Origin of the sequence: Rossellomorea orangium (assembly GCF_019334305.1) — a bacterium.
Taxonomy (GTDB): Bacteria; Bacillota; Bacilli; order Bacillales; family Bacillaceae_B; genus Rossellomorea.
Map to the genome: position 1 here is coordinate 1 of NZ_JAHWGH010000014.1, position 230,686 is coordinate 230,686.

Annotated in this window: 214 protein-coding genes, 3 pseudogenes and 4 riboswitches; of the genes and pseudogenes, 63 read left to right on the plus strand and 154 right to left on the minus strand. The window is 45.0% G+C overall.

Translation table 11 applies throughout. The features are described from left to right. Window positions 1-83: 83 nt before the first annotated feature. Window positions 84-1,022: a DMT family transporter gene (locus tag KYJ26_RS09510; RefSeq protein WP_219167039.1), complete on the minus strand. Its 939-nt coding sequence runs from the start codon at window positions 1,020-1,022 to the stop codon at window positions 84-86. A gap of 138 nt (window positions 1,023-1,160) precedes the next feature. Here KYJ26_RS09510 and KYJ26_RS09515 point away from each other — a divergent pair, with 138 nt between their 5' ends. Both KYJ26_RS09515 and KYJ26_RS09520 read left to right on the plus strand, forming a co-directional pair. Beyond that, a complete protein-coding gene (locus tag KYJ26_RS09515) occupies window positions 1,161-1,499 on the plus strand; it encodes an ASCH domain-containing protein (protein WP_219167040.1) in 339 nt (112 codons plus the stop codon). A 10-nt stretch (window positions 1,500-1,509) separates the two neighbouring features. Then, complete coding sequence (locus KYJ26_RS09520; protein ID WP_219167041.1) at window positions 1,510-1,956, plus strand: hypothetical protein; 447 nt, start codon at window positions 1,510-1,512, stop codon at window positions 1,954-1,956. 178 nt (window positions 1,957-2,134) lie between these two features. On the opposite strand, the gene KYJ26_RS09525 is transcribed toward KYJ26_RS09520, so the two are convergent. Beyond that, window positions 2,135-2,542 carry an ion channel gene (locus KYJ26_RS09525; protein ID WP_219167042.1) on the minus strand — a complete coding sequence of 136 codons (408 nt, stop codon included), beginning with the start codon at window positions 2,540-2,542 and terminating at the stop codon, window positions 2,135-2,137. Between the two features lie 156 nt (window positions 2,543-2,698). Here KYJ26_RS09525 and KYJ26_RS09530 point away from each other — a divergent pair, with 156 nt between their 5' ends. From KYJ26_RS09530 to KYJ26_RS09540, 3 genes are all read left to right on the plus strand, one after another. Then, window positions 2,699-2,977 carry a hypothetical protein gene (locus KYJ26_RS09530; RefSeq protein WP_219167802.1) on the plus strand — a complete coding sequence of 93 codons (279 nt, stop codon included), beginning with the start codon at window positions 2,699-2,701 and terminating at the stop codon, window positions 2,975-2,977. 246 nt (window positions 2,978-3,223) lie between these two features. Then, window positions 3,224-3,946, plus strand: coding sequence for a TerC family protein (locus KYJ26_RS09535; RefSeq protein ID WP_219167043.1), 723 nt, complete (start codon window positions 3,224-3,226; stop codon window positions 3,944-3,946). Between the two features lie 98 nt (window positions 3,947-4,044). Next, window positions 4,045-4,749: a DUF421 domain-containing protein gene (locus KYJ26_RS09540; protein ID WP_219167044.1), complete on the plus strand. Its 705-nt coding sequence runs from the start codon at window positions 4,045-4,047 to the stop codon at window positions 4,747-4,749. Window positions 4,750-4,781: 32 nt separating this feature from the next. Here the strand turns inward: KYJ26_RS09540 and KYJ26_RS09545 are convergent, their stop codons facing one another. Then, window positions 4,782-5,831: an NAD(P)/FAD-dependent oxidoreductase gene (locus KYJ26_RS09545; protein ID WP_219167045.1), complete on the minus strand. Its 1,050-nt coding sequence runs from the start codon at window positions 5,829-5,831 to the stop codon at window positions 4,782-4,784. A 193-nt stretch (window positions 5,832-6,024) separates the two neighbouring features. Between KYJ26_RS09545 and KYJ26_RS09550 the strand changes: the two genes are divergently transcribed. From KYJ26_RS09550 to KYJ26_RS09565, 4 genes and pseudogenes are all read left to right on the plus strand, one after another. Next, on the plus strand, window positions 6,025-6,870 hold the full coding sequence (locus KYJ26_RS09550) for an ABC transporter ATP-binding protein (protein ID WP_219167046.1): 846 nt from the start codon (window positions 6,025-6,027) through the stop codon (window positions 6,868-6,870). Then, window positions 6,821-7,747, plus strand: a pseudogene (locus KYJ26_RS09555) (iron-hydroxamate ABC transporter substrate-binding protein). The gene KYJ26_RS09550 and the pseudogene KYJ26_RS09555 overlap by 50 nt, the downstream one beginning before the upstream one ends. A gap of 70 nt (window positions 7,748-7,817) precedes the next feature. Next, a complete protein-coding gene (locus KYJ26_RS09560; RefSeq protein WP_219167804.1) occupies window positions 7,818-8,825 on the plus strand; it encodes a FecCD family ABC transporter permease in 1,008 nt (335 codons plus the stop codon). Continuing rightward, window positions 8,822-9,829, plus strand: a complete 1,008-nt coding sequence (locus KYJ26_RS09565; protein ID WP_219167047.1) for a FecCD family ABC transporter permease — start codon at window positions 8,822-8,824, stop codon at window positions 9,827-9,829. The genes KYJ26_RS09560 and KYJ26_RS09565 overlap by 4 nt, the downstream gene beginning before the upstream one ends. A gap of 131 nt (window positions 9,830-9,960) precedes the next feature. On the opposite strand, the gene KYJ26_RS09570 is transcribed toward KYJ26_RS09565, so the two are convergent. The 8 genes and pseudogenes from KYJ26_RS09570 to KYJ26_RS23935 all read right to left on the minus strand — a co-directional run. Further along, a complete protein-coding gene (locus tag KYJ26_RS09570) occupies window positions 9,961-10,326 on the minus strand; it encodes a PH domain-containing protein (protein ID WP_219167048.1) in 366 nt (121 codons plus the stop codon). A gap of 112 nt (window positions 10,327-10,438) precedes the next feature. Next, entirely contained in the window at window positions 10,439-11,419 is a 981-nt protein-coding gene (locus KYJ26_RS09575) for a bile acid:sodium symporter family protein (RefSeq protein WP_219167049.1), read from the minus strand. After that, window positions 11,416-12,813 (minus strand): FAD-binding oxidoreductase, encoded by a 1,398-nt coding sequence (locus tag KYJ26_RS09580; protein WP_219167050.1) that lies wholly within the window; start codon window positions 12,811-12,813, stop codon window positions 11,416-11,418. Before KYJ26_RS09580 ends, KYJ26_RS09575 begins: the two co-directional genes overlap by 4 nt. Before the next feature lie 233 nt (window positions 12,814-13,046). Then, on the minus strand, window positions 13,047-14,135 hold the full coding sequence (locus KYJ26_RS09585) for a threonine aldolase family protein (protein ID WP_219167051.1): 1,089 nt from the start codon (window positions 14,133-14,135) through the stop codon (window positions 13,047-13,049). Between the two features lie 15 nt (window positions 14,136-14,150). Continuing rightward, the gene (locus KYJ26_RS09590; RefSeq protein WP_219167052.1) at window positions 14,151-15,113 is read right to left on the minus strand and encodes an alpha/beta hydrolase; all 963 of its coding nucleotides are present in this window, start codon (window positions 15,111-15,113) and stop codon (window positions 14,151-14,153) included. A 117-nt stretch (window positions 15,114-15,230) separates the two neighbouring features. Next, entirely contained in the window at window positions 15,231-16,619 is a 1,389-nt protein-coding gene (locus tag KYJ26_RS09595) for a bifunctional metallophosphatase/5'-nucleotidase (protein ID WP_219167053.1), read from the minus strand. Between the two features lie 129 nt (window positions 16,620-16,748). Beyond that, window positions 16,749-17,012, minus strand: a complete 264-nt coding sequence (locus KYJ26_RS24365; protein WP_219167806.1) for a class F sortase — start codon at window positions 17,010-17,012, stop codon at window positions 16,749-16,751. A gap of 62 nt (window positions 17,013-17,074) precedes the next feature. Continuing rightward, window positions 17,075-17,200 (minus strand): annotated as a pseudogene (locus tag KYJ26_RS23935) (DinB family protein); the annotation flags it as partial. Window positions 17,201-17,288: 88 nt separating this feature from the next. Continuing rightward, window positions 17,289-17,390: riboswitch (purine riboswitch) on the plus strand. Window positions 17,391-17,470: 80 nt separating this feature from the next. On the opposite strand from KYJ26_RS23935, the gene ade reads away from it, so the two are divergent. Further along, window positions 17,471-19,216, plus strand: coding sequence for an adenine deaminase (gene ade, locus KYJ26_RS09605; protein WP_219167054.1), 1,746 nt, complete (start codon window positions 17,471-17,473; stop codon window positions 19,214-19,216). Window positions 19,217-19,421: 205 nt separating this feature from the next. Here the strand turns inward: ade and KYJ26_RS09610 are convergent, their stop codons facing one another. The 4 genes from KYJ26_RS09610 to KYJ26_RS09625 all read right to left on the minus strand — a co-directional run bounded on the left by KYJ26_RS09610 (window position 19,422) and on the right by KYJ26_RS09625 (window position 23,242). Next, a complete protein-coding gene (locus KYJ26_RS09610; RefSeq protein WP_219167055.1) occupies window positions 19,422-20,936 on the minus strand; it encodes a flotillin family protein in 1,515 nt (504 codons plus the stop codon). A gap of 704 nt (window positions 20,937-21,640) precedes the next feature. Beyond that, window positions 21,641-22,009: a DUF1761 domain-containing protein gene (locus KYJ26_RS09615; protein ID WP_219167056.1), complete on the minus strand. Its 369-nt coding sequence runs from the start codon at window positions 22,007-22,009 to the stop codon at window positions 21,641-21,643. A gap of 13 nt (window positions 22,010-22,022) precedes the next feature. Next, window positions 22,023-22,955 carry an AraC family transcriptional regulator gene (locus tag KYJ26_RS09620; protein WP_219167057.1) on the minus strand — a complete coding sequence of 311 codons (933 nt, stop codon included), beginning with the start codon at window positions 22,953-22,955 and terminating at the stop codon, window positions 22,023-22,025. A gap of 32 nt (window positions 22,956-22,987) precedes the next feature. Then, entirely contained in the window at window positions 22,988-23,242 is a 255-nt protein-coding gene (locus KYJ26_RS09625) for a zinc ribbon domain-containing protein (protein ID WP_219167058.1), read from the minus strand. Window positions 23,243-23,323: 81 nt separating this feature from the next. After that, window positions 23,324-23,512: riboswitch (cobalamin riboswitch) on the plus strand. Between the two features lie 155 nt (window positions 23,513-23,667). Here KYJ26_RS09625 and KYJ26_RS09630 point away from each other — a divergent pair. Next, window positions 23,668-24,141 carry an acyl-CoA thioesterase gene (locus KYJ26_RS09630; RefSeq protein WP_219167059.1) on the plus strand — a complete coding sequence of 158 codons (474 nt, stop codon included), beginning with the start codon at window positions 23,668-23,670 and terminating at the stop codon, window positions 24,139-24,141. A 56-nt stretch (window positions 24,142-24,197) separates the two neighbouring features. On the opposite strand, the gene KYJ26_RS09635 is transcribed toward KYJ26_RS09630, so the two are convergent. From KYJ26_RS09635 to KYJ26_RS09690, 12 genes are all read right to left on the minus strand, one after another. Beyond that, a complete protein-coding gene (locus tag KYJ26_RS09635) occupies window positions 24,198-25,559 on the minus strand; it encodes a DASS family sodium-coupled anion symporter (protein WP_219167060.1) in 1,362 nt (453 codons plus the stop codon). Between the two features lie 76 nt (window positions 25,560-25,635). Beyond that, window positions 25,636-27,150 carry an FAD-dependent tricarballylate dehydrogenase TcuA gene (gene tcuA / locus KYJ26_RS09640; RefSeq protein ID WP_219167061.1) on the minus strand — a complete coding sequence of 505 codons (1,515 nt, stop codon included), beginning with the start codon at window positions 27,148-27,150 and terminating at the stop codon, window positions 25,636-25,638. 15 nt (window positions 27,151-27,165) lie between these two features. Next, window positions 27,166-28,680, minus strand: a complete 1,515-nt coding sequence (locus KYJ26_RS09645) for a tripartite tricarboxylate transporter permease (protein ID WP_219167062.1) — start codon at window positions 28,678-28,680, stop codon at window positions 27,166-27,168. A 12-nt stretch (window positions 28,681-28,692) separates the two neighbouring features. Next, a complete protein-coding gene (locus KYJ26_RS09650) occupies window positions 28,693-29,139 on the minus strand; it encodes a tripartite tricarboxylate transporter TctB family protein (RefSeq protein ID WP_219167063.1) in 447 nt (148 codons plus the stop codon). Between the two features lie 66 nt (window positions 29,140-29,205). After that, window positions 29,206-30,183, minus strand: a complete 978-nt coding sequence (locus KYJ26_RS09655; protein WP_219167064.1) for a tripartite tricarboxylate transporter substrate binding protein — start codon at window positions 30,181-30,183, stop codon at window positions 29,206-29,208. 250 nt (window positions 30,184-30,433) lie between these two features. Continuing rightward, on the minus strand, window positions 30,434-31,129 hold the full coding sequence (locus tag KYJ26_RS09660) for a response regulator (protein ID WP_219167065.1): 696 nt from the start codon (window positions 31,127-31,129) through the stop codon (window positions 30,434-30,436). 2 nt (window positions 31,130-31,131) lie between these two features. Further along, window positions 31,132-32,736 (minus strand): sensor histidine kinase, encoded by a 1,605-nt coding sequence (locus KYJ26_RS09665; RefSeq protein WP_219167066.1) that lies wholly within the window; start codon window positions 32,734-32,736, stop codon window positions 31,132-31,134. Window positions 32,737-32,950: 214 nt separating this feature from the next. Next, a complete protein-coding gene (locus KYJ26_RS09670) occupies window positions 32,951-33,205 on the minus strand; it encodes a hypothetical protein (protein WP_219167067.1) in 255 nt (84 codons plus the stop codon). 11 nt (window positions 33,206-33,216) lie between these two features. After that, window positions 33,217-34,221 (minus strand): hypothetical protein, encoded by a 1,005-nt coding sequence (locus KYJ26_RS09675; RefSeq protein WP_219167068.1) that lies wholly within the window; start codon window positions 34,219-34,221, stop codon window positions 33,217-33,219. Continuing rightward, window positions 34,214-35,098, minus strand: coding sequence for an ABC transporter permease subunit (locus tag KYJ26_RS09680; RefSeq protein ID WP_219167069.1), 885 nt, complete (start codon window positions 35,096-35,098; stop codon window positions 34,214-34,216). Before KYJ26_RS09680 ends, KYJ26_RS09675 begins: the two co-directional genes overlap by 8 nt. A 197-nt stretch (window positions 35,099-35,295) precedes the next feature. Next, complete coding sequence (locus KYJ26_RS09685; protein ID WP_219167070.1) at window positions 35,296-37,266, minus strand: beta-propeller fold lactonase family protein; 1,971 nt, start codon at window positions 37,264-37,266, stop codon at window positions 35,296-35,298. Between the two features lie 12 nt (window positions 37,267-37,278). Continuing rightward, a complete protein-coding gene (locus KYJ26_RS09690) occupies window positions 37,279-39,342 on the minus strand; it encodes a hypothetical protein (RefSeq protein ID WP_219167071.1) in 2,064 nt (687 codons plus the stop codon). Window positions 39,343-39,553: 211 nt separating this feature from the next. Here KYJ26_RS09690 and KYJ26_RS09695 point away from each other — a divergent pair, with 211 nt between their 5' ends. The 3 genes from KYJ26_RS09695 to KYJ26_RS09705 all read left to right on the plus strand — a co-directional run bounded on the left by KYJ26_RS09695 (window position 39,554) and on the right by KYJ26_RS09705 (window position 41,847). Next, window positions 39,554-40,216: a VC0807 family protein gene (locus KYJ26_RS09695; RefSeq protein ID WP_219167072.1), complete on the plus strand. Its 663-nt coding sequence runs from the start codon at window positions 39,554-39,556 to the stop codon at window positions 40,214-40,216. 108 nt (window positions 40,217-40,324) lie between these two features. Next, a complete protein-coding gene (locus KYJ26_RS09700; protein ID WP_219167073.1) occupies window positions 40,325-41,575 on the plus strand; it encodes a helix-turn-helix domain-containing protein in 1,251 nt (416 codons plus the stop codon). Between the two features lie 86 nt (window positions 41,576-41,661). Further along, window positions 41,662-41,847, plus strand: coding sequence for a hypothetical protein (locus tag KYJ26_RS09705; RefSeq protein WP_219167074.1), 186 nt, complete (start codon window positions 41,662-41,664; stop codon window positions 41,845-41,847). Window positions 41,848-41,930: 83 nt separating this feature from the next. On the opposite strand, the gene KYJ26_RS09710 is transcribed toward KYJ26_RS09705, so the two are convergent. The 16 genes from KYJ26_RS09710 to mnmH all read right to left on the minus strand — a co-directional run bounded on the left by KYJ26_RS09710 (window position 41,931) and on the right by mnmH (window position 62,277). Beyond that, the gene (locus tag KYJ26_RS09710; RefSeq protein ID WP_257475000.1) at window positions 41,931-42,617 is read right to left on the minus strand and encodes a DUF3600 domain-containing protein; all 687 of its coding nucleotides are present in this window, start codon (window positions 42,615-42,617) and stop codon (window positions 41,931-41,933) included. A 2-nt stretch (window positions 42,618-42,619) separates the two neighbouring features. Then, a complete protein-coding gene (locus tag KYJ26_RS09715) occupies window positions 42,620-43,195 on the minus strand; it encodes a sigma-70 family RNA polymerase sigma factor (RefSeq protein ID WP_219167076.1) in 576 nt (191 codons plus the stop codon). Between the two features lie 162 nt (window positions 43,196-43,357). Continuing rightward, window positions 43,358-44,311 carry a PDR/VanB family oxidoreductase gene (locus KYJ26_RS09720; RefSeq protein WP_219167077.1) on the minus strand — a complete coding sequence of 318 codons (954 nt, stop codon included), beginning with the start codon at window positions 44,309-44,311 and terminating at the stop codon, window positions 43,358-43,360. Next, a complete protein-coding gene (locus KYJ26_RS09725) occupies window positions 44,308-44,796 on the minus strand; it encodes a hypothetical protein (protein WP_219167078.1) in 489 nt (162 codons plus the stop codon). Before KYJ26_RS09725 ends, KYJ26_RS09720 begins: the two co-directional genes overlap by 4 nt. Beyond that, on the minus strand, window positions 44,793-45,731 hold the full coding sequence (locus KYJ26_RS09730) for a heme-dependent oxidative N-demethylase family protein (protein WP_219167079.1): 939 nt from the start codon (window positions 45,729-45,731) through the stop codon (window positions 44,793-44,795). Before KYJ26_RS09730 ends, KYJ26_RS09725 begins: the two co-directional genes overlap by 4 nt. Before the next feature lie 60 nt (window positions 45,732-45,791). Next, the gene (gene shc / locus KYJ26_RS09735; protein ID WP_219167080.1) at window positions 45,792-47,660 is read right to left on the minus strand and encodes a squalene--hopene cyclase; all 1,869 of its coding nucleotides are present in this window, start codon (window positions 47,658-47,660) and stop codon (window positions 45,792-45,794) included. Window positions 47,661-47,752: 92 nt separating this feature from the next. After that, window positions 47,753-48,487, minus strand: a complete 735-nt coding sequence (locus KYJ26_RS09740) for a DUF2161 domain-containing phosphodiesterase (protein WP_219167081.1) — start codon at window positions 48,485-48,487, stop codon at window positions 47,753-47,755. Between the two features lie 176 nt (window positions 48,488-48,663). After that, window positions 48,664-50,106 (minus strand): N-acetylglucosamine-specific PTS transporter subunit IIBC, encoded by a 1,443-nt coding sequence (nagE, locus tag KYJ26_RS09745; RefSeq protein ID WP_219167082.1) that lies wholly within the window; start codon window positions 50,104-50,106, stop codon window positions 48,664-48,666. 116 nt (window positions 50,107-50,222) lie between these two features. Further along, window positions 50,223-51,125 (minus strand): ABC transporter permease subunit, encoded by a 903-nt coding sequence (locus tag KYJ26_RS09750; RefSeq protein ID WP_219167083.1) that lies wholly within the window; start codon window positions 51,123-51,125, stop codon window positions 50,223-50,225. A 5-nt stretch (window positions 51,126-51,130) separates the two neighbouring features. Continuing rightward, entirely contained in the window at window positions 51,131-52,039 is a 909-nt protein-coding gene (locus KYJ26_RS09755) for an ABC transporter permease subunit (RefSeq protein WP_219167084.1), read from the minus strand. Between the two features lie 12 nt (window positions 52,040-52,051). Continuing rightward, the gene (locus KYJ26_RS24285) at window positions 52,052-53,098 is read right to left on the minus strand and encodes an ArsR/SmtB family transcription factor (RefSeq protein WP_219167085.1); all 1,047 of its coding nucleotides are present in this window, start codon (window positions 53,096-53,098) and stop codon (window positions 52,052-52,054) included. 629 nt (window positions 53,099-53,727) lie between these two features. Further along, window positions 53,728-55,215, minus strand: a complete 1,488-nt coding sequence (locus KYJ26_RS09765; protein WP_219167086.1) for a glutamate synthase subunit beta — start codon at window positions 55,213-55,215, stop codon at window positions 53,728-53,730. A gap of 17 nt (window positions 55,216-55,232) precedes the next feature. After that, a complete protein-coding gene (gltB, locus tag KYJ26_RS09770; RefSeq protein ID WP_219167087.1) occupies window positions 55,233-59,831 on the minus strand; it encodes a glutamate synthase large subunit in 4,599 nt (1,532 codons plus the stop codon). Window positions 59,832-60,325: 494 nt separating this feature from the next. Then, window positions 60,326-60,781 (minus strand): SRPBCC family protein, encoded by a 456-nt coding sequence (locus tag KYJ26_RS09775; RefSeq protein WP_219167088.1) that lies wholly within the window; start codon window positions 60,779-60,781, stop codon window positions 60,326-60,328. Further along, on the minus strand, window positions 60,774-61,130 hold the full coding sequence (locus tag KYJ26_RS09780; protein WP_226672670.1) for a MerR family DNA-binding transcriptional regulator: 357 nt from the start codon (window positions 61,128-61,130) through the stop codon (window positions 60,774-60,776). The genes KYJ26_RS09775 and KYJ26_RS09780 overlap by 8 nt, the downstream gene beginning before the upstream one ends. A gap of 106 nt (window positions 61,131-61,236) precedes the next feature. Further along, on the minus strand, window positions 61,237-62,277 hold the full coding sequence (gene mnmH, locus KYJ26_RS09785; RefSeq protein WP_219167089.1) for a tRNA 2-selenouridine(34) synthase MnmH: 1,041 nt from the start codon (window positions 62,275-62,277) through the stop codon (window positions 61,237-61,239). Between the two features lie 272 nt (window positions 62,278-62,549). Here mnmH and KYJ26_RS09790 point away from each other — a divergent pair, with 272 nt between their 5' ends. After that, on the plus strand, window positions 62,550-64,097 hold the full coding sequence (locus tag KYJ26_RS09790; protein ID WP_219167090.1) for a glycoside hydrolase family 10-like protein: 1,548 nt from the start codon (window positions 62,550-62,552) through the stop codon (window positions 64,095-64,097). 43 nt (window positions 64,098-64,140) lie between these two features. Here the strand turns inward: KYJ26_RS09790 and KYJ26_RS09795 are convergent, their stop codons facing one another. The 7 genes from KYJ26_RS09795 to KYJ26_RS09825 form a co-directional block, all read right to left on the minus strand. Continuing rightward, window positions 64,141-64,692 carry a cysteine dioxygenase gene (locus KYJ26_RS09795; RefSeq protein WP_219167091.1) on the minus strand — a complete coding sequence of 184 codons (552 nt, stop codon included), beginning with the start codon at window positions 64,690-64,692 and terminating at the stop codon, window positions 64,141-64,143. An 18-nt stretch (window positions 64,693-64,710) separates the two neighbouring features. After that, the gene (locus tag KYJ26_RS09800) at window positions 64,711-65,634 is read right to left on the minus strand and encodes a DMT family transporter (protein ID WP_219167092.1); all 924 of its coding nucleotides are present in this window, start codon (window positions 65,632-65,634) and stop codon (window positions 64,711-64,713) included. Window positions 65,635-66,244: 610 nt separating this feature from the next. Continuing rightward, window positions 66,245-67,576: a 6-phospho-beta-glucosidase gene (locus KYJ26_RS09805; protein WP_219167093.1), complete on the minus strand. Its 1,332-nt coding sequence runs from the start codon at window positions 67,574-67,576 to the stop codon at window positions 66,245-66,247. Between the two features lie 15 nt (window positions 67,577-67,591). After that, window positions 67,592-67,882, minus strand: coding sequence for a hypothetical protein (locus KYJ26_RS09810; protein WP_219167094.1), 291 nt, complete (start codon window positions 67,880-67,882; stop codon window positions 67,592-67,594). A 231-nt stretch (window positions 67,883-68,113) separates the two neighbouring features. Continuing rightward, window positions 68,114-69,394, minus strand: a complete 1,281-nt coding sequence (locus KYJ26_RS09815) for a PTS sugar transporter subunit IIC (protein WP_219167095.1) — start codon at window positions 69,392-69,394, stop codon at window positions 68,114-68,116. A gap of 27 nt (window positions 69,395-69,421) precedes the next feature. Then, complete coding sequence (locus KYJ26_RS09820) at window positions 69,422-69,727, minus strand: PTS sugar transporter subunit IIB (protein ID WP_219167096.1); 306 nt, start codon at window positions 69,725-69,727, stop codon at window positions 69,422-69,424. 2 nt (window positions 69,728-69,729) lie between these two features. Then, on the minus strand, window positions 69,730-70,596 hold the full coding sequence (locus KYJ26_RS09825) for a MurR/RpiR family transcriptional regulator (RefSeq protein WP_219167097.1): 867 nt from the start codon (window positions 70,594-70,596) through the stop codon (window positions 69,730-69,732). 160 nt (window positions 70,597-70,756) lie between these two features. Here KYJ26_RS09825 and KYJ26_RS09830 point away from each other — a divergent pair, with 160 nt between their 5' ends. The 6 genes from KYJ26_RS09830 to KYJ26_RS09855 all read left to right on the plus strand — a co-directional run bounded on the left by KYJ26_RS09830 (window position 70,757) and on the right by KYJ26_RS09855 (window position 77,099). Then, window positions 70,757-71,095 (plus strand): PTS lactose/cellobiose transporter subunit IIA, encoded by a 339-nt coding sequence (locus KYJ26_RS09830; RefSeq protein WP_219167098.1) that lies wholly within the window; start codon window positions 70,757-70,759, stop codon window positions 71,093-71,095. Window positions 71,096-71,107: 12 nt separating this feature from the next. Beyond that, window positions 71,108-72,214 carry a DUF871 domain-containing protein gene (locus KYJ26_RS09835; RefSeq protein WP_219167099.1) on the plus strand — a complete coding sequence of 369 codons (1,107 nt, stop codon included), beginning with the start codon at window positions 71,108-71,110 and terminating at the stop codon, window positions 72,212-72,214. Further along, entirely contained in the window at window positions 72,207-73,112 is a 906-nt protein-coding gene (locus tag KYJ26_RS09840) for a BadF/BadG/BcrA/BcrD ATPase family protein (RefSeq protein WP_219167100.1), read from the plus strand. The genes KYJ26_RS09835 and KYJ26_RS09840 overlap by 8 nt, the downstream gene beginning before the upstream one ends. Beyond that, window positions 73,105-74,268, plus strand: coding sequence for an anhydro-N-acetylmuramic acid kinase AnmK (gene anmK / locus KYJ26_RS09845; RefSeq protein ID WP_308807555.1), 1,164 nt, complete (start codon window positions 73,105-73,107; stop codon window positions 74,266-74,268). The genes KYJ26_RS09840 and anmK overlap by 8 nt, the downstream gene beginning before the upstream one ends. A gap of 102 nt (window positions 74,269-74,370) precedes the next feature. Beyond that, window positions 74,371-75,783: a glycolate oxidase subunit GlcD gene (gene glcD / locus KYJ26_RS09850; protein ID WP_219167102.1), complete on the plus strand. Its 1,413-nt coding sequence runs from the start codon at window positions 74,371-74,373 to the stop codon at window positions 75,781-75,783. Beyond that, on the plus strand, window positions 75,780-77,099 hold the full coding sequence (locus KYJ26_RS09855) for a (Fe-S)-binding protein (RefSeq protein WP_219167103.1): 1,320 nt from the start codon (window positions 75,780-75,782) through the stop codon (window positions 77,097-77,099). The genes glcD and KYJ26_RS09855 overlap by 4 nt, the downstream gene beginning before the upstream one ends. 67 nt (window positions 77,100-77,166) lie before the next feature. On the opposite strand, the gene KYJ26_RS09860 is transcribed toward KYJ26_RS09855, so the two are convergent. The 3 genes from KYJ26_RS09860 to bioD form a co-directional block, all read right to left on the minus strand. Beyond that, window positions 77,167-77,328, minus strand: a complete 162-nt coding sequence (locus KYJ26_RS09860; RefSeq protein WP_219167104.1) for a hypothetical protein — start codon at window positions 77,326-77,328, stop codon at window positions 77,167-77,169. Window positions 77,329-77,528: 200 nt separating this feature from the next. Next, complete coding sequence (gene bioA / locus KYJ26_RS09865; RefSeq protein ID WP_219167810.1) at window positions 77,529-78,848, minus strand: adenosylmethionine--8-amino-7-oxononanoate transaminase; 1,320 nt, start codon at window positions 78,846-78,848, stop codon at window positions 77,529-77,531. Window positions 78,849-78,861: 13 nt separating this feature from the next. Next, entirely contained in the window at window positions 78,862-79,590 is a 729-nt protein-coding gene (bioD, locus tag KYJ26_RS09870; RefSeq protein ID WP_219167105.1) for a dethiobiotin synthase, read from the minus strand. Between the two features lie 89 nt (window positions 79,591-79,679). On the opposite strand from bioD, the gene KYJ26_RS09875 reads away from it, so the two are divergent. Then, a complete protein-coding gene (locus tag KYJ26_RS09875; RefSeq protein ID WP_219167106.1) occupies window positions 79,680-80,258 on the plus strand; it encodes a biotin transporter BioY in 579 nt (192 codons plus the stop codon). A 232-nt stretch (window positions 80,259-80,490) separates the two neighbouring features. Here the strand turns inward: KYJ26_RS09875 and KYJ26_RS09880 are convergent, their stop codons facing one another. From KYJ26_RS09880 to KYJ26_RS09905, 6 genes are all read right to left on the minus strand, one after another. Next, entirely contained in the window at window positions 80,491-81,408 is a 918-nt protein-coding gene (locus KYJ26_RS09880; RefSeq protein ID WP_219167107.1) for a ketopantoate reductase family protein, read from the minus strand. 76 nt (window positions 81,409-81,484) lie between these two features. Beyond that, window positions 81,485-82,093: a methyltransferase gene (locus KYJ26_RS09885; RefSeq protein WP_219167812.1), complete on the minus strand. Its 609-nt coding sequence runs from the start codon at window positions 82,091-82,093 to the stop codon at window positions 81,485-81,487. Window positions 82,094-82,202: 109 nt separating this feature from the next. Further along, window positions 82,203-83,594 (minus strand): nucleoside recognition domain-containing protein, encoded by a 1,392-nt coding sequence (locus KYJ26_RS09890; protein WP_219167814.1) that lies wholly within the window; start codon window positions 83,592-83,594, stop codon window positions 82,203-82,205. After that, on the minus strand, window positions 83,581-84,306 hold the full coding sequence (locus tag KYJ26_RS09895; protein ID WP_219167108.1) for a FeoB small GTPase domain-containing protein: 726 nt from the start codon (window positions 84,304-84,306) through the stop codon (window positions 83,581-83,583). The genes KYJ26_RS09890 and KYJ26_RS09895 overlap by 14 nt, the downstream gene beginning before the upstream one ends. Window positions 84,307-84,308: 2 nt before the next feature. Beyond that, window positions 84,309-84,560 carry a FeoA family protein gene (locus tag KYJ26_RS09900; protein ID WP_219167109.1) on the minus strand — a complete coding sequence of 84 codons (252 nt, stop codon included), beginning with the start codon at window positions 84,558-84,560 and terminating at the stop codon, window positions 84,309-84,311. Window positions 84,561-84,770: 210 nt separating this feature from the next. Beyond that, on the minus strand, window positions 84,771-85,316 hold the full coding sequence (locus tag KYJ26_RS09905) for a GNAT family N-acetyltransferase (protein ID WP_219167110.1): 546 nt from the start codon (window positions 85,314-85,316) through the stop codon (window positions 84,771-84,773). A gap of 246 nt (window positions 85,317-85,562) precedes the next feature. Here KYJ26_RS09905 and KYJ26_RS09910 point away from each other — a divergent pair, with 246 nt between their 5' ends. After that, on the plus strand, window positions 85,563-86,237 hold the full coding sequence (locus KYJ26_RS09910; protein ID WP_219167111.1) for an NAD(P)H-dependent oxidoreductase: 675 nt from the start codon (window positions 85,563-85,565) through the stop codon (window positions 86,235-86,237). Window positions 86,238-86,288: 51 nt separating this feature from the next. Here KYJ26_RS09910 and KYJ26_RS09915 read toward each other — a convergent pair whose 3' ends face one another. The 4 genes from KYJ26_RS09915 to KYJ26_RS09930 all read right to left on the minus strand — a co-directional run bounded on the left by KYJ26_RS09915 (window position 86,289) and on the right by KYJ26_RS09930 (window position 89,406). After that, on the minus strand, window positions 86,289-87,347 hold the full coding sequence (locus KYJ26_RS09915) for a C45 family peptidase (RefSeq protein ID WP_219167112.1): 1,059 nt from the start codon (window positions 87,345-87,347) through the stop codon (window positions 86,289-86,291). Window positions 87,348-87,427: 80 nt separating this feature from the next. Further along, on the minus strand, window positions 87,428-87,946 hold the full coding sequence (locus KYJ26_RS09920; protein WP_219167113.1) for a hypothetical protein: 519 nt from the start codon (window positions 87,944-87,946) through the stop codon (window positions 87,428-87,430). Window positions 87,947-88,128: 182 nt separating this feature from the next. Beyond that, complete coding sequence (gene clpP, locus KYJ26_RS09925; RefSeq protein WP_219167114.1) at window positions 88,129-88,713, minus strand: ATP-dependent Clp endopeptidase proteolytic subunit ClpP; 585 nt, start codon at window positions 88,711-88,713, stop codon at window positions 88,129-88,131. A 21-nt stretch (window positions 88,714-88,734) separates the two neighbouring features. After that, window positions 88,735-89,406: a sigma factor-like helix-turn-helix DNA-binding protein gene (locus KYJ26_RS09930; RefSeq protein WP_219167115.1), complete on the minus strand. Its 672-nt coding sequence runs from the start codon at window positions 89,404-89,406 to the stop codon at window positions 88,735-88,737. A gap of 184 nt (window positions 89,407-89,590) precedes the next feature. Between KYJ26_RS09930 and KYJ26_RS09935 the strand changes: the two genes are divergently transcribed. From KYJ26_RS09935 to KYJ26_RS09950, 4 genes are all read left to right on the plus strand, one after another. Continuing rightward, window positions 89,591-90,265, plus strand: coding sequence for a response regulator transcription factor (locus KYJ26_RS09935; RefSeq protein ID WP_219167116.1), 675 nt, complete (start codon window positions 89,591-89,593; stop codon window positions 90,263-90,265). Further along, entirely contained in the window at window positions 90,262-91,632 is a 1,371-nt protein-coding gene (locus tag KYJ26_RS09940; protein WP_219167117.1) for an ATP-binding protein, read from the plus strand. Before KYJ26_RS09935 ends, KYJ26_RS09940 begins: the two co-directional genes overlap by 4 nt. Window positions 91,633-91,704: 72 nt before the next feature. After that, on the plus strand, window positions 91,705-92,742 hold the full coding sequence (locus KYJ26_RS09945; RefSeq protein ID WP_219167118.1) for an ABC transporter permease: 1,038 nt from the start codon (window positions 91,705-91,707) through the stop codon (window positions 92,740-92,742). A gap of 1 nt (window position 92,743) precedes the next feature. After that, window positions 92,744-93,397, plus strand: coding sequence for an ABC transporter ATP-binding protein (locus KYJ26_RS09950; RefSeq protein WP_219167119.1), 654 nt, complete (start codon window positions 92,744-92,746; stop codon window positions 93,395-93,397). Window positions 93,398-93,419: 22 nt separating this feature from the next. Here KYJ26_RS09950 and KYJ26_RS09955 read toward each other — a convergent pair whose 3' ends face one another. From KYJ26_RS09955 to KYJ26_RS09965, 3 genes are all read right to left on the minus strand, one after another. Next, window positions 93,420-94,451: a beta-carotene 15,15'-monooxygenase gene (locus tag KYJ26_RS09955; protein ID WP_219167120.1), complete on the minus strand. Its 1,032-nt coding sequence runs from the start codon at window positions 94,449-94,451 to the stop codon at window positions 93,420-93,422. Window positions 94,452-94,490: 39 nt separating this feature from the next. Then, window positions 94,491-95,585, minus strand: a complete 1,095-nt coding sequence (locus KYJ26_RS09960) for a serine hydrolase (RefSeq protein WP_219167121.1) — start codon at window positions 95,583-95,585, stop codon at window positions 94,491-94,493. Window positions 95,586-95,695: 110 nt separating this feature from the next. Further along, window positions 95,696-96,562: a DMT family transporter gene (locus KYJ26_RS09965; RefSeq protein WP_219167122.1), complete on the minus strand. Its 867-nt coding sequence runs from the start codon at window positions 96,560-96,562 to the stop codon at window positions 95,696-95,698. 238 nt (window positions 96,563-96,800) lie between these two features. Here KYJ26_RS09965 and KYJ26_RS09970 point away from each other — a divergent pair, with 238 nt between their 5' ends. Both KYJ26_RS09970 and KYJ26_RS09975 read left to right on the plus strand, forming a co-directional pair. Then, window positions 96,801-97,001: a hypothetical protein gene (locus KYJ26_RS09970; protein ID WP_219167123.1), complete on the plus strand. Its 201-nt coding sequence runs from the start codon at window positions 96,801-96,803 to the stop codon at window positions 96,999-97,001. A gap of 113 nt (window positions 97,002-97,114) precedes the next feature. Further along, a complete protein-coding gene (locus KYJ26_RS09975) occupies window positions 97,115-98,650 on the plus strand; it encodes a multicopper oxidase family protein (RefSeq protein ID WP_219167124.1) in 1,536 nt (511 codons plus the stop codon). 58 nt (window positions 98,651-98,708) lie between these two features. On the opposite strand, the gene KYJ26_RS09980 is transcribed toward KYJ26_RS09975, so the two are convergent. The 3 genes from KYJ26_RS09980 to KYJ26_RS09990 all read right to left on the minus strand — a co-directional run bounded on the left by KYJ26_RS09980 (window position 98,709) and on the right by KYJ26_RS09990 (window position 100,975). Next, on the minus strand, window positions 98,709-99,134 hold the full coding sequence (locus KYJ26_RS09980; RefSeq protein WP_257474960.1) for an SRPBCC family protein: 426 nt from the start codon (window positions 99,132-99,134) through the stop codon (window positions 98,709-98,711). A gap of 16 nt (window positions 99,135-99,150) precedes the next feature. Further along, entirely contained in the window at window positions 99,151-99,924 is a 774-nt protein-coding gene (locus tag KYJ26_RS09985; RefSeq protein WP_219167126.1) for an SRPBCC domain-containing protein, read from the minus strand. A 193-nt stretch (window positions 99,925-100,117) separates the two neighbouring features. Beyond that, window positions 100,118-100,975, minus strand: coding sequence for an AraC family transcriptional regulator (locus KYJ26_RS09990; protein WP_219167127.1), 858 nt, complete (start codon window positions 100,973-100,975; stop codon window positions 100,118-100,120). Window positions 100,976-101,234: 259 nt separating this feature from the next. Between KYJ26_RS09990 and KYJ26_RS09995 the strand changes: the two genes are divergently transcribed. Both KYJ26_RS09995 and KYJ26_RS10000 read left to right on the plus strand, forming a co-directional pair. Then, the gene (locus KYJ26_RS09995) at window positions 101,235-101,669 is read left to right on the plus strand and encodes an SRPBCC family protein (RefSeq protein WP_219167128.1); all 435 of its coding nucleotides are present in this window, start codon (window positions 101,235-101,237) and stop codon (window positions 101,667-101,669) included. Continuing rightward, complete coding sequence (locus tag KYJ26_RS10000) at window positions 101,670-101,984, plus strand: ArsR/SmtB family transcription factor (protein WP_219167129.1); 315 nt, start codon at window positions 101,670-101,672, stop codon at window positions 101,982-101,984. A 43-nt stretch (window positions 101,985-102,027) separates the two neighbouring features. Here KYJ26_RS10000 and KYJ26_RS10005 read toward each other — a convergent pair whose 3' ends face one another. Beyond that, the gene (locus KYJ26_RS10005) at window positions 102,028-102,393 is read right to left on the minus strand and encodes a permease (RefSeq protein ID WP_308807556.1); all 366 of its coding nucleotides are present in this window, start codon (window positions 102,391-102,393) and stop codon (window positions 102,028-102,030) included. Continuing rightward, window positions 102,390-102,602 carry a helix-turn-helix transcriptional regulator gene (locus KYJ26_RS10010; RefSeq protein WP_219167130.1) on the minus strand — a complete coding sequence of 71 codons (213 nt, stop codon included), beginning with the start codon at window positions 102,600-102,602 and terminating at the stop codon, window positions 102,390-102,392. The genes KYJ26_RS10005 and KYJ26_RS10010 overlap by 4 nt, the downstream gene beginning before the upstream one ends. Window positions 102,603-102,742: 140 nt before the next feature. Here KYJ26_RS10010 and KYJ26_RS10015 point away from each other — a divergent pair, with 140 nt between their 5' ends. Next, on the plus strand, window positions 102,743-103,720 hold the full coding sequence (locus tag KYJ26_RS10015) for a DUF4003 family protein (RefSeq protein WP_219167131.1): 978 nt from the start codon (window positions 102,743-102,745) through the stop codon (window positions 103,718-103,720). 47 nt (window positions 103,721-103,767) lie between these two features. Here KYJ26_RS10015 and KYJ26_RS10020 read toward each other — a convergent pair whose 3' ends face one another. Continuing rightward, window positions 103,768-104,703: an NADP-dependent oxidoreductase gene (locus KYJ26_RS10020; protein ID WP_219167132.1), complete on the minus strand. Its 936-nt coding sequence runs from the start codon at window positions 104,701-104,703 to the stop codon at window positions 103,768-103,770. A gap of 188 nt (window positions 104,704-104,891) precedes the next feature. Here KYJ26_RS10020 and KYJ26_RS10025 point away from each other — a divergent pair, with 188 nt between their 5' ends. Continuing rightward, the gene (locus tag KYJ26_RS10025; protein ID WP_219167133.1) at window positions 104,892-106,310 is read left to right on the plus strand and encodes an NAD-dependent succinate-semialdehyde dehydrogenase; all 1,419 of its coding nucleotides are present in this window, start codon (window positions 104,892-104,894) and stop codon (window positions 106,308-106,310) included. A 41-nt stretch (window positions 106,311-106,351) separates the two neighbouring features. On the opposite strand, the gene KYJ26_RS10030 is transcribed toward KYJ26_RS10025, so the two are convergent. Next, window positions 106,352-106,525 (minus strand): hypothetical protein, encoded by a 174-nt coding sequence (locus KYJ26_RS10030; protein WP_219167134.1) that lies wholly within the window; start codon window positions 106,523-106,525, stop codon window positions 106,352-106,354. A 290-nt stretch (window positions 106,526-106,815) separates the two neighbouring features. Here KYJ26_RS10030 and brnQ point away from each other — a divergent pair, with 290 nt between their 5' ends. Beyond that, entirely contained in the window at window positions 106,816-108,111 is a 1,296-nt protein-coding gene (gene brnQ / locus KYJ26_RS10035) for a branched-chain amino acid transport system II carrier protein (RefSeq protein WP_219167135.1), read from the plus strand. 50 nt (window positions 108,112-108,161) lie between these two features. On the opposite strand, the gene KYJ26_RS10040 is transcribed toward brnQ, so the two are convergent. After that, the gene (locus tag KYJ26_RS10040; RefSeq protein ID WP_219167136.1) at window positions 108,162-108,617 is read right to left on the minus strand and encodes a GNAT family N-acetyltransferase; all 456 of its coding nucleotides are present in this window, start codon (window positions 108,615-108,617) and stop codon (window positions 108,162-108,164) included. Between the two features lie 122 nt (window positions 108,618-108,739). Continuing rightward, on the minus strand, window positions 108,740-109,234 hold the full coding sequence (locus tag KYJ26_RS10045; protein WP_219167137.1) for a lactoylglutathione lyase family protein: 495 nt from the start codon (window positions 109,232-109,234) through the stop codon (window positions 108,740-108,742). A 131-nt stretch (window positions 109,235-109,365) separates the two neighbouring features. On the opposite strand from KYJ26_RS10045, the gene KYJ26_RS10050 reads away from it, so the two are divergent. Then, window positions 109,366-109,698, plus strand: coding sequence for a winged helix-turn-helix transcriptional regulator (locus tag KYJ26_RS10050; protein WP_219167138.1), 333 nt, complete (start codon window positions 109,366-109,368; stop codon window positions 109,696-109,698). A gap of 99 nt (window positions 109,699-109,797) precedes the next feature. On the opposite strand, the gene KYJ26_RS10055 is transcribed toward KYJ26_RS10050, so the two are convergent. The 6 genes from KYJ26_RS10055 to KYJ26_RS10080 all read right to left on the minus strand — a co-directional run bounded on the left by KYJ26_RS10055 (window position 109,798) and on the right by KYJ26_RS10080 (window position 120,839). After that, window positions 109,798-110,415: a LysE family translocator gene (locus KYJ26_RS10055; protein WP_219167139.1), complete on the minus strand. Its 618-nt coding sequence runs from the start codon at window positions 110,413-110,415 to the stop codon at window positions 109,798-109,800. A 160-nt stretch (window positions 110,416-110,575) separates the two neighbouring features. Continuing rightward, window positions 110,576-115,129, minus strand: coding sequence for an FtsX-like permease family protein (locus tag KYJ26_RS10060; RefSeq protein ID WP_219167140.1), 4,554 nt, complete (start codon window positions 115,127-115,129; stop codon window positions 110,576-110,578). Next, on the minus strand, window positions 115,126-115,818 hold the full coding sequence (locus KYJ26_RS10065; RefSeq protein WP_219167141.1) for an ABC transporter ATP-binding protein: 693 nt from the start codon (window positions 115,816-115,818) through the stop codon (window positions 115,126-115,128). Before KYJ26_RS10065 ends, KYJ26_RS10060 begins: the two co-directional genes overlap by 4 nt. 318 nt (window positions 115,819-116,136) lie before the next feature. Further along, the gene (locus KYJ26_RS10070; RefSeq protein ID WP_219167142.1) at window positions 116,137-118,365 is read right to left on the minus strand and encodes an EAL domain-containing protein; all 2,229 of its coding nucleotides are present in this window, start codon (window positions 118,363-118,365) and stop codon (window positions 116,137-116,139) included. A gap of 116 nt (window positions 118,366-118,481) precedes the next feature. Then, window positions 118,482-120,182, minus strand: coding sequence for a transglutaminase-like domain-containing protein (locus KYJ26_RS10075; RefSeq protein ID WP_257474961.1), 1,701 nt, complete (start codon window positions 120,180-120,182; stop codon window positions 118,482-118,484). 150 nt (window positions 120,183-120,332) lie between these two features. Continuing rightward, window positions 120,333-120,839, minus strand: a complete 507-nt coding sequence (locus KYJ26_RS10080) for a GNAT family N-acetyltransferase (RefSeq protein WP_219167143.1) — start codon at window positions 120,837-120,839, stop codon at window positions 120,333-120,335. Between the two features lie 250 nt (window positions 120,840-121,089). On the opposite strand from KYJ26_RS10080, the gene KYJ26_RS10085 reads away from it, so the two are divergent. From KYJ26_RS10085 to KYJ26_RS10095, 3 genes are all read left to right on the plus strand, one after another. Further along, the gene (locus KYJ26_RS10085; RefSeq protein WP_219167144.1) at window positions 121,090-121,470 is read left to right on the plus strand and encodes a GntR family transcriptional regulator; all 381 of its coding nucleotides are present in this window, start codon (window positions 121,090-121,092) and stop codon (window positions 121,468-121,470) included. Between the two features lie 9 nt (window positions 121,471-121,479). Then, on the plus strand, window positions 121,480-122,577 hold the full coding sequence (locus tag KYJ26_RS10090) for a DUF1648 domain-containing protein (RefSeq protein WP_219167819.1): 1,098 nt from the start codon (window positions 121,480-121,482) through the stop codon (window positions 122,575-122,577). Window positions 122,578-122,865: 288 nt separating this feature from the next. Beyond that, entirely contained in the window at window positions 122,866-124,284 is a 1,419-nt protein-coding gene (locus tag KYJ26_RS10095; RefSeq protein ID WP_219167145.1) for an alanine/glycine:cation symporter family protein, read from the plus strand. Between the two features lie 44 nt (window positions 124,285-124,328). On the opposite strand, the gene KYJ26_RS10100 is transcribed toward KYJ26_RS10095, so the two are convergent. The 3 genes from KYJ26_RS10100 to KYJ26_RS23950 all read right to left on the minus strand — a co-directional run bounded on the left by KYJ26_RS10100 (window position 124,329) and on the right by KYJ26_RS23950 (window position 127,498). Further along, entirely contained in the window at window positions 124,329-125,408 is a 1,080-nt protein-coding gene (locus tag KYJ26_RS10100; RefSeq protein WP_219167146.1) for a PLL family lectin, read from the minus strand. A 109-nt stretch (window positions 125,409-125,517) separates the two neighbouring features. Continuing rightward, window positions 125,518-126,777, minus strand: coding sequence for a GTPase HflX (gene hflX / locus KYJ26_RS10105; protein ID WP_219167147.1), 1,260 nt, complete (start codon window positions 126,775-126,777; stop codon window positions 125,518-125,520). 586 nt (window positions 126,778-127,363) lie between these two features. Beyond that, window positions 127,364-127,498, minus strand: a complete 135-nt coding sequence (locus tag KYJ26_RS23950; RefSeq protein ID WP_257474962.1) for a hypothetical protein — start codon at window positions 127,496-127,498, stop codon at window positions 127,364-127,366. Window positions 127,499-127,741: 243 nt separating this feature from the next. On the opposite strand from KYJ26_RS23950, the gene KYJ26_RS10110 reads away from it, so the two are divergent. Together KYJ26_RS10110 and KYJ26_RS10115 are read left to right on the plus strand one after the other, a co-directional pair. Further along, window positions 127,742-128,317, plus strand: a complete 576-nt coding sequence (locus KYJ26_RS10110; RefSeq protein WP_219167148.1) for a TetR/AcrR family transcriptional regulator — start codon at window positions 127,742-127,744, stop codon at window positions 128,315-128,317. A 79-nt stretch (window positions 128,318-128,396) separates the two neighbouring features. After that, window positions 128,397-131,564: a bifunctional cytochrome P450/NADPH--P450 reductase gene (locus tag KYJ26_RS10115; RefSeq protein WP_219167149.1), complete on the plus strand. Its 3,168-nt coding sequence runs from the start codon at window positions 128,397-128,399 to the stop codon at window positions 131,562-131,564. A gap of 210 nt (window positions 131,565-131,774) precedes the next feature. Here KYJ26_RS10115 and KYJ26_RS10120 read toward each other — a convergent pair whose 3' ends face one another. The 5 genes from KYJ26_RS10120 to KYJ26_RS10140 all read right to left on the minus strand — a co-directional run bounded on the left by KYJ26_RS10120 (window position 131,775) and on the right by KYJ26_RS10140 (window position 136,321). After that, window positions 131,775-132,641: an AraC family transcriptional regulator gene (locus tag KYJ26_RS10120; RefSeq protein WP_219167150.1), complete on the minus strand. Its 867-nt coding sequence runs from the start codon at window positions 132,639-132,641 to the stop codon at window positions 131,775-131,777. A 103-nt stretch (window positions 132,642-132,744) separates the two neighbouring features. Beyond that, window positions 132,745-134,190, minus strand: coding sequence for a DEAD/DEAH box helicase (locus KYJ26_RS10125; RefSeq protein WP_219167151.1), 1,446 nt, complete (start codon window positions 134,188-134,190; stop codon window positions 132,745-132,747). A gap of 662 nt (window positions 134,191-134,852) precedes the next feature. Further along, a complete protein-coding gene (locus tag KYJ26_RS10130; protein WP_034762315.1) occupies window positions 134,853-135,053 on the minus strand; it encodes a cold-shock protein in 201 nt (66 codons plus the stop codon). Between the two features lie 258 nt (window positions 135,054-135,311). Further along, the gene (locus tag KYJ26_RS10135) at window positions 135,312-135,461 is read right to left on the minus strand and encodes a DUF3934 family protein (protein WP_206853761.1); all 150 of its coding nucleotides are present in this window, start codon (window positions 135,459-135,461) and stop codon (window positions 135,312-135,314) included. Between the two features lie 95 nt (window positions 135,462-135,556). Next, window positions 135,557-136,321: a MerR family transcriptional regulator gene (locus tag KYJ26_RS10140; RefSeq protein ID WP_219167152.1), complete on the minus strand. Its 765-nt coding sequence runs from the start codon at window positions 136,319-136,321 to the stop codon at window positions 135,557-135,559. 188 nt (window positions 136,322-136,509) lie between these two features. Here KYJ26_RS10140 and rluF point away from each other — a divergent pair, with 188 nt between their 5' ends. The 3 genes from rluF to KYJ26_RS10155 all read left to right on the plus strand — a co-directional run bounded on the left by rluF (window position 136,510) and on the right by KYJ26_RS10155 (window position 138,996). Further along, window positions 136,510-137,217, plus strand: a complete 708-nt coding sequence (gene rluF, locus KYJ26_RS10145) for a 23S rRNA pseudouridine(2604) synthase RluF (RefSeq protein WP_219167153.1) — start codon at window positions 136,510-136,512, stop codon at window positions 137,215-137,217. 148 nt (window positions 137,218-137,365) lie between these two features. Further along, on the plus strand, window positions 137,366-137,983 hold the full coding sequence (locus KYJ26_RS10150; RefSeq protein ID WP_219167154.1) for a DUF47 domain-containing protein: 618 nt from the start codon (window positions 137,366-137,368) through the stop codon (window positions 137,981-137,983). Between the two features lie 14 nt (window positions 137,984-137,997). Further along, window positions 137,998-138,996 (plus strand): inorganic phosphate transporter, encoded by a 999-nt coding sequence (locus KYJ26_RS10155; RefSeq protein ID WP_219167155.1) that lies wholly within the window; start codon window positions 137,998-138,000, stop codon window positions 138,994-138,996. Window positions 138,997-139,038: 42 nt separating this feature from the next. On the opposite strand, the gene KYJ26_RS10160 is transcribed toward KYJ26_RS10155, so the two are convergent. The 6 genes from KYJ26_RS10160 to KYJ26_RS10185 all read right to left on the minus strand — a co-directional run bounded on the left by KYJ26_RS10160 (window position 139,039) and on the right by KYJ26_RS10185 (window position 144,323). Further along, the gene (locus KYJ26_RS10160; protein WP_219167156.1) at window positions 139,039-139,410 is read right to left on the minus strand and encodes a DUF2500 domain-containing protein; all 372 of its coding nucleotides are present in this window, start codon (window positions 139,408-139,410) and stop codon (window positions 139,039-139,041) included. Window positions 139,411-139,544: 134 nt separating this feature from the next. Then, on the minus strand, window positions 139,545-140,018 hold the full coding sequence (locus tag KYJ26_RS10165) for a response regulator (protein WP_219167157.1): 474 nt from the start codon (window positions 140,016-140,018) through the stop codon (window positions 139,545-139,547). Window positions 140,019-140,087: 69 nt separating this feature from the next. Beyond that, a complete protein-coding gene (gene desA / locus KYJ26_RS10170) occupies window positions 140,088-141,119 on the minus strand; it encodes a Delta(5) desaturase DesA (protein WP_219167158.1) in 1,032 nt (343 codons plus the stop codon). Window positions 141,120-141,425: 306 nt separating this feature from the next. Beyond that, the gene (locus tag KYJ26_RS10175) at window positions 141,426-142,259 is read right to left on the minus strand and encodes an aldo/keto reductase (protein WP_219167159.1); all 834 of its coding nucleotides are present in this window, start codon (window positions 142,257-142,259) and stop codon (window positions 141,426-141,428) included. A 174-nt stretch (window positions 142,260-142,433) separates the two neighbouring features. After that, on the minus strand, window positions 142,434-143,372 hold the full coding sequence (locus KYJ26_RS10180) for a TRM11 family SAM-dependent methyltransferase (RefSeq protein ID WP_257474964.1): 939 nt from the start codon (window positions 143,370-143,372) through the stop codon (window positions 142,434-142,436). Window positions 143,373-143,462: 90 nt separating this feature from the next. Then, window positions 143,463-144,323, minus strand: coding sequence for a 5'-methylthioadenosine/S-adenosylhomocysteine nucleosidase (locus KYJ26_RS10185; protein ID WP_219167160.1), 861 nt, complete (start codon window positions 144,321-144,323; stop codon window positions 143,463-143,465). Between the two features lie 136 nt (window positions 144,324-144,459). Further along, a riboswitch (purine riboswitch) is annotated at window positions 144,460-144,563 on the minus strand. A 176-nt stretch (window positions 144,564-144,739) separates the two neighbouring features. Between KYJ26_RS10185 and KYJ26_RS10190 the strand changes: the two genes are divergently transcribed. From KYJ26_RS10190 to nei, 3 genes are all read left to right on the plus strand, one after another. Further along, window positions 144,740-145,639: a Gfo/Idh/MocA family protein gene (locus tag KYJ26_RS10190; RefSeq protein ID WP_219167161.1), complete on the plus strand. Its 900-nt coding sequence runs from the start codon at window positions 144,740-144,742 to the stop codon at window positions 145,637-145,639. A gap of 291 nt (window positions 145,640-145,930) precedes the next feature. After that, entirely contained in the window at window positions 145,931-147,283 is a 1,353-nt protein-coding gene (locus KYJ26_RS10195) for a glucoamylase family protein (protein WP_257474965.1), read from the plus strand. A gap of 129 nt (window positions 147,284-147,412) precedes the next feature. Next, on the plus strand, window positions 147,413-148,252 hold the full coding sequence (gene nei, locus KYJ26_RS10200; RefSeq protein ID WP_219167162.1) for an endonuclease VIII: 840 nt from the start codon (window positions 147,413-147,415) through the stop codon (window positions 148,250-148,252). A 33-nt stretch (window positions 148,253-148,285) separates the two neighbouring features. On the opposite strand, the gene KYJ26_RS10205 is transcribed toward nei, so the two are convergent. From KYJ26_RS10205 to KYJ26_RS10235, 7 genes are all read right to left on the minus strand, one after another. Further along, window positions 148,286-150,514, minus strand: coding sequence for an ABC transporter permease (locus tag KYJ26_RS10205; protein WP_219167163.1), 2,229 nt, complete (start codon window positions 150,512-150,514; stop codon window positions 148,286-148,288). Next, complete coding sequence (locus KYJ26_RS10210) at window positions 150,514-151,215, minus strand: ABC transporter ATP-binding protein (RefSeq protein ID WP_219167164.1); 702 nt, start codon at window positions 151,213-151,215, stop codon at window positions 150,514-150,516. The genes KYJ26_RS10205 and KYJ26_RS10210 overlap by 1 nt, the downstream gene beginning before the upstream one ends. Window positions 151,216-151,217: 2 nt before the next feature. After that, the gene (locus tag KYJ26_RS10215) at window positions 151,218-151,847 is read right to left on the minus strand and encodes a TetR/AcrR family transcriptional regulator (RefSeq protein ID WP_219167165.1); all 630 of its coding nucleotides are present in this window, start codon (window positions 151,845-151,847) and stop codon (window positions 151,218-151,220) included. A gap of 141 nt (window positions 151,848-151,988) precedes the next feature. Then, window positions 151,989-152,561, minus strand: coding sequence for a cysteine hydrolase family protein (locus tag KYJ26_RS10220; RefSeq protein WP_219167166.1), 573 nt, complete (start codon window positions 152,559-152,561; stop codon window positions 151,989-151,991). Between the two features lie 192 nt (window positions 152,562-152,753). Next, window positions 152,754-153,788 (minus strand): zinc-binding dehydrogenase, encoded by a 1,035-nt coding sequence (locus KYJ26_RS10225; RefSeq protein WP_219167167.1) that lies wholly within the window; start codon window positions 153,786-153,788, stop codon window positions 152,754-152,756. A 37-nt stretch (window positions 153,789-153,825) separates the two neighbouring features. Further along, entirely contained in the window at window positions 153,826-155,271 is a 1,446-nt protein-coding gene (locus tag KYJ26_RS10230) for a protein adenylyltransferase SelO (RefSeq protein ID WP_219167168.1), read from the minus strand. Between the two features lie 103 nt (window positions 155,272-155,374). After that, window positions 155,375-156,769: an amino acid permease gene (locus KYJ26_RS10235; RefSeq protein WP_219167169.1), complete on the minus strand. Its 1,395-nt coding sequence runs from the start codon at window positions 156,767-156,769 to the stop codon at window positions 155,375-155,377. 161 nt (window positions 156,770-156,930) lie between these two features. Between KYJ26_RS10235 and KYJ26_RS10240 the strand changes: the two genes are divergently transcribed. Genes KYJ26_RS10240 through KYJ26_RS10250 form a run of 3 tightly spaced genes read left to right on the plus strand, consistent with a single transcriptional unit; the run spans window position 156,931 to window position 159,448 of the window. Beyond that, window positions 156,931-157,836: an ABC transporter permease subunit gene (locus KYJ26_RS10240; protein ID WP_219167170.1), complete on the plus strand. Its 906-nt coding sequence runs from the start codon at window positions 156,931-156,933 to the stop codon at window positions 157,834-157,836. Further along, window positions 157,833-158,858, plus strand: coding sequence for an ABC transporter permease subunit (locus KYJ26_RS10245; protein ID WP_219167171.1), 1,026 nt, complete (start codon window positions 157,833-157,835; stop codon window positions 158,856-158,858). Before KYJ26_RS10240 ends, KYJ26_RS10245 begins: the two co-directional genes overlap by 4 nt. Further along, window positions 158,855-159,448: a hypothetical protein gene (locus tag KYJ26_RS10250; RefSeq protein ID WP_219167172.1), complete on the plus strand. Its 594-nt coding sequence runs from the start codon at window positions 158,855-158,857 to the stop codon at window positions 159,446-159,448. Before KYJ26_RS10245 ends, KYJ26_RS10250 begins: the two co-directional genes overlap by 4 nt. Before the next feature lie 136 nt (window positions 159,449-159,584). On the opposite strand, the gene rlmD is transcribed toward KYJ26_RS10250, so the two are convergent. The 10 genes from rlmD to htpX form a co-directional block, all read right to left on the minus strand. Beyond that, window positions 159,585-160,949: a 23S rRNA (uracil(1939)-C(5))-methyltransferase RlmD gene (rlmD, locus tag KYJ26_RS10255; protein WP_257475006.1), complete on the minus strand. Its 1,365-nt coding sequence runs from the start codon at window positions 160,947-160,949 to the stop codon at window positions 159,585-159,587. 182 nt (window positions 160,950-161,131) lie between these two features. After that, window positions 161,132-162,301, minus strand: a complete 1,170-nt coding sequence (locus KYJ26_RS10260; RefSeq protein ID WP_219167174.1) for an N-acetylmuramoyl-L-alanine amidase family protein — start codon at window positions 162,299-162,301, stop codon at window positions 161,132-161,134. A 192-nt stretch (window positions 162,302-162,493) separates the two neighbouring features. After that, window positions 162,494-163,459 carry a histidinol phosphate phosphatase domain-containing protein gene (locus KYJ26_RS10265; protein ID WP_219167175.1) on the minus strand — a complete coding sequence of 322 codons (966 nt, stop codon included), beginning with the start codon at window positions 163,457-163,459 and terminating at the stop codon, window positions 162,494-162,496. Window positions 163,460-163,471: 12 nt separating this feature from the next. Continuing rightward, window positions 163,472-164,251 carry a DeoR/GlpR family DNA-binding transcription regulator gene (locus KYJ26_RS10270; RefSeq protein ID WP_219167176.1) on the minus strand — a complete coding sequence of 260 codons (780 nt, stop codon included), beginning with the start codon at window positions 164,249-164,251 and terminating at the stop codon, window positions 163,472-163,474. Next, window positions 164,248-165,252, minus strand: coding sequence for an ABC transporter ATP-binding protein (locus tag KYJ26_RS10275; RefSeq protein WP_219167177.1), 1,005 nt, complete (start codon window positions 165,250-165,252; stop codon window positions 164,248-164,250). Before KYJ26_RS10275 ends, KYJ26_RS10270 begins: the two co-directional genes overlap by 4 nt. A gap of 1 nt (window position 165,253) precedes the next feature. After that, complete coding sequence (locus KYJ26_RS10280) at window positions 165,254-166,033, minus strand: ABC transporter permease (RefSeq protein ID WP_219167178.1); 780 nt, start codon at window positions 166,031-166,033, stop codon at window positions 165,254-165,256. Beyond that, a complete protein-coding gene (locus KYJ26_RS10285; RefSeq protein ID WP_219167179.1) occupies window positions 166,030-166,875 on the minus strand; it encodes an ABC transporter permease in 846 nt (281 codons plus the stop codon). Before KYJ26_RS10285 ends, KYJ26_RS10280 begins: the two co-directional genes overlap by 4 nt. Before the next feature lie 76 nt (window positions 166,876-166,951). After that, the gene (locus KYJ26_RS10290; protein WP_219167180.1) at window positions 166,952-167,785 is read right to left on the minus strand and encodes an alkaline phosphatase family protein; all 834 of its coding nucleotides are present in this window, start codon (window positions 167,783-167,785) and stop codon (window positions 166,952-166,954) included. Continuing rightward, window positions 167,775-168,860, minus strand: a complete 1,086-nt coding sequence (locus KYJ26_RS10295) for an ABC transporter substrate-binding protein (protein ID WP_219167181.1) — start codon at window positions 168,858-168,860, stop codon at window positions 167,775-167,777. The genes KYJ26_RS10290 and KYJ26_RS10295 overlap by 11 nt, the downstream gene beginning before the upstream one ends. Window positions 168,861-169,083: 223 nt before the next feature. Beyond that, window positions 169,084-169,965 carry a protease HtpX gene (gene htpX / locus KYJ26_RS10300; protein WP_219167182.1) on the minus strand — a complete coding sequence of 294 codons (882 nt, stop codon included), beginning with the start codon at window positions 169,963-169,965 and terminating at the stop codon, window positions 169,084-169,086. Between the two features lie 156 nt (window positions 169,966-170,121). Between htpX and KYJ26_RS10305 the strand changes: the two genes are divergently transcribed. Continuing rightward, window positions 170,122-170,829, plus strand: a complete 708-nt coding sequence (locus KYJ26_RS10305; protein WP_219167183.1) for a DUF1836 domain-containing protein — start codon at window positions 170,122-170,124, stop codon at window positions 170,827-170,829. A 46-nt stretch (window positions 170,830-170,875) separates the two neighbouring features. On the opposite strand, the gene KYJ26_RS10310 is transcribed toward KYJ26_RS10305, so the two are convergent. Further along, entirely contained in the window at window positions 170,876-172,873 is a 1,998-nt protein-coding gene (locus KYJ26_RS10310; RefSeq protein ID WP_219167184.1) for a YhgE/Pip family protein, read from the minus strand. A 119-nt stretch (window positions 172,874-172,992) separates the two neighbouring features. On the opposite strand from KYJ26_RS10310, the gene KYJ26_RS10315 reads away from it, so the two are divergent. Next, window positions 172,993-173,895, plus strand: coding sequence for a LysR family transcriptional regulator (locus KYJ26_RS10315; RefSeq protein ID WP_219167185.1), 903 nt, complete (start codon window positions 172,993-172,995; stop codon window positions 173,893-173,895). 59 nt (window positions 173,896-173,954) lie between these two features. Here KYJ26_RS10315 and KYJ26_RS10320 read toward each other — a convergent pair whose 3' ends face one another. The 8 genes from KYJ26_RS10320 to KYJ26_RS10355 all read right to left on the minus strand — a co-directional run bounded on the left by KYJ26_RS10320 (window position 173,955) and on the right by KYJ26_RS10355 (window position 185,419). Next, window positions 173,955-174,446, minus strand: coding sequence for a GyrI-like domain-containing protein (locus tag KYJ26_RS10320; protein WP_219167186.1), 492 nt, complete (start codon window positions 174,444-174,446; stop codon window positions 173,955-173,957). A gap of 109 nt (window positions 174,447-174,555) precedes the next feature. Continuing rightward, window positions 174,556-178,269: a S8 family peptidase gene (locus KYJ26_RS10325; protein ID WP_219167187.1), complete on the minus strand. Its 3,714-nt coding sequence runs from the start codon at window positions 178,267-178,269 to the stop codon at window positions 174,556-174,558. 643 nt (window positions 178,270-178,912) lie between these two features. Beyond that, window positions 178,913-179,926 (minus strand): ABC transporter permease subunit, encoded by a 1,014-nt coding sequence (locus tag KYJ26_RS10330; protein ID WP_257474966.1) that lies wholly within the window; start codon window positions 179,924-179,926, stop codon window positions 178,913-178,915. Further along, the gene (locus KYJ26_RS10335) at window positions 179,926-180,795 is read right to left on the minus strand and encodes an ABC transporter permease subunit (protein ID WP_257474967.1); all 870 of its coding nucleotides are present in this window, start codon (window positions 180,793-180,795) and stop codon (window positions 179,926-179,928) included. Before KYJ26_RS10335 ends, KYJ26_RS10330 begins: the two co-directional genes overlap by 1 nt. A gap of 109 nt (window positions 180,796-180,904) precedes the next feature. Further along, window positions 180,905-182,191 (minus strand): diaminopimelate decarboxylase, encoded by a 1,287-nt coding sequence (lysA, locus tag KYJ26_RS10340; protein ID WP_219167189.1) that lies wholly within the window; start codon window positions 182,189-182,191, stop codon window positions 180,905-180,907. A gap of 114 nt (window positions 182,192-182,305) precedes the next feature. Next, window positions 182,306-182,482: riboswitch (Lysine riboswitch) on the minus strand. A 101-nt stretch (window positions 182,483-182,583) separates the two neighbouring features. Next, the gene (locus KYJ26_RS10345) at window positions 182,584-183,984 is read right to left on the minus strand and encodes a DUF4179 domain-containing protein (RefSeq protein ID WP_219167190.1); all 1,401 of its coding nucleotides are present in this window, start codon (window positions 183,982-183,984) and stop codon (window positions 182,584-182,586) included. Continuing rightward, complete coding sequence (locus tag KYJ26_RS10350; RefSeq protein WP_219167191.1) at window positions 183,965-184,504, minus strand: sigma-70 family RNA polymerase sigma factor; 540 nt, start codon at window positions 184,502-184,504, stop codon at window positions 183,965-183,967. Before KYJ26_RS10350 ends, KYJ26_RS10345 begins: the two co-directional genes overlap by 20 nt. Window positions 184,505-184,828: 324 nt before the next feature. Further along, window positions 184,829-185,419 (minus strand): helix-turn-helix domain-containing protein, encoded by a 591-nt coding sequence (locus KYJ26_RS10355; protein ID WP_219167192.1) that lies wholly within the window; start codon window positions 185,417-185,419, stop codon window positions 184,829-184,831. Window positions 185,420-185,511: 92 nt separating this feature from the next. Between KYJ26_RS10355 and KYJ26_RS10360 the strand changes: the two genes are divergently transcribed. Next, entirely contained in the window at window positions 185,512-186,471 is a 960-nt protein-coding gene (locus KYJ26_RS10360; protein ID WP_219167193.1) for a DMT family transporter, read from the plus strand. A gap of 43 nt (window positions 186,472-186,514) precedes the next feature. On the opposite strand, the gene KYJ26_RS10365 is transcribed toward KYJ26_RS10360, so the two are convergent. The 5 genes from KYJ26_RS10365 to KYJ26_RS10385 all read right to left on the minus strand — a co-directional run bounded on the left by KYJ26_RS10365 (window position 186,515) and on the right by KYJ26_RS10385 (window position 195,048). Continuing rightward, window positions 186,515-187,162 carry a 2OG-Fe(II) oxygenase gene (locus KYJ26_RS10365; RefSeq protein ID WP_219167826.1) on the minus strand — a complete coding sequence of 216 codons (648 nt, stop codon included), beginning with the start codon at window positions 187,160-187,162 and terminating at the stop codon, window positions 186,515-186,517. Between the two features lie 357 nt (window positions 187,163-187,519). Continuing rightward, window positions 187,520-188,659, minus strand: coding sequence for a mannitol-1-phosphate 5-dehydrogenase (locus tag KYJ26_RS10370; RefSeq protein WP_219167194.1), 1,140 nt, complete (start codon window positions 188,657-188,659; stop codon window positions 187,520-187,522). Window positions 188,660-188,664: 5 nt separating this feature from the next. Beyond that, on the minus strand, window positions 188,665-190,731 hold the full coding sequence (locus tag KYJ26_RS10375; protein ID WP_219167195.1) for a PRD domain-containing protein: 2,067 nt from the start codon (window positions 190,729-190,731) through the stop codon (window positions 188,665-188,667). Between the two features lie 84 nt (window positions 190,732-190,815). Then, window positions 190,816-192,723: a PTS mannitol transporter subunit IICBA gene (locus KYJ26_RS10380; RefSeq protein WP_308807557.1), complete on the minus strand. Its 1,908-nt coding sequence runs from the start codon at window positions 192,721-192,723 to the stop codon at window positions 190,816-190,818. A gap of 279 nt (window positions 192,724-193,002) precedes the next feature. Then, on the minus strand, window positions 193,003-195,048 hold the full coding sequence (locus KYJ26_RS10385; RefSeq protein ID WP_219167196.1) for a DUF4179 domain-containing protein: 2,046 nt from the start codon (window positions 195,046-195,048) through the stop codon (window positions 193,003-193,005). Window positions 195,049-195,228: 180 nt separating this feature from the next. Between KYJ26_RS10385 and KYJ26_RS10390 the strand changes: the two genes are divergently transcribed. After that, entirely contained in the window at window positions 195,229-196,080 is an 852-nt protein-coding gene (locus KYJ26_RS10390) for an STAS domain-containing protein (protein ID WP_219167197.1), read from the plus strand. A 46-nt stretch (window positions 196,081-196,126) separates the two neighbouring features. Here the strand turns inward: KYJ26_RS10390 and KYJ26_RS10395 are convergent, their stop codons facing one another. From KYJ26_RS10395 to KYJ26_RS10405, 3 genes are all read right to left on the minus strand, one after another. Next, window positions 196,127-196,459 carry a hypothetical protein gene (locus KYJ26_RS10395; RefSeq protein ID WP_219167198.1) on the minus strand — a complete coding sequence of 111 codons (333 nt, stop codon included), beginning with the start codon at window positions 196,457-196,459 and terminating at the stop codon, window positions 196,127-196,129. Window positions 196,460-196,579: 120 nt separating this feature from the next. Further along, window positions 196,580-197,137, minus strand: coding sequence for a hypothetical protein (locus tag KYJ26_RS10400; RefSeq protein ID WP_219167199.1), 558 nt, complete (start codon window positions 197,135-197,137; stop codon window positions 196,580-196,582). Between the two features lie 152 nt (window positions 197,138-197,289). Continuing rightward, window positions 197,290-198,093, minus strand: a complete 804-nt coding sequence (locus tag KYJ26_RS10405; RefSeq protein ID WP_307513799.1) for an STAS domain-containing protein — start codon at window positions 198,091-198,093, stop codon at window positions 197,290-197,292. A gap of 393 nt (window positions 198,094-198,486) precedes the next feature. On the opposite strand from KYJ26_RS10405, the gene asnB reads away from it, so the two are divergent. From asnB to KYJ26_RS10435, 6 genes are all read left to right on the plus strand, one after another. Next, entirely contained in the window at window positions 198,487-200,310 is a 1,824-nt protein-coding gene (gene asnB, locus KYJ26_RS10410; protein ID WP_219167201.1) for an asparagine synthase (glutamine-hydrolyzing), read from the plus strand. Between the two features lie 341 nt (window positions 200,311-200,651). Then, window positions 200,652-202,346, plus strand: a complete 1,695-nt coding sequence (locus KYJ26_RS24290) for a S9 family peptidase (RefSeq protein WP_219167202.1) — start codon at window positions 200,652-200,654, stop codon at window positions 202,344-202,346. A 168-nt stretch (window positions 202,347-202,514) separates the two neighbouring features. Next, entirely contained in the window at window positions 202,515-204,908 is a 2,394-nt protein-coding gene (locus KYJ26_RS10420; RefSeq protein ID WP_219167203.1) for a transthyretin-like family protein, read from the plus strand. 299 nt (window positions 204,909-205,207) lie between these two features. Then, entirely contained in the window at window positions 205,208-206,329 is a 1,122-nt protein-coding gene (locus KYJ26_RS10425) for a YibE/F family protein (RefSeq protein WP_219167204.1), read from the plus strand. Beyond that, window positions 206,326-207,126, plus strand: coding sequence for a YibE/F family protein (locus tag KYJ26_RS10430; RefSeq protein WP_219167205.1), 801 nt, complete (start codon window positions 206,326-206,328; stop codon window positions 207,124-207,126). Before KYJ26_RS10425 ends, KYJ26_RS10430 begins: the two co-directional genes overlap by 4 nt. 169 nt (window positions 207,127-207,295) lie before the next feature. Next, entirely contained in the window at window positions 207,296-207,664 is a 369-nt protein-coding gene (locus tag KYJ26_RS10435) for a hypothetical protein (RefSeq protein WP_219167206.1), read from the plus strand. Between the two features lie 45 nt (window positions 207,665-207,709). Here the strand turns inward: KYJ26_RS10435 and KYJ26_RS10440 are convergent, their stop codons facing one another. Together KYJ26_RS10440 and KYJ26_RS10445 are read right to left on the minus strand one after the other, a co-directional pair. Then, window positions 207,710-208,069 carry a MerR family transcriptional regulator gene (locus KYJ26_RS10440; protein WP_219167207.1) on the minus strand — a complete coding sequence of 120 codons (360 nt, stop codon included), beginning with the start codon at window positions 208,067-208,069 and terminating at the stop codon, window positions 207,710-207,712. A gap of 14 nt (window positions 208,070-208,083) precedes the next feature. Further along, a pseudogene (locus KYJ26_RS10445) lies at window positions 208,084-208,793 on the minus strand (SDR family NAD(P)-dependent oxidoreductase). 151 nt (window positions 208,794-208,944) lie between these two features. Between KYJ26_RS10445 and KYJ26_RS10450 the strand changes: the two are divergent. Then, on the plus strand, window positions 208,945-209,148 hold the full coding sequence (locus KYJ26_RS10450; protein WP_219167208.1) for an IDEAL domain-containing protein: 204 nt from the start codon (window positions 208,945-208,947) through the stop codon (window positions 209,146-209,148). 119 nt (window positions 209,149-209,267) lie between these two features. On the opposite strand, the gene KYJ26_RS10455 is transcribed toward KYJ26_RS10450, so the two are convergent. The 3 genes from KYJ26_RS10455 to KYJ26_RS10465 all read right to left on the minus strand — a co-directional run bounded on the left by KYJ26_RS10455 (window position 209,268) and on the right by KYJ26_RS10465 (window position 213,995). After that, window positions 209,268-211,046 (minus strand): ABC transporter ATP-binding protein, encoded by a 1,779-nt coding sequence (locus KYJ26_RS10455; protein ID WP_219167209.1) that lies wholly within the window; start codon window positions 211,044-211,046, stop codon window positions 209,268-209,270. Next, window positions 211,043-212,782: an ABC transporter ATP-binding protein gene (locus KYJ26_RS10460; protein ID WP_219167210.1), complete on the minus strand. Its 1,740-nt coding sequence runs from the start codon at window positions 212,780-212,782 to the stop codon at window positions 211,043-211,045. Before KYJ26_RS10460 ends, KYJ26_RS10455 begins: the two co-directional genes overlap by 4 nt. A 199-nt stretch (window positions 212,783-212,981) precedes the next feature. Then, a complete protein-coding gene (locus KYJ26_RS10465) occupies window positions 212,982-213,995 on the minus strand; it encodes a C45 family peptidase (RefSeq protein ID WP_219167211.1) in 1,014 nt (337 codons plus the stop codon). 194 nt (window positions 213,996-214,189) lie between these two features. Between KYJ26_RS10465 and KYJ26_RS10470 the strand changes: the two genes are divergently transcribed. Next, window positions 214,190-214,414, plus strand: a complete 225-nt coding sequence (locus tag KYJ26_RS10470) for a YbeF family protein (RefSeq protein WP_257475009.1) — start codon at window positions 214,190-214,192, stop codon at window positions 214,412-214,414. Then, on the plus strand, window positions 214,411-214,770 hold the full coding sequence (locus tag KYJ26_RS10475; protein WP_219167212.1) for a hypothetical protein: 360 nt from the start codon (window positions 214,411-214,413) through the stop codon (window positions 214,768-214,770). Before KYJ26_RS10470 ends, KYJ26_RS10475 begins: the two co-directional genes overlap by 4 nt. 78 nt (window positions 214,771-214,848) lie before the next feature. On the opposite strand, the gene KYJ26_RS10480 is transcribed toward KYJ26_RS10475, so the two are convergent. The 20 genes from KYJ26_RS10480 to KYJ26_RS10575 all read right to left on the minus strand — a co-directional run bounded on the left by KYJ26_RS10480 (window position 214,849) and on the right by KYJ26_RS10575 (window position 228,810). Beyond that, window positions 214,849-215,181 carry an IDEAL domain-containing protein gene (locus KYJ26_RS10480; protein WP_219167213.1) on the minus strand — a complete coding sequence of 111 codons (333 nt, stop codon included), beginning with the start codon at window positions 215,179-215,181 and terminating at the stop codon, window positions 214,849-214,851. Window positions 215,182-215,239: 58 nt separating this feature from the next. Beyond that, a complete protein-coding gene (locus KYJ26_RS10485; RefSeq protein WP_219167214.1) occupies window positions 215,240-215,656 on the minus strand; it encodes an RrF2 family transcriptional regulator in 417 nt (138 codons plus the stop codon). Window positions 215,657-215,728: 72 nt separating this feature from the next. Continuing rightward, the gene (gene spxA / locus KYJ26_RS10490) at window positions 215,729-216,124 is read right to left on the minus strand and encodes a transcriptional regulator SpxA (protein ID WP_219167215.1); all 396 of its coding nucleotides are present in this window, start codon (window positions 216,122-216,124) and stop codon (window positions 215,729-215,731) included. A gap of 307 nt (window positions 216,125-216,431) precedes the next feature. Next, window positions 216,432-217,211: an ABC transporter permease gene (locus KYJ26_RS10495; protein WP_219167216.1), complete on the minus strand. Its 780-nt coding sequence runs from the start codon at window positions 217,209-217,211 to the stop codon at window positions 216,432-216,434. After that, window positions 217,201-218,169 (minus strand): ATP-binding cassette domain-containing protein, encoded by a 969-nt coding sequence (locus KYJ26_RS10500; protein WP_219167217.1) that lies wholly within the window; start codon window positions 218,167-218,169, stop codon window positions 217,201-217,203. Before KYJ26_RS10500 ends, KYJ26_RS10495 begins: the two co-directional genes overlap by 11 nt. Window positions 218,170-218,278: 109 nt before the next feature. Further along, the gene (locus tag KYJ26_RS10505) at window positions 218,279-219,145 is read right to left on the minus strand and encodes an alpha/beta fold hydrolase (RefSeq protein WP_219167218.1); all 867 of its coding nucleotides are present in this window, start codon (window positions 219,143-219,145) and stop codon (window positions 218,279-218,281) included. After that, complete coding sequence (locus KYJ26_RS10510; RefSeq protein WP_219167219.1) at window positions 219,145-219,429, minus strand: DUF3784 domain-containing protein; 285 nt, start codon at window positions 219,427-219,429, stop codon at window positions 219,145-219,147. The genes KYJ26_RS10505 and KYJ26_RS10510 overlap by 1 nt, the downstream gene beginning before the upstream one ends. 89 nt (window positions 219,430-219,518) lie before the next feature. Beyond that, the gene (locus KYJ26_RS10515) at window positions 219,519-219,824 is read right to left on the minus strand and encodes a hypothetical protein (RefSeq protein WP_219167220.1); all 306 of its coding nucleotides are present in this window, start codon (window positions 219,822-219,824) and stop codon (window positions 219,519-219,521) included. Next, on the minus strand, window positions 219,821-220,648 hold the full coding sequence (locus KYJ26_RS10520) for a DUF817 domain-containing protein (RefSeq protein WP_219167221.1): 828 nt from the start codon (window positions 220,646-220,648) through the stop codon (window positions 219,821-219,823). The genes KYJ26_RS10515 and KYJ26_RS10520 overlap by 4 nt, the downstream gene beginning before the upstream one ends. Before the next feature lie 2 nt (window positions 220,649-220,650). Next, the gene (locus tag KYJ26_RS10525; RefSeq protein WP_219167222.1) at window positions 220,651-220,875 is read right to left on the minus strand and encodes a helix-turn-helix domain-containing protein; all 225 of its coding nucleotides are present in this window, start codon (window positions 220,873-220,875) and stop codon (window positions 220,651-220,653) included. Between the two features lie 9 nt (window positions 220,876-220,884). Beyond that, window positions 220,885-221,358, minus strand: a complete 474-nt coding sequence (locus KYJ26_RS10530) for a DUF2975 domain-containing protein (protein ID WP_219167223.1) — start codon at window positions 221,356-221,358, stop codon at window positions 220,885-220,887. Window positions 221,359-221,469: 111 nt separating this feature from the next. Then, complete coding sequence (locus KYJ26_RS10535; RefSeq protein WP_219167224.1) at window positions 221,470-221,946, minus strand: GyrI-like domain-containing protein; 477 nt, start codon at window positions 221,944-221,946, stop codon at window positions 221,470-221,472. Between the two features lie 209 nt (window positions 221,947-222,155). Continuing rightward, window positions 222,156-223,349, minus strand: a complete 1,194-nt coding sequence (locus KYJ26_RS10540) for an MFS transporter (protein ID WP_219167226.1) — start codon at window positions 223,347-223,349, stop codon at window positions 222,156-222,158. Window positions 223,350-223,361: 12 nt separating this feature from the next. Next, window positions 223,362-223,781 (minus strand): MarR family winged helix-turn-helix transcriptional regulator, encoded by a 420-nt coding sequence (locus KYJ26_RS10545; RefSeq protein ID WP_219167227.1) that lies wholly within the window; start codon window positions 223,779-223,781, stop codon window positions 223,362-223,364. Between the two features lie 312 nt (window positions 223,782-224,093). Further along, on the minus strand, window positions 224,094-224,285 hold the full coding sequence (locus KYJ26_RS10550; RefSeq protein ID WP_219167228.1) for a hypothetical protein: 192 nt from the start codon (window positions 224,283-224,285) through the stop codon (window positions 224,094-224,096). A 1-nt stretch (window position 224,286) separates the two neighbouring features. Beyond that, window positions 224,287-225,201, minus strand: a complete 915-nt coding sequence (locus tag KYJ26_RS10555) for a Nif3-like dinuclear metal center hexameric protein (protein ID WP_219167229.1) — start codon at window positions 225,199-225,201, stop codon at window positions 224,287-224,289. 103 nt (window positions 225,202-225,304) lie between these two features. Further along, entirely contained in the window at window positions 225,305-226,138 is an 834-nt protein-coding gene (locus KYJ26_RS10560; RefSeq protein WP_219167231.1) for a glycerophosphodiester phosphodiesterase, read from the minus strand. A gap of 199 nt (window positions 226,139-226,337) precedes the next feature. Then, window positions 226,338-226,799: a hypothetical protein gene (locus KYJ26_RS10565; protein ID WP_219167233.1), complete on the minus strand. Its 462-nt coding sequence runs from the start codon at window positions 226,797-226,799 to the stop codon at window positions 226,338-226,340. A gap of 203 nt (window positions 226,800-227,002) precedes the next feature. Beyond that, window positions 227,003-227,533, minus strand: coding sequence for a GNAT family N-acetyltransferase (locus KYJ26_RS10570; RefSeq protein ID WP_219167235.1), 531 nt, complete (start codon window positions 227,531-227,533; stop codon window positions 227,003-227,005). A 17-nt stretch (window positions 227,534-227,550) separates the two neighbouring features. After that, window positions 227,551-228,810 carry an MDR family MFS transporter gene (locus KYJ26_RS10575; protein WP_219167236.1) on the minus strand — a complete coding sequence of 420 codons (1,260 nt, stop codon included), beginning with the start codon at window positions 228,808-228,810 and terminating at the stop codon, window positions 227,551-227,553. A 98-nt stretch (window positions 228,811-228,908) separates the two neighbouring features. Between KYJ26_RS10575 and KYJ26_RS10580 the strand changes: the two genes are divergently transcribed. Further along, window positions 228,909-230,630: an ABC transporter substrate-binding protein gene (locus KYJ26_RS10580; protein ID WP_219167237.1), complete on the plus strand. Its 1,722-nt coding sequence runs from the start codon at window positions 228,909-228,911 to the stop codon at window positions 230,628-230,630. Window positions 230,631-230,686: the final 56 nt, after the last annotated feature.

Here is a 230,686-nt window from a genome sequence, read left to right on the forward strand (position 1 = left end):
CGCCCGAGGAAAGCGAAGTCTTGCACGGAAATCAACAGCGGTGTAACACGTAATCTCATTGTTCGTCTTTAGAGTGTATAGATTTAGTTATGTCCCAGCCTCTTTCGTTCAACGTACCTTTTTTGTTTCTTTCTCGTCACCAGCTCTTCCAGAGTACCGGAACCGCACACGACGCCAAGTACAATGAACACCAATCCGATCAGATGATAATATGTCACGGTTTCCCCCAGGAAGATAGATGCTCCAACCAGGGAGAAAAAAGTATTGAGATTAAGGAAAATCGATGTTTCCGCAGCCCCGATTTTCCCAATTGAATGGTTGTAAATCATATGTCCCACAGCTGTCGCCAAGATGGCCGATGCAAAGAATAATACCCATATCGAGGCAGAAGCATCCCCTAATTGTCTCAATCCCCCCGGCTCTGTGAACAGACTGATGATAAACAGGACGACGGAACCGAATACGAGCATATAACCCGTCAGCAAACGTGGGTCCAGCGTTTTGGCAGCATGGCTTATGATGATGAAGCTCAATGCCTGAGAAAAAATGGAGATGAAGATGAACAGATCGCCCATTTTCAGTCCTCCGATTCCCTCCCCTCCCGATAATACGATGATCGTCACGCCGACACTCCCGGAAAGAAACCCGATTACCTTAATTACAGTCGGCCTGTTCCGAAGAATGATCGTCGCCATCAAAGCAGTCAAGAGTGGACCCGTTCCGAGGATCAGCCCACCGTTAGTAGACGAAGTACCCGTTAACCCGACTGATAAAAAATAATGGTGACTGACCACATTCAACAGACCACCGCTAGTGATGAACAGAAGTTCTTTGGCTGTCGGCTTCCTGACCTTCCCCATTAAACCAAGAATGATGAATACCGTAATACCTGCCGTAAAAATCCGGAGTGAAGTGATCGTCACAGGTGTAAATTCACTTACCAACGTTTTTAATGCCGGGACATTAAATCCCCATATCAACATAATGAATACAAGAATCAAATAGGTTTGCCATTTTTTCAAAACTTACGGCGCCTTCTTTCTATTTCGGATATTTCATCCAATCATAGCACCCAAAAACCTTCTCTGCCAGAGAATAAATCCATATTCTTATCACTCATGGACTATGCTATAGTTAAAGTCGAAAGGGGTTTTCTAAAAATGACAAATCAACAACTGCCACCAAAGACATGTACCATCGAACGTCTTGTCACAAAATCTGAGGATGTCCAAAAGGTTCTTCAAGGAACGAAAACGGCGACACGCCGCAATGGAAGATACGCGGATATCGGGGAAATCATGGAGCTAAAAGGAAAGAAATACATAGTGAACAGTGTCTATTCACAATCGCTAGGTGAACTGACGGATGATCATGCAAAGCAGGAAGGGTTTCAAACGGTGGAGGAATATAAAAATACCATTCTCTCCTATCACCCGGGAATGCCTTGGCACCCCGACATGAAAGTATGGGTCCATGAGTTCAGCTTAGTGACAGAATAAGGTCCTATATATGGAACAACTTCTATACAGAACACTGATTTACCTTCATGTCATTAGTGTCGTAGCTTCAATTGGGCCTTTCTTCATTCTATTGCCGATGATGAAGAAACTGCGTTCCGCCTCTGAGACCGTCCTTCCTTCTTACTTGGAGACGTTCCGTTTCACTGTACAGCTTTCAAAGCATTCAGGGCACGTCCTTGTAGGAACGGGCATTCTCCTGGTTCTGCTTGGACCATGGACATGGACGACGCCGTGGATCATTATGACCCTCGTCATCCTGTTCTGTTCCCTTTTCTTTCTCGCACGGGCATTTTCACCGACCTTGCGGAAATTCAGGGAAGATGATGCGAACAGGGAAAAGCTGGTCGGAAAGTTGCACCGGACCGTCTGGATATATCTCATTCTCTTACTGGCAATGCTGTGGTTTATGGTTGTAAAGCCGGAAATGTGGGCTTAAAGAGTGTGTGCCAGGTACAATTTTGGTTGATTGTGCCTGGTACACGCTTTTTCGTATGACTGAGCTTTTTTATAGCGACAATCTTCACATACCCACACCTATATTAATGTTATTAATCAGCTTTTGTTGTGCCACTATAACAAAACTTGGCCAAGTTTTGTTTGGAAGTAAAAACACCCTATTCATTCCCCTTATTACCCTTCGAATCCAACACTTTAATAAAATAGGCAGTCGGTAGTAACAACCCGATAGCTGCTTCCAACAAAGCAAAGAACCTGAGATACCCGGTGGGGATATAATCACCGTACCCAACTGACAGGATCGTCACGCCGCTATAATAAAGGTAATTAGAAAATGTATGCTCTACGGGCTTTCCACCAGGCGAGCTTACCCGTAGCATAGGATTATCGAAGGACAATGCATAATAAAGTACAGCAAATGCAATCATGATACCAAAAAGGACAAAGAACAGTTTATAAAATAGCGCGGTGCTGAAATAGCTATACTTGAAATGCTTATCTTTTAAAAAATAGATTAGGTTTACCAAAATAAATAGAAGGGCCCCTAATGTAACGATGGTTGCCAAAACGTTGTGAATCCTCCTCTTACTATAGACTATGTTTCATATACCACGTGCTGTATGATTAAAACCGATGATTTCAAATTCGTATTCCTCTTCACCCAAACCCACATATGATATAACAACTCCTCTTAGTTGAGAAAGGTGAGAAAACCATTGAATATGTATAGACCCGCTCATGGCGGTGGAGGGCATGCAAGTTGGGGAAATGGACACGGACACGCAAGTTGGGGACACGGAACAACCTGGAACCAGGGAGGGAACTGGAATCACGGAGGAAATTGGAATCACGGCTGGGGATACCCTGGTTTTGCTGCCGGGACAGTGACAGGATTAGCCGTTGGTGCTGCTGTATCACCTGGACCTTACCCGGTACCCGCGCCTGCTTATCCATATCCGTATCCGTACCCTTATCCCTATCCACCACCGTACCCACAATAAATATAGAAACGAGGCAAATCCCCGATTCCTGAATGGAGTCGGGGATTTCTTTACGGTTGCATTATTTAATCAAACGTCGGCTACTATGGTTTATGTCATGTTTCTTTTTCAACCATGAAATTCCTCCCATGGAATGGAGATTCCCTCTTTATTATAATGACGAACGTTTTTCTATTAATAAAATGTGGTATAATAGATTAGTTGGTAATTTATTTCATAGATTCGTATACACAAGGAGGAAGCAATATGGATTTCCTATTTCCACTTGGACTAGCCATCTCTACCGGTGCAATCATTGCCCTTTTAAAAATCATTGCCATCGATATCATTCTGTCTGGCGATAATGCCATTGTCATAGCCATGGCAACAAGGCGATTACCAAAAGACCTTCAAAATAAAGCGATATTCTGGGGAACGGCCGGTGCCGTCATCCTCCGTATTTTCTTTGCAGCGATCATCGTCTATTTACTTCAGATTCCTTATGTGCATCTCATCGGTGGCGTTCTGCTGCTATGGATTGCCTATCAGGTACTTGTCGAGGATGAAGAAGAAGCCAATATCAAATCGCATACAGGGCTTAGACAGGCCATTACGACCATCATCATTGCCGATGCCGCGATGAGTCTAGATAACGTCGTTGCTGTAGCAGGTGCTGCTCACGGACATATCGGTATGATCGCCCTTGGCGTCTTCATTTCGATCCCGATTATGATCTTTGGCTCGAAAGCGATCGTGAAAATTTTGGAAAGATACCGCTGGATCGCCTACCTTGGAGCAGGGATCCTTGCCTACACAGCAGGGGAAATGATCGTGTCAGATGAGAAGTTCTTACACCTTATCAATATTGAGCATGGAGCGATTACGACCATTATTACAATCGTTCTGACTGCCGCCATTCTTCTTGGTGGTCTCCTGGCAAATAAGCGTACTCAATCTGATCATAAAAATGTTCAACAATATAATGCATAAACAAAAAGATGCCTGCACGCGTAGGCATCTTTTTTGTTTTGTGAAAGACCTTTTTGGAAAGACTAATTGCCAGTCAATTAAGGAGGAGGACGTTTGTATTGGATTTCTTCATGAGCCAGCATTCACTGACTGCTATGGAATGGATTTTCCGTGCGGCTATAGGATTCATCTTTTTACTTGTCATAACCAAGTTAATGGGACAACGGTCCATCTCTCAACTGCGATTCCTTGATTTTGTTATGGCCCTCCTCATAGGGAATATCATGGCTCACCCCTTGTCAGACGAAGGGTTAGGAATGAAAGGATCTATGCTCACTATGGGTACATTGGTCTTTCTCTATCTCATAGGGGTCTACCTCAGTCTTCATTCAACCATCATACGGAAAATACTGGACCCGTCCCCTATCTCCATCATATATAATGGTGACATCTTATATAAAAATCTAAAGAAAGCAAGGATTCCTTTAGAAAGCCTGTTATCTGAATTAAGGAAGCAACAAATCGAAGAAGTTCACAAAGTGGCAATAGCCATGTGGGAGCCGGGAGGAGAAATTTCATTCTTCCTCAAACCACAATATCAGCCAGTGACACATCAGGATGTTGCGCTTCCTTTTCAAGCATTTGACCTCCCCATACCGATTATTGAGGATGGCAGAATCAATCTATCTGAATTACTGAACCTGAATAAAGACGTATCCTGGCTGCACGATCAATTGAGAAGCTCTTATGATGCAACAGTTCATGATGTCTTGCTGGCAACGATAGATAAGCAGGATCAAATAAAAATCTATCTGTATAAATGAGAACCCCTTCCACACGCGGAGGGGGTTTTAGATTATGATTTCATCATCTGTTTAACCAGTTCTTTGTTCCTTTTCTTGAATACTTCGTTATGGGATGATACCATGGCAAATTCATTTGCGTCAGGCTGAATGAATTGCTTGGCTTTATTGACTGCGTTTGCAGCATCTTGGAAAGCACCCGCAATCAGATTCACCTTTCCTTCATGTTTCAGGATATCTCCTGCCGCATATAGTCCATCTATGGAGGATTCGCTCGTTGTCGAACCTGCTATATAATATTCATCGATCATGGCGATATCGAGTGAACTATCTTTAAGTAAGGATGTATCGATTTCATAACCGTGATTGATAATCACCTCATCGATTGACAGATAGGACACTTCCTTTGTCTGGTGATTGGTCAACTCGACCCTCTCAATGGAATCGTGATTGGCTCCTGCAAGCAATTTGGATATAGACGTATTCAGTAAACAAGTCGCCGAGCTGTTCATGAGCTGTGCGCATTGTGCCTCGTGTCCTTTTAGAGCATCTTTTCGATAGGCGATATACACCTTCTTAGCCACAGGCTCCAGTTCATTTGCCCAATCGATTGCGGAATTCCCTCCTCCAGAAATGATGACCGTCTTTCCTTTAAAGCGTTTTAATGACTTCACAGTGTAGTTTAAATTGGAGACTTCAAATCGTTCTGCCCCTTCAATGTCAAGCTTTTGAGGATTGATGATCCCGCTACCCACTGCGACGATGACCGTTTTTGAATAATGCTTTTCACCGGAGGAACCCTCTAAAATAAAGATTCCATCTTCGTTCCTTGTAATCGATTCCACTTTTTCATTCAGGACGACAGTCGGGTTGAACGTTAACCCTTGTTGAACAAGTTGCTCGATCAATTTTGCCCCCGGTACTGGCGTAAGTCCCCCTACATCCCAGATCATTTTCTCAGGATATACGTGTATCTTTCCACCTAAGGTTGATTGAAATTCAATGATCTTTGTTTTCATTTCTCTTAATCCGCTGTAAAAGGCTGAGTAAAGTCCAGCAGGCCCTCCGCCAATGACGGTTACGTCGAATATTTCTTTTATCATATCCGTTCACTCCTTGGTAATCAGAACGCAACTGATTATCATTCTCAACTACATCCTACAACTTTTTTTCTTCCATGACAATAAAAATTTCTATTGACATTAGGAAAAATGAATTATAGTATGGAAATTGTTCGAGACTGATAATCATTATCACTTAGATATTCACTCACAATACTTTTTGGGAGGTTATAAAATGGCACGCCTCTATACGGAGGATTTAAACATTGGCTATGGTGAGCGCTTAATCGTTAAGAATCTTAATGTCGTAATCCCCGACAAGAAAATCACGACAATTATCGGCTCCAATGGATGTGGAAAGTCCACTTTACTGAAAGCGATTACCCGGATCATTTCCCATCAAACCGGGAACGTGGTGTTGGATGGTGAAAATATTTCAAAAGGTGATACGAAGGAATTAGCTAAAAAGATGGCGATTCTTCCTCAGACACCAGAAAGTGCAAGTGGACTCTCGGTTGGTGAATTGGTGTCTTACGGACGTTTCCCCCACCAAAAAGGAATGGGTCGGCTGAAGAAGAAAGATTATGATGTGATTAATTGGGCCCTTGAAGTAACAGGAACACTCCAATTTAAGTACAGAGAAGTCGATGCATTATCAGGTGGTCAACGACAACGGGTATGGATCGCCATGGCGCTTGCCCAGGAAACGGACATCATCTTCCTCGATGAACCTACTACATACTTAGACATGGCCCACCAGCTTGAAGTCCTTGAGCTGTTACAAAAGCTCAATCAGGAACAGGAACGCACCATTGTGATGGTCTTGCACGATTTAAACCAGGCAGCCCGTTTTGCCGATTATATCGTAGCCTTAAAAGAAGGTGAGATTGTTAAATCGGGAAGTTGCGAAGAAGTCATCACACACGACGTATTGAAGAAGGTTTTTCAGATTGATGCCGAAATCGGGAGAGATCCTAGAACAAATAAACCAATGTGTATCACATATAACTTACTCAAAGGAGAAGATCAACATGAAAAAATGGGTCATTCCATTCACTCTGCTGTTAGTGTTACTGGTTAGCGCCTGCAGCAACGGTTCATCAAAAGAAGAAGGTTCAGATGCAAAGGAAAAGGAAAGTAAATCAGATACCATCACATATCAGTCAGAAAATGGTCCCGTTGAAGTGCCGGCAGATCCACAGCGTGTCGTCGTTCTATCTTCATTTGCAGGAAATGTAATGGCACTTGATGTGGATCTCGTTGGTGTAGATTCCTGGTCCAAAATGAATCCTCGTTAGGAAAAAAAGCTCGAAGGTGTTGAAGAAGTTACCGACGAAAATCTTGAGAAGATTATTGAACTTGATCCGGATCTGATCATCGGTTTATCCAATATTAAAAATGTGGATAAATTAAATGAAATCGCTCCTACTGTTACATACACTTACGGAAAAGTAGACTATTTAACTCAGCACATTGAAATTGGAAAACTATTAAACAAAGAAAAAGAAGCTCAGCAATGGGTCGATGACTTTAAAGAGCGCGCACAAACTGCCGGTGAGGATATCAAAGCAAAAATCGGCGAAGATGCAACCGTTTCCGTCATTGAAAGCTTCAATAAGCAATTATACGTATACGGGAACAATTGGGGTCGCGGGACAGAGATCCTTTATCAGGAAATGGATTTGAAGATGCCTGAAAAAGTAAAAGAACAAGCGTTGGAACCTGGGTACTTTGCCCTTTCCACTGAGGTGATGCCTGAGTTTGCGGGAGATTATCTGATTATAAGTAAGGACCCTAAAGCAGATAACTCGTTTATGGAAACCGAAACATACAAGAACATTCCTGCAGTGAAGAACAACCAGGTATTTGAAGTGAATATGATGGAATTTTACTTTAATGATCCTCTTACTCTGGATTATCAGCTGGATTTCTTCAAAGAGAAATTTCTAGGCAATTAAGTGGTATTGGGGAATTCTTATGATGAGAATTCCCCATTTTCTATACTCTAAAAAGAAAAGATGATTGATGATGACCATTCAAAATCAACAAATTCCTTTTATTTATAAATTGATCGGTGCGACCCTTCTTTTTGTAGCTGCCTTTTTGGTATCTGTTACTTTTGGAGCTGCCGAGACAACGGTGAAGGATGTCTTTCATGCCCTCACGTTCTCGGCTGAGGGAGACAAGATCACTATTCTCCAGGAGATCCGCTTCCCCCGGGAAGTCGCCGCCATCGTGGTCGGGGCATCCCTTGCCGTATCAGGTGCCATCATGCAGGGCATGACACGTAATCCCCTGGCAGATCCCGGTTTACTTGGCCTGACAGCCGGAGCGAATGCTTCCCTGGCAATCGCTCTCGCATTCATCCCTTCCATCAGCTATTACGGGATCATGATTGCCTGCTTTATTGGTTCTGCAGCCGGTGCCCTAATGGTGTTCGGGATCAGCTCCATGAAAAGAGGAGGCTTTTCCCCTTTTAGAATCGTACTGGCGGGTGCTGCCGTATCTGCCTTTTTATTTGCCATAGCTGAAGGAGTCGGCTTGTTTTTCAAGTTGTCGAAAGATGTTTCCATGTGGACGGCAGGTGGAATGATCGGTACTACCTGGTCTCAGCTTCAGGTGATCGTTCCATTTATTGTGATCGGTATTCTCGTAGCTTTATTTTTCTCCAGACAACTGACGATCTTGAGCTTGAATGAAGAGGTGGCGGTTGGGCTGGGACAGCGTACGGTCTTTGTCAAAGGTGTTCTATTCATCGTGATCGTCCTTCTCGCAGGGGCTGCCGTTGCACTTGTAGGGAATATGGTATTCATTGGGTTGATGATTCCCCATATGGTCCGTGCAGTCGTTGGAACAGATTATCGTTTCATCATTCCCATCTCCTCCCTGTTTGGCGCATCATTCATGCTTCTTGCCGACACACTTGGACGTACGATCAACTCGCCATTTGAAACACCTGTGGCCGCGATCGTTGCGATGATGGGGCTTCCCTTCTTCCTGTTCATCGTTCATAAAGGAGGGAAAGGCTTCTCATGATACATCCGGACTTGATCAAAAAACAGCGCATGCTCCTTATCGCTCTACTCATACTTATCGGGGCAACCGCCTTTGTCAGCATTGGAATGGGCTATTCTTCTGTATCATATAACAGGCTCGTCCCCACTTTGTTGGGGGAAGGATCATTTAAAGAAGAGTTCATCCTCTTTTCCATCCGCTTGCCGAGGATCATCATCACCATTCTTGCAGGAATGGCCCTTGCCTTATCCGGTTCCATCCTTCAGGGGGTGACCCGGAACGACCTGGCTGACCCCGGGATCATCGGGATCAACTCGGGGGCAGGTGTAGCGATTGCCATCTTCTTTTTGTTCTTCCCTATCGATGCGGGTTCCTTTGCTTATATGCTTCCGATTGTGGCATTCGCCGGGGCACTCCTTACAGCCTGCTTGATTTACATATTTTCTTACAGCAGGCGGAATGGAATCCAGCCAGTACGCCTTGTCCTGGTGGGAGTCGGATTCTCCATGGCCTTATCAGGGCTGATGATCATCCTGATATCCAGTGCGGAAAGGGCAAAGGTTGACTTTATTGCCAAGTGGCTCGCGGGTAATATATGGGGGACCGATTGGCCGTTTATCTGGGCCATCCTTCCATGGTTGGTCATTTTGATTCCTTTTGCTCTGTATAAATCCCAAATGCTTAATCTACTGGGATTGAGTGAACCTGTTTCCATAGGAGTAGGGGTCTCCATAAACCGTGAGCGCTTCATGATGCTGATGGTAGCCGTCGCCTTAGCCGCATCGGCCGTCTCCGTCACTGGCGGGATTGCCTTTATCGGCCTGATGGCCCCACATATGGCGAAGGCCCTGGTCGGACCACGCAGCCAAATGTTCATGCCCATCGCCATCCTACTCGGGGGCTGGCTCCTGCTCCTCGCAGACACCATAGGCCGGAACATCCTCCAACCCGACGGAATCCCTGCCGGCATCATGATCGCCCTCATCGGCGCCCCCTACTTCATGTACCTGCTACTAAGGAAGTAGGCTTGAGGGACGGACCTCTAATTTAACGAAGGATTGCTATAATGACGGGATATGTGGCTTGATTTAGTAGGTCCGTCCCTCAAAAAAATGCTGATCTCCACCTGTAGGTGGGGATCAGCATTTTTTCTTTCTTATAGGATATGAGTGGCAATTAATCGGTCTAGTTTACGGATGTCCACTTTTTTATTCAGGCTTAGTTTCATCTTTCCGACTTTTGTCCAAAGTTCGAGTTCGGCGTCGATGTCTAGTGCTCCCCCGTTTTCGCTGGAATAGAGAATGATTGATCTGAATGGAATCGTATATACTTCGATTTTTTCTCCCGTAATACCCTGGCGGTCTGCAATCATGATTCTTTTATTCGTGACAACCGCTACATCCCTGACCGTTTTATATGCGACTTCCGCTCTTTCTCCTTCAATCAGCATCGTATATAACTCCTGGGGTACTTCCACTTCCTCGAAAAATGTGAACCTCATCGTTTTCTTTACTTCCACCATATTTACGCCTCCCTGGTAAACTTACATCTTACATTCTAGTATAGCAGAAGCGTTATCCATTTTTAGGTAATAGACATTTCATCTTTTAGGATTCCGACTGATCCCATCCTTGCTATCTCACCGTCGGACTGACGTCAGCGCTTCTATATTCCTCCTCAACTTCGACTGCCACGGGCTTCTTACTCCAAAACGTAGCGAGGATCGGACCTGAAATATTATGCCATACAGCTGCAATGACGCTCGGCAGGGCCGCAAGTGGACCGAAATGGGCACTGGCAAGAGCAACACCCAGACCGGAATTCTGCATTCCCACTTCAATGGAGATGGCCCGTCTTGTTCCCTCATCCAGCTTCATGAGGACACCTGTCCCATAGCCGAGACCGAGCCCAAATAGATTATGCAGTATGACCGCCGTGAAAATGATAGCGCCGGAAGCAGCAATATTTTCAACATTTGCCGAAACGACGGCTGAAACGATGATGATGATTGCCAGTACTGAAATGAGCGGAATGACATTCAAACTTTTTTCCACAACAACCGGGAATAATTTACGGATCACGAGCCCCACTGTGATCGGAAGGATGATCACCTGAACGATTGAAAGGAACATGGCAACGGGATTGACCGGCAGCCACTGCCCCGCCAGCCCCAGAAGGATCAGTGGAGTAGCAATAGGTGCAAGGAGCGTCGACAGTGACGTCATGGCAACGGATAATGCCAGATTGCCTTTTGCCAGATACACCATGACGTTCGATGCCGTCCCACCTGGAACAGACCCCAATAATACCAAACCGGCAGCCAGTTCAGCCGGTAGGCCAAGTATGTAAGCAATCAAAAAGGCACCAAGAGGCATAATGAGAAACTGTGCCAGAACCCCCGTGATGACAGGAAGTGGCTTTTTCAGTACCAGTTGAAAATCAACGGGCTTCAAGGTTAGACCCATCCCAAACATCACGACTCCTAATAGAATCGTAATATAGGCACCCAATGGCAGAAATGGTGCAGGAACAAAGTAAGCGACAGCCGCTACGAGGATGACCCAGACGGCAAAGTACTTCCCTGCCAGATTGCTGATGGTTTCAAGTAGTTTCATTTTTTGTCCTCCTCCTTTTTATGTACAAGTTTATGAGGGTTGAAGATTTCAAGTGGATCAAGTGCATGTTTGATTTTCTCCATTACACTTAAAGCTCCACCGTGCTCCCGCTCCTGATACTTCATCTTCCCGACTCCTACTCCATGTTCTCCCGTGCATGTGCCGTTCCGTTCAAGGGCGTATTCAACAATCAGTTCATTATATATACCGGCCCTTTTCACCTCGCCGGGATCATTCAAGTCAATCATGAGTGAGGTATGATAATTCCCATCTCCGACGTGTCCCAGAATCCCTCCGATTAGCTCTAATTCCTCCAGTTTCTTTCTTGCGTGCTGAATGGCTCCTGATAATTCCGAAATGGGCAAGCAAACATCCGTCACCATGAGTTTCCTTCCCGGATGCCCATGCACATAAGCATAGGCAAGGTTATGCCTTGCTTCCCACAGTTTATTGCGGGCTGCGGTGTCCTCTTCAAAGACAATGTCTTCACATTGATGATCTTGTACGATTTCTTTCGTGAATTCTACATCTTGATTCAGACCCGCCTCATTTCCATGAAACTCAAGGAAAAGGGTAGGTTTTTCTTTATAATCCGTGTCACTGAATCGGTTCACTTGTACCATGGAGGGTTCATCCACGAGTTCACACCTGGCAATCGGAATCCCCGCCTGTAATATGGAGACGACCGCTTCCACCGCATCATTCACAGTATGGAATGATGCCCGTGCCGCCACGATATGTTCAGGGATCCCATATACGCGGAGGGTCAATTCCGTAATACATCCGAGCGTTCCCTCAGACCCTACGAATAAACTATTTAAGTGGTAACCGGAGGAGGATTTCTGCGCCATGTTCCCAGTATGGATCACTTCCCCGGCGGGAAGCACCACTTCGAGATCACGCACCTGATCACGCATCACACCATATTTAACCGAAGTCGTACCACTTGCATTGGTTGCAGCCATACCGCCGAGTGTCGCATCCGCTCCCGGATCCACTGAGAAAAAGAGGCCAGATTTCTTTAATTCTTTATTCAGCTGAGTGCGCGTCACCCCGGGTTGAACCTTTACGAGGAAATCCTTCTCCCTCACCTCAAGGATTTTATTCATCTGGGAAAAGTCGATCGTGATCCCCTTATCATAAGGAATCACATGTCCCTCGAGACTTGTACCAAGCCCGAAAGGAATGATGGGTATAGTATGAGTCGAAGCGACTTTCACAATCGCACTCACTTCCTCACTGCTCCTCGGGAACACCACCACATCCGGCGGGCTTGGAGAATGGTAGGATTCATCCTTTCCGTGCTGATCCAAAACCGTTTCATTCACCGTCACCTGGCCATTGCCTACAACCTCCCTTAACTCGTCCAACAAACGACTAACCTTCACACTCATACGACACTCTCCCCTTCAAAAAATGTATAATGTATCGAATTATACCCAATAATCAGAATATTTCAATAGTAAATTGGGATTCTTTTGATGTAACCATTTGGGTGGTCATTTGAGGGACGGACCTCTAAAACGGGCATTTTTAGACGTGAATCCTCATCATACCGGGATTCAGATAAGGTCCGTCCCTCAAAAAAAGTGGTATCGGCGGATGGCCGATACCACTGGTTTCTAGGTTATGTTATTGTGAGCTTTTTGTTTAGCAGGGTAAATGTTGCTTGGAGTTTTTCTTTTGGGATGGTTTGGTATTGGTCTCCTATGCTTACTTCATAGGCACATTCGTTTTCAGTGATTTCTTTCACGTATCCGGTTAAACCGACACCGGTTTCTTCGTACACGTCGATCAGGATGGATTCGATTTGTTTTTGAGGATAGTGAAAGATAACGTGAAACATGTTTGAAACAGGCTTTAGCGGCAAGGTGGAAATCCCCTCACAGTCATTGAAGTGGGCAGCCAGTTCCTTCGCATCTTCATAATACTGATCCATTTTCCCGACACGCTGATCGAAATAGTAGTCTGCACTGATAATGTAAGGGTACAGACTGATCAAATCACCGCCGTGCCGACGCTTCCATACTTTGGACTCTTCCGTGAATGCCTCGCTTCCCGCCAGGATTGCCCCAGCTATCCCGCCGAACCCCTTATAAAATGAAATATAGACACTATCAAACAAATCACATATTTCTGAGGCCGTCTTCCCGTAATGAGGGAGCACCTCAAAGAGCCTGGCTCCATCCAAATGAAGCTTGATTCCTTTCTCACGGCAGAATCGTGAGATGGCTTCAAGGGTTTGATACTCCGGCAGCTGCCCTCCAATTTCCCGTTGTGGCAGTTCCAATAATAAGCATGCAATATCCTCATCCAGACCGGTAACGTCCTCAAGGTCAATCACACGTTCCTTATCTGCCAATAAAATGGGTTCAATCCCATGTAATTTCTTCAATCCATCCTCTTCATGTATTTCCAGGTGGCATAAAGGATGATATGCCACTTTCGGAACCTCTTTTTCGTCACACCAAATACGGAGGGCGATCTGCTGGGCCATCGTTCCACTCGGAAAGAACACTGCACGTTCTTTCCCAAGCTGATCCGCCATCTTCTCCTGAAAATCTTCTATTATCTTACCGGATCCATAAATATCGCTTTCCAAATCACCATCCAGCCTATCTAGTGCCTCTTTCATAACATCAAGATTCCTTTTTCCATGCCCTGATACAGAATATGGAGCACTTCTATACGCCTCAAATAACCTTTTTTCTCCCATCACCATTCACCCCTTCTATAATTTCATCGCCTCTGCAATGAACCCCTTGATCCGCTTTTTGTATTCCTCTTCTTGCACTGTGAAGCCTTCCGTGTGACCTGCACCAGGAACGATCCATAATTCCTTCACACCGCCTGCTGCCTTATACAAGCGATTGGCCATCTCTGTCGGGACGAGCTCATCCTTATCACCGTGAATGATGAAGAGCGGCAAGCGGTTCTTCTTCACCTGCTCCAGTGCAGATGCTTCTTTAAATGAATAACCTGCCCTCACCTTGGTCACCACACCCGTGATATCCATAATCGGAAACGCAGGCAGGCGATAAAGGTATTTCAACTGATGGGCAAGCTCCTCGTCGACAGAGGTATATCCACTATCCGCAATGATTCCCTTTACTTCTTCCGGAAGCTCCTCCCCGCTCGTCATCAACACGGTTGCGGCTCCCATGGAAAAACCATGGAGGAAGATGGTGTCCTGTCCTTTTTCATCAACCAGGAATCCAATCCACTTTTTCACATCCAGCCGGTCGTCCCAGCCATAGCCGATATAATCCCCTTCACTCTTACCATGTCCACGGGCATCGGGTTTAAGAATATTGTATCCCTCTTCATAATAGAATCTAGTAATTTCAGGCATCTGCTCGCTGTTTCCCTTATACCCATGGGCAAGGATCACCGTCTTCCCGTTCGGTGACTCGTTCTCGAGGTATTGGGCTCTGAGGGTCAATCCATCATCCGACTTCACCTCCACCTCCTGAAAATCCCGTTTACTTGTCCAGTTTTGCAACTCTTCTAATTTCTCCTGTTCCTCCTCCAAAGCGCTGACCGCTTCCACCGCTTCTTCTGTGCCTCCGTATAGTTCAACCGCTTCATTGCTGCGGTTAATGGCCACATCATAAAAGTAGTTTCCGGCAACGATCAAACCAAGGAGGGACAACACCAGCAAACTGCTCACAATCCACACAATTTTCTTCTTCATGGCATGGTCTCCTTCGTACAGATAAGTTACTTATATTTTACCGTAATAAGTTATCAGATTCATAGAAAAAGACACGTATGAAAAACGCTCAGGCATCCCTGAGCGCTTTAACACGATTTAAACCGTTATACTACTACTCTCTTTCCATCTATTAACTTGCGCTCTTTTAATGAAATCTTCACGTCCTCCATATATCCTGATGACATCCCGTATTTCCTCAGGCAGATATTTTTCATTCCGGGCATGACCAAGTGAATCATATCCAGAACCCCTCTGTAAATAATCGGAGGAGGCAACAGAATACCATTTCTCATCCTCTAACGGCTCGCTTCCTATTAGAATGCTAAAGATCTCTTGCCCATTGTGACTAATTTCAGCACCGGAAACATGCAGCCTCCCGACGAACTTACCCCTGAATCCCGGTCCTTTTCCATCTGCCAGACAAATCTCCACATCCAGGGACTCTTCGATTGCTTTCCTTATATGCTTCCCCTGTATGTCAAAAGAAGTCGGGTTCAGTGGGGATGGGCAGATTTCTATGAGCTTTTTATGATTGATCATTTGAAAGGCCCCGGCGTTCACGACTCCACTGTTGATCATACCGAGATCACATTTCAACATGTCCTGCAAACCATCAGCAATCAAATTGGTCATCGGATTCTCTTCCAGCACATCATGCCAAAGGGATTGATCTATTGTATAAAGAGGTTTGCTCAACACCTCGATCGCAATCTCTTTGTTTTTCTTAAGAATGGCTTTGACTTCACGATCCACAGGGGACGAATCAGTCGCTAACGTTTCTCCCCGTATCAGTTCCACCCCATCACTTGTCACGTCCAATTCGAGCACTCCGATGTATTCCCCGTAGCAGCCAGCGCTGTTCATCACAGTCCCACTGACAACCTTTGCCTCTGTAAAGAGTTGATGATCATGTGCGGAAAGAATGATGTCCACATCGTCCAGTTCATTAGCCAGTTCCTCATCGGCCACTGTCCCTACATGATTGAGGAGGATACAAAGGTCGTATGCCCCCCGGTTGCGTTCCAGCTCCTCCCTGATGGCTTCTTTATAATCCGTTATATGTACACCAAGACCATCATTGAAACCCTGAAGATCAGGAGAGGAACCCGTGATGAGAATCCTGATACCATTCTTCTCAAGAATCACGCTTGACTTCACTCCGTTGACGCTCGCTTTGTCTTTTCTGTAAAGATTATTACTGATAAAAGGGATGGGACTGTTATCTGCCATATGTTCAAGGGTGTCGAAGCCGTTGAACATCTCGTTGTTCCCGATCGTCAACGCATCGTATCCGACAGATTGAAGAAGTTCAATCGCCGCCATCCCTTTCGTCCCCTGAAGTTCGATGCTCTTGAAATCAGCAAAATCCCCTCCATCGAGAACAATGGTAGACTCGTCCTTCAATTCCTTAATCAGAGATGCCGCTCTCCCAAATGCGTCAAAATGGCTGTGCATATCATTTGTATGTATGATTTTTAAATTCATCTTTACCTCCGCTACTTTTTTTATCAGAAAACTCTCTCTATTAATAGTATCGGAAATTAAGTTCGTGTAAAGGCTTTTTATGGAAAAAAATAGAGCTTACCTTCCACGAAATGGGAGTTAAGCTCTAGATCAAGATTCATCTATCAGTTCTGTATAAATGACTAAACGTTCTACGTAATTATGAATATCATGATCAAAATATCCTGTGCACGTAATCAGGTTCAGCATCCTTTTATCGCTTGGTCCGAAAATCTTCCTAAGTGGAGCGTCATCTTTTTCATAAGCGACTTTTTCCCTTACTTCGAATGTAAAAGTCTTTCCCTGTTCATCTTGCAGAACGACCTGATCTCCTGGTTCAAGTTTTTTCAGTTCAAAAAAAACGGAATGTATAATTAATAGAAATAGATTTCAAGATTTAACCTGTCACAACAGCACATTCAACTCTTCACTCGAGATTATTCAAACAGTCGGACCTTTGGATCCTTATCACAACAGTGGACAAGCATCGCGTGAAGCTGCCCGCGATAATGATAAAGATGATCTGTGATTTTCACCAGCCATTCAAACCGGGTATATGTCATCTACCAATAGCAGTCGGCTTATACAAGGAGATTACCATTGACACATTCCAATCGATGCATATAAAATGTGAAATAATCATTTTTGAATAAATAAAATGTTCAACAAACTCGTATAATATTGGAAATATGGTCCAAAAGTTTCTACCAAACTACCGTAAATGGTTTGACTACGAGAGAAAAAGAGTGGCAGGAGTCCCTCCACTTCTCTCTATGTCAAACCCCGGGTGCATTCATTCCGGGGTTTTTTCTATTCGATAAGGAGAGGATCACATGAGTAAACAGAAAGAAACACTTAAAAAACGGATTGCAGCGGCCAATAAAGATATCCCTGCAGACATGGTCATAAAAAACGCGAAGATCATCGATGTCTTCAACCTGGAAATCACAGAAGGTGATGTGGCGATTTCAGATGGGATGTTCATAGGGATCGGACATTACGAAGGTAGACAAGTGATCGATTCGAAAGGCAAATACATTTGTCCGTCCTTTATCGATGCCCATGTTCATATCGAATCCTCCATGGTCACCCCTTCAGAATTCGCCAAAGTCGTTCTTCCACACGGTGTTACCACTGTCATCACGGATCCACATGAAATTGGCAATGTGTCGGGAAAAGAAGGACTAAGGTTTATGCTGGATGATTCTGAGCACATCCCCCTGGACGTGTTTACCATGCTCCCTTCCTGCGTCCCGGCCACCCCTTTCGAAAATGCAGGAGCGACACTGACCGCCAATGAGCTGGAACCTTTCTATCAACATGAACGTGTCCTCGGACTTGCTGAAGTGATGGACTATCCCTCCCTTCGAAGAGGGGAAGATTCCTTGTTGGATAAAATCACGGCTACCAACCCGTACACGCACAATATGGACGGACATCTGGCTGGCCTTGAAACGAACGCAATCAATGTATATAGAGCAGCCGGCATCCGGACCGATCATGAGTGCACCACCGTTCAAGAAGCAAAGGACCGCTTACAGAGAGGGATGTATGTGCTGATTCGGGAAGGAAGCGTTGCAAAGGACCTGCAATCCCTCATCCCTGTGGTGAATGAACGTAATGCACGCAGATGCCTTTTCTGTACAGACGACAAGCATCTCGATGATTTAATCGAAGAAGGAAGCATCGATCATAATGTTCGGCTCGCCATAAGCGTTGGTCTAGATCCCCTCATAGCGATTTCCATGGCCTCACTCAACGCTGCCGAATGCTACGGGCTTGATAAAAAAGGCGCGATCGCACCGGGCTATGAAGCAGATTTCATCTTGCTTGATAACCTTGAAGGTATAGGAATATCCAGCGTGTACAAGGGAGGGAAACCGGTAGCTGAAATGGGGAAGTATTTTGGAAACCCGATTGCCAAAAAAGGCGCGGAATCATCACTGACTTCAACTGTTCATATTCCTGACCTCAAGGATAAAGATCTGCAAATCAAGATCGGTGATACAAAAAAAGCTCATATCATCGAGATTAATCCCAATCAGCTCAGAACGAATAAAGTGATTGAATCGGTTCAGTCAGCAAACGGTGTCTTTATCCCTTCCATTTCAGATGACCAACTTAAGATGGTCGTGGTGGAAAGGCATCACCACACAGGAAATATAGGCTTAGGAATCGTAAAAGGTTTAAGCCTGAAGGAAGGAGCCATCGCCACGACCATTGCCCATGATTCACACAATATTGTGGCAGCGGGCACAAATGACGGGGATATCCTGAAAGCCGTAGAGGCACTGGGTGAAATGAACGGCGGCCTTGTCATGGTGAAGGACGGAAAGGTCATCGCCTCCCTTCCATTAGCCATTGCCGGTTTAATGTCTGATGGTGGCTATAAAGATGTTGCCGAGGGACTCATACAGTTGAAGGATGCATTTGTACAGCTGGGATTCACCGGGGACTTCAATCCATTCCTCACCCTTTCTTTCCTGACCCTGCCTGTGATTCCGGAACTGAAGCTGACCGATTTAGGATTGTTTGATGTCAGGGATTGCCGGCATATTGAGGTTGGGGTAAGGGATTGAGGTTTTAGGGAATGGGGTTAGCAGGTGAAGTTTGGGTGGTTTCAGCTGTTGATTTTCTTCATGATTTCAGCAGCTGATTTCCGCTGTTTTTTCAGCAGCTGAATCCACCTTAAACAAGGCACAGAACAACCTTTTCCACACTGCACCGATTTCATAATTAAAGAAGAGATGCTTCCTCCCGGAAACATCTCTCTTTACTTATTTCCTATTTATTTCCCTTGCCGGCTTCCTCTAACTCTTTTTCCTCCACTTCATTGGAGGCTGCCACTTCCTTATCTGCAGATTCGGAAATTGCAGGCTGATAATGCACAGGCTGGGTTCTGTTGGCATAAGACTTCAGTAGCTCGCCTACATCAATGCCGGTCATTTCACGGAGTGGTTCCTGCATGTCAAGCATCGTTCTCGTGATGCTCTTACCAAAGGATGGAACCCCTTGACCATTGCCTGAATCGATGATCTTGACCGAATCGATATTGTTCAGAGGCTGAGCGATCTTCTCTGCAAATATCGGAAGCATTTCAATGAGTTTCTCGGTGATGATGACATCTCCGTGTTTCTCCATAGCTTCTGCAAGAAGTTTACGGGATTCAGCTTCGGCTTTACCACGTTCACGGATGACATCTGCTTCTGCAGACCCTTCTTCCCTGCGGATCTTGGCTTTCGCTTCCCCGTCGATTTCCGATTTCCGTGCTTCGGCTTCTGCTTTACGAGTTGTTTCGTAATAATCTGCATCGGCTTTTGTTTTACGGACCTTGGATTCTTCCGCTTCGAGTTTAACCGCACGTTCACGTTCAAGGAATTGAAGGGTCAGCTCTTCTTCTTTCACTTCCTTGGCCAGTTTGGCTTTTTCAAGCTCGTATGACTGCTCGGATTTCGCTCTTGCACGCTCTGTTTCTTCTTTGAATGCAGCATCTTTGATGTCTTTTTCTTTCTTCGATTGAGCAATCGTAATTTGACGCTTGTACTCTTCTTCTTTCGCTTCCTGGTCGGTCTGTGCACGGTGAATGCGTGTTTCACGCTCTGTGTTCGCTTCTGCGATTTCCGCTTGCTTACGCACCTCTGCGATACGAGGACGACCAAGGTTTTTCAAATATCCGTTTTCTTCATCGGCATCCCGTATGTCCGTCAATCCGAGTGACGTGATTTTAAAGCCCATCAGATCAAGCTGTTTCTGGGCGATTTCCGATACATCGGCGTTGAATTTTTCACGGTTGCTGTTAATGTCTTCAACGGTCATTTTTGAAAGGATGGCACGAAGATTACTACCCAATACTTCGATGATTTCATCTTCAATTTCCTTTTGATCCTTCCCGAGGAACTGCTCGGCATAGTTGGCGATCCCGTTCAGGGTGTCGGCCACTTTCACCATGGCCACTGCATCGGCGACAATCGGAACTCCTCCGTTTGTATACACTCGTGGAGTGGAAAGCTTCAATTGGAAAGATGTAAGGTTAACAGGCGTGCTTGTTTGGAAACGTCTTAATCTGTATCCTCCACCACGGATGATTTTCATGGAACGGCCTTCCTGGTCGGTGAAAATATTCGATTCCTTTTCAGGATCCCCCAGTTTTGGTCCGGTAATGATCAATGCCTGATTGGATCTTGCGGTACGATAACGAAACCTCATCCAGAAATAATAAGCGATCCCTACAATTGCCGCAATGACCAGTACAGGAATCAAGAAAACGAAAAATCCAATAACACTCAATGATCCTAGCATTCTGACAACCCCTCTCGACATTTTGTTTAAACCAGCATTCTGTCTGATTTAATTTTTAAATAAAAGTGCTAGCTACACTACTATATACGGATGCCACGATGAAAAAGTTTCAAAAAATTAGGCTATTCTCCTATTTTTATATAAATGCTGTTTTCATATACCTTGTTGCTTTTGGATGTAGCGAGTGGCGGTTGATTTCCGCTACAGGTGCTCGCTTTCCGCTGGGCGTGAGTTGAGCCTCCTCGGACTTTGCCCTGTGGGGTCTCAACTTTCACGCTTTTCCCGCAGGAGTCGAGCACCTGCAGCGAGAATCAACTGACGAAAAGTTTGACTATCACATAGGAAATGTGGAGACTTCTTATGCCACTGCTTTTTCACTCTTTGCTGTGACTGATTTTATTTTAAAGTCCTTTAGTTTTTTTAAACTGATGGCCACAAACCATTTTGCTCTGTCAACTACTGACTACTTTAGAGGGTGAAGGGAACTGCATAGACTCCTACGGAAAACGGGCGTGCCGAGACCCCGGAAGCGGTTTTTGCTGAGGAGGCTCGGCCGAACGTCCGTGGAAAGAGGGACTGTTCCCTTCACTCTCCTGCACCACACCCTGAATGACAGAGCATTCGCAAATCTTAGTTTATATATAAACTTTGCGAAAACAGCTTATATAAAAAAGCCTGAACCTGTAAAAGTTCAAGCTTTCATCCTATAAAAACCAGCCATGTAATGCACCAAGCAAAGTAAAAATGATGAGATGATCACCAATGGCAATCAGGAACATCCTTTTGGTCATGAGTCCAAAAAGTGCATTTTTTAAATAAACAATGGAAACCAAAATCCCAACGATTCCTCCTACCAACGCTCCTGAAGCTAAACCACTGGATTCCGTCCCTTGAACGAGAACTCCTACCAGGGCAGAACTAATGAATGCGACCAGGACAGCCACCACATATTTCACCGGGCCTGCTCCATCCTGATCTTTCTTCCCAAGAAGGATTGAATAATAAATCCCGCCGTATATCATATACAACACGGCCCCCGCTAAAAACGCGAACATATTCAAATCTGCTGTCATCCCTATTCCTCCATTAATTCGGTTCAATGGCCAGAGCGATCGCCTTTATACCACATCTTATCTCAAGCGACCCTTGTATACCCTTTACCTCAACAAGTTCAACCGGATTCCCCAAATACCTAAAGCCGCTTTGTGGCAGCCAATAACTATAAAGCTCCGAGTAACATTCAATCAGCATGCCCCTTTCCTCATAATCGACTGGCTCAGGAAACTCATATATCACATGCTTCCCTCCGGAGAAATGATTGGTGTCCTCCCCGGGGATACTGCGCCCCTTAACGCCCAACCGGCATTCATACCTGTTTTTTTCAGCTGGGGTGATGTACGGGTTACTCTTAGGTACACCGAATAACAACGGGCTGTCCTCCAATAGATCCCTTGCATTCCCCCAATGATAAAGATCCCGCCACACTGCAGGAATCCCTTTGACGTAGGATCCTGTATGGTATCGGTTGACAGTGGAGCATCCTGGTAAATGTGCGACTTTCACTTTGGAAAGGTCCAGCCATTTAAACTCATTATAAGTCTCTCTATCCCGGGATGCTTTCGGATTTGTGCTGGAAAGTTTAGATTTCTTGCTATTAATATATTCCCTTGGAAATCGTTCTAAATAAGCACCTTCCCTCCAGCTTTTCGGATTGGTGTTGAAATAGGTATTGAACGAATAGGTGAAATAAGATAAAGAAGAAAATCCACATTTCAAGGCAACTTCAGTCACAGGAACCCTTGGCTCATAAATCAGCATATGTGCTGCATTTTCCAATCGAATCCTTTTCACATAACCTGCAGGGGTCTCACCTATGAACCCTTTAAACAATCGTAGGAAGTGATAAGGTGAATAGGTAGAGACTTTGGCGAGATGCTCTAATGATAAGTCTTCTGTAAGATGTTGATCTATGTATTGAATTACTCTATGAATCTGCGTCTGTTGATCACTATATGTCATTTCGATTCCTCACATGCATTCAATGAATCTCCCTATTTCCATCGTTCAAGCTTGTGGATATTCCTCACAAACATACCTGATAAAAATGCCGGGACCCCCATTTCAATGCATTTGTTTTTCACAAAAAGCTTCATTTCGTCCATCGTAATATCCTTTTGAGTGAATTCTCCTTGCTGGTAACAGTGCTTACAATACATGACACTTTCCTCTGAATTTTTTTCCGTCCCCCGATCTTCTGCCTTCTTCAGCGGCATGGCACAACTTTGACATTTATTGAATTTCTTCACAATATCCCATCCCCTTTTCTTCATTTTACCATAGAGGGTGCTCATTCTATGAAAGTCTATGATAAAATAAAACCGTTCACAATTTAATCATTGCTCATCGGTGAAAATGATATGTTCATTTTCTTAAAAGGGAAGTTGGTGAAAATCCAACGCGGTCCCGCCACTGTAAGGCTGAGATTCCATATGGATCCACTGTTTCGCATCGAAATGGGAAGGAATATGGAATCGGAGACGCTGAGCCAGGAGACCTGCCAAGCTGAGAAGAACACGAAAGTTCCTACGGGAGATAGGAGGGTGTTGCGCATATGAAACGTCATACAGGGAACCAAGGGATCCTGGACGCTCGTTTGGAGTAACTGCATCTTCTTTTCACAAAGGAAGATGTTTTTTTGTTTCGCCATAATACAATCAGGGAGATGACAAGAATGGAACAAGCTTATTCTGTTGAGCGTTCACGAACCGTACAAACCAGATTGGTACTGCCACCGGATACCAATCATATGCAAACAATCTTCGGGGGAAAGGTATTAGCATTTATCGATGAAATTGCTGCGCTGTCAGCGATGAAGCATTCGAGCTCTGTGGTAGTCACGGCTTCGATCGATTCGGTCGATTTTCTGTCATCCGCAACTGTCGGAGACGCACTCAGCCTCGAGTCGATTGTAACTTCCACGGGAAGGACTTCAATGGAGGTGTACGTAAAAGTTTTCTCTTCGAATCTATTGACAGGTATCAAAACCTTGACGACGGAATCATTCCTTACCATGGTTGCGGTGGATGAAAACGGTAAGCCGAAACCGGTGCCGAAAGTGATCCCGGAAACAGAAGAGGAGAAGAGATTGTTCAACTCAGCTGTTCTGAGGAAGGAACATCGGAAGAACCGGGCATTGATAAAATAAGTTTTTGGGTATGGACAGCACGCTGTTCATACCCTTTTTTAATACTAAATATTGTCTTACCAGTAAAAGAACACCGAGCAGATGATGACGGCGATCCATGCTGTGGATGACCAAATTCCCGCCCGCATTAAATCCTTGTCGGTAAAATAACCGTACGAGTAGCTGATCAGATGAACCGGGGACTGGGTGACGAGGAAAAATCCCGGGACGCATGCCAGGAACACCGGCATGGCAATTTGCATGGGTGATAAATCCGGGATTGTGTGCCCGATCGTGATGCTGAGAGGGAGCATGATGGTCAAAAACCCCAGGATATTGACGAATACGATCCGAATAATACTCGTACATAAGATGAGGAGCAGGATGATCACCCAGGATTGGTGGCCAGTAAGTATAGAATTCAACCCTTCTGCCATCCATTCAATCGTCCCTGTCTCGACCAGCATCCCCGATACCATCAGAGTGGAGGCAAAAAAGAGCATCAGATCCCAATCAATCGATTCCCGCGCTTCTTCCCACTTCCATACTCCTGCAAAAGGAATGACGGTCATACATGCGCCCAGAAGGCCAACTTGAGGAATGGAATATCCATGCAGAGGCTGTGCAATCCACAGGATCAACGTTCCCCCGATGATACACATGATTTTCTTTTCATTGATGCCGACCGGCCCAAGCTCACTGATTCTTTTTTCGATCAATGCCAATAACAGCTTTCGGTCAATCTTCTCAGGGGGAAAGATCATTAAGAATATCCCCCACAATATCACGATAAAAAGCAGCACCGGTATTCCAAAAATCAGGAACCATCTTATATAATTCAGATCGCCCGAAACGTCGCTCAGGATTCCGAAAGCGTAGATAGTGGAACTGGCCCCAGTCGCGACAAACGATCCTGAAATGGCAGCCAGATAGGCAACCCCTATAAATAGTGACTTGCCCAGATAATGGACATCCGCTATTTTCCGCAGACTTTTCATCAGGCTGTCGAGTACCGATGATAACAGGCTGCCCTTCCCTACATTCGACGGTATCAGGACAGACAGGACAGTCATGAGCAGAAACGAAATGAAAATCAACGCTTTCCCCGACCCTCCAGACAGCTTTAACATATAGAGCGATACCCTGCTTGCCAGACCGGTTTTGATGAATGCAGTTGAGATAATGAATGTGGAAAACAAGAGCCAAACAATACCCGAACTAAAATAACTCAAAGTCTGTTCATAACTGAAAAAATGAAACGATATCAGCAATATAAGCAGCAGCGAACTGAACGCAAGAGGAAATACTTTGCCGATCCACAGGATTTGTATGATGCTGAGTGCAGCGATAGCCTTCCATGTTTCATCCCACTCAAAAAATGGTAGAAAGAATAAGGCATATAATAGAAACGTGATAACCAGTAACAGTTGTTTTTTCATAACGATTACTCCCATCTTTCAATCAAAGGAAAAAGCCACCGGCGATGGGGTGACTTTTCCTTTTCTTCAATAACTGTCAGTGAATGATCGTTGAATCCTGTTTATTGCAGAGGGCATACCGGGCAGCTGAAGAACCTGCTGTTTTCCCATATACAGCCCCGGACATCAATCCCGACCCTCCAGGATAATTGTGATAAAAAATGCCGCCGACCATTTCTCCAGCAGCGAACAGGCCGGATAGTGGTTGATCATCTTTTTTTAACACCTCACCTGAAGGATTGACCCGGAGTCCCCCAAATGAAAACGTAATACCGCACGTAACCGGAAATGCATAGAATGGCCCCTTTTCGATCCTCAATGCCCAGTTCGTCTTTTCTGGTGTAAGCCCTGCTGTTTTCTTGCCGTCTTTTTCCGTAGGATGGTATTCCCCGTCTTGAACGGCTGCATTATATTCCTCAATCGTATGCAGGAATTGCTTCTTGTTAACGGAAAGCTGATTAACAAGCTCCTCCAGGGTTTCACCGATGTAACAGGTCGCTTCTTCAAGATCATATTCCTTCCTCAGCAGCGGCCGGACTTGGGAGTCGTAAACCTGATAGGCGACATGACCAGGCTGTTTCAGGATTTCCCTCCCGTACTTTGCGTACGTATAATTCCGGAAATCCGCACCTTCGTCTACAAATCGTTTTCCATCGTTATTCAGCATGATGCTGAGGGGGTAGGAATGTTTCTTGAAGATGTCACCGGGTTTTTTAAAGTCACCGACTTTCGGTGCATGATAATCCGTGCCGATTGAATGACAGCCGGAGTATTCACCAAACTTCTGCGCTCCTGCCGCAACCGCCATTGTAATCCCGTCCCCTGTGTTATATTCGGTTCCGCGTACGATTGCCGCTTCCCATTCTTCCCCGATATGTTGTTTCCGAAGCTTTTTGTCTGCTTCAAAACTGCCGCAGGCAAGAATGACACCTGTGGATTCAACGTTGATCCGCTCCTCATCCTTCTGTACAACCACACCGCTTATCTTTCCGCCTTCTTTTATAAGCTCCACTGCCGCAGCCTCATACCAAATATCGATACCCATTTCCCCGGCACGGGAAAAAAGCTGCTTCATCAACCCGATGCCTTTGTTTTCCGTCTTGACCGGAAGACCTCCCCAGAAATGCCGCTTGCCTTCCTTTTCATAAGATTGATTATCATAATTGAGTTCGAATTTCACACCATGCCCCTTCATCCACACGAGCGTTTCAAACGAGCGGTCCACCAGTTGTCTGGCAAGCTCCGGCTGACTCTCCCCTTCTGTTACACGCATGATATCATCATAATAGTCTTCCTCATTGTAGTCGGGCATAACGATTGAATCCGCTTCTTCATCAGAGAGATCCGTCACGACATTCCGAATATCTGTGAGATCATGATAGGCCACCCTGATCGCTCCATCGGTAAAAAAAGAATTTCCACCTCTTTTATGTTCAGGACCTTTTTCAAGGACCAGTACTTCCGCACCTTCTTCACGGGCTGAAATGGCTGCACATAAGGCTGCATTCCCCGCTCCAACGACAACTACGTCGTATGAGTTCGTTTTTGACATCGATACTCCTCCTTATTACATGTCTTTTGAGATAGGGTCGATAGGATTCTTCCCTTTCTTTTGAAACGCTTTGATCAGCAATGGATAAAAGAGTGATAAAAGAGTCAATCCAGCCAATGCGATGGCAATCGGCGTATCAAAGAAGATACCGAGGCTGCCATTTGACGAAAGCACGGCCATCCTGAAGTTCTGCTCCATATCCGCTCCGACGATCAATGCCAGAACAAGCGGGGCAATTGGGAAATCCATGATCTTAAGGAATAACCCGAATATTCCGAAAATCAATAGAAGGAAGAAATCCACTGCACTGTAACTGAGCGTGTAGGTTCCGATAAATGCAAGTATCACAATGACCGGATACAACACTTTTGCAGGCGTATCCAGTATTTTCACTAACAGACCGACAAGCAAAATATTAATAATAACAAGGGCTATATTTCCGATGAACATACTATTGATCAGTGTCCACACCGTATTGGGATCATTTTCGAATAAAAGCGGTCCAGGTTTCATGCCAAGCATGACGAGAGCTCCAAGCATGACAGCGGTTGTACCCGATCCGGGGATCCCCATCGTCAATAGCGGAATCATGGCACCTACTGAAGCAGCATTATTGGCAGATTCAGGAGCTGCAAGCCCTTCTACTGCACCCTTTCCGAACTCTTCAGGTTTTTTGGAGATTTGCTTTTCTGTCGAGTAACTGATCATGGATGCGATCGATCCCCCGGCTCCCGGAAGGACACCGATGACAAATCCCAGCGGACCGCTCCTGAGAATCGGCCACAATGAACGTTTCCATTGCTTTTTCGTAAACCAGATCTTACCGACTTTCTTTTTCTCTTTTTTCTCCCGATCGATCGTCAAATAATTGTAAAGGACTTCCCCTACTGCATAAACGCCTATGATCACGATTAGAAAATCGATTCCTTCACTTAGATGGGAACTTCCAAAAGTGAAGCGATAGACTCCGCTCTGCGTATCAATGCCTACCGTACTGAGCATCAGCCCAAGAAACATGGCAATGAATCCCTTCACCATTTTCCCTACTGACAGGGCAACAATCGCCGAAAGAGTCAGCAACATTAATAAAAAGTATTCAGCAGGACCAAATTTCAAGGCAAAGCTTGCAAGCGGCTCGGCAAGGAAGATAAACCCGATGACGGCCATCATTCCCCCTATGAAAGAGGCGACTGCCGAAATGGCCATGGCCTGTCCTGCCTGACCCTTCTGAGCCATTGGATACCCGTCGAATGTGGCGGCAATCGCAGAACCGTCACCCGGAGTATTTAATAGAATCGAACTCCTTGATCCCCCGTACATCGCCCCATAATAGATGGCAGCCATCAGGATGATGGCACTGACGGGCTCCATGCCGAATGTAATCGGGATCAACACGGCTACGGCTGTTGCCGGCCCCAGCCCGGGGAGCATCCCGACGATCGTTCCAAGGAATCCTCCGATGACAACCCACATAATATTGATTGGTTCCAACGCAGTTGTTAACCCCTGCATAAAATTGCTAAAATCCATCTAGTGCACCTCCTATGGAAGACTGACTCCTAATAAAATGCTGAATGCATACCATGATAGAAAAGAAAAGCTGACTGCCACTATCACATTCACAACATATTTCTTTCCATTGACCGTAAATAACAAAGCACCCAAAAACAAAATAGTAGAAAATAAGAACCCGATCCGTTCAAATATGAACGCATAAACAGCTCCGTATAAAACAGTCAGAGCAATTAATTTCGGCGTTCTCCCTTTCAGCAGAAGCTTGATATCTTCATTATGAACATGAAGGCTCTTCCACTCCTGAAATAAATAAACCGCGCTGAATATCAGCATGAAGACACTCAATCCGACAGGAAAATAGAGCGGCCCATTTGGGTTCCCGAGATTTGCCTTTGGCAAATTGATGGATGCTATTAAAAAAAAGAAGCTTAATAGAATTAAAAAAATGGGCATCCCGAGTTTGATTGCTCTCATACACGTCAACCTCCTCTAAGAGAGTAAGGCGGGAGACGCTCATCCGTATCCCACCCGTCACTTCCATTACTTTTTCAAACCGGAGCTTTCCACTAGATCGGAATATAATTTTTCCTGCTCTTTCATGAATTCCTTTGATTCTTTACTATCTTTATAAAAATCATCCCAGTCATTGTTTTCAAGCATCTTCTTCCATTCATCCGTTTTGACCATTTCGCCGATTTTTTCATCCCAATAGGCGATTTCTTCTTCTGTCATATCCCCAGGGCCCATGATTCCTCTCCAGTGAGGGAACACCATGTCCACTCCTTCTTCCGTCCAGGTTGGAACGTCATCCAGTCCTTCCAGCCTTTTTTCTGAAGAAACCACAAGAATCTTAAGCTTCCCAGCCAAATGTTGCTCTTTTACTTCTGAAAGGGAAGTCGTCACTGCATCTACATGTCCGCCGAGCAGTGCCGTCACGACGTCGCCGCCGCCTTCATAGACAAGAAAGTCGAGTTTAGTAGGATCGATCCCCTTCTCGCTTGCTGCCTGTACAATTGAAAGATGGTCATCGTTTCCGAGCCCTGGACCTACTCCGATTTTCAGCGACTTCGGATCTTTCTTCATCTGATCCAGCAGTTCAGAAGCGGTTTCATATTTTGAATCAACCGGTACCGCGAGTGCCTGCCATTCTGTTGCCAATGTTGCAATCGGAGTAAATTGTTCATATGATAGATCGCTTTGACCCAATAATTTATTTGTCAGTACCAGACTTGAATTGATTGCAAGGTGGTGGGCGTCCTTCTTCTCGAGATATTTCCATCCCGCTTCACCGCCTCCGCCAGGTTTGTTGATGACATTGATGTTCTTATCCACAATGTCGTTATCACGCAAAACCTTCTGGACAGAACGTGCCGTTAAATCCCAGCCTCCACCCGGAGAAGCCGGTGCGATGATTTCAATATTCTTTGACGGAAATTCCTTGTCACCCGAAGCAGAGCTTGAACAGGCAGTCATCAAAGCCATTACACAAATGATCAGTACAAAGCCAAACTTTTTCATTATTTCTGCACCCCTTTTATCTTGTTTGTACTCACCGAAAACATCAACTGTCAAAAAGGTGAAATACGTTAAGTTAATCCTAGTCGGCAAACGAGTCTATGTAAACGTTTCCAAAATATTATGTTTTAAAAAACTTATGTGGATTTTGTTCATTTTGTTCACAGGTTTCTTTCCATTTAACTAAAGAAGTCTGCCGCAAGGATTAAAGTGATCACTTTAATCCTTGCGGCAGACACGATAGTTCCGGAATCTATTTCACTGCATTCTCACTGCCCATCCGGTATCTCCTTTCCGGACGTCCGACGATCCCATATACATGCTCCACCGTAGCATCTCTTACCCCGACCAGATATTCGAGATATCTCCGTGCCGTTGTCCGGGATGCCCCCATCTTTTCACCGACTCTTTCCGAGGTGATGCCTTCTTTCTCCTCTTGCAAGATGGCTGTCACTTTATGAAGAGTCAAATAATCGATGCCCGGCGGAAGATCGTAGCTTTTTTCGGGGGCTTTCTTTTTTTCCTTCCCAAAGAATCGATCCAGCATCTGTTGATTGACCTCTTCAGCAGAATCAAGCAACACTTTTTTCTGGAGATAAGACGTGATGGCTTCTTGAAATTTCTCCAGTGTCACCGGTTTGATCAAATAATGTTCGACACCGTACCGGAGTGCCTTTTCTAAAAAAGCCTTATCTTTCGCAGCTGTGATCATGATGACATCAACGGAAGGATAATAAGAGCGGATTTTATGCAGTAATTCAGTACCAAGCTGGTCAGGCATATATACATCAAGTAAAAGCAAATCAACATAATGTGTATCTAGAATGTTCAATGTTTCCTTCGCATTCATCGCTTTACCGACTAATGTCAGCTGCTCATTTTTCGCAAGAAATTCTTCATGTATCTGTGCAATGCGAAAATCATCTTCGGCTATGACAACTTTAATCATACCTATTCCCCTTTTGTGTGTGATTTCGGCAGGATGACAGTGAAAACCGTCCCTTTATCCTTTTTGGAATCCCATTCAATCGTACCCCCAAGCAGGGATAGTTCTTCCTGAACGTTTGAAAGTCCATAACCCCGGTGGGCACCCTTGGATGAGACTCCTTTCTGAAGAATACGTCCCTCTTCTTCTTCAGAAATCCCTTTTCCGTTATCTGCGATTTCAAAGATGATATCGTTGCCAATGTCAGTAACGAAAAAAGAAACGACCTTGTTTTTGGGGTTTTTGTCCATCACCGCTTCGAGTGCATTATCAATCAGATTACCCAATATAACGATAAGGGGTGAAAGACCGATGAATACAGGAAGCGGGGAAAGCGAACTTTCATCGTCGATTTGGAAATCTATTTTCTTTTCTGATGCTTTAGCAATCTTCCCTAATAGAATGGCCTGAACTTTCTTATCCAGGATACTCTGAAAGAATATGATCGAATGATACTCCTGCAGATCCGATTCCTCCGTGAGGAATGTGATGGCTTCTTCATATTTATGCAGCTGAAGCAGCCCGAGAAGTACATGCAACTTGTTTTTGAATTCGTGCGTTTGTGCCCGTAAGTCCTGCGAGTATTGCTGAACTTCCGAAAGGGCATCCACCATTTGTTTAATTTCTGTCCGGTCCCTGAAGCTGAACACAGTGCCCGCCTTCTGGTTATTTTCGATGATAGGCTGGGCATTGACGATCATCGTCTTTTCTTTATATTGAAGTTCGATGTTGGAAACATGCAAAGAAGAAGCCAACATTTCGGGCATCTTTTGAGAAGAAATGACTTCTGTCACGAATTCACCCTCAACATTTCCCTTAATATCAAGTAACTCACGGGCAGATTGATTCATCATCGTAATCACACCTTGTGTGTCGATGGCTAAAATCCCTTCCTTTACAGATTGAAGAACTGCATTTCTTTCCCTGAAGAGCGCACTGATCTGATACGGTTCCAAACCGAGTGTATCCCTTCTGATACTCCTGGCCAAAAACAGACTGCCGAACACCCCAAGGATCAGGACTCCCCCGGAAAGAGCAAGCATGGTACGGATTTCATAGGCAATCTTACTCCGAATAGTTTTCATATCAAACTCAACCGTTACAGTGCCTTCGACTTTTTTGTAGTTGTCATACCGAATCATGACCGGGACAATCCCCTTTAGCACTTCCTCGTCGCCATCCCCGGTATGTATCAGATTATTACTTCCGAATACCAATGCACGATAACGTTCTTCGGGATCCCCATCCCCGATTGCTTGTCCGACAAAACTGAATATCTGCCCGTCCCTGTTTTCAATCAGGACAGCAGAAGCATCCACCTGATCGCGGATTTGTTCCGTGACCGCACTTAAATCTTCTACAGGCTCCTCATTCTTAAAAGAATCCTGAATGACCGGCATATAAGAAAGTGTCTTGGCCGTTTGCATCGCCAAATCTTCTGCCTGTTCAACGTCTTCCTTTGATTCCCGGTATGCAAACATCCATGTAAGCAGCCCGATCACGATCAGCAGCAGCGAAATGACCAAGCCCAATATCTTGACCTGTAGCGGCACCTTAAGAAGTCTATTCATCTAAATACCCCTGATTATACTGAATTTTCTATTATATTAATATATCATACTCATCACAGGATAAGGAACTTAAAAAAGCCTTAGTTTAAACCCCTTCTCTATCAGAAGAAGAGAAGGGGTTAATGAAGACCGTACCTCTCCGAAAGGATCATAGAAAGAACCGTGCATCGATATTATAAAAAAAGAACACTCAGATATTGTTTCTGAGTGTTTTCTATATCAGATTCGGAATGACCATGTATAAAAGAGTAGAGACGGCCATCAGACTAAACCCTATTGTATAGTAAGGACGGCTTTCTTTCTTAGAAATGAATATATTGATTATCATAGTTGCAAGGAATATAAGCGGAAACCATAAGGAACGATCTGGGTCGGGTTCAAACCCGGTGTATACGGAAACCACTCCACCAAATATAAAAAATAGGATAGTTACAATCAAAAACATCTTACCACCCTGTTTTTCCTTCATCCGACTTCCTCCTACTGTTTCAAAGTGAAAAGATCCTTTGATACAGAAATGGTTCTTTCATGACGTTCTTCTTCCGTCTTTTTCGCCATCCTTCCGCTCTCTCCTTCTATCAAGACCCTCCGTAAAGTGGAACTGATCGAGTTCACACAGAGAATCAACAGAGCGAATAACGCCAGTGGAACCACAACAAGCATCGGACGCAGGAAGATCTGCTGAATGTTGATGGCAATCGTCGCTGCCCATTCGTTCGTTTCAGAAAAATATACCGGGATACTTTCCATGATGCCGAAGTTGGCGATTTTCAGTCCTCCAAGACACATATGAAGGATGCCTAGCTGAATGAGAAGGGCAAGCGTCTGGGACACCTGTTCTGAAAATAATACAATCGAATGCCTTCTGAACTGGGGCAGCAGATGCTGCTTGAATAGATGGAATCTCCCTGCCCCCATCGTACGTGACACTTGAATGAAATCACTCTTCATAAACAGTTTCATCTCTTCCCCTAAATAAATGCCAAGAGATGGGATCGTCACTGCGGCAATCGCGACTACTTGTATGAAGAAATACCTGTTGGAAGGGAGTATTTCGGAATGGAAGGCCCCTTCTAGTGGAATCAGTAACGTAAACACAATGATTACGAGGGGGATATATTGAAACGATTCCCCCAGCCCTTTAATGAACCTGCCCAAAAATACAGGAAGGAAAGTGTACAGTACTGCAAAGAAAAACCCAAATACCATACGTAATAGTGCTATGGCCAATACCGCAAAGATGGTATATTTCGCTCCGACCAATAACAGCAGCAGAAAATTCCTCCCGAGTTTATCACTGCCGAGAGGAGGCATCTCATCAGGGGTGAACGGCGGCGCCGCTATCACTCTTCCATTCTCATCAGATAGATAGTCCACCACCTCATCATAGCTGGGATTTATCACCGGAACCAGGAAACTGACGGCAATGAAGGTAATCAGTAAAAAGATGGGAAGTGCCAACCGTTTGAGCATCCATCTATTCATTCTGCTCCCCTCCTTTCAGCCACTTTGATAGAATCATTGATCCTATCGTGAACACAATAAAGAACGGCACAAAAATGAGAAGCATCCCTAGGAAGAATGCAGCAGGAGAACTGGTCGCCGTTCGCAGCAACGCCTGCATGAACCCATTGATGTTAAATAGAAGTTCAATGATTAATAGATTGGAAAGCATCAGTAGAAAGATTGGTTTGAGATGAAAGAAGAAGTGGACCCAGACATTCCGGAACAGATGATGCCAAACCGTATAGGCCCTTCTGAATCCTTTCGAATAAGAAAATTCCACATACGGTTTGCTTTCTTCTTCCTTGAGTTGAAACAAAAACTGTTTTATCAAAAACACTACAGGCAGCACCGATAAGCAAAGAATAGGTAATAAGTAGATTCGCTCTTCACCGAGGGCATAGATATCAAACACGAGTAGATTCGTCTTTTTGAATAACCAGATGATGAAAAGCTGAAATAAAACAACTATGAACACATCCGGAAGCGCGTCCATTACATTGACGATCTTAGTCGAGAATCGATATGCTTTCCTTGGCAATAACATGAGGGCATAACTAAAGAGTACCGCCAGGCAAATCGCCAGGAAGAATGAGCTAAAAAGAATGAGAAAAGAGTATAAGTACGTATTTGAAAAGACTTCAGTTATACTGTATTGTTTATTCCCATCTCCCCAATAAATATAGATGGAGGATGGATGCATGATTTCAACCCAGGTCTGGTGAAGACGGTCACCATAGGCAGCCAGATTGATCATAAGTTCTGTATCATATGCGAGCAGTGAACCGATTCCGCTAAGTAAATACAACCCCAATACAACTACAAGAAAATGAAAGGGAATTTCCATCACCCTTTTCATACAACCCCTCCAAACCATTTCCAAAATGATACATTTTTCTATATTCATGTTACAATAATGTAATATAATTGTAAACAAAATTCAGAAAACAAAGAAATGAAGGGACTCATTTTTGAAGGCAAAATGGTTATCGAAACAGAAAACTCCATAAATAATAAAAGCTTGAGGAAATGAATCCTCAAGCTTTTTTAACTGGATTAATCAAGTGAGCGCACATAATCGGCTATCTTTGACATCTCGATTTGACTAAGCTCTGGTTTTTCTTCATATTGATGACGCTCGATAGTCTCTTCAATCGTCTTTGCACTTCCATCATGAAGATATGGGCCAGTCGCCCACACACCGATCAGGCTGGGAGTATCAAAGCTCTTCCCATCCCGAGGATTTGTGAAGTCTGCTCTTGCGTCCCCCTTCGATGGTACATCAGATGGATTGGCCGTGCCGATATCATGGAGATAGTCTGTCATGCTTGTTGACAGCTCTCCATTTTCACCGGATGCTTTTACACTATCCGTAAATTGACGTCCGCTATGACAGGAAATGCAGGATGCTTTGCCTTCAAAGAGAATCTTCCCATCTTTAGCCGAGCTTGTTAATTCCCCGTTTTCCTTATAAGGACTCTGAGGTACGGGGAAAGATGCCGGTTCCTTCAGAAAAGCGAATAAGTCATCATACATCTTCTCGACATCTGCCGGCAACTCTTCGCCTGGCTCATACTTCATCATCCCGCCCATTTCACCTTGAACGGTCAGGAGATAGTCCGTGAAGTCATCCCGGCTGCCATCCCAAAGGAAGAGACCGTTTTCTGACGTTTGCGTGTTGGTCGGGACATTCCTCTGCCCCTTTCCTGTCATGAGAGTCAGGCCATTGATCTCTCCATCACTGTGACAGGACGCACAGCTCATCCAGTTGTTTCCGGTAATATCTGCTTCAAATTCCTCGCTGTTGGCGCTGTAAAAAATCGTTTTTCCTTTACGAATTTGCGGGTCCAGCGGATCCTTTTTAATTAAGGAAATGTTGTCATTAAGCTTTTTCGCCCTGGAATGTACAGATGCACCTCCAGAGTCAATGGTCGCAAGATCGTGACTCATGGCGTTATGGACGTAGAGGGTTTCACCATCCTTACTCAACAGGATGCCACGGGGATTGTCCCCTTCGATCCTTCTTAGAATTTGGGTGGCATTACCACCTCGTTTCAGGTCAAAAACGACTAAATCTTCACTTCCTGACATCACTGCATATGCTTTGGACCCATCCTTCTGAAAACTTACGTCATAAGGGTTTGACACAATCATCGTTTCATTTTTTGAATCCAGTACATTGATTTCATCAAACAATTCTTTTCTCTGATCCACTACCTCTTGATCTTTTTCAAGATCAATGACGGAAATGGCAGGAAAGATCGTTTCTTCAAACTGTATGGCTGTATCGACATTGGTCACTAAATGCGGGACCCATGCCGTCTTCCCGTCAGGGGCAATGACAAATTGCTCAAGGGTGTTCGGGATTCCCTGGCTCTTTTTCCGGTCGGAAACATCAGGGGAGTCCGCAAGTTTGATCGTATTGACGACTTTTTTCTTTTCTGTATCCAATACAGATATCTCTCCGGATAAATAATGAGGGATATACAGCTTCTTCCCATCTGCTGTAAGAGCCATGGTTCTTGGTCGATCGTGAACGGCAAGCGTCTCTGTCACGTCGCCACTCTTCACATCAACCATCATGATCGTGCTTTCTCGATAATTGGCTACATACAAGGTCTTACCGTCCCTGCTTGTCATGAGACCAAAGGGTTCCGATCCCACTTCATAGGAATCTATTACTTTCTCTTCTTCCAATGAGACGACATCGATCTTATTATCGTATCGGCACGAAACATAAAGGCGGTCTTCATCCGGTGACAACGCTAATTGGACCGGCTCATTTCCGACAGAGATTTCTTTTTGTACCTTCTGTGTCTTTTCATTCACTATGGAAACCGTGTTGGCATCGAGATTGGCGATATATAGCTCTGTTCCTTCTTTATTTTGGAGGATGTTATCGCTATTGACTGCTTCTTTTCGAACTGTATCGAAGCTGGGGTCATCTTTGGTTGTCGTGTGAATTGAACATGCAACAAGCGTTCCTGCTATGAGAAACGCTGCCGCATATCCTATCATCTTCTTCATAGGATCCCTTCTTTATCGTTTTTCGACCGTGACAGGAAGCAATACAGGCGCTATCCCGTTTTTGCCATGTCCGGCTTGAACTTGTGGAACATTGTCCCCATCTGTATTCCCAGATGAATCCTTGCTGTCATAATAATCCCCTGTATCCCAGAATTCACTCGCCTGCATTCCTTCTTTGAGGGACGGACCATCGATGACCGTGTCGTAGAAATCACTGTAGCGGGCGGTGATACCATCGATTTCCAGGCTTTCAGGAGTTTCTGAATCTGATTCCCTGTTGCTTAAATTCTGCAGGGCAACCCTGTATATGGCAGACAATGCGCCTGCTGTATATGGGGTATACTCCATTTTTCCTTCTGATGTTTCATAGGCTTTCAATTCATCATCCCAAAGCTTAGAATCCATCGCTTCATAAATGGAGCGGGCTGCTTCACGATATTTCACATCATCAGTGGCTAAATAAGCTGCTGTTAATCCTCTGATCGCACCGAGTTGAGCATCTAATGTGACGTCATCATCCGCCCCTTTTTCGATATCAAAGCCTTTTGCTACAAGGCCTGAATCCATGACGAGGTTATCTAGCATGAAGTCTGCCTGCTTTCGGATCATTTCGAGTGCACGTTTCCCTTCAGGTGTCTTCAATCCTTCAGCTGACTCCCCTGAAGCGTATCCGACAGGAAGCCCATCGATGGCCCGCTTAAAGATCCTCATCGATTCCATTGTGTATCCTGCCTGGAACGTATCCATATAGGTCCCTTGTTCTTTCCCATCATTTTCTGTTACGAACATTCCTTTATCGTCATTGAAATGCATGGCATCAATATTCTTGAATACATGGAGCATCACATTCTGATTGGCCGTGAAAGGATCTGTTCCGTTCACGTCGTTTTCAGGTGAGTCATCCGTATTTTCTTTAGGTGCAGAAGGATACGGTGCTCCGTCAAACAGCGCCTGGAATGATGGCGTCTTGTTCGGGTTGCTTTCTCTTTGGTCCGTCATCCCGTAGAATTCCGAACTCGGCCAAAGCATCATCCACTGGTCTTCTAGAACACTGTTTGAATCCTTAATAGACAGTGACTTTACGTTTGGTGCCTGTTTACCGTCTTCGGTCACTTCTACACTATGTGGTAAGTACACGAATCCTTTGGCAGGATCATACTGGCTTCCCAGGCCCGCAGCCGTCAATTTTCCTGTCGTGCCATCCACAAATAACTCATTCGAAACATAATTTACTTTATTCCAAATTTCTTCGGTCAGAACCGCTCCCTGGAAACCATCAGCTGAGCTGACCCCCAGCGCAACATTTTGATCATCGTCATCCTTTGACGTTTCTCCTGCCAATTCTTCATCAGCATCAATCGTATGGAACCCCCCCATGAAGTCCCCGGCCCATAGCGCCTGCTTCAAGAACGTTGCCCCATAAGCGGAAGGAACAAGGGTCTTCTCCATTTTCTCACGGTCCCAGCGGAGTGATTCAAAGTTTACTTGATACATAGGCACATAGCTTCCGTCATCATTGGATGCGTATTCACTTGTATCTACTTCGTTTTTATAATGTGGGTCACCAGCAGAGTATTCGATAAATGTCGGATACATATTTCGGAATATCTCATCCTGTGGATAACCGACAGCATCGGCTAATTCATAAAAACGGTTCCCTAATTTTTCATCAGGCGTTTTCCCATTTTGAAGGGTCTCAACCGCAGGGCCATTGATCAGATGCAGTCCCATTCCGGACTTTTCAACGACTTCATACATGGCTTCCTCTGAGTACTCATAGGATTCAACGCCGGCTGTATAATCAAATTTTGTTGGCTGATCCAACTTGTTGATATCCAATATATCTAAATCCAGGCCCAGACTTTCTGCAAGCGGCTCGCCGGATAATTCAAATTCTGCATAAGCAAACATATTACCGGCGGTATCAAAAGTATAATCGGATACTTTCACCTTGCTTGCTGCCGTTTTCTTTTCTCCATCTGATTTCGAAACTTCTTCCTTATCACTGACACACCCAGCAAGTAATAGTGAAGAAGCCAATACAGATGCAGATAATACTTTCCATGGTTTGTTCATTCTATGTAACCCCTCTCAACGATCACGAACCATTCGAGAATGATTCTCATTACTGTTTATCATTATAGTGTAGTTGAGAAATAATCTCAATAAGAATTTCATATTTAAATGAAACGGTTTCACAACCCTATCAGATTACATCCATTTTTTTGAAACTTTATGATTTTGAAAAACGTAATCTATGTATACAAAAAAAGGAAGAGTGATAAAAGTGAAGAAAAATATTGTTCTATTGGATCTGATGATTTATGTTGCGCTCCCTCTATTTGTTTGGAATATAGTAAGAGATTACACTGGGGATTATTATGCCATGCTTCTATCCTCGGTTCCCGGAATATTGTACACGATCTACCGGTTCACTGAAATGAAGAAGATAAATACGTTCGGCCTGTTCATTCTCTTCACATTGATCGTCGGTACACTGATCGACGTTCTGGCTGGTTCGTCTTTACAGCTACTTTGGAATAATGTCTTTTACGCTGCCGGGATTAGTTTGTTTTTCTTACTGACCATGATCGTCAGAAGGCCAATCACTTTATACTTTGGTCTTGATTTCGCAGAGCTGCAAGGCCATGACCGCACGTTTAGTAAGCGACTTTTCTATAAGAAACCTCTGTATACCTTATTTCAGTTGATCACGCTGTGCTTCGCACTGAGGAGCGGGATCCTCGCCGTTGTGAAAGCTTGGCTTATTATGGAGTATGGTGTGGAGGCGTTTGATAAAGGAATCATTCTGCGCCAGGCATTCAGCTGGATCATGACGGGTGTCACGGTCATCGGATTCTTCTATATCGGAAAAATCATCAACGATTCCCCACATTTAGTTAAGGAAGTGCAGGATGAACTTGATAGAGAAAATATTAAAGCCATATAGCCTTCTGGATGTTTTTGCCTTCAGACCTCCGTCTTGTTCCACGTCTATGGAACATTGAGCATATTTTTCCTATAATGGATAATAAATTATTTCACTCCGAGGTGTACTATGATTGAAGGTAAATTGATTAAATTTCATCGTGAAGAGTCAGGTTTGACTCAGGAGCAATTGGCACGGGGAATCTGTTCCACCACACATTTAAGTAAGATTGAAAGAGGAATCACGGAGTACTCCAGTGAAATTACGGATTTACTTGCTGAACGGCTCGGAGTCGATATGGAAGCAGAACGTTCCCGCTATCAATCTCTTCAGATTACATTGGCCGAATGGAACGACGCGATCATTATGATCAGGGTACGTGAAATACACCAACTAAAATCAGTGATTGAAAATGAACCCTTACGATTCCTAACCGATTTCTTCGTTCAATACCATTTATTATTAGCAAGATATTATCTGTTCCTGGCTGCCCCTCAAAAAGCAAAAGAAATCTTGAACATGTTGGAGAATAAACATGACACACTTTCCCCATTTGAGCGTAATTTATTGTTGCATGTAAAAGGAATCTATTATTATTCAACGAGAAAATTTGACTGCTGCATCCAGGCATTGAATCAAATCGATGATGAATATCCCAACGCAGAATATTATTTCCATTTGGCAACAGCATATCATTCCGTTCATTCAAACACTTTCGCCTATTATTATGGTCAAAAGGCACTGCAGTTTTTCCAAAAAACATTGAACATCTTAAGAGTCATTGATTCTGAAATCCTCATATTAATCCAATTGAATGCCAAAGAGCCATTCGACATGGAACAAACCAAACAACAATACGATAAACTCCTCAGAGTATGTGAATCTGTCAATTCGAAGGAAAGGGCACATAAAATCCACAATAATCTGGGATTCGAATATTTCCGCAGAAAACGATTTCCAGAATCGAAAGAATCCTATGAACGAGCACTGGGGCTTACGACAGAGAAAACGCCACCTTCCTCTTATTTAGTCACACTCAGCGGATATATCCTTGCCTGTCTGAAAGGAAACCTGCTTTCTAAAGAAGAGCTTTATCAATTGGCAAACCGGGGACGGAAGATGGCCAAGGACCATCAGGATCCAACCGGGGTATTCTTTGAGATTTACCTGCTCACTCTGAATGATGATGAAGATGAACTATATACATATATTGAGAAGACCGCCCTTCCTCACTTCAAAAACATGGGCAACCATCTAATGAACCAGCATTATGAAAGAATGCTATTCTTGTATTATGTCAAAACCGGCCAAACGGAAAAAGGGTTCCAGCTGGCATCTGAGAAGATGTCGAATGAAATCAGCTATTATGAATTAGAATGATCAAACTTTATACACCCATTAACAAATATTGGATTCAACTTCCTGTACCCTCCTTCATATACTATCTCGAGAGGAGGCATCACAGAATGGATCGATTTATTCTTTTATTAGTAGCAGGTATTCTTTCCGGTTTCGCATTGTTAAAGGTTCCTTTGGCTGGTACATTTTTGGCTAGTGTATCTCCGGTAACGGACATCATCGGTATTTTAGCTATTCTCATATTCTCACTTTTCTTAATCTATAAAGGGATTATGGCGATACTCGGTAAGTGAATGAAGAGACCCGGATTTGTTCTCCGGGTCTTTTGTTTGTCATTCGATTGGTTTCATGAGAATCATGGCCATATTGCCACTCATTATTGTTCGAAATTTGCCTGTCTTTCATTTACATAATCCAAGTAAGTTCGAATCTCCAAAAATGCACTCCGGCTTTCAGGGAGAATATCTTCCACTTTGACACCGTTTGATGGATCTGTACCACTTCGCGAAACAATGGATTCGTACATTATGAGGACATCTATATAACGATTGTACTCTTCTTCTGATAACACCTCCTTACTGGAAACCTGATTGTTCAACTCATCAAAAAACGGCTGAATCTGAAAGAGGGTTTCCCTCATGTCCTGGGCTTCCTCTGGTGGCAACGTCGTATAATCGATGTTGCCATAGGAATCTGCATAGCTCAATTTAGCCTGTGTGATTTTATTCAATAAAACATTGAATTCGTTGTACTCTTCTTTATCCAACTCGCCTTTTGCCTGCGAAAATTTCGCATCAAGAAGGAAATACCCTTTCATTGTAGCGGTGGAAATATGTTTTTTCAGGTTTTCATAAGAACCGTAAAGGCTGTCTGCGCCGTAAGACTGGTAAGCGATGGTCGTGGTCGGAACAAAGAATATAGTCAAGAGTGCGCATGTTATCAGTCCTTTTTTCCATCGTTTATGCCTTTCCGGTAGAGTGTTCATGATCGTTAACTTTAATTGTGGTGGCGGGATGATTCTACTCCCTCTTTCTTGAAGACTGCCTCTTATTCGATCTTCCATCTTCACGACAAATCCTCCACCCTTCTGATCATGAATTGACCTTGTTGATCATTCACACGTAATTTTTTCAGAGCAGCATGTATGCGTGATTTAACTGTACCGATGGGAATCTGCAAAATGGCTGCCACTTCCTCTTGTGAATACTCATTTAAATATCGGAGTATGATGACTTGCTTTAGTTTAAAAGGGAGGCCTTCAATTGACTGATACAGTTCATCGTTTTCTATGTCCGTAATCATTTCCGTCATTTTTTCCCTGCTTCGCTCATTTTCAGCGACTTTTTTTGAAATGCGGTCATGCAGCCAATTCTTCCTTCTGAAGGATTTCACTTGATTGACCGCAATCCCAATAAGCCATGGCTTAACTGGCCGGTCACCATGGAACTTCCCTATAGAACGATACACTTCAATATAAATATCCTGAACGAGATCATCCACACCCTCTTTATGGGAAAGCAGGAAATAGACATTCTTATACACATCCCCTATGGTTGCATCATATAACCATTCAAATGCTTCTTTATTACCCGCTTTCACCTCATTAACCAAACTTTTTAATTCTTCTTCTCTGTCGCCCAAAGTCCAACCCCCTTGCGTTTATACTCTATATTGGTGAGTTTTTCCTTTTTCGTTCGATGTTTTTGTTAACGTTTATCCAAAAAATGAAAAAAACACGCTGGTTCGCGTGCATTAAAGAAAAGTAAAGGTGACACAGAGGGCCATTGTACACCTTATGACTCTTTATAACTCAATCCTTAGTTTCTCTGTCTTCGCCCTTGAAACACATGTCAAAATCGATCGGTGTTCCCTCTTTTCACTCTCACTCAAGAAAGAATCTCCATGATCGACTTCTCCCTCCAATACGGTTACCTCACAAGTTCCGCATCGGCCAACCCTGCAGGAATAAGGTGCTTCGATCCCTGCCTCGTGAAGGGCTTCTAATAACGTCATCTCTTGTGGCACTTTAATGATAGGTCTGCCTTTTAATTCCACCCAAAAGTCGTGACCCACCATTGACTGACTGGGGGTGAATCGTTCAAAGTGAATGCTTGAGCGCGGATATCCAATTGAAAGGGCACTGGCAGTCAAGTCATCAATAAAGGAAGGCGGACCGCAAAAATATACGTGGGTCCCGACCTTATGCTCCCAGAGGCTTTCATCTGTCAATCTCTTTTCTTTTGAAAAATAAAAGTGTGTCTCTTTAGGATACAAGTTCTTTAAATGATAATAGAATGAACACTCTTCCTCGCATTTTGCGGCGTAATGCAGTTCAAAGGAGCGACCTTCCTTTGTTAGTGCTGCCATCATGGATAGGAAAGGAGTGATACCGATTCCTGCGGCATAGAAAACATGATGTTTCGCTCTAAAGCTCAGTGGGAAATGATTCCGTGGATGACTGATGCGAAGGGTATCTCCTACATTCATTCGCTCATGCCAATAACGGGAGCCCCCCTTGGATTGTTCATGGAAACGAATGGCTATGTGATATGTATTCCTTTCACCAGGTGGGTTCGTAAGGGAATAGGATCGGGCGATCGTCTCACTCCCTGTCTCAATATAAGTGGTGATGTGGGAACCCCCGCTAAAGTCAGGAAGACGTTCATCCCCTCTGGGAGCGAGTGAGAACCGTTTGACATATGGCGTCTCCTGATGAATCGATTGGACCGTGACGGCTATGGTTTTAGGTTGATTCATGCGTGATCACTCCCCTTTTCGATTGTAGCCGGATTTCCGAGATAGGAGTCATGTAAGGGAGAATAATGATCAGAAACAGATAATGTCAAGTGGCAATTAGGACAATCTATAACTTGCTTGATTGACTCTCCACTCACTACCGTTTTCAGATGACATTTATAACAGAATACTTGGATGAACCTTGCCCCGTGACCGATACATTGTACTTCATCAACGGAAAACCCTTGATCCTCTGCCACTTTTATAAAATGTTTCAGTTTGTTCCATTCCACCGCTATGTAGAGATAACTCCCCATTTTCTGATTCTGCAGCCAATGAGAAATATCCTTTCCTTCCTTTTCATCCACCAACAAAAGCTGATAGGAGTGGTTTTCCTTTTGGACTTTTTGAATGACGGGTGACAGCCGATCCATCCCTTCTTCGTCTCCGTAGAATAAGTACTTTCGTTTGTTTGGTACGAACGAAGGTTGCGATAGTGCCTTCAAATTCCCATCCTCTTTTCCTTCAAGTACTCGATGACCACTTCTCTGAATAAGGAGATCCCTTTATAATCGGCAATAAGGTCAGGCAGCTCAAGTAGAATTTGATAAAACTGATCCGCCCACTCATGATTCCCGGCAAATTCTTCAAGGGAAAGAAGGTGAGTGTGAATCGTAAACAACAGCCCGTTTGAACCCGGCAAACGGAACAGCTTCTGCACCTCCACCCTCAAATGAACGTATTCCCCAACATTTTCCCTTGTAACGCTGCTTCGTCCTTCTCCCCACTCATCATACGTTTCCAGAGAGGTATCCAGGCGATTTCCCGCCATTAAAGACCAGTTCCTCCTCACCCAGGGGTCTCCCGCTTCCATCCTCATTAAAAATGTGAAAATCCGCTGATCCATCCCGTCTTCTTTAAAGCCGGGGATCGGTCCGTGAATCTCCTTGAAGCTCATCCCGGTATTAAACGTAAGGGACCAGTTGGCAGGGAAACATAACTGGCCGGCATCCAGAAACAGATCCCCATCCCGCTCCATCATGAGAATCAGGTCCTCCTGCACATGTCGTCCGATGAAATCAAGTGGCTCCATTGATAATGTAGACTGATCACCCGGTATGAAGGAAGTTTGTTCTTTCAATATATGATTGTGGAACGTCCATTCACCGTCATGTACTTCAAAGGAAAACAACTGCGGGTATCGCTGCGTGAGATGTTGAATGACGAGCTCCGTTATTTCCCATTGAGCCTTCAGGCTATACGGCCGGGATTGAAAGCAGCGGTCGGGATGGTGAGATAACAGCTTCCGTTTCAGCTTGATTACCTCCTGATAGGAAGAGGTAATCTCTATACAGAACGGCTCCTCCAAAGGGACCGAATTATTCGAATACCGGTACACATCCCCCTTGAAGGGATAGGGGAACGAATCCACCTTCATCATACACTCACTCCTTTTTTTAGAAAATTCTTACTTTTATAGTACCTTATAGAGGGACGGACCTCAACCGTATTTCTCTTTGTACCTGCTGAGTGTGATGAGTGGCCATATCCATTGGTAGCTGTGGTAATGGATGTAGAAGTTTCCCGGAAGGCCGGCTCCGGTTGGATATGTTTTGGCGTTATCTCCTGCCGTTCCATTCATCAATTCGAGAAGAGACATCATCCCAAGATCGATGGCAGGTGTCGGTTTGTCTTCGATACAGATGAGAGATTCAAGCGCCCATGCCGTTTGTGAAGGGGTACTGAATGTTAGGGGTACGAAAGTCTTTTCCTGATCGCTGTAACAGGACTCCCCCCAACCCCCGTCTTTTTGTTGAATGCTTTCCAACCAGACTTTGGCCCTTTGAAGATGTTTATCCGATGGCAGGACCCCCACTGCATTCATTCCCGTGACGGCAGCCCATGTTCCATAAATGAAGCAAACACCCCAGCGACCGTACCAGGAACCATCATCTTGTTGCATGAGTTTCAGCCACTCAACACCCTTTTTCACCTTTGGATGGTCCTTTGACAATCCTGTCCTGCCCCCGAGAAATTCAAGCGCTCTCCCTGTTAGATCAGGAGTGGAAGGATCGAGGGCCGCTGCCTCTGCCCCATCCATTGGAAAAGAAGTAAGGATCGTTTTCGTCTTATTTTTTTCAAAAGCAGGCCACCCCCCATCCCGGTTTTGCAACCCAAAAGTCCATTCAACCCCCCGATCCCACGATGGCCGGATCGAGGGTTTATCTGCAGCGGAATATGTGATGGCCCTGAGAGCAGCTGTCGTATCATCCACATCGGGATGGATACTGTTGCTCTCTGAAAATCCCCATCCCCCGGGCATCACTCCACTTTCATATGCCCAGTCTCCATACTTGAAGTGTTGCTTCTTAAGAAGATAATCCACTGATTTTTCAATGGAAGCTTCTCCTGCCTCCATCCCCGCTTCCTGCAAGGCATAGCTTATCAGGGCTGTATCCCATACGGTCGAAGGAGAATTCTGGATATGAATGCCTTTCTTCGTTTCACAGGCCATTTCTTTTAATCCCTGTAACGCCTTTACAATGATGGGATCAGTCTTTTTATACCCTGTGGCCAACAGGGCATAAATCATATAGAACGTCGTGCTGAAGTAGCTGAGATAAGTCCCGTCCCGTTCCGTCCGTTGCAGCATGTACTCCAGGGCAAACTGCCTTGCTTGTTGATGAAGATGGGAGGGGATACTCGCAAGTGCCTGAATGCCTTCATTAATTTTAGAAAATAGTCTCAACTCACGGTCGTTGTACCTCATTTCGTCAACAGGACGGGAAAGATTCTGTATATACGGCGTGTTGCTTGTTCTGATAGTGAATCGCTGATCTTTCAGTAACATCATCGGAGCCAGGTGACCACGGGCATAACTGCTTAAATCCCAGAAATTCAGGGGGAATGTTTTCGGGAGCAGCAGGAATTCAATGGGGATCGGCATGAGGTGCTTCCAGTCATATTGACCATGAACGGCCAGCATGAATTTTGTAATGGAATGAGCCTTGTGAAATCCCCCTTTTCTCTCTATGAATTGTTCGGCTCTCAGAAGTCTTATATCCTCTTCACTCACCATACCACTGTATCTCAGGGCAAAGTATGCTTCGATGGTAGATGACAGATTCCCTTCCTTTTCATCTTCAAAGAGCTTCCATGTCCCCTCCGCTGTCTGCAATTTCCAAAGCCGGTCGACCAGGCGCACGATGAGTTCATCCTCATCGGTCTCAAGTGAACGGAGAAGGATGATCATATATGCATCGGTCATCACACTATTTTCAAAACAAAAGGACCAGCTTCCTTCTGCACTTTGCATCTTCAGAAGATGCTGTTTCATATTTCTGATCGTTTTTTCTATGTTTTTTTTCATCATATGTCCTCCCACATAGCTTCTCTGTTGTTATGTATATGAGAAGAACACGGGTACTAGTAGTGAGAAGCAAAGAAGAACCTGCCACCCGGTTATCGGGGAGCAGGCTCTTCTTGAATTTCTTCTATTTTCTGTGAGTAATAGCTTACAAGCTCAGGGTAATTCTGAATCTCTTCCCTGCCGGTTTCAGTGATTTGATACACGCCCCTTTTCACCCTCTCGAACCACCTGTAGTAATTCTTCTGGAGGATGGACGGTGTTTTGTCACCTGTTCCAAGCTTGGCTAAGTTCTTTGGGGACATGGGCCCGTATGTTTCCAGACAGCAGGCGATGTGAATGCAGCTTTCTTTATAAGCGGTCATGATCTTCGTTTTATTGCTGCCGCCTACATTATAATCCGCACTGCGACCTTCGATTTCTTTCACCAGGGCTGCCCGTTTACGCTTACTATTCTTCATGATCTTCTTCCGGTCAAAGGCTTCCGGATGAATGACAAAATCAAGCTTTGGGGTCTTCGTCGTAAATGAAACGGTGATCAGACCAAGCTCCAGCCTCCTGACCAAATGGCGTATATCATTCCAGCGCTTTGAACGGGTCCTCTTCGGTTTCGGAATCGCAATGTACACAAGATCCGTCAGCCGCTGGCGCTTCGTTGCCTGGATCAAAAGCTCGACATTCAAGGAAAGCTTCAATTCAACGATGACCAGCTCCTCTTCTTTCATCGCCGTCAGATCACAGTCATTCACTTCACCGTTCACCTGATATCCCTGTTTATGAAAATGGTTCTGGATCGGATGATAAAGATCCGATTCTTTCAGTTTCGTCATGGGTAAAAACCTTTCCGGGAATAATTTCTATAAGATAAAGTATAGACCATTTCAGATATTTTTGCAGTTTAAGAGAATGAGAACCCAGCTCCTGAGGGAGGAGAGTGGGCGGGGAATCGTTTATCTGCCAATCTGCTAAAAACGCCATTTCCCACCGGCCCTCAATAAGAAAAGCCTTATCCCCGAATCTTCTCAATCTCATCAGCTACAAATTGCACCGAAGTCCCGACAATCACTTGAATGCTATTGTCACCCACCACATGGATGCCCGGAACCCCCGTCGCTTTGATCCGTTCCTGATCCACGGCCTCCATGTCCTTCACTTCCACTCTCAATCGGGTAATGCAATTTTCAACAGAGATTACATTTTCATCTCCGCCGAGGCCTGCATAGATTTCCGCTGCCATCACAGCAAACTTATCTTTTCCTGCGACTATAGGCAACGCATCCCCCTCCTCACCGTCTTCTTCACGACCCGGTGTCATTAAATTGAATTTCGCGATCATAAAACGGAACAAGAAATAATAGAGAAGAGCAAATACAACACCTTGAATCAACAGCATATACGGAAGGTTTGCCAGTGGCAGTCTTGAACTTAGCACGAAATCAACGAATCCTGCACTGAATCCGAAGCCTGCCGTCCAGTGGAAGAAGGAGGCGATGGCAAGGGATAACCCTGTCAGCACGGCATGCGCTACATATAAAGCAGGTGCCACGAACATGAAGGCGAATTCAAGAGGCTCCGTCACTCCTGTAAAAAAGGAGGCAAAACCAGCCGCAAGCATCAGGGAAGCGACCTGTTTTTTCTTACCTGGTTTCGCTGCATGATAGATGGCTAGCCCCGCTGCCGGAAGACCAAACATCATCACGGGGAAGAATCCCGCCTGATACATCCCGGTCACACCTTTTTCACCCGTGCCAGACCAGAAGTTCCCGATATCATTGATTCCGGCAACATCGAACCAGAACACGGAATTCAATGCATGATGCAACCCCGTAGGAATCAATAATCGATTAAAGAAACCGTATAAACCTGCGCCTGTAAACCCGAGCCCGCTGATTTCCTTCCCGAAAGAAACAAGCGCTGTATAGATGACCGGCCAGACAAACAGCATCACGCCTGAAACAACGAGCATGGCAATGGCCGACATGATCGGCACCAAACGTTTCCCGCTGAAAAAGGCAAGGGCATCCGGCAGCTTAACAGCACTGAAGCGATTGTACATACTTGCTGCAACGATCCCTGACAGAATCCCTACGAATTGATTTCCGATCTTATCGAAAGCCGGATTCACGGCCTCTTTATCGATCCCTTGCAACAAAGAAACGGAATCCGTCGAAAGCAATGTGGTTATGACGAGATACGCGACCAATCCACTAAGTGCCGCAGATCCATCCCGTGCTTTCGCCATCCCCAGTGCGACCCCGACTGCAAATAGAATCGCCATATTGTCAATGATCGATGCCCCAGCCTTAATCAGGAAAGCGGCAATCGGACTATCCGCTCCCCAGCCGGACGGGTCGATCCAATATCCGATCCCCATCAAAATCGCCGCAGCCGGTAACACGGCAACAGGAAGCATCAATGAACGACCAATGCGCTGCAAGTATTTCATCATTTTGTTTTCCCCCTATCAGTCTGCTATTAAAGATGCCTTGTCTCATGAAAGAGGACAAAGCCCTTCTATAAAAAATATTCCGGTATTCACTTGTTTAGAAGTGGATGCCGGTGCATTCAGACCTTCTGAGAAGATTTTTCGAGATGCTTGAACGTCATATTGGTCAATAGGATCAATAAGGAATACGCCATGACCGGAAAAAACACGATGTATGGTTCCAATAATAACTCTCCGTATCGGCTACCGATCAAACCGGCCCACTCCTTGGTCAAGCTTGCATAGACATTGAATTGGTCATGCTCCTGTCCCGATGTAATGGTCGTTCCTCCTATAAAAATATGAAAAATAGCGAGATGCAACATAAGGGTGAGGACTTGTACGAGCTGCCTACCTGACAAAACGATGAGTCTCGGGAATAGATGGGGGAGAATATGTCTTCTGGCCTGATGGAAGGACGATCCACCCAGCACCCGGGCACTATCCATAAATTCAAATGAATGGATATGACGTACGGTTTCCCCGATCATTTTCGCAGTCGCGGGTACCCCCACTGCCGTCATCACCATGATCTGTAGGAATACGGATTCAGCCATGGTAAAGGGTGGTGCACTTCTTACCTCATATAGCAAGAAAGGGGTCATCCAGATAATGGCTATCAAGGACTGGGGGATGAAGGTGAACGCTTGCAGCAACCCTTCCCCATATGGCGAAACGAACCAGTTTTTGAGCCACACTCCCATTAATATCGCCAGAAAGATCCTCAACAATGTGATAACGAAAGCAAATAACATTGTCCACTTTGCTCCCGTCACGAGCATATAAAATAAATCATTGCCTTCCCGGTCCGTTCCCAGCCAGTAAAGACTGGAAGGCGGATAAGGGGTAGTATCCACCACTGACCCATCTTCACCATAGAGAAAAGTCTGAACGACAGGCTCCACTGATACCATTGGCCAAATGACGCTCAGTATAAAAATGAAACCTAATAAATACGGTGATAGCATCCTTATCACGTTCACTCTTTTTACTCTCCCTTCGTTTGATAAAATCGCTGCCGATATCGACTTGATCCTTTTATCATAATAAAGAATGGTGTCATGCTGAGGATGAGCATCAAGGCCCGGGATGATGCAGGCTGATCCCCCATGATAAACCTCATGATCCCGTTGCTGTGAAACAGGTATTCAATAACAACGAGGTTTGTGAGCAGGCACAGGATGATGACTGGTAAATGAGCCAGACACTCCATCACCGTATTTTTGAAAAGGTGGTGAAACGAAATAAACGCATCGGAGAGACCTTTTGATTTCGCAAAAAGTGCATAATCCTTTTTCTCCTCTTCTTTCATTAAAAGAAGCTGCATTTTAAGTAGGTAAATGCCGGGTACGATGCTCAATGTCAACAGTGGTACTATAATTGCCTGATTATCGATCGTTGAATAAGCGAGGGCCAATTCAACACCTGTCTGCTTGTAAAACCATACAACAAATAATTGAATACTAAAGATAAAAAACACATCAGGAAGTGATTCGAGTAAGTCTATAGCCGACAAGATCACTTTTTTCAAATAAGAAGGGAACCGAATTATAAACAAGCCGGCAAGAGAAGCCAACATGATTGCCATCATGAAGCCCCCGATCAGCAGGGACATACTATAAAAATAGGAATCTAGTATAGAGGGAAACAATTCAATCGCCACCAGCTTCTGATGGAATTCGACCGATCGCGCCTCAGGCATTCGGGAAAAGGAGAGCGTTTCCGAATGTACGTAATAAGAAAGAGTGTCAGGCTGGATGATTCCCCGGAGAATCGTCAGTGTGGCTGATGCAAAGCTCTTCGGTCCAAGTATCAGGGCAGGTGAAGCAAGAATGAAAATGATACTTGTGCACGTCAATCCAAATTGACCTATCTCTTTCATAAATATTGTTCTCATCTTTTTGGCCCCTTATGTAAAATCAGACTCATAAATAAATTGTTCCAGTAATGGGAGTGAGATGAATTGACTCAGATCGAATCGCAACGACTCCATCCTATCTCTGTTTCCCGAATAAAAGATGTAATACCCTTTGCGTTCACTCTTAACCAAACCTGCCTTTTGAAGAGTCTTAATATGACTGGAAATGGTCGCTTCAGAAAAATCATGTTTTTCAGCAAGCTGTTTCGTACTATAAGGATGAAGTAATACGTCCCGCAAAATCTTCAATCTTGTTGCTTCTCCCAGGGCTTTGAACATGTGCACTAAATCTTCCGGCGGCTCATCTTTCATCTCTTCTGTTTCCGGAACAGCCACGTGCAACCCAAGGCAAAGCCTACCCGGATATACACCAAGCATGACGTGGGGAGTAATGAATGTGGATGGCTGTAAAGTGATATGGGGATAGTCCGATAAAGGAAATCGATAGGTCTCTCCTTTTTGAACTTTAATCGTTTGGTCTTTTAAAGTAACATCGGGGTGTACTTCGTTTAGTGCCCCCGGGAAAGAGTGGTCAAGCTTCTGTTGGAACGTTGTAACTGCCCTCTTAATCCATGGGCGTATCCGGAATAATTCCGGCTGAAAGATCTTTTCGTTGTAATCGTACAGGAGCTGATGAATGCGGGCCTTCCACTGCTTAGGGTTGGTTAACAAGTCCTTCTGATGATGGTTCAACGGGGACATCCTGGTGTCCTTCTTCCAGGATAGAAGCATATCCGCACTATACTGTTCTCCCAGCATATAAAAAACAAACGTGTCATCTGACATCGAACAAATAAACTCGATTACTTCCTCGGTTGAAGATTCATTCAGCCGATACTCGTTACGGATATTCATGAAGTACATCCACTCGTACGAGAGCGAACCTAACAGGCGGATTTCTTCGATCATTTCTATTGGGAGTGATCCCTCTACCTCCATCGCCCACTTCCTGCGATAAGGATGATGCACCGGATTGCACAGCACATGCAAACTGGCCATTAATTCATTAAATGGGGAAAACACAATTTCAACGCCCACCACAACACCTCCTCAACTGATTCGTTATCCACCTAATCAAATTGTTAAATTGGATAAATTAAACATAAATTACGGCATATTGGTAGTAATGTCAAGAGGGAATTGAGGGACGGACCTTGGATGGGGGTTGCTAGGGTACGGGGGGGTGTTTTTTCCATAAAATAGAAAAAGACGCGATTACTAATTGAAACGACGCAACTTAGGCAAAAATGACGCAATTCCTTTAATAATGACGCAATCACCTGTAAAAATGATGCAAATATCTCTAGAACCTCTTTAGAATGCTTCTACGAGACGATCTATAGGAGCATATAGGAAACCTTGTTAGAGCTTCACTCGCATGTTCAAGCAAATATCAAGATGTTTCACCACACTTCCCTTAGTAAGCAGCTACCTCCTCTTCTTTTCAACGAATTTCAGAAGCACATCCTCGTAAATCTTATACCACCCCACTATGATTTATTGCTTCCATTAAAAAGGTATCCAAATACCTACTGAGGTCCGTCCCTCAAACAAGCAAAACCTCCTTCAGCCACCAACCCCAACAGAGGTCCGTCCCCAAAAAATAAAAACCCCCATCAGGCATCAAGCCCGACGGAGGTCCGTCCCTCTAAAATGTCTCTCAAAAATTATGGTAGTTCGGTTGTGCCCATGAGGTAGCGGTCGCATTCGCGGGCTGCTTCACGGCCTTCGTTGATGGCCCAGACGATAAGGCTTTGACCGCGGCGCATGTCTCCGGCAGCAAATACACCTTCGACGCTGGTCATGTAGTTTCCGTACTCTGCTTTTACAGTGGAGTTGCTGTTTGTTTCGACTTCAAGTTCCTTGATCAGGTCTTGTTCCGGGCCACTGAATCCAATGGCCAGAAGGACTAGATCCGCGGGCCAGACTTTTTCAGTTCCCGGGATTTCATCACGGATCTTGTTTCCTTCGTCATCATAACGAAGCTTCACATTGACTGTATGGACTTCTTTGATATGGCCATGTTCATCGCCGACAAATTTCTTCGTCATGACGGCATAAGCACGAGGATCTTCGCCCAGTACTTCGGCTGCTTCTTTTTGACCGTACTCCACCCGGTGGATGACGGGATACTGCGGCCATGGATTGCCGATTTCATCACGCATGGCTCCTTTTTTATCGTAGATATCAAATTGAGTCAGGCTTTTACAATTATGTCTCACAGAAGTGGCGAGGCAGTCGGTACCCGTATCCCCTCCACCTATGACGATGACATTTTTCCCTTCGGCAGAAATGTAATGACCGTCCTCTAAATTGGAATCCAATAAACTTTTTGTATTGGCATGCAGGAATTCCATGGCGTAATGCACGCCTTTCAGATCGCGTCCATCCACCTTAATGTCCCGGTGAACCGCGGCTCCTCCGCACAGAATAACGGCGTCGAAATTTTCACGAAGGTTTTCGACCGTATAGTCTTTTCCCACTTCCGTATTCGTCACAAATTCAATGCCCTCTTCTTCTAAAATATCGACACGGCGCTTCACGACTGAATATGGAAGCTTCATTTCAGGAATACCATACGTCAAGAGGCCTCCTACTCGATCATTCTTCTCAAAAACAGTGACAAGGTGACCGGCTTTATTCAGCTGTGCCGCAGACGCCAATCCTGCCGGACCAGATCCCACTACAGCGACGCGTTTACCGGTGCGGAACGCAGGAGGTTCGGGAATGACCCAGCCCTCTTCAAAACCTTTTTCGATAATTGAACGTTCCACGGTCCTGATTGCAACGGGCGGCTCGTTGATCCCGAGAACACAAGCCCCTTCACACGGTGCCGGACAGGCGAAGCCGGTGAATTCGGGGAAGTTGTTCATCTGATGCTCACGCTTCAAAGCCTCTTTCCATTGTCCTTGATAGACGAGATCATTCCACTCTGGTATTAAGTGATAAACGGGACAACCTGTAGTCGATCCGTTGATTTCCATCCCGGACTGACAAGTGGGAACGCCGCAGTCCATGCAGCGCGCCCCTTGTTTCTTGACTTCTTCTTCCGAAAGAGGGGACGTATAATCGTCCCAATCCTTCGTCCGTTCAGCCGGGTGCCGTTCATCCAATGTTCTTCGCTTATATTCCATAAATCCTGTTGCTTTTCCCATGGTATCCCCCTCCCTGATTAATTCGCAGGTTCCAGTACTTTTTTCTCTTCTTTTGTACCTTCTTCAAATGCGGCCATTTCCGCATCAAACTTCTCTAATCCACTATTTTCAAGCTCACTGATCCGCTCTCTCATTTTGAGATAAGATTTAGGAATGACACGGACAAATTTGGATACGTATGATTCCCAATTCGCTAAAATTTTCTTTCCATTGTTACTATTTGTATAATGAACGTATTTCTCGATCATGTTGTACACATCTTTCATCTCATCAGGATCGAACAGGGGCTGTACGAGGACAAGTTCCTGATTGCATCTTGTACGGAATTGCTCATCTTCATCCAGGACATATGCGACTCCCCCCGACATTCCGGCAGCAAAGTTACGCCCCGTCAATCCAAGAACGACCACTTTTCCACCCGTCATATACTCGCAGCCGTGATCCCCGACGCTTTCAACGACAACCTGTGCCCCACTGTTACGGACGCAGAAACGTTCGCCTGCCACTCCATAAATATAGGCTTCTCCTCCGGATGCCCCGTAGAAGGAAACGTTACCGATGATCGTATTCCGTTCAGGAATGAACGTGGCTGTCGGATCCGGATGAACGATAATCTTACCGCCTGATAATCCTTTTCCTACAAAGTCATTGGAATCCCCGACCAGCCTCAACGTCAGTCCTTTTGGAATATAGGCACCGAAGCTTTGACCTGCTGAGCCTTTGAAGGTCAAACGGATCGTATCTTCCGGTAAGCCTTCCGCTCCGTATCGTTTAGTGATCTCGCTTCCAAGCATCGTACCGGTCACGCGGTGAATGTTTCGGATCGCCGTCGTCCATTCAACAGGTACCCCAGTTTCGATCGCATTTCGGCAACGTGGGATCAGCTCTTGATAATCAAGCGTCTTCTCAAGCTCATGATTCTGCTTACGTGTTGCATACCGGCCAACCTTCTCAGGTACATCCGGCTGATAAAGAAGTGCCGACAGATCGATTCCTTTTCCTTTCCAATGGTCGATTGCCTCATTGGCTTCTAAAATATCAGTTCTTCCGATCATTTCATTGATCGTCCTGAAACCAAGCTGAGCCATCAGCTCCCTTGTTTCCTGGGCGACAAAACGCATGAAGTTCGCTACATGCTCAGGGTCACCTGTGTATTTCTTACGTAACTCAGGGTCTTGTGTCGCAATTCCGACAGGGCATGTATTCATATGACAGACACGCATCATGACACACCCAAGAACGACTAATGGTGCAGTCGAGAAGCCGTATTCTTCTGCTCCAAGAAGCGATGCAACAACGACATCCCGGCCTGTCATCATCTTACCATCCGTTTCTACGACGATCCGGTCGCGAAGGCGATTTAACAGTAATGTCTGATGAGCTTCGGCCAGACCGATTTCCCAAGGCAGTCCTGTATGTTTCAGACTGGTCCTTGGTGCAGCACCGGTCCCACCGTCGTACCCACTGATCAACACGACGTCAGCCCTGCCTTTTGCCACACCTGCAGCAATCGTCCCGACGCCTACAGCTGATACCAGCTTTACACTGATGCGTGCCTGAGGGTTGGCATTCTTAAGGTTATAAATCAGCTCGGCAAGATCTTCAATCGAATAGATATCATGATGAGGCGGTGGCGAGATTAACTCTACTCCAGGCGTCGATCCCCTTACTTCAGCAACCCAAGGGTATACTTTTTTACCAGGGAGATGTCCTCCTTCACCCGGCTTAGCCCCTTGAGCAACCTTGATTTGAATTTCGTCGGCGTTCACGAGATAGTGGCTTGTGACACCAAAGCGACCTGACGCCACTTGCTTGATTGAACTGCGGCGCGAATCTCCATTCTCATCCGGGACAAAACGACTTGGGTGTTCTCCGCCTTCTCCTGAATTACTCCGTCCACCGATTTTATTCATGGCAATCGCCAATGCTTCATGTGCTTCCTGACTGATGGAACCGAATGACATGGCGCCGGTTTTGAATCGACGACAAATTTCTTCAACTGATTCCACCTCATCGATTGGCACAGGCTTTGTTTCTTTAAACGAAAGAAGTCCACGCAGAGATTGCAGATTCTGCTTCTCATCCGTCAACATAGTGGAATATTTCTTGAATAGCTCATAATTATTCGTACGGCATGCATGCTGGAGTGTATGGATCGTACTTGGATTGTATGCATGATCCTCTCCATTTCGGCGATATTGGAACTCGTCTCCAGATTCTAATGTACGCTGATTATCTTTTCGTTCATTAAATGCTTTCGTGTGTCTTAACAGTACCTCTTTTTCAATGATGTCCATTCCGATTCCACCGAGTCTTGAAGCGGTTCGGGTGAAGTATTTATCGATGACATCCTTATGAATGCCGACTGCTTCAAAGATTTGGGCACCACGGTAACTTTGAATCGTTGAAATCCCCATTTTGGAAAGGACTTTGATGACACCATCTGTTCCCGATTTTACAAAACTTTTCACCGCTTGTTCATAGGTCTTGTCTTGAAGCTCACCTTTTTCAATCAAGTCCCGCAGTGTTTCATACGCTAAATATGGATAAATGGCTTCAGCCCCGTATCCAAGAAGAGTTGCAAAATGATGGACTTCCCTTGGCTCCCCTGATTCAAGCAGGATGCTGACGGTTGTACGCGTTCCTTTGCGGATCAGATGGTGGTGCAGACCTGAAACGGCAAGAAGGGCTGGAATCGCTGCCTTCTCCTTCACCACACCACGGTCTGATAAAATAAGGAGTGTCGCACCATCTGCTACGGCCTGATCAGCTTTTTCATAAAGAGCATCCAGGGTACCTTCAAGTTGGTTTCCTTCATCGGTTACATCAAATAAAATCGGTAGTGTGACGGCTTTAAAGCCTTTTTCATTTTGGTGCCTAAGCTTTTCAAGTTCTTCTCCAGTCAGGATCGGTGTCTTGAGGTGGATATGCCTGCAGCTTTCCGGCCCCGGGTTCACCAGGTTTCCTTCTGCACCAATCGTGGTTCCGACTGAAGTGATAATCTGCTCCCGAATCGCATCGATCGGCGGATTCGTGACTTGTGCAAATAATTGTTTAAAGTAGTTATAAAGAAGTTGGGGCTTTTTCGATAAAACCGCAAGAGGAGAATCATATCCCATTGAGCCGACCGGATCTTTACCATCCGTCACCATCGGCTTGATGATTTTGTTCAGTTCCTCTGTCGTGTAGCCGAATGCCTGTTGCTGCAGCAGGACCTCATCAGGATCCATTTGAATCACTTCATGGGTCGTTTCCTGCAGATCTTCCAGTTCAAATTTATTATTATCCAGCCAATGTCTGTAAGGCTGTTCGGAAGCAACACGGAGCTTGATCTCTTCATCTGGGATGATTCTTCCTTTTTCCAAATCGACGAGAAGCATCTTTCCTGGCTGCAGACGATCCTTGTACACGATGTCATCGGCAAAAATATCGAGAGCACCCACTTCGGAACCCAGTACGATCATTCCACCCTTGGTTACATAGTACCTGGCAGGTCGAAGTCCGTTACGATCAAGGCACGCACCGATCTGCGTTCCATCCGTGAATACAAGGGCTGCCGGCCCATCCCACGGCTCCATCAAACAGCTGTGGTATTCGTAGAAATCCTTCTTCTTTGGATGGATCGTGTCATCGTTTTCCCATGGTTCTGGAACCATCATCATGGCCGTGTGTGCAAGGGATCTTCCTGATAAATGAAGGAATTCAAAGCAGTTATCGAACATGGAGGAATCACTGCCTGTCTCATCGATGACGGGTAGGATTTTTTCCAGGTCTTCGTCTTTGAAGGCACTAGAGCTGCACAGCTTTTCACGTGCGCGCATCCAGTTCACGTTTCCTCGCAATGTATTAAATTCACCATTATGGATGGTATATCTGTTTGGATGAGACCGCTGCCAGCTTGGGAAAGTGTTTGTACTAAAGCGGGAATGTACAAGCGCTAAGGCTGAACGGAACTCAGGGTGGTTGAGGTCAATGTAAAAGGAATCGAGCTGTTCCGGGATGAGCATCCCTTTGTAGACAATGGTCGTAGAAGACAGACTGCAAAGGTAAACGTCCTCTTGTCCCTCGACTGTCGCTACTTCTTTTTCAATACGCTTCCGGATCACATATAACTTGCGCTCAAAATCCATCCGTGATTGCATGTCTTCCGATGCCCCTATGAACACTTGACGGATGAACGGTTTTGACTTCGATGCCACTTTTCCTACAAAGGAATCATTGAGTGGTACAGGTCTCCAACCAAGTGTCTTTTGACCCTCTTCTTCAATGATGCGTTCGAATATTTCTTTACTCTTCTGGCGCTTGTCATAATTTTCAGGAAGGAAAACCATCCCGATCCCATATTCGCCTTTCCTTGGGAGAATGATGTCTTCTTTTTCACATTGCTTTTTAAAAAAGTGATGTGGGATTTGGGTAAGGATACCTGCACCGTCCCCGGTACTTGTATCAGCAGATTGTCCTCCGCGGTGCTCTAAGTTACATAGAATATTAATGGCATTTTGAACGATGCTGTGACTTTTTGTCCCATCTATATTTGCTATCATTCCAATTCCACATGCTTCATGTTCTTGCGCAGGATCATACATGCCTTGCGCTACAGGAAGATTCGTTTTCATCCAATGTCCTCCTCTACTAAACTTGTATATTTTTTGAATAATTAACCGAATGATTAAATTTTCTTAATTTTCGTTAGTATATCATGAAATTTAGAAAAAACGAAAAATTTTGTTAATGGTACGAGCGCATATTTTCCAAATATATGTGTAAACACAAGGAAGAAGCCTTATATATTAATCATCCTTTTGACTTAATATTCAGAATCTTTAAAAGCTTGATACTATCGTAAAGAAATCGCTTACAATATTTCGCGTTCCTAAGCAAATCCCACCAAAATCCAACATGAATTTTCATGCAAAACAATAACTAAAAAAAATTTTTTTATAAACAAAAAAACATTCTCATTTTGAGGGACGGACCTTGCCTTCTACTGCTGAATCACAGCCCACTTTCATCAGCTGAAACTCTTCTTCTATTCCCACCTCTCCAACTTTCCAAACCATATGAAAGAGGGACGGACCTCCGAAAAATTTCGGAGGTCCGTCCCTCTTTCTCATGCTTCTTTCAGTGCTTCTGTTTCGACACGGTCCATGAATTCGGTGACGACTTTGTTGTTGTTTTTTTCTCCACCTAGTTTGAGGAGGACTTTCCCAAGGAAGTTCAGTCCTTTGTTTTCACCCTGGTAGATGAATTTCGTCTGGTCCTCACCGATTTTATGAAGGGTGAATGAAGCCTCTATTTCAAAGGCCTTGGCCAATGTGAAGCCGATCTTGTTATGTTTTTTCAGAGCTGTATTCTCATACTCGAGGTCTTCCACGATATACGTTTCAATCCTTTTTCCTTCTTTGTATTTCTGTTGGTAGGTCGATCCCACCACGCCTTCTTTCTGTTCAAGGACCTTGTTTTCAACTACGTTGGGCATAATCCGTTGAATATTCTCGAGCTCAAATAAATGCCAGATCGTTTCGATATTGACAGGTATGATCCGTTCTTCATGCCATTTAATCATCCATTACATCCTCCATTCCCATTTCAAAGAAATCATCCATTTCCTGGATCACCGTTTGTATTCGTTCTACTTCCGCTTCGAGCCCCCGCTTTTTCGCCTTGATCAATTCCTCCAGGTTTTCGAAGGACTCATCATTCACCACGGCCAGCATCTCTTGTATGGTAAAGTTAAATCTTCTTAAGTAAACCAGTAATCGCCCCACAAGATAAGATCCATTATCATAATAGCGGTAGTTGTTTGCAGGATCGATATAGACCGGCTCAAGGAGGTTGATCTCTGCATAGTAACGCAGTGTTTCCTTACTCAGGCCGGTCATCTTGGAAAACTCGCTTACTTTGTACAACCCCATCACCTCACACCTAAATCATAAACCATGTGGTGCACTACACGGTCAATACTTTCCATAAAAGTTTAGTCAAAAAAGAGAGACTTTACCCCATCTTCTGGGGAAAGTCTCACTGTGCTGAAACGAATGAACTTTTTGCCTGAAGAAGCTTTTGGATCTCTTGATAGGCTTCTTCCATTGAATTCACTTTCACCGAAATCCTTCGATCTACAGGATATTGATTGGCCATATGCCTGTAACGCGGGTCATAATAGTATTCAAGTAGCAATTCCAAGATCCGCCCATAATGTCTCTGTTTCAACTCATCCTCGATTTCATTCGCCACGGGACTGTGGATTCTTCTCTTGATTACCCTGAACGCTTCTACAAATTCTTCATGATGCTCTTGAAGGCGGTACTCTTCCAAAATATGTCCCACTCTTTCTTTCATTGGCATCTCAATGAAGATATGAAACGCATTTTCCTTCTCCTCCACTAAAAAGTCAGGTAGAAGAAGCTTTCCAATTCGTTTACTTTCTGCTTCAAACAATAGAAAAGGAGACTCCTGCAGCTTCATCAGTTCTTGAAGGAGCAGGGAATCGAATGTTTTTTGATTGTTCGAGGTCAGCCCGATTTCTCCAAAGATGGATCCCCGATGGTTTGCCAGTCCTTCAATATCAAGTACTGGATATCCCTCCCTTTGAAGCCTCTTCAAAATCGCAGTCTTTCCACTGCCTGTCCCGCCGTTCAAAACAAAAGAAGGTGGCTCCATCTTAAATGAGTGAAGGCCGTTCAACACCCAATGCCGGTAGGCCCTGACCCCGCCAAGAATCCTGTGTGTCTTGATCCCCATCAGGTCAAGGAATGTCGCAGCCGCCTTGCTTCTCATTCCTCCCCGCCAGCAAAACACGACAATCTCTCCATCCAGCTTTCGAAACTCACGAATAAAGGCAGGAAGTTTCCCTGAAAAAATCTCCAGCCCCCGATCCGTCGCCACTTCCTTACTCACCTGCTTATACAGCGTCCCGACTTCTGCTCTTTCCCCATCATCAAACACAGGGATGTTCACGCTTCCCGGAATTGTCATTTCCCTGTATTCAGAAGGAGAACGTACGTCCACGAGTGTATACTTATGTAAATCGCATTGCTCTATGGTTAGATCCCTGAACATAACGAACACTCCCCTCACGGTCTCTATGTCCTATTCTACACTAATTATTCTCTCCGTTTTGATTCTATTTTAGAACGTTTCAACTAGTCCTTTCATCCTGTTTGTGTATTGAATATTCAGATTTTTTACCTCATTGGTACTATATACCATCCATTCAACTCCCACTATAATGGAATTAGAAATAATATTTCATGTTTTCTGGTCATTTTTTGAAGTATTATTTCAATAAAATGAAAACGGTTTCTTATAAACCGAAGGAGAGGAGTTTGTTCATGAAAGCAGTTAAGTACATGATCATCGCCGTGATGATGTTCTCGCTGGCTCTTCCTTTTACCGGGAAAGTTAAAGCAGCAGAGACAAGTGCTCCAAAGCACGAAATGCGGGCTGCGTGGATTGCAACCGTCACGAATATCGACATGGCAGCCGGAATGGATCAGCAGGAATTTACGGACTGGGTGATGAGCACCCTGGATGAGTTAAAAAAATTAAACTTCAATACGGTGATCTATCAAGTCAAACCGACCGCTGATGCCTTGTATCCCTCTGAACTCGCTCCATGGTCCCAGTACATCACCGGGGACAAGCAGGGAACCGACCCAGGCTATGACCCACTTGCCATCATGTTAGACGAATCGCATAAGCGCGGGATCGAAGTCCACGCCTGGGTGAATCCTTACCGCATCACGATGCCGAATCAAACCATTGAATCACTGGCAGAGAATAACGTTGCCAAGCTTCACCCTGAATGGGTCCTGAAGTATGGTAAACAGTATTATCTCAACCCCGGTATTCCCGAAGTACAACAATACCTGATTGATACAGTAAAAGAACTGGTAAACAACTACGACATAGAAGCCGTTCATATGGATGATTATTTCTACCCTTATAAAATTGCAGGAGAAAGCTTCCCAGATCAAGATACATACGAGAAATATGGCAGTGCTTTCGACAATATCGACGACTGGAGACGCAACAACGTCGATGAACTCGTTGCAGATATCAACAATGAAATCAAAGAAATCAAAGACTATGTCCAATTCGGGATTTCCCCTTTTGGAGTATGGAGAAACATTGCTGATGATCCTACAGGAAGTGCGACACAGGCAGGACAAACGAATTTCGACGACCTGTATGCCGACACCCGTCAGTGGATCAAGGATGGCAGCATAGACTATATCACCCCGCAAATCTATTGGTCTAGGAAACTCGCTGTCGCCAACTACTCTGTCCTCCTTGACTGGTGGAGCCGGGAAGTGAATGAGTATTCGTATGAGCACCCGGTCAATCTGTACATCGGGATGGCCGATTATAAGGTCGGGGACAATTTTGACCAGGAATGGTTCAATCCTTACGAGCTGCCTGAGCAGATCATGGACAACCGTGATAACGGAACGGCCCTTGGGCAGATGCACTTCTCCCTCCGACAAATTTTCGAGAACCCGCTTGGATACGCAGATATTTTAAGAAATGAAGTATACACTGAGAAAGCATTGACTCCTGCCACTCCATGGAATAACGATCACCTTCCGAAGAAGCCGAACAAGGTGAAAGCGGATAAGCAGGAAGACGGAATCAAATTGACCATCGATGATAAGAAGCACTCTGACGCACGAAAGTATGTCATCTACCGTTTTGATGGAGTGAAAGAAGGAGATTACGAGAATCCAGCGAATATCGTGGATGTCGTGTATTCCAGAGAAAGTCTCACAACCTATGAAGATACGTCTGCTGCTGAAGGTGGCATATACACATATGGTGTTACATCCGTTTCTCCGACAGGGGTGGAAAGTAAGGATGCGAAAACAGTAAGAATCCACTAATCATGAAAGGAGCGCTTCCCCTTTACGGCGAAGCGCTCCTTTTTTATTTCAATTGCATTTCTTTTATCTTTTGCCTGAGATGATCCGGCCACCATGCACCACATTCATCAGAAACCACACAGGCAGCACACTTTTCCAAATCATACACCATCATCCCCTGAATGGGTGGCGAGTAGAGGTGGACGGTCACCAAGTCTTCCCCACTCCCTTTCTTCATTTTGTGAACACCTTTCTTCGGGGCATAGAAGAAAGAACCTTTCGAGTATTCACGGTCAAATATCTCCTGTGGGAGCTGGTTATCCTTTACTTCAAAGATTGTATTGACTGAAGTCCCGTTCATCACCTGGATCCAACCCTTTGAGTTTCCGTGGTCATGAGGGGCACATTCCCTATCGGACCAATTCATCACGAGAAGCTCGACTGCTTCATTTTGATAAAGGAGCTTACGATAATATGGCTTTCCTTCCGGAGATTGCAAGTACGGCTGTAACTCCTCAAGAGTTAAATGAAGAGACTGCAAAACTTCTTTCATTTCATTTGTTGAAGGGTTGGTCAATTCATCCAATGTATTCTTTATCCGTTCCTTTAAGGTCACAGCGGATCCCCCCTGATGTTATCGTTTCCTCCATAGAAACCGGTGGAGTACAGAAATCACCTGGCCATTCACAATGACAACTCCTATTATAATTATGACTCCACCCAGGATGCTTATGAAAACAATTTTCTCATGCAGTAGAATGATTGCCGCAATGAGGGTAGTGACAGGCTCCAAATACAGAAACATCGACACCTTGGACGCATCCAATACCTCCAAAGATTTCGCCCAATACCAGTACGCGATACCTGAAACAAATATCCCGAGGAACATCAAGTGGGCCCACTCTACATTTGATAAAAGGGAAATGCTTTCCCAGCCGCGGTTTCGAATGAGGAACGGGATCGTCAAACTGAATCCGAGCAGGCTCATATAAAACGTGATGACGAGAGACGGCAGCTCGATGCGAAGCTTCTTCAGCAGCACGGAGTAGACGGCCCAGTTCAATGTACTCAGAATCATCAGGATATACCCGATATTGACAGCAAATCCGATAGACTGACCGCTCCTCGCTGTCGTCACCATCAGCACACCTGTAATCGCGATGATCATTCCCAGCGCTTTAGGGAACGTCATTTTTTCATGCAAAAATAGCATGGAGAGGATGACGGTGAACACAGGTGAAAAAGAAATCATCCACCCTGCCGAGGAAGCTTCGATGGTCAGGAGCGCAGTCGCCTGGATGACCTGATGAATGAAGACGCCGAGGATGCCAAGTATGATTAAGTGAGGGATGTACTTGAGTGGGATGGTAAGCCTGTATCCTTTTAATAGTAGAAGCATGAGCAGAAACAGAGCTCCTATCGCAAACCGCAGAACGAGGAGTGTATACGGATCAAGGGTATCCAGTACCGCTTTGGTGGATACGAAGGAAATACCCCAGAAGCTGATGGACATTGTGGCATATAATGAGGCGGCAACCTTTGATTTAGTTGGAATCATGGACGGGGCATCCTTTCTGGACATAGTTTCTTTCTATCAAGGTATGCTCGTCCAGGGGAAAGATGTGCAGGGGTTTGGGGTGTTTTAAAATAAGTTGGTTGGTTTTGTAAATATGGTTAGTAGTTTTTTAAAAAACAGGTATCTGTTCAGGTATGGGCATTTAGTCAGATGATATGAAAGCATGCACCTATCGGCTAGGGAATGGTAAGCACTCGAGCTGATAAATAAATGGAGAAATTCCGCTTATTTTAAAATTTCTATTTAAATTGGCTGAAATAGACGGAAAGATTCCGCCTATTCACTCGAAAAGTACAAAAATGGTTGGTTTTTCTTGCGATAAGCGGAAAAACTCCGCCTATTTGCCTCCCAAACAAGTTATATTCTGAATGTAACCGGAAAATCTCCGCTTATCATTGCTGGTTTTTCTACAAAGGGCAAGACTTCTCAAGATACATAAATGTTTAACTAATCCTAAAAAAAGAAACTCGCCAATGAGGCGAGTTCTACTTTTAAAATTCCTATAATGATTAGTATTACTACAACTGTGATTTCGGTACATATTTTTTATATTAGCACCTCATTTAGATTCCGATTGTGGAGCTTCTTCTCTTTATTTATGAGCTACCCTCTCACCAAACTGAGGCAAATACTCTTTATGAACCTCAAACATTTCACCCAACAGCTGTTTCGCCTTCACATCACTCGTCACCAACGGATTGATTGTCATGGCAAGCAGTGCTTTCTCATAGGAACCGGTTACGGATGCTTCTGCAGCCACCCGCTCAAAGGATTTAATCTGCTGGACAAGCCCACTGACTGAAACGGGCAACTCTCCTACTGCAATCGGCTTCGGTCCAGATTTAGTCACGACGCAGTTCACTTCCACGGCAGATTCCCGTGGCAGATCACTGATCGCCCCATCATTGCGGACATTCAAAGTCTGGATATCCTCGCGGTCGTTATGGATGGACGATATGAGGTTGCATGCTGCATCGCTGTAATAAGCTCCTCCACGCTCTTCAAGTTGCGGAGGCTTAACGGCTAAGCTTTCATCCTTGTACAGATCGAACAGCTCATTCTCCAATTTCTGAACGACTTCCGCACGGGTCGTACCCGTCTTGAATTCTTCTAGCTGCTTTTCTAAAATATCACTCGTTTTATAGAAGTAGCGGTGATACGGGCAAGGGACGACTCCCAGACTCCTGATGAATTCAGGCTCCCACGGAAGTGGCGCAATATTTCTCATGCTGACCTGCCTCTCTGGGTCACTCATGATTTCCAGTACTTCCCCTAATACAGATTCTCCGTCCACGAGAACGTCCAATCCATATACCATATGATTCAGTCCGGCAAACTTGATATGAAGGCGTTCAACCTCGACACCTAGAAGTTTCGCCAGGGTTATCCTCGTATTGATGGGAAGATTGCAAACGCCGACAACCTTTGGGTTCGATCCATAACGAAGCAACGCTTCTGTCACCATGCCTGCTGGGTTCGTGAAATTGATCAGCCAGGCATCGGGACACAGTTCCTGCATCTCCTCAGAGATTTCCAAAAGGACAGGAATCGTTCTCATTCCCTTAAAGAGTCCGCCAGCCCCATTCGTTTCCTGACCGATCATTCCGTATTTAATCGGCAGACGCTCGTCCAGAATCCGGGCTTTCAGCTGTCCGACACGCATTTGGGTCGTGACATAGTCTGCCCCTCTTAATGCCTCTTTCCGGTCCAATGTCAGATGGATCTCCATAGGGACCCCTGATCTTTCCACCATCCTCTTCGCTAAGTTCCCGACGATATCCAGCTTCTCTCTTCCAGCCTCAATATCCACCAGCCACAGCTCACGAACAGGCAGTTCATCATACCGCTTGATCAATCCCTCAACAAACTCAGGAGTATAGCTCGAACCCCCGCCAATCGTCACGACCTTGATTCCATTTCCCATCCTGTACGCCCCCTGTTATCTGGCCACAAAAGCCAGTATGAAACTTATGACAAAGCTGACTACTACGGCTAAAAACATCCGCTTCTTTTTAACAGATGCATCTTCTACCGGCCCTTCAATCTTCAATAGAATAACCGAGAGCCCGATCGAAGCTGAAATGCCCGTAGCCAAAAACACGCTCCATTCCTTTGCAAGCCCCGTGCTCATCAATGGCTTTGAAAGAAGTAAGAGTCCGATAGATACCGAGATTAATAATACAAATACACTTCTAAAACCGATTCTCTTTGGCACAACGGTTTCTGTCATGTCCATCACTCCTGACCTAGTAAAGAAGTGGGAATCCTAGGACCCCCACTTCTGTTACTTATTATAGTAGAATGCCTGGCGGGTCTGGGTAAAGCCCCTCCGCTTTTCTTTGTCCAGCTGCGGCGGTTAGTCCCTCGAGGTCATAAGCTATTCCGTCAAGAAGGTGAAAGAGCAACCTTCATGCCGGCTTAGCTTATGCTTGTCGCCTCTCATCAAAGCCCCTCCGCTTTTCTACGCCGCTTGTTGATCGCTTTCTTCCATTTTTAACATTTTCTTGTCGTACATTTTTAAGAATGGGAAGTAGATTGAGAACGAGATTCCGATGTTGATAAGAACCATGACGATCGCTCTCCAGTCACCACCTGTTGCCAGGTACGCTCCGATTGGTGCCGGAAGTGTCCAAGGCGGCATGATATAGGTTGGTGATACTAGCCCGATGCTTGTTGCCACGTATGATATCGTTGCTGTAATCAGTGGAACCGTGATGAAAGGAATGATCAAGATCGGGTTCAATACAATGGGAGCACCAAAAATGACAGGCTCATTGATATTGAAAAGACCCGGTACAAGACATGTCTTCCCTAATGCTTTTAAATATTTGGAACGGGAGAAGAAGACCATCGCAAGAACCAATCCAAGCGTCGCACCTGATCCACCGATCCAAATGAACCATTGATAGAACGTTTCGGGAGCGATATGTGGAATGGCGCCGCCGCTGGCAACAGCATCCGCATTGTTTACAAGGAATACTTCCCAAAGGGGACGTGCTACTGTTCCTACGACAGATACACCGTGAATCCCGAATGACCAGAAGAAATCGATCAGGAAGACCGGTACCAACACACCAAAAATGCTGTCCCCTGCCGTAACCAATGGAGCAACTGCCACACCGACTAAATGATGCAAATCAACTCCGGCTAAAACCGTTACGGAAGATACTAATAAAATGACAATTGCTACAGGTATAAGTGCTTCAAAGCTTCGTGAAACGGATGCCGGTACTTGCTCAGGCATTTTGATCGTGATGTTCTTCGTTTTACAGAATCTTAAGATTTCGACTGCAAGGATCGAGACGACCATGGCGACGAATAATCCGTGACCTCCAAGGTTGGTCATCGGAAGGACCCAGCCTTCTCCGTCCATGACTTTCGGTGTGATCGTCAATAATAGTGCGGCGACTGAAATCTGTGCACCGGATAACGGATCCAATTTATAGCTTTTCGAGAGATTATATCCGATCCCGAAGGCTATATAGAGCGACATGATGAACATGGTCAGCCGGTACGGAATCAGGATCTCAACGATGTTGTCAGCGGCCCACTGCTTGATGTCACCGAATACTCCGGCGTCCGGCAGTGGCGGGAACGCTAAAATCAGGAAGAATGAACCAACGATAATAAATGGCAGTGCTGAAATAACCCCATCCCGGATTGCTTGCAAATGCCTTTGTTCTGAGAGTCTGGCCATCGGACCTGACAGATTGTTCTCCAGAAAGTTCACAAACTTTTGCATGTTACTACCCCCTTGTTTCCTATTTAATTAGTTGGTTAATTCTTTTACTGTTTTCAGTAAAGTCGGACCACCAAGTGGTGTATAAGCCTGCGGAGGAATCGGCCCACAAGGAACATTCGCTTCATCGGCGGCTTTCTTCACTTGTTCAAAACGGTGTCTGATCTGAGGTGCTACCATACAGACATCCCACCCCTTTGAGATCTCTTCGGATACTTCCCCTGTTCCGATGGCGTGCACTTCCATCTCGATTCCCTCTTTTGTTCCCTCTTTCTTCAGGGCATTGACGACGATGGCACTGGACATACCTCCAGAACATACAAATAATACTTTCATCCCTAATCCTCCTCCTCTTTCATTCGTTGAACCACTTCATGCGTATGAATAATTTGCTCGTAAACGCCATGTCCTTTTTTCATGCATAATGCCACGAATAAAGCGTCGATCACGACGAGTTGAGCAATTCTTGCCGTCATGGTACCGATTCGGATATTGTGTTCCTCTTCGGAAATAGTCAATACAATATCGGCGAGCTTTCTTGCCGGTGATTTCCCGTGCTGGGTAAGGAGTACGATGGTTGCTCCTTTTTCCTGTGCGACATTCATCAGTTTCAAAATTTCTTTTGTCTGCCCTGAAGTCGATACGACGAACAAAACGTCTCTCTCTGTTAAGTTTGCTGCCATCATCATCTGGACATGGATGTCACTTGCCTGAAACGCCAGGTAGTTCAGCCTCAACAATTTTTGTGTGAAATCTTCTGCTACGACAGCGGAACCGCCGACTCCATACAGATAGACTCTTTCTGCCTCGTGAAACGCGTTCACTGCCCGATCCAGCTCATCGATGGAAAAAAGCTTCTCCGTATTCTTGATCGCTTGATACGTGTTGACCAATACTTTATTGAAGACCGTTTCAAGATTATCTTCAAAATGAAGAAGCGTATTGATGTCATGACTTTTCGTTTCTTCGATGTTCGTGCTTTTGGCAAGCTCGATTTTCAAGCCGCTGAAGCTATTGATCCCGATTCGTTTGCAGAACCGGATGATGGCTGCTTCACTGCTGCCACATGATTGTGAAAGTTGCTTCGTCGTCATTTCCATCACTTTCTCCGGAAACTCCAGCACGTATTGAGCAACTGCTATTTCAGATGGTGTGTAGCTTTCCATCTGACTTTTGATGTGCTTTAAAACCTGAAATTCTGTCATAGTCACCTCCAAAAAAATGATTGTCTTGAAAAGGCTTTCAGTTTAATATGATTATATGCGATAATGAAATTAAATTTCAATATTATTTTAAAATATTTAAATTTTTATTTTACTATTTTTGTAGAAAAAAGTTCTAAAAAGGGTTAGGGAGGAATAGACAATGGCAGAAGTTCGCAACGTAGAAATGGAGATTTTTGAAATTATATCGAATGGCGGAAATGCGAAGAGTACGGCTTATGAAGCCCTTGCAAAAGCACATGAAGGAAAGTTCGATGAAGCGGAAGAAATGGTGAAAACAGCCCATGAAGAACTGAATAAAGCACACAAGACACAAACTAGCCTGATCCAGGCAGAAATCAACGGGGAAGAATTTGAAAAATCTCTTCTCATGATCCATGCACAGGACCACTTGATGACCTCAATCAGTGAAATCTCATTAATAGAGCAGATGATCCCGATGTTGAAGAGAATCCAAACCCTTGAAAGCAAATCGAATTAAGGAGGCATCACGATGAGTAAAAAACTTGGCGTTTCAATCTACCCAAACCATTCTACCACAGAAAAAGATAAAGAATATTTGGCACTTGCTGCTTCTTATGGATTTAAGCGTGTATTTACCTGTTTATTATCCGTTGATGGGGACAAGGACGGGATCATCTCGAACTTCAAAGAAACGATTAAATTTGCCCGGGAGAAGAACATGGAAGTCATTGCTGACATCAGTCCACGTATCTTTAAAGAGCTCGATATCTCTTATGATGACCTGTCCTTCTTTGCTGATCTCGGTGCTAATGGTATCCGCCTTGACCTTGGGTATACAGGTCATGAAGAATCGATGATGTCTTACAACCCTTATGATTTGAAGATTGAACTGAATATGAGTAACGCTACGAAATACATCGACAATATCATGACATACCAACCCAATAAGGATCAGTTATTAGGTTGCCATAATTTCTATCCTCACCGATATTCCGGTTTATCTTATCCATTCTTTATTGAATGCAGCCAAAAATTTAAAGACTTTGGGATGAGAACTGCTGCATTTGTCTCTTCTTCTGATGCGACATTCGGTCCCTGGCCGGTCACGGAAGGCCTTCCTACATTAGAAATGCATCGTACCCTTCCAATCGATGTCCAGGCAAAACATCTTTTTGCCACCGGGTTGATTGATGACGTCATCATCAGCAACGCTTATGCATCTGAACGTGAAATGCAGCTCCTTAGCACACTGAACACTTCCAAGCTAACATTTACGGTCGAAACCTATGAAACGACCACCGATTTAGAAAAAACGATTATCTTTGAAGAACCTCACTTTTACCGGGGAGACGTATCGGATTATATGATCCGTTCCACTCAAAGCAGAGTCAAATATAGAGGACGAGAATTCGCTCCTCATAACACGAGAGAGATCAAACGCGGGGACATCATCATTGAAAATGATTTGTACGCCCAATATGCGGGAGAACTTCAGATCGCTCTTCAGGATATGGAGAATTCCGGGAAAACAAATGTAGTGGGACGGATCCGTGAAGAAGAAATCTTCCTATTGGATTATTTGAAGCCGTGGAGCAAATTTGCCTTTCAGTCAGGAAAGGTTTCTATAGATGGCTAGAGTGATAGGCATCGATGCAGGAGGTACGAAAGTTCAGGGACTTGTTCTTGATATGAAGAAGAATATCCTGTTCCAAAGCTTATCTGGCCACGGTAACCCGTCTGTTTCGTATGAGGAAGCGTTGAGAAATCTATCCTCTGTTGTTCAACAATGTCTGGATCAGACGGGCGTTTCCCATATAGTGATCGGGATGGCTGGAGGGGGATCGGGGGACCTCTCTCAAAGGATCAAATCGGAACTGGAACGCATGACTTCTTTACCCATCATTCTATTAAATGATGCCACTCTTGCTTACTTCAGTTTGATTGGAAATCGGAATGGTGTCATGACGATTGCGGGAACAGGATCGATTTGTTACGGAAGAAACGGAAATCGGGAAGGAACAACCGGTGGATGGGGGCACTTACTTGGGGATGAAGGAAGTGCCTATCACCTCGCCATCCAGGCAAGTAAACAGATTGTAGAGGAATTGGACTACGGCATTCCCCTCTCTCCCCTCTCCCGCAGCCTTCTGAACGAAATCAACGCAAGTGATGCCAAAGGATTAAAGGGGTTCATCTACGCTTCTACCAAAGGCGAAATTGCCCAGCTCGCGAAAGTGATCCATAAGGAAGCAGAAGCCCACGATAAAAGTGCGCTTCATTTATTAAAAACCGCCGGCGAACAGCTTGCCAGGCAAGCGATCGCCTTGATCGAGAAGTTACAGATTGAGTCTAAACCGGTCATTGCTTTAAAAGGCAGTGTCCTTGAGCAGAATCCGGTTGTGCAATCTATTTTTAAAGAAACGATCGAAAGACGTTTTAACGATACAACCTTTATCGTCGATTCCACATCCCCTGCGACAGGTGCGGTGGATGTGGTTGAAGCCATACAGGCAGGGAGGTATAGATGTGAGTAAGCGTTTAGCAGTAGGATTAATGTCCGGTACGTCTGTTGACGGAGTGGATGCAGCCCTTGTTTCCATTGAGGGAGCCGGTACGGATACGGTGGTGGAGCTGGTTCATTATTCAACCGCCCCCTTCCCTCAGCAGGTAAAAAAGAAAATATTTGATGTGATGAGTCCGACCGACTCCTCTACTCCCCTCCTATCAAGTCTTCACTTTGAATTAGGGGAGGTTTATGCAGATGCCGTGTTGAAGGTGTGTCAGGAAGCAACCATTTCAGTTGAAGACCTCAGCTTTATCGGCTCCCATGGCCAAACGGTCTATCATCAGCCGTTCAACACGGAGGATTCGGTGGCTTGCACCCTTCAAATCGGGGAACCGAGCGTGATTGCCTATAGGACCAATACACAGGTCGTGTCCAATTTCCGTTCCATGGATATGGCGGCAGGAGGTGAAGGTGCTCCCCTCGTCCCGTATACAGAGTTTCTCCTTTACCGACGAAAGGACGAAGGCAGACTACTCCAGAATATCGGAGGGATAGGGAATGTGACGGTCTTACCGGAAGATTGTTCTCTTGATGACGTGTTCGCGTTCGATACAGGCCCTGGAAATATGGTGATGGATGGACTTTGTGAGAAGCTATTCGGCTTGTCTTATGACGAAGATGGAACGATTGCAGCCAAAGGCACTATACATCCGGAAGCCGCAAGGGCATGGATGGAATGGGAAAAGGAATTTTTCAAAAAAGCACCGCCTAAATCCACAGGGCGGGAACTGTTTGGCGAGGTATTCGTGAACCGGATCCTTCAGGAATATGGCGATCTATCGAAAGAAGATCTGATAGCGACGGCCACCTACTTTACCGCTCTTTCGATTTCGGATGCGTATAAGACGTTCATCTTCCCAGAACACCCCATCAAAGAGGTGATCATCGGCGGCGGGGGAAGTTATAACGGGACACTTCTCCACATGATGCGGGAACTTCTCCCTGAAGTGACGATCATCACCCAGGAAGAAATCGGGTACTCCTCAGATGCCAAGGAAGCGATCGCCTTTGCCTTATTGGCCAACGAAACCCTGCATGGCAATTCGAGCAACGTCCCAGGAGCAACCGGCGCGAAAAAACCCGTCATCCTCGGATCCATCACCCCCTGCCCTATCAAAAAATAAACTATTATCTTGAGGGACGGACCTTGATCTTGAGTCGGGTACCGTCTCTCTAGTCTTTTTCGGAAAGAATTGAAAAACATGTAAAAAAAGGTGGAAATTAGAATGATCACTTCAGATATTAAAAAGAAGTTCATTGGAATCGTCGGCGAAGACAATTACCGTGATACTCCTGCTGAGAAGCTTGTGTATTCCTATGATGCAACACCCAATTACCAATCCATGCCCGATGCGGTCATCGTTCCGCGTTCCACAAACGAAGTAGCGGAAATCGTGAAAATCTGTCATGAGCACGGCATCCCCATTGTCCCGAGAGGATCCGGAACGAATCTTTGCGCGGGAACATGCCCTACTGAAGGTGGTCTTGTCCTTCTTTTCACCCATATGAACAACATACTCGAATTGGATGAAGAAAACTTAACGATCACCGTCCAGCCTGGTGTGGTGACCCTGGATCTGATTCACGCCGTTGAAGCCAAGGGACTATTCTATCCACCGGATCCGAGTTCTATGAAAATCTCCACGATCGGTGGGAATATCAATGAAAATTCAGGTGGACTGAGGGGATTGAAATATGGTGTTACACGTGATTATGTACTCGCCCTTGAAGCGGTCCTTCCCAATGGAGATATCATCCGTACCGGGGGAAAACTTGCGAAAGACGTAGCAGGATATGACTTGACCCGGCTGTTTGTCGGCTCAGAAGGAACACTTTGTGTCATCACCGAAGCAACATTAAAGCTCGTTCCCATGCCGGAAGCCAAACAGACGATGCTTGCCCTATATCAGGATATAGAAGCAGCGGCAAAAAGTGTGTCGAACATCATTTCCAATCGGATCATTCCGACGACCCTTGAGTTCTTAGATCAACCTACATTGGAAGTCGTTGAGGACTTTGCCAAGATCGGTCTGCCAACGGACGTAAAAGCCGTCCTCCTGATTGAACAGGATGGCCCTCCGGAAGTCGTCGCACGTGATATGAAACGGATGGAAGAAGTATGTTTGCAGAATGACGCGGTATCCGTCCAACTGGCAAAAACCGAAATCGAAGCGGATGCTCTTCGCACCGCCAGACGTTCTGCCCTATCGGCTCTTGCCCGCCTCAAACCGACAACGATTTTGGAAGATGCGACGGTCCCCCGCTCAGAAATTGCGAAGATGGTGAAAGCGATCAATGATATAGCAGAGCGACACGGGGTAAAGATCTGTACCTTTGGACATGCAGGGGACGGAAACCTTCACCCGACCGTTGCGACAGACACCAGGGACCGTGATGAAATGGAGCGGGTCGAAGCGGCCTTTGAAGAAATCTTCGCCCACGCTATTGAATTGGGCGGTACCATTACCGGAGAACACGGTGTCGGTATGATGAAAGCCCCTTACCTCGAATGGAAACTTGGTGCTGAAGGAATCAACGCCATGAAGATGATTAAACAATCTTTCGATCCGAACAATATTATGAATCCCAATAAGGTATTTGCCAAAGAATCAAGAAAACGTGTGGTGATTTCACGATGACAACAGTCCAGGAAAAGCAAAAGATACAACAAGAATTCAAGACCCGTATGAATGAAGATGAACTATTGAATTGCATGAGATGCGGGTTCTGTCTTCCCTCCTGCCCTACCTATATCGAATCGGGATTCAAGGAATCCCACTCCCCCCGTGGACGAATCGCCTTGATGAAGGCAGTCGTCGATGGGGTCATCGAACCTGATGAAGAAGTCGAGCGTACTCTCGATCTGTGTCTCGGTTGCAGGGCCTGTGAACCGGTATGTCCTTCTGGCGTCAATTACGGACATTTACTGGAGGAAGCGCGGGATATCATCAATCAAAATAAAAAACATTCCTTCCCAGTCCGGGTTGTTAGAAAGACCGTATTCGAAGGATTATTCCCTCATCCAGATAGAATGAGAATGGTCACGAACCTTCTCGGGATATACCAACGGTCCGGATTGCAAAAAGCCTTTTACACGACTGGCGTGATGAAGCTGTTCCCTGAAAGTATGGCAACCATGGAACGTGTACTCCCACAAGTACCAAGACTGAAAGAGATGAAGAATCGCCCAACTGCCCTTACGTCAATAGGGGCGGTTCGGAAAAACGTCGCTTTCTTCTCCGGTTGCTTGATGGATACAATGTTTCTGGAAACGAATAATGCCACAACCAAGTTGCTCCAGCTGGCAGGCTGTGACATCGTGATTCCAAAGGCGCAAACCTGCTGTGGGGCCTTGCATGGACACAGTGGTGAAAAGGATGCTGCAAAGGAATTGGCCAGGCGAAACATCGAGGCATTTGAAGAAGCCGAGATTGATTACATCATCACCAATGCCGGAGGATGCGGAGCCTTCCTCGTCGATTATGATCACTTACTGAAAGATGATCCAGAGTGGAAAGAACGTGCTGTCTCATTTAAAAATAAGATCAGGGACATCTCTTCGATTTTGGTTGAATTAGAGTTCCATAAAGCGGAATTGAATGTTTCACCTCAGCGAATCACGTACCAGGATTCCTGTCATCTTCGAAACGTGCAGAGAACATTCATGGAACCAAGACTCCTCCTTCAATCCGTGGAAGGAGCCGATTACGTTGAGATGAAACAGGCCGACCACTGCTGTGGATCTGCGGGCATCTACAATATCGTCGAATCCGACATGTCCATGAAGATCCTCGATCACAAAATGGATAACGTCGAAAACACCCGGGCCACCACCATCATCACATCAAACCCGGGCTGTCTCCTCCAAATGAAACTCGGCATCGAACGAGAAGGCCTGTCTGACACCATGCGGGCCATCCACATCGTCGACTTCCTATTGGAAGCAGTCGAATAAGAGGGACGGACCTCTCAAGCCATCCTTTTGCCTCTGGCAAAAGGATGGTTGGAGGTCCGTCCCTCCTTTATTGATTTCTTCTCTTAAAGAATAAAAAGTAGACGAGGAAAGACAGGACAATTCCATAGGTTGCAAGCAGTGAGAGTGCATTGGCGGCGCTGGTTGTGAGCCAGATGATGATAGTGGAGATGGCAACGAGCACGGCGCTTATTGAAATGAGTTTGTTCATGAGAAGCCTCCCTTTGGTAAGGATGGATTATATGGTTATTTACGTTTCAGATGGGGGAATGGTTTCTTTTTCTTTATTGGAGATTGAATTTTTTGTACCAGGTACAATTTCTGGCTTTTCTACCTGGTACACTCACTTTAGTTACAAGATCACCAAAAAAGACGAACCCTTATTAAAGGTCCGTCCCTCAACTACTCTTCTTATACACCGACCGCTTCTTTGGTGGTGATGTCGATGGCCTCTGTCATGATTTGAATCATTTTCTCAAGTTCCGCTTCGGTTGTGACAAGTGGCGGCATGAAGACGATGGTATCACCTATCGGACGGGTCAGCATGCCCAGCTCCCGCATTTTGATCGTCGTCCAATAGCCGATTCTGTCTTCCCATGGAAATGGGGTTTTCGATATTTTGTCTTGAACGAGTTCGATTCCGCAGATCATCCCAAGCTGCCTGATACTGCTAACATGGGAATGTTCGTTCAATGGTGCCAATAAAGAGTGGATGATTTCTGTTTTGTCCTGTACCTTCCCTATCAGACCATCTCTTTCATAGATTTCGAGATTCGCCAATGCCGCAGCACAACCAAGTTGATTTCCTGTATACGAATGCCCGTGGAAGAAAGTCTTCAGTGATGTGTAATCATCATAGAACGCTTCGTAGATTTCTTCTGTTGTGAGGGTGGCGGCGATGGGAAGATATCCCCCTGTGATCCCTTTCGCCACTGTCATGATGTCGGGCTGCACATGTTCATGCTCGACAGCAAACATTTTCCCGGTACGCCCGAAGCCGGTCGCTACTTCATCCACTATAAGAAGAATCTCATATTTGCGGCAAAGTTGTTCAACCCCCTTAAAGTAGCCCGCGGGCATAATATTCATGCCTCCTGCTCCCTGTATCAACGATTCCACTGTCATACCGGCAATTTCATGATGATGTTTTTGAAAGATCGCCTCCAAATCAAGAAGTGCCCGCTCCCTAATCTCACCTTCATCCGTTAAATCGGGGTGATTAACCACATCGGGGAAAGGAGCTACAAGAGAATCAAACATAAGTGTTTTGTAAACACGATGAAAAATATCTACTTTCCCCACACTGATTGCACCTACTGTATCACCGTGGTACGCATTTTGAAGCGTGATAAACTTCTGCTTTTCAGGTCTGCCTTTATTTTGCCAATATTGATAAGCCATTTTAATGGCGATTTCAACCGAAGTAGCGCCACTGTCTGAATAAAACACTCTCTTTAATCTTTCCGGCGAAAGTGATACCAGCTTTTCTGCCAATAATATGGAGGGTACATTCGTTGCACCGAGCAAGGTGGAATGAGAAATTTTATCGAGCTGATCCTTGATGGCCTGATTGATTTCCTCATTGCGATGGCCGTGTACATTGAGCCAAAGAGACGAATAACCGTCAAGATATTCACGCCCGTAGATGTCCCGTAAATATACACCCTCCCCGCTTTCAATCACTAATGGGTTCTCATCGTAATCCTTCATTTGCGTAAATGGCAGCCACATATACTGACTGCTTTTATCGATTAACTGTTGCTGATTCACTTTGAACAACCTCCCTCAACACTTCCATTTTCCAATTTCCGAATAGGTCTTGCATATTTACTTCATTTAAAGCTTCTTGTGTTATGTAAGGCAGGGAGCCGATTACAGGTACTTCAGTCAACTTTTCTATCATCCGTTTATTATCCCGTTCGATTTCCTCCATCTCATTTGGAGAAGTTTGATTCAGGACAATCCCTGCAATTCGAATTTTTCTCTGTTTCAACGCCATCACGGACAGAACCGTATGATTGATGGTACCGAGGCCCGCACGTGCAACCAGAATGACTGGCAGGGACACTCTATCAATCAAATCCAAAATGGTTTCCTCTTCGTTCAAAGGAACGATCAAGCCTCCCGCCCCTTCTATAAGAAGGAGTTCATGGGCGTTTCGTAACTTCTTCACCTGCTCTACAATCGGCTCAAGCTCGATCGACACACCGTCGATTGATGCGGCCAGATGAGGAGAGCTTGGTGTTTCCAATACGTATGTATTTGCATCACTCCCAAAAGTGCGTTTCGTAACCTTTTCATAGAATTCCGTATCAGGTGCAACCAATCTATCATTCTTCCTTATCGCCCCACTTTGCACAGGCTTATAGGGAAATACATCGATGCCTTCATCCAGGAAATACTTTGCCAATAGCCCGGTGGTTAACGTCTTACCGATCTCTGTATCGGTTCCGGTGATAAAAAAACCTTTCAATTTTTCTCCTCCTTTTATGTTAACCATATTTACAAATAGGTTAACATTTAAGATAATATCAATCATACCACAGTTTTTAGGAGGAGAAAATGCAAATGGGAAAAACCAGGGAATTAGTCTTATGCGGCCTTTTTGCCGCCTTAATGGCAGTGGGAGCGAATGTATCCCCATTTTTAATGATCGGTGGGGTTCCAGTGACCCTTCAGCTCATGTTTGCCATCATCGCCGGAGGGATGCTCGGAAGCAGGGTCGGAGCGAAAGCGATGCTTTTGTATGTAGCACTTGGATTGATCGGGGCCCCGGTCTTTGCCCAGTTTAAAGGGGGTCCTGCAAGCATCCTCAGTCCTACCTTTGGATTTGTTTTATCTTTTATAGCGGTTGCGTTCATCGTGGGTTTGATCTTGACAAAGGTCCGTTCATTTTCAGGCTACGTTATCGCAGGGGTATCTGCCTTATTGTTCAATTACATAATCGGTACGAACTTCATGTATCTGGCACTTACTTTCTGGGTAGATGCACCGAATGGATTCAGCTACGGTGTTGCCTGGGGTTGGATGGTGACGTATCTCCCGCTGGATATCATCGTCACCGTTGTTTCCATGGTGGCTGTTCATAGATTGTCTAAACTGGCACCGGTCAGGAAGGTTCTTGTTGCGTTTCATAAGTAGATTGATAGAGTGGATGGTTCAAAATAGTTCAGCTGCTGATTTCTCCTGGATATTCAGCAGCTAAATGTTTTAGATAAATTAGCTGCTGACTTTTCTTTATTTTTCAGCAGGTGAATTATCCTCTCTGATTCAGCTGCTTTCTTTCCCCAAATATTCAACAGCTCAACATGAACATAACCATAACAACAAAAAAACACCAGACACCACAAAAGGCATCTGATGTTTCCTACACTTATTGACTGGCAACCTCATAAATCTTCAAATTCCCGTAAATCAACCGCAAATCAGGAACCTTCACATCATGACTTTCTGCAGTCCTCAACAAATAACCGTATAAATGATCGGCCTCAACTGAAAGATTTTTCTCCATATCACGCTGGAGAGAAGACTTCATGCTGTAACCCATTCCCTTGATTTTGTCGAAGAGGGCTTCTTCGATATTCTCAGAAAGGGGAGCATCCAATTTCCTCATGACCGTTGCTGCCTGAGAAAGGACCGCCTTGATCTTATCCGCTCCCTCATCCATCTCCCTGATTGGACCAATCGGTGCACGATAAAGGGATGTGACACCTGACAAGGTCGTGATGAAGAGATATTTATGCCACATTTCCTGAGTGATGGTGTCGGATAATCGGAAGTGCGCTTTCGTTCCTGAGAAGGCTTGTTCTAGCTTCGTGATTCTTTCTGTCCGCTCCCCGTTCCTTTCCCCGAACACCAGGTCATGGATCGGACTGGTCTGAAGGACCTTCCCAGTACCATCAAGAGTCGATTCAACGAAGCACAACCCGCCTATCACTTTTTCTTCCCCGAAGGCTTCGATCAGGTCGTCCACGTGAGACATCCCATTCAACAACGGGAGGATCATCGTGTCTTCGCCAACATAAGGCAATAGACTTTCAATCGCCCCTTTCAGATGATAGGCCTTGGTAGACAAGATGACGGCATCAAATGGTTCTGATTTCTCACCTGTTTTAATGGTTTTCGGCTGACTGTGAAAATCACCGTGGACGCTTTCGATTTGCAATCCATGTTCTCTCAGCTGATGTTCCCTTCTTTCCCGGACAAGAAATGTGACGTCCTCACCCTTCTCGATCAATCTGCCTCCGAAATAACCACCGACGGCACCTGCACCGACAATCAATATTCTCATTTTCATCCGCCTCCCTCTCTATTTCATTCTTCCACTTCATTCTCCGACATGAAAGCGGATAAATCAAAAATCCTGATTAATACATCAACCCGTACACCAGAAATCGCTCATATTCATTGCTCTCATACTCCCCCGTTAAAGAAACCTCTTTTCGCAGCTGGAATAACGGGTGATCATTTAAGTAATGAACATAGTCATCTGAGCTGTAATACAAAAGGATTTCAATGTCACGTGGAAAGGATTCGACTGAAAAGAGAATGTTATTGATGACTTTCATAAAGACTTGTACAGAAAAAGGGTTAAAAAAGTAGAAACGATTATCGTTTGGATGGATATCATATTCTTCTGCCAGACAATGGTGGAATGTTATCGCACCCGTTCTGACTTTCACTTTTTTCCGATAAGCATCGAGATTTTTCATGCTGTCTTCGTAGAATTCATCGTTCATTTCCACCCCGACCACCGACGAATCGAAGAGATGATGGATGAAGAAGTTCAGTCTTCCTTTGCCACAACCGAAATCCACCACCCGGTCACTGCTTTTCAGCTCATAATGTTGAAACAATTCCTGGAGTGCCTCGTAGGGAGTCGGTTCGTAACGATGATAATGAAAGGATCTATGAAATCCTATTTGCCGGTCTCCGGTTTTTATATTCAATAATGTATCATAGTCATAATCTTTCATTTTGCTCTCCTTATGGAACCCGCCGTATATTCTTCCATCGTACCACGATTTCCCACTTCTTTCAGACAAAAAAAAGCAAACCCCTTAAAAGGATTTGCTTTCTTCTTTCTTACACCCAGCCCAGTGCCCTGACAATGGTGGCTACAAGGAATGTAACACCGATGGCAATCGCTGTGGGGATCGCAAAGGACATGAACGTCCATTTCTTGCTTTTCGTTTCTTTATAAATATTCACAAGGGTCGTGCCGCAAGGGAAATGGAGCAGTGAAAAGAGCATCATATTGAGTGCCGTTAACCAAGTCCATCCATGACTGACGAAAACCGCTTTTAATTCTGTCAGATCATCAAGCTCAAGCATCGCTCCCTGGGAAAGATAGGCCATGATCAGAATCGGCACGACAATTTCGTTGGCAGGAAGTCCGATGATGAAGGCTGCCATGATGAACCCATCCATGCCGAGAGCCTGCCCGAATGGATCAAGGAAATTGACGAAATGCATAAGAATGCTCGTGTCACCGATATTGATATTGGCAATGATCCACGTGATGATTGAAGCTGGCGCTGCCACGATCACAGCTCTTTTTAACACATACCATGATTTATCAAGACTGGAACGTAACACGGTATTCCAGATTTTTGGGCGACGGTATGGCGGCAACTCAAGTGTGTAATGAGTCGGAACCCCTTTAAGGGCTGTTTTGGATAACACCCACGATACAGCAATGGTCACGGTAATCCCGATCAACACCATGGTCATGACCATTCCTGCCGTCACAAGGGAAGCCATTCCCCCTGCATATCCTGCTGCCATGAATAAAGAAGCGAGCAGGATCAGTGTCGGCCAGCGTCCATTACAAGGAACAAAGTTATTCGTCAGGATGGCAAGCATACGTTCTCTAGGGGATTCAATGATTCTGGTCGACATGATGGCAGCAGCGTTACATCCGAAGCCCATTGCCATCGTCAAGGATTGCTTTCCATGTCCCCCTGCCTTCTTAAAGAGGCGATCCATGTTAAAGGCAACCCGTGGTAAATATCCGTAGTTCTCAAGCAGTGCAAACGCCGGAAAGAAGATCGCCATAGGCGGAAGCATGACGCTGATGACCCACCCTGTACCCCTGAAGAAACCGAGTACCAGCACACCATGGAGCCATGCAGGTGCATTCATGGCATTAAAGAGCAGGGTCAGTTGTCCCTCCATCCAGGCAAATCCTTCTGCAAGCATACCTGATGGGACGTTTGCCCCGGCGATGGTCAGATAGAAGACCGCACCAAGCATGGCAAGCATGATCGGAAATCCCCAAATCGGAGAAGTCAGCACTTTATCTAGCTTTTCTGAATGAATTCGATCTTTATTTTTGTACTTCACGACTTCCTGGCAGATCCCTCTGCTTGTCGAATAAATGTTTTCGACGATTTCATCCCGAAGGTTGTCACTCGACATCCCCTTGGCATGATTGAATAAATACGCGAGGCCCTGATCTCCTTCATGTGGTTGCATTGATTGAGACATTCGTCATTCCTCCTCCCTTACGTTCCCTCCGGAAGTAACCATTTAACGAGTTTAGTATACTTTCATCACCATCTAATAAACGCAAGGAAATCCATCGAATCGGAAACTCATCCCCAATCATTTGCCGTACTTTGGGTGAGAGTTCTTCAATTTTTGCTTCGATATCCTCTGAATAGGTCATGCGATACGGAGTGGTCGGTACATTTCCTTGCGCCATTTCATGGACGGTATCCAATAACTCTTTGATGCCCGTTTTATTTCTTGCCGATATCTTCACGACAGGTACACCAAGTTTTTCACTGAGCGCCACACTATTTACTTCAATTCCTTTTTTCTTTGCTTCGTCCATTAAGTTAAGGGCCACGATCACCCGGTCCGTCATTTCCATCACTTGTAGTGCGAGGTTCATATTTCTTTCCAAGGACGTTGCATCGAGGACCACAAGCGTCACATCGGGTTTATCGAAAATAATATAATCGCGGGCGACCTCTTCGTCCGCCGAATTGGAATAAAGAGAGTACGTTCCTGGCAGATCAACAATGGTAAAATCCGATCCGTTGTGCTTGAACTCACCTTCAGCGTGAATGACGGTTTTTCCCGGCCAGTTTCCGGTGTGCTGACGTAAGCCGGTCAACAGATTGAATAACGTACTTTTTCCTGTATTCGGATTTCCCGCAAGAGCGATTCTGTATGAATCCATTGTTACACACCTCCCAGTTTCTCTACATATATCCGTGAACTTTCTTCTTTCCGCAGTGCAATCGTCGTGTCACTGACCCGAAAGGCCATAGGGTCACCGAGTGGACTTCTTTGGACGACGGCCACTTCAGATCCCTTCACAAACCCTAAATCCAACAGTCTTCTCCTCATTGTGCCTTCTAATGATAATGATGTTATAAGAACGCGGTCCCCTGGCTTACATTCAGAAAGAGGCATCGTTTTGACTTCGGACATGTTTCATTCCTCCGGTAAATTATATTGTCTATATATTAAAAAGTTTCCCTTGTGCAAATTATATGTTCATCTTATTCCCTTCACCCCTAAAATGTCAAACAAAGTTTCATATTTTTGTAGATTTTTTATATGGACGTCCATTAAGAAAAAAAAAAGAAGCATCTGCCAGACAGATACTCCTTTTTGAATCAGACATATGGAACTCACGCATCAACCAAGATATCCTAATAAATCTAGCTCTCCCTCTTCCCAACCTTTCTCACCAACCGCTTTAACCATGAGTTCATTGATGACTTCATGTCCAATCCCGTAAGTCGTTTGATCCTTATCATTTATCTTTAACCACTTGCATCGATTCTGTACCCTTTGGAACCCGTTTCGTACATATAAATCTGGGTCATCAGCGAATAACACAATATAGCCAATGTCCCGATTATGACAGAATTCTTCGATTTTTTTTAGTAATTGAGATCCGATTCCCCGGGAACGCATATTGGATGAAACACATACATCAATGAGACTCAACACATTTATACGCTCTCCATTCAAATTCATCACCCGATAATCACATGCGATTTGTCCAACCAAACGATCCTCTATGTATGCCAGAAACCTTAAATGAGGCTTCTGTTTGAAGTATATCCTGTCTTCAGGATAGTCCTCCCGGAAACACTCACATAATAACTGTTGCAAGTGATCGTGAATGTCTCCTTTTAGATCAAATTCCGAAATTTTTCTTATTTCAACAGTATTCAATATCTCTTCCCCCTATATATAATCAACATGCTTGCTCTATACGGGCTTGTACTTTGCAAAGGTAGTCCTCCCGTTGAACCATTCCGTTCATCTCCTTTTACTTCTTTATCATATTTACGGATTGGATCAACCAATTGTTTCACCATACCCCAAAGAAGAGTTCTCCCAATCACAACACATGATTAACAATCCAGACTTGTGGTAAGTTAAACATGTTGGAATTAATGGATAAGGAGTGAATAGTATATGTCAAATAAAGATCAAATCAAACAAGACATTTTAGATGCTTACCATTTCAGACATGCAACCAAGGAATTCGACCCGAATAAAAAGGTGTCCGAAGACGATTTCAGGTTCATTATGGAAACGGGTCGACTGTCTCCGAGTTCATTCGGGTTCGAACCGTGGAGGTTCCTGGTCATTCAAAATTCTGAACTTAGAGAGAAGATTAAAAACACCGCTTGGGGAGCATACGGTAAACTGCCTGAGGCAAGTCATTTCGTCATAATCCTGGCAAGAACCAAGCAGGAGACCAAGTACGACTCAGACTACTTGCAGGACCATTTTAAAAATAAAAAGAAGATGCCTGAAGATCATTTGGCAAAGTACTTAGAGCGGATTGAACAGTTCCAGAAAGTTGATTTCGATCTGCTTGAAGGAGATCGCCCTCTATACGACTGGGCCGGAAAGCAGACGTATATTGCCCTTGGAAATATGATGACCGCCGCTGCCCAGATCGGGGTTGATTCCTGTCCGATCGAAGGATTCGATATTGAGAAAATGAATAAGCTCTTGGAAGAGGAAGGCTTGCTTGAAGACGGTAGCTTCAGTATTTCCGTCATGGTGGCTTTCGGTTACAGGGTCAAGGATCCAGCGCCGAAATCCCGTCGTCCATTTGAAGATATCGTAAAGTTTGTCTAATATGAAAATGACCCCGGTTCACATCACCGCGGGTCATTTTTTCATTTCAGTCTATTGTTTGAACCAATCCGCTCCCTCATCCATGTGAACAAAGGGAATGTCTGTATCCACTGCACCCGAGATTTTATCCATCCCGGTATCCTTCCCATTCAGCCACTCTGCAAAATCAAACTCAACCGGCTCCCTGTCCCCTCCAAGGGCGAACCAGGCTTTCATTTCTTTCGGAAAATAAGCCGATGTATGAATCGTCCCTGCCCAGCTTCCGTAAAGATCCGAGAATACCCCCTTATCCGTGTCATTCATTAATCGGAAGGCACTATAAGCGTCTTTATCACCCGTTTCCTTGATGACTCCCAATCTTCGCTTAGAATCGACCAGGTGATTTCGGTTCTCTTCGGTCATCACTTCAAAATGATTCGTGCATGCATTGGACTGCCTTACCTCCACACCACGCGGTGAGGTCTCGACGATAAACGTTTCCCCACTCCTGTCATAGACGACATAGCTGAATGAGTGCCGATGAGGGATTTCCTTCAACATGTCAACGGCTTCGATAACATCTTTACAGGATTCAAGAATCAATCGTCCGATCATGCAACAGATGAAACCATCACCGGGATTCTTCCGGTGCATGAAGTTATACCCCAACGCAAGGCCTTTTTCGTTCATGCCGTCCATCCTGCCAGTCACGCGCTGACTTGGACCGATGATCGCGTATCCTGTATCACTCGGTTGATAAAATGTATAGCGTCCCTCGTAGGTTTTGGGGTGGTAATCATAATTTCTGATTAAATAATCCTTTCCTGTGACAATGGAACATCCGGATTTTACATAATCTACACGGTAACCGCCAAATTCCTTTAGAACCCGCTCCATCGGCCATTCGAGGGATTCCTGCAGCCCATGTAGTTCATCCCAAATCCCTGAGGCAAATCGTTTGATCGCAGTTTCCGTTTCTTTGACGTTGATCGAAAAGCGCGGCTTTCGCACCTTCCACTGATTCTCACGATTTCTAACCGTGATGGAATCCTTTATCCGCTCACCCTGCATATAGCCAAAGTCATAATGAGAGCCTCGAAATTGAATCACGTCGCTATGTATTGTTTTCATGACTAAAACCTCTTTTTCATCAGATTCTATTCTACAAGGATAATAGAATGGATCTGAAAAAGAAAGAAAACACCATTCTCTTATACACGCTTATCAACCGGAAGAAAAACAATCATTACAAAGCATATGACGAACGCCATCCCCGTTACCAATTCCGCCATAAAATAACCGATGGCGCTCATGAACTCGTCCTCTCCTGGATATCTGGGGACATACGTCACCCATTTATAAAGAATAAACAAGAACAGGAACAAATAAAAACTGCTTCCCACCATCCCCACTTTCAGTCGCTCACCTTTTCCCCAATCCCTAGAATATACAATCGATTGCCAAGCGAGGACACTCGAAGCCGTTGCTGCCGCCATGACCACAAGGTGAATGAATGGAATCATCATAAAGGTCATACCGTACAATATTAACGCTGTTGCACTAAATAAAAATAGATTCAACCCAAATAATAAAACTCCCATTAACCAGGGATTTCGAAACCGTTCATGCTTACTTAAGGATACAATCCATTTAAAGGAGTACGGTTTTTCACGAGATCTTCTCATGAAAAAGAACAGACCGATAAGCCCTAACACTACTATCAATGTCATCTGACTTTCCCCTCCTACCCTTTGTTGTTATATACGATCGTTACGATAAACCCAACGTATATTTTACCATATTTTTCTTGGTTTTAGTGCCTAATCATCGATGAAACAGGTACGTATCCCCTTCTTTCGTTCAGCATCGAGAAAACTAAAAAGAACGGCCTCATCGACCGTTCCTCCCATCGTTATTTTTTCTTTAAGATAATTTCATCAATAATCCCATATTCCTTAGCTTCATAGGCACTCATGAAATAATCACGATCTGTATCAAAGGCCACCTTTTCTACGGTTTGCCCCGTTTTCTCAGCGATGATTTCATTGATATGCTCCCTTAATTTCAGGATGCGCTTTGCAGAGATTTCAAGATCTGTCGCCTGACCACGTGCGCCCCCCAAAGGCTGATGAATCATGATTTCACTGTTCGGAAGGGCAAATCGCTTCCCTTTAGTACCTGCCAGAAGAAGCATCGCACCGAATGATGCCGCCATTCCCGTGCAGATCGTCCGCACATCAGGGCTGATATACTCCATCGTATCAAAAATGGCGAATCCTGCTGAAGTCGAGCCCCCGGGACTGTTGATATATAAAGAGATATCCTTTTCTGGATCATCCGCCGCAAGAAATAACAGTTGAGCCACAATACTATTGGCCATATGATCATTCACTTCATCACTCACCATGATGATCCGGTCCTTTAATAACCGTGAGTAAATATCGTAGGAGCGTTCTCCTTTACCGGATTGTTCAATCACATAAGGTATTGCATTCATGAATGTTTCCTCCCTCATTCGTTATGCTGCCATTGAGAGGACAGTTGAAGACGAAGGAGATGCCTGTGCCATCATGTGGACAGTACCAGTTGCAATCAGCGTCGGAATGTAGGCAAGCAGGAGACTTGGATCCTGGGCTTTCAAGCAGCGATACAAAATGGCGTTCAGCTCTTTTTGAAGAGCATCCTCACCGTATGATTCACTTTCGCTCCATTCATCGTCACCAGAGATCTTTTTCAATTTGGATCTGGAACGGTTCAGCAACGCTTTTACAGCGGTTTCCGTCAGGTTCAGTAAATCGGCCACTTCAGAAATCTTGTACTGAAAGGCTTCCTTTAATACGAAGGAAATCAGCTGTTTCGGAGTCAGTTGATCGGACAGCATGTCAATTGTATCGGGGCTGACCCACTCTTTTGAAAAGTGTTCTAAAGCATATTCCGGAACTGAACCGATCCATTCCCTGCTCTCTTTCCGCCCTTTATCGATCCAAAGATGGTACGCCATTTTCTTTAGTAGCGCAGGACTCCAATCTTGATAGTCAGGGTATCGGATGAGTGCTTTATATACAGACTCCTGGGCAAGATCTTCCCCGTTCCATTTATCCTTCGTCAGAAAATAGCAGTATCGTACCAGTTTTGGTACCATTTCCTCTATCGCCTCATCTACCCGGTTGTACACCGACCTCATTTGCATTGTCTTCACTCCTTTGCATCCTCTCATGGCTATAACGGATAAGTATGGAAAAAAGATATGGGTAAGAGCATATTTTACTCTTATTATATCCAAGGAGAGGAGTATTCGTCATAAATTGGTTTCCTTTCGGTCACTTGTGCTAAAGTGAAATCATAAAAATCGTTTATAGAAATGAGGTGCCCTTATGATATCAATTCTTGTGGTTGATGATGATCCACATCTGCGAAAGCTCGTCCGGGTGTATTTGGAGCAAAATGGATACATGGTGACAGAGGCAGCAGACGGGGAAGCGGCTTCTGCTACTCTCCTCCATCAAGCCGTCGATTTGGCCATTGTCGACCTGATGATGCCGAATAAAGATGGATTTCAGCTGGCAGAGGAAATAAGGTCCGACTATGATATCCCGATCATTATGTTGACGGCCAGGGGCAGTATCACGGATAAGGCCAAAGGATTCCAGGCAGGGACCGATGATTATATGGTGAAACCATTCGAAAAGGAAGAGCTCCTCTTCCGGGTCCAGGCCATCTTGAGACGTTACGACCGGGCCGGTTCCCAAACTGTCCGCATCGGAGACATGACGCTTGATAAGCGATCTTATGAGGTGAAAACCGGTAACAGAACCGTGATCCTCCCCCTCAAGGAATTTGAACTCTTGTATTATCTAGCCAGCTTCCCGAATCGCACCTTTACACGGGATGAGCTCATCCAGCATGTATGGGGAATGGACTTTGAAGGGGATGACCGGACCATCGACGTCCATATCAAAAGACTACGTGGACGGTTCCAGGATTCTTCCCACTCCTTTGCCATCATGACCGTGCGGGGAGTCGGCTATAAATTGGAGGTATCTAAATGAAGAGCCTCTATATCCGGATCGTGATGGTGACGCTCTTTATCATGATGGTAAGCAGCTTGATTGCCTTTATTGGCTCCAACCTTTATTACCAGAAGATCTTAAAGCCTTCCAATGATAAGAAAAACACTGAAATCGCCCATGACGTAGTGGACTTATTTGAAGCTGCCTCCATGGATGAATCCACGTTTTTTGAAAAGACGGCAAAACTCAGTTATCAATTTTACATAACGGACGGAAAGGGAGACGGAACATTTTACGGAGCCGATTTTCGGAATCAGACACTGTCGCAGGGCGTGATAAAGGATGTACTGAATGGCCATACATACCACGGCATGGCTGAATATCCCTCCACCACGTTTGTGACCGGCTTTTTCTCAAATGAATTGTCCAACTCGATCGGTGTCCCGATTGAAATCGACGGGAAATCGCATGCCTTGTTCATGAGACCGGACATCAAGCAGCAGTTCAACGAGATCCACATCCTCCTGGCTGTCCTGCTCTTCCTGACGATTGCCCTCAGCATGCTGATTGTCTTCTTCAGTACAAGGTATCTGGTGAAACCGATCGGGGAGCTCACCTCTGCTACGAAGAAGATCGCCGGTGGGAATTATTCGATACAGCTGAAGGAAAATCGGCAGGATGAGATCGGGACTCTTGCCAAATCATTTATGTCTATGAGCCGACAGCTCATGCAGGTTGAACAAATGCGGCAGGAATTTGTTTCGAATGTGTCCCATGAAATTCAGACACCCCTTTCATCCATGAAAGGGTATGCGAATCTGCTGCGCTCCCCTACACTTTCGACGGAAGAGCTGGATGCCTACACAAAGGTGATCGAATCTGAAAGCACCCGGTTGTCAAAGGTAAGCAAACAGCTTTTGACCCTTGCCTCTCTTGATAAAGACCAGGGAGTCATCAAGCATGAATCTGTTAACTTGACCGAGATGCTGCAAACTCTCATTAGCCAGACAAGGTGGCTGTGGGAAGAAAAGGACCTTGCCCTCTCACTGGAGGCGGATGAGGTAATCTGTTCAGGAAACGAAGACCTGCTTTACCAGGCCTTCGAAAACCTTTTATCCAACAGCATTAAATATACTCCCCCTGAAGGTGAAATCAGTCTTTTCCTTCATAAAGACCAAAGAGGCATCACGTTTAGGATCGAGGATACCGGTATCGGCATCCCTCCGGAACATATCGGGAAGGTCTTTGATCGTTTTTACAAAGTGGACGAGTCACGCAGTCATGAACGAAACAGCAGCGGACTCGGTCTCTCCATCGTCAAGAAAATCATTTTGCTCCATCAAGGAAACATTCATGTAGAGAGCATTCCAGACGAAGGGACTGCCTTTACGGTGACTCTGCCTTAACCCTATGTTCATCTTCCGTTCATACTTCCCTTTTATGATGAAGGGGAAGTAATGAAAGGGAAGGTGATTTTTTTGTTTCTTGCATGGAAAGAAATTCGCTATGCCAAAATGAAGTTCTTATTAATTACAGGCATCATCACATTGATTACCAGCCTAGTGTTATCGATATCCGGATTGGCTAATGGTTTGTCCGTTGATAACGCCTCTGCCATAAAAAACATGACGGCCAAAACGTACATCGTAGAAGAAAGCGATCAACATCAGCTTGAACGATCAATGATGACCCCTGACGAAGTCGACGCTGTAAAAGGCGGTTCTCCATTAGGATTGAGAATGGTGGAAATGATGCATGACGGGGAAGCCGTGAATATCAGCCTCTTTTCATTAGACAAGGAGAGTCCGTTCATGCCTGCGGGAGAAGAAAATGTAGAACTAGCTCCTTATGAGATATTGGCAGACCCAAGCTTAAAGGGTGAAGGATATAAAACCGGAGATTCTCTTACCTTTCAAGATAAAAAATGGGTCATCCGGGGATTCACTGAAAAACGATTCAGCTATGGTCATACTCCGGCCATGTTCACATCGATGGAAACATGGAAAGATTTTTTGAAAGATGATCTTACGTACCAGGCACTCCTCTTAACGGACAATGAGGAAGTGGATCTTCCTCCCAATCTGGATGCAGCATCAAAGGAGGACATCCTTTCCAACGTACCCGGTTATTCTGCGGAACAGGGGTCATTAAAGATGATGGTAATCTTCCTCCTTATCATTTCCGCGATTGTCCTGGCAACGTTCTTCTATGTCATGACGCTGCAAAAGCTTCATCAATACGGAGTACTAAAAGCGATTGGAGCCAAAGCAGGCATGCTCCTGCGCGCCCTTTTCATCCAGATTTCCATTCTTTCGATATTCGGGATTCTGACCGGAAATACCCTTACGTATGGATTGACACAACTGATTCCAGGAGATGTCCCGTTTGAATTATCTTCAGGTATGATCCTGTTAAACAGCAGTTTGATTTTGGTCATGGCATGGATCGGTTCACTTCTGTCCTTTAGAAGCATTATGAAGGTCGATCCATTAGAAGCAATCGGAGGGGTGAAATAAAATGACATCCATTTTAGAACTAAACGGGGTTACAAAGACATACAAGCAGGGACATGAACAACTTACGGTGCTCGATCATCTCTCCATGAGGGTTGACAGCGGGGAATTTGGTGCGATACTCGGGCCGTCCGGTTCTGGTAAGAGCACCCTCCTCTCCATCGTCGGGGCCTTGACCAGACCTTCTAGTGGTGAAGTGATCATCAACGGGTGTAACGTCCACGCCATGAATGGAAAAGAACAAACGTCCCTGCGTCTGAAAGAAATCGGCTTCATCTTTCAGCAGTCCAATCTTGTTCCATTCTTAACGGTTGAAGAACAATTATTGCTTGTTGGAAAGCTCACCAAACAGAAAGATGGCCTTCAGGAACGGGCAGTGGAATTATTGACTCATTTAGGACTTGAAGAACGTCTCTCCCATTACCCGGAGCAGCTCTCAGGCGGGGAACAGCAGCGGGTCGCCATCGCACGGGCCCTCATGAATGAACCGAAGCTGATCCTTGCCGATGAACCTACCGCAAGCCTCGACAGAGAACGCGGAAAATCAGTGGTGGACTTATTGGTAAAAGAAACGAAAGAGAGAAATATCGCTACCATTATGGTCACACATGACGAGACGATGATCGGGAAATGTGACTGGGTTTATCGTATGGGATAAGAAAGAAAGTGCCTGGAAATCGTCAGGCACTTTCTTCATTTTGCTTCAATAGTTCTTTCAACCTTTCGGGATCATCCACTCTCAAAGCCACTTTAGACACCTCTTCTTTTCTACCCATGAACAACGTCGCTTCGACAGGCTCTTTCAAGAACAGGATCACTTGAGGATGTATGTCTTCAAAGTCTTTCTGCATAAAGACCATAGTGCCTTTATTTGGTTTTTTCTCTCCCCATTCCATCCGCTCGATGTTTGACAGGGGCAGTATCAGTCGCTGCCTTAATCCTTGTGCGACACGCAGCTCACCATTTTTCACTTCAACAGGATGCAAACGTGTAATCTGGATTTCTGCCAGTACGAGAAGAATGCTGTACACATTTAGAATGAGCAGAATGAATGACAGGATCGGAAGTTTGGTATGCAGCCACCAGTGAAGACCGATTGTTTCGATGGCTACGGCATGGATGAGCATGATATTCATGGCGATGGCACTGGTCTTATGATGCATCGTAACCACCCCGCCATGAATAGGAGATTTCTTCCGCCAGCTGAAGAAGGCGTAATACACCATCAGAATCTCAGATGCCACGAATCGGATAAGAGGAAGTCTGCTTACCTTCCTTTCCACTGCAGGAAGGAATGAAAAGATTGGACCTGTTTGGGATGACCTCATTTCGGCCCGGATGACCGGGATTCTCTTGAGAAGAAGGAAGATCAGGCCCAGTTCCGCCAGAAAGAACAAGGCTTCGAAGCTTATCCCGGAATACAGGAGGATCGTATAGGGAGCGAAGAATTCTTCTGGGATGAGGACTCTTGCCATCACCAATCCAACTACGATTAATCCGGCGGCCTGCTTTTTTGACACTTTAAAAGCGGCATAAGCAAGTGCCGGTGAAATGATGACCAGATCGACTAAAGATCCAATTACGGCACCTCGATCAAGTTCTATGACCAGGAATTGCTGCACGATTGGTTGATAAAGCATGACATTGCTGAAGAGGACGAGTGTTAACAGGGCAAGTGCCCATAGTGACCATTTCGAGTTTCGGAGAACCATGTTCACACCTCCAATTTACATCTATTCCATTTACTTACATTATAACTCTTTCAACTTATTTCTGAAATCTTCTTCCCTCAGAATCTTCAGCATGAATGAATTCAAACTCCCTGAAATCTTTTCTAACTCCCCTCTTTCCAACTCGTTTGTAAAGATGGCAACCTCAGTTGAATTCCCTTCTTTATCTGTCGCGTACGCAGCATTCGTGACAAGAAACTCCGTCGATCCCCCTTTTTGCCCGGCATGCTTTAGCCAGTCTTGATTGTTGGGATTCTCCATGATCCCTTCCATGACCGCATCCAATCGTTCTTGTGTTTCACGTTGAAAATAGGTCTTGGAATTGAGTTTCCCCATAAGTGTTGCGTATTCAAAAGTAGTACTCCGTGTCAGTCTGTCGGACCAAATTTTGTCCAGCCCTTTACTTGAATGCTCATTCTCAAGGTACAGACCTTTTTCCCCCTCTTTTAGCTGTTGTGAAATAATTTGAGCGATTCGTATGTATTCCTCTATTGACATTTCCTTAACCTTTGTCTCGATATAGTCATCAGTATAGGAAGGATCTTTCATCTTCAAGTACGTTGGAATCAGCATGGCCCCTGAAATCGGGTAGAGAGCCTCATGTTTTTCAATATTCAGTTCATCCAGTGACTCGTTGAGTGTTTCCAATCCCAAGAGATCGATTAAATAGTCTGTGTTTGCATTGGAACTGAAAGCAATCATTCCTTTTACCACATTTTCAAGGGTCGTACTATTTCCAAGAAGAAGTCCATTTTGTTTCGAATACTCTATCCAGCCTTCATGGGCTCCGCCATCCGTATCCGGAATGTAGTATCGATCAAGCTCTTCCAGAGAAACGTTGCGGGAAGGATCTACTTTTTTCTCCTCGCATTGCTTCGCATATTCAATGGCCACGATGGTCTTCATTGCACTTGCTAACGGGAACATCTCATCTTCCCTGACGGATACGAGCGTTTCCCCATTCCGAATCACCGTTAAGCTCCAATTCTTATGATGTTTTAAATGGTTTATCAGATAGTCGGGATCATTTTTTCCCGCCCTCTGTCTAATGCCTGCTACAATGATGATCAAAACGACAATCAAACCAACTCCAATAATGAGTAAAGCAACCTTCATTTTCTTCGCTCCTGTCTTTATTACGGTTAGTATATATACGATCGGTAAATGGGAAATGTTTCAATTTCCAATATAAAAAACCTATCCACCATGTGATGGATAGGTTTCAATCATGCTGCCTGTTTTTTGCCGGCTTCATTATTTTTCAAGAACATGTACAGTGACGCACCGAAAATCACAATGTATCCAATGATGCTGTATACATCAGGTATTTGCCCAAACAGGAAGATGCTGATAAGGGCGGAATAAACAACCGTGGAATAGAAGAAAATTGAAATCTCCCTTGCAGGCGCAAACTTGTACGCAATCGTGATCCCGAACTGACCTACTGTAGCAAAGACACCTGCTGATAACAGATAAACCCACTGTTTCACGCTCATCGGTTCATAAAACCCGATCACAAACGGCAGCAACACGACGGTCGTAAAGAAGGAGAAGTAAAAGACGACTGTATAAAACTTTTCCCTGCTCCCGAGCACCCGGAGGACCGTGTAGGCACCTGCGGCAAAAATAGCGGAGAACACTCCTGCCAGATACGGGATGACATCAAAAGAAAAAGCCGGTTTGATGATGAACAATGTCCCGATGAACGCAATGATGATCGCCACCACCTGAAAGACGCGCGTCCGTTCCTTCAAGAATAGAGCGGAGAAGATGATGGTCAAAAATGGACTCAGCTTGTTCAGCATATCGGCATCCGATAACACGAGATGATCGATCGCATAGAAGAACAGCACAATTCCAACAGCACCTAATGAGGAACGCAGCAATAGCAGCTTTTGATTTTCTCTTTTTCCAAATAGCCTTTCCTTATGATACCGGACAAAACCAAATGCAATGAATGCAGAGACGATATTCCGGAAGAAGGTTTTCTGTATCGTCGGCACATCCCCGGACAGCTTGACGAAAGCCGCCATCAAGGAGAAGCCGAACGCTGATAGTAGTAATAGTAATATGCCTTTATTTCGATTTGACATTATATCCTCCAGTGATAAACAATTTCGCAACTAAATTAGTGTAACAAAAAAATGATGCAAAGAAAAAAATTCGAACCTTTTTACCAATTAAAGGAATGCAATTTGAACCAGTTGGGTATAGAAACAAGCAGGATGTGCACTGACAATCCAGGAAAATACTCCTCACTTTTACGGACAATGAAACATACAGGACCTTCATCCGTAAATACATACCATGAAAAAAGCAGAGGTGACCAGTTTGACTTTACTAGACGTACATCAGGAGAGAGTTTCTACATACCAAGCGGAAGATGATCAGGAGATTACAGGAACCATCATCCCCTTCCTTCCAAAAGCGGAAACGACGAGGGACACCAGCCTGTGGAATCGGTTCACCATTGATACAGATGAACGTACGGCGAATATTCAATATCGCTATCGATATAAAGATGCTCGTTAAGAAAACAAGCACCTGCTCACATGTCGGCAGGTGCTCTTCTTTTTTTAGGATAGAGATATTTCCACTTCCCATTCCATACATATGGAATAATAGCGCCTTTTAGAGGAGGATTTGTGATGCTTGAGAAATTCGTCGACCCCCTTCCCATTATGGAAACGATCGAACCCATTTCAACTCAGAAGGGTTCCGATTATTACGAAGTGACCATGAAGGAAGTCAATCAGCAACTCCACCGGGATCTCCCGCCAACTACTATATGGGGATACAACGGGCAATTCCCGGGACCTACTTTTAAAGTGAAACGCAATCAAACAGTACGGGTATTGTGGAAAAACGATCTTCCAAACAAGCACTTCCTCCCGATTGATACTACCGTTCATGGTGCAGGAAAAAAGCAGCCCGAGGTCCGTACGGTCGTTCATCTTCACGGAGGGGCTACACCAGATACGAGCGATGGTTACCCGGATGCCTGGTTTACTAGAGGGTTTCAAGAAACAGGGCCATTCTTTGCAGAAGAAATCTACACATATCCCAACCAGCAGCAGGCCACTACCCTTTGGTACCATGACCACGCTATTGGGATCACACGGTTGAATATATATGCCGGACTCGCCGGAGCTTATATCATCCACGATGAAGAAGAGGAGGCAATGTCACTGCCTTCGGGTCCATACGATATACCACTGGTGATCATGGATCGGTCCTTTCATAGCGACGGATCTCTCTATTATCCTTCAGAGCCTGATCCTCCCACGCCCGGTGTCCATCCCTCCACCCTTTCCAATTTCTTCGGGGATACAATTCTCGTGAACGGGAAGGTCTGGCCATTCCTTGAAGTCGAGCCGCGACGCTATCGCTTTCGATTGATCAACGCTTCAAATTCGCGGACGTATCAGCTTTCCCTTTCGAACGGAAGGCCTTTCATTCAAATCGGATCTGATCAGGGCCTTCTTTCTGCACCTGTCACCGTTCGGGAGATCTTGCTTGCTCCTGCAGAACGGGCGGATGTCATTCTTGACTTTTCTTCCGAGACCCGGGAATACATCACTATCCGCAACAGTGGACCTGCCCCCTTTCCAACTGGTTCGGCACCAGATCCTGACACGACGGGAGTGCTCATGCAATTCCGCGTAATAAAACCGCTGCAAAGTCAGGATACGAGCAGGATCCCCTCTGCATTACGGCATGTTCCAAGACTGAAGAAAAGACATGCGTTCCAGATGAGGAACCTTCCGTTAAATATGGTGCATGATCAATATGGGCGGGAGGTACATCTATTAAATCATCAATTATGGGACGATCCGATTACGGAAATGCCACGGATAGGGAGCATTGAAGTGTGGAACTTCATCAACATAACGGAAGGGTCTCACCCCATCCACTTGCATCTAGTACGATTTCAGGTACTGGACCGTCAGCCATTTGATAAAGAAATCTATCAAAGAGAAGGAAGGGTTGTCCCCACAGGCACCCGCATCAAACCGAAACCGAACGAGCAGGGCTGGAAGGACACGGTGTGTGCAAATCCTTGGGAGATGACAAGGATCATTGTTCCATTTGGCCCCTTTACAGGATTGTATGTATGGCACTGTCATATATTGGAGCATGAAGATTACGAGATGATGAGGCCCTACGTGGTGATTAAATGATAGGGAGATAGTCAAAATAGAAGGATCTGCCCCTGATAAGGAGCAGATCCCTTGTTATTTAAGAGTTTTCCAGAATTTCTTTGATTTTCATTAAATCCTTTTTGTTCGCTTTTTTCATCATGACAGACATCAAGGGCATCATGACTCTTGAAAATCCAATGGGATCTCCCTGATTCCTTAGGGTCATTTTGGTCGTTTGTCCATCAATCGACTCCCATTCATAGGTGGTTTCCATAGGGAACGGTCCATTGGCGGTCTTCATGACAAGCTTCTGTCCCGGGACAAACTCCTTGATCTCATATACATAAGAGAGATCCTTTCCCAAGAATCTGGCTTTGAATGCAATTTGAGAATGTACGGATAATGGCTTTTCCGTTCTCCATTCTGCGGAATCAATATTCACATACCATTCCGGTGCATGATCCGGATCCGCAGCATACTCTGCAACCTTCTGAATCGGACAGCGTATAGTAATGTCTGTCATGACATCCACCATTGCCCTATTTCCTTTCAACATAATTTTTCAACAACGTTCCGAGTAGATAGGCCCACCCTTCGGAATGCTTTTCCTCCCAGTCGTCTTCCAGGACTCCTGAAGCTGCATGGGATAACTGAAGTAACGTAGCTTCTCCTTTTTCTATCAACCGATACGTATATGCGCTGTTAACTGCGCCCTGCATGCCAAGATGGCCGTGCAATCTAATTTCTTCCGGAGCATTCACGTAATACACGGTACCCCATAGAGCTCCTTCGTCCCTGCCCCATTTCTCGATGAATTGCCCACCCGGTACAGGATCAAATGTGAATTGTGAATCGACTCCCTCTGGGGCCAATTTGAACTCCCACCAGTCCCCTGCCTGACTTGTTAATGCCTTGAATACCTGTTCACGCGGAGCATTAATCATGACTTCCTGTTCAATACGAAATACATTGCTTTGTTCCATTGATTCTCCTCCTTTATTTTCTGCCAATGACCGTAGTTTCAATAGTGAATTGGCGTTAGACTCCATGTACTTCCCGACCCACCTGTTGTGCATTTCCTGCAGCGGGACCGCGTTCAGATAGTTCCGCCGGAATTTCCCTTCACGCTTCACCACCACCAGATTTCCTTCCTCGAGGATCGTCAAATGCTTCATGATCGCGTATCTTGTCACCTCGGGAAAATGTTCATTTAGTTCACCAGTCGTTCTTGCTGCCTTCTTCAAAAGGTCAAGGATCTCCCTGCGAATGGGATGACCGAGAGCTTTGAACAAGGTGGAAAGTTCGTCTTTCATATCAATGATCCTTTCTTTGAATCAACATGTGAATGAATGGTCACATGTTATATGTGACTTAATAGTAACATGATGATTTCTAAAGTACAATGTTTTTATGTGTCTTTTCCTGCCTGATAATAAAATCTTTTTCAATTTATTATGTTAAACCATAATAAAGCCTCCAGTCTGAACTGGAGGCCCCTTTTAGCTCTTATTTTTTCATTATCGGTACCCAAACCTCACAACGATAATCCTCAGCGTTCGGATTACCTGGAGGATACAATTCAAATTCAGGTGCGTCCCCATGCTCATAGCCTGTAGACGGGAACCATTCCGAGAAAATGCGCTTCCATACACCTTGAATCGCTCCTGGCATGGGACCCACGGACTCAAATACCGCCCATGTGGCTGCGGGGATTTCTTTTACTTCCAGGGAATGATCCTGGTCACTCTGTTTACCCGCTCCGATAAAATACGTGAACTCTTCATTGGGATGATCAAACTCCATGCAAATCCCCATCATTTCATCATTACCAGCCGCTTCACAAATCGTTCTGTCCAATCCCGAGCTGTTCACTTCATCCCAAAAAGCAGGGATATCCTGAAGATTTTGGCCGCTGTTTGTGGATACTCTTTTTCCTTTCCCAACTACCTGGAACGCATCTTTTTCAACAATTTTATAATTCATTTCAACTTCCCCTTTTAGCTGAATTTGGAAGGAGATCCGTGGAAAGGCTTTCAAGGGAGTTCCTGATTCCCTCACCTGGGATGGTGATACACCATGCGCTTTCCGGAAGGCTTTCGAAAAGGATTCCGGTGTTTCATATCCATACCTGAAAGCAACATCAATGACCTTTGTGTTCGGGCTGTTCAATTCCTGAGCCGCAAGAGTCAGTCTCCTTCTGCGGATATATTCAGCCACTGTGCAGCCCGTGACTAAAGAAAACAGTCTTTGGAAATGAAATTTCGAATGGAGTGTCAGACGTGCCAGTTCTTCCATCTCGATTTCTCCCTCAAGATTGTCCTCTATATACTGAATACAGTCATTCATCCTATGAAGCATTTCCATTGCTCATCTTCTCCTCGCTACCTTAATGTACCATCTGGGATTATATGTACTCCTGTCATTCTGTGCGATGTTGTGACCGGCTTTTGCCGGAAAGAGTGTTCAATAATAGCTTATATGCACATACTAACGTTCATCAAGACTCTACTTCTACATATGTTCATCATTCTCCTCTTTCCATTGACACGAAACCATAAGGTGTTATATCATTTAATACGAAACCAATTGGTGTTATATCAAAAGACAGAAAGCAGGTACTTATATGCAATCAAATCAACCTAATCAACTTCAGGATATTCAGCAGACAGTCCTATTCAAGGCACCCATTCAAAAGGTCTGGGATGCGGTCTCCACGTCGGAAGGGATTTCTTCATGGTTTATGCCCAATGACTTCCAGCCTGTAGTCGGGCACGAATTTCATATCCAGTCCCCTTTCGGCCCTTCCCCATGTAAGGTATTGGAAATCAATCCACCTCACAAGCTTTCCTTCTCATGGGATACGGATGGATGGTTTGTAGAATTCCGATTAAAAGAAGTCGGGAATCAAACTGAATTCACGGTGATCCATGGTGGTTGGAAAGATGATGATGCAGTGGTTTCGAAACCGAATGAGAAAAGCTCTGTTATCCGCGAACGCATGGCAAACGGATGGATCGGAATTGTGGACCAGCGACTTCGGAAAGTGGTGGAGGAATAAGTGTCTGCGGCTAAACATGATGTATTTCAGGCCATTGCAGACCCGACCCGCCGGGAAGTGCTGCGCCTCCTTTCAGAAAAGGAAATGCCCATTTCTGCTTTGACTTCCCACTTCCCCATGAGCAGGACTGCCATTGCCAAGCATCTCGCCATCCTATCTGAAGCTGAGCTGGTTCGCGGGGAAAAAATCGGCAGGGAAAAGATCTATCGCCTGCAGCCCGAACCCCTGGCGGAATTGAAAGACTGGTTAGCGTACTACGAGCAGTTCTGGACGAACAAGTTGACCAAACTGAAATACATGGTAGAAAAGGATTGAAGAAGAGGGACGGACCTTTGTTCCAAAGGTCCGTCCCTCTTATTTAGTAGATTTTTGCCATGATGACCATGGAGATGAATACGGTCATGATGGTGAGGCAGGTTATGATGTACATTAGGTTCATTGCTGTTAGCTCAATCAGGCCAAGTCCCAGTAATGACATGATGATGATGAAAAATATTAAAATGGCAAAGTACGAGTAAAAGATCCCCTTTTCCCTGATCATCTTCATACGCTCATCCTTTTCTTTAAACTGTGGATAAAGATAGTACATACAAAAACTCATTACAGTCAAAGCCAGTGGATTAAGAGCATAATAAGGAAATTTCCCTGCCGTGATACCGATAAAAAACAAGAAAGCAGTCTGTAGTGCCATAATACAGCCAATAATCAGATAACCCTTCGTCACAACTCCTTTCCTCCCTTCTCTTCATAAACGAAAATCTCTTCAATAGACACATCAAATACTCCTGCCAACTGAAAAGCCAGATTCAAAGAAGGGTCATACTTCCCCTTTTCGATTGAAATGATGGTTTGTCTCGATACTCCTAGTCTTGCAGCCAATCTTTCCTGTGAGTATCCAAACGACTTTCGGTATTCTACCAGTTTATTTTTCAAAAAGTGCTACCTCCTTATATTTCCATATCATAATGTAAAGGTAACTTTACGTCAAGTGTCCTTTACATATCTCTAATGAAACCTTTTATATTATTCATACGTATTTCCTACTAACGATTAAACAAGGGATGTGGACACTTATGGAAGAAGTAATGAACAAACTTGAGGAATATCAGGATATCTATTCGCAATTAAAGAGACGCTTAAGGTGGAAGGTATCCGATTCTCGATCTCTGATGATGGTGTCTTCGTTGTATGTGACGAATAAACGTGCCTTCCACATCGAACGATTTATTGAAATCAGTGACTATATTAAGAATGAGGTAGGTGCCTTTTCAACATTAAAGCAGGAAATCCGCTTCACTTTTGCGGCAATGCTCGATACGCGTTTTGATGACTATCAATCTCGTTTCCATGAATTTCTCTCCATTTATGATTCCTTGATTGCTGCCGGATTTTCAAGGGGACCGTTCTCCTATACTGCGGCTATGACGATGCTTTCTCATGAAGGAAGGAAACTGGACTTCGCCGTTCACGGGATGGAAGTGTATAAAAAAATGAGGGATCAGCACTTTTTTCTGACCGGGCATAGCGATTACCCGTTTGCCCTGCTCCTTTCCCAACGGGCAGGGGATCATGATGCTCTGATTGATCGGATTGAGGGCTTCTACCATCAGTTGAACTCAGCAGGATTCAGGAAAGGAAATGATCTTCAAAGCATGAGCCATATTCTTTCCCTTCACTCTGAATGGTCTCAGGAGGAGCTGGTTCAACGCTGCACAGTTTTGTATGACATTTTTAAACAAGTGGGGATCAAGCCAAAAGCCATGTTCTATCCCCAAATCGCACTGCTCTCATTCGTGGAAGAAGATGTTTCCCTTGTGAACCAGGTGAAGGATGTGTGGGAAGAACTGAACTCGAGCAAGGCTTTCAAGTGGCATAAAGACATCAACCTGATGATGGCCGTGAACATGATCATCAGTGATAAGGTCGAAAACAACGCTGTGATGCAAGTCAGTTTATCCACAGCCATTGAAACACTCATCCAGGCACAGCAGGCGACAATGATCGCAACCGTTGCGGCAGTTTCGGTGACGACGGGTGGAGGGGATTCGTGAACTAAATAGAGGGACGGACCTTTCATCGAAAGGTCCGTCCCTCTATTTTATTTCACTTTGATGACGATTTTCCCTTTTGCATGGTGGGTTTCGCTTAAGGCGTGGGCGTCTTTCAATCCTTGTTCACTTAGTTCGAAGGTTTCTCCAATCACTGGTTTGAGCTGACCGGATTCGTATAGATCGGCAAGTTTGGACAGTTGTTCTCCTTTAGGGTCGAGCCATAGGAATTCGGCTTTCACACTGTACTTTCTAGCTTCCTCTTCATTAGGGGGCTGTGCAATCGATACGAGCTTTCCATTTTCCTTAAGTACCTTATAGCTGTTAGACTGGATTTCCCCTCCCATGGAATCGAGGACCAGGTCATAATCCCTTAGTACTTCACTGAAATCTTCTTCCTTATAATTAATGAACTGATCTGCGCCAAGTGACTTGACGAACTCTTCATTTTTTCCGCTTGCGGTAGTAGCGACATGTGCTCCAAAGCTTTTGGCAATCTGAATCGCAAAATTCCCGACCCCGCCTGAGCCTGCATGGATCAGCACCTTATCTCCTTCTTCGATTTCACCAAAGTCGACTAAGCACTGCCAGGCTGTCAATCCGGCAAGCGGGATGGCGGCCGCTTCTTCAAAACTCATGTTTTCAGGCATTTTAGCGAGCAGCTCTTCATCCACGGCCACATATTCTGCATAAGTACCTTCCCTTGTCGTCGCCGGTCTTGCAAATACGCGGTCCCCTATATCAAACCCTTTCACATTTTTACCTTTCTCAGAGATCACTCCCGCTGCATCCCATCCCAGGATGATCGGAAATTCAAAGTCGAGCATATCTTTTAAATACCCTGCCCGCACCTTCCAATCGATGGGGTTAATGGATGTTGCATAAGTTTCCAGCAGTATCTGGTTGTCCCCTATCACGGGCTTATCGATTTCTGTTTCCTGCAATACTTCTTTATCTCCATATTGGTTGATGATGATGGCTTTCATCCTAGCGCCTCCCTATTTTTTTTCATACGGTTTATGTTCCCTCTTACTCAGGGTATTTAAACAGTGAATGGCCCATCGGCATTTACACAGGGTGTATTACTGGATTCTTCCCATTCACTATTGTAAATTTAAGACAAACTACATAGTAATAAGCATATGGGAATCTAACTTTCAAAAGGAGGAACACTATGCAACACTACAATTTGATCATCAACGGAGAACAAACCGGTTCGGATCTTGCGAAAAAGGATGTAACCAATCCTGCCACATCGGAAGTCATCGCCACCATCCCGAATGGAGGGAAAAATGAGGCAACGAAAGCGGTAGACGCAGCTTATGATGCCTTCAGGGAATGGTCACAGTATTCGGCATATGAACGGAGCGAACTGATTCGCAAATGGCATGACCTGATCGATGAAAACAAAGAAGATCTTGCCCGCACCATGACGATCGAGCAAGGAAAGCCGCTAAAAGAAGCACTTGGAGAGATCCAATACGCCAATGGATTCATCTCCTGGTATGCTGAAGAAGGCAAGCGGGTTTATGGGGAACAGATCCCTGCCACTCAGCGTAATAAACGATTATTCGTTCATAAGCAGCCGGTTGGGGTTGTTGCCGTTATCACTCCGTGGAATTTCCCTGCTGCGATGATCACCCGTAAAGTGGCGCCGGCACTTGCCACAGGCTGTACGGTCGTGATCAAACCGGCAAACCAGACACCTTTAACTGCGTTAAAAATGGCCGCACTTGCAGAAGAAGCGGGCATTCCAAAAGGCGTCATCAATGTGGTGACAGGTGATTCGAAATCCATTGGGGAAGCATGGATGGAAGACACTCGTGTCCGGAAACTCACCTTCACCGGTTCAACGGAAGTCGGAAAGGTCCTCATGAAAGGGTCCGCCGATACCGTCAAGAAAATATCCCTGGAACTGGGAGGTCACGCTCCTGTCATCGTCATGGCTGACTCTGATTTAGAAAAAGCCGTCGATGGAGTCATCGCCTCTAAATTCAGGAATGCCGGTCAAACATGCGTCTGCTCCAACCGTATTTATGTCCATGAGTCTATCGCACAGTCATTTTCAGAAAAACTGGTTGAAAAAGTGAAGGGACTGAAAGTAGGGAACGGACTTGAAGAAGGTGTGGACATCGGTCCATTGATCGATGAGGATGCCATCGAGAAAGTCCGGAAGCATGTGGAAGATGCTGTAGACAAAGGTGCTTCCGTTGCCTACGGTGGAAAAGGAATAGAAGGTCTATATTTTGAACCGACTGTCCTGACGAACGTAAATGATGATATGCTCTGCATGAAAGATGAAACATTCGGTCCCGTCGCACCGATCACCACATTCAAAACCGAAGAAGAAGCCATCGAACGGGCCAATGACTCCATCTATGGTCTTGCAGCTTATGTCTTCACAGAGAATATCACGAAGGGAATCCGTATCAGTGAACAGCTGGAATATGGAATCGTCGGACTGAATGATGGCATGCCGTCCACTCCACAAGCTCCATTCGGAGGGTTCAAGCAAAGCGGACTCGGCCGTGAAGGCGGTCACCAGGGGATTGAAGAATTTCTTGAAGTAAAATACATCTCACTCGGATTATAATAGAAAAAAGGCGCGCATTCTCATGCGTGCCTTTTTCATGCCTACTTTTTCGAAAAGCGGTCCTGGATTTCCCGGTACAGATACAATAAACCGGCCATAAAGAATAGGAAGATCAGAAAGTTCATGTTATCTGGTCTTGTAAACCCGGCAAACCCTTGAAGAAACAAAAAGAGCATTCCGAAAGAAAGATAGATCGCAGCTGCAATATGCTTCATGAGACCAACTCCCGTATGTTTTCTTTATGCATATTCCGGTATGACGCATTGCATAACCTTAAAAGAGAGAACATGCGTAGAGAAATTAATATTATATTAGGAAAATTCATTGACGAGGCAAATCGCCTGTGCTAGATTGTGAGTATTAATGAAATTTGAAATAAGAAGAAAAGTATGACTTTAATGTGATCACATACGAAATATGGTTTATAGTGCGAGCCTGGACTCGTCCCTCATAAGGGGCGGGTTTTTTCATGTGATAGGCAGTAGTGAGTATTGGAGGAATGGTTATGAGGAAAAAAGATATCCTCATCTCGGGATTTATGCTTTTTTCGTTATTTTTTGGTGCAGGGAATTTAATCTTTCCGCCTTATCTCGGGATGGAGGCTGGAGGATATTTTATTGCAGCGATTTCCGGATTTATTTTAACGGCAGTGTTTCTGCCTTTTTTAACGATTATTTCGGTTTCCCTTTCCAAAAACGGATTGTTATCCATCGGTGAACGGGTCCACCCTGTTTTCGGACTTGTGTTCGCCATCGTGATTTACATGTCAATCGGAGCTCTTTACGGAATCCCGAGGGCTTCCAATGTGGCTTATGAACTGGGCTTTTTACAAATGATCGATGTAGAGGGGCGACTTCCGCTTTTCTTATTTTCTATCGCTTTCTTTGGTTTGACCTACATACTTAGCATCAATCCCAAAAAAGTCATTGATCTCGTCGGACAGTATTTAACTCCCGTGCTGCTCGTTGTCTTGACGGTATTATGTGTACGGGCTTTTGTCATATTTGAGTACACCGATGCCATGCCCACAGAGAAATTCCAATCCGCCCCGTTTCTAAAAGGGTTTCTGGAGGGATATTTCACCATGGATGCAGTGGCTGCCCTGGCGTTTGGGATCGTTATCATCAACGGATTGAAGGATAAAGGTGCATCCTCAAGATCAGAGCTGATTCGCGGGACCATAAGTTCAGGGTTGATTGCCGCCGTGGGATTGGTATTGGTTTACTTATCACTTGGATGGATCGGCCGGGTCATCCCACATGAACGACCAATGGAGAACGGAGCTGACATACTGGTACTTGCCTCTCAGCAGCTATTCGGATACAGCGGCAATGTGTTATTTGGATTGATTGTGATGATTGCCTGTTTGACGACTTGTATCGGTCTTATCAATGCCTGTGGGCGATTTTTCCGAGAAGTGTATCCTAAATATTCGTATAAGTCGTATGTCATGATCTTCATCCTGATCGGTATGGCTGTCACAAACCTGGGACTGAACATGATCTTAACGGTTGCGGCTCCCCTGCTTGTTCTCATTTATCCCGTTGCCATCGTTCTTGTAGCTCTATCCCTCTTCCAGCATTTTTTCGGTGAAAGCAGAAGGATGTATGTATACGGAGTCAGTGTTACGACGATCTTTGCCTTTTACGAAATGCTTTCCACCCTCCCGATCCCAATGGGTGAAATACAGAAATCCCTAAGCATCCTCCCCCTCAGCGAAAACGGGCTTTCCTGGACCATCCCTGCCCTCCTCGCTGTCATCGCAGGATACACCATTGATCGGGTACAGAAAAAAATCTGAGGGACGGACCTCAAAAAGAAAGCAGCAAGGGAAGGACCCCTTGCCGCTTTTTATTTACTTTCATTCACATAAACCTTTATGGACTCCCCGCTTAACCCAACAGCATCGGTTGAATGAGTCCATCCGTATTTTTCATAATAGCCTTCAAGGTCTGTTGTGAGATATAGCCGATCGTATCCTTTTTTACCGACTTCTTTTAAAGCATGATCAAGAAGCTCGGAACCAAGTCCGTCCCCTCGGTGATCCGGGTCGACATACAGGCATGCCAACCAAGGATACAAGTCCTGACGACTGTTAAGGTCATTCCTGAGTAAAGCGTATGTGCCTATAATCTTATCTCTCTGCAGGGCGGTATAAAACCTGGGAAGATCCTCTTCCGTACGGCATGAATGGTACATACAATCCTCATAAAACCTGAAATTGTCTTCGCTCCCCCACTGCTCCCAAAACGCTTTCACTGCTACATCAAATAAACTTGTTTCTTTCTGTAACTCAACGATCTTCATAACGGTATTCCTCTCTTTAATTGCATTGACGTATATTTAATGGATTCTTCATTTGTCGAAAAAATCCCTTTTTTTCACTATAAAAAGGCACGTCCCTCATGGAACATGCCTTTTGGTTGGATTTAATATGTGCCGTCAGAATACGTTAACTCATAGCTGTGGGAATAGATTTCGAAAATATTCCCGAATGGATCCTCCACATACACCATGCGGTACGGTTTTTCACCAGGGTAATACTCGCGGACCGGCATACGTTGTTTCCCACCGTGCTGCTTGATCTTTTCGACCATGCCTTCCACATCTGGATCCTGGATGCAGAAATGGAATAATCCTGTTTTCCAATATTCAAAGTTGTTCTCAGGTTTTTCATTGTGCGGGAATTCGAATAGCTCGATCCCGATTTTATCTCCTGTTGCCATGTGGGCAATCCTGAACTTGTCCCAATCGTTTCCGAATACGTCTCGGCACATCTGGCCGATCGCCGTGTCATCATTTTCGACATCGGATGGTTCCATGATGACATACCACCCAAACACCTCTTGGTAAAACTTTATCGCTTCTTCAAGGCTTGGGACGGATAGTCCTATATGAGAAAATGATCTTGGATATGGTAACATCTTAATAACTCCTCCTTAGATTTGATTAGTTTCATCTAACACGACTTCATTATACGAAGATAAGCGGATAAATGTAAGAATGCACTTTTTTGTGAGAAACTAACCTTTAAGTAAGAAAGGACTGGTGCACGATGGATACACCTGTGGATCAACAGGGGAAATTGAAATGTTCAATTGAATACACGCTAAGGAAAATCGGAGGAAAATGGAAAACGGTCATCCTCTGGCATCTCGGGACGGAAGGGACCCACCGGTACAATGAATTGCGCCGTCTTCTGCCCGGTGTTGCCCACAAAGTGCTGAGCCAGCAGCTGAAAGAGCTTGAAGAAGACGGCTTCATCAACCGGACCCAATACGACACCATCCCCCCGAAAGTCGAATACTCCATGACAGACCTCGGCATGACCCTTATGCCAATCCTTCAACAGATGCATGAGTGGGGAAATGAGCATGGGGAGTTTTAATTAAAGGGACAGTTTAAAGGGACGAACCTCCTCATGGATATCTTATGTAAAGTAAGTATCCATGTGGGAGGTCCGTCCCTCTTTTAGTTGTCGCTACTCTTATAACAAGTCAATGAGGAATAGTACACTGAAGATGGTTAGGATGATACCCGCTAAACGATTGATCATACGTAACGAAGACTTTCCCATTCTGCTGCTTATCCAGCCTCCAATCAGGGCGAGAAATCCCCACCAAATGGCTGAACCGAAAAACACGCCAAACACCACCGTCAGTGCAGTCCCTATATCTTCAGAACCTGCCACTCGAAACATTCCAAAGATCGCAATAAAAGCCAGTACCGTCATAGGATTGGTGAGCGTTAACAAGAAAACAGATAAAAACCCCTTCAACCGGGAAGTGGTGTGCGGTCTGTCTGTCACCTTTGCAGACGGTGGTGTGCTGAACGTCCTCCATCCAAGCAGGAACAGGAATAATCCTCCCCATAATTGAATCCAGAACTGATGACTCAGCAGGAAGCCCGAAACAATCGTAAGTCCCATGACGGCGATCAGCCCGTAAAGAGCATCTGCCGTGGCTGCCCCTAGCCCTGAAATGAAACCTGTCCTTCTTCCATAAGTCAATGTACGTTGAATGCAGAGGATCCCGACAGGTCCAACGGGAGCAGCAAATGCCACGCCGATAATAAGACTTTTCATAAATAATATTGCAGCGGTCATTTTTCCCTCTCCTTATTCTGCAGAACACGTGTCTGAATGCAACGGCACGACAGAACTTTCTTTAAGAGAATCCATCACAATGGTAGTGATAAAGAGGGACGGACCTCCAACTGATTGCTTAATTGAATAGAAAATATGCGTTTGGAGGTCCGTCCCTCTCTTATTTAAGCCAACTGTCCAGGAATTCTTCCTGGCTGCCGTCGAAATATTGTTCGAAGAATTCGGCAAAGGTGCGGGAGTCCACATGTTTGTATTGGTATTCTTTGTAGTAGGCTGACAGGAAGTTTAGAGCTTCCGTCCTTCCTCCATTATCGTTAAAAAATTCGTTTAACAGATTCGGCCCTTTTCCATAAACAGTTGAGATGTAATTGTCCTCAAATTCATTCAGGGGAGTATTTAAGAATGGTTCCGGCTTCTCACTGCTCAACACTTGATTTGAAAAGGCAAACGCTTTTCCCTCGTCCTTATATGCATATGCGAGATAATAGGCGGATAGTAACTCTGTCAGACTTTCATCCAGCCAGGCATCCCGATAAGGATCATTCGCCACTCCCTGATAGAACCATTGATGTGCGATTTCATGGACCAATGGATGTTCATAGCCATTCGGGTCACCTGAAATTTCAACAATATTGGAATATTCCATGTCACCATTATTCCCGATCAGATCCAATTCATTGGAAGGGTTCTCACCGATGGAGTCATGGAAAAAGAGATATGCGTCAGCCGCTTTTTTTAGAACATCGTCCGTGATGGAGGCGCCCTCTTTTTTCATGAAGGCCCGAAGTTCTACGTTTCGATACATCCCAATCTTGACTTTCTCTGTTTTCTGTTCCCACTCACCAGGATTCAAGAATGCGATATAGAAATCCCTGATACTCCTTCCTTCCATTACACCGTGACTGACCGTTTCATCCCTCGCGTCCACTCCCGAGCTTGCAACTAGATAATCTTCAGGCGTTTCAAATGAGACTTCATAGTTTCCATATGTGGTATTATACGATTCCCCTTTTGGGTCGAAAGGTTGAATGTCCCATCCATCATGATACGTCGCAAGCATCGGATACCATTGGGCAAGGAAGAAGTCTTCTCCTTTTTGGGATAAGCGTAATCCATCTTTCGGAAGGGTCATGCTGTACGCGAAGCTGATTGTTTTGCTTTCACCAGGTTTCAGCTTTTCCTTAAGGTCAATAAGGAGCTGATTCCCTTCCATTGAAAATGAAAGATGTTCACCCATGCTCTGAATAGAGCCTATGTTTGTTTCTGCATGACTTTCCAGGAATTTCGGTTTGTTTTCTTCTGAGAACGCATTCGGGATAAAATAAAATCCAATATCCTCAAAATCCTTACCCGAATGATTGGTCACTTTGATATCTGCTTGGACATTCCACTTTTTCTCCCGATCCATTTTCAACTTCAAGTTATATTCCGCAGATGCTCCCTGTGGGATTCCTGTTTCATTCAATACGTATGGATGCCTGCTTTTATTCAGGTCTTCTTCGGTCAACTCCGCCACTATGTCCCTGTGATCATCAGGAACCCTTCCGCTAATGAGGAAGCGATGATATTTTTCAGGAACTTCAAACGTCAACAGAGCGGTTACTTTGCCGGGAAGCTTCACTCTTCCCGCCTGATAGTTGACCGCGTTCACCACATCCGTTTCCACAGGATAATGCTGCTTCCCTTTTTCATCCATGAGAGAGTAGGCACCTGGTTTGAACGATATCCTGTCAATATAGGGATCACTACTGTATTTGAAATCCCAACTGACGGGTATGGTGATGAGCTGTTGCTTGTTCTTCGCCTTCAGTCCGGAAGGGGATTGACTTGGTGCTTCGATCAGAATCGATTGTTCGTCAAAGTCCAATCTTTCACCAACGACTGCCTGTTTTTTTGCAAGTTCTTTCGCTTTTAAAAAGGGAAGAGGAGTATCCATCGCAATATCTTCCTTCTTCTCTTTCTCCGGCTTGAAAACAGCTGTTGTCTCCCCTACTGTCCCCTGCTGTTCCTCAGGTGACATTACCCTGGCGGTTTCAACCTTATGTCCCTCGGGAATTCCTTTTCCCAAAAGAGCCACTACAGACAAGAACATGACCGCAGCTACTGTGACAAGTACATATTTAAACTGTTTCTCCACTCTTTTATCATTACTGTAAGTCCCGGTCAATCCTTGGAAAGGCGGGGTATTGACTGCATTTCTTGCCGGAAGGAGAGCGGCTGACACCCCGGTGAAAACAGGAATCAACAGAGATGCTCCATACATCCATAACTGCACGAACGGGATATCCCCATACATCGTCCAAACCATTGCAAAAGCAAAGATCAATCCAATGATGCCTGCAAGCACACCGGAAAACAATCCTTCCAGAATGACAAGCATCCGCACGGTCCCATTCTTCCAGCCAAGTGATTTAAACACCGATATTTCCGGCTGCCTTTCAGCCACGTTCTGCCATATGATTTCAGCCGTCGTCAGGACCGCGATGGTCAAGGCGATCCCCATTGCGACATAATGCATCGAGCTGACTTCCATGGCCACATACTCACCTAACCAGGTCGTGTACATGACTCCTTTCAAACGAAAGGTGATGAACAGATAAAAGACGAGCAGACCTGTCGGCAGACCCATGGAAACGACGGATAGAATGGTGCGCTTCCATCTGGAAAGCATCGAGTTGACCGCCATTCCCACAAGTGATTCGGACTTCACGAATCGCTTCTGCTTAACGGTGATTTCACCGGATCGCATCGCTTCATATGGCCTGATTTTCCTGACAAGATTGGCAGGGATTACTGCTCCGATCAAATAAATGGAGAGCCCGATCAACCCGATCAGAACAACCCGGGCAACTGATGTTTCCAGATCGTTCGCGACCGTAAACCAGCCTACTATCAGCCAGCTAATAATCGATACAACGGACCCGAGAATAAGGGCCTCAAGGAGAAGGAGCCTTGAAAGCTGATTAGGACGCCACCCCAGTGCCAGTAATACGGCAAACTCCCTTTTACGTGCATACATCATGATCAGATTGGAAGAAAATACGTAAACGATGGCCACCGCCACTACGCTCCCCACGACTCCTGACACTCCAAGTTTTGCTTCTTTAAAAATCGTGATGGAGGACCCGATCTTGATCCATGGCTGTTCGATCCAGCCGAAGCCCGTTTCCCCCTCTATTCCCGGGATATGTGTCAAAGCAGGCTGAGGCGAGGATCCAAGCGTGACATCGACCATCAATCCCGTTTCCTCTTCAATCTTTTTCGCCACTTTTTGAAGGGTCGCTTCACTTTCTTCATTGAATGTGTCGACTCCCTTTACGTTGACACGTATGGCCGATATGGGTTCATCCCCCAGAACATGCGACGCTGCCTCCAAGGTTGTCAGCATTAAAGGGGGCTTCGTCAAGAAGCCATACGGATTATTGGCTGGCTTCATATTGACGGGAGGATTGACGGGATCCCCCTTTTCGTCTATTACCCAACTGGCTTTTGAAGGAAAGTACGTTTCGACCGGAAGCTCGGTCAAAGGATCCTTTGAGATGTTCAGTTTCTGTGCATCAAAGATTCCGATATAATTCAATCTTAGCCGTGGCCAGCTTGAACTTTTCTCCCCGAACATCTCAACCGGGCGGTACGCCTGATCTACCGAGAGGGGAGAATCTTCAGGCAGGCTGTATGGCTCTACTTCATAACTGAACGCCCATCTTTCCCCGAATGGGCTCGTTACAGGCTGATAGGTTACAGGAGACGGCTTTAATGCCATCCAGTTCATACCACCCATATCATTTGCATAGCTTGGATTCATGACGGAGCTGACCACTTTCTCATGGGCATCTTCTGTTGTAAAACGTTTTTCCTCCACTACACTCCCTTTTTGCTTATCAAGGTATTCCTCTCCGCCATTTTTCTTTACTTTTTCCATCGTTTCACTTTGGCTCGCAGAATCAAAGTCCAGATCAAGCTTTTCCACGGTATAGTGTATTTCACCATCTACAAATTCACGGTTGCTTAAAATAACCGGGATCGTTGTGTCTGTCAAGCCGGCATCCTGTGGCGTATCCATGACCTCATCTTGATCTGAGAAATAACGGCTGCCATTCCCCTTGACCATGGCTCCATTGAGTCCAACAAGCTTTGCTTCCTGTTCCGGATCGATCCCCGCCACCAGGATTTCGGTCCCGTAAGACAGACTTTCGAGAGTTCCGCCGACTCCGTACCCAGGGTCCATGCTGTATTCTCTTTCGCCTCCGATGGTGAAGTAGTAGTTCCCGCCGTCCACTTCATCCTTCGCTCCGGTCTTCACCACTTCCTCTTCCTTCAAACGGTAGATACCCGGTTCCGTTACGTCTAACTGCCCCATTTGGACATCATTGAACACATACCCCATCATGGAGATGGGAGCTGCAATCTCGATATCTTCCAATTGTTTAATGGTTTCATATTGTTCGAGAGTAATGCCTCCGTCCAGTCCACTCAAGTAGTTCGGCTCCAGTAGATTCATCTCTTCCGTTACGCTTCTGGAATCAGGCGGCCTCACCACCATGTGATAAGAAGATTTCCACCTTTTTTGCAGTTCATTTACAATGGTTCCATTATTCGTCTGCGTCATTCCGACGAGATAGCTGAGACCGACGCTCATTAATAAGACGCCGATGATCAACAGAATGAACCGCTGCTTGTTCCTCCACCACGTATTCCATATAAAACGGATCATACGGGTTCCACCACCCGGTCAGACACGATCCTGCCGTCCTTCATTTCAATGATTCGTTCTGCTTTTCCCGCAAGTTCGGTGTCATGGGTGACAAAGATGACCCCACACCCTTTTTCTTTGTTGAGGGAATGAATGATATGAAAGATGAGCTCTCCCGTTTCCGTATCCAGATTGCCTGTCGGTTCATCGGCCAACAGCCATTGAGGCTCGTGGACCAATGCTCTGGCGATTGCTACCCTTTGTTGTTGACCACCTGATAATTGAGAAGGAAGGGAATGTAATTTATCCCCGAGACCGATTGATTCCAACAATTCGATTGCCCGCTCTTTTTTGTTATAGGGAACCTTCCTTGAGAAAAGAGGGGCCATCACATTTTCCATAGCCGTCATGGTCGGAATCAAATGAAACTGTTGAAAAATGAATCCGATGTTCTCGAATCTAAAATCCGCCATCTCTTTATGGGTGAATTCAGTGACATCTTTCGCTCCAAATAGAATCTTTCCATCCGTGGGCTGATCCAGCGTCCCGATCACACTCAATAACGTCGACTTCCCAGATCCCGATGAACCAACGACAGAGACAAACTCACCCTTCTGAAACTCGGCAGACACCTGTAGCAAGGCATGCGTCTCCACCCCTTCACCCTTAAATACCTTCGAAACCCCATCGACCTTGACCCCAATAGCCATTCCAAACCCCTCCGTTATGATTGTTTGAATTTTTTAACAATTATAACAGATATAATACAAATATTTCAAAATTACGTAAAAAGGGACGGACCTTAAAATCACCAGAATATCCTTCAGATATTCGGTGATTATAGGTCCGTCCCTCCAGAAAAGATCATTTATCCAATACAGGTTTCGTTTATGTAAAACCGTATATGATGAAATAGTTCCCTTTCATCCACATCCTTTAACCTGAACATAAGGAGATTGATCATACAAATGTCAGTTTAGGAGGTTCTCCTAAACTGACATTGCTCTCTCTTTCACGGCATAATACCCCTATTGGTGTAAAACATCCCCAGAAAGTTTCCTTCCCCGTAAAAACGTCTCCAGTTCCGATGCCGGCAGGGGCCTGCTGAAATGATACCCCTGCCCAATCTGACAGCCATTCCGATTCAAAAATGACACCTGCTCTTCCATTTCGATCCCTTCTGCGATAGTCGTGAAATTCATATTCTGACTCATGTCTATGATGGCTTTTACAATCGAGACCTGATTTGAACTTTTCACAATATCATCCACGAACGATTTATCAATTTTAATACAATCGATCGGTAAATGTCTTAGATTATTTAATGACGAGTAACCCGTTCCGAAGTCATCCATGGAGATGATGACCCCCAACTGTTTTAACCTGTTAAGCACGGTCGTTGACCTTTCAAAGTCCTGCATTATACTCTCCGTTATTTCAAGCTCAAGACGTTCAGGCTCGAAAGCGAGATTCTGCAACGTATCTTCCACCATTTCAACAAAACCATCATCTTTGATCTGCCGGACAGATATATTCACTGCAACGGGAACAACACCCAATCCATTCTCTTCCCACTCCTTGCTTTGCTTACACGCCTCCCGCAGAACCCACTCACCGATCGGAATGATCAAGCCTGTCTCCTCCGCCAGTGGAATGAATTCAGCTGGAGAAACCATTCCTAATACTGGGTGCTCCCAACGGACAAGTGCCTCTACACCGATGATTTCAAAGGTCTTCAGCTCGACTTTCGGCTGGTAATGAAGACTTAATTGGTCGAACTCCAATACCTTTCGCAACCCATTTTCAATATCCATATTCCTTGAAGATACTTTCTCAAGTTCAGGATAGTAAAATTGGTAATTGTTCTTGCCACGGTCCTTCGCTAAATACATGGCCGTGTCTGCATGCTTAATTAAACTTTCCTGGTCTTTTCCATCTCTCGGATACATGCTGATCCCGATACTCGGGGTCACGAAAAATTCCTGTTCCTCGATGACGATCGGATTGGTGAACCGCTGTAGTATTTCTTCTGTCGTAGCTGCAACCAATGATTCATCCACATTGGAAAGGATGATGATAAATTCATCTCCTCCTTGCCTAAATACAATCCCTTTACCGTCTATCACAGCTTTCAAGCGGATGGCTACCCTCTCTAAAATGCTGTCTCCAGTAGAATGACCTTTTGTGTCATTGATGACCTTGAATCGATCTAAATCAAGAAACAAGATGGCCATGGATTGCTCCGGATAATCATATAAAGAGCCGCTCAAATATTGCTTGAATTTATTCCGGTTTGGAAGTCCGGTTAACGAATCGTAATACGCCATGGCATGAATCGTTTTCTCCGCTTTCTTCCGGTTCGTAATGTCCCGGCCCACCAATTGTATAGCCATCCTTCCCCCATACAAAATTGGCATGGCAGATATCTCCAGTTCAATTTCATCGCCATTAAGCCGGGTAATGGTCAATTCAAATCGTTCTCCTGAAGTCGAGCCTTTCGTCTGTTCTCTTATTTTTTTAATATTTTCAAGACTTGTAAACCGGGAAACACTCTTGTTTATAATATCTGTCGGGTTATCTGCACCAATCAACCTGCTTCCAGCTTCATTGATATAATCAAATGTCTGATTACTGATCACCGCAATGATATCCGGTGACAATTCTACTAAACTGCGATACTGATCTTCACTTTCCTTACGGTTAGTGATATCAAATAATACACTGGTAAAAGAAATCATCTCACCATGCTCATCCAGGGTGGGGATTCCTCTATCCTGTATCCAGCGGACCTGGCCATCCGGTCTTATGATCCGGTAAATACTCACGCATGCCTGACCAGAACCAAGATCCTCAGCCCTCTCGTCCAGCACCTCTTTATCGTCTGGGTGGATCACTTTCTTCCAGAGAAGAGTGTCCCGGTAGAAGTCATTCAATGGATATCCATATAAATTCTCAATTCCCGGTGTGATCAATAAAACATCCGATTTCATATCATGAGACCAGATGGCAACATCGAGTGTTTCAAATATGCTGTTTAAATTTTTATTACTCTTGGATAATTCCTTTGTAGCGCTCCAATTCCCTCTAAAAAGGGAATACAATAAAGCCAGCATACACAGCACTAATCCTGTGTGGAGAAATATTGACCATTCCCCATTTGAGTGTTCATTTGTTTTCCATGAAAAATCAAGAATTTCTAAAAAGATCATTGTGATAAAAAGTATGAAGACGGTTTTCTTATTTTGTATAAAAAACATTCATTATTCTCCTGAATATAAATTCTTTCTTCCCAAGTGTACTATTTATGGGTTTCATTCTCAATATAAGTAATAATTACCTATCAAAAAAGACCAGCACCCCGGCTGGTCCTATCTTAATATGATACACCTGTACGTGTATGTGTCTTCTTGAATTCATTTATATCAGGATCAAAATAATCTTCCTTAAAAGCAGGGACGAACTTGCCGTCCTTCAAGTAACCCGAACCCCATGTCGGATCGAGGGTCACCCACTCTCCATCCAGCTTCGCTTCTACCCACGCATGCCTTCCGGGAAAAATTCCTCCCGCCCTGCCTTCCACGAATCTCGCTTCGATATCACTTGATCGGAGCATGGCAATTGCCAGATACGCATAATCCTGGCATACACCTGTCTTGGATTCCAGTGTCTTCAGTGCACTATCATCCCAGTTGAAGTCATCATTTTCATACTTTTCAACATCATAAGAAACATTCTTTGCGACATAATCGTAGATGGCTTTCGCCTTATCCCTGTCATTCGTTTTTCCGTCTGTGACGGTTTCCGCCTGCTTCTTGATTTCAGGGGAGTCGGACTGTACCCCACGTGAAGGCAGGAGATCCCTTTTATCTTCCCCTGTGGATTCCACCTCAAACTTTGCAAAACCAAAGAACCTGAAGTAGTCGCTGTTTTCTTCCTTGATTTCAGGTACGCTGAGGGTCACCTCATATGTACCCGGTCCAAAGCGAAGGTAAAAGGAATCATCAAACGTGAAATCCTCAACGGGAATCACATCAAGCGCTTCATCCTCACCCTTTTTCGTGGTGATATAAATATGGGTGGTTTCAGGTCCGAATTCCACCTTAGGATCGATGCTTCCTTTGACTGTATATTGCCCGTCAGACTCCTCGCCCCCAAATTGTGGTGATTCAAGGGTCACACCACGCTCACGATAAGTCTCTGAATAGTCGATCGGACTCATGACACGATCAGATTCATTATCGATGAGGAGTGTTGTCGCAGTCTGGTAGTAGTTGTCACGGTCTCCATCAGGAACGAGCACTTCAAGCTCATGTACCCCTTTTCCATAAAACAGTGGGACATCATAATTAAATTCCCCGTTTATTACCGGGATGACATGCTTCCAGTTTTCTGAATCCTTCTTTAGTCTTAGCATGATGGTATCTTCATCTGAAAGGTTTCCAGCCTCACCTTTTAGAGAGAAGATTTCATTCCCCTTAACAAAGCTTGATTTCGTGTCCAAAGTCATTTCCGCATCCTGTCCAAATGGTGTGAGGGTCACATCCCTCTTGGTCTCGGGATTCACATTATGAACTTTAAAGGAAGCGGTATCGTAGTAGTAATCCTCACTGTCCTTGCTAGGAAGCTGCACAGAAACACTGTATTCCCCTTCGCCATTGAAAAAGTGAATGTCCTGTTTAAACGTTCCATCTTTAATCGGTGTATAGTATTCGAGCTGTCTTCCTGCAGGACCTTCTTCGCTCGCCCTGACCTTGATCCAGGCAAAATCAGATTTCAGGTCTTGATACTTCTCGATTTCCCCGTCTATGCTCACCTTCCCATTCGCTGCGAATTCTTTATACGTCGGTTCATTGATGGTGACACCGAGCTCCTCGCTGTAGGATGTGAGTTTAAGAGGTTCCTGCTCTCCGATTTCTTCGTTCTTCTTCTTTACTTCCTTTTCATACGGAACTTCTTCTTTTTGATGCGCCTTCGTTTCCTCACTGCCGGCACTCGAGTCACTGCATGCCGTCACCAGCAACAAACTGGCAACCACACTCATCAACAAAACCCAAAACGACCTTCTATTCTCCATGTCTTCCTCCTCAAATTTCTTACCATACTACATCTACGAACCACACAAAAAATGGTTCCTCATACTATTTTCCTATTCAGAGGGACGGACCTTAAAAGGGATTAAATTTAAAAAATATCTGTCGCGTTATAAGGTCCGTCCCTCACCATTCTATATCTGTTTATAGTAGAGGATGGTCGCCTCTAATTCCCCAAAGGGTGAAGCGGCGTAGTCCGGGATGCGCCCTCCTTGAATGTATCCCATGGATGTATAGAGATGGTTGGATGGCGCACCTTCAACTGTATCGAATATGAGCAAGGTCCGTCCCTCTTTTTTCGCTCTGTTCTCTGCTGCCTGCATGAGTTTTTTGGCGATGCCTTTTTGGCGGAAGTTGGGGTGGACCATCATTTTGGCGATTTCGGCTCTGTTTGTTCCGTTTTGTTTTGTGCAGAGTTGAAGTTGTACGGTTCCCGCCATGGCCCCCTCTATCCAAGCCACAAATAGTATCACGTGGGGATTGAGGGTTCCCCTCCAGAAGTCTGTTGCGTCAGCCGGAGATAAGGGGGATAAAAAACCAATCGATGCCCCGTCATCCACCACCGTCCTTATCAGGTCGGAAAGCTCTTCTAATTGCTGTTCTACCGTTGTCAATTCCTCAATGTAAAACTCCATTTTCATCACGTTCCACCCTCACTTCATTTTGATCATACGTACTGCCTGTAGAGTGATTTTCACCACTAGACTCCTTGTAAGCTACTATTCTACCTTTCCAAAGACCCAGAATCCCCCACTTTTATTCATATACCTCAAATTATATCGGCAATCCGGCCAACACTCTAACTTTTTTTGGAAAATAACTTAAATTGTTATACATATAGTAGAACAAAACTGTTATACTATATATATAACAAAATGAGGAGGTGAAACTTTGTTTATCCAAATTGAACCTCAATCGGATACACCTATATATGCCCAGGTACGGAATGGGATCATGGAAGGGATTGTCAGGGGAGAACTGACACCTGGAGACATCCTTCCCTCTGTCAGGAGCCTTGCCGGTGACCTTGGTGTGAACATGCATACAGTGAATAAAAGCTATCATGAATTGGAAAGCAAAGGGATCATCCGGATTGTGCCGAAGTCTGGCGCCGTCATCTGCTCGCCTTCTGAGAAGATTCCGACCCAAAGATTAAACCAGATTTCAGAAGAACTGCGTCCGGTGCTAGTGGAATCCCTTGTCGCTGGCATGAACGAAAAGGAGATCACTGAATTAGTCACGTCCATCATACTAAACGTTAAGGGGGAGTAACAATTGGAAATGACACTTATTTTCGTCACCGCAGGCTTTCTCGCAGCACTACAAATGGCCATACCATTCATTGTAAAACGGACGGTGGTGTTTGGTGTAACGATACCTGTGGATGAAGTAAAGAACGCCCAGCTCAAGCAATACAAAAAACTCTATGCAATCCTTACGTTCCTCATCTCTGTCATCGTGGTGGCCATCTATTTCATTTGGTCATCATCCATCACCCTTACAGAAAATCAACTTATAATTGTAGGGTTGTTCATGCCTTTTGTCATCCTATTTATTTCAATGGCTCTTTATTTCTATTTTCATGTGAAAGTCATGACGTTAAAAAAACAAAAGCATTGGTTCAAGGACCGAAAACAGGTACGGGTTTCAGAATTGAATCTGAGGACAATGGATGAAATGCTTCCGTGGGTGGTCTATGTGATTCCCATGGTCATCTCAGTTGGTTTGGTGGTGTTTACTTTAATAAATTACACCAGTCTTCCGGACCAGATCCCTACTCACTGGGGACCCGATGGAAAGCCTGATGCTTTCACCGATAAAACGTACCTTTCCGCTCTGACCCTTCCTCTTGTGTTACTGATTATGAATGGGATGTTCCTAGGGATCAATGAGCTGACAAGGAATTCCGGCATCAAGCTCAGCGCAGGTAATGTAAAGGCATCAAGGGTCCGTCAGCTGCGCCTTCGTAAATACACGAGCTGGTTATTGTTCTTCATCTCCATCATGGTTTCCATGCTGTTTACGTTCCTGCAGTTCACGACCTTATATGAAAACAGCGTCAGCGATCTGCTGATCATCACTATGCCACTCGCTTTCTCTGCACTCGTCCTGGTCGGGACCATCATACTTGCAGTCAAAGTGGGGAAGAAGGATTCAGACCTGGACATAGAAATCATCGAGGAAGGATCCGGTGAAGTGATCAATGCTGACGACGATCAGTACTGGAAAGGCGGACTCTTCTACTTCAACCCAGAAGATCCCTCCATCTTCGTCGAAAAACGCTTCGGAGTAGGCTGGACCATGAACTTCGCCAGACCACTGGGGTACTTCATCCTCATCGGACCGCTCCTCATCATACTAATCGTTACACTACTATAATGTTGAGGGACGGACCTCTAATTTCAAGCAAAACGTGATATTCACGTACTGCTGAATGGAGGCCCGTCCCTTTTGTGATGCGGTTTCCACGTTTCGGATGCATGCAGAAATCTTTCATAACCCATCGAAAATCGAGGTCCGTCCCTCTACAAAGTTACTATACTAAAAAAGGCTCAATCTCTGAAAATTCGACATTTGTTATGGACAGATTGTTCGGAATACTATATAAATAGTAGATGGAAACTCACAAAGAAAACGTTTACAACATGATTTGACAAGGAGGATTCTATGTTAGATGTGCTAGACAAGATTAATTCATTCTTATGGGGGACACCAAGTTTAGTGCTATTATTCGGGACAGGTCTTTTCCTGACCTTTATGCTGAAAGGACTTCAATTCCGCAAACTGATGTATGCTTTTAAACTGGCTTTTACGAAAGAGAAGCCTTCTGCATCCTCTGATCAATCAGAAGGGGACATCAGTAACTTTAAAACGCTGATGACGGCTTTATCGGCAACAATCGGGAACGGGAATATCGCGGGTGTGGCTACGGCCCTGACCATCGGTGGACCCGGGGCGATCTTCTGGATGTGGGTCGTTGGCCTTCTCGGTATGGCAACGAAGTACGGCGAAGCCCTTCTTGCCATGAAGTACCGGGTTAAAAATAAGAACGGGGAATACTCAGGCGGTCCTATGTATTATGTAGAAAAAGGCCTTGGCAGTAAGTGGAAGTGGCTGGCCGTGGCATTCGCTTTATTTGGAGCATTCGCCGCTCTCGGAATCGGGAACAGTGTACAGTCGAATACGATCGCCGATGTCATGGGTACAAGCTTTCACATCAACAACCTGACAACAGGTATCATTCTTGCCGTTCTGACAGGATTGATCATCTTCGGAGGAATTCAGCGGATCAGTACGGTCGCTTCCTTCTTCGTGCCGATCATGGCATTCCTTTATATTGGAGGCTCTCTGATCATCATCGTCCTGAATTATGACATGATCATCCCTGCATTTAAAATGATTTTCTTCTATGCGTTCAATCCTGTAGCAGCTGCCGGTGGATTTACGGGGATCATCATCTCAGAAGCGATCCGCAGCGGGGTTTCACGGGGCATCTTCTCCAATGAGGCCGGGCTTGGTACCGCCGCACTGATTGCCGGTAATGCGAAAACCGATCACCCGGTCAAGCAGGCACTCGTTGCAATGACGGGAACATTCATCGTTACGATCGTCGTTTGTACAATGACGGGGCTTGTACTGTTGATCACAGGTTTTTGGGATCCGACCGGTGGAGCGATTTCCGGTGTCGAGCACGCTCCGAGCCTGGACGGCGGGGCATTGACAAGTGCCGCATTCGGACATGCCCTCGGGGTCGTCGGGGAATACATCGTATCGTTCTCCGTCATTTTCTTCGGTTTCTCTACCATCGTGGGATGGTATATGTACGGAGAGAAATGCTTCGAGTATATCACGAACTACCGATTCGCTAACTCTTACAGACTTATTTACATCTTTGCAACTGGACTCGGGGCAGTCGCCAACCTGGAACTTGTTTGGGCTTTTGCCGATATGTCTAATGCCTTGATGATGATCCCGAACCTGATTGCATTACTATTACTCTATAAAGTCATCGTTTCGGAAACGAATCATTATTTTAATGAATATCTGCCGATGATGGAAGCTCGTCCAAGAAACAAAGCAAGTTAAAAAAACCCGGTGTGATCTCTGTCACGCCGGGTTTTTGAATTTGATCAGGCATACCACTTATGCCACATATGATCATTTCTTCCCCGGGCAAATGCGTCCACCCGGTTCGGTCCCCATGAAACCACTCCCGGTGATGAACGCACGCCTCCACGTGGTGCACCAAGATCCTCCCAGTTGCTCCAGCGGGAACCGTTCCACCATTTGTGCCACATATTGTTGTTGTCTCCACGTACAAAGGTATCAATGCGGTTCTGGGCCCATGAAGATGCGGCAGGAGCCCCTTCAAACCCTCGAGGCGGTGAACCAAGATCTTCCCAATTACTCCATCGTGAACCATTCCACCACTTATGCCACATCCGGTCGTTGTTTCCCCGTACAAAGCAATCGATGCGATTTGGCCCCCAGGATACGGCACCAGGTGAGTCCCTCAAACCGCCTCTTGGTGCGCCAAGGTTCTCCCATTGACTCCAGTTCCGGCCGTCCCACCACTTATGCCAAAGGTTGTTATCATATCCTTGGACGAACACATCCAATCGATTGGCTGACCAGGACGACACCGTCGGATCTCCCTTAAAGCCCCGCGGAGGTCCGCCGAGATCTTCCCATTCACTCCATCTTCTGCCGTCCCACCATTTATGAAAAAGAATATCCCGATTCCCTCTGACAAAGGTATCAATCCGATTAGGACCCCATGATACGGCTGCAGGCGAACTCTTCAGCCCTCTTCTCGGTGCTCCGAGGTCTTCCCAATTACTCCATTGCGAACCGTCCCACCATTTGTGATACATTCTGTCGTTTTCGCCTCTGACAAACGTATCAAGCCGGTTCGCCTGCCAGGAAGCAACGGCAGGTGATCCCTTCATCCCACGTGGTGGCGCACCTAGATCCTCCCATTCCCTCCAGTTGGAACGGGAGTCAAAAGGATCCGTGTAACCTGCCTGTGTAGCATACCCCTGATAAGGATCATAATAGTGAAGATTCTGTGGATAATATTCCTGTTGTGGGAAATGCTGCTGATAAGTATGTGGTAAAAGGATGTCTTCATAATCATTCCTTACTTCTGCTCCAAATGGATAGCACTCATATGGAATTGGATAAACCGGGTACCGTCTCTGAAATAACATACTGCATCCCTCCTCGCATTTACTGTATGCAAGAGCCCAGGTGGAGGAGTATGTACATATTTTTCAACAAAAAAGACTTCCCCACATGAGGTGGAGAAGTCCATACCACTTATACCATATACTCTCTATATTTTTCAGCATCACTTACCTTACATTCAAGGGTAAGCTTCGTTCCATTTTCTTCATATTCGGTTTCTAACACATTGGCATTCTCATTAAAATAAGAGATCAAATGCCCTTTATCAAACGGAATCAGCATTTGACAGCGTTTATAGTCTTTAAAGATATAACTCTTCACGACTTGAAGGAGCTCATCAATCCCTATTCTATTTTTCGCAGAAAAATAGATGCGATCCTTCTCTACTCTCGGTACTTCTTCATCAACCAACTCTGCCTTATTGAACGCATAAATGACAGGGATATCGCCAGTCCCGAGGCCATCAAGGGTTTGATCCGTCACCTTCATCAATTTTTCATAATGAGGGTCTGAATAATCCACAACGTGAACGATTAGATCCGCTTCAACGACCTCTTCAAGGGTGGAACGGAACGCCTTGACCAGCTGATGTGGCAGCTTATTGACGAATCCGACGGTATCAGTCAATAGAAATTCCTTCTTGTCCGGTAACGTAATATTCCTTACCGAAGTTTCAAGGGTCGCAAATAGCATATCCTTTTCAAACACCTGCTTGTTCTCGTTCGGATGGAATGTTTCCACGAACGCATTCATCGTCGTCGACTTCCCGGCATTCGTGTAGCCGACAAGGGAAACAACGGGGATTTCACTCTTTTTGCGCTGTTTTCTCTGTGTGGTTCGCAGGTCGACAAGAGAATCCAGTTCCTTATTCAAGGCCGTGATTTTCTCTTCAATCCGTCGACGGTCGAGCTCTAGCTTCGTTTCACCCGCACCACGGTTGGCAAGTCCCGAACCTCCGCCTTGACGGCCCAGTGATTCACGACGTCCCACAAGACGGGGAAGCATGTATTGAAGCTGTGCCACCTCGACTTGAAGCTGGGCCTCACGGGTCTTCGCCCGCTCTGCAAAGATATCGAGAATCAGCATCGTTCTGTCCATGACACGGACGTCCAGCTTCTCCTCCAACACACGTATTTGTGATGGAGACAGTTCATCATTGGTGATCAGAACATCCGCATCCCACTCTTCAATTAGCGGAAGCAGTTCGTCGATCTTCCCCTTTCCGATATAGTGTACGTGGTTCGGCCGGGGCAGGTTTTGCGTCAGTTCACCGACCACATCGATTTGCCTTGCTTGAGCTAATCCATTCAACTCAAGCATCGAATATTCAAAGTCATTGTTCTTATCTTTTGTATTAACGCCTATGGCGATCGCTTTTAATCTTTCTTCCATTATAGGGTCACTTCCTATCACATATTTTCGTACAAGAAAAGCACAGGCTGCTGCCTGTGCTTTTTGTAAATGGATGTTGAATATACAGATGGAACGCGAAGAAGCCCGCACTTTCTCCTGATGACAGTAATAAAAGTCATCGAAATAGCACCATCCAATAGATATTCAATTCTATTCTCAAAGAGGAAGAAGAACTCCCCTTTCTTCATACACGCTAAATGAAGAATTCCTTTAAAAATAGTCAGACCGATCCCATTTACCCTGCACACAGGCAGAGCCTTTGAACTTATTCAATTAAGCGTTCAAATTGCGGATGCGAAGTCTGATCAAAATCAAAAGGAAAACCTCCATTTCTCATAAGTTACACCCATTCTACCACACCTCTTGATGAATGGGAAGATATGGTTTGAGGGACGGACCTCCGAATCCTCTTTTCCAGATTGTATAACCGGACATTTTCAGGTCCGTCCCTCACCTCGTTACCTTACTAAAGAAAAAAACCTCCAAATTTCACGATTTTCATTTGATCTACAAATGAAAAGATGAAAATTTGGAGGTCCGTCCCTGAATCAAGGAGTTATACTAATTAACATCCCAAAGTACTGCATACAGCGTTTTTCAATACAGATACAAGATTGCTGTTCGGAGCCAAGATTGAAACCAACAACCACGCGACTAGTAATAAAACAGCAATTAGAAAGGTAACAAGACCTAACGTCATGTAGAATCCCCCCTTTCTATCAAGAAATCTAGTAAGTGAGCTCTCTTACAACGTTATTCTATGAAAAATCACTAGAGTTGAACCGGCAAATATAATAGAAACAGAAAAAGGGCAGAGCCCTTTCTTAACAAAACCTTCACAAACAATAGGTACTTCGTGTGATTGAGATACGTTTCACATGGGTATACACTATACTGGAATGAACATTCATTCCGTATTACCGTTATGAAAGGCTGAACGAACATGTCACAGGCAATAAATAAACGGGACAGCATTGTAAAGAGTTCCCTTGTTCTTTTTGCAGAGCGGGGTTATGATGCCACGACGATTCCCATGATTGCGACGTCTGCCGGCGTTGGAGCCGGTACGATCTATCGATACTTCGAAAATAAAGAAGTGCTTGGGAATTCACTCTTCAAAGAATATGTAAATATGTTCAAAGAAACGGTGGAAAAGGATTTCCCTTATGATCAGTCGATCCGGAGTCAATTCCACCATATTTTTCATTCAATGATCTTGTTTACAAAGGAACAAAGTCAAGCCCTTTACTTTATCAAAACACATAGCAGCGCCCATTTCCTAAACGAAGAAAGTCATGAAAGTTTCGAAGGACTGCTGAATATCTTTAAATGCTTCTTCGATTCAGGAAAAGACAAAAAGGAAATCAAGAATCTTCCTTCAACGGCTTTGATCGCAATTTTGTATGGTGCCTTTCTCGAGCTACAGCGACTGGTCCGGATCGGGGAATTAAAACCTGATGCCACCATGCTTAAAGACGTAGAGGAAAGTATGTGGGACGCTGTCAGGTTCCACGGCTGAGAAACAATTTGTTTCTCAGCTCCAAGCGGAATGAACGTTCATTCCGTAGACTAAACGACTATTACGAGGTGAAGGAAACATGACACATCAATCACAATATCCACAACCGAAAACCTATGGCCCCCTCGGGAGTTTACCCGTTATCGATAAAGAAAAGCCCCTTCAATCCTTTATGAAGCTTGCAAGGGAACTCGGACCGATCTATCAGTTCCAGTTTCCAGGTAGATTAAGCACCTTTGTTTCAAGCGCTTCCCTTGCAGAGGAAATATGCGATGAAACCCGCTTTGACAAAAAAGTGGGGCCTGCCCTCCAAAAAGTGAGAGCATTCGGCGGAGACGGTCTTTTCACAAGTGAAACGACAGAAATCAATTGGAAAAAGGCACATAATATCCTTCTCCCGAGTTTCAGTCAGCAGGCCATGAAAGGATATCACGCTAAAATGGTGGATCTCGCCACCCAGCTCATCCAAAAATGGTCCCGACTGAATCCGGCAGATGAAATCGACGTTCCTGAAGATATGACCCGTCTGACCCTCGATACCATCGGACTTTGCGGTTTCAATTACCGCTTTAACAGTTTCTACCGTGAAACGTCCCATCCTTTCGTGGACAGCATGGTTCGTGCACTGGACGAAGCGATGAACCAATCCCAGCGTCTTGGGGTCCAGGATAAACTGATGATCAAATCAAAAAAACAATTCAGAGAAGACATTGAGTATATGTTCTCCCTTGTCGATGAATTGATTGCCGAGCGGAAGGAAAAAGGGGATCTTGGTGAAGAAGACCTACTCTCCTATATGTTGAAAGGAACAGATCCAGAAACAGGCGAAGCGCTGAGTGACGAAAACATCCGCTTTCAAATCATCACGTTCTTGATCGCAGGACATGAAACGACAAGTGGACTGCTCTCTTTCGCTCTCTACTTCCTGATGAACAATCCGGATAAACTGAAAATGGCCCAGGAAGAAGTCGACCGCGTTGTAGGAGATGATATTCCGGACTATAAACAAGTGAAACAAATGAAATATGTCCGTATGGTGTTGAATGAAACACTCCGGCATTGGCCGACCGCCCCTGCTTTTTCCGTCTATGCGAAAGAAGATACCACACTGGGTGGCAAATATGATGTCAAAAAAGATGATGTATTTACACTGGTCATTCCTGAACTGCACCGCGATTCCTCTGTATGGGGAGAGGATGTTGAAGCCTTTATTCCAGAGCGTTTCGAGGATCCTTCATCCATTCCGTACCATGCGTATAAACCGTTCGGAAACGGGCAGCGTGCCTGCATTGGACAGCAGTTCGCCCTCCATGAAGCCACCCTGGTCCTTGGCATGGTGCTTCAGCACTTTGATCTGATCGATCACAAAGACTATACATTGGATGTAAAAGAAACACTGACCCTCAAGCCGGATGGATTAACGATGCGGGTATCACCTCGTAAGCCTGCCATGTCATTCTCGATTGCTTCCAAGGGAGAAGAAAAAGCAGATGACGTCACCAAGCCCAAAGTGGTAGAATCTTCCCACGGAACACCTTTACTCGTTCTCTATGGATCTAACATGGGAACAGCTGAAGGGATAGCCCGTGATTTAGGAGAGTCAGGACGTCAGCAAGGATTCTCGACGGAGATTGCTCCTTTAGATGAATACACTGCCGGACTCCCTACAAACGGAGCTGTTCTGATTGTCTCGGCTTCCTATAACGGAAATCCTCCTGACAATGCAGGAAAATTCATTTCCATGCTGAAGGAAAGTCAGACAGATGAATTTGAAGGTGTCCGCTACGCTGTGTTTGGGTGCGGTGACCATAACTGGGCCACTACGTATCAGCGTATCCCGAACTTCATTGATGAACAGCTTCATGAAAAAGGCGCGCACCGTATAACAGAAATAGGTCACGGCGATGCAAGCGACGACTTTGAAGGGGATTACGAAAAGTGGGTAGAAGCCCTTTGGCCAAACCTTGCTGAAGAACTAAACATCAAGCTCCATCAAAATGATGAAACGAACAGCTCCATTACGATGAATTTTGTCAGCGATGTAAGTGATACGCCACTCGCCCGGACGCATCATGCCTTCACAGCCGTGGTGAATGAGAATTTCGAATTACAGCATGCTGAAAGTGGCCGGAATACAAGGCATATCGCCCTAACCTTACCAGAAGGTGTTACGTATCAGGAAGGAGATCATGTCGGAGTCCTTCCGCAAAATCCATCGACTCTTGTCGAGCGAGTGCTCAGTCGATTCAACTTGAACGGATCAGACTACGTCCAACTGACGGGAGATTCCGGTAAAGCAGCTCATCTCCCTACCGAAAAACCGGTGAAACTTCACGAATTACTGGCGAATTATGTAGAGTTCCAGGAGCCTGCTACCCGTTCTCAAATCCGTGCTCTAGCGGCTCATACCGTCTGCCCTCCTCACGTTGTTGAACTTGAGGAACTGTTGAAAGATGATATATATAAAGAGGCGGTACTAAACAAGCGAATCACCATGCTTGATCTTGTTGAAAAATACATGGCTTGCGAAATACCTTTTGAAGGATTCCTGGCACTGCTCCCTCCTTTAAAGGCACGCTATTATTCAATCTCAAGTTCACCTTTATACAAGGGTGGCGAAGCCACCATCACCGTAAGCGTTGTACGAAGCGAAGCATGGAGCGGTAATGGTGAATATAAGGGCATCGCATCCAACTACTTGGCTGAACGTGAAATCGGAGACAAGATCGCCTGCTTCATCAGCACACCTCAGTCGAATTTCCAGCTGCCTGAGGATCCGCAAACACCGATTGTCATGGTTGGTCCTGGAACAGGAATCGCTCCGTTCAGAGGGTTCATCCAGGCACGCAGCGTCCTGAAAGAACAAGGGAAATCACTCGGCGAGGCTCATCTCTACTTCGGTTGCCGAAACCCCGAGCACGATTACCTGTATCAAAGCGAATTGGAGAAAGCGGAACACGAGGGCATCGTCACCCTGCATACAGCATTCTCAAGATGCCCGGGTCAAGAGAAAACCTACGTACAGCATCGGTTAGCAGAAAATGCTGAAGAAATCCTGCCGTTACTAAAAGATGGCGGACGTCTATACATTTGCGGTGACGGAAGCAAAATGGCACCCGATGTAGAAAAGACATTAGTAGAAAGCTACATGCGTTTCTATCAAACATCAAAAAAAGAAGCCGATACATGGTTGCGATCATTGGAAGAAGAAGGTCGATACGCGAAGGATGTTTGGGCTGGAGCATGATGGGAGAGAAGCGGATCCTTATGGGGTCCGCTTTTTTTGTGATGTTTCTGGACTGCAAAACCGGTTGAGGGGATTTCGCTGATATATTGAATATTTGGGTGATAAAATCAATATTTCGCTCATAAATCACCTCCTCAACAATTTTCTCTCAACCTAACCCTATCCCTACAAAAAAAACAGCGAATCCACTAGAATTCGCTGTTTCCTCCCTCACTTTTTCCTAACCGGGATCCAAATCTCACTTCTAAACATATCAGAGCCAACATCTTTACTTTCATTCCACAATATCTCCGGTCCTTCTGCCAGTTCATAGCTTGAAGATGGAAACCATTCAGCGTAAATCCGCCCCCACAATTGTTGCAAGGTTTCCGGAAATGGACCGACCGCTTCGAATACAGCCCTTGTCAGCTTGGGAACTTCAAGTTTGGATAAATCAGAAGGACATTCTTCCGTTGTGGCAGCCCCGATGTAATGATCGAGCTCCCCTTTCTCTTCCATTCTTTCATCGGAAAATTGGACGGATGCACTTATCAATCCTCGGGGCTCCACATTAGACATCCCTTTCAGTTGCTTAATCATCCCTTCGTCCAAACTCTGCCACATAGCAGCAATTTCAGGATGCACCCCATTAAAAATGATGGGCACCCGCTTCATGATCCCTACAATGGAAAATGGTGCTTTTTCTACGATTCTAACATTCATTTCATTGCCTCCTCTGATGGATAATTGGAAGGTCATAGGCGGAAATGCTTTGATAGAATGGCCCTTCGCTTGAGATGGCGTGATCCCGTGGATTTTTTGAAAGGCTCTCGTAAAGGAATCAGGTGAAGAGTAGCCATATTTCATGGCTATATCAATGATCTTTGCCTCACTGTTTTGCACTTCAAGTGCTGCCAGGGTCAAACGGCGGCGTCTGATGTATTCTGATAAAGGGATCCCTGCCAGGAACGAAAACATCCGCTTAAAATGGTGCTCGGAGCAATATGCTCGCTTAGCCACATCTCTCAGCCTGATTTCTTCCGTCAGATTCTCTTCAATATACCGTAAAGCGTCATTCATATTCTTTAAAGAATCCATTTCCACTACCTCCTTCCTCAACAGAATAGCAAGAATGAATAGGAGCATCCCGACTTATGGTGCTCCAATTTGCAGGGTATAGAAATCCAAAGACACTTCTACTCTATCCCCGCGCTTCATGCACCTTCAACAACTTCCCTTTCACCGATGTCTTCTTCATCACCTGCAGAACCAGCGGCCCTTTACCATTCAAAATCTCCACGTAAGAAAGGTTCTCCTGAATGGTGATGATGCCGATGTCGTCAGCTGTCACACCATCAATCTTCGCAATCGTCCCGACAAAGTCGACTGCCCTGATTTTCTTTTTCTTTCCGCCGTTGAAATAGAGCTTCATGATGTCTCTGTTCAGCTGCTCGCTTTTATCCATTTTAAAATCGGGTTCCTCTTCCAGTTTCCGTTCAAAATCATTTTTCCCTTTCGCTACAGCTTCTTCAGTAGGGGCCTCAAGCTTAGGGATCACAAATCCGATATACTCTTCAATTTCTCCAAGGAATTTCTCTTCGTGAGGCGTACAGAACGTGATGGCTTTTCCTGCCTGACCCGCTCTTCCCGTTCTTCCCGTACGGTGAACATAGCTTTCTTTTTCCATGGGAATGTCATAATTGATGACGTGGGTGATGCTTTCAATGTCAATCCCCCGGGCCGCCACATCCGTCGCAATCAGATAACGGAAGTCTCCCCGCTTGAAATCATCCATCACTTCGAAGCGCGCCTCCTGGATCATGCCTCCATGAATTTTATCCACAGGGTAACCTGATCGATCCAGTTCTTCACACAAAGTATCCACATTTTCTTTCGTCCGGCAAAAAATGATGCAACTATCAGGATTTTCAACGGTCGTCACATCCTTTAGAAGTGACAGCTTGTCTTCCTCCCTCACTTCAATCACAGCATGATCGATTTTATCCGTCGTGATGCCCGTCGCCTTGATTTCAATGTGGACGGGTTTCTTCATATATTTATGACAAAGTGTCTCGACGTCCTGTGGTAACGTAGCAGAGAAAGTCAGCGTCACACGGTCTGTTGGTAATTCCTGAATAATGGCTTCCACCTGATCGATGAATCCCATGTTGAGCATTTCATCGGCTTCGTCAATCACAAGATACGAAAGCTTATCAAGAGGTAACGTCCCTTTTTCAATATGGTCGAGTACTCGCCCCGGAGTCCCGACGACAACATGATTCTTCTGCTTCAGTTCAAGCTTCTGGCGATGGAAGGGTGACTTACCGTACACAGCGGCCGCTTTGATCCGCTTGTACCTGCCGATATTGGTGATATCTTCCTTCACCTGAACGGCAAGCTCCCGTGTCGGTGTCAAAATCAGGGCCTGCGGCTTGTTTTCCTCCCACGCGACCATTTCACAAAGGGGAATCCCGAAAGAAGCAGTCTTTCCACTTCCCGTTTGCGACCGTACAACAAGATCTTTTTTCTCAAGAGCAAGTGGAAGCACCTTTGTCTGCACTTCAGTAGGGGCTTCATATCCCAGTCCAGTCAATGCTCTTACAATCTCTTCACTAAGCTGATAATCTTTAAACTTCTTGACAGTCATTTCATAACCTCATTTATTTTTTCTTATTTTCATAGGAAAGCGCCGATTCTATTCATTCAAAAATACCTCTTTAAAATTCTTTTTAAATTTATTTAGGTATTCCACCAATAGTGTGTTATGCTTTATCTAACCATTTTAACTTGTAACATGTTGTCTCCGGGACCGACGAACGCTGTCGGTCCCTTTTTATATACTAAAGCGGAGGCGGCTTGTTCAGAGGCGACAAGCATAAGACGAACAGGCCTGAAAGGCGCCTTTTGCCTTTTTGGCCTGTTTGACTTATGACCTCGAGCCTCTAGCCGCCGGAGCTGGCAGTCACCTAATGCGCAGGCGGTTCGTCCAGCCCCGACAAGCATAAGATGAATAGGCTGGGAAGGCGCTCTTTGCCTTCCTGGCCCATTTAGCTTATGACCTCGAGCCTCTAGCCGCCGGAGCTGGCAGTCACCTATAGCGGAGGCGGCTTGTTCAGCCCCGACAAGCATAAGACGATCAGGCCGGAAAGGCGCCCTTTGCCTTTTTGGCCTGTTTGACTTATGACCTCGAGCCTCTAGCCGCCGAAGCTGGCAGTCACCTAAAGCGCAGGCTGCCCACCCACCCCGACAAGCATAAATTAAACCAATAAAAAAAGGACCCTCTGAGAGGTCCCTCTTTCTTAAAAGCTATTACGCTTTAACAACGTTAGTCGCTTGAAGTCCACGTTGACCTTGCTCAGTGTCAAATGTAACTTTTTGACCTTCGTCTAAAGATTTAAATCCTTCGCCTTGGATAGCTGAGAAATGTACGAATACATCTTCTCCACCTTCGATTTCGATGAAACCGAAACCTTTTTCTGCGTTAAACCATTTTACTGTACCTTCTTGCATGTGTGTATCCTCCTGTGTGGACATTGAATCCACGATTTATTACTATTATTGCTCAAGTTAGATATCAAAGGCGAAAAGTTTAAATACTTTCTTTCCTTACAGACCGAACAAAAATAATTCTTCTTAAGATTAACAGGAAATCGTAAAAATAGCAAATGCATTCTTTCTTTTTCTCTGGAAACAAGCAAAATCAGACTCCATTTATAAAGAAATTCCTAAAAGTAAAAAGCCCACTTCCACAAGGAAATGGACCTCACACTACTTTTCTTCCTGTTTGCCACCATGCTTAACGCCTTTACTTGTATAAGGCTTGTTGCTTTTCTTCTTATTGGCCCCTGCCTGCCAGCGATTCCAGCCTTTCTTTCCAGTCCCTTGACCCGTTCCGCTCTTTTTCTTTGGTTTACTCATTTTTTCACTCCGTTATAATTATGATACGTTCTTTCAAGATCGTCTCCATACTATAACACGTATCAAGGGGTCAGAATACTTCTTGTTTATTCCACTTACCTTTTCTGCCCTGTATAAATGTGAATGGCATCCCGGAGGAATTCCGCCATTCCATCCTGATCAGCATCATAATAAGCCTTGAACCGTTCGTCATCAACATACATCTGAGCAAGTCCGGCATGGGCTTCCTTATTATAGTGACCCCAATAGAAGCTGATCCATTGCCGATGCAAATCAGCCGCTTTTTGAGCTGTGTCACTTGCCGGATCACCGTTTTGAAATGCTGTCTCAAGCGTTCCCTTGATTTCCCTCTCAAGTCCTGTTACCTTTTCATGATCCTCCAGAGACATGTTCATGACTCTGGCATTCGATTCGTCCACCTTCTTATCACCGTATTTCTCCCGTACTTCATCCCCATACTTCTTCTCATTCTCATCTACCATTCTCTTCTTGAATCCTTCAAATTTTTCTTTATCCGACATCGTGACTTCCCCTTCCTTTACACGTAATGTTTTTTCTACATTCGCAATCAGTTGATCAAGCTGCGTGCGCCTGCTCATTAAGATTTCCCTGTGTTCCCGTAATGCCTGTGCTGCGTCAAAGGTGGGATCATCCAGAATATCCTTGATTTCATCCAGTCCTACACCTAATTCTTTATAAAAGAGGATCTGCTGAAGGCGGTCGACTTCCTTCTGTCCGTAAATCCGATAGCCTGAAGAATTGGTCCTGGCCGGCTTCAGGAGCTCAATTTCGTCATAATAACGAAGGGTCCGCGTACTCACACCAGCGATCTCTCCCAGTTTTTTAACGGTATATTCCATGATTTCACCTCCTGACATTTCTTACTTTACAGCTTGACGCAACGTCAAAGTAAAGGGGTAATTTAAAAAAAGTTATACCGAGATCGTTTGGTACCCGGGAAACGATTCAAATAGGGCAATACCTTGAAAATAACGTGCCAGTCCGATATTCTTAGTATAGTCATTTTGAGTATAAGGTTGTGTTGAATATGCGAATTAATAAATATATCAGTGAAGCCGGGAAGGCATCCAGACGCGGTGCCGATAAATTGATCACAGAAGGAAGGGTCACCATCAACGGAAAGATCGCGAAGATTGGGGACCAAGTGAATCCCGGGGATGACGTGAAGGTAAGCGGTGCGCCAGTACGTGTTGCCCGGAATAATGTGTACATTGCGTTAAACAAGCCAGTGGGCATTACAAGTACGACAGAAAAAGGCGTCAAAGGGAATATCGTTGATCTTGTCAATCATCCTTTGCGCATCTTTAACATCGGACGTCTGGACAAAGACTCCGATGGATTGATTCTTTTGACGAATGACGGGGATATCGTCAACGAAATCCTCCGTGCCGAGAATCAGCATGAGAAGGAATACATCGTCACCGTCGATCGCCCGATATCTGACGATTTCTTAAAGCAGATGTCAGAGGGCGTCAAAATCCTTGGAACGAAAACACTGCCATGTAAAGTGGAGCAGGTTTCGAAATACGTTTTCCAAATTACGTTGACCCAAGGGTTGAACAGGCAGATCCGCCGCATGTGCGAGGCACTTGGATACGAAGTGTACCGCCTGCAGCGAACACGCATTATGAATATCCATTTAGGTAATCTTCCTGTTGGACAGTGGCGTGACCTTTCAAAGAAAGAAAAAACGAGATTGTTTCAGGATTTGGATTATGAACCGAAGGAATGGTAACATAGAAAACCCGTTGACAAGACTAACTGAAATAGTCTTGTCAACGGGTTTTCTATGTAGTAAATTAGTTCTTCTTATTTTCGACAAGATACGCTATTATTAAATAGTTTAGAACAATTAACTAGATTTTGTGGAGGTTTGGGAACGCATGGTTTTCAAGAAAAAGGATAAGTTTGCTATTCTTCTTAGTCAGATAGCTGGTAATTTAAAAGTGAGTGCTCATTATTTTGCCGATTATAAAATCAACAATGTAAGTGATTTGAAGGAATTTTCAAGTACGATGAAGGATTATGAGACAAAAGGTGACTCTTATGTGCATGAGGTCATTCTTGACTTGAATAAAGTGTTCATCACACCGATAGAGCGCGAAGACATCCTGGCACTTGCCATGAGTATGGATGATGTATTGGACGGGTTGGAGCATACATCAGCAATGTTTGAAATGTATTCCATTACCCAGGCGGATGAATATATGCTGAAATTTGTTGTAGCCATCCGACAATGTTCCGATGAAATTGAAGCAGCCGTCGAGCTTTTATCCACAAAAAAATGGATTCAGATCAGAGAGCATGCCATTAAGATCAAGGATTATGAATCGAAATGTGACGGTATCCTCCGTCAATCCATCAAGCATCTCTTCAATACGGAAAAGGATCCGATCCGAATCATTCAATACAAGGAGATCTATGAAGAGCTTGAGCAAATTGCCGATTACTGCCAAAATGTGGCCAACACATTTGAAACCATTATTATGAAGAATGCGTAAGGAGTCTTGCAGGAATGGATACAATCTTAATCTTAACCATATTAATTGTTGTGGGGGCCTTGGCATTTGATTTTATTAACGGGTTCCATGATACGGCCAATGCCATCGCAACAGCCGTATCGACCAAGGCGCTGAAGCCAAGGCATGCCATTATCCTCGCAGCGGTCATGAACTTTGCCGGAGCCCTCGCTTTCACGGGTGTCGCGAAAACAATCACCAAGGACATCGTTGATCCTTTCTCACTTGAGAACGGCACCATCGTCATCCTGGCAGCCCTTCTTGCCGCTATCACATGGAATTTAGTTACATGGTATTATGGGATACCGAGCAGTTCTTCCCATGCTTTGATTGGGGCAATTGCAGGGGCCGCCATCGCAGCAGCAGGTGTGTCTGCTCTAAATTACAGCGGATTTATTAAAATCATCCAGGCGTTGATCTTTTCACCGATTCTGGCTTTTGTTGTAGGTTTCCTTCTTTATAGTATATTTAAAATCGTTTTCAAAAATCGAAACCTGGCCAAAACGAACCGGAATTTCCGTCTGATCCAAATCGCGACTGCTGCACTGCAGTCCTTTACCCATGGAACGAACGATGCTCAGAAAGCGATGGGAATCATCACGATGGCCCTGATTGTCAACAACTATCAAACGTCTGATGATATCCAGACGTGGGTTCAGGTATCCTGTGCCACGGCTATGGGGCTAGGAACATCGATCGGTGGATGGAAAATCATTAAAACGGTCGGTGGGAAAATCATGAAGATCCGTCCCGTGAATGGAGTCGCAGCAGATTTGACGGGAGCAGCCGTAATCTTTGGTGCAACAGCCATTCACCTACCTGTCAGTACCACTCACGTTATCTCCTCTTCCATCCTCGGTGTGGGTTCTGCTCACAGATTGAAGGGTGTGAAGTGGGGAACGGCGCAAAGGATGTTGATCACATGGATCATTACATTGCCCATTTCAGCAAGTCTTGCAGCCATCTTCTTTCATATTTTGAATCTCTTTTTCTAATAAATAAGGAAGTCAAAAGGGTACCCCCTTTTGACTTCCTTTTTACCGTTGTGCCTCGACTGGCAGTCGTTCAAACCCAAGGTAACGATCCCCCTGAAAGGTCAATTCTCCCTCGTCCCCTTCGGCAAGCATGCCATATTCCGTATCTTTCACCCTCAATTCCATCCTGTCGCCGCTTTCCACTTCGAAGGTGAGATAGTAATGGCTGTAAGCCCTTGTCTCACCACCACCTCTTACATCTGTCCGTTTACCGATGACTTTCGCACGTACATTCAGAGTCGGTGACTGATTATTCTTACTCCACTGCGCAACTCCTTTGATGGCAGAAGACAATATAATGGATATAATGATGACAAAAATGATCCCGATAAAAATCGGAACCGCTTGGAACATAAAATCCCCACCTGGTGACATGTCGATACTCCCCTTTATCTTTTTTATATTTTAACATCTACTTACCATTATGTGGGATTGATGAAATAGATGACACAAATAGGCCCGATCCGAAACAGGTACACTGTTTTGGATCGGGCCAGACTAAAGGGGGATCAGCCTGTCGGGTGCTTCATTTTGTCCAAGATCATCGTAAAATAATTCTTCTTCACCGGCCCTGGGTCAAGGGGAATATCATTAGCAGCTTCATGTCTTCCCCCGAGAAGGTTCGGGGAATAGATCTGGTTCCCTTCTAAGATCCTGCGTATCGTGAAAGTTAATTCATCACTCGGACTGTCCTTCAATACATAACCATCTGCCCTGCTTTCGCGCACCTTATCGAGATATCCTTCTTTCGCAAATGTCGCAAGGACGAGGATACGGCAATCTTCAACCTCAAGAGGTCCGTCCCTCAAGAGGTTTTCAATGTCGAGGATGAGGAGGTCGGGCTGGTGCTTTCGAATGAGCTCAAGTGTGTGTTCCCTGTTCGTGGCTCTTCCTACGACTTCCATGTCTTCTTCGAGATTGAGAAGAGTGGCGATTGTCCCCAGTAATAATTCTTCATCTTGAGTCATCACTATGCGGATCATGTAGGTTCTCTCCTTATCAAGTAAAGACTCTCCTTATATGAATTCTGCATAAGGAGAGTCGCTGTGTTTTTATAATTCAGGTTTGGCTTCTGCTGAGATGCGGGAATTTGATTTCGCTGAGGACTTGACGCCTCTGAAGCTTACGAATGTCTTATTCTCTTCGTCCCACAACTTGAAGCGGAGCGATTTTAAGCTGGTCCATAACGAGATGGTCGGCACATTTTGTAATGGCTCTGTATTGTTATGAGCTTCTTCCAACTTGTAGTTAGGTACCCTCGGACTTAAATGATGAACGTGGTGATATCCGATGTTTCCTGTCAAAAACTGCATGATTTTCGGAAGCTTATAGTAAGAACTTCCTTCCACCGCTGCCAGTACATACTGCCACTCTTTGTCTTCCTCGAAATAAGAGTCTTCAAATGTATGCTGAACATAGAACAACCAGATTCCGATTGAGCCTGATACCATGAAGATCGAACCTTGCACGAGCAAGAATTCCTGCCATCCAAGCAGAAGACAAAGGAGGGTGATAAGAACGACGATGATCGCGTTCACTAAATACGTGTTATTGCGCTCTTTCTTCCGTGCATTCTTGCGATTGAAACGATTCTTTAAAAGAAATACATAAATCGGTCCTAGTACAAACATAACAAACGGATTACGGTAAAAGCGATACGCTAAACGAGTTTTCAAAGGTGCTGCTACATATTCATCAATGGTAAGGGTCCAAATATCACCCGTCCCACGCTTATCCAGATTTCCACTTGTCGCATGATGCACAGCGTGATCATGTCCCCACTGATCGAACGGGAACAGTGTCAGGACACCCATAGCCGTTCCGACTGCCCGGTTGGCTTTACGGCTTTTAAAGAAAGAAAAATGGGTACAATCATGAAAGATAATGAAGATCCTCGTTAAGAATCCTGCTGCTATCACGATTGGAACGAGTGCCAGCCAATACGACACAGATAAACTTTGATAGGCAAGGAACCATAATAGAAAGAACGGCCCAAGCGTGTTGATCATCTGCCAGATACTTTCCTTCGTGGTTGACTTTTCATAAGGAGCCACTTCTTTTTTCAACGTTTTTATATTTGTCATGTCATTATTCCCTTCGTTTAAGGCGTTGAATTCATTATAGGATAGGTGTGTTCAACGTGTTAGTAGTAGGTGTCATATGCTGGGCATGACAAATGTCATAAGGGAGAAATTGTCATGCGCTTTCATTAAGGGAAATCCTTGATATCACTCACTTCTTTGAACAACTAGTTCCATTTCAATCGGTATTATTATTTTTGAAGAAATGAAAAATATTCTTATTCCCCTGAAAAAAAGCATAAAAATAGGAGCTCCGGAATAAACCGAAGCTCACACTTGGACCCTCAAACCAATTGAAGATATTTTCAGTTAAAAATTAAATTCATCCGGATCCGGACCACTGCGCAGATTCTCATTCAGTTCATCCAATCGGTTCATTTCCTCTTCAGATAATGTGAAATCATACAATTGAATGTTCTCAAGAATTCTCGACTCGGTCATGGATTTAGGGATGGTGATGACACCGTGCTGCAAATCCCAACGAAGGATCACTTGGGCCGCTGATTTATTGTGATCATCAGCGATTCCCTTGATTGTTTCATTTTTCAATAGTTCCGCATTCATCAATGGAGACCAGGCTTCCACATGGATGTCATGCTTCTCACAAAACGCTCGAACCTCTGATTGAGTCAGCTTTGGATGGAACTCGATTTGATTGATGACTGGTTTGATATCCGCTTCACTTAGTAACCTCTCCAAGTGATTCACCTGGAAATTACTCACTCCAATCGATTTTACACGGCCATCTTTGTATAGGGATTCAAGTGCTTTCCATGGTTCCATGTACTTGTCATTCCCTGGCCAGTGAATCAAATAGAGATCAAGATAATCAAGACCCATTTTCTCCAGGCTTTCGTCATAAGCGGCAATCGTTTCATCATACGTCAAACCATTGTTCCATACCTTGGAAGTGACGAACAATTCTTCACGTGTGACGAGACCGGCTTCAATAGCACTCTTGATCCCTTTTCCTACAGCTGCTTCATTTTCGTAAATGGCCGCTGTATCAATGCTGCGGTAGCCGATTTTGATTGCTGTTTGCACCGCTTGCTCCAAGGCAGGACCGTCTTCGACACGGAATACACCATATCCTACTTCGGGCATTTCTATATCATTATTTAAAGTGATAGATTTGATGGTCATACCTATCCTCTCCTTTTACATGAAAGTAATATGCTTCTTGAAGAAACATGTACCCAGTATGAACCATGATCGGGAACTTGAGAAGTAGGCACTTATTTGTGGGATAGGCACCTTGAAGTAACTGAGTGGATGACTATAATAAAAAAAGAGCGTGGAAACTCTCTTCCACACTCTTTACACACATACCAATATCTGTCTGACGAATCTCCCTTTACTCACTTCACAGCGGTCGATAATATCGAAGCCCGCTTTGGCCACATTGGCATCCACATCTTCAAGGGTCACGATGACGACTTTATCAGCAAATCGTCTCGCACTCCTTAACATTTCCAGCTGCTCATCATCTGAAATGACGGAGCAAAGGTTATAAGGAAGGTCAATGACGGCTACATCATAGCTTCCTGTTACATCATTGATGTCCCTTAATGACACATCTCCTTCAAATCCAAAGTGAGCGATATTCTCCCTGACCCCATCGAGGATCAGCGGATTGCGATCACTGCCGACGATATCGATTCCCATGGATAAAGCCTCAACAAGGACCGTCCCGATTCCACAGCAAGGATCGATCATTTTCACCCCACTCGTTTCAGGAGCCGCAATGTTCACGACAGCCCTGGCAACACGGGTACTCAGTGCGGTTGAGTAACTATGGGGCTTTTTCACATGGTGCAGCCATACGGCTTCATTTCTTACATACTTTCCAAACACCCATCGGTCATGAGCCTGGATGATCCCGTACCAGATATGCGGCTCGACTAGCTCTGCCTCCCCTTTCAGGTGCAGACCGACTTCCTTTTCGATTTTGCGCAGCTTCTTAAAGCCTACTTTCTCTGCATCAGGATTCTGGACGAATACAACCTTGAATCCATCCACTGCTTCTAATTGATGTATATGATTCAGTAATTCATCGAACTCGCCAGCTTCACATATGATTTCAAGTCTTTCACGAATGAAAGGACTTCTACTCGGATCGATTTCAATACTGCTTTCGAGAATGCTAGATTCAGAATCCTCACCAAACAGGATGCGTCTCTCCAAAGCACATAGGGAGGCTTCATTCGGTTCCCATGAATACGTATATAAATAGTTTTTCGTTTCGATTATGATCAACTCCGTATGATGTTCAACTATTGCACCTCACCATTGTATCATAAAAGAGGGACGGACCTCCGTTTCGGAGGTCCGTCCCTCTAGAATGTATTACTTCATTTCTGAAATATACTCTTTCACTACTTCAAATACGTATTCCTGATTAGCAGCGGCGGTGTCCGGGTTGTATGCTCCACCGTTCGTTTTGTTGTTGGACAACACGCGGATTCCAAGGAACGGGACTTCATAGGCACCGGCGATTTGTGCTGCCGATGCGCCTTCCATTTCTTCTACAGACGTACCGTATTTCTCATGAAACCATTGGATGCGATCGACTTCGTTATTCCACACGTCGGCAGAACCGATCGTCCCTTCCACGACTTTCCCTTTTTTGTACATGTCCTTTACGGCTTTGGCCGCAGCAAGTAACTCTTCATCTCCATCGAAGTAACGGATTTTTTCAGCATTCGGATCTTCCCCTGCACTACCCTCAGATGCCATCAGATCCATCGGCTTCCAGGCAGTCGGCTCGATCCCTTCTTCATCTGCCAGATTGCCTGTTTTTAACGAACCAAGATTCACGGTTCTTTCACCTAAAACGATATCAAACACGTTCAGTTCCGGGTCATGACCGCCGGATGTCCCTTGATTGATGATGGCGATGGGGTTATATCTTTCAATGGCTACAGCCGTTGCCGCTGCCGTATTTTCCATTCCTTTTCCTGTCTTCGTCACGATGACAGGGTAGCCATCCAGCGTTCCTTTGTAAAAAACGAACGATCCGGATGTTTCTTCTTTCACATGTTCAAGTTTACCTGCGAACTTTTCAGCTTCAATCGGCATTGGACCTTGTATGATGATCGGTTGCTCTTCCTTTTTTTCCTTTGCTTCCGTTGGGGCTGAACTGCAGCCAGTGAATACAGATAGTGCAAGTACAGATAGTGCTGCAAATGAGGCCATTTTCTTTTTCATTTGAATCTCTCCCTTTTCTAGTTGATGGAATCCCTAGTCTGTCTTGGTCCAAAGAAAAAGACCTGAAATGATAGAGTGAATCCTACCTTCCAGACCTCCCGAAGTCAAAGTATAAGTATATGGCAAAACACGCCAAAAACCGAACACCTTAACTCGTAGTCTAGTTCTTATAATGGGAACCAGGTAGAAACGCTCAGACCATATTACCGAGGATATACGAGTGACACTATGTAATTGTGCTACGGTGTTACTATAACAAATCCCATTTACCAATTCAACCAAAATACGAATTTTATTTTAAATTTTATTTTTAATGTTCGTGTTTTTCGTTTTCTCTTACTTTTGCAAGTTAAGCCAATCATTTGAAATCTAAAGACAGAATACTATAATGAAAGAAAAACGATGAGGTGCAAAATATGAAAATCGGACTTATCGGATTAGGTGATATTGCGAGAAAAGCGTACCTGCCCGTCCTTTCAGAAAAAGAAGGTGTCGAGCTGGTTCTGTGTACTAGAAACGAAGAAACACTTCATAAACTGGCTGAGCAATATCGAATCGAACACCGGGTTCAACAAGTGGAAGAATTGATTGCCCTGGATATCGACGCAACCTTCGTGAGTACGGCTACAGAGGCCCATTTTGAGATAGCGGAAAAGCTCATAGAAAACGGCATACATGTGTACATAGACAAACCGATTTCCCTTAACTTACAAGAAACCGAGCGAATCGTTCAACTCGCGAAAGACAGCGGGAAGATTGCCATGGTTGGATTCAACCGACGCTTCATTCCGAAGGTGAAGGAACTTAAAAAACATGGAAAACCGAGCTTCCTATTAATGCAAAAAAATAGATTTGCTGCTCCCGACGAGCCAAGAAGATTCGTCGTTGAAGATTTCATTCATGTAGTCGATACACTCCGTTTCCTGATGGATTCAAAGGTGAAGGATGTACAGGTTCAGTCCTTGAAAAAAGGGGACCTCCTTCATCATCTCATCATCCAGCTCATCGGTGAGGACTGTACGGCTGTCGGGATCATGAACCGTGATGGCGGTGTGACGGAAGAAATCATCGAATACTCTGCGGATCATCACAAATATGTCGTCAACAGCCTCGTGGAGACGACCCATTATCATAACAAGGAAAAGAGCATTTCTTCTTTTGGGGACTGGGAACCTACTCTATTCAAGCGGGGATTTTATGATCTTGTCGATCACTTCATTGAGTGTGTGGAAACTGGGAAAGAACCTGCCCCCTCCATTGAGGACTCATTGATTACCCATGAGATTTGCGAACGAATTGTTGGCATGATTGAGTAGTTGGGACAAAGGGACGTATTCACTGTCCCTCTCCCTTCCCCTTTTTCCCTCTAGGGTTAATCCTCCTCTAATCATTGAATAGACTTTATTCGAGATTCTTCATATGGTTATGATGTTTCCTCAACTTCCCATTCCAAACCAACAGAAGTACTAGTTCCAAAGAATGAGTATTTATCATTTGAGACAATATATTTTTCAGACAATTGTTACTATTGAGTGATATACGTTTTCCTTTTCCTTTTGTATACTTTAATCGAAACGTTTCACTAAATTGAAAGGACGTGAAGGATATTGAAAAAAATAATGTCACTGCTTCTCCTCATTGCTCTGGTTGTCAGTTCCGCCCTTCCAGCGGCCGCTTCAGCCAAGTATCAAACCAAAGGAAAAGAGATCGCTTTATCCAAACAATTGAAAGCGATTTCAAAAAATACCTACCGATACTTCGAAGATTTCACCGATAAACAAACCGGCCTTACGTACGATGCGGTACGAATGGAGAATGGGGAAATCACTTCCCAGCAATTCACTTCACCAACCAACATTTCGATGTATATGATGAGTACTATTTCAGCAGCTGAAGTGGGCATCATTTCAAGAGAAACAGCTGTCAAGAATATTAATAAAACGTTGACATCCTTAGAGGGCATGGAGAAATGGAACGGACTATTTTACAACTGGTATTATACGGAGGATGCGTCCCTCATGACGGATTGGGGACAATTCATTTCTACCGTCGACAATGGATGGCTATCTGCCGGATTGATTGTAGTCGGTCAGGCTTATCCTGAACTCTATGACCGGACCCATGCTCTTGTTGAAGAGATGGATTATTCGACCCTGTACACTCCTGAAGTAGGACAAATGAGGGGCGGATATGATGTAGCGGCCGGAAGCTATACCGCTCACCATTATGGTGCTTTCTATACAGAACCAAGGGTGGCGAGCTATATCGCCATCGGGAAAGAAGATGTGCCGAGAGAGCATTGGTGGAGAATGTTCCGCACCATGCCTGAAAGCTGGGATTGGCAGGCACAGATTCCTGAAGGTCACACTGAAACGTATGATGGTGTAGATGTCTTCGAAGGACATTACAGCTACAAGGGCACCAAGTATGTGCCGAGCTGGGGTGGAAGCATGTTCGAAGCTTTGATGCCACAGCTTGTACTGAAGGAAAAGGAACTCGGAAAAAATGCACTCGGATTGAATAATAAGCGTCATGTCGATATTCAGATTCAATATGCCAAAGAGCAGGGCTATGCTGCTTGGGGCATGTCACCAGCTGCGACACCGGATAATTACTCTGAATTCGCCGCTACACCACTTGGGATGGATGGCTATAAGTCAGATGGTACGGTCACTCCACATGCCACTTTCCTGGCACTGGAGTACGCCCCGATGGAAGCATTTAAAAACATTCAGGCGTTGAAACGTTTCGATATGTACGGCAAATACGGATTCCTTGATTCCGTTAACGTAGAAACGGGAGAAGTGACCAATGCCTATCTTGCGTTAGATCAAGGGATGACAATGATCTCAATCGTCAACTACTTAAAGGATGGAGTCATCAGGGATTACTTCCACAAAGATTCTATAGGAAAATCACCAGAGGATCTGTTGATAAAAGAAACATTTTCTATAAAATAGGTCCTGTAAAACACTGTAAGTCCAAGCGATATTGCTTGGACTTTTTACTTTATCCAAATCACAAACAGTTCCAACGATTACTTCGCCTTCAATCAGGGAATATCTAAAGTAAAAAAGGAGTATAGTATCATGCCAGAGGGTCCCGAAATCAGAAGAGCAGCCGATAACATTGAGCGTGCTCTTAGAAATAAAACTGTACAGGATATCTATTTTGCCTTTCCTCATTTGGAAGGGTACGAAGACCTGTTAAGGGGAGCCATCGTGACACGTGTCGATACGAAGGGCAAAGCCATGCTCATTAAATTTGATAATGGTTTCACCATTTACTCCCACAATCAACTCTATGGAAAATGGTATATCCGTAACCTTTACAACTATCCAAAAACCAACCGACAGCTCCGCCTCGCACTTCACAACGAGAAGAAATCGGCTCTTCTCTACAGTGCATCGGATATTGAAGTCCTACGGGATGAAGAAGTGCCGGAACATCCCTTCATTTCTAAGGTGGGCCCTGATCTATTAAGCGAAAAGGTAACAGTCGATGATCTGTTCGAGCGTATGAAGGACAAGAGATTTCGAAACCGAAAATGGGCAATTCTATTATTGGACCAAGGCTTCGTAGCCGGAATCGGAAATTATTTGAGATCCGAGATCATGTTCACCTCAGGTATCCACCCTTCCCTTCGACCAATCGATTGCCCACCGGATCAGTTGAAGATAGCGGCTGAAAGCATCATCCACTTAGTGAAGCAGTCGTATGAAACGGGCGGGATCACGAATGATCTTGAGCTTGCAAAGAAGTTGAAAGCAGAAGGTGTGAAGCGTTCCCGTTATCGGCACTGGGTATTTAATCGTGAAGAGGCATCATGCTTCATATGCGGAAGTGAAATCGAGAAGACCGTTGCAGCTTCAAGGCGGCTGTATTTCTGTCCGGTATGTCAGGCACTTCCTGACAAAAAAGGTGTCTGACCGTTTGCGGGTCAGACACCTTTTCATTTCATTCTATTCCGTACTGCGATTGATCGCTTCCGTCATGGAGATTCCGTTTAATTTCCTCCGATTCAGCCAAAGGGAGACATAATACGAAGCCATGATGATGACAAAACAGATCAGGACACTCATCCAATCGAGCTGGACGGGGATCGTCACATTCATCTCAGCCGTAATCGAATTCATAAACGATGAGATCGAAAGAAGCGTAACAGGGATCCCGATGAGAAATCCAAGGATAATAAACCACCTATTATATCCGATCATCATTCCCGCAATCGACTTCTCAGGATAACCGATCACCTTCATAAGGGAGATTTTAAATGAATTCTCCTCAATCAATAACGAGATCAAGATGTAGATGATGATAACGGCAATGATCGCTGCGACAAAGGCGATCGCCGCTACCCCATAGTTCAATGGCTTGATCATTTCCTTGAATCCTGAAACAGTCTCCGATAGTTTAGTCGTCGCTACGATATTTTCTTTAGGCATTGTGAGTTCCTTATTAGAATATATCTCCGTATAGCTTCCAGCAGGGTACCCGTTTAATTGGTTGTATTCCTTGAGGGGCATATAGACCATATTTCCAAGATATGATACTGCGATACGATCAACGGTCACTTCAAAGGAGCGGCCGGACAATTCATTCGTCACTTCAATGGTATCCCCTTCTTCAATCCCTATCTTATCGGATAAGGATTGGTTTATGATCACTGAAGTGAATGTCAATTTATTCCCCTTTGAGTCCTTTAATTGGATAGCCGTATTTTCTGCTTTCAAACCTGTAATCGTAGCCATCTCCTCACCCGTTTTCCCTTCGATGGTAAAAGGAGCCGTCGATCCGACCTGCCCCGATTCAGGTGGATCGGTCTCGGGAGCTTTTAGCAAATAACTATATTCATAGTTATACACCTGTTGAAAATGATCACTCACCAGATATTCCATGGAGTTTTTCGTGACAAAGCCAAACAATAATAATACAGTGGCAAACACCACTCCAGTGAGCAGAAACAGAACTCTGGGGACGTTTCTTACGATTTCCCTGATCACGAATTTCCGCTTGAACGTGATCTTCTTTAATTTAAACAATCGTTCCAGCCTGCTTACTTTCACCTTAAGTTCCCCGCCCTTTATTAAACTAACAGGAGGGATTTTCAATACACGCTGCACCAAGTAGTACGTCAATGGGATGAAGAGGACCAGTGGCAGCAGCAGGCTCGTGAGCAAGTACGCCCCATGTGGGTCCACTTCTAATACCGGTAAATTATAATATGCAGCAAACGTTGATAATAATGGGTGCAGTAATGTCCATCCAAGAACGGTACCTGCGAAGCTACCTGAGACGGCCAGCAACCCGGCATAGGATAGATAATGACGTATGATCTCTCCTTTTCGAAACCCCAGTGCGTACAAAGTACCGATTTGGACATATTCTTTTTTCATTAATCTCCACAACAATATCAGGATGATGACCATACTGATCAGCAATATGCCGATTGGGAGGAATTCACCCATTTTTTTGACTCCGGCAATGTCTCCTTTAATGAACGATATCCGATTGTTTTCCTTTTTGTCCGTCCATTTGATGATCTGAGTGATTTGATTCAGCTGTTTCTTCAGTTCATCTCGTGACTCACCTGAAAATCGAACGCTATAGTATACCTGTTGCGTATCCCACTTTTCTAAGACATCCTGGTTCACGACCGCAACCCCGAATGCATCAGGATTCTTTAGGAATCCCGATTCGTCTTTTAGTGGATAAATATAATCCGGTATGGCCATGAATCCAGAAACACGAAACGTTCTGCCATACAGCTGAACATCCTCTCCAATGGAAATATCATGTGCTCCGGCAAACCCTTTATCCACCATAATATCTTGATCTGAACTCAGCCTTTCACCCTCCACGATGGAATAGAGATTGACGTCCTGAGTGGCATCCAAAACCCGGAGTGTCGCATCGCTCCCGTAAGGAACATCCGATAGATATCGTTCCTCCAATTCCGTGCCGGTCGCACTCTCAATCCCCTCTACATCCTTCAATGGTTCCTGTGTAACGAATTGGGCATCCTCCACCTTATTCTCACTATAAAAAATGTTCAGATTGTCGATGAGATTCGCTCCCGCTGCCGTGAACGAGTAAAACACGGTGGAACTGATCACGATGAGTAACCAGGCAGAAAAAAACTGTGCCTTCTTTTCCATTATGGTCCGCAAAAGTTTTTTTCGCAGGGGCATCACCACTCAACCCCTTCTGCAGAGGTTTGATGTTTGTTGACCTGGTCAGATTCAATCTTTCCATCTTTTAACGTAATGACACGGTTCGCCATGCTTTGAATCGCCTGATTATGGGTAATGATGAGGACAGTCGTATCAAATTCTTCGTTCACTTTCTCAATCAATTGCAGAATTTCTTTCGAAGTGGCGGAGTCCAGTGCGCCGGTAGGCTCATCGCACAGCAATAGTTTCGGAGCCTTCACAACAGCACGGGCGATGGAGACACGCTGTTGCTGCCCACCGCTTAATTCACGGGGGAAGCGGTCTTCCATACCCGATAAACCTACAGCATCGATCACCTCTGAAATAGATAATGCATTGGGGCTGATGCTTGCCGTCAATTCAATGTTTTCGTAGACTGTGAGATTTGGGATCAAATTATACATTTGAAAGACAAATCCAACTTCCTCCCGGCGATAATCCACAAGCTTCCGGTCATTCAATTGAGTGATATCATGGTCATTGACGATGATACTTCCGGAATCAACGACATCTATCCCACCGATCGCATTTAATAGCGTTGATTTCCCGGAACCCGATGGACCAAGAATAACGACAATTTCTCCTCTCTCCACTTTCACCTGTATATCCGTGAGGGCTTGAAATGTCGTTTGGCCACTCTCATAGGATTTATGAACTCCTTCTATACGCAAGATGCTCATGTTCATTCCTTCTTTCCAGTTTTCATTTTCCCCTCAAACAGAAATCGTATATGCCTCGATAGCTGATCCTTGTATGCTTTGTGGCTCATATCCTCGTTATACATATAGAACATCGTATCGGACATGGCTGCACTATAGATGGCATAGGCGGCTTCCTGTGGATCAACGCTGACAAGAAATCTGTCTGAATGGCTTTCGATCATATACATGACCCACTTCATCATTTCTTCATCAATGCCGAATAAGCCCTGCCTCAGCCGGATGCTCTCCTCCACCTCTGCGGTCATCACGTGAAACAGTTCACGCCAAAATGGTTTCGGGTAATGCTGAAAAAACTCCGCAAAACCATGCATGGCCCCAACCACACTTCCTACGAGATCTCCATCTTTTTTTACAGAAAACGGGTCTTGAAGTGCGCTTTTCATCTCCTCCGCTTCTTCAGTAAAGATCCGGAGCAGTAAGGCTCCCTTAGAGGGGAAATAATTATAGATGGTACCGGTCCCAACCCCTGCATCCTTCGCAATTTCAGCCATGGAAGCCGATTCAAATCCCTTCTCGGAGAAGATGTTCTTCGCTGATTCCATGATGTTCAGCTGTGTTTGCCGTTTCTTATCTTCACGTAATCCTGCCATATCGCTTACTCCTCTGCTTGCAAAAATATGAATGCGTTCATTTATGAATACATTCATATTTTAACTGGAAAATAATTGATTGTCAAATGAGGTTTGCCCACAAAAAAGCCCATTTCAGTCAATGAAATGGGCTTACACGTATTACATACCATATTCCTTTCGATACTCATCATGCTTCGGCTGGAACAGATCCTCTTCAGATGGCCGAACGTCGGAAAAATGATCCACATTATAATGGCCTCTGAGGGCACCATTATGATGGGCAATGATTTGTTCCGCTTTTAACACCTGCGAGTCCTTGGTGGAGTGACCGTCAGCCACCAGTGTAACGTCAAAGCCGCTGACGGTGGCATACCTGACCGCTGTGTCGATGCAGTACTCGGTCTGACAACCTGCAATCACGACATGCTTCACCTCTTTATCTTTTAAAAATGAGAGTAACGGCGTCCCGTAAAACGAGTTGGTGGCAAGCTTATCAAAAACCTCTGCATGATCCGGAATCACAAGGTCCCGGTGCACTTGGAACCCTTCACCGGTACCGCCTGCGACATCTTTATCCCTGATGAAGACAATGTGGGCATCCGCTTCCTTCGCTTTTTCAATCACTCCGTTGATCGTTTCTATCAGCCTCTCCTTTTGAAAGACCGCCTGTTCCTTTTCATTTCCTTCCACTAATTCCTGCTGAACATCAATAACAAGTAATGCCTGCTTCACGTTGAAAAACCCCTTTACGATTTTAGTCCTCTGTCATCTGGTCGTCGATCCTTCATCTTTTTCATCATGAACCGCCCCCTTTTAAGTACTACTTCCTTATAGTTCGTCTTAGCACATATACAATCCTTTATCCCCCGCTGAAAAACCACAAAAAAACCCGGAGCCATAAAGACTCCGGATTTCAGTTAAAATTCACGGAAGTAATAAGATCTTCCCCAGTTTTCCTGAATGTTTAAAATACGTTTGTGCTTCCCCTGCTTTTTCCAGGGGAAATGTCCGATCGATGACCGGCTTGATCTTGCCTTCAGAAATCGCTTCAAGCATCTGTTTGAACTCTTCTCTCGTGCCAAGGACCGAGCCATAAAACGTGATGTGCTTCAAATAGAGGGTCCTGAAGTCGAGTTCGGTTTTCTGACCACCGGCAGACCCCGATATGCAGAACTTACCGCCTTTTTTCAAAACTTCGAGGGACGTTGAAAACAGCGCATCTCCGACAACATCCAAGACGGAGTCTACCGGACCACCATTCACTTCAAGAATCTCTTCGGCAAGGTTTGGTGACTTATAGGACAGTACATGGTTGGCGCCAAGTTCTTTCATTTTATCTTCTAACTCCAGATCCCCAACGATTGCAATGACCTTTGAACCGAATACGTTTGAAGCGATCTGAACATTCAAAGACCCTACACCACCATTGGCGCCCGTAACGACGATCGTTTCGGAGGGTTTCGCCTGAATCTGTTCCACCATATGCCACGCCGTCAATCCGCTGACGGAAAACACAGCACTTTCTTCAAATGTAGACAGAGGCATGTCATAACAGAGTTCAGAGGGCCAGACGACATACTCTGCATATCCTCCGTCATATTCTGAACCAATGAATGACATATCATCTGAGATGTGTTCACTGCCTTCCCCACCGCTTGAAGTAAAAGGGAAAAGAACAATCGCCTTACCCACCATGGTTTCAGGAACATCTTCACCTACTTCAATGATTTCACCAGTGATATCCGATCCGGGGATTCTAGGGAATTGAACTCCCTCGGGACGCCAGCCCGACTTCTCTTCGGTTCCATAAGCCCCTTCTCTCATCCAGATCTCGGTATTGTTGATGGCACATGCCTTTACTTTGACTAGGACCTCCCCCCTTTTTGGGGTTGGACATGGAATATCCACAACTGAGAGCTTGTCGACATCTCCATAACCTGTCACTTGAACTGCCTTCATTGGTCATCATCTTCCTTTATTGTAGTTTCTTAGCTCATCACGTTCCACAATACGTGCGATATGGTCGACCGGATGGGACAGGAAGTGAACAATATTCATCCTGTTCCGGTGAGTAGGCGTACGGATTTTTCAACACTGCAAGGAACCGGTCCATTACGCTGAGATCATCATGATCGACAGCAGCCTGTAAAGCTTCTTCCACCCGGTGATTCCTTGGGATGACCGAGGGATTGCTATTCTTCATCAGCTCAAGTGAATCGTCCCCCGATTCTTCCTGCCTGTCCCTTCTTGTATTCCATCGCATTTTCCATTGGGCAAATTCAGGGTCCTTGAAAAGGGCAGCGTCTTCATGCCCCAAGGTCAAACTGCGAAACGTATTGGTATAGTCTGCTTGATTTTCTTTCAATAGATGCAGTAATTCTTCCGCAAGTGCACGGTCCCCTTCTTCACGATTGAATAATCCAAGCTTGGTTCTCATACCGTTCAGCCAGTGCTCCTCATAAAGCTTCGGAAATTCAAGGACTGCATCCTGCGCAAGCTTCAGGGATTCTTCCTGTTCATCATGAAGGATTGGCAGCAGGCTCTCGGCAAATCGGGCGAGATTCCAGCCGGCGATAGGCGGCTGATTTCCGTATGCATATCTTCCCTCTCGATCAATCGAGCTGAAGACCGTCTTCGGATTGTACGTATCCATGAAGGCACATGGGCCATAATCGATCGTCTCCCCGCTGATTGTCATGTTATCCGTATTCATGACGCCGTGGATGAACCCGGCCATCTGCCATTTAGCAATAAGGGCAGCCTGGCGTTTGATGACTCCCTCCAGCAGATAGAGATAAGGATTCTCCGCATCCAAACCTTCAGGATAATGACGCTCCAAGGCATAATCCGTCAGTGCACGCAAATCCTCCACGTCCCCAAATCTTGAAGCGAACTGGAATGTCCCGACACGGAGATGACTAGCTGCAACCCTTGTCAGAATCGCTCCCCGCTGTTGCGTTTCACGATAGATCGGCTCTCCCGTCGTCACCACCCCTAAACTGCGGGTTGTAGGGATACCAAGGCCATGCATGGCTTCACTGATGATGTGCTCCCGGAGCATGGGACCGAGTCCTGCGCGACCGTCACCACCACGGGAATAGGGGGTGCTCCCCCCACCCTTCAACTGGATATCGAACCGCCCACCACTCGGCGTAATCTGTTCACCAATCAAGACCGCACGCCCGTCCCCCAGCATGTTAAAGTGACCAAATTGATGCCCGGCGTAGGCTTGGGCAAGGGGGTCCGCACCCGTTGGGATATCATTGCCTGATAAAACACCGGCTTCAAGCTTCGTTGCATCCAACCCTAACGATTCCGCCACCTCCTCGTTCAACACCAATAGCTCAGGTGAACGCACAGGAGTCGGATCCTGACGGGTAAATAATGCCCCTGGAAGACTGGTAAAACTGTTTTCGAGATTCCAACCTGCTTCATTTTCCATCGTGTCATCTCCTCCTATTCGTAAATAAAACAGAAAATCATAGACCTTCTATGATTTTCTGTGAAGCTCTCTTTTCTCTCCTCCATTATACTGCTACTATCCTTTAATGTCCTTTATGACCCTTGTGGAAAACGCCCCAATAAGACAGATAGATCACAAGGATCAACCCTAATGATATGAACAATCCGATTCGTTGATTAGCATGGACCATAGCTCCTGAAATCGCAAGAAGAATCAGACCGATGCCAATATATGATGTAAAAGGATAGCCGAACATCTTGAATTTCCCATTCGAAGCATCATAGGAAGGATGAAGCTTTATATGGGACACAAGGATAATCACCCAGTTCAGGATCAGCATGACCCCTGCCGCTGTGGTGATATATTCATACACTTCATTGGGCAAGAGGAATGAAAACAGAATCGATACGCCAAGTCCGATCGCTGTGATCATCAGGGATTTCACCGCCACTCCCCGATCATTTTTTTCAGCAAATCCTTTCGGTGCATCCCCATCTACAGCAAGGGATATCATCACATTCGTGATTGAAAAAAGCGCCCCCACCATCGTCGAGAAGGCTGCACTGATGATGATGATATTGAAAATCGAATCGAGGAACGGGATATGATAAGCCGAAAGTGCCGTTACAAAAGGACTTTCCGTTTCGTTGATCTTCGTCCAGGACACCATGCTCATGACAAAAAACAACGAAAGTACATAGACCGTCACAAGTGAAAAGAGTGTCCCCTTCCCTGCCTTCGGGACGTCATTTTTCTCCCTCAATTCATTGGACGCAATCCCGAGGACCGCAATCCCCCCAAAGGAGAAGAATACAAATATCAACGCAGCCCACGTGCCTTTAATCCCCTCGGGCATAAAAGGAGAGATGCCTGCGTTCTTAGCGGAAGCAAGCTCGGATGGCGAAATGATATGTAATAATAGCAGGGCACCGAACACAATAAAAATCAGCAACGTGGATAATTTAATCACAGCAAAAACCGATTCGATTCTCCCAAAGTTACTTGCACCCAAGAGGTTGATACCAAATCCAAGGACGGCATACATAATGGAAAAAATCCATAACGGAATGTGCGGAAACCAAAATTGAGTAAACGTCGATAATGCCACGATTTCACTGGACATGATCAGGATGCCGGAAATCCAGTACATCCATCCCGATACAAACCCGAAGGAATGACCGAATGCTTTCTTTGCATAGATACGAAATGTCCCTTTTTGTGGATCATTTGTAATCATTTCCGCCAGGGCACTGAACACAAAATAAGCCGTTACACCGGCGATGACATAATCGATCAGGATGGAAGGTCCGGCTGTCTTGATTGATAATCCCGTTCCAAGGAAGAATCCGGCCCCGATGACCGACCCGATGCCGATCAGGGAAAGCTGCCACCAGCTTAACTTGGTCCCCTCCCGTCTCTTACGCTTTTTGTGTTGATGATGAGCAACGGTCTGGGTCAATAAATGCTCGTCTTTCATTCGATCACCCCTTCATATGATTCACATACTCATAGGGTTTTCATTGACTCGAATAACTATGCAATCAGCCACCTCCCAGTTAATTAACATTATTGTAAAAATTAAAATTATTTTGAAATTTTTGTAACACAAAGTTATACTAAATCTAAAAGAGGTTGGGGGTGTTTCTACTGAGAAAACTTCATTTTATCGGTCTTCCCATGCAATTTGTGCTCACATGCATCGGGTTATTCCTTTTCAGCGGAGCAGGTTCATTGCTCGATTACGATGATGAATTAGTGATCATGCTGGGAAAATATCTTCAAACCCTGCAGAATATGGGTCTTGAACTACTGGATCCCGGCTCCATCATCATCAGGATAGGCGATCCCATGGACTTCAAAAGCTATCCGATTTATCCGATATTCTTTCAACTGTTTGGTTATTCATTTTCTCTCTTGCTACTTTCCTTCTTCCTTGCTGCCATCGCGTCTTCTCTGTTGAGCTACTTGTTTATGTTTCTGCCAAGGAAAGTCTATCGCATATGCTTTCGACTACTGGATTCCCTGGACTCACTGCCGGATGTCATGATCATCGTTTTCATTCAGCTGTTCATTGTCTGGTTTTTCAAGAAGACCGATATTTTGTTATTCGACATTTATACCCTTGGCGATGAAAAGATCTATCTGCTCCCCATTGTTTGTCTTGCGATCATGCCGATTGCTTTTTTAACAAAGAATTTCTTGTTTCAGCTTAGGGAAGAGGAAGAGAAACCATATGTAGAGTATTCTTATTCTAAAGGATTTTCAAAAGCTTATACGATATGGGTTCATCTGTTCCGAAATGTATGGGTCCATTTCTATTATCATATCAAGCCAATCTTCCTGCTGATGCTTTCGAATCTGTTGATCATTGAAATCCTTTTTAATATCAACGGATTTATGAATGTACTTCTGGATATGTCGATCAATACTCCCATTGCGTTCTTCATCGGGATGATGATGATTTACATACCGTTTTTCGTCGTGTTTACATTAGGATCGGTCATTCTGAAGAAATGGCTGTCCGGAGAGGAGGTCGGTTCATGAGGGTCTTGAGATCAATCAGATTTTGGCTGCCACTGGGCTTTCTGCTTGTCATGCTTTCATCAAGCTTCATCATACCTTACCTTTTCCCGGATCTCCTTGAGCCCGGTCCCGCGTATTTAAAGGATGATTCCGGCAGGGTTTACGCGGATCCTCCTTATACAATGGAGCAAATGTCTCCTCTTGGCAGTGATAAACTTGGGAGGAATTTATTTTATTTACTTCTCGCAGGAGCGAAATATACACTCTTATCGGCAATCGTCATTGCGCTTCTCCGCATGGTCGGCGGCTTTCTGTTCGGGATACTCTACGCGTTTCTTCCAAATTGGGTGAGACAGATCATCAAGGGAGTCGGGGATACATTCAATTTCATCCCCCTAGCCATCATTGCCTTCGTTCTCCTCACTCCCCTTCAGCTTGCATTTGAAGCAGGAGCGATGTATTCGTTTCAATTTTTGATCATTGAGGTCATAGTAATTGCCATCATTGTCATCCCATCACTCGGAATGTATCTGGGAGAGGAAATGAAGGAATATTTGAAGAATGATTTTATTTCTGTCTCCAGGCAAATCGGGGCAACCAGGTTCCATATCATCAAACGGCACCTGCGCCCTCAATTCAGCCGCCATGCCCTGGTCATGTTTTCTGAACAGGTATCCCAGACTTTATACTTACTCATTCAACTCGGGGTTCTTCACATCTGCCTCGGCGGACTGAAAACAGTGGAATTCGGGATCATGGAGCATGTACCAGAATACTTCTCTTTTACGAATGAATGGGCGGCGACGATGAGCATCAATATTCAGATGGTCTTTCTTCATACATGGCTCGTGCTGACACCTCTAGCCTTTTTCGCCGTTTCAATCTTTTGCATCAATGAAATCACCAGGTTTTTGAAGGAAGTTCTGTTGGAAGATACAATCCCTGTCAGTGAGGGACGGACCTCTCCTGACAAGCCGGCACCTCCTTCTAGGCTGGAAGATCCATTTACGTTCACGAACCACTCAAAGGAGGGGTTCCATTGAGAAATCGGCTGATGTTCATTTTGTCTGTATGTCTTATCTTACTGACCGGTTGCCGTGTTGAAATGGCAATCGAACTCCCTCAAAAATCGGCTACTCCTTCAGGGGTCAGGATTGACTTATCTGGTAACGTCCTTCTGCAAGGGGATGAACTTATCGTTGAAGGAAAATCCAACCTGCCAGAAGATAGTATCATGTTTGCCGGGCTCAAGGATTACGGGGAATTCGAGCCCTACGCAAGGGTGATCAACTGGCAGGGGGAAGAAAGTGAAGAATACGTCACTGAAAGTACAGGGGTAGTGGACGAAAAAGGCAACTTTACGATCAAACTGAATCGGATCAATCCGGACTCCCGCTACAAGCTCGAAGTCCTTTTCAACCCCGCCATCCAAAAATCAAAAATCCAGGAAATCTATGGTTTTTGGGGCGAGGACATCGCATTCAACATCGGATACCTTGACTTTGAACACAACGAAAACACCGTATCTGGAATGATCCTCATCGCCCCGATCGTCAGCATCTCAGACCCAAACGGAGACGGTGCCAAGTGGAACCTCACCAACATCCCCAAAAAATCAAGGCCATTAAAATAACTTGAGGGACGGACCTCTAAACTGGACTAAAAATTTATATTGGAGTGTGAATTTGAGGTCCGTCCCTCAAAAAAATCCCTGCCCATTCATGATGGGCAGGGATTTTCATATGGGTATGAAACCGGTTCAGTCCTTGTTATGCATTTAATGTCAATGTCGCTACGCATTCTACGTGAACGGTATGAGGGAACAGGTCGACAGGTTGAACGGCATCAAGTGTGTACCCGAATGGTTCGAGCTCCTTGATATCCGTCGCGAATGTATCCGGGTTACATGAAACGTACACAATGCGCTCCGGTTTCGCACGCCCGATCCGTCTCATCACTTTCCCGCCGGCGCCGGAACGCGGAGGATCCAGCATCAACAGCTGGGGATGACCGAAGCTCTCGAGCATCTGATCGATTCCTTTACGTGCATCCTTTGCAAGGAACGTAGTATTCGAAATTCCATTGTCATCTGCATTACGCTTTGCCGACTCGATGGAGCTTTCGACAATTTCAATACCGGCCAGCTCTCCAACACGGCTAGCAAACGGAAGCGAGAACGTCCCTACTCCACAGAAAAGATCGATCATTTTTTCCGTCTCCTTAGGCTGTCCCATTTCAATCGCCAAATCTACAAGTTTCTGTGCCTGAGTCGGATTCGTCTGGAAGAACGTATCAAACCAAAGGCGGAAACGATAGCCGTCCATTTCGTCATAAATGAAGTCACGGCCGGAAAGCAGATGAATTTCTTCTGCCTGTGTACGGTCTGCCCATGCCGTGTTCTCAAGCCATAAGAGACTCTTAACGTGCGGAAATTTCTCGCTGACACGGTTCACTAGATCATCGACAGCTTTTGGATGGGCATCAGGTGCCTCGGTTGCGAACAGGGCAAGCATCAATTCACCCGTCGCAAATGACTGACGGACCATTAAATGGCGCAATAACCCTTCATGCTTATCTTTGTTATATCCCACTAAGGCATGATTCTTGGCCCAATCAGCGACTTCCATGGTGGCTTCGACCATCTCTTCACTTGCGATCAGACACGTTTCAAGAGAGATGATTTTACGGAAGTTCCCCTGTTCATGCAAACCAAGCTCTCCTACAGGTGAAAACGTAAACTCCATCTTATTCCGGTAACGCCACGGGTTGTCCATCCCCATTGTGTCACGGACGAGTTCAGGATCAAATCCCTGCCCTATCAACGCTTCTTTCACATGATCGGTCTTGTGCTTCAATTGACCTTCGTAATCCCAATGCTGCCACACACATCCTCCGCATCGCTCAAAATGCGGGCAGGGCGGGGCAACACGTTCAGGGTTCTCCTCCAGGATTTCATCAGCCATCGCCTTCCGCCTTCTGCGGTCCGGCTGGTCGACTGTCACTTTCACCTTTTCCCCGATCAGGGTCTGAGGGATCGTAAGTCTCAGTTTCTTCGGATTCCCAAGCTCATTTTCACGCCAAATGACAGCCTGTCCCGATCCTTTTTGATCTAATTCTTCTATAGTAGCAACCATTGTTTCTGGTTTGATATTCGACACTATCTACGTCCTCCTTCAAAATGCTCTCTAACTCTATACTTTATTAAAAATGAAGGCGGAATGCAACAAGGATCTAGGGATTGAGACGCAACAAAGAAGCCTTGATATCAAGGCTCCTTTCGTGATTAGTCCTGTAAACGGGCCAGTGGGCCTGTGCTTTAATAGGCCTTGTATCGACCATAATCTCCAGTGATATACGCTCTTTTGCCATTATAAACAACTTCCCAATATCCTGAGCTGCTGTTTCTGCCACTTACAGATCCGGTGACAGGAATGGTCCTTCCTTTTCTGATAGTCCCGAGATTTTGAGATGCGAGACGATCCGGTCGATCTTGTACGATGGCAGCATTCGCCACCCCTATGATCGTAATTTCACCGATGGCAATCGGACCTCCTGATACAGGTGGAGGTGATGCAGATCCACCCGATGGTTGTCCACTTCCTTCCACTTTCACAAATTGTGGAGAGGCCGTGACGTAGTAAACATATCCTCTGGAGTTCTTGACCTCATACATCTCTGCTCCCTCTACTTTTAACTTCCTGACAATCGTTGGAAACCCATAACCAAATTTCAAGGTCCCTGCCCGGTACCTATCATCGAATGTCGGGCGGCTGTAAAAATCGAGACCATCATTTCCTTTATAGATGCTCTCGACACGCTTGCCCGCAACACTATCACCGCTTGTCCCACCTGAAACCGGCGGCGTTCCCACCTGTCCTCCACTCCCTGCGGCTATATATGGTACTCCGAAGAAATCACAGATCCCCAGGGCCTGCTCCCTTGCCGTCTCACGTTGAAAATCCTCATTGATCATGAGTAAGGCTTCTCTCTCATTATCCATGAAACCATTCTCCACGAGTACGGCAGGTCCATTGAACTCCCTTGTCATATGAAGATTTTGTTCAATGATCCCACGGTAAACTTGCTTTGTTCCCTGCTTTAAATACTTCGCGATACTTTCTGCGAGCCGCCTGTCTTGTGCATCATTGAAATAAACATGTAGCGAATGTCCTTCAGCATCCTTTCCGGGACCATCAAACTTTCCATCAAAAGCGTTATAATGATTGGACACCAATGCGTCCGCCCCCAGGGAATTCGCTGCATCCGTCCTTGCCTTCAACGGAGTATCTGCATCTGTCGGTGCCGTGAGAAGGGTCCGGAATCCACACCTTTCCAATTCAAGCTTCAAAAAGTAAGTCACTCTTTCATTGAACTCATTCTCCCTGATCTGTCTTCCAATCGACGGAATATAAGGTGTTCGTTTACCAGCTGTTCCAAGACCATGACCATCATCTAATGCTATTAAATAATCACTAGCTTTTACCATATTTTGTATCCTCCTTCACTAGTAAAATATTCATAGATAAGAGAATTGGTCACGGCAACAGAAGAAAAATGTGCCCGCCATACACGATCATAAAATCGTTAGGCAGACACTCCATCTATTAAATCAGAAATAATAATATTAGTTTACTATTAATAAGGGTGTCCCAATATGGATCCTTTCCCAATTTCGATCTTAAAATGTGGCCACATGCAGGATACCAAGTTCCTTTAATCTCTCTGTATTCTCCTCCACATAACATCCAATATCATCCGGAAAGTGAGAATCCGACGAGGTGGTGAATTTCACCCCTGCTTCAGCAAGCACTTTCAGAAAGCTCTTGCTTGGGCACATTTCCTTAATCGGGTAACGATAAAATAAACCGGCATTCACTTCCGTTGCTGTATTCGTTTCCACTAATGCACGTGCAATCTTCTGGTAATGAGGTAGTAGAGTTTCTTCATCCGGTCTGAAATTGAATACTTTCAAATTATCGAGGTGGGCGACGAAGTCAAACAAGCCGCTGCGGATGGCCTCTTCGACGATTTGAAAGAAGCGTCCATATAAATCTTGCAGATCATATTGTTCAAATCGCCCTTTCGTTTCAGGGTTGTCAAAACCCCATCCATCAATGAAATGAACCGAACCAATCACATAATCCCATTGATGAGTGGATAACAATTCCTTTAGCTGATCATGGCAACCCGGAAAGAAGTCAGCTTCCATCCCAAGCCGTAACTTGATACCATGTTCCGCCCATTTTGTTTTCTGACTTTCAATGAAGTCGACAAAGTCCCCCATGTTTTCGGTCATCACCTGCTTCAACCACTGATGCTGCTTTTTCCCCAAGTCTGACTCACTGATATCCATGTGCTTCTCGAAATAGTCTCTGGTTTCCCTGAAACGATATAAATGATCGACAATACCGACTTCCTTGAGATTTCTCTCTTTGGCTTTCTGTAAGTATAGATCCAGCCATTGGGATGAATATGGACCTTTTTCTAGCCGCTCAATCAGCAGGTTGTGGCTGGCTTGAATCCACTCTCTATGATGGAACCCATCACTAAGCGGTTGAAAGTGCTGCAATGCGCGGCTTGTCCGTTCAAGCCAGCGAAATGAATAGGGACCTTCTTCCAGATGTACGTGATAATCGACAGTCATGGTGTCTCCTCCTTATGGCGAAATCCATTTTTTAAATGTGGTGCGTTTACTCTTCTGCCACTCCCTCGGCATCGGTGCATCGCATACCACATAGTCAAGTTCTGTCATTGAACCGATCCTGCAAAAGGAGGTCCGGTTCAATTTAGAGGAATCAACCAGCAGATAGGTCTCCCTTCCCTGCTTCATGACGGTTTCAGAAACGAGGGATTCTTCCAAATCATAATCGAATATATCTGTGATTGTGACTCCTCCGCAAGACAGAAACACTTTGTCAAATTGAAAATGCCGGAGCATCTGAATGGTCATGGCCCCTGACACGGATTTCTGTTCAGGGTTGCTCATCCCGCCAAGCATGACAAGCTTTCCATCAAAGATCTTTGCTTCAAGATTCTTATTGATGATTTCTGCTGAAGCCAGGGAATTGGTGACAATCGTGAGGCGCTGAAGTCCTGCCAGAGCATAGGCCAGTTGATAGGTTGTGGTGCCGACGTCAAGCATGATCGTATCCCCGTCCTGAATATAGCGGGAAGCAAGTTTCCCGATTGTCCGCTTGGCCTCGAGGTGGACATTCATCTTTTGTCGGAACAATGGCTCCTGCACGGGCGGAACGTATTTCACCGCTCCTCCATGGACGCGGGTGAGGCGATTTTCTTTCTCTAGGATTGCCAGGTCCTTCCGAATGGTTTCAGGTGTCACATCCATTTTTTCTGCTAACTGTGTGACGTATATTTTCTCATCCTCATGAAGGATGTCTTCTATTAATCTGTGCCGGTCAGCTGCAAATGCACTCATGTCAGTGGAATCACATCCTCTTTTTGAATATATAGAATGACTTCACCATCAGGTTTCAGTCCTGTCTCTCTTTGCTGCAGCAAATCGGCAGAAAAAGTCACAGAGTTCGACTCCAACGTATAGCGTACGATGCTTCCCAATACAGCGATGTCTTTCACCACGGCTGTAATGGCAGAAGATTGTCCCGATTCCGTTCTCTGAAACGCTTCAGGACGGATGGCGTACAGACTGTGGTCAGGAAGGGCTGTCGGCCCAAGTAAGGCATCAAGCTCACCTGCATCCAGGACATTATAATGACCGATGAACCTGGCAGCAAATTCCGTAGACGGATTCATATAGATATCATGAGGATGTCCACTTTGAACCATTTCCCCCTTGTTCAATAGTACGATTCGATCACTTACAATCATGGCTTCTTCCTGATCGTGAGTCACAAGGATCATCGTGATGCCGAGTCTTTGCTGAATCGATCGTAAAAGCTGTTGCAGATTTTTTCGAATCTGTGCATCTAATGCACTTAGTGGTTCATCTAACAGAAGAACTTTCGGCTCCACGACGACGCTTCTTGCAAGAGCCACTCTCTGCTGCTGACCGCCGGATAATTCATGTGGAAATGCCTTTTCTTTCCCTGTCAGTCCTACCAGTTCAATGATAGTCATCACTTTGTCATGGATTTCGCTCTTCTCCATTTTCTTCATCTTCAATCCGAAAGCGACATTTTCATACACATTCATATTGGGAAACAGAGCATACGATTGAAACACCATTCCCACTCCTCTGTCCTTCGGCGAGACATTGGTCACATCTCTTCCATCAATCAAAATGGAGCCTTCTTCCGGTGTGACAAGACCTGCAATCATCCTGAGGAGCGTACTTTTCCCGCACCCACTCGGACCCAGGAACGTCACAAGCTCCCCTTTCTCGATTTCAAGGTTCATGTCTTGAATGACCGTCTGGCCTTCAAAGGATTTCTGGATTTGATTCAATGTGATAAAGCTCATGTTAGAACGACTCCTTTTTACGCTGGGCAAATTTCACAACCAAGCTTGATAGGATACTGATGAATACGAAATAACACACGACGATGGCACTGGAGAAGTGACCACTTTTCTTTAATTGCTGATACAAGTAAATTTGTACGGTTTCATAACTGCCACCGACCAATAAGTTCGCCAGGACGAATTCTCCAAAGAGAATCGAGAATGAAAGGAGGGCTGACACCAGGATGCCCGTCATGATATTGGGAACGATGATTTTCCTGAAGGCCGATACTTTAGATGCCCCCAATAGTTCAGCCGATTCCATCAGGGACACAGCATGAATGTTTCTGAGACTATTGCGTGTACCCTGATACATATAAGGCATGATTCCGATGAAATATGCACCGACCGTGACCAGTACCATGGGAACTCCGACTTTCGAATAGGCTCTTAACAGTCCCACTGCCATAATAACTCCCGGCATGGCATAGGTAAGGAGCACAATCGCCTGCAGCCCTTTTTCCAAACGCGGGGCATAGACGACAATGGCAAAGATCGCAGGCACCATGAAGAGGGCTGAAAGAACGGTTGCCCCTCCTGAAAGCACAAGGGAACGGAGGACAGCTGAAGTAAACGCTCCATCACTGAATAGCTCCGTATACCACTTAAAGGTGATTCCTTCCGGCAGAACCGTTTGATTCCATTTAGTCGAGACCGAATATAAGAACGTCGCTACTAATGGAACAATAAGATAAGCAAACACAATGACCAAGGGGACGAACGATAACCGACTTTTCTTCATCCGACATCCCTCCTTACCTTTCTTGTGAGCCATTCATTAATCAGCATCGAGACAATCAGCGTTACGCCCAGTAGAACAGCAAGTGCGCTTCCAAGTTCCGGTTGGGCAAAGATATCACCTGAGATCAAGGCTCCAATCCTGATCGTAGCCAGATTATACGTACTTCCTGTCAGGGCATAGGCCGAGGCATAGGCTCCCATTGAATTCGCAAACAGGATACTCGCTGTACCTGCGACGCTCGGCAGGAGGATCGGAATACCGATCCGTTTCCAGAATGTTAGCGGGGACGCACCAAGAAGATAAGCCGATTCCCGCCACTGCTCCTTGATGCCATGAAATGCAGGGAACATAAGCATGACGGCCAAGGGCAATTGAAAGTAAATATAAATGAGAATGAGACCTGTCCAAGAATACAGGTTAAAATGATTCAACAGCGCGACATCCAGTTTTTCCGCTAAAATCGTGAACACGCCGCTATTCCCCATTAAGACGATAAATGCGAAGGATAACGGGATTCCGGCGAAGTTTGACGTTAAATTTGCCAGTACGAGAATCCGGTCCTGTGTTCTCTTGTGAAAAAACGTAATGGCGTATGAGGCAAAAAGCGCCAGGATCATCGCCACGACGGTAGACGAAACCGAAATGATGATACTATTCTCGAATGATTGATAGTAATAGGGATTCGTAAAGATCTCCATGTAGTTAGCCAGGGAGAATGACCCTTCCCCACCTTTTGTAAAACTTGCATGAATCATCGATACCAATGGAACGATTAAGAATAATAGAATAAAGACCACTAAAGGAACCATCGTAAGAAATATACCGGATTTCCTCTTTTTCATGAGTATTCACTCCTTTTACACCATTGTCCTCATGTTCAGGGTGAAGGGGATATACGCCCATCCACCCTGAGAAGGACTATAAACCCTCAGTGAGGCCTGGAATTGTCAACTCCTGCATGGCAGGTGACGGTTGAATGTTTAATAGTTTGCAAAGTAATGGTGCGATTTGAAGCTGCGGGACTTCCTGTTCATAGATTCCCGCCTCTAGTTTCGAACTGATGACGAATAACGGGACTTCCCGATCTTCCTTCGTCGTTCCTCCATGCTGGCCATCTTTGTTCATTCCATGATCGGCAGAAATAATGATCTGGTATCCTTCCTCGATCCAATCAGGTAGAATCGAAGCAAGCATAACATCCACAGCGATCACACGATTTCTGTAACCGGCAGAATCCGCCGTGTATTTGTGTCCATCATCATCTACATTCATGCTGTGAATATAGAGAAAATCCGGATCTTTCGTCGTTTTCATATAGTTGGCATCAGCAAAAAGATGCGTATCGGGATAGTGATCCTCCCAGTAGAACATCCCGTTCTGAATGGCACCATTCCCATCAAGCTTGATGCGGTCCGTCATGGGATTGAAAGGCGCAGAATGATAGAGTTCACTCACCCAGTGGTAGCTTGCCGTTGCATTCTTCAACCCATTTTTACTCGTCAAATGAAAGATACTCTCTTCCTTTGAACCACGTACAATCTGATTGGACGTGATTCCGTTTTGATAGGGAGGAGTTCCCGTCAACAACACTTCGTACAGGGGCCGGGACATGCTCGGCACCTCTGAAATGACCTTAAATCTTGAAGCCTGTCCCTTTTCCGCCAAGTGATGCAGATACCCCATGTTGTCGACGGCCGTGTCAAAGCGCAGTCCATCAATCATGATGAAAATCAGCTTGTCGTTAGTTGACATGGACTAACACTTCCTCTTGCCATTTTTGTGGAAGGGATTTTGTTGCCTCTTCCCATGCTTTGGCATCCTCGACCGGTCTTGCGTTCTTATACATGCTATCAGGCAGAAGCTTTGCCTTCGCATCTTCTGGAAGTTTCACATCTTCACGGATCGGTCTTGCATAACCACGTGCAAGATTTGCCTGACCTTCATCTGATAAGATGTACTCACGTGTCAGCATCGCTGCGTGTGGATCCTTGGCATTCTTATTGATGACATTCGCATACCCTGACACAACAGATGAATCAGATGGAATGACCACTTCAAAGCGATCTTTATCAATTTGATCACGGTAGTTCAGTGCATTGAAATCCCATACGATGGCGACATCAGTCTCCCCTTTTTCAAGAGCTGTCAGGGATGGGTCCGTCGTCTGCAGGCGATTCTGTTTGGCAAGCTTCTGGAAGAACTCGATTCCCGGTTCAATGTTCTTCTCGTCACCGCCGTTGGCAAAGGCTGCTGCAAGCACTGCGAATTGTGCCTGGTTGGCCTTCATCACGTCACCTACATCCACCTTGTAGTCACCGTTCAACAGGTCGCTCCAAGAAGTAGGAGGGTTTATCACATTATTCTTGTCGGTAATGAAAGCAAGTGTTCCAGTGTAACCAACCACCCAGTCTCCATTGTCGTCCTTTGCCCAATCAGGGATTTCATCCCAATGCGATGGTTTATACGGAAGCGTCAGTTCCTTCTCTTCAGCAAGAGGTCCAAATGCCACACCAACATCCCCTACATCGGCATCTCCGGTTTCAAACTTAGCAAGCTCCTCAGCACTCGACATGTCTGTATCTGTATGCTTGATATCATATTTCTCCGTGATATCCTTCCAAGTCTGTCCCCAGTTCGCCCATGAGTCCGGCATTCCGACTGAGTTCACTTCCCCTTCTTCTTTTGCTTTCTTTTCTATTTGATCCAATGATAGATTACTAGTATCGATTTTGCTTCCTTCTGCGTTATCGTTCCCTGAACAGCCCGCCATAAGGAAAGCGGAAGTCACCCCAACAGTTAATACCTTTAACAATGCATTCTTCTTCATGGATGTCTCCTCCTAGTTTTGAATCATTTTTGTTTTCTTTTGTTTCACACATTCATCATAGGAAACCAAAGTAAATAAGAGATTAATCAAACGTAAAAGTATTCTGAAATAATGTTAATTTGATGTAAAGGACAGGGATAGGATGGTTTGAGATGCTTAAAAAAGTCCATAAAAAAAGTGCCCGACTCCCCTTAACGGAGTCAGACACCTTTTAAATCCTCTATTATTTCGCTTGCAAACGGCTGATCCGCTCATCCAAATCAGGGTGAGTCGAAAACATCGCCGATTTACGTCGTCCATTGATTTTCAATGTAGAAATAGCCGTATCATCTTCACCCTTCATGCGGCTTGAGTAAGCTTTCAGCATCTGTAGGGCATGAACCATTTTATCCTTACCGGCAAGGTCCGCTCCGCCTCTGTCCGCGTGGTACTCACGATGACGGGAATAAGCGAAGACAACCAGACTACCTAAGATCGAGAATACGATCTGGAAGACAATCACGGCAATGAAATGCACGATCGGTGCCATTTCTTCCCTTGCAAAACGCGACGCGATCCACGCTGCAATCCGTGCCAGGAAGACAACGAATGTATTGACCACACCTTGAAGCAGGGTCATTGTTACCATGTCTCCGTTTGCAACGTGGGCTACCTCATGGGCAATGACGCCTTCAACTGCATCATCATCCATCTCACGAAGCAATCCAGTCGAAACAGCAACCAGTGAGCGCTTCTTCGAAGGTCCTGTAGCAAATGCATTGACCTCAGGAGAATGATAGATTCCCACTTCCGGCATATGCACAAGTCCTGCCGCTCTAGAAAGTCGGTGAACTTTCTCCACAACCGCACGTTCCTCAGAAGACAGGGCTCCATCCGGGTTCAGCACTTGGACCCCCATCATCCGCTTCGCCATCCAGCGTGACATCGCCAGAGAGATGAATGACCCGGAAAAACCGATAATGGCACTGAATACGAGTAGTGCACCTAAATCCAGCCCGCCTGAAGCCGTGATGTAGTTCCCCGCTCCTGTGACGGAAAAAATGATACTAATCGTCAGTAATACTAAAACGTTCGTTAACAGGAAGTAAAATATACGTTTCCCCATCTTGTTTCCTCACTCCTATTTCAAGTTCACATGAACCTGTATCTGAATATATTATAATTCCTATACGGAAGAAATACAAGCAAAAGGTGAAATTGACGAGGCCCTGACGAACCAGTAGTATAGAAGAAGATAGTTGAATGAGGCGGGGGAATCACGATGGAAACGATTAAATTGACACGCAAACATATGGCCGAACTACTGCTCTCACTGAACGGCACAAACAGCAGGACCCCACTCAAGGTGCTTCAGGCTGCATGGACGAATTTACATAAAGAGGATGAGCTACCACCAATCATTCAAAAATTACTCAAACCTTCCAAAGGCGAAATTGGATTTTCCCTCAATGAAATCGTCTCCTTGGGAAACCTGATCGAATTCACCAACTTTCCGCAGAGCACCGTCCAGAACTGGGTGAAGCGGGATGTCAGAGGCTTGATCGGATCCCCACAGCTTGGCAAAAAATACACCACTGAACAGGCTGCCATGCTGTTTATCGTGGAAGACCTCAAGGCAACACTTGATTTCGATTCCATCCGGAAAATCCTTACACTCGTGTTCAACAATATCGATGACCGTACGGATGATATCATCAACCCCATGGATCTTTACCTTGCGTATGCATCCGTCTTCGATCAGATTCATCACCAATCCTTACCTTCCATAAAGACAGCTGATGGTTCGGTAAACGAGCATATCGACGGGTTCATCAAAGATGAGTGCCGGGACATGCTTTCGACGTTTGACGGAATCGTGGAAGAGAATGTAAGTAAAGTTCTAAATGTCATGATTGTGTCGGTGCTGACGGTCCAGGCAGGGTTTTATCAGGCCGTGACGAAGAAGTATGTAACAGATGCCCTATCATAAAAAAATGCCTGTCCCCCATTCAAAAGGGAGACAGGCATTTTTATGATCATTTTGCTACTTCAACCGTTTTCGCATGCTGCATATGAGTGGTAAACCAGGCGATTCCGCCAGCCACAGCCAAATAGGCAAACAATACCCATAACTGATGCCCAAGCTGAGTGAAGTCACCTAATGTAATGACCTCCTGGAAGCTGCTTAACGAATGAGCCATCGGTAAATTCTCCCCGATGATGCGCAGTATCGGCGTATTCAAGTCTCTAGGGAACGTCCCTCCACAAGTCGCCAGCTGCAGGACGAGGAAGGTAACAGCCAGAAACTTCCCGACGAATCCGAATACGGTAATCAACATGAAGATAAAGGTCATGAATGTGAAAGAAATGATGATACTCGATAAAATAAACAACGGTATATTCACGACTTCTAAATGGAATCCAAAGAGAAGAACCCCGTCGACGATGAGTGCCTGAATGGAACCGATGGCAAACACCAACCCCCATTTATTGATGAAATGAGTCGTGCCATTTACGCGAAGATCATTACGTCTGCCAAGGGGCAGGATATTCGCCGCCATGATCCCACCTACGTAAAGGGCTAATGACAAGAAATATGGTGCAATTCCGGTTCCATAGTTCGGCACCTTGGATACATTGGATTTCACGAGATGTACTGGATCTGAGAACATGGACGATAACTCATTCGTTGAATGAACCTCTGATGTTTTTTCTGCTGCATCGGTGAGCTTAGTCGCTAATTCCCCCGAGCCTGATTCAAGATCTGTCAGTCCCTGATTTAAAGCACTGACACCTGAAGAAAGCTTATCACTTCCACTTGATAAAGAATCAATTCCGGCAGTCAGGGCTGTGAATCCCTGGTTCCAGTCAGCAAAACCTGAAGAGAGCGCTTTGGAACCTGTCGCTAGTTCAGAAGCTCCGTCGGATGCCTGGTTCAGTTTGTCAGTGAACCGGGAGAACCCTGCATACAGCTGACTCTGTCCACCCGCTAGCTGTTCTGTTTGCTGATGAAGTTCCGATTGTCCGTTTTCAAGCTCCGATGTAGAAGCTGTTAGTTTTTCCGAAAGCTCTTGAATGCGTTTGAATTCAGGATCATCTTTCACCTCTGGATGGGATTCCTTATACGTTTGAAGCTGACTAGACAGCTTCTCCGCCGTAACATTGGCTTCTGATTGTTGCTGTTGGAGCTGACCCTCTGCACCAGCGAGCTTGTTTGTTTGATCCGCCAGTTGTTCAGTGCCCGTAGTCATTTGCGCACCGGCTTGCGTGAGGCTCTTCATTCCACCGGCTAATTGCACAGAACTTGAATGTAGATGCTGGAGGCCACTCTCAAGGGAACCTGCTCCGGCTGACAGTTTTTCACTTCCAGCTTGAAGCTTTTCGGAACCTTCTCCGAGTCCGTTGATCCCAGCTGCAAGAGTATTCATTCCTGCCTTTTCATCTTTAATTCCATTATGCAGACTACTTGCCCCGTCACTTGCTTTCGTTAATCCCTTCCCCATTTCTTCAAACTTGGAAAAAACGCCGTCCGCGTAGGATTTGGAAATGGTATCTGACAGCTTACTCTTCATTTTTTCTGTAGCACTGGAACTAATTTGAGAGGCTACGAAGTTTTTACCAGGGTTGTCCTTATACAGAAGTTCGGCAGGCTCGGGATGTTCGTCCATCAGGGTGCTCACCTTTTCCGAGAAGTCTTCAGGAATCGTAACGATCATATAGTACGTTCCTTCTTTAAGACCTTCTTTGGCTTTAGCAGTGGAAACGAACTTGAAATTCAGATCTTCTGACTTTTTCAGTTCCTTTACAAAATCTTTCCCCGCCTCTATGGGTTCATCCTCCATGATGGCTCCCTCATCTTCATTGACGATGGCAACAGGTAATTGTTCAAGCTTGCCGTATGGATTCCAGTAGCCTGACAGGAATAATCCAGAATAGATTAATGGAACTAAAAGAAGAAACCCGAGGGCGATTCTTCTGTGCTTATGGCTAACCATCGCCTTTAAATCTTGTAGTATTAGTGCGAATCCTTTCATAAACAAACTCCTTCTTTTAATCATTTACATCCAATTATCATACGTGGATAAAATGATAATGTATAATACATAATTAGTTATACATATATAGCTTTCAGTCTATGAAAGGATGTGTTCTTATGGAACTACAGCAGCTGCACTACTTTCAGACCGTTGCCCGTCTGGAACACATGACCAAGGCTGCAGAGGAACTGAGGATTGCCCAGCCTTCCCTCAGCAAGACGATTGCCCGTTTGGAAGAAGATCTCGGGGTGCCTTTATTCGAACGACAGCACCGACAGATTAAACTGAACCGCTTTGGAGAGCTGTTTCTTACTCGGGTGGAACGTGTATTCATGGAAATCAACGAAGGAAAAAGGGAGATTGCGGAGGCAATGGACCTTGAGGAACATACGATACGGATGGCCGTCACGATTCCAAGGGTGCTTCCAGATTTGGTCGGGGCATTCTTAAAGGAAAACCCACACGTCCGATTTCAGCAATTCGTCCACTCCATGAGTCGGATGAAGGAGCAGTTAAAAAATGGAGAAGTGGATTACTGCATCTCTTCTATTCCCTTGGATGATGATGAAGATATTGTATGGGAGCCGTTGATGACAGAGGAGATCTTCCTTATCGTACCCCCAGGTCACCGGTTGGAGAACAAGAGTGAAATCGATCTCATTGAAGTAAAGGATGAACCGTTCATCAGCATGAACACAGGCTACGGACTGCGGAACCTGACAGACGAGATCTGTTTACAGGCTGGGTTCACACCCGTCATCTCCTTTGAAGGGGATGAACCCGGCGTCATCGGGGACCTGGTCAGGCAAGGACTCGGCATCGCCTTCATCCCCGCCATCTCATGGATGAACCGCCGTACACCCTTCCCCCACAAAATCAGGATCAACAACCCAACCTGCGAGCGCACCATCGGACTCGGCTGGTCCAAACGAAGGCACCTCACCCGTACCGCCAAACAATTCCACCCATTCATGATCAACTACTTTAATAAAATTGGCATGAAACTGAATCAATTATAAAGGGACGGACCTTCATTTTCGCAAATGAAGGCCCGTCCCTATTGGGTTTCGCCTGAAAATCATAGGTCCGTCCCTCTTTTGATCGGGATCCATACCTCTTCGACTGCGTTGGGGTCTGCAGGGTTGTAGTGTTCGTCGAAGCGTTCGAAGTGTTCGCGGTCGTCGAGTTGATATTCTGAAGAAGGCATCCACACTGTGTGGATGTACTTCAAGGTTTCATGGAAGGTGCTGGCGGGTCCTTGGTGAAGGAACATGGCGTATAGTCCACCTTTCATGGTGTATGTATCCATGGCTTCAGGTGTGTTCTCATATGCCTCCACTTCTACTGCTGCCCATTTCACGAAAGGGGTCGCAGGGGTTAATTGCTTCACATCAAGCCCTGAATCGAATACTTTCATATTATAGAGTTTTTCATCTATACGATGAGGAATCGCCTTTCGATGGGGCATGAAGCTTTGCCAGAGTGCTTTCGTCGAATCCTCTGAGAGGGACATGACCTTGAATTTTCCGATTAACTTCTTTTCTTTCAATCTAATTATAGATGGTTTCACTAGGTTCCCCCCTAAATATTATGTACTATTTATTATCTCATTGTTCACACAATGATTCTAAGCCGAAAAGAAAAGATGCCCCAAACTGTGGCATCTTTTCTAACTAATATTACCTCAATCCATAAGCCTTCTCAATCTCCTGACTGATCTTATTCCCCTCATCATCCCAGGCACTTGCTTTTAATGAAACATTCTTAGCATTTTTCGGATTGTTGATGATTGCTCTGAACGTATCTCCATCACGCTCAAGCTTCACTTTCTTCCATGACTTCCCTTCGTTGAATGACACTTCTAATGCTGCACCTTCCACATTTCCATAACCAATTGCGCCCTCAACTTTATCAACAGTAAGTTCGAGTTTGGTTGGACGATTCAAAAGGGCGTCTCCGTTCACATCTGTATCTACCTTATAATCAAGGATCAGGAATGGCAGGTCTTCCATCCAATTCTCTGTTGCTTCTGTCCAGAACGTCCACTCCGTGTGGGTACGTGTGGAGGTATTCCAGCGGTTCTCATCCCGTTTCGCATCTGTGACGAATCGGTATTGAGTGCGTTCTTGCGGTAAGATATCCCAAACATTCAAGGCCTGCCCTTTCCCTTCTTTCAGTAACGTATCTCCTTTATATAACTGGGTGGTCTGGTTTTCGTTTGAAACATCCCAATCCGTCCCGCCGGTGTTCCCTTTCCCACCGTCAGCCCATGCAGGAACATTGATTTGAAGCGAGTTACCCTGTCTTCTCGGAGGCCAGTATCCATCTCCAAGACTTGGACGAACGACTGGTGAGAACCAGTTCTCAGAGATTTTCTCTCCTCCATCATATGTCATCAGCGGTTGTCTCACCTGCCAGGTCTCATCGAGGACGTTTGCCTGATGATACCAACCTGTACCTTCGATCGCAGATACATATTCAGTACGGGCGCTTGGCAATGATACTTTTTGTAAGAAACCTACAGCCCTAAAGGTATGTGGACGGAGATCATAACGGAATTCCCCTCCATCGGTTTCAACAGGTGATGTGTAGTTTGTTTCGATCTTCGCCAGTTCTTTTCCTTTTGGCTCATAGGTCAAATCTTTCGGGATCGAGCCTTCATGCACATCCATTAAATCATAGAGGTATGGGGAATCGACTGTTCCTTCTACCTTCAATTTTACGTTTCCTGAGCGAACCGCTTTAACAAGCCTGTCTCCTTCACTTTTACTAATACCTGCAACGGCTACCGGGTTATCCGTATAGTCTGCCGTTCCAGCATACACACTGAATTCCTTGTCTTCACTGTTCACCACGATCAAGAGTTTCGCTCCAGCTGCGGCAGCATTGGTTGCCTGTTGAGATACGCTCACTTCTGCATTTCGATCAACCACAACGGCTTTTCCTTTCGCTTTGAGGCGGTCAAAGTCAGCCGAACCCCCTTTACCCGCGTAGACTGTGGACAAATTATACTTCCCATCTAACAACGTACTTCCCGCCAGTGGAATATCATCCAATTCTTTCCCTTTGAAATTTATCGTCAATGTCGGCTTTGTCAGACGCCAGCGTGTCAGCTGCTCAAAATACCCACTCTTCACTTCTTTAGTCGGAACGGCATACATCTTATCAATCCACACCGGCATTAAGTAAAGACTTGTCATCGGCATATCTCCGATGGTTTGGTGATATTCCAGACGCTTATAGTTCGCTTCTGCTTTCTTCGGAACAACCACTTTGATTTCTTTGGCTTTACGTGCATCAAGCTCAACTGTCTTCGGTCCATCCAGTTTCACTTCCGGATCTCCTACAAGTGCTACTCCCATGTGATCTGTGTCTGCGTCCACATCCATCAGTGACATGGCCGAATACGTGCCAGGCGGCAAGCGAAGTTCGAGAGTTCCATCGACAGCAACCGCTTCAGGCTCCATCTTTTCACTGAACAGAACAACATAAGCAAGACCTTTCTCCCCATCACGATCGGTTGCATTCAGGGTCAACGGGTAGCGTTCTTCCTCCTTGACCATGGCCATCGTCGTCCGGACAAGCTCTGTTCCGTCTGCTTTCGCTGTCAGGAACCCCTGGTAGCGGGAGCCCGTTTCACCCAGAGTGGGATCGAGGGTCACGTTGACATCCACTTTTCTACCTGCTGGTATCGTCACGGTATCTTGAGAAAGAGTCAGCATACCGGCAAGAGCTTCTTTTCCTTCCACATTCGTAAAAGTGGCCTCTAATGCGAGCGTCACTTCCTCCTCGCTATCGTTGGTGTAAGTGACCACCTTTTCAATCGGCTCTGCCTCATCATGCGGCCATTTGAAAAAGCCGAATGAAACGGATTCCGTCGCTCTTACATCGGCATCAAGTGCTGCCGGAATATCCACCCGACCTGTCCCAACGTGATAAGGCTGATACCCATCAAGTTTCTTGGTCGTATTCATAAGAGCCTGTTTCAGTGTTTTCCCATCCCATTCAGGATGCTTCTCCGCTAAAATCGCCGCTGCACCCGCTACATGTGGGGTAGCCATCGATGTACCGTTTAAGCTTTTATACAACCCTTCTCCACTTGAATATTGAGAACGTGCTGCCACGATCCCTACACCAGGTGCTGAAAGATCCGGCTTCAATCCCATATCTCCATATCTTGGTCCCTTGGAAGAGAAATAAGCCAATTCATCCGATTTATCCACAGCTCCAACCGTTAGAGCTGAATCTGCCGCGCCAGGAGAACCGATCGTCCCTTCTCCACCTCTATTACCGGCTGCGATGACGAAGAGCGTTCCATTTTCGTCCGTCAAGCGATTGACCGCTTCTGACATCGGATCCGTCCCGTCACTCGGCATATCACTTCCAAGACTCAAGTTAACGATCTTGGCATGATCGGATGCCCATTCCATTCCATCGATGATCCAGGAATCCTGACCATATCCTTGATCACTCAAAACCTTTCCTACTACTAGACGAGCATCAGGCGCAACTCCTTTATACTTCCCATCACTCGCTCCAGTCCCAAGCACAGTCGATGCCACGTGGGTACCATGACCGTTCACATCCTTTACTTCTTCGCCAGGAACAAAGCTTACAGCTTCATCAATCTGACCTGTGATATCCGGATGTTCTGCGTCGATTCCGGTATCAAGAACCGCCACCTTGACTCCTTCACCAGTGTACCCCTGTTCCCACGCCTGATCAGCCCCGATTTGCGGAACACTTTGATCCAGAGCGGCTTCAACACGGCCGTCAAGCCAGATTTTATCGACACCATTTTTAAATTCTGATGTCACTTGCTTCTCATCACTTTGAACCGTCATATCATTCCAGAAAGCTTCCGCCTGCTTCTTCTCTGTGGAAAGAGCTGCTCCCCTGATACTTTCCAGATCCCTTACTTTCTTTGATCCCTTTGGCTCAACATGGAATGATTTCGCTTTTGTTTCTTGGTACTCCACAATGACCGGTACAGAATCGGTGTTTTTGTCATCATAGCCATATTCGATTAATTTTGTAATGTTAAACAAATCCTCATCCATCTTACCGGCTGCCATATAAGGCATCGCTGAATTCGGGAAGACGAAGGTTTCATCCTTGATCGTCATCACCCTGACGCCATCACCGTTTTTATCTGCCTGCTCTACATTGATGATCTGTTTTCCATTGTCGAGCGTAGAGACTTTTACTACATCACCTGTAATGAGGGTGATCGTATGCTCTCCTTTGATGGCCGCATTTACATCTACTGTTGACGGTTCCGCATTGACTTCTTTACCAGGGATTCCCTGTGCTCCGACCTGAACCATAGAGCCTGATATCATCGTTGCAGCGATTGAACCGAAGAGCAGGGGTTTCACGTTTAACCTTTTCATGAACATTCTCCTATTCTATTAAGTTGTTGGGATTAAATAATGGAAGATGGTATGTAGTCCTTCACAGCACTACTTGAAGCGCGGTCTACACCTCCTGTTAAAGAGATTTTGAGTCGTCCCAGTTTTGAAGACTTGCTCTTGGAAGTTTGAATGATTATGTGGTTACTTGCATTGTAAGGCTCTGCATATCCCCTTCTCAATGGGGGTTATATTACAGGTAATATGACCCGGTAAGTCTGCAGGAAAAGGGACTGTGAAATAAATATCTGTCATTTGACACAGAGCAGATATAGAGGGATGTTTTTTTCGAGTGCGTAGCGCGATTTATCCTCATACAACACAACCATAGGCCCTGGTATGTTTCATAAAAGAAGAAAATCAGATCTTCTGATAGATACATAGGGAGAACAGGTGAAATCTATCACTGTAGCCGGATCAACTTGAAAACATCATTATACCCAAAAGGACCTTAAGCATTCTTCCTATATCCACCTATACTTCCTTTGCACCTCAATGGGACCTTATCGTTCCAAACGGATGGGTCATAGGATCGATGAATACGTCTAACACTCCATCACAATTACCCCAACAAACTAAAAAGCTACCCCGGAACGATCTCCGGAGTAGCTTTTTTACCCTATCATCAAGCTTTATGAACGAAATCAAATGGGCCTTTTCCGTCAAAGGTATTGACCTTCCCTTCATGAACCTCCCTTTTATCCTGCCCCAACGTGTCCAGCACACGTGTCGCCCCGATCAGCATCAGCTTCGCAGAAAGGATCGTCAAAGTGAAAAACACCACCGGAATAAAGGAGATCCATGGATAGGTGGTCCAAAGATATTGCCACCAGCCTCCAAGGAGACCTGACCACTCATATGAAAGTGATACAAATACCTGATTGTTGAATACGTCTGTATCCAGGGAAGCACCACCGATAAAAATCTTCAATACCCCAAGATGCGCAATCAACAGCATGATGATCATGAATTCACGGATGGATACGAGAAGGATCTGTGGCAGGATAAATGGCCGGATATGGTTCATGATATAATGGCGCTTCGTGGCCCCCAACACTTTGGAGCTATCGATGAATTCCTCTTTCATGATTTTGTCATACTCATTCGAGAATAAAAGGGTCAGGCTCGGAATGGAAATAATAATGAGAATGACAAGGTAAAACATCAGCTTGTCCGAAAAATCATAGGGGAAATCTGCAGGATTAAACAACTCGCCCTCCAACATCATCCAATTCAATAGCAGGAACGCTAATAACGTAGGAGGAAAATAATTGGCGGCATCCACTATGTTATCGATGATTTTCCTGAACGGCTTGAAATAAAAATGAACCACCAGCCCAAGGACAACCGAAGGCAGCACCCTGCATAACATGATGACAAGAGCCGCGCCTATCGTATATTTAGCACCAACGATGATAAGAAGCAGGACATTCCGGTTAAAATTATCCGTCCCAAGCGGAGGATACTCTAACGGGGAGTATGGAGGCTTTAGGTAATCCCCCTCTACATTTTTCAAAAGGTCGAGCTTTGGCACTTCATTTCCCCATCCCACGTAATAAATCAAACTTACAGCAAACATACCAAACAAAAAAAGAAAACCTGTTAAAAAGGCCGGATTTTTCATTAATTTCTTCAGCATCATATGACCACCCTTTGTCCGGTTTTTTTAACAATGATCAGCCGGATCAGGATGAGCAACAGGAATACCGGCACATAGAACATGATCAGACTAAAACAAATCACATCCATTTGGGAAAATGACAGGATAAAATGAGTGATCCCATAGATATTGAACAATCTCTCAAACACGATAAGAGATGACAAGAGAAAGAGAATGATGGACTTGGAGTGATTTAATAGACTGAACGTGATATTCCGCAGGATATGGACAAAGAAAATGACATGCCTGGACATTCCCCTTCCCCTGATTAGATCGACATAGGGCTTGCCGTACTCATCGTTCACCAGCAGATAGGTAATTCTGAACAACATGATCGTCGGTAAGATGGACAATGTCAGGACAGGGATCAGATACACTTTCTCCTGTGATCCGACGATGGGAAACAATAAAATCCCCGTCTTTTTCAACACCAAAATGACGCTGTATTGAATGACAATCAAAATGAAGATATCGGGTGTGGATTCCAGCAGGTTGGTGGCCCGGGTGATGAACTTCGACCAGGCACTTGGCAGTAAATGTGTGAGGTATGCAAGGAGGATGCCCATGACAACAGAAAGAAGAAAAGCAGAGATGAAAATGGAAACCGAATAAAAATAGGGTTCCCAGAAGGCAGGGAACATCGGATACGAGTTGTTCACTTCATTCGTGATGGTCATCGCATTTGAATGAAGCAGCGAGCTTGAAATATCTTTAAGATTGATTAAATATTGTTTCAAGCTGAGATTCACTCCTTCATTGAACAACCCGATGAGACCGGTCAGAAGGATAATCCCGATAAGAACGAAGACAAATTTCAAAGCCATGGAACCGATAGATTTAAGATACATAGAGTGACCCTCCGAAACGATAGAAACTTATTTTTTATAGATTACCATAATAAACCAAAAAATCCCATATAAAAAAGTGGAACCCCTTTGGATTCCACCCTTTCCTTGCTTATAGATCTTTCCGTACAAGATCCGCATATGTCTCCCGCTCAATGACAACACGTGATTCGCCATCTTTGACAAACACAACTGCCGGCCTTGGAATCCGGTTGTAATTACTCGCCATGGAATACCCATAAGCACCGGTGCTGAACACAGCCAGGATATCACCGTAATTCGTCGGTGGGAGCATCAGATCCCAGATCAGCATGTCCCCTGACTCGCAGCACTTCCCGGCAATGCTCACAAGTTCCGTGCATTCCTCATTAGGACGGTTGGCCAGCATCGCATGATACTTTGCCTGATACAGTGCAGGTCTGATATTGTCCGTCATCCCTCCGTCGATCGCCACATATGTCCGCACTTCTGGAATGATTTTCTTTGATCCCACTTTGTACAACGTCGTACCTGCCTCAGCCACCATGCTTCGGCCCGGCTCCACCCAAACTTCCGGAAGTGGATATTCATTCTTCGAAAAGTACGTTTTCACACTATCCGTAATGCCCTTTACATACGTCGGGATCGGTAGTGGCCGATCTTCTTCCGTGTAGCGGACACCAAAGCCTCCACCAATATTCAACACCGGCATCTTCACATCGAATTCGATGCGCATCCGCTGCATGAAATCAGCAAGTACCTTAATCGCCTGATCGAACCCATCCTGTTCGAAAATCTGGGATCCGATATGAGAGTGAAGCCCAAGTAAGGTGAAGTACGGTTTTCTCATGGCTAGTTGAATCGCCGTACTTGCCTGTCCATTCGAAATGCTGAATCCGAATTTCGAATCTTCCTGCCCTGTTGTGATGTATTCATGGGTATGGGCTTCCACTCCAGGTGTGACCCTGATCAGGATTTGAACCTGCTGTTCACGCTCTTTTGCAAGGTCATGCAGCAATTCAAGCTCGAGGAAGCTGTCGACAACAAAGCAGCCAATTTCCGCTTCAAGAGCCATAAGCAGCTCTTCTTCGGACTTGTTGTTCCCATGGAAATGAATCCGGTCAGCAGGGAATCCCGCCTCAAGAGCTGTATACAATTCCCCGCCGGACACGACGTCCAGTGAAAGATTTTCCTGTGCTGCAAGTCGAACCATTTCTTTGCAGAGAAACGCTTTGCTCGCATACGCCACCTGAAACTTGAGACCACTTTCATTGAATGCATCACGGAACAATTTCGCATTCCCGCGGACCATCCCTTCATCGTACACCATCAACGGCGTGCCGTATCTTTCGACCAGCTCACCTGTACCCATCCCACCGATGGTTAAATCACCTTGAACATTCACATCAACTGTACTCATATCCTTAACTCCTTTAGACTCTCTAAAAAAACACAAAAAAACCGTATGAAGCAGATGCTCATACGGTTTTTCACCAAAGTTAACGGAAACATGATGAAGACTCTGTATTAACATCTCTTCAATAGTGCTCCACAACCTTTGCATTGTGACAGTCCAACATTTCTTCAATGCTGGCCCAACAAAAAATAGAATTGGCTATTTTCTGCTTCGGCGATCTGCCTTTCCCATCTTATCCCGGAATCCAATATTCTCAAAGAAGGTACTCTTCATACTCGCGCCTCTATTATCAGAGAGTGACTGTTTATTTGATTGGCATAACTATATCATTCTGTTGAAATGGTTGTCAATTGGTTTTAGTAGAAACTCCCTGGAATTGTATCCAGGGATTCAGTTTACTTCAATTTAATTTCGAAGGGAGCCATTTCAATCGGCTTATCGTTTCGGCTTAAGCTTTCGAATGGAACGATTAATGAATAGTCATCCAGATCAGCATCCTTAGGTAAGTCAAAAGTGATTTGATAACGGAGAGCAGCTTTATCAATTGTCTTCGTGTCAGTACTTCTGATCATATGATTCAACATCTTATTATAGTCTAGTTCATCTTTGTCATCTCTATGAATATCTTTAGATGGTATCATCTGAACGAATTGAGCAATATTCTCTAGAATGTCATATCGAAATTGTTTTTCTTTGATATCGTCTATGGTGAAATTGACTGTCACCTTCCCCTTAGTGTTTTGGATATCTTCTACTGTGATTTGATAACCGAAACGTGGACTCTTTATGTGAAATGGAATGGTTGATTTCAATGAGTGGAGGGCATCATCATCCACTCGCTTCATGTCTGCCTGTACTTTCAGTGAATGGGCCTTATCATTGAGTTTACTCGTAAAGAGCTCCCTTACCGTCTTTTCTACTTTCCCATGGACTTCTTTGGTTTGAAGTACCTCCGCACTCGACTTCGACAACCTGTTCCCAAGGTCATCAAACACGATCAGATCTAAGCTATCCTTCTCGGACTCTACCGTATACTTATATTCCAGTATCGTCGTCGCTTTTCCTTTCGTAACAGAAGTCATCTGCAGCTCAAATTCCCCATCCGGTGATACTGTCCTTGCATCTGTTTGCATGGTTTCGGAAGGAATCCTCTTCACTGGTACATCAAAGGACCATGTGCCGTTCACATCGGCCATATGGGTAAACGTCAATGGAAGGGTGAAGTCCTCCGGCAGTTCTTTTCCATCCTTGTAAAATTCGATGGAACCTATGAATTCTTCTCCATCTTTTTTCAGACCCGAGCTTCCTGCCCCCCATTGTTTCTGCTCCTTCCCATCAAAAAGATGATAGCTGTAACCACTCACCGGACGATTGCCTTCATCCATATGTTCAATGGAAAGGTCATCACCTTTCGCCTTAAACGTGACCCCAATGACATTCCCATCGTAATAGGAGCTTGTGATCGTGATATCAACACCATTGGAAGTGGCTGCCTGGTTGACCTCGGTGACTTTATCACTTGAATAGAGTTCTTTCCCGACTCCGGAACCGACTTTTTCATAGATCCCACCAAGTACCGGAAGCTTGGCCAACGCATTGTTCACCGGGGAGAAGAGAAATCCAGAGACGAGAATCATAGAGGCAGCAGCTGTGGTAATGCCGGCACTCACCTTGAGCCTTTTTCTACGTACCTTATGCTTCCTGCCTTTTTGAATACCTGTAGAAATGGACCTGTACAGGTCGTCTTTCGGCACTTCGATCTTTTCCAATTCTTCCTCAAACCATTTTCTGTCCAACCTGATTCACTCCTTCCAACAGTTTTTTTAGCTCTAATTTTGCCCGGCGAAGGTACGTCTTTACCGTGCCCTCCGGCGTATCCATTGTTTCCGAAATGGTCTTAATGGACTGCCCCTGGAAATAGAATAAGATAATGACGGTTTGGTAGTGATTGTTCAAGGACGCCACTGCTGTAACCAGATCGATCCTGCCTTCTATATCCGATTCTTCAGCTGAAGTGATGGCACTGTCGAGAAATTCATCACCCGTAAGGACGATTCTCTTTTTCTTCTTCAGCGTGGCGTACGCTGTATGAATCAGAATCTTGATGAGCCAGGTGCTGAAGTACTCCGGATTCTTCAACCGGGATATGGAAGTGAAGGCTTTACAAACCGTCTCCTGCACCACATCGAGTGCATCCTCTTTATTTCTTACATATAGGAATGCCGTCCGGTAAAGCTTTTCGCTTTCTGAGTGGATCAGCTTTTCGAATGCTTGTTCATTCCCTTTGATCGCTTTTTTCACGAGTTTTACATCCATTGGTTAACCTCCTGTCATTCATTAGAGTCGGGTGGGGTGGGAAAAGTTTCAAGAGAATTTTTGGAGTGGGTAGCCGTATGAGGAATTTACATTTTTTTCAAAAAGACGCAATCAAGGGGGAAAATGACGCGATTATCGTTAAAATGACGCAATCCCAGGCGGAAATGACGCAATTATTTAAAAAATGACGCAATCACCCATGAAAATGACGCAATCCCTTAAAAGTGCAAGGAATCCTGGTACCAAATGCTACTAAAATAAACATGTAAAAACAATATTCATCATCTTCCTCTAAAAAAGAAGCTTATCGCCAATCGATAAGCTTCAATCTGCCCGTCCTGTATAGATCATCACAAAATGGAGCACCGCTTCCGTATCACCTTTATTGATATAACTGTGTTCCTTATCACTATGGAACTTAATCGAATCGTATTGACCAAGCTCGAATCGTTCCTCCTGCACCTTCACACAAACACTCCCTTCCATGACCGTGACAAACTCAATCACACCAGGCTGATGTGCATCGGCACAGTATTCACTTTCAGGCTTCAAAAACGCACGATGTGTTTCTAATGAGCTATATCCAGAGGAAGTGAACATGGGCTCAAGTGTCAGTGCGTCATTGGCACTGATTACTTTGCTTCCTTCATTCACCCTTGAAATCTGGACTTCTTGTTTCTCCACAAGCAGAACAGAAATCGGAATCGATAGGCCGTTCGCAATCTTCCAGATGATCGTTAAAGAAGGATTGGCCTCTCCTCTTTCAATCTTTCCAAGAGTCAAGGTGCTGACACCAGTGATCGCGGCCAGATCCTGTAAATGAAGACCACGATCTTTGCGTATATTCCTTAATGTCAATCCAACATGCTGCGCTAATTTTTCAGGGTCCTGCCACAATAAACCATCATTTTTCATCTTTCTACCTCTTTCTATAAAACACGATTTAAAGTATATTATAATATATATAAAATAAAATATAGTATATTCAACAGAAAGGAGTGCTTCTCATGAAAGAACTGACTCTAGGTATCATTTCATCGATGTTTTTTGCTGTCACTTTTATCCTGAACCGCTCCATGGAACTGGCCGGCGGAAGCTGGATGTGGAGTTCCTCTCTGAGATTTCTATTCATGATTCCCTTCCTTTTCCTTATTGTAGGTTTTAGGAAGAATATAAATCAAGTGTGGATTGAGATGAAGAAGAAGCCGATTGAATGGCTGATGTGGAGCTTTGTTGGTTTTGTTCTTTTTTATGGTCCTCTTACCTATGCGGCTGCTTACGGACCGGGTTGGCTCGTAGCCGGGACGTGGCAATTTACGATCGTGGCGGGGATCCTTCTCGCTCCCCTCTTTTACACAACGGGGCCGAACAAAAAGAGGCAATCCATTCAAAGAAAGGCTCTCGCCATCTCTTCGATCATTCTCATCGGCGTGTTGTTCATCCAACTTCAGAATGCTCACAACTCGTCTCTTACAGAAATACTCACGGGGATCTTTCCTGTCATCATCGCAGCCTTCGCCTACCCCCTCGGAAACCGTAAAATGATGGAGGTTTGCGGCGGCAGGTTGGATACGTTTCAACGGGTACTGGGCATGACGATTGCCACCACCCCGTTCTGGCTGATCCTCGGATGCTTTGCCCTTTTCAAAACGGGTGCACCCGATTCGTCTCAAGTGACACAGTCCTTTATCGTAGCCATCTGCTCCGGCGTAATTGCGACCTCGCTCTTTTTTCTTGCAACGAACATGGCGAGGCAACACCCAGGGAAGCTTGCAGCAGTGGAAGCAACCCAATCCACCCAGATCCTGTTCGTCATCATCGGAGAAGCTTCGATCCTTTCTGTTCCTTTTCCATCTGGGACCGCCCTGCTAGGCATTATCCTGATCATCACAGGGATGATCCTTCATACCCTAAATGTGAAACGGATGAATTCCAGCGTGATGAAAAAAGTAAAATCGGCAAGCTAAAAAGGAGGAGCATCCCACCCCTGGGACACTCCTCCTTTTTCACTTATTTAAACATCTGCCTTCTCATCCACTGCGTCGCAGCCCATTTATCCCCGATGACAACTGGCGCACCGCCATGCAACGTCAAGTCGTTCAGTTCCTGATTATCATAGAAATATTCAAAGTAAACGGCCATCCCTTTTTGTGGGGATACGGACAGACCGATTTTCGGGAAATACGTTTCTCCGCCTTCCTCTACGTCGTTCAAGTACATGACAAGGGTACTGATCCTCGGGTTCTTCACCGGTCTTGCCGATGCCGAGAAGAAATCGAAGTGGGCCTTGTATTCTTGACCTGGCTTATAGTTCAGGATTTGCAAACCTTCCCCGTGCTCGACAGGTATATTCATAATATGAGAGACTCGCTTTTCAACGCGTGTCACGACATCGTGACTTTCTTCCAGAAAAACAGAGCTGCTCGTTCTCAATCCATCGACTGTACGTGTATTTCCAATTTTCGAACGCTCGACCCGGTCCATAGACAATTGAATGAGTTCATCGCATTCTTCATGGCTCAGCACATTGCCAAGCACGACAACCAGAGGCTCTTCCATTTTTGCGATGATCTGGATCTCCCTGTCTTCCGTCTTGATCTTATTTCCTGTATGGTGGAAAATCGTTTGTTCCTTTACAGCTATTTCAGTAGTATCCATTGCCAACTTTCATCAACCTCTTATCGTATTTTTAACATTCTGAATTCTTTTATTGGTGGAAGCATCCATGCACTCTTCCAAACTAGAAAAAACGATAGCAACAATCGGCATAACTGTAGATTTTATTCGGTTGTGTCCTCCTGCATGTCAAAATATGAGAATCTATTTTTACCTATTTTACACCCGGGATGTGGGGAATTCTATCTTTATTTTCACATTTTCATGATGAAAAATAAGGGAGTTGACGGGACCCGCGATAACTGTAGGATTGGCGTGCTTTTCGGAGGTGTCACAGAAAGGACACGTATGTTTCTCCATAAAAAAAGACTGCCGAATCCCACTCGGCAGTCCACCATATTATTTCTTCAATCCTTCGTACTGATCCAATACTTCCTTCACGATTTCACTATCCACAGGAAGGCCACTCACTTCTTTCAACACATATACAGGTCCGTTTTCCTTGATCATGCCCTGGATTTCCATAGCCTGCTCGTCTTCCGGATTGTCGAACAACAGGGCTGCGGCAATCGCTTTAGCAAGATATGAATAAGAAAGTCCCACTTTTTGAGCTTCAGTCGTCGGGCGGATCAAACGGTCATCCGGACCAAGCTTACGGATCGGCGCACGGCCGACACGAGTCACATCATCGTTCAGGTACGCATTTTTGAACCGATCGATGTTTTTCTCAATATAAGCCAGATGTTCTTTCTCATCAAGACCATATTGCTTCACAAGATAAGCCCCTGTTTCTTTCAAGGTTTCCCTCACTTGAGCAGCGACTTTCTCATCAGCTAATGTCTGATCAATCGTTGATTTCCCTTCTAAATAACCGAGGTAGGCAATGACCGCATGACCTGTGTTCACCGTGAACAGCTTACGCTCAATGAACGGTGCAAGGTCTTCGACAATTGTCATTCCTTCAACATGAGGGATATCTTCCGTCGTCTCTACCACCCACTCATAATACGGTTCAACGAGAACGTCCAATGAACCTTGATCCTGCATCGGCACAATGCGGTCCACGGCTGAGTTGAAGAAGAAGACTTTCCCTTCAAGCTGGTCTATCGTCTCTTGATCAAGATTGTCCAGAATATGTTTTTTCAAAATATCCGTTGCGCCGATTTGATTTTCACATGCGATTACGTATAACGGTTCATCCGAAGATGCCACGCGTTTTTCGATCCCTTTGGCGATCAGGGGAGCGATCCGTGGGAGGATATTCGGTCCGATCGCAGTCGTCAGATAGGTGGATTGTCCGATCGTCTCAATGACTTCCTCTTCCTGATGAAGGTTGTTGAGACCTGATACATGTTCGATTGTTTCCGTTTCCTTCGTTTCCGTTGCAAGTTTCACCTCGTAGCGTCCTTCTTCATTCAGCTTGTTGATCACCTGCTCGGCGATGTCCACGAAGGTCACGTGGTAACCTGATTGTGAGAATAATGCTCCGATAAACCCTCTGCCTATGTTTCCTGCTCCAAAATGTACGGTTTGTTTCACCTTCATCATTCCTTTATCAAATTAGTTTGTAAGTAGTCCAGAAAGATTTCTTCTAATTTCTTTAAAATGACCGCTTCGTTCGTGGACGAATAGATCATCATCGATCGGTGATCTTCAATTAAGCTTGTCGAGATCAGGCTGAGAATTTCCTGTTCCCGTCTGCTCAATTCTTCAGGGGCGAGCATGAGGAGTAGGCTTTTCATGTCCATTTCCACACTGTCCATCCCCTTGATTTTACAAGGTTCATCGAGATGGGCCACCTGGAAGATCAGTTTCTTCACCTTGTCATCCCGACAATGGAAGAGACCCATATTCGTGTTCGGAATTCCAAGTCCGCCCTTTTCTTCCCTTTCCATCAGCTTGTGCACAACTTCTTTAGTATGTTGAAGGAGGTCATCCCGTTCAGCCTCTTCCACCATTTCAGTGAGGATCTTGACATGAGTACCTGCTGAGTGCTTCCGATGCACCTTGAAATTGGTGAGAATGGCTTCCATGCTAGCGTGAACGTCCTTGATTTCCTGAAGGAGTGCCCTGACTTCGGTTCCTGATTGCTTCTGTGTAGGTCTCAAGTATTTCTTCCTCGTCAGCTTTTCTACATTGCTCTGCAGATAGCTTTGGATGAAACCGATGTCCTTTTCACTCAATAACGGACTGACAAGGATATACTCCACTTCCGTAAAAGGAAGCCTGACAGTTGAGATGACAATATCATACTCATCCAGGTCCGCCGTCTGAAAGTCCTTGATCGACAGGATTTCAACCTTGTTGATCATGGTCAGCTCCCGCTGGATCCGGCTTGCGAGCATCTTGGACGTCCCGATTCCCGTCGGACAGACGACAACGGCCTGGATATGGACCTTTTCTTCATTCATGAGCATGGCCGAACCGAAATGCAGAACGATGAATGCAACCTCATCATCGGGAAACGAAATATCCTTGAATTCTTTCTCCAGACTCTTCTTCACAGCTAAAAATAAGACGGGATACTTTTTCTTAATCTCATCCGTTAATGGATTGAACAGATCCAGCTCCTGCTGCAAGCGGAAGATGGACGGTCCCATATGGGCAAGCAGGCCCTGGAACAGAGAAAAGTCATCTGACAGATCCACATGGAGATCCTCCGATACATCTCTGATGACATTCTTGATGAGATGACCCAGGAGGATGCTGTCATAATATACGGCATCTGGGTCCTGCACCTTGGAGCCTTTCAGAATGACCGTCAAAAATTGGACGTCGCTACTGAATATCTGAACCGACAGTCTTTCCTTCAGCTCCGTGCAGATCGAGTCCATCAACTTGTATTCATTGGCTTCATGATTCTCCAAAGAATCATACGACAGAAGCCTGTAGCCTGCTTCCGTTCTTTGGAAGGACAGGCAGGTGTATACGACAAGCCCGATATAATCACTGTCCGTGAGCGTGGTCTGCTCGAGGGCCAGATAGTGACTGACCACCTGGTCGACTGCGATTAGATAATCCGGATTGAAATACCCGAGCACCTGTTCATCAGGTTGATTCCCCGTTTGCATCCCATACAGAGTCTCGATGATATCTTCATAAAAATAAACAAGGAAGAAGCTTGCCAAAGCATGTCGTTTATCCGCCTCATCCGCTTCGATCTCCACTCCGACTCCTCTCTTCCGTGTGAGGGTGATACCGTATTTCTGCAGCCAATCGGCAAGCTCATCCAAATAAGAAGTGAGAGTGGTAACACTGATTCCCAGCTGGTTTGCCAGTACCTGTTTTTTAAACGAAGGTCCTTCATGAACGAGAATGATCAAGAGATTCAACTTTCGCTCCTCGGGCGTTTCGTCTGTTGGACTCACTTCCGCCAGGTTCTGGATCAACCTATAGATATGTTCATTCTTTCCGTCAATGAACAGCCCTTCATTGGCCGTCCGCTTCAGTTCTAAATGATATTCCTTTAATATGCTTTCAATGGATTTCAGATTACGCTGAACGGTCCTGCCGCTCACATTCAAAAATGAGGAAAGAGAGTATACGGTGTGCTTTCCCGATGTTTTTACAATCAATTCAATAATGGATTTTTCTCTTGAAGTAATAAACATCCTTTCCCCTCTTTCCCTTACATAACTTTTATTTATACAAAGTAGAACAGAAAGGCAGGGATCCCGCCTTTCTGAAGTATTGTTCTAGTTGCTGTTGATGATGTCTTTCAGTTCTTTGGCCGTTTTCGCCTGAACCATATGGTCGACGTTTTCCTGCTCGGAGCAGACAACGGCGATACCTGAAAGGATTTCAAGATGTGTTCCATCCTTACCGGCAATACCGAAGATCATCTTCGCCTTTTCACCGTTGAAGTCCACGCCGTCCGGAACTTGAACGACGGTGAAACCGGATTTGATGACGGCTTTCTTCGCGTCTTCCGTACCGTGTGGAATGGCTACATTATTGCCCATATACGTAGATGTGATTCCTTCTCTATCAATCATAGCATCTACATAGCTTTCTTCCACGTATCCTGCTTTGACGAGGGCTTCTCCGGCGAACCTGATCGCCTCTTCTTTTGTGGCAAATGATTGATTCATGAAGATGTTCTCTTCAAGAAGTAGATCATCATCATGATCTGCATTCGGTTCAGCGTTAACGGCTTCCTCTTCTGCTACTTCCACAACCTCTGCCTGTTCATCCGTGATTCCGTCTTGAAGACTCGCAATCAGCTTGTCGTACTCAGGACTGGATAGGAAGTTATCCACAGAGATGTGATACGCATTCGGAAGTTTATTTTTCGCACGAGGCGTCAATTCTTCCTGAGTGATGACGACTTGGGCATCTGATGGAAGATTACTGATCGATGTATTGGTCACGCTGACATCGAGATTTGCCGCTTTCACTTTCTTACGCAGAAGGGACGCACCCATGGCACTTGAGCCCATACCTGCATCACAGGCAAAGACGATTTTGTTAACTTCTTCAGGAAGTGTTCCATTGCTCACATGACCGGCAACAGAACTCTTCTTGCCTTTCATTTCCTGCATTTTCTTTGTTGCACCTTCAATATCATCGTCTGTCGCTTTACTTGATTTCAAGATGATGGCAGACACGATGAAGGACACAACTGTTGCCACAAGGATCGCTGCATAGTTTGCCAGATACGCCATTCCTTCAGGAGGGGTAACCGCTGTAATCGCGATGATACTTCCTGGTGAAGCTGGTGATACCAGTCCGCCGCCTAATAATACAAGGGTAAAGACCCCACTCATTCCACCAAGGATAACGGAGATGAATAACTTCGGCTTCATTAAGACATACGGGAAGTAAATCTCATGAATCCCACCTAGGAAATGAATGATGGCTGCTCCTGGTGCCGATTGTTTCGCTGTTCCTCTTCCAAACAACATGAAGGCAAGGAGTACACCGAAACCTGGTCCCGGGTTAGCTTCTAATAGGAAAAGAATCGATTTTCCACCCTGTTGAACCTGTTCCAGTCCGATTGGTGAAAGGACACCATGGTTAATGGCATTATTTAAAAATAGAATCTTTGCCGGTTCGATCAGGATACTGGTTAAAGGAAGCAGTCCTGCTGCTACGAGCCAGTCAACACCTTCCACAAGTAGACTAGTGAATGCATCCACTGCAGGCCCGACACCTAAAAATGCCAGAATCGCAAGGATCCCACCTAGGATACCTGCCGAGAAGTTATTCACAAGCATTTCAAATCCTGCTCTGATCTTCCCTTCGATCATTCCGTCGAATTTCTTGATGACATATGCTCCAAGTGGTCCCATGACCATGGCCCCTAAGAACATCGGTGTATCCGGTGCACCGACAATGACACCCATTGTCGCGATGGCACCCACGACCCCACCACGCTGGTCGTGTACGAGCTTACCTCCTGTATACCCGATCAATAATGGTAACAGGTACGTAACCATCGGCCCTACCAGTTTGGCAAGGCTTTCATTTGGAAAGAACCCAGTTGGTATAAACAACGCTGTAATTAAACCCCAAGCGATAAATGCACCGATATTCGGCAGAACCATAGAACTGAGGAAGTTACCAAACTTTTGTACCGCAACTTTCATATTGGATTGCGCCACTTCTCTCATCCTTTCATGAATAGATAATGATTTCTTATGTTAATGATAGGCCTTAAAGCATGTGGGATTCAATCATGATGAAAACTAACTTTGTCACTCTGGTGGCGACAAACCTATTGTTTCTCTGTTACTGACAGATATTCCAATGATGAAGCGCACGATAAAAAGAGAACAGCATGTCACTGTTCTCTTTGTCCGGTATCTGTTTGGGCTGATCTTTGAGATAGAATTCATCATCGGAAATTTCACCTTCGTAGAGATTGCAAGGCAATTTCACCATTAATCCTTCTCAAGGTCCACATTAGCCGAATCGTCTACGTATTTCGTAGTGCTGTACCCTTCGATGACAAGCTGTTTCGGCACGATGTCTTCGTCGGAAGCCTGATTATAAAATTCAATCGTCTGTTCTGTATCAAAATAGCGGGGTTGTTCCTCTTGATCGAAGACAAATTCCTCAGGCTTGTGGAAGTTCCCTTCCTTGTCCATCAGCATACCGTCTCCCCCGCTTATACCGACGGAGATATTGTCATCAGCTCTTTCATTAAAATTAGAGAATCCGTACTGAATATTTTCATATGTCCGTTCCTTGTTTATATCGTGGGTCAATTCCACATGTGCAGGATTCCCAACCTGGATTTTATCGATGGTAACGGTGTTCCCTTGATACTGAAAGGTTTGTGGAAGTTCATTGACAGATCCTAATTCGATCGTTTTTCGGTCGTCGACTGTAAGATGTATGGAGTCGAAATGAACAGTCACTTCCCCTGGATTTTCAAAATAGAGAGTATCAAAGCTTGAAGTAAAGGAGTTCCACTCTTGTTGCTCATAGGATTCAACATACATATTCGCTCCAAAGATATCTGCTTTTTTCTTTTCTCCGTCTACAGAAATGGAGTCGAAGTTAATTCTGTCTATCCGTTCTTTCTTCCTACCATTTTGAATGCTGTATTGCAGGACGGTAGTGGTGGGTGCGATCGTCAATTGATCCAAACGGACAGGAATCCCGCCTACTTCCACCACCTGATCGAGCTGATGGACCCGGGATGATTGCTTTTCAAATGGAATCTCGAAACTCCAATCCCCCTCGGCAAATCTCAACTCCATCCTTCCGGCCATTCCCTCTTCGGGTTCGCTTGGCACTTGCATGAGCCTTGCCACATTAAGCTTAATGGTTCCCTTGTCTATGGAAACCGGCATTAAGCTCATCGTTCCTCTATACACATTTTCTTCGTCATTATGTATGTCATTCTGATCAATTGGAGGGGAATAATATTGGGTATTCGAATCCATATCCAAAACGTCACGCTCATTTTCGATGTATATGCCTTCATACGCATTCATCATATATCGTTCATCTTTCTTCTCATTCTCCACTTCATAAAACACCAGCGTCTGCACATCATCAGCCACAACACTCTTAATCGTGATCTTCACACCATCGCTCTCCGCCTCCAGGTTCAACCTTTCCCCTATGCCTTCCTGAAGATAGGTGCGAAGCTGTTCATTCTCTTCCGTATAAGAATAATAGAGGCGGGCAAACCCTCCAGTCACGAATCCTGTCATAATGAGGAGGGAAAATACACCTACAAAGGAAAGCAGGATCGATTTTCGTTTCTTCTTACGTTTCTGGCTGCGCTCCTCCCTTTCTTTAAGCCTCGATCTCACTCTTTCCATAAGCACTCCAGGAGCATGCTCACCTTCTGCCAATCCGGTAAGTGCAAGAGTCACTTCCTGGAACGAGGCAAGGTCCTCTTGACACTCCGGGCAGTGATAAATATGTATTTCAAATTCGACCTTATCAGGGCGTTCCATCGATTTCCCTAAGTAATCAAGATAATCCTTCTGATAGTTGGCACAGCCTGAAAATCCCGTGCCAAACCCCATTATCCCCCGAAGCTTCCGTATACCTGAGAATAAGCAGGATTCCACCTCATCAACCGTGATGTCAAGGATATTGGCAGCTTCTTCCTTGGAACATCCTTTTACATACACCAATGCCACAGCCTCTTTATCCGCTCCCTGAATATGTTGAAAAATGTGAAAGGGCTGATCCTCATTCGTACTCGATGAATCCGCTGTCATCTCCAGACATTCCTCAAAAAAGATGGATGTGGTAGAGTGATTCTTCTTACGTTTCTTTGATTCCTTCAACAATCGGATGATTGTTCGGTAGAATACATCTTCTATTTCCTGTTGATGTTGAAGATACACCCGACCCAGAGCATACAATGAATGCTTCTCCCCTTCAACACGGGCAAGGGTCGTTTCCAGTTCCCTGTCGTTGATCACTTTGGCCGTTACGGTACTGGTTTCTACTTTTGCCATAGCTGTCTCTCCCCCCTACCATTTACCTACTATTAATTATTTCAAAATTCCCAAAAATCCACAATCCTTTTCTATAAAATTCCACATTGAATCTCTGAAATCTGATTGACGGATCTCTTCAGACTCATCTATAATTTTTTACTGAAGTGTCATTTATTAGGATGTGAAAGAGGCGTGGAAATGAAAACAAAAGACAAGTTGATGGATTACGTTCGTCTGCAGTCGGATGAGATCATCCGGGAATGGCTGGATATGCGTGAAGTCGATCCCTTTTCGATTTTCAATGTGAATGGGTCACAAGAGACAGAGGATAAGCTGAAGGAAGAGTCGGGAAGTTTCATCCTATGTATAACAGAAGCATTGATCCAGAGTGATAAGAGGATTTCCCAAAAATTGTTGGATTGGTCGGAAGCAATTGCAAGAGATCGGGTAAATGATGGAACAAGTATCGATAAAGTGCTCGATCAGTTCCAGCGGTTCAGGTCCCTCTATTTCCAATCTATGAAAACTTGGCTGATGGATCATGGAGATCTCCATCTGGATGAACAATATGAATTGATTGGAGCCTATCATTCTATCTTTGATGAAGTAATCAAGACGTTCGTCCTTTCTTACAAAACCCATTATGAAAATAGGCTGAAGGACCAAATGGGATTGATCAATGAGTTAAGTTCGCCCATCATATCGTTGTCTGAAACCATTGCCATCCTTCCCATTGTCGGGGACATCGATACAACCCGGGCCAAATATATTATGGAACATGCCCTCGAGGAATGTGTACAAAAAGAAATCCATCATCTGGTGGTGGACCTGTCAGCCGTTCCTGTCATTGACACCATGGTCGCACAGAAAATCTTTGAATTGATGAATACTCTCACATTAATCGGCGTCCATCCAGTGATCACGGGAATCCGGCCGGCCATCGCCCAAACTGCTGTTCAGCTTGGCATCCCACTTGGCACCCTAAATATCCACTCTACCCTGATTCAAGCTTTGAAGGGGCTTGGATACAGCATCAGCACAAGTCAATAATCAAAAGAGGTCAGGATCCGATTTGGATCCCGACCTCTTTCCGGTTTTATATACGATCAATTTCACCCAGCTGTGACTGCATATCCAGTTCCACCATTTGTTGTGCTTTCGTAAAGGTAAACACCTCATTGGATACCCAGTGATTATATAATTTAGACAATGCATTACGGTGGTAGACCGTTCCCTTCACCTCTGAGAAGAAGTAGATGATCAATAGATTGGTCACATCAGTCGGAAGGGCGTTCTTGCGCTCGATCCCTTTCAGGGAGAGGATGTCCAAGCCTCTCAGGGGACTGCCGATAACGGTTTCAGCCATATGAAAGTGGTCGGCTGTCTGACATAGTGTCACGAGTTCTGGATTCAATTCTTCAAATTTCAAGTGAATTCCCCTTTTACATAGAAAGTGTACATGTATGTTACACTTCGATCTTATCTTAACTATAAGATTCCCTACTATGTAGTATAACAAAAAAGTGATTCAGGTAGACAATTCGGTGTGCTAATTTTTAGTCAACCAAAATTCCATGGCTTTCTCTTGTACAGAAGGGTAGATCAGGTTCTTTACCTGATCTTCTAACAGGTAACATTCTGTGACCCAATCAGGTAGTTTGGTATTCTTCTCCTTCCATAGACGGGTTCGCTCCAATGCATCTCTTACACGCATCTTCACCCAGGTATCCGTCATCATGCTCCCTTCATCCCCTTGTTCTTCCATCACAAGAGGATGGACGGATCGGCTGTAGTAAGGGGTTCCTCCATCCATATGGCTCATGTTCCTCACCCATATGACACTCTCCTCGGGCAAAAAACCGATGTTCCGCTTCTCTGTAGTCGGCGTTTTGTATTCCTCTAAATAACAGAAACAGCCGGACCACTCCATGTCGGCATCTTTGGGCAGCACTATTTCGGTTGTGTAAACCGGTTGATCCGTATGAAAGAGGTTTTGCACCTCGCGGTTGATAAAAAACGGGTTTCTTTGTTCATCCACGCAGTCAGATTTCGGTGATCCACATTTAAACCCATAGTGATGATACCTGATCACTTTAACGTATTTCATGGGTGTCCCCTCCTTCTGGGGTGAATTCCTCTAAGGGACTACCTTACCAAATTCACTCTATAATGGTGGTAATTCCCTATATAAATTGCTTTCAAACTAAAAAAGAATAAAAAAAGAAAGAAACGAGGGAATGTAGTCCCTCGTTCCTTTCCCTATCCCTGCTCGTTCAACGCTCGTTCAAGTGTGGAGGTCACGGAAATATTTTCAAAAGAGATCCCCAATTGAATGGCCGTTTGGGCAATTTCAGGACGGATTCCTGAAATCGTACTCTTCACTCCGATTAAATTCAGGCTTTCGATGATTTGAAACAGCTGATGGGCAACCATCGTGTCTACCATAATGACCCCGGATAGATCAATGAAAAGATGTTCGACATTTTTATCGAGACACTCTGCCAGAGTATTCTCAAGGATGTACCTTGCCCTTCCCGTATCAATGTCACCGATCAAAGGCAGGACGCCGGTTTTTTTATTCAACAAAATGACCGGAGAACTCAATTCTCTGATCATTTCCTGCTGGGCATTCAACCGTCTTTGGGAATACTCGTAATTTTCTTCTGCAAATTTGGAGATGACAAGACTGAAGGTTTTGATGATGATATTTCTTAATGACTCAAGTTCATCAAGTGAATAATCATTGCCATGCAAACGAATGAATTCCTTTAAAATATCTAAATATTGATCCTGGGTCCTGAAAAACTCCCTCAGAATGAAATGTGTAGGAGTTTGCAAGTGTTCTTCGTCCTTGGCAATCTCTTCGATCCAGTGTTCAAAGTTACATAGTGTATCCTGATCCACATCTTTAAAAAGGTTACAGAATCGTTCGTGGAACGCATGATTCTGTTCCTTCAATGTCTGGATCACTTTAAGATCTTGGGAGGCATATACGCCAGTGGGATCGCTTTTATCCAATGATTCGTACCAATTCTCCGTCAACTGCCACGTTCGTTCGCTCATAAACTTATAAAACTCTTCCGATACTTGCATATTCGACCTACTCTCTTTTAAGGATGTTCAATAGTTTAATAGTCCGCTCTTAAGTCATCATTTTTATCCTTATACGAGTAATGTACTATGTCCCTCCTATAAAAGAAAGAAAAAAGTATGCTCTAAAGTCCACTTCAATTTTAATAAGGCAAAGGACATGTCTTTTTAGGAGTTCACTGGAAAGGAAGAACGACCTTTTACATTTTTTCTCAGAAGCCAGCCGTAATTCTTTGACGTTCCCCAGAAAAGAGATTTACCATTTAACGTGAACCCGTACCAGGGATCATAAAACAAACACATCAAACCCATTTCATGGTTGAGCGCTCAACATGAATGTACTCTAAGAAAGAAGGCGTATGAATTATGTGCGGAATTGCAGGCTGGATTGATTGGACAAGAGACCTTACAAATGAGGGACGGACCTTGAAGAATATGACCGATGCCATTGAGCATCGTGGACCGGATGCAGAGGGTAGCTGGCTCAAGGGACATGCTGCTCTAGGGCACCGCAGATTGATTGTCATCGATCCCAACGGCGGTAAACAGCCCATGCTCTATCAAAACGGTAAGAACACGATTGCTTTAACGTATAATGGAGAGCTATATAACTATCTGGAGCTCCGTGAAGAGCTGACGGAGAAGAATCATCAATTTACAACGAGCTCCGATACAGAAGTGCTACTGCATGCCTACCTTGAATGGGGCGAAGACTGTGTCCGTCATTTCAACGGTATCTTTGCTTTCGGGATCTGGGATGAGGAAAAAGAAAGGCTCATGCTCGGTCGTGACCATTTGGGGGTAAAACCTTTATTTTATACGATAAAAGAGGACCAGATTTTGTTCGGCTCCGAAATCAAAGCCTTACTTGCCCACCCTGACGTCCAGGCAGAAATCGATACAGAAGGCTTATCTGAAGTATTCGGGCTCGGACCGATGAAGACACCTGGGAAAGCCATTTTCAAAGATATACATGAAGTTCGCGCCGGCCATTACATGACCGTCTCGAGAAATGATCGAGAGACCGTCCAGTATTGGAAACTTGAAAGCAAAGAGCATAGAGATGATGTCGAAACGACTGTACAAACCATTCGCGGACTACTTGAAGATACGGTCAAGAGACAGCTGATCGCGGATAAGCCACTCGTATCCATGCTGTCTGGCGGCCTTGATTCAAGTGGACTTACGGCGATTGCAGGAAAGGAGTTCCAGGAGGAAAACAAGGTGCTACCAACCTACTCCATCGATTTCGTGAACAATGAAGAAAGCTTCAAGGAAGATTTCCTGAGACGTGACCTTGATGAACCATGGGTGAAGCGGGTATCCGAACATGTCGGAACGGATCATACTTCGATTGTATTTGATGCGGAGAAACTTGTGGATAACCTCCTCACCCCTATGCGTGCAAGGGACCTGCCGGGAGTCGGCGAAATCGAGACCTCCCTCTACCTTTTATTTAAGGAAATGAAAAAGGACGCCACCGTCGCATTGTCGGGGGAATCCGCAGATGAAGTGTTCTCAGGATATCCGTGGTTCCATCAGCAGGAGTTCCTCGATGCCGATGTATTCCCATGGCTCCTGAATATCGGAGGAATCGCCGCCGTCCTGAAGGAAGACCTGAAAGATAAACTGAATATCAAGGAATATCAAAAGCAGCGCTATCAGGAAGCACTCGCAGAGCTACCTTTGTTAAAAGGCGAAACTGATGTTGAAGCAAAGCAAAGGCGGATGTCGTATATGTTCATCACCCGCTTCCTTCCGTTCATGCTCGACCGGAAAGACCGTGCGAGTATGATGACGGGCTTTGAAGTGCGCGTACCATTCTGTGATTACCGACTCGTCGAATATCTATGGAATATCCCGTTCGAGATGAAAAATATCGATGACATCGAGAAGGGTATCCTCCGCCGGGCATTCGAAGGATATTTGCCGGATGATGTGCGGAACAGACGGAAGAGCGCCTATCCTAGTACAAAGGATGATGCGTATCTCGCGGGAGTCCAGAAGTGGATGACCTCCATATTGAATGATTCAACCTCTCCGATTCTCCAGTTGATCGATGAAGAGGCAGTCAGAACAATTGCGGCAGGAGAAAGCAGCCTTCCTGATTCCAGTGCAAAAGGTTTACTGGATTATTTAATCCAAGTAAATGGGTGGTTGAAAGAGTACAGCATTAAAGTGGCGATATAATCTGGAGGAGCCATGGGACAGGTCCCCTGGCTCCTTTTTCTGTTCATTGGAGCTGAAGATGCGTCGAATTGTATAAGTATTTATCAATTTCCGGGGAAATAGTTGTAGAAGTATGTAAGATTTTTGATCATCGAATGTCCAGCCAGACTATTTGTAACAGGGTTGATTCATTCCCTCATTTATTTTATCTTGCCTACCTCCTCACCAAATGGAATAATATACCTATAACTAAATGAATTTCCAAGGAGGAATGACCTATCCGCACTGCAACTGAAGTCGAACATTATTTCCACACTACTGAAATCAGCACCTTCACCATTAATGAACACGAAGACATCCTCGTGTTCAGCACGAACCTTAACGGGACCTTTAATCTTTGGGCCATGGATCTTCCCCACCTGTTCCCTTACCGGTTAACGACCATCAATCAGAATAGCAGTCTCATCCATATCCATCAAAATCAAATCGTCGCCACATTCGAGAAGGATGGTGATGAAAATCACCAATTGCATCATTTGCCCAAATCAGGCGGAACCCCTATCCCCTTCCACGAGGAGGAATCTGGTTCAACATGTTATCACGCCTGTTTTACAGATCAGGAAATGTATTACTCTTCCAATCATGAAAACCCTTTGTTGAATATCTACAAAACCGATTTACAAACGGGCCACACCTCCCTTATCCAACAAGGTAAAAAAGTTCCGATTGTCGTGGCCGCTGCCTCGTCGGATGGATCTTATGTATTTACAGAGACCTACTCCAACACCCATGCCACTGCTTTTTACCAGACTGGTGAAACGAAATTGCCCCTGGTACCAGATACTAAGACCACACATACAATCAAGGATGTACACATGACCAAGGATGTTATTTATTTCACAACGAACTATGGAAGAGAATTTTCATACCTGGCTTCTTTTAACCTTTCAACCTATAAATTCCACCCCCTTTTTACATTAGATAAAGAAGAAATCACTTCAATCCAGTTCCATCAACAATCGAATACGATTGTCATGACGTCGGAAAAAGGCGTAAAGGATCATCTTTATGTCTATGATTTGTCGACAGGTGAGGGAGAGAGACTCGATACCCCCTGCGATGTCGTCAAAAAAATTATGGTCACTAAAAACGGAAACCTCTTTGTGCTTGGAATTTCAGCTGACAAAACGGATACCATTTTCAAAAGGGATACGAACGGAAGCTGGACACAGGTGACGAATACCAAAGTGCTTGGCGTTCCTGAAGGAAACATGATTAAACCGGAAATCGTTCACTACGAAAGCCATGATGGCCTGGAAATCGAAGCCCTGCTGTACAAACCGAAGAATGGGAATGGATTCACCATCCTCTGGCCGCATGGGGGACCCCAGAAAGCAGAGCGTATGATATACAGACCTGTCATTCAGTACCTCGTCCAAAGCGGCTACACCTTCTTCGCCCCCAATTTCAGGGGCAGTAAATGCTACGGGGCAACATTCGAGAAGATGGTGGAACAGAACTGGGGGGACGGACCTCGACACGACTGTGTGGCTGGGATGGAATGGCTTATACAGGAAGGATTGGCTGAAAAGGGCAAGATCGTGGCGATGGGTGGAAGCTATGGCGGTTATATGAGTCTGCTTCTCGCCGGACGACATCCCGAGTATTTCTGTGGAATTGTCGACATATTTGGCATATCGAATCTATTAACCTTCCTGAACAATGTACCGGCTAGTTGGAGAACCCTTATGGATCAACTGGTGGGAAATCCCGAAACAGACTATGAGAAGCTTGTAAGTGACTCACCTATCACCTATATCGACCATATGAATTCTCCGATGTTCATCATCCACGGCGAGAACGATCCGAGGGTGAAGACTGAGGAGTCGGAGCGAATCATAGAGCATTTAAATCAAAGAGGGATCGATGTTAACTACTTAACATTTGACGATGAAGGACACGGATTCTCGAAGAAACAGAATGAAATGAAAGCATATAGGGAGATTCGAGGCTTTTTGGATAGGATTACAAGCAACTCATCACTTCCTATGCTCTAGCAAAAATTAGTTGGGGATACCAGCTCTCTTAAGAGGTAGAGTCCCCTCTATTCTTTAATAATGAAACTCAAACACTACACTTCCGATTAAACAGTTAGAAAAGAGAACCTTCTTGTTTTTCAAAGCATATATTGAAGGGATCAACTTTTTGAAAGGAACGTGATAGATGTGAGAAAAAAAGCATCAAATGCTTCAAAACAAATTTTCCCGACTGGCTGTCCAGGTCTTTTTCCACGGGGAATATGTACAAACCCTACCATTACACTGGATAAAGTGGGAACAATCAGTTGTGATGCCACGATTAGCGGAAAAGTAAGATGTGATCTTCGTCCTTTGCAGGGAGTGACGGTTAACCTTACCTCACCGTCTGAGCTTTTAACATTTCAAAATCCTAACCCTGTAACCAATAGCAGGGGCGAATTCTCCACAACCGTCATTGTCGACCGTAATACCCCCGTCACGCCTAATGTGAGTATCACAGCAAGGGCCGTTGTTGTCGAAGAAGCCATCTCCGACACCATCACCGCAAGGGTGGAATGTCTCAATTGCACTAATTTAATTATTACTTCACCTGAAACAGTACAAGCTTTCGCACCCCAATTACAGGCCGTTACCTGCCCAGGCTTCCCAATCGACGGAAAGGTTACCTGTGAAGGGTTGACGGTACCGAATGTCGAAATCGGATTTGAAGTGGACTCTCCTTCCGGTAAAGTCATCGTCACCCCCAACCCCACACTTACGAATAATGATGGAGTATATGAAGCTACCATCCTGCCATTTCCAGGAGCGCTTGAAATCGTTACCATTGTGACGACAGCTAGAATCGGGGGAAATGCATTCCGCTCAGAACCCGTAGAATATGAAATCAATTGTCCTGGTTGTGAAAATCTAGAAATCACATTGGACAGCCCCCCTCAAATCAGTTGCAACGGGTTCCTGTCCGGCAGACTGACTTGTGACGGGGAGCCCGTGGCTAATGTACCCGTAGCGCTTACAGGCTCACCCGTATTGAATATTATCAATCCTAATCCAGTAACCAACGAAAACGGTGAATTCACTTCTCTGGTAACCATCAATTTTGATACCGAAGGACAAGAAGTAGAATATACAGCATCGGCTGCCTTTACTGGTATCGACGTGACGGCTTCGGGTACTGTGTTTGTCGATTGTGTAAGGTGCAATACCCCTGTATTAACATTGAATCAACCATTGTCCCCAATCGGATGTGACGGTGGAACCATTTCCGGCCAATTCACCTGTAATGGTGAACCCATCATTAATACCCCTGTCTTCTTCACCGTCATGTCTTCTGGAACCGTCACCATTAACCCTAACCCTGCCATCACCAATGCTGATGGGATCTTCACGGCCACGATCCAGCCAGGACTAAACGTGACAGAGTCCATCACGATTCAGGCTTCCTCCATGTTCGGGGGAGAGGAAGTGACCTCAGAACCACGTAATGCCACTGTGAACTGCGTTTGTGTCAATCCCGTCATTGAGCTAAATAACCCTGGGCCGATCAGCTGCCGCGCAGTCATTACCGGTCAAGTCCTTTGTCAGGGACTTCCAGTTCAGGGGGTAACCGTGAACTTAAGTAGTCCATTATTGAATTTCGAAACACCGAGTCCGATCACGGGTCCAGATGGGTCTTACTCGAGTGTCGTTACGGTTCAACCGATCACCCCGGTTCAAGAAGGTGTTCCTTATACGGCAGAAGCAGTCGTCTTCGGAATATCTGCCTCTAATACGAACTTTGTCCGTGCGGAATGCCTTGAGTGCGATGGGCAGTCCCTTACCCTAATACCTCCAGCAGGAACAGTGGACTGTGATGGAGCTCCATTATCAGGAAGAGTTCTGTGTGGAAATACACCAGCCCAAAATGTAGCGGTATTCTTTTCTGTTGATCCAAGTATTGCGTTTGTATCTCCAAACCCTGCCATCACGGATGCAAATGGAAATTATTCTGCTGTTTTGACTCCGAATCAAGGAGCAATCGGACCAGTGGAGCTCACTGCAACAACAGCCGTAGCTGGAAACGGCATCACTGCAGGACCTTTCCAAGTCAACCTAAACTGTCCGGTCCCGCCACCTGAATGTCCATGCCGTTTCAGGTTAAATACTCAAGGGGGAGCGCAGCCTGGTGCCCGTATACGAGTTGTACGATTTGGTCACGTAGAGGATTATACGGGTCGGTTAAATATTACGGTCGTGCAATGTGGATCAGGTATTCAAGGGATCTGTAACCCTGCCGTCGACAATTTCAACTTTGTATTCAACGCCTCGAACGGTGACAACTTCCAATTCACCCAAGGACGGAGATCAAGCATCTCCTGCGAGAATAATCTAACGACAGCCATCGTAGAGGGAACCATCAACGGCCGGATCAATAACGGTCCCTCCCGTACCTTTGAGGCCAAACTAACCGCTGTGTTTAATAAAAACAATAACACCATTACCTGGACCATCTTTGCAACAGACAATACGACCACAACTTTTGAAACAGTGGTACCGTTCACAGCACCAACCGATCCAACATCGTTTATTATCGGATGCCCTTAAATCCGTATCTGGCAGCATTTATTGTTGCCAGTTTTTTTGTCCATTATTTCCTTATCCGATGAGGAGAAATATTTCTTGCTATGAAACCCGTTTCATAAATTAACATGAGAACTAGAAGGAAAGGAAATGCTTCCCTTCTGATTGGCGTAACGCTTCATAAGCGGCGTGACAATCTCTTCCCTAAGTGTTCATATTATATGGACACTTTTTTTCATGTCCACCTTTGCGTAATCCCTGCCGATATGGAATAATGATTACGATTTGGATGAAATATTCATCCAGGAGTTGGAGGATGAAACGTGATAGCCATTAAAAAATATAGGACACTGCTATTATTTGCCTTCCTGGCAGTCTGTGTTTTCGCTTCATTGTACTTCGTCAACCACAATCAAGGTCTGTATAACCGACCTATTGCGGAAGTGACGGACTCGACGATAATAGAAACAACAGATATGGAAGATACGACCGGTAATAAAGACCGGGTATACATACAACAGCTGGAAGCTGTAATGAAAAACGGCCAGCATAAAGGGGAGACGATCCTTCTATCAAATAAATACTCCATGTCCGGTGCCAACGATCAGCGATACGAACCGGGGAATGAATTATTCGTCTCCATCGACGCCGGGGGAAAAAAAGATAAAGCGTTGAATGGGCATATAGAAGATGTGAAGCGTGATCAATATCTCATGATCATGACCTGGGCATTCATCGTGTTCCTCTTGATTGTAGGAAAAAAACAAGGTCTGTTCTCCCTGATCACCCTCGGGGTCAATGCACTAATTCTTTCTTATGCATTGGATGTTTACCTAAACTCAGAAAAAGTGGGCTTGTTGCTCGCTTGCAGCGTTGGGGTGATTGCCTTCACCCTCGTCTCCCTCTTGTTCGTGAATGGATTCAATGAGAAGACGTATGCAGCGGTGGTGGCCACTCTGATCGGTACGTTCTTGACGCTTCTTATCAGCTATATTGTCATCCGTTTCACAGCAGGGGACGGACTCCGGTATGAGGAAATGCAGTACCTCACCCGACCTTATCAACTAGTATTCATGGCGGGCATACTTGTCGGATGCCTCGGGGCGGTGATGGATGTCGCAATCACCTTATCTTCCTCGATCTTCGGACTTTACGAAAAAAATCCGGACATTTCGACTAAAGCACTGAGAACGTCAGGCTTTGATATTGGAAAGGATATTATGGGAACGATGACCAACATCCTGTTCTTCGTCTATATCAGTGGCGGCATTCCCATGCTTATCCTTTATTTTAAAAATGCCTCACCGCTCGGGTTCACCCTTTCCATGAATCTTTCCCTCGAAATGACGAGGGCCCTCACAGGAGGCATCGGGATTGTGCTGGCCATTCCGATCGGCATTTATACAGCCATTTTCTTTGTGAACAGAAAGCGGGTGAAAGCATGACCGTCCAAGTATGGCTTACCATCATTCTATTCACACTGATGGTCGCAGTCGGCGGGAAGAAAGGAGCAAGGTCCTTTGTGGCATTATTCCTGAATACAGGAGTGCTCCTGCTCACCATCATCATGATGAATGATCCGGACATGAATCCGATCATCTTGACGTTGATCGCGTGCATCTTGATCAGCTGTATTTCCTTGTTTTATATCAGTGAAATCAACATCAAGACCGTGACTGCTTTCATCTCTACGATCGTGACGACAGGTGCTTTGATCTTCTTCATACTGGAGTTGACCGATGCCGCCATGATTCAGGGTTTCAGTGAGGAAGAAACCGAAGAGATCGGCGCCTTCTCCCTGTATGTCGGAGTGGACTTCGTCAAGATCGGTGCGTCCATGATCATCATGAGCACGATTGGGGCGATCATCGATGTCACGATATCCATTTCCTCTCCCATGAGGGAAATCGCCTATCACAATCCCGGGATCAGCCGGAAGGATTTATTCACATCAGGAATCAAGCTTGGAAGAGATATCTTGGGTACAAGCGCCAATACGCTATTCTTCGCCTTCTTCGGGGGATACATGGGGCTCCTGATCTGGTTCAAAGATCTTTCTTATTCCATCGGGGACATCGTCAACTCCAAAGTGTTCACCTCTGAAATGATCTTCATCGGCTCAGCCGGACTCGGAGTGGCCCTGGCAATCCCCGTCACCTCCGCCATTACAGCCTATTACCTGGTGAAGACGGGACAAAGGGACAGGTCCCCTGTCCCGGACGAATCACCGGTCGACAAATGAAAAGGTCCGTCCCTCACATATAAGGGACGGACCTTTTGCTTTGCGTGAAAATGGATATCATTGGAATTCATTCCGACACTTATTTATGATGAATGGCAGAAACGATTGAAACCTCTACTGCCCTCATCCGTAAAAGTAGATAAGGAGAAACCAGAATGGAGGAATATGAATGGGTAAAATGAAAATCCGCATTAACTGTCAAATCAACTTATCAGAAGAATACGAGAACGCACCGGATAAGCTACAGGAAGAGATCGATTTCATCCTGAACAAGTTCGGGGAAGTGGAAGAATTCACAAAAGAACAGGATGATAGCACACTAACACTCAAAAGCCAATTGAAGGCACATGAACTGCAAGTGAACCTATTTGAAAAATGGGGAGAATGGGAATACGCACGGAATCTCTCCAGGGACATGAGGATGAATTTCATCGGATTTGGAGAAGTAGAGGAATGTAACAGCGGCGTGTTCGATTATGAAGCAACGAAGAAGACATTCAAGAATCCTCTGAAATCCTTGCTTTTCTTTGACAAATAGAATGACGGAAAACCCCGATTCTTAAATAGAGTCGGGGTTTTCCAGTTAGTTCATTTCATTTTCGTATCTCTTGATTTTCATTTGTATTTTCTCAAGATTTGCTTCCATGTCCCTTATCTGCTGACGGACGTTTTGTTCCTGCTCGAGCATCATCTCCATGCGTTCAGGCAGGGTTTTCTCCCCATCCATCGTCCACTGAACAAATTCCCTTATCTTTTTGATTGGCATCCCCGTATTTTTCAGACAGAGGATCATCTCGAGGAACTTAAGGGAACCTTCATCGAAAGTCCGATCGCCATTTTCCGTTCGGTTAATAAAGGGTAACAACCCTTGCCGATCGTAGTAATGCAACTGAGAGATCTTCATATTGTTCATTTTTGCAACTTGTCCAATCGAATAGTCCATTGTCTTCCTTCCTTCTACCAAGGAATAACCCCGTTGTTATTAAGGATTTTACCATGATAGTTAGTCTCACTCAAAGCGTATTTCACTATGACTTCTGCCCCTTCAGCCGTCGTTTTTCCGCCAGGGGCATTTCCGTTTAAATCAGTAGAAGTGAAACCAGGTGTCACACCAAAGACCTCAGGACCTTCGCTGCCCAGTTCTTTACTGAAGGATAATGTCAATGAGTTCACAGCCGTCTTGGAAGAATTATATCCGAGGATATTGAGGGGATGGACGTCCCCATTGTCGAACATGGTCTGTGACGCCATATCCGTCGTGACGTTCACCATCTTACTTCCTCCACTTTTTTCAATAAGGGTAGAAACGCTTGCATCATTTGAAATGTCCCAAAGAAGTTCACATCAAAGATGTCACGCAACATCCCGACTTCCACTTCACTCGGTTGAATGTTAAAATCCAATGCGATTCCCGCATTATTGATCAATACATCAAGGTGCTCCGTCATCCCCTTAATAGTACGGACTGAGTCCTGAATGGATTGTGAACTAGAGATATCCAATTGAACGAATGTTACATTGGATTTGCTAAGGGACTCCACCGCTTTCTTCCCAAGCTCCTCGTTCCGTGCTCCTAAGAAAACTTCAAACCCATTCTCCGCCAGCTGTCGAACGACCTCATATCCAATTCCTTTATTCGCCCCTGTTACCAAAGCATATTTTGTCATATGTCTTTCCTCCATTTGATTCGTTATTGTGGTTATAAATGAAGAATAAACCCTGAACCAAGGTTGAGGGCAAGAATATTTTTTTAATAAAATGTTTGAATATTCTATAAATGGTTAGTATAATAGAAAAAAGGTCAAGGAGCTGATTTTCATGAAGAAGTATTTGCTTAACTCACCACAGTCTGATGTAAATCACATGGATTCCCTATTTGCAGAAATGATATTGGACGAGGCATTGCTAACATTTCGGAAAGAGCAAATCGCGCAAGGTATTGACCAGGCATTACACAAACGAAATAAAGAGGAATTCCTGCGCTTGACGGAGGAATTAAAACAGATTCAGAATGCGGGATAATTAAATTCATTTGAATAAAAAAAGGACAACTCTCCTGCTAGGTTTCAGCATGATTGTTGTCCTTTTTGTGTGTTGTTCCGAATACACTTAGCACCATTTTGAAGCATTCTTAAAAGACACTAAGATACATAATCAATCGTCGCTCCGCCGATCTCCGCTTCCCTGCCGAATAACCGGGAATACACACCCGATTGATTTCGTAGCAGATCCCCATGCTTCCCTTGCTCGACAATCCTTCCATCCTCAAGCACGACAATTTGATCTGCAGACAGCACCGTGGATAAGCGATGAGACACGATGATGATCGTTTGGTTCTTCCCTGCCCGTAGCACGGCTTCATTGATCTTCGTTTCCGTGATGGGATCAAGAGCCGAGCTCGCTTCATCCAGGATCAAAATCGGGGAATCTTTTAACAGCGCCCTCGCCAGGGACAAACGCTGCTTCTGTCCACCTGAAAGCAGGCTCCCCCTTTCACCTACGGAAGTATTGAGCCCTTCTGGTAATGTGTCGATGAGTTCACCGAGTCCACTGTCCGCCATTGCTTTCAGAAGTTCTTCATCAGTCGCATCCCACTTCCCGATCCGCAGGTTATCTGCCAATGTTCCGCTGCGGAGCATAACGTCCTGGGTCACTATCGCCATTTGTGAACGAAGCCATGCCGTATCCCACTCACGGATATCCCGGCCATCCACTTCAATCCGTCCGACTCCCGTATCGTAGAGCTTGAATAACAGATCGACAATCGTGGATTTCCCTGATCCACTCGGCCCGACCAGTGCCCACTTCTCACCGGCAGCCACTGTAAAGGACACGCCTTTTAACACATTTTCTTCTTTCCCCGGATAAGCGAACGCTACATCCTGGAGTCGGATGCTTCCACTTGCCCGTTCACCCCGTATGCCTTTTGACACCTCTGCTTCAGACACTTCTTCTGAAAGCAAAACTTCAGATCGATCCAGGGCAGGTCCTGTTCTTCTCACGGACAGCCAGTTCCTGAGAAGACGCTGCATTTCATTTGCCGCAATCGTCACAAGACCTCCGGCTGTCAACATCTGTCCGCTGGTTAAACCTTGATTCCAGATTAATAATGTACTGATTAAATAGACTAATCCAAGTGCAAATCCGTTATAGCTGGCGATCACTACCACCGACTGCATCCTTGCTTTCAATTCTTTGACCGAATGCTTTACGAAGCTGTCCCGGATGGAGATGACACTGTCCACTTCACTGTCCGACACCCCCATGACCCGTGACAGATGAATGCCTGTCACAGATTCTCTCAATCTTTCAAGATATCTCGATGCTTCTTGACGGGCATCCGCTGAAGCCAACCGGGTCCTTGCCCCTACCATATTAGAAGTCCAATAGAAAATCACACCAAGGACGACGCTAGTAATCATCAAGTAAGGATGAATCCATAACAGCACCAAACTGTAGATGAATACTCCCTGCACGCTTGCCATGAAGGTCGACCCTTCCCAGGCAAGGAAATTATGAAGTGTATCCGGATCATCGGACACCCTCGCAAGCATTTCCCCTGTGGAATTATGATGGTAAAACGAATATGGAACAACCTGCAAATGCCGGAACAGACGCAACTTCTGCCAGTTCGTCACGGTCTTCGCAGTCTGATGGCAGAAATACTCGTCGATGACCATCATGACCAGATCCAGTACCGCAGATAAAATCAGAAGCCACATGAGTCCCCAAAGCCAGTTATAGTGTTCGTTCGGGATGATCGTATCCACGAGCCAGCTGAGGGCGAGTGTCGGTATCAGTGCCGAGAACACCTGGCTGATGGCAATGACGACGGAGTCTGCGATGACCCATTTTTTATATGGCCGAAGAAAGCTTAATACCCTTCTTCCGTCACGATTCTTACTTGTCGTGGCCGTCATCCGATCATCTCCTTTTCAAGCTCGCTGTATTGAGCCCTGTATAATTCATAATACTTGCCATGCAAGAGAAGCAGTTCTTCATGGGTCCCTTTTTCAGCTACCACCCCTCCATCGAGGAGAATGATCACATCGGCATTTCTCACTGTTACGAGACGGTGGGCGATGGTGATGGTTGTTCGGCCGGGAATCAGCTTTTCCAAGGAAGCCTGCACCCGTTCTTCCGTTTCACCGTCCAGGGATGAAGTCGCTTCATCGAAGATCAGAACAGGAGGCTGTCTCAGGATCGCCCGGGCAAGGGCAACCCGTTGCCGCTGACCGCCCGAAAGCTTCAATCCACGCTCTCCGACGATTGTTTCGTACCCATCATCAAGAGAATCAATCAACTCTTTCAATCCCGCCGCCTGAACAGCTTGATCCAGTTCTTCTGTTGTCGCATCAGGTTTACCGTACAACAGATTCTGACGCAGCGTACTATTTAACAGAAACGTTTCCTGAGATACGACACCCACTTGCTGGCGGAAGCTGTTCCGGTTATATTCAAATAGATTCTTATCATCAATCATCACTGAACCCTGCTGCGGTTCATAGAGACCGAGTAACAGCTGGACCAGCGTACTCTTCCCTCCTCCGCTTGTTCCAACAATCCCGATGTGATTCCCCTGGTCAAGGGATAAGGAAACCCCTTTCAGGACCTGTTTATCACTCCCGGGATATGAAAACCATAAATTCTCTAAGTCTATCTTTCCTTGGACTGCACCAAAGGAAGGAAGCTCCTCCTCATGCTCCTCCGGCAGGTCGAAATATTCATAGATTCGCTGCAGGGCAGGAATCGCCTGCTGAATCGTCAAGGCATGCTCCGCCATGGATCTTACCGGCAAAAACATGATAGGAATGAAGCTCAAGCAGGCAACGAGGGTACCAACTGTGATGGTCCCGTCCCAGATTGCCCAACCACCGACCAGCATCACCACACCGGGTGCAGCGATATTAAAGAGATTCCCCAGGCGCCAGTTCACCTTACCGATCAGGGCGGCCCGAATCGAGAATTGTTTCCAATCTGAAAGCTTCTTCTCCTGGGTTCCCACTTCCACATCCTGTGTCTGGTAGGTTCGCACCAATCTCACACTTTCAATACTCTCCTGCAAGTGCTGATACATATCCGCATTCATCTCCCGCTGGACGGCGCTCATCTTCCGCATCTTTTTGCCCAGGGTAAAGGAAGGTACGATGTAAATGGCAAACACAGCGAACATCACGATGGCAGCCGGCCAAAATAAAACAAACACCGTAGAAAAAGCAGCAATCGCCCCCACAACCTGCTGCAGAATACGTGGAACGACTGTATTATTCAGGTTCTGGATCGACTCCACATCATGGGTCAGACGGAAGAGCATATCCCCCCTCGGAGTCTTCGAGAAGAAAGACATCGGTGTTCGGTGAAGCTTCCGGAACGCCCGGATCTGCATATCCGTGATCACATCGAGCCCGATTTTCACCTGCACGTATTCCTGCATTGTCTCAAACAAGGACTTTCCTAGGTAAGCACCGAGAATTCCGGATACGACCCACACCAAGAAATTCAAATCCCCGCCGACAATGACGTCATCGACCAGCCTCTTCACGAGAATCGAAGGCACGATCGTAAAAAGACCGCCTATAACGGAAAACAGAAGTGCCACCAACAGCTTTTTCCAATAGGGTTTAAAATGGTTTAAAGTTGTTTTTAATAAGTTCATGTTGAACCCCCTCACAAAATTCTATTTTATACCAATCGGTTCAAATATTCACTAAAATTTGAATTAAAGAAATACTCTTTATACTATCAGTATATTCACCATCTCTGTTCACATCTTCCGCCGTTTGGATAGAAGGATTCTACGACTTTTGAATGAAAAAAAGATGATCCCGTTTTGATTTGGGATCATCTTTTTTCATTCATTTAATAAAACCACTGAGTTTCTCTTCCAGAATGTCCTTTCCATTCACCCAGTCCTGAAAGTTCACATCAAGAATGTCCCTGCCCCCTGCAATGGCAGTAAGGATTCTCGAATCCCAATAGGAATAAGAGAAAGTGTGAAGTGTTCCGAAAAAGTGTTCATAGTCCTTAAAAAATATAGGCGATTCCTCACTCTTGAAATGGTGGAACATTTGATCATGAGACCACCTCTTCCCTTTCAAGCTCAGCAGATGCTTATTTCTCTGAATAGAACCTTCAATGGATGGACGATTATTGCTCGTCATTTGATCCTCCTGGAAGTGGTTCACGCAAGAGAGGAAGTATTCACCGGACCGGACCGTCACCCGCTCTGGACTCGCCTCCACTTTGGCCATCTTTCCATCACAATCTCCAAGGGAAAAATTATAACCGGCACTGTGAGGGATTTCTTTCAACATGGTAACCGCTTCTTCAACGGAAGAGCAGGTTTCCAGAACCATCCGTATGGCCGCCCAAGGTGAGACTCCTTTTCTATACCCCTTGTGGCTGACGAAGTGTAAGCCCATCGAAAGCCCCTTCTCATTCACTCCATCATGCCTTCCCAGGACTTGAAGATTGTAACCCGCAGATGCTAAAGCGGTATCCGATTGAACACAGCTAAAAATCCCATCATAAAAATCAGGGGAAAAATCATAATTCCTCACATAGTAGTCGCTTGTCAGAATCGTTGAGCAACCCATTGCCTCTATCTTAGGCACATCGTAACCACTCAGTAAAGCAGCCGCCCTTCTTGAGGATATCCCTAATCCTTCAGCCAGACCTTCCAATTCCTCCAGCAAATGCGGAGCAAAGGAGGTATAGATCGATTTCATGCTAAGGTAGTCGATCTCCTGCTTCGTAATGGAATTCAACACGTGTAGAATTCCGGTGTTTTTAAGCTCTACCCCTGTCTGTAACCCGATTTGAAAGGAACTCCCCCTTAGTTGAAGGATCCTTACATTAAATGTAGACATATAAAAACCTCCCAGGATTCCATCATATCCTCCCTAATAGGAAACTACCTGTCATTTTGTGCTTGGTTCAAACAGATAGATGGGTTGTTAGTCAGAGAATCCCTAAAATGATCCAAAAGAAATAATTGATAAATATATCCTTTAAGTGTAAAATTACACTAAAAGGATGGTGACTCCTTTTGGATATTATGTTCATGGTTTTGATCGGATTTCCGGTCCTTTCGTTGCTCATTGGTATCGTTGGTTATTTCCTCTTTAAAAACATATTCGTGCCACCTTTGATTGTCTTTCTTGGGTCGCTTTTTGCCACGTATACTGTATTCAATGATTCATTTCTGATATGGGTTTTTGTTTACACTTCTCTGGCTTTTCTTTCAGGCTCAGTGGTAAAAATCTTTAAAAAAAGAAAGGGATCATGATGGAGAATCTTCTTCGGGGATTGTCGTTCAGTTTACTCTCATTATCTGCTTTTATGGCCACTCGGATGGTAGCCGGATTATGGGTATCCTTTGCCTGTTCACTCTTGATCACCACTGCTGTTTTTCTATTCTGGGGAATCAAGAGGAAATGGGGTGGAGTAGAGATTCTAATGGTTTCAGTTATTACAGGATTGTTATATTTTACATTTGCATCCTTTGGAATTTCTTTATTTCCTCCCGAACCAATTCGAGATCTGGGTGACCTCATTATGCCTTACGTTCATGCAGGTCAGTTTGCAGGCTGTACCATCGTTGTGATGTGGGTAGTGGGGATGATTTTCTTCAAGCAGGGATAGCAGATCCCGGACCTGACATTTTTTCACATATAGAAAAAAAGCTGAAGAATCCACCTCTTCAGCTTTCATATAAAATATTCATTTAACACTCTCGGCAAGTTCCCGCATAGCGTTCAATTTAGCTGTCAGTTCCAGGAACCACTCTTGATCCCCTGTTTCAAGTGCCAGGTCGATCAGGAATTGAATTTGTTCTTTATTTTTCACATGTGTATCCGGGATTTTATTGACCTGCCTGTTTAGTAGGGGAAGACTTCTTCCTTCGATTGTCTTATTATCACTGGTTACGATCTTCGCTTTTACGCCGCCACCCTGATTGTCAAGGTTCTCGACATAGCCGATGATCAGTTCACCCGTAAGCAATGTTCCTTTAATCCAATCTCCCACTTGTAGGATACCTTGTTCGTTTGACATATCTTTTCACCCTTTCAACTGTAATGTTATTTGTTACATTTATATGGCCAGAAAGCTTTTACGCTTTCTCCTGATTGATCATTTCAATGATATCTTTGATCGTGTAGTCTTTTAGATAGTCCCCAAGCTTTTCTTCTGCCCCAAGGAAAATCTGAAATAAGACATTTTTCATGTTTGCCCCTACGAGACACTTGTCATTTGAAGCCGTGCATTTAGGCTGCAGGGCACCTTCTGACGTGATTTTATAAATATCCCAAAGATTGATGTCACTGAGTTCCCTGGCAAAGATGAATCCCCCGCCTGTGCCTTCTTTGGATGCGATGAATCCCTGCTTCTTCAAGAGACTAAGGACTTTGCGAATTCGGACGGGATGGACTCCTGCACTTTCCGAAATTGCATCACTTGTCGACATGCGGTCCGTTTGCAGGGCCAGGTACGTTAAACTATGGATGGCTAATGTAAAGTCGCTATTCATGGCCTGCCTCCTTCACGGATATTACTGTAATGGTAACTTTTACAGTTTAGACTGTCAAGAATCCGGATTTGGTTAATTGGCCAGTTTTTGCAGCTCATTGTATTCGAAATTACGTATTTTCCTTGGAAGAAAACTACGAATTTCTTCATCATTATAGCCAATCTGCAGTCTTTTCTCATCCAGCATGATCGGTCTTTTCAAAATAAGTGGATTTTCTTTAATCAATGTATATAAATCCTGGAGTGGCAACGAATCAATGTCGACCTTTAACTCCTGGTACGCCTTTGATTGTTTGGAAATGATGTCCTCTGTCCCATTTTCGGTCAGGCGCAGAATCGATTTGATCTCATCAGGTGTCAACGGTTCTGTCAGCATGTTACGCTCCACGTATTCGATTGAATGCTCCTCAAGCCACGCTCTCGCTTTCCGGCAGGACGTACAGCTTGGTGTCAGAAATAGATTGACCATGTGTTTACACACTCCTCGTTAAATGTAATAAAAAAAGTAACAGTTATAATTTAAAAATATTACCCTTCTTCCGGGTACACTGTAATAATAATATTTACAGTTAGAGAAGTCAACCCTTTTTAGAATACTCTTTTTAAAACTCTATTGTTATTGTTATTTCTTCTTTACCCGATAAGCTAAATGAATAAACGCAACATGAATCACCCTAAACCTTTTTTGACACAAAAGCTTATACTTTAGAAAAGATTTCATAAATCGGATAAAAAGAAGAATCCTTCCCGATTAGAGAAGAATTCCTTATACCACTCTATTTTCTTGAAACAGCACCTTTGGCAGAGACGGCAGCGAATGTAATGGTTATGGCGCAAACAATGACAATTGCGATCACACCCTGCATCAGATCCCAGAACACCCACCCATCGATGAGGGCTGTACGCATACTTTCAAATACATAGGTGGTCGGGTTGATCGTGGCAGCGATTTTCAACCACTGGGCTTCGATCAATTCATATGGAACGAATGTCGTACTCAAAAAAATCAGCGGGAAAAAGATAAATGTACCCGCCTGTGCGGCCTGGGCGTTCCTTGTCCGCAGGGCGATCCCAACGGAATAACCTGCAAACGCAAGTCCCCAGCCGATGGCAATCAACAGGACGAATAACACGCCGGCAAAACCTGTCTTAACGTCAAGCCCAAGTAAAAAGGCCATCCCGATGATGAGCAAAGTCTGGACCAAGAGCTGCAGCATTCCTGCAATGATTGGGCCAAGGACAATGGCAAGCCTTGACGCCGGGGTCAAAAGGAGTCTCGAGAAAAACCCTGTCTCAATATCTTTCACGATACTCTGTCCCGCTCCCCCAGCTCCGCCGATGGCAGCAGAGACGATGGATACGGGAAGGATGAATGCAAGGTAATCGGCTCCTTCAAAGGTCGGCAATTGAGATATTCCACTCAATCCCCCCTCATATACGAGAAGGAAGAAAGCAGAAATGATCAAGTTAGGTATGAATGAAAACGGGTTTCGAAGAGTGGTCTTGATGTTCCGGATTGTCATGAGCCACGTATCCTTGAATACATTATTCGCCACGGCTCTTCACCCCTTCCTTCGTCTCCGTCGTCAATTTCAGGAAGATATCATCCAGTGTAGGGGAAGACAACTGAATATCCGTGATGCCGATATCCTCTGCATCGAGGATCCGGACCACCTCAAGCAGCTGCTTGGTCCCTTCTTCTACATATACCAGGATCTTGTCCTGCTGGGCGAGGACGTCAACACCCGCCAATTGTGAGCGGATCAGTTCCACACTGCGATCAATCTCGTCACGATTCTTCAATGTGAGGGTAATGAGATCTTGACCGATCTCTGCCTTCAATTCCTTAGGGGATCCCATCGCGACGATCTCTCCCTTATTGATGATGCCGATCCGGTCCGCCAGGGAGTCTGCCTCTTCCAGATACTGTGTCGTGAGGAAAATGGTCGTTCCCTTCTCCTTATTCAGTCTCCGAAGTTCTTTCCAAATCGCTGCCCGGCTGGATGGGTCCAGTCCCGTCGTAGGTTCATCCAGGAAAAGAATATTCGGTTCGTTGACGAGGGTGAGGGCAAGATCCAGCCTTCTTCTCATCCCCCCGGAATACCCGCCGATCCTCCGCTCGGATGCTTCCGACAGATCCACGATCTCAAGGAGCTCCTGTGCACGACGCTTCCCTTCATCCTTCCCAAAGCCGAATATGTACGCCTGGAGCTCCACCATCTCGCGACCAGTCAAATCCGGATCGACCCCCGTTTCCTGAAGGGCGACGCCAATATGGCGACGGACGTGTTCAGGCTCCCTGATGACATCATACCCTGCCACTTCCACTTTCCCCGAAGAAGCATTAATCAGCGTTGTCAGAATCTGAACCGTCGTTGACTTCCCGGCACCATTCGGACCTAAAAAAGCAAAAAACTCTCCCTCTTCGACTTGAAACGATACACCTTTCACCGCCTGTACATTTCCCTTTTTAAACGTTTTCGTCAAATTCTCCACTTCGATCTTGCCATTCATGAGCATCCCTCCATTCTACCTATTTCTATTCGAGGAGGGGATTGTTTTATCCTTTAATAGGTTGGGGTCGATGTGCTGAAAAAAGCCACGGGGACAGGTCCCCCGGCTCTTATTGAGCCAAGGGACCTGTTCCCGTGGAACATTCTCCTTCAGAACGCATGAAGGACCGGGTTAATGCTACCATCTGATCCGGCTGTTCGAGGATGGTCCAGTGCCCGCTTTCTTTCACTTCGGTGAGTGTGGCATTAGGTAAGTGGTTTATGATGTGTTTCTCTATGTACTCAGGCGTTAAGATATCGTGTGATCCTTGTGCAATTAAAATAGGGAGGGAACCAAGCTCTGAAAGGGATGGCAGCAGGTTGTAATCTTGATCGAGTTTCTTTCCTATGTAATTAAGGGCAACTTTGTTAAATGAAATCTCTTTTTTCTTTCTTAATGTATCGAGTGAATACACATAATAGGGATCCAGCAGTTGCTGAAGCTTCTTTGAGGCATGGGCACTGAACAGGGAGGTAAGAGAATACCACCCGAAAAGTACTTTATTGTAAAACCCGAGCTTTTGGAAAAGATTTTGTTTGAACGCACGGTAGTCCTCAGAGGTTAAGCCGACAGCGGCGGTCAGTATGAGCTTATTGATGCGTTCCGGATACTTTGCTGCATAAGACAGAGCAAGGATACTCCCCCATGACTCGCCGAACAGCGTCACTTTCTCCAGGTTTAAGGCTTTTCTAAGTGCTTCAAGATTGCTGATTTCATCCTCAATCGAATACTTATGACCTTGCTTCACTTCAGACTTCCCGCACCCCGTTTGGTCATATAAAATGATTTGGAAATCCTTTGACAGGGGCTCCATCTGTGGGAGGAAATAGTCAAGACTCCCACCTGGTCCGCCATGCAGGAAGATCATTGGCTCCCCTTTTCCTTTTTGTTTAGTGAATAGAGTCTTTCCATTCATCTTGAGATACTTTTCTTCCATTAGTCCAACAGCCTCCTGTTAATGAATAAATACACGGACGTGAGCAGGACGAGGATTGCGACCACCAGTACGGTCCCTTCATGGGCATAATCGATGATGCTGTTGATGATCACGATCAGTCCCAGCGGAAAGAAGAATAGCAATCCGGTGATGGTTCCAAGCAGCGATTTATTCTTGACCATTTTTTCATTGAAGCCCGCGAGCAGCCATGTCTGTTTTTTCACACCAACTAAGAATGAAACCAGTAATAGAGCTATACCGATGATCAATAATCCGTAGTCCATATTGATTCCTCCATTTTATCGGGAATAATTATATGTACGATTCAGATTAATGGTGGTTCCATATTATTCCTAAAAAATAAAAAGACAGGTCAGCTGGCGCTTAATTTTGGAGCACCAAGGGACCCGTCCGTGATAAATATATTAAGGCATAGAGCTGACAGCGAAAAAAAAAACACTGTGGTTACCATTAAGAACACCATCCAGCCGTTTGAAACAGCAAGTACCGTTCTTATCTTCATGACTTTATCGAGCTTAATCTGAATGATAAAACCTGCACCCACACAGGCAATCCAAGCCGTTATACCAATTGGTGAAAACAAGTAGGCTGAGTTCATGATCCAGAGAATGAGAATCATAAAGTGAACCATCACGAATACGACAGCGATTTTCTTCATTGTGTTCCTTCCTGACTTAAGTGGCGACGTCCGGATGTATTCAGATTTGCTCCGTTTGCCTTCTCACCCTGTCCCTTGACCCGCTTCAACGTCGCTACAATCAGGAAACTCACGATGACGAGAAGAAGCCATGAACTGACCTTTCCAAGATGAACGAGGCTCCAGGCATCCCTCTGATTCGGATACTCCCAGGCACCGAAGAACGTGGCGATATTCTCAGCGATCCAGATAAAAAAGCCGATGAGGAAAAATGATAGGGCAAGGGGCATATGATAACGGGTGCCGCCGATTACATATTCGACCCACGTTTTCCAAAAGACTACGATGACAAGTCCCGACAACCACCAGCGAATGTCAATCCAGTAGTGATGGGTGAAGAAGTTCAGATAAATGGCTGCAGCCAGGGGAACGACGACCAAAAAAGGCGGCCACTGAATCAGTTTCACATCGAGCCTCCTCCACGCCTGACACAGGTAGCTTGCTACACTTGCATACATGAATCCGCTATATAAAGGGACACCGAACAGTTTGGAATAACCTTCGTCAGGATAGGACCACGAGCCCATATGTACCTTGAAAAGCTCAAGGCAAAGACCAATGATGTGAAACAGCGTGATCACCTTCAGTTCATCACGGGTTTCAAGACCCGATTTCACCATCCCCCACTGCATCAGAAGGCAGATGAGAAGCAGCCAGTCATATCTCGGCAGGAGAGGAAGCGGGATGATTTGAGTCAGTGCCAAAGAAGCAAAGATGACCACCGGAAATAAGCAGGACAAGGCCTGCTCCCAGCCGAAACGACAGAGCTGTTTGATGGCTCTCATGTTTATGATTCCCCTTCGCCTTCATCAGGTTGATACTCCAATAGATCTCCCGGCTGACAATCGAGTGCCTTACAGATCGCCTCCAGGGTAGATAGTCGAACCGCCTTTGCTTTCCCATTTTTCAAAATCGACAGGTTCGCCATGGTGATCCCCACCTTTTCCGAAAGCTCCGTCACACTCATTTTCCGTTTTGCAAGCATTACATCAATATTGATTATAATTGCCATAATTTCACCTCAGACCGTTAAATCATTTTCAGATTTGATTTCAATGGCATTGTTAAGAAGCTTCTGGAGGACCGCTGCAAAGACGGCGATCACAACTGAACCGAAGATAAAGATCATGCCGATGACGATGACTCCAGGTGCGTCATCTGCCTCCGCCAGCATATAAAAGAGCGGCATACCCACAGTGTAGAAGGAGCCGATGACGATCGCACAGGTTTTGATCGTCTTTAACGCTTTGACGGATGATTCCGAGAACGCATTGTTCCGATCAATAAACGTTAACAGTTTGAATGCTTGATACAATGCGGCGTAGAAAGGAATCGCAGACGCGTACATGACGGCGAGAATTCCATAAATCATATTGGCAAAGCTCGAGCCAGACACATTCATGGCGAGCAGGGGTAACCCGTAGAAGCATAATGCAGCAATGGGAGTCCCGATAAGAAATAAAGCAATCTTCAAAAAGAGCGTTTCCCGTTTCATTCATAGCACCTCACTTGATAATATAATATGAATTTATCATGTTATTTATTGTTTTACAATAAATTTTTATTATTTTTACTGATATGTTTATTGATAAATAAAAAGCACCCCTCATTCGTGGGGATGCTCTCCAACCGGAATCCAAATATCCATTTCATATTCATCGCTATCTTCTTTTCCAAACAAATGCCCGTCCACCACTTCAACCTCGGGCATTCCTTTTTCAATGAGATATCCTTCCTGGTCAAAGACCTTCCACAGCTTGTGGTAGGTTACAGGAATGTTATTGGAGGGGCCTATATGCTTGAATACGACATATTTCTGCTTCGGGAAAATGTGGACCGTCAAGTCCTTTCTCATTCTTCGGAAAGTTACAGAATCCATCTCAAACCCACAGGTATAATAATAGTCATCACTTCTGGGGGGAAGGCACACCCCTACAATCTGATCCACCTGATTCGTTGTGACGAACTCCTTCGCTTTCTCCCATAGGCCGGGTATCGGATACGCAAAATCTTCGCCCCAGCTTCCCGGAGCACTATATCCGACCACAACAAAAGCTTCCTTTACCACTTCTTCAAATTCCATTCTCTCACGCCTTTCATCTCACATGCACTCATCTAATATAATAGAAATTTTAGAAACCCTCCTGTTCATTCTTGCTCATAATAGACAGGTGGGGACACAGGTGAGGGACGGACCTCTAAATCGGATGAACCAACGGAGTGACGATCCCTTTTTGAGGTCCTCCCTCAAAAAGGAGCCCGGCCACATGGCCGGACTCCTTTAAGTGAATGTTAGTCATGCGCGAGCACGGTGCGCGATTGTTTTCGTTCCTGGAAATAGTAGAGTACGAGTGTTGCCGCAACCAGGATTCCCATGATCATGTAGAGGGAACGGTAGCCTGTCAAAGGAATCAGGAATCCAAGGGCATACGGTCCAAATCCGAGTCCCGCATCCAGGGAGATATAGTAGGTGGAGGTTGCGAGACCTACCCGCTCCGGTGGCACGGCCTTGACTGCGATTGCCTGTGTGACGGATTGCATGTTCCCGAATCCGAGACCGATCAGGACACCTGAAAGAAGCAGGATCATCGTGTTGCCTGCCGCACTTAACAAAAATAATCCGGCAGCGAACAGGACGAATGCCGGTAGCATAACCGCCTTTGCCCCTTTCGCATCCATCAGCCTTCCTGTAAAGGGACGCGATACAAGAATTGCAACAGCGTAGACCACAAAGAATACACTCGCTGCTTCCACAAGGTCGATGTCGATGGCATAGAAATTAATGAACGAAAGAACACTTGAATAAGCAAGGGAGACGAACAGGACAACAAGTGCAATCGGAAGTGCCTTTGGTTCGATAAAGCTTGCCAGACTCAGACGTTCTTTCTCCGTTCTTTTCCCAGCCGGTTTTTTGACGACCGGGATTTTCACAAACAAGGTGAAGACATAGCTAATGACCCCAAGGGCAAGACAGAAAGCAAAGATCGTCTGGAAGCTTGCATGCTGACTTAAGAAAAGACCAAAGAACGGGCCAACAGCTGTAGCAAGGGTGATACTCATGCTGTAGTACCCTATCCCTTCTCCTTTCCGGCTCGCTGGAATAATCTCTGCCACTATCGTACCCGTAGCCGTACTGACCATGCCGAGTGCCACCCCGTGAAGGAAACGAGTGAGCAGCAGGAAACTGATGCCACCCTCTACGAAATAAAGGCAGGATGTCGCAATAAAGGCGATCATACCGACAAACAGCATTTTCTTATTCCCGATGGCCGTGATCATCCGTCCGAGGAACAGTCTTCCAATCAAGGTCCCGATAATGAAGATCCCCGTTACGAGACCCGCCTGACTCTCTGACGCCCCGAATTCATCCACGGCATACACCGCCATGGTAACAAGCAATAAGTAAAAAATTAAATAGATAAAAAAATTGGCGATGGACATAAGGGTAAAGTCCTTCGTCCATAGCCTTGATTGTGTCTGACTCATCTGTAAAACTCCTTATCTGTTCATATTCTCCTTAATCCTTTTCATCAGTGTAATCATCTCAAGCTGCTTCTCTTCGCTTACGCCTTCCATAATGGACTGTTCAAAGTGATCGATGGTTTTACGGGCTTCCTCATAAATTTCAATGCCAGCCTGCGTAAGCTGCATTCGCTTTTCCCTTCGATCCTTACCTGGTATCCGCTCGATATATCCAGCATCCTCCAATTGATGAACCGTCCTCGTAATCGTCGGTTTTTCCACACTTTGATAGTGAGAGATTTCCACACTGGATGCAGGTCCGTTGTGATAGAGGTTGTAAAGGATCGTCCACTGCGCCCTCTGCAGACCGTGTTCATTCAGCTGGACGTTCAATTGATTTTCGAATGGCCTGTAGAGCCTGATGAGCTCCTGAAAAAATTGTTGTGCCGGCTTCATTAACTGCTTCCTCCTTTGTATATAGTTATCTTGGGTAATAGTTATCACTGGTAACTATTATAGTGTAGCAGATTTTTTATGGGATGTCGATAATGTGGGATTGGAGGTCCGTCTCTCTTTGATAAAAGCAAAAGCCCTCGTTTCGTAGCATCGTAGGTTAACCTCGCTAGTCAGGCCAGAGCTATAATACGAAGAGGGCTGTTGTTTGATATAGGATAATAGTTTATATATGTAGTTGAATGATTGAATGGAATGGGTATGATAACTTAGAATTACCGATTTTTTATTAATTAATTCCTCCCTTGTAAACAGTTATTTAACCGGTTTGACATTCATTAAATCCATAGTTTGATTAATTAATCCTGTTTGTGGAATTTTCTTTAGAGAGAGGCAAGCAAGGTCCTTGTAACCAAGAAAAGAAGAATTATCGAAGCTTGCCGCTACGTTTTCTCCCAACGTCCCAGTGACTCCGGTAACTAAGATTCTCTTGCCTTTTATCACCATGTTACAACCACCATTCTTTCTGAGGAATCAACCGAATTCTATTAAACTCAAATTCCTTTTCAAACCAACTTCTCATCAATGTCTCATGAACAAGATACTCCGATGCAGAATGGGAGACACCGATAAGAGACATCTTCGTATGTTCCGCATATGCGATCACTTCTTCGTATCTTTTTCTTCCGTACTCGTTGTCTATGTGGCAATGGATTTCCCCGGATATATAAGCATCCACCCCTAAGTCTTCAGCCTCTTTCATCCATGCCGTTTTATCGCCGCAGCCAGCTACGATGGCGACTTTTTCTATTTTCCGTTTCCTACCCTCGAAATCCACGTAAGGAAGATCAAATATATCTTTTAACCCCTGTATCAACTCGTCTGTATCCTTCTCTTCCACTTCACCGATGATTCCGATATGCCCATGCTTCTCATCATGGACAAATCGATCAATTATCTTCACATTCATAGCTTCAGCGATGGCTTGACTGGTTCCTAATGTCAGATGGTAATCAAGAGGAACATGGCACGTATAGATGGAAAGTTCATTCTTGATCACTCTGTCTATCAGGGATTCCTTGATGGGAACGAACCCCCTTCCCCAGTCTCCTTGTGGGTCGCCACACTCCATTAAAAGCGGGTGATGCATGAACAAGAGATCGCCAGGCTCTCCTTCTCGAATGAATGTCTCCAATACATCCTCTGTAGGAAAAACGGCGAGGAACACGTTCTTCACTTCACTTTCCCCTTGAAACATGAGTCCATTGAATAATTCAGTGAAGGCAGGCTCGAATTTGGCCTCCCAATCCATTTTCCCTTCGTATACCTGTGGAATGAATCGGCTGAACGCGGGATCCTTCCCATAACTTTTTATTTCAAATGTCTGATCCAATCGTCTAACAATATCGCTTAAGCTTGCCACAAGACTCCTCCTCTGGTTTTTCATTAACTATACATTTTTACCTATATTAGGTAAATAGACAAATAAAAAAAGAAGCAGCATAAGCCACTCCTCTTCTATAAATCTATTCGTTTCTAGGATCGATATAATCTGGATAATCCGTAATGATCGCGTCCACGTCCATATCGAACAGGAAGTCCGCCGCTTCATGACTGCGCACTGTCCAAGATCCGATCTGCATGTCCAGGGAGTGAACGTCCTTCACAACCTGTTCTGTTACAATCCCATAGCTCGGATTGAACCATTCTGCATACCTAGAGATTTCTTTTAATGCTTCCGGTGTCGCTTGCGCCTGACTCCAGGCTAAAACGCCGACTGGAACTTTCGGAAGCAGTTGATCCATTTTCTTCATCGAATCAAAGTTAAAGGATTGAAGGATGATTTTTTCATTTTGCGGTTTATCAAGTTGTCGTTCCTTTAATGCGTCAGCCACTTGTTCTTCGATCCCTGGATAAAGCTCCGGAGACTTCATTTCGATTAAGATCCCTACTTTTCCATGATAGCGATCCAGAACCTCTTCAAATGTCGGGATCTCTTCTCCTGCAAATTGTTCACCTTTCCAGCTTCCTGCATCAAGACTCTTCATTTCCTCGAGTGTCAGATCCCCTACTTTTCCCGATCCATCGGTTGTGCGATCCACTGATGTATCATGGATGACAACCAATTCACCATCTTTGCTACGTTGAACATCGATTTCAATATAATCCGCCTTCATATCAACAGCCAGATCATAGCTTGCCATCGTGTTTTCAGGTGCATAGGCAGCCGCCCCGCGGTGTGCAATATTCTCTACCTGCTTTGCCTCACCAGTTGTCGGTTCCTCTGCAAACGCTTGACTAAATGGGCTCAATAACAATGAAAACGCCATTCCTGTACTGATCAATACTTTTTTGTTCATATTCATCATCTCCTATCCCAAATATGTATTCGACTACATTCTAGGAGAGGGGTATTGAGTGGGTATGTAGGTATCTATTGGTCTTGATGAAGGTTGTGTAAAGGAAATTCGACCTTTTTTCTTACGGATTTTTACAATAAAAGAAAAAAAGGATGTGAAGTAGTATATTGTGCTTACGATAATAAGATAGACCTCATCTTTATTTAAAAGAATCTGCTATGTTTATCATTGTTTCTTTTGTCACTTCTATGTCCAATCCAATAGTCTGGTAGTTTAGAATATAAAAATAATCTCCATCTTTCCAATTCACATCAAGGCCAGCCTTATCTTCAGTATAAAAGCCATCTTTCCCGTTAATCATTACCTCTTCTTTTTCAAAATCACCTTCAAATGTCACGTCTCCAGAATGGATTCTCAGATCAAATACCTCACCGTCTTCTCCATTGAACATAATGGAGTAAATAGCAGATTTGTGGGGAGGCATCTGAATTTCGTAATCCTCCACCACCATCGGGAATCGGGTGGGCAACTTAGGGTCGATCCCTTCTTTTTTTAGATCCCTGGAAAGTTGATCATGATCATACTTAGTCAGTGTTTGTCCGTTGCTGCATCCCGCCATGGATAATAGAATCATCATGCATACAATCATCCATTTTTTCATGGAAATCCCCCCTGTATATTACCTATACGGTTTAGTGAGGAAAAGGTTTCTTACTTTTTGTAAGGAGTTAACTCCTTATCATGCCGGTTCAAACCACTTTCATGCGCGAATCAGAGGAATTGTGCGAGCTTTCAACTATTCATGCGAGAAATGAACTAATCATGTGGGATTACAAATAATCATGCCTCATTGTCGAATAATCTTTATTTCTCGAGACTCCTACTCCATTCATCTTCCAAAATACTCATCTCCCACAAGCTCCAATATTCATTCCCGTACTTTCTGGCATCTCTCAAAAGTCCCTCTTTGATGAACCCCACCTTCTCATAGCAGCGAATGGCTGATGCATTAAAGTCAAAGACCCCCAGGCTAACACGGTGTAAACCGAGCTCGTCAAAAGCAATATAAAGGATCTTGTTGATCATTTGCTCCCCCACTCCTTTGCCCCGTGTGGTTTCGTTTCCAACCAGGATTTTCCCGATTCTTGCGGAGCAATTCTCACGGTCTATTCTACCAAGGGAGATGTGGCCGATGACCTCACCGTCTTCCAATACTTTATAGATCAAAGTTTCTGCACCGTCTCTATTCGCATTCTTCAGATACTTCTCGAGCTGGGATTCATCCAGGGGGTAATGAAAACCCGGGCCTCCCCATTGGAGGAGGAATGAAGGGGATTCGACCCAATCCATTAGCTGCTTGAAATCTTCATTTTGAAAATATGCGAGTTCAATCATGTCTATTTGCTCCTTTCTTATTTACCAATTACAACTCTTTGCTTTATGGTTACAATCTTTCCTAAAGCAATTTTGGAAAAGAAGATACCCAGTACGACAAGGAGAAGAAATCCGGTTCCCATCGCGAGTCCTCCTACCATGTTCCCTATTACTAGACCGGCTGCCCCGATCATTTTCCCTACTTGAAATACGAGTCCATTCATGGCCATATATGCACCACGTTTGTTGTCATCTACAATGTCGGCAAGGAGTGACTGGCGTGTTGGAACATATAACAGCTCACCTATGGTGAGGACGACCACAGATACGAAGAGGATGAGCAAATGATTGCTGAAGGCCATAAAGAAGTAGCCGAGTCCGAAGAGGATGAATCCAGTGTACATGATTGGCTCCTCTCTTTTTCCAGTGATCCATTTGCCGGCAACTCCAGTGAATAAAACGATTAAAAGTGTATTGACGACGGTAAGCATGCTCAATAGTCGGATTCCATCCATTTCAAATGAAAAAAGATTGAAAAGGTGTATTGTCTGCGGGATGATGTCTTCCTCAAGCCTGACGGAAATAAAATTATTCCGTTGAAATTCAATCGATAGGATTGCAATTCCGCCGAAGGTAAACGCCATAAACGTCCAATCTTTCATTACCAGGGCATAACTTTTCAGAAGGGGCTTAATCCCGTAGTTCCCCTGTTCTCTATGACTTTTGACTTGATACGTATCAATGATGAGAGAATAGGTCATCCACAGTGTCAGCAGCCCCATTAGAAGAAGGCCCGCAATCAATTCAAAGAAATGCTGTTCAAAGAACCAGCCCCCTATCATGAGCCCAATCATGATTGATAAGTTTACGGCCCAGTAATTGACGGAATACATAAAGGCCCTCGTTTCTTTCGTGCTGACATCGATGAGCATGGCTTCAGATGCAGGATTAACAATTCCGGATGAAACTCCAATCACCAGCAGCATGATAAAGGTGATCCAAGGAGACGTGAAAAGGGGTGAATTAACTACAAGTAATCCGACAAACGCAACGACTTTCATGGCTTCTCCTGTTACCATCAGTCTCTTCCTTCCAATAACATCAGCAAGATATCCCCCGTACAGGCCGGCTATGAACTGAACGGCGACTTGGACTAGCAGGAGAACTCCCGCAACAGATGCATTGATTTCCTTAGTGAAATAAATCGCCATAAATGGGAAAACGGCTGATCCCACAATCCGGCTTAAAAATGACGTATAAATCCTAACCTTGATATTTGGATGTAGTGTTGCAAACATAGTATCATCTCCTCTATATTTCCATTATGTGCTAGAAGAAAAGGGGTAAAAAGGGTACAATTAGAGAAATAATGTCCCCTTTTAGGAGGAGAATAGAAATGAACGACCGATATTTCACCATGAGAGCACACTTTTTCGAACGAGAAGAGAACGGCGAATGCACGTTTAAACTAAAGGAACTTGAAGAACGGTGGTTCTGTTCAGTAAAAAACGTTAAAAGGATTCTGAAACAGTTTGAAGAGTTAGGGAGACTCACTTACATACCAGGAGCTGGACGAGGTAATCTCTCAAGGGTGAGGTTTACGAACACCTTCCAGAAAGAAGTAGAGGAATTCATGAAAGAGTGCATGGACCATGATCAGCTCGATCAAGCGGCTCAGCTCCTAAGACTCCCGATTCCGAAATCATGGATTGCAAATGTGTCTTCAGAAATCCGGGAGATGTTCGGATATCAGACAGGGGCAGAATCAAAAGATATATTACACGCATTTATTTCACGTGACATCACTACCCTTGACCCATTAAAGGTGTCTATTTCATTTGAATCGCATTTAATTGAATACCTTGGGGACACTCTCGTAAAATATGATCCTGTAAACGACCAGATCCTCCCTCATATCGCACACCACTTCAGCACGGAGGATGGGAAAAAGTGGACGTTCCATTTGCGTAAGGGCATCTATTTTCATCACCACGAGCAACTGACAAGTAAAGATATTGCTTATACGGTTGAACGAATGAAGAACAGTGCAGAGTCGTCCCATCAATGGTTAGCAGAAGATATCCAAAGTGTGGAATGTCCAAGTCCTTCCAAAGTCATCTTTTCGTTAAAAAAGGAAAATCCCTTCTTTCTGCGCTATATCGCTTCACCTAACTTTTGCATTCTACCGGCTAATCAACCTTTTGATGAAAGTGAATGGATTGGCACTGGTCCATTTTTATTGAAGGAACGGTCTGACAATAAAATGGTGTTTGAAGCATTTGACCGCTATTTCCTTGAACGCCCTCTCCTGGATGAACTCCATTTTTACAAAGTCAGTCAGGATGCTGCACACATAGTTGATTTCACTCTCCAACATCCTCCTACACAAGAGGTGATGAGCAAACATGAAATTGAAACGGGCTTTCGATTCCTCATGTGTAATTTGAGAAGGAAAACTGTCATCCGGCATCCATCCATGCGAAAAGCCTTGTACCACCTGATGGATATTAAACAAATGGCAATGGACCTCAAACTGGAACCATTTATAGAAGCAAGCAGCTTTGTGAATTCCCGCTCCACACCGCAAGTCAAGGACCCCCAGACCATCCAATCACTTCTTAAAGAAGCCGGTTACTGCGGGGAACCTATCACGCTTTATCATATGTATTATCAAAAAGCTTTCGGAGTAGCTGATTGGTTTAAGAGAAAAGGAGAAGAATATGGAATCAACTTCGAACTCTACCCATTTACTTTCAACGATTTCTATCTACGGGAAATCGATGAGAAAGCAGATTTGATTTTTATGGGGGAGGTATCATCCTTAGATCCCCACCTTTCTTTCCTGGCAGCTTTTTATAATGATACACTTTTATTCAGGAGGATGTTTCCTTCGAGCTCATTAAAATGGATTGATAGGAAACTCGAGATATTTAAACAGAAAGAAGCTGATCAACGGGAAGAAATCATGATGGAAATCGAAGAACATATCCGGGAGAACAATCTATTAATCTTTCAACACCACCCGATCAAGACAAGGACCTTTCACCCGATGATAAAAGATGTGACCTTTCATTCATTTGGCCATTTTGATTTTTCGAAACTTTGGATTCCGCGGTGATAACGGAAGTATACTTGCAAGTCCCCTTTTCTTGGAGAAAAGGGGACTTGCAAGCT

Bases quoted from the DNA above. Each gene is read 5' to 3' on its own strand.
- KYJ26_RS09515 (WP_219167040.1), top strand. From the start codon at position 1,161: ATGACAAATCAACAACTGCCACCAAAGACATGTACCATCGAACGTCTT.
- KYJ26_RS09520 (WP_219167041.1), top strand. From the start codon at position 1,510: ATGGAACAACTTCTATACAGAACACTGATTTACCTTCATGTCATTAGT.
- KYJ26_RS09530 (WP_219167802.1), top strand. From the start codon at position 2,699: ATGTATAGACCCGCTCATGGCGGTGGAGGGCATGCAAGTTGGGGAAAT.
- KYJ26_RS09535 (WP_219167043.1), top strand. From the start codon at position 3,224: ATGGATTTCCTATTTCCACTTGGACTAGCCATCTCTACCGGTGCAATC.
- KYJ26_RS09545 (WP_219167045.1), bottom strand. From the start codon at position 5,831: ATGATAAAAGAAATATTCGACGTAACCGTCATTGGCGGAGGGCCTGCT.
- KYJ26_RS09550 (WP_219167046.1), top strand. From the start codon at position 6,025: ATGGCACGCCTCTATACGGAGGATTTAAACATTGGCTATGGTGAGCGC.
- KYJ26_RS09560 (WP_219167804.1), top strand. From the start codon at position 7,818: ATGACCATTCAAAATCAACAAATTCCTTTTATTTATAAATTGATCGGT.
- KYJ26_RS09565 (WP_219167047.1), top strand. From the start codon at position 8,822: ATGATACATCCGGACTTGATCAAAAAACAGCGCATGCTCCTTATCGCT.
- KYJ26_RS09570 (WP_219167048.1), bottom strand. From the start codon at position 10,326: ATGGTGGAAGTAAAGAAAACGATGAGGTTCACATTTTTCGAGGAAGTG.
- KYJ26_RS09575 (WP_219167049.1), bottom strand. From the start codon at position 11,419: ATGAAACTACTTGAAACCATCAGCAATCTGGCAGGGAAGTACTTTGCC.
- KYJ26_RS09580 (WP_219167050.1), bottom strand. From the start codon at position 12,813: ATGAGTGTGAAGGTTAGTCGTTTGTTGGACGAGTTAAGGGAGGTTGTA.
- KYJ26_RS09585 (WP_219167051.1), bottom strand. From the start codon at position 14,135: ATGGGAGAAAAAAGGTTATTTGAGGCGTATAGAAGTGCTCCATATTCT.
- KYJ26_RS09590 (WP_219167052.1), bottom strand. From the start codon at position 15,113: ATGAAGAAGAAAATTGTGTGGATTGTGAGCAGTTTGCTGGTGTTGTCC.
- KYJ26_RS09595 (WP_219167053.1), bottom strand. From the start codon at position 16,619: ATGAATTTAAAAATCATACATACAAATGATATGCACAGCCATTTTGAC.
- ade (WP_219167054.1), top strand. From the start codon at position 17,471: ATGAGTAAACAGAAAGAAACACTTAAAAAACGGATTGCAGCGGCCAAT.
- KYJ26_RS09610 (WP_219167055.1), bottom strand. From the start codon at position 20,936: ATGCTAGGATCATTGAGTGTTATTGGATTTTTCGTTTTCTTGATTCCT.
- KYJ26_RS09615 (WP_219167056.1), bottom strand. From the start codon at position 22,009: ATGACAGCAGATTTGAATATGTTCGCGTTTTTAGCGGGGGCCGTGTTG.
- KYJ26_RS09620 (WP_219167057.1), bottom strand. From the start codon at position 22,955: ATGACATATAGTGATCAACAGACGCAGATTCATAGAGTAATTCAATAC.
- KYJ26_RS09630 (WP_219167059.1), top strand. From the start codon at position 23,668: ATGGAACAAGCTTATTCTGTTGAGCGTTCACGAACCGTACAAACCAGA.
- KYJ26_RS09635 (WP_219167060.1), bottom strand. From the start codon at position 25,559: ATGAAAAAACAACTGTTACTGGTTATCACGTTTCTATTATATGCCTTA.
- tcuA (WP_219167061.1), bottom strand. From the start codon at position 27,150: ATGTCAAAAACGAACTCATACGACGTAGTTGTCGTTGGAGCGGGGAAT.
- KYJ26_RS09645 (WP_219167062.1), bottom strand. From the start codon at position 28,680: ATGGATTTTAGCAATTTTATGCAGGGGTTAACAACTGCGTTGGAACCA.
- KYJ26_RS09650 (WP_219167063.1), bottom strand. From the start codon at position 29,139: ATGAGAGCAATCAAACTCGGGATGCCCATTTTTTTAATTCTATTAAGC.
- KYJ26_RS09655 (WP_219167064.1), bottom strand. From the start codon at position 30,183: ATGAAAAAGTTTGGCTTTGTACTGATCATTTGTGTAATGGCTTTGATG.
- KYJ26_RS09660 (WP_219167065.1), bottom strand. From the start codon at position 31,129: ATGATTAAAGTTGTCATAGCCGAAGATGATTTTCGCATTGCACAGATA.
- KYJ26_RS09665 (WP_219167066.1), bottom strand. From the start codon at position 32,736: ATGAATAGACTTCTTAAGGTGCCGCTACAGGTCAAGATATTGGGCTTG.
- KYJ26_RS09670 (WP_219167067.1), bottom strand. From the start codon at position 33,205: ATGAAGGAAAAACAGGGTGGTAAGATGTTTTTGATTGTAACTATCCTA.
- KYJ26_RS09675 (WP_219167068.1), bottom strand. From the start codon at position 34,221: ATGAATAGATGGATGCTCAAACGGTTGGCACTTCCCATCTTTTTACTG.
- KYJ26_RS09680 (WP_219167069.1), bottom strand. From the start codon at position 35,098: ATGAAAAGGGTGATGGAAATTCCCTTTCATTTTCTTGTAGTTGTATTG.
- KYJ26_RS09685 (WP_219167070.1), bottom strand. From the start codon at position 37,266: ATGAAGAAGATGATAGGATATGCGGCAGCGTTTCTCATAGCAGGAACG.
- KYJ26_RS09690 (WP_219167071.1), bottom strand. From the start codon at position 39,342: ATGAACAAACCATGGAAAGTATTATCTGCATCTGTATTGGCTTCTTCA.
- KYJ26_RS09700 (WP_219167073.1), top strand. From the start codon at position 40,325: ATGATTGAAGGTAAATTGATTAAATTTCATCGTGAAGAGTCAGGTTTG.
- KYJ26_RS09705 (WP_219167074.1), top strand. From the start codon at position 41,662: ATGGATCGATTTATTCTTTTATTAGTAGCAGGTATTCTTTCCGGTTTC.
- KYJ26_RS09710 (WP_257475000.1), bottom strand. From the start codon at position 42,617: ATGGAAGATCGAATAAGAGGCAGTCTTCAAGAAAGAGGGAGTAGAATC.
- KYJ26_RS09720 (WP_219167077.1), bottom strand. From the start codon at position 44,311: ATGAATCAACCTAAAACCATAGCCGTCACGGTCCAATCGATTCATCAG.
- KYJ26_RS09730 (WP_219167079.1), bottom strand. From the start codon at position 45,731: ATGATGAAGGTGGATTCGTTCCCCTATCCCTTCAAGGGGGATGTGTAC.
- shc (WP_219167080.1), bottom strand. From the start codon at position 47,660: ATGAAAAAAAACATAGAAAAAACGATCAGAAATATGAAACAGCATCTT.
- KYJ26_RS09740 (WP_219167081.1), bottom strand. From the start codon at position 48,487: ATGACGAAACTGAAAGAATCGGATCTTTATCATCCGATCCAGAACCAT.
- nagE (WP_219167082.1), bottom strand. From the start codon at position 50,106: ATGATGAAATACTTGCAGCGCATTGGTCGTTCATTGATGCTTCCTGTT.
- KYJ26_RS09755 (WP_219167084.1), bottom strand. From the start codon at position 52,039: ATGAGAACAATATTTATGAAAGAGATAGGTCAATTTGGATTGACGTGC.
- KYJ26_RS09765 (WP_219167086.1), bottom strand. From the start codon at position 55,215: ATGGGAAAAGCAACAGGATTTATGGAATATAAGCGAAGAACATTGGAT.
- gltB (WP_219167087.1), bottom strand. From the start codon at position 59,831: ATGAAAACGAATCTTCCTGTAGCGCAAGGCATGTATGATCCTGCGCAA.
- KYJ26_RS09775 (WP_219167088.1), bottom strand. From the start codon at position 60,781: ATGATTAAATGGCATGAAGAACGGATCATACCTGTCAATATCGAAACG.
- KYJ26_RS09780 (WP_226672670.1), bottom strand. From the start codon at position 61,130: ATGGGGTTGTACAAAGTAAGCGAGTTTTCCAAGATGACCGGCCTGAGT.
- mnmH (WP_219167089.1), bottom strand. From the start codon at position 62,277: ATGTTCAGGGATCTAACCATAGAGCAATGCGATTTACATAAGTATACA.
- KYJ26_RS09790 (WP_219167090.1), top strand. From the start codon at position 62,550: ATGAAAGCAGTTAAGTACATGATCATCGCCGTGATGATGTTCTCGCTG.
- KYJ26_RS09800 (WP_219167092.1), bottom strand. From the start codon at position 65,634: ATGATTCCAACTAAATCAAAGGTTGCCGCCTCATTATATGCCACAATG.
- KYJ26_RS09805 (WP_219167093.1), bottom strand. From the start codon at position 67,576: ATGGGAAATGGAATCAAGGTCGTGACGATTGGCGGGGGTTCGAGCTAT.
- KYJ26_RS09810 (WP_219167094.1), bottom strand. From the start codon at position 67,882: ATGACAGAAACCGTTGTGCCAAAGAGAATCGGTTTTAGAAGTGTATTT.
- KYJ26_RS09815 (WP_219167095.1), bottom strand. From the start codon at position 69,394: ATGCAAAAGTTTGTGAACTTTCTGGAGAACAATCTGTCAGGTCCGATG.
- KYJ26_RS09820 (WP_219167096.1), bottom strand. From the start codon at position 69,727: ATGAAAGTATTATTTGTATGTTCTGGAGGTATGTCCAGTGCCATCGTC.
- KYJ26_RS09825 (WP_219167097.1), bottom strand. From the start codon at position 70,596: ATGACAGAATTTCAGGTTTTAAAGCACATCAAAAGTCAGATGGAAAGC.
- KYJ26_RS09830 (WP_219167098.1), top strand. From the start codon at position 70,757: ATGGCAGAAGTTCGCAACGTAGAAATGGAGATTTTTGAAATTATATCG.
- KYJ26_RS09835 (WP_219167099.1), top strand. From the start codon at position 71,108: ATGAGTAAAAAACTTGGCGTTTCAATCTACCCAAACCATTCTACCACA.
- KYJ26_RS09840 (WP_219167100.1), top strand. From the start codon at position 72,207: ATGGCTAGAGTGATAGGCATCGATGCAGGAGGTACGAAAGTTCAGGGA.
- glcD (WP_219167102.1), top strand. From the start codon at position 74,371: ATGATCACTTCAGATATTAAAAAGAAGTTCATTGGAATCGTCGGCGAA.
- KYJ26_RS09855 (WP_219167103.1), top strand. From the start codon at position 75,780: ATGACAACAGTCCAGGAAAAGCAAAAGATACAACAAGAATTCAAGACC.
- KYJ26_RS09860 (WP_219167104.1), bottom strand. From the start codon at position 77,328: ATGAACAAACTCATTTCAATAAGCGCCGTGCTCGTTGCCATCTCCACT.
- bioA (WP_219167810.1), bottom strand. From the start codon at position 78,848: ATGTGGCTGCCATTTACGCAAATGAAGGATTACGATGAGAACCCATTA.
- KYJ26_RS09875 (WP_219167106.1), top strand. From the start codon at position 79,680: ATGCAAATGGGAAAAACCAGGGAATTAGTCTTATGCGGCCTTTTTGCC.
- KYJ26_RS09880 (WP_219167107.1), bottom strand. From the start codon at position 81,408: ATGAGAATATTGATTGTCGGTGCAGGTGCCGTCGGTGGTTATTTCGGA.
- KYJ26_RS09885 (WP_219167812.1), bottom strand. From the start codon at position 82,093: ATGAAAGATTATGACTATGATACATTATTGAATATAAAAACCGGAGAC.
- KYJ26_RS09890 (WP_219167814.1), bottom strand. From the start codon at position 83,594: ATGCAACCACATGAAGGAGATCAGGGCCTCGCGTATTTATTCAATCAT.
- KYJ26_RS09895 (WP_219167108.1), bottom strand. From the start codon at position 84,306: ATGGATTCATACAGAATCGCTCTTGCGGGAAATCCGAATACAGGAAAA.
- KYJ26_RS09900 (WP_219167109.1), bottom strand. From the start codon at position 84,560: ATGTCCGAAGTCAAAACGATGCCTCTTTCTGAATGTAAGCCAGGGGAC.
- KYJ26_RS09910 (WP_219167111.1), top strand. From the start codon at position 85,563: ATGTCAAATAAAGATCAAATCAAACAAGACATTTTAGATGCTTACCAT.
- KYJ26_RS09915 (WP_219167112.1), bottom strand. From the start codon at position 87,347: ATGAAAACAATACATAGCGACGTGATTCAATTTCGAGGCTCTCATTAT.
- KYJ26_RS09920 (WP_219167113.1), bottom strand. From the start codon at position 87,946: ATGACATTGATAGTAGTGTTAGGGCTTATCGGTCTGTTCTTTTTCATG.
- clpP (WP_219167114.1), bottom strand. From the start codon at position 88,713: ATGAATGCAATACCTTATGTGATTGAACAATCCGGTAAAGGAGAACGC.
- KYJ26_RS09930 (WP_219167115.1), bottom strand. From the start codon at position 89,406: ATGCAAATGAGGTCGGTGTACAACCGGGTAGATGAGGCGATAGAGGAA.
- KYJ26_RS09935 (WP_219167116.1), top strand. From the start codon at position 89,591: ATGATATCAATTCTTGTGGTTGATGATGATCCACATCTGCGAAAGCTC.
- KYJ26_RS09940 (WP_219167117.1), top strand. From the start codon at position 90,262: ATGAAGAGCCTCTATATCCGGATCGTGATGGTGACGCTCTTTATCATG.
- KYJ26_RS09950 (WP_219167119.1), top strand. From the start codon at position 92,744: ATGACATCCATTTTAGAACTAAACGGGGTTACAAAGACATACAAGCAG.
- KYJ26_RS09955 (WP_219167120.1), bottom strand. From the start codon at position 94,451: ATGGTTCTCCGAAACTCGAAATGGTCACTATGGGCACTTGCCCTGTTA.
- KYJ26_RS09960 (WP_219167121.1), bottom strand. From the start codon at position 95,585: ATGAAGGTTGCTTTACTCATTATTGGAGTTGGTTTGATTGTCGTTTTG.
- KYJ26_RS09965 (WP_219167122.1), bottom strand. From the start codon at position 96,562: ATGTCAAATCGAAATAAAGGCATATTACTATTACTACTATCAGCGTTC.
- KYJ26_RS09980 (WP_257474960.1), bottom strand. From the start codon at position 99,134: ATGACAGACATTACTATACGCTGTCCGATTCAGAAGGTTGCAGAGTAT.
- KYJ26_RS09985 (WP_219167126.1), bottom strand. From the start codon at position 99,924: ATGAAAGACGAACTTTCCACCTTGTTCAAAGCTCTCGGTCATCCCATT.
- KYJ26_RS09990 (WP_219167127.1), bottom strand. From the start codon at position 100,975: ATGGAAATGCTTCATAGGATGAATGACTGTATTCAGTATATAGAGGAC.
- KYJ26_RS09995 (WP_219167128.1), top strand. From the start codon at position 101,235: ATGCAATCAAATCAACCTAATCAACTTCAGGATATTCAGCAGACAGTC.
- KYJ26_RS10015 (WP_219167131.1), top strand. From the start codon at position 102,743: ATGGAAGAAGTAATGAACAAACTTGAGGAATATCAGGATATCTATTCG.
- KYJ26_RS10020 (WP_219167132.1), bottom strand. From the start codon at position 104,703: ATGAAAGCCATCATCATCAACCAATATGGAGATAAAGAAGTATTGCAG.
- KYJ26_RS10025 (WP_219167133.1), top strand. From the start codon at position 104,892: ATGCAACACTACAATTTGATCATCAACGGAGAACAAACCGGTTCGGAT.
- KYJ26_RS10030 (WP_219167134.1), bottom strand. From the start codon at position 106,525: ATGAAGCATATTGCAGCTGCGATCTATCTTTCTTTCGGAATGCTCTTT.
- brnQ (WP_219167135.1), top strand. From the start codon at position 106,816: ATGAGGAAAAAAGATATCCTCATCTCGGGATTTATGCTTTTTTCGTTA.
- KYJ26_RS10040 (WP_219167136.1), bottom strand. From the start codon at position 108,617: ATGAAGATCGTTGAGTTACAGAAAGAAACAAGTTTATTTGATGTAGCA.
- KYJ26_RS10045 (WP_219167137.1), bottom strand. From the start codon at position 109,234: ATGTTACCATATCCAAGATCATTTTCTCATATAGGACTATCCGTCCCA.
- KYJ26_RS10050 (WP_219167138.1), top strand. From the start codon at position 109,366: ATGGATACACCTGTGGATCAACAGGGGAAATTGAAATGTTCAATTGAA.
- KYJ26_RS10055 (WP_219167139.1), bottom strand. From the start codon at position 110,415: ATGACCGCTGCAATATTATTTATGAAAAGTCTTATTATCGGCGTGGCA.
- KYJ26_RS10060 (WP_219167140.1), bottom strand. From the start codon at position 115,129: ATGATCCGTTTTATATGGAATACGTGGTGGAGGAACAAGCAGCGGTTC.
- KYJ26_RS10065 (WP_219167141.1), bottom strand. From the start codon at position 115,818: ATGGCTATTGGGGTCAAGGTCGATGGGGTTTCGAAGGTATTTAAGGGT.
- KYJ26_RS10070 (WP_219167142.1), bottom strand. From the start codon at position 118,365: ATGTTTTTTATACAAAATAAGAAAACCGTCTTCATACTTTTTATCACA.
- KYJ26_RS10075 (WP_257474961.1), bottom strand. From the start codon at position 120,182: ATGGAGAATAGAAGGTCGTTTTGGGTTTTGTTGATGAGTGTGGTTGCC.
- KYJ26_RS10080 (WP_219167143.1), bottom strand. From the start codon at position 120,839: ATGAAAATGGAGTTTTACATTGAGGAATTGACAACGGTAGAACAGCAA.
- KYJ26_RS10090 (WP_219167819.1), top strand. From the start codon at position 121,480: ATGACACTTATTTTCGTCACCGCAGGCTTTCTCGCAGCACTACAAATG.
- KYJ26_RS10095 (WP_219167145.1), top strand. From the start codon at position 122,866: ATGTTAGATGTGCTAGACAAGATTAATTCATTCTTATGGGGGACACCA.
- KYJ26_RS10100 (WP_219167146.1), bottom strand. From the start codon at position 125,408: ATGTTATTTCAGAGACGGTACCCGGTTTATCCAATTCCATATGAGTGC.
- hflX (WP_219167147.1), bottom strand. From the start codon at position 126,777: ATGGAAGAAAGATTAAAAGCGATCGCCATAGGCGTTAATACAAAAGAT.
- KYJ26_RS23950 (WP_257474962.1), bottom strand. From the start codon at position 127,498: ATGACGTTAGGTCTTGTTACCTTTCTAATTGCTGTTTTATTACTAGTC.
- KYJ26_RS10110 (WP_219167148.1), top strand. From the start codon at position 127,742: ATGTCACAGGCAATAAATAAACGGGACAGCATTGTAAAGAGTTCCCTT.
- KYJ26_RS10115 (WP_219167149.1), top strand. From the start codon at position 128,397: ATGACACATCAATCACAATATCCACAACCGAAAACCTATGGCCCCCTC.
- KYJ26_RS10120 (WP_219167150.1), bottom strand. From the start codon at position 132,641: ATGGATTCTTTAAAGAATATGAATGACGCTTTACGGTATATTGAAGAG.
- KYJ26_RS10125 (WP_219167151.1), bottom strand. From the start codon at position 134,190: ATGACTGTCAAGAAGTTTAAAGATTATCAGCTTAGTGAAGAGATTGTA.
- KYJ26_RS10130 (WP_034762315.1), bottom strand. From the start codon at position 135,053: ATGCAAGAAGGTACAGTAAAATGGTTTAACGCAGAAAAAGGTTTCGGT.
- KYJ26_RS10135 (WP_206853761.1), bottom strand. From the start codon at position 135,461: ATGAGTAAACCAAAGAAAAAGAGCGGAACGGGTCAAGGGACTGGAAAG.
- KYJ26_RS10140 (WP_219167152.1), bottom strand. From the start codon at position 136,321: ATGGAATATACCGTTAAAAAACTGGGAGAGATCGCTGGTGTGAGTACG.
- rluF (WP_219167153.1), top strand. From the start codon at position 136,510: ATGCGAATTAATAAATATATCAGTGAAGCCGGGAAGGCATCCAGACGC.
- KYJ26_RS10150 (WP_219167154.1), top strand. From the start codon at position 137,366: ATGGTTTTCAAGAAAAAGGATAAGTTTGCTATTCTTCTTAGTCAGATA.
- KYJ26_RS10155 (WP_219167155.1), top strand. From the start codon at position 137,998: ATGGATACAATCTTAATCTTAACCATATTAATTGTTGTGGGGGCCTTG.
- KYJ26_RS10160 (WP_219167156.1), bottom strand. From the start codon at position 139,410: ATGTCACCAGGTGGGGATTTTATGTTCCAAGCGGTTCCGATTTTTATC.
- KYJ26_RS10165 (WP_219167157.1), bottom strand. From the start codon at position 140,018: ATGATCCGCATAGTGATGACTCAAGATGAAGAATTATTACTGGGGACA.
- desA (WP_219167158.1), bottom strand. From the start codon at position 141,119: ATGACAAATATAAAAACGTTGAAAAAAGAAGTGGCTCCTTATGAAAAG.
- KYJ26_RS10175 (WP_219167159.1), bottom strand. From the start codon at position 142,259: ATGACCATCAAATCTATCACTTTAAATAATGATATAGAAATGCCCGAA.
- KYJ26_RS10185 (WP_219167160.1), bottom strand. From the start codon at position 144,323: ATGAAAAAGAAAATGGCCTCATTTGCAGCACTATCTGTACTTGCACTA.
- KYJ26_RS10190 (WP_219167161.1), top strand. From the start codon at position 144,740: ATGAAAATCGGACTTATCGGATTAGGTGATATTGCGAGAAAAGCGTAC.
- nei (WP_219167162.1), top strand. From the start codon at position 147,413: ATGCCAGAGGGTCCCGAAATCAGAAGAGCAGCCGATAACATTGAGCGT.
- KYJ26_RS10205 (WP_219167163.1), bottom strand. From the start codon at position 150,514: ATGCCCCTGCGAAAAAAACTTTTGCGGACCATAATGGAAAAGAAGGCA.
- KYJ26_RS10210 (WP_219167164.1), bottom strand. From the start codon at position 151,215: ATGAGCATCTTGCGTATAGAAGGAGTTCATAAATCCTATGAGAGTGGC.
- KYJ26_RS10215 (WP_219167165.1), bottom strand. From the start codon at position 151,847: ATGGCAGGATTACGTGAAGATAAGAAACGGCAAACACAGCTGAACATC.
- KYJ26_RS10225 (WP_219167167.1), bottom strand. From the start codon at position 153,788: ATGAAGGCAGTTCAAGTGACAGGTTATGGAGATGTCGACAAGCTCTCA.
- KYJ26_RS10230 (WP_219167168.1), bottom strand. From the start codon at position 155,271: ATGGAAAATGAAGCAGGTTGGAATCTCGAAAACAGTTTTACCAGTCTT.
- KYJ26_RS10235 (WP_219167169.1), bottom strand. From the start codon at position 156,769: ATGAAAGACGAGCATTTATTGACCCAGACCGTTGCTCATCATCAACAC.
- KYJ26_RS10245 (WP_219167171.1), top strand. From the start codon at position 157,833: ATGAGGGTCTTGAGATCAATCAGATTTTGGCTGCCACTGGGCTTTCTG.
- rlmD (WP_257475006.1), bottom strand. From the start codon at position 160,949: ATGGTTGCTACTATAGAAGAATTAGATCAAAAAGGATCGGGACAGGCT.
- KYJ26_RS10260 (WP_219167174.1), bottom strand. From the start codon at position 162,301: ATGGTAAAAGCTAGTGATTATTTAATAGCATTAGATGATGGTCATGGT.
- KYJ26_RS10265 (WP_219167175.1), bottom strand. From the start codon at position 163,459: ATGACTGTCGATTATCACGTACATCTGGAAGAAGGTCCCTATTCATTT.
- KYJ26_RS10270 (WP_219167176.1), bottom strand. From the start codon at position 164,251: ATGAGTGCATTTGCAGCTGACCGGCACAGATTAATAGAAGACATCCTT.
- KYJ26_RS10275 (WP_219167177.1), bottom strand. From the start codon at position 165,252: ATGAGCTTTATCACATTGAATCAAATCCAGAAATCCTTTGAAGGCCAG.
- KYJ26_RS10280 (WP_219167178.1), bottom strand. From the start codon at position 166,033: ATGAAGAAAAGTCGGTTATCGTTCGTCCCCTTGGTCATTGTGTTTGCT.
- KYJ26_RS10285 (WP_219167179.1), bottom strand. From the start codon at position 166,875: ATGAAAAAGAGGAAATCCGGTATATTTCTTACGATGGTTCCTTTAGTG.
- KYJ26_RS10290 (WP_219167180.1), bottom strand. From the start codon at position 167,785: ATGTCAACTAACGACAAGCTGATTTTCATCATGATTGATGGACTGCGC.
- KYJ26_RS10295 (WP_219167181.1), bottom strand. From the start codon at position 168,860: ATGAAGAAGAATGCATTGTTAAAGGTATTAACTGTTGGGGTGACTTCC.
- htpX (WP_219167182.1), bottom strand. From the start codon at position 169,965: ATGGGGAAACGTATATTTTACTTCCTGTTAACGAACGTTTTAGTATTA.
- KYJ26_RS10305 (WP_219167183.1), top strand. From the start codon at position 170,122: ATGGAAACGATTAAATTGACACGCAAACATATGGCCGAACTACTGCTC.
- KYJ26_RS10310 (WP_219167184.1), bottom strand. From the start codon at position 172,873: ATGAAAGGATTCGCACTAATACTACAAGATTTAAAGGCGATGGTTAGC.
- KYJ26_RS10315 (WP_219167185.1), top strand. From the start codon at position 172,993: ATGGAACTACAGCAGCTGCACTACTTTCAGACCGTTGCCCGTCTGGAA.
- KYJ26_RS10325 (WP_219167187.1), bottom strand. From the start codon at position 178,269: ATGAAAAGGTTAAACGTGAAACCCCTGCTCTTCGGTTCAATCGCTGCA.
- KYJ26_RS10330 (WP_257474966.1), bottom strand. From the start codon at position 179,926: ATGCTGAAGAAATTAATGAAAAATCCGGCCTTTTTAACAGGTTTTCTT.
- KYJ26_RS10335 (WP_257474967.1), bottom strand. From the start codon at position 180,795: ATGTATCTTAAATCTATCGGTTCCATGGCTTTGAAATTTGTCTTCGTT.
- lysA (WP_219167189.1), bottom strand. From the start codon at position 182,191: ATGAGTACAGTTGATGTGAATGTTCAAGGTGATTTAACCATCGGTGGG.
- KYJ26_RS10350 (WP_219167191.1), bottom strand. From the start codon at position 184,504: ATGGATGTAAAACTCGTGAAAAAAGCGATCAAAGGGAATGAACAAGCA.
- KYJ26_RS10355 (WP_219167192.1), bottom strand. From the start codon at position 185,419: ATGAAAAATGATGGTTTATTGTGGCAGGACCCTGAAAAATTAGCGCAG.
- KYJ26_RS10360 (WP_219167193.1), top strand. From the start codon at position 185,512: ATGAAAGAACTGACTCTAGGTATCATTTCATCGATGTTTTTTGCTGTC.
- KYJ26_RS10365 (WP_219167826.1), bottom strand. From the start codon at position 187,162: ATGGATACTACTGAAATAGCTGTAAAGGAACAAACGATTTTCCACCAT.
- KYJ26_RS10375 (WP_219167195.1), bottom strand. From the start codon at position 190,731: ATGTTTATTACTTCAAGAGAAAAATCCATTATTGAATTGATTGTAAAA.
- KYJ26_RS10385 (WP_219167196.1), bottom strand. From the start codon at position 195,048: ATGGCAAAAGTAGAAACCAGTACCGTAACGGCCAAAGTGATCAACGAC.
- KYJ26_RS10390 (WP_219167197.1), top strand. From the start codon at position 195,229: ATGAAAACAAAAGACAAGTTGATGGATTACGTTCGTCTGCAGTCGGAT.
- KYJ26_RS10400 (WP_219167199.1), bottom strand. From the start codon at position 197,137: ATGAAATACGTTAAAGTGATCAGGTATCATCACTATGGGTTTAAATGT.
- KYJ26_RS10405 (WP_307513799.1), bottom strand. From the start codon at position 198,093: ATGAGCGAACGAACGTGGCAGTTGACGGAGAATTGGTACGAATCATTG.
- asnB (WP_219167201.1), top strand. From the start codon at position 198,487: ATGTGCGGAATTGCAGGCTGGATTGATTGGACAAGAGACCTTACAAAT.
- KYJ26_RS10430 (WP_219167205.1), top strand. From the start codon at position 206,326: ATGACCGTCCAAGTATGGCTTACCATCATTCTATTCACACTGATGGTC.
- KYJ26_RS10435 (WP_219167206.1), top strand. From the start codon at position 207,296: ATGGGTAAAATGAAAATCCGCATTAACTGTCAAATCAACTTATCAGAA.
- KYJ26_RS10440 (WP_219167207.1), bottom strand. From the start codon at position 208,069: ATGGACTATTCGATTGGACAAGTTGCAAAAATGAACAATATGAAGATC.
- KYJ26_RS10450 (WP_219167208.1), top strand. From the start codon at position 208,945: ATGAAGAAGTATTTGCTTAACTCACCACAGTCTGATGTAAATCACATG.
- KYJ26_RS10455 (WP_219167209.1), bottom strand. From the start codon at position 211,046: ATGACGGCCACGACAAGTAAGAATCGTGACGGAAGAAGGGTATTAAGC.
- KYJ26_RS10460 (WP_219167210.1), bottom strand. From the start codon at position 212,782: ATGAACTTATTAAAAACAACTTTAAACCATTTTAAACCCTATTGGAAA.
- KYJ26_RS10465 (WP_219167211.1), bottom strand. From the start codon at position 213,995: ATGTCTACATTTAATGTAAGGATCCTTCAACTAAGGGGGAGTTCCTTT.
- KYJ26_RS10470 (WP_257475009.1), top strand. From the start codon at position 214,190: ATGGTTTTGATCGGATTTCCGGTCCTTTCGTTGCTCATTGGTATCGTT.
- KYJ26_RS10475 (WP_219167212.1), top strand. From the start codon at position 214,411: ATGATGGAGAATCTTCTTCGGGGATTGTCGTTCAGTTTACTCTCATTA.
- KYJ26_RS10480 (WP_219167213.1), bottom strand. From the start codon at position 215,181: ATGTCAAACGAACAAGGTATCCTACAAGTGGGAGATTGGATTAAAGGA.
- KYJ26_RS10485 (WP_219167214.1), bottom strand. From the start codon at position 215,656: ATGAATAGCGACTTTACATTAGCCATCCATAGTTTAACGTACCTGGCC.
- spxA (WP_219167215.1), bottom strand. From the start codon at position 216,124: ATGGTCAATCTATTTCTGACACCAAGCTGTACGTCCTGCCGGAAAGCG.
- KYJ26_RS10500 (WP_219167217.1), bottom strand. From the start codon at position 218,169: ATGAATGGCAAGATCGAAGTGGAGAATTTGACGAAAACGTTTAAAAAG.
- KYJ26_RS10505 (WP_219167218.1), bottom strand. From the start codon at position 219,145: ATGGAAGAAAAGTATCTCAAGATGAATGGAAAGACTCTATTCACTAAA.
- KYJ26_RS10510 (WP_219167219.1), bottom strand. From the start codon at position 219,429: ATGGACTACGGATTATTGATCATCGGTATAGCTCTATTACTGGTTTCA.
- KYJ26_RS10515 (WP_219167220.1), bottom strand. From the start codon at position 219,824: ATGAAGAAAATCGCTGTCGTATTCGTGATGGTTCACTTTATGATTCTC.
- KYJ26_RS10520 (WP_219167221.1), bottom strand. From the start codon at position 220,648: ATGAGAGCCATCAAACAGCTCTGTCGTTTCGGCTGGGAGCAGGCCTTG.
- KYJ26_RS10525 (WP_219167222.1), bottom strand. From the start codon at position 220,875: ATGGCAATTATAATCAATATTGATGTAATGCTTGCAAAACGGAAAATG.
- KYJ26_RS10530 (WP_219167223.1), bottom strand. From the start codon at position 221,358: ATGAAACGGGAAACGCTCTTTTTGAAGATTGCTTTATTTCTTATCGGG.
- KYJ26_RS10535 (WP_219167224.1), bottom strand. From the start codon at position 221,946: ATGGAATTTGAAGAAGTGGTAAAGGAAGCTTTTGTTGTGGTCGGATAT.
- KYJ26_RS10540 (WP_219167226.1), bottom strand. From the start codon at position 223,349: ATGAGTCAGACACAATCAAGGCTATGGACGAAGGACTTTACCCTTATG.
- KYJ26_RS10545 (WP_219167227.1), bottom strand. From the start codon at position 223,781: ATGAAGCCGGCACAACAATTTTTTCAGGAGCTCATCAGGCTCTACAGG.
- KYJ26_RS10550 (WP_219167228.1), bottom strand. From the start codon at position 224,285: ATGGTGATAAAAGGCAAGAGAATCTTAGTTACCGGAGTCACTGGGACG.
- KYJ26_RS10560 (WP_219167231.1), bottom strand. From the start codon at position 226,138: ATGAACAAAAAAGTATTGATCAGTACAGGAATGGCGTTTTCATTGTTA.
- KYJ26_RS10565 (WP_219167233.1), bottom strand. From the start codon at position 226,799: ATGAAAAAATGGATGATTGTATGCATGATGATTCTATTATCCATGGCG.
- KYJ26_RS10570 (WP_219167235.1), bottom strand. From the start codon at position 227,533: ATGATTGAACTCGCATATTTTCAAAATGAAGATTTCAAGCAGCTAATG.
- KYJ26_RS10575 (WP_219167236.1), bottom strand. From the start codon at position 228,810: ATGTTTGCAACACTACATCCAAATATCAAGGTTAGGATTTATACGTCA.
- KYJ26_RS10580 (WP_219167237.1), top strand. From the start codon at position 228,909: ATGAACGACCGATATTTCACCATGAGAGCACACTTTTTCGAACGAGAA.